Origin of the sequence: Streptomyces sp. NPDC087300 (assembly GCF_044744425.1) — a bacterium.
Lineage (GTDB): Bacteria > Actinomycetota > Actinomycetes > Streptomycetales > Streptomycetaceae > Streptomyces.
Genome location: NZ_JBIUYI010000003.1, coordinates 56786 through 287471, shown reverse-complemented (window position 1 = coordinate 287471; position 230686 = coordinate 56786). Strand labels below are relative to the sequence as shown.

The window sequence follows — 230686 nt, the reverse complement described above, 5'->3', positions numbered from 1 at the left end:
CCGACGGCCTGGTCCGCACCGGCCACGGCACCGACGACAACATCGACTTCACCGGTGACGAGGCCCTGCCCATGGGGGCGAGCGCCACCTGGACCGGCACCTTCGTGCCGCCCGCCACGGGGGAGTACGCGCTGAACATCCAGGGCTGGGGCGCGGCCGTCTCGCTGAGCCTGGACGGCGACGAGCTGGCGACCGCGTCCGGCGTACGTGACGCCTTCACGCGCAAGTGGTCCTCGATCGTGCCCACCACGGACGGCCTCGACAACGGCAGGGCGGCGCCGGTGAAGCTCACCGGCGGCCGCTCGTACGCCGTGGTGGTCAAGGCCACCGGGTGGGACGAGCGCGTCGTCGAACGCGCCCCCGTCCAGGTCAGGTTCGCCTGGGTCACACCGCGGCAGCGGACCGCGCACATCGAGGCCGCGGTCCGCCTCGCCCGGCGCGTGCACACGCCCGTCGTCTTCGCCTACAACGGCGAGGGCGGCGCGCTCGGCGGCAGCGGCGACCTCACCACGCTCGCCCTGCCCGTCCACCAGGACGAACTGATCGCCGCCGTCGCGGCCGCCAACCGGCGCACCGTCGTCGTGCTCAACACCGGCGGGCCCGTCACGATGCCGTGGCGCCGGGCCGTCCGCACGGTCCTGCACGCCGGATACGTCGGCCAGGAAGGCGGCTGGTCCACCGCCGACCTGCTCACCGGGCGCGCCAACCCCGGCGGCAAGTCCGTCGTCACCTGGCCGAAGAAGGAGTCCGACCACCCGGCGCTGGACCCCGCGCACCCCGAGCGCTACTACGGGGTCGACGGCAAGGTCACCTACAGCGAGGGCGTCTTCACCGGCTACCGGGGCTTCGACAAGGCGGGCACCACACCGCTCTTCCCCTTCGGACACGGCCTGTCCTACACGGAGTTCGGCTACTCCGGGCTCTCCGTGCGGCGCGCGGGCCAGGGCTACGAGGTGTCGTTCACGGTGACCAACCGCGGACACCGCACCGGCGCCGAGGTGCCACAGGTGTACGTCGGACCGCCCCGGCACGCCGGCGTGGAACTGCCGGTGCGCACCCTCGCCGCCTTCGAACGCGTGGAGCTGCGTCCCGGCCGCTCCCGCCGGATCACGCTGCGCGTCGCCGAGCGGCAGCTCTCCTACTGGGACACCGGGCGGGGCCGCTGGGTGCGCCCCGAGGGCAGGCGCGCGGTGTACGTCGGGTCGTCCTCGCGCGACATCCGGCTGACCGGCGGCGCGCACTAGGGTCTTTCGTTTGGATCAGGCCGGCTCCGCGAGGCCCGTGCCGTCCACGGTGACCGCACGGGCGAGGCGGTCCAGATGGGCCCGGTACAGCTCCATGAAGTCCAGGCGGCCCCCGGTGAACGCCCACTGGATCTGGAGGCCGTCCGAGACCGCGAGGATCTCGCGGGCCACCAGGGCGGGATCGGTACCGGGCCGCAACCGGCCCGCGGCCAGGGAACGCCGCAGCGCGTCGGCGATGACACCGGCCACCCGTTCGTAGCGCTCGGTGAAGTAGGCGTGCGCCGGATGGGCGGGGTCGCCCGCCTCCGCGGAGAGGCGGGTGTAGAGCTGGATCAGGCCCGGCTGGGTGAGGTTGTACTCCGCGAGGGCGAGGATCGCGCGGAACAGTTCGCGCACGTCCTCGCCCCGCACGGCGTCCTGGAGCGGCCCGAACGTACGGGCCGTGCGCTCCTCCCGGGCCTGGAGGACCGCCATCAGCAGCCGCTCCTTGGAGCCGAAGTGGTGCGCGATCACCGGCGCGGACGTGCCCGCGTCGGCCGCGATCCTGGCGAGCGAGGCGTTCAGATAGCCCGCCTGCGCGAAACGGCCGAGGGCCGCCTCCACGATGGCGGCCCTGCGCGGATCGGCGGCGGCGTACCGCCGCCCCGCCGCTGGGGTCACAGCCCCACCGCCCCGTCGATCCGCTCACGGAGCAGATCGGCGTGGCCGTTGTGGCGCGCGTACTCCTGGATCACGTGGATGAGCACCCAGCGCAGCGACACCGTGCCGCGCCAGGGGCTGTCGCCCTCGATGTCCAGGTGCGGGGCGTCGGCCACGAAGCGTTCGGCGAACGCGACCTCGTCCTGCCAGGCCCGCCAGGCCGCGGCGACGGTCTCCGGCCCCGGGTCGGGCTCCGCGCCGTCGATGTCGTTGTCCGGGTTGTCCGGCGTCGGATAGAGCGGCTCCACACCGAGCCCCGCCAGATCGCGGCGGAACCAGCGGCGTTCCATGTCGGTGACGTGCCGGACGAGACCGAGCAGGGAGAGGGCGGACGGCTCCGCCGACCGCACGCCCATTTCCTTGGTGAGCCCCGTGCACTTCAGCTTCAGGGTGGCGCGCTGGATGGCCAACTGGTCCGTGAGCAGCGTGCGTTCGTCCCCGGTGCTCGGACCCTGGTAGCGGGTGTCCGACGCGGCGTCGGTGAAGAAGGTGATGCGTCTCTGGGAAGCGCTCATGCCCCCATCATCACCCGCGGACCTCAGCCGCGGGCGTGCAGACCCCGGTAGAGCGCGCCGACCAGATGGACGCTGCGCAGGTCCTCGCCGGAGGTCCCGCCGCCCATCCGGTTCATGACGTACGCGTACGCCACGCCGTTCTCCGGGTCGGCGAAGGTGTAGGAGCCGCCCATGCCGCCGTGCCCGAACGCGCGTGGGTTGGAGCCCGCCTGGCCGTACTGGTTGAGCATGTAGCCGAGCGCCCAGGGCCAGTCCTCGCCGAACGGGGTGAGGCCCCGCAGCACCAGGTCCGGTTCCTCCGGTTCGCTCTGCCGGGTCCGCAGCCGCTCCAGCGTGTCCGCGCCGAGCAGCCGCCCCGCCGCCAGCTCGCCGTAGACCGTGGCGAGTCCACGCGCGGTGGCGTGCGCGTTGACCGAGGGGATCTCCGCCGCGCGGTAGGCCGGACCGTTCACGTCACTGATCGGCAGATAGCGCATGGCCAGCGTGACGGCCGCCATCGGATGGTCGTCGATCCCGCGCATCGGCGGCTCGGGTGCGCCGAACGGCTGGTCGACCAGGGCCTGTTCGGTCGCGGGAGCGGGCGTGCCGAGCGCGGGTGCCAGGTCCGCGCACCGCCCGTGCTCGCTCTCGGGCGTACCGATGTGCACGTCGGCGCCGAGCGGTCCCGTCACCTCGGTACGCAGGAACGTGCCGAGCGAGACGCCCGTGATGCGCCGCACGACTTCGCCGACCAGGAACCCGAACGTCACCGCGTGGTAGCCCTGCCTGCTGCCCGGCTTCCACCACGGCGCCGTCGACGCGAGCGCGTCGGTCACCCGCTCCCAGTCGTGCAGGGCGCCTGGCCGCAGTGGTTCGCCCGGCGCGATGAGCCCGGCGCGGTGGCTGAGCAGCCAGCGCACCGGGATGTCCTCCTTGCCCTCGCGCGCGAACTCGGGCCAGTACCGGGCGACCGGCGCGTCCAGGTCCAACTCGCCCCGTTCTACCAGGAGATGGGCGCAGAGCGCCGTCATCCCCTTGGTCACGGAGTAGACGTTGACGAGCGTGTCGCGCCGCCACGGGCGGGTGCCCGTCAGGTCCGCGTCACCGGCCCACAGGTCGACGGCGAACTCGCCGTCGACGACGGCGGCGACCGACGCCCCGAGGTCGTCCCGCTCGGCGAAGTTCCGCTCGAATTCCTCCCGCACCTCGGCGAACTCGGGGGCGCAGGTGCCGTGGACGTGCAGGGTCATGGGTTCTCCTCAGGACGTAAGGAGGTGCCGGGGACAGCCATCGTCGCGCATGGTTGTCCCCGACACCTAGTCCCGCGTCAGCGCGACCGGCGCATCACAGCCAGCTGTGGTAGCGGCGGATGTACCAGGTCTTCACGCCCTGCGTCAGCGCGCAGTACGCCAGGAGCGTCCCGATCAGCCACGGGAAGTAGCTCATCGGCAGCGGCTGGAGCGAGAGCGCGGACGCCAGCGGGGAGAATGGCAGCCACAGGCCGAGCAGCATGATCGAGCCCGTCATCACCAGGACCGGCAGGGAGGCCCGCGACTGGATGAACGGGATCTTCTGCGTACGGATCATGTGCACGATCAGCGTCTGCGAGAGCAGGCCCTCGACGAACCAGCCGGAGTGGAACAGGGTCTGCTCGCCGACGGTGTTGGCCGAGAAGACGTGCCACATCACCAGGAACGTGGTGATGTCGAAGATCGAGCTGATCGGCCCGATCCGGATCATGAACCGGCCGATGTCCTTCGCGTCCCACTTGCGCGGCTTGCGGAGGTACTCCTTGTCCATCCGGTCCCAGGGGATGGAGAGTTGGCTTATGTCGTAGCAGAGGTTCTGCACGAGCAGCTGGATGGCGAGCATCGGCTGGAAGGGCAGGAACGCCGAGGCGACCAGGACCGAGAAGACGTTGCCGAAGTTCGACGACGCGGTCATCTTGATGTACTTGATGGTGTTGCCGAAGGTCTGACGGCCCATCAACACGCCCTGCTCAAGGACCATCAGGTCCTTCTTGAGCAGGATGATGTCGGCGGACTCCTTGGCGATGTCCACCGCCGTGTCGACGGAGACGCCCACGTCGGCCTCGCGCAGCGCCGCCGCGTCGTTGATGCCGTCCCCGAGGAACCCGACCGTGTGCCCGTCGGCCTTCAGGGCACGTACGATCCGGGCCTTCTGGACCGGGTTGACCTTGGCGAACACCGTGGTCGTACGCGCCAGTTCGATGAGCTCGACGTCGTCGACCAGGTCGACGGTGGCGCCGGTGATCAGCTCGCCGGCGTCCAGGCCGACGTCCGCGCAGACCCGCGCGGCCACCAGTTCGTTGTCGCCGGTGACGACCTTGACGGCGACACCGTTCTCGGCGAGCGCGCGCAGGGCGTCCGCCGCGTCCTTCTTCGGCGGGTCGAGGAAGGCGAGGAAGCCGACGAGGGTGAGCTCCGACTCGTCCGCCACCCCGTAGGTGTCCCGGGCGTTCGGCATGGTGCGGGTCGCCACGGCGAGCACCCGCAGCCCCTCGCGGTTGTGCCGCTCGCTGACGGACGTCACGTGGGCCCGCAGTTGGTCGGTCAGCTCGACGCGCACGCCGCGGTCCGTCATGTGGGTGCACAGGCCGAGGACCTCCTCGACCGCGCCCTTGGTGACCATGACGTGCTCGGGGCGGCCCACGTCGCCGAGCAGGCCGTTGCGGTTCAGGACCACGGACATCCGCCGCCGTGCGAAGTCGAAGGGGATCTCGTCGACCATCGTGTAGCGCGTGTCGACGACAACCTCCTCGGCCTCGTCCACCCGGTCGACGACCGCCTGGTCCATGAGGTTGCGCAGGCCCGTCTGGAAGTGCGAGTTGAGGTAGGCGTACTCCAGGACCTCGGCGTCCTCGTGGCCGTGCACGTCGAGGTAGCGGTCCAGGACGATGCGGTCCTCGGTGAGCGTGCCGGTCTTGTCCGTGCACAGCACGTCCATCGCGCCCAGGTTCTGGATCGCGTTGAGCTGCTTGACGACCACCTTGTGCCGGGACATCGCGACGGCGCCGCGTGCCAGGTTGGCGGAGACCACCATCGGCAGCATCTCCGGGGTGAGGCCGACCGCCACGGAGATCGCGAACAGCAGCGCCTCGTTCCAGTCGCCCTTGGTGAAGCCGTTGACGGCGAGCACGATCGGGACCATCACCAGCATGAAGCGGATGAGCAGGAAGCTGACGCGCTTCACGCCCAGGTCGAAGCTGGTCTGCGGACGGTCGCCGACCAGGGCGCCCGCCATCGAGCCGAAGTAGGTGTCGGTGCCGGTGGCGACGACCACGCCGGTGGCCGTGCCCGAGGTGACCGAGGTGCCCATCAGGCAGAGGTTGTCGGCCTCGACGGGATCGGTGGTGGACTTCTGGCCGTAGTCGTGGCCCCGGGTGTCGGCCTTCGCGACCGGCAGTGACTCGCCGGACAGCGCGGCCTGGCTGACCATCAGGTCCTTGGCGGTGAGCAGCCGCAGATCGGCGGGGACCATGTCACCGGCCGCGAGCCGCACGATGTCGCCGGGGACCACGTCCTCCATCGGCACCTCTTCGGTGGCCGCGGTCTCGCTCCAGCGGCGCCGCACCGCGCAAGTCGTGGTGACCAGGGCCTTGAGCGCCTGGGCCGACCTGGTGGAGCGGAACTCCTGCCAGAACCGCAGCAGGCCGCTGATCAGCACCATCGCGGAGAGGATGAGGACACCGGGGTCGGCGGGGTCCTGCCAGAACATGACGGCGGCCAGGACGACGAGGACGCCGATGAAGGGGTTCCAGAAGGACTTGGCGAGCTGCCACGACCAGTGCGGCGTCCGCTCGTGGGCGACGACGTTGGCGCCGTGCCGCTCCAGACGATCGAGGACCTGGTCCTGGCGCAGTCCACGGGTGCTCGCGGCGAGTTCGCGCAGGACGTCGCGGGCGGGGCTCGCGCTGAGGTCGGCGAGGCGGGCGCCGACCTCACGGGTGCGGCTCTCCAGCTCGGCGGCCTTGCGCTCGCGGCGGCCGCCGGGGGTACGGGGGTTGGGGTTCTCGCCTGGCGGGGCCAGGCGTACCTGGGGAATCAGCTTGTTCATGGCAGACCTCCCTCCGCGCGGGGGCATGGCGAAGCAGGCCCGTGCACGAGGACGTAATGGTGTGAATGGTGTGTGAAAGAAACCTTGAGGACGCCGACGGAGAAAAGCCGTCGGCGCGGCAAGGCGCGGGAGCGCGGCGAAACGGTAAAAGCGCTGCGCAAAAGCGGAAACCGAAGCGGAGAACGGCCTCGGGAGCGGCGGCGGGCGGCCTCGGAACCGGAGGCGGCGGCGCGCGGGCCACGACATCGGAAGTGGCGGAACGCTACTCCGCAATCATGAGTGGCGGAACGCTACTTGGGAAGCGGTCCGGCGTGGCCTCAGAGAAGGTCACCGCTGACGCAAGGACTTCCTTCGGGACTCATCCCGAACACCTCCTTGCGCTCGCGGGACGGAGAAATTCGCGCCACAGGAGGGCGCACCGCCAAGTGAGTCATGCCTATTCCGCTATGTCAAATGATGGGACTTAGGTCCCCAATGCCCGGGACTTGTGTCCTGCCCGTCGGAGGTTGGACTTCTCTTCACACACCCGTCACGGACCCTTCCGTATCCCTTGCTCCCCTTGGCACACTTCACCCCGCTCGCGTCCCCCACACAACACGAGGTCCGAATACACATGCCTGAACTCAATCGGCGCCGCTTCATGCAGCTGGCCGGCGGCACCGCGACGTTCGCCATGCTCAACCAGAGCATCGCCCGCGCCGCGTCCCTGCCCGCCCGGCGCGCCACCGGCACCATCAAGGACGTCGAGCACGTCGTGGTGCTCATGCAGGAGAACAGGTCCTTCGACCACTACTTCGGCACGATGAAGGGCGTACGCGGCTTCGGCGACCCGCGCCCGGTGACCCTGCCCAGCGGCAAGCCGGTCTGGCACCAGACGGGCGGCGGCAAGGAGGTGCTGCCCTTCCACCCGGACGCGGAGGACCTGGGCATGCAGTTCATCGCGGGCCTCGACCACGACTGGGCGGGCGGCCACAGCGCCTTCAGCAGCGGCAAGTACGACAACTGGATCCCCGCGAAGTCCGAGCGGACCATGGCGTACCTGAAGCGGGACGACATCCCCTTCCACTACGCGCTCGCCGACGCGTTCACGGTCTGCGACGACTACCACTGCTCGTTCCTGGGTGCCACCGACCCCAACCGCTACTACATGCTCACGGGCCACGTCGGCAACGACGGCAAGGGCGGCGGCCCGGTCCTCGGCAACCAGGAGGCGGGCTACGACTGGACGACGTACGCCGAGCGCCTGGAGCAGGCGGGCGTCTCCTGGAAGGTCTACCAGGACATCGGCGACGGCCTGGACGCGGCCGGGCACTGGGGCTGGATCGACGACGCCTACCGCGGCAACTACGGCGACAACTCGCTCCTGTACTTCAACAAGTACCGCAACGCCAAGCCCGGCGACCCGCTCTTCGAGAAGGCCCGCACCGGCACCAACGCCAAGGCGGGCGACGGCTACTTCGACCTGCTCAAGGCCGACGTGAAGGCCGGCAAGCTCCCGCAGGTCTCCTACATCGCCGCCCCCGAGGCGTTCTGCGAGCACCCCAACTGGCCGGTGAACTACGGCGCCTGGTACATCTCCCAGGTCCTCGACGCGCTCACCTCCAACCCCGAGGTGTGGGCCAAGACGGCGCTCTTCATCACCTACGACGAGAACGACGGCTACTTCGACCACGTCGTCCCGCCGTACGTCCCCAAGGACGCCAACCAGGGCAAGTCGACCGTCGACACGAAGCTCGACTACTTCCCCGGCAGCGCGGGCTACGCGGCCGGGCACTACGGCCTCGGCCAGCGCGTCCCGATGATCGTCGTCTCCCCGTGGAGCACCGGCGGCTACGTGAACTCCGAGGTCTTCGACCACACGTCGATCATCCGGTTCATGGAGAACCGATTCGGCGTCAAGGAGCCCAACATCTCGCCGTGGCGCCGCGCCATCTGCGGCGACCTCACCTCCGCCTTCGACTTCGGCGGCAAGGACACCGACCCCGCGGACCTGCCGGACACCGCGGCCTACGAGCCGCCGGACCACGAGCGCCACCCCGACTACCTGCCCAAGGCGCCCGCGAGCCCGGTGCTGCCCAAGCAGGAGCGCGGCTCCCGGCCCGCCCGTCCGCTGCCCTACGCCCCGCTCGTGGACGGCGCGGCCGACCCGGCTGCGGGCAAGTTCACGCTCACCTTCGGCGGCGGCGCCTCGGCAGGCGTCTGCTTCCACGTCCGCTCGGGCAACCGCACCGACGGCCCCTGGACGTACACCACGGAGGCGGGCAAGACCGTCGCCGACACCTGGAACTCGGCGTACTCCAAGGACGTCTACGACCTCTCCGTCTTCGGCCCGAACGGCTTCCTGCGCACCTTCAAGGGACCCGGCAAGAAGGCGGGCCCCGAGGTGACCGCGCGCCACGACAAGGCCTCGGGCAACCTCAAGCTCACGCTGAAGAACGCCGGCACCGCCGACGTGAACCTCACGGTGACCAACGCCTACGGTGGCAAGGGCCAGACGTTCAAGGTCAAGGCGGGCGCCTCCGTCGACCACACCGTCGACCTGCGCGCGAGCAAGCGCTGGTACGACGTCAGCGTGAAGTCCGACGCGGACGCCGGCTTCCTGCGGCGGCTCGCGGGCCACGTGGAGACCGGCAGGGCGGGCGTCAGCGACCCGGCGATCATCACCGGCTGACGCCCCGTCGGCGGGGGCTCCGGCGACGGGCTCCCGCGAACGGCTCCGGCAGGGGGCTCCGGCAGGGAAAAGGAGCGGCCTTCGCGCAGCGCCCCGGATAGCATCCGGAGGCATGACGAATGCCGCTCCCCGTCCTTCCGGGGCCCCCGACAAGCCCGTCCTCGACGGGCTCGAAGCGAAATGGTCGAGGCGCTGGGAAGAGTCGGGCGTATTCGCCTTCGACCGGACGAGGACCCGGGACGAGGTCTTCTCCATCGACACCCCGCCGCCCACCGTCAGCGGCTCGCTGCACGTCGGCCACGTCTTCTCGTACACGCACACCGACACCGTCGCCCGCTACCAGCGCATGCGCGGCAAGGCGGTCTTCTACCCCATGGGGTGGGACGACAACGGCCTGCCGACCGAGCGCCGCGTCCAGAACCACTTCGGCGTCCGCTGCGACCCCGCGCTGCCCTACGACCCGGACTTCACGCCGCCCGAGAAGCCGGACAAGCGGCAACTGGCCGTCTCCCGGCGGAACTTCATCGAGCTGTGCGAGCGGCTCACCGCCGAGGACGAGAAGGTCTTCGAGGAGCTGTGGCGCGCGCTCGGCCTGTCCGTCGACTGGTCGCACGGCTACCAGACCATCGACGCGGACGCCCGTGCCACCTCGCAGCTCGCGTTCCTGGAGAACCTCGCGCGCGGTGAGGCCTATGTCGCCGAGGCGCCCACGCTGTGGGACGTCACCTTCCGTACGGCGGTCGCCCAGGCCGAACTGGAGGACAGGGAGCGGCCCGGCGAGTACCACAAGCTCCGCTTCCCGGCCGGGGACGGCCGCGAGGTCCTGATCGAGACCACCCGGCCCGAACTGCTGCCCGCCTGCGTCGCACTGGTCGCCCACCCCGACGACGAGCGCTACCAGGACCTGTTCGGCACGACGGTCCGCACCCCGCTCTTCGGCGTCGAGGTCCCCGTCGTGGCCCACCCTCTCGCGGAACCGGGCAAGGGCACCGGCATCGCGATGATCTGCACCTTCGGCGACACCACCGATGTGACGTGGTGGCGCGAACTGCGGCTCGACACGCGCCCGGTGATCGGCTGGGACGGCCGGTTCCGCGCCGATCCGCCGCCCGGCGTCGAGTCGCCCGCGGCCCTCGCGGCGTACGCCGAGCTGGCGGGCGCCACCGCGTACACCGCACGGGAGCGCGTCGTCGAGCTGCTGCGCGAGAGCGGCGACCTCGTGGGCGAGCCACGGGCCGTCACGCACGCGGTGAAGTTCTTCGAGAAGGGCGACAAGCCCCTGGAGATCGTCACCACCCGGCAGTGGTACGTCCGCAACGGCGGCAGGGACACCGCCCTGCGCGACCGACTCCTCGCCCGGGGCGCGGAGTTGACCTGGCACCCGCCGCACATGCGGGTCCGCTACGAGAACTGGGTCGGCGGCCTCAACGGCGACTGGCTCATCAGCCGCCAGCGCTTCTTCGGCGTCCCGATCCCCGTCTGGTACCCGCTGGACGGCGAAGGGCGGCCCGACCACGACCACCCGATCGTCCCCGACCGCTCGGCGCTGCCCGTCGACCCGAGCGCCGAGACACCGCCCGGGTACACGGCGGACCGGCGCGGCGAGCCGCACGGCTTCATCGGCGACCCGGACGTCATGGACACCTGGGCGACCTCGTCGCTCACCCCGCAGATCGCCGGGAAGTGGCTCTCCGACCCCGATCTGTTCGCCCGGGTCTTCCCCATGGACCTGCGCCCCCAGTCCCACGAGATCATCCGCACCTGGCTGTTCGCCACGGTCCTGCGGGCCCACACCGGCCACGACGCGCTGCCCTGGCGGCACGCGTCGATCTCCGGCTGGATCCTCGACCCGGACCGCAAGAAGATGTCGAAGTCCCGGGGCAACGTGGTCACCCCGGGCCACCTCCTGGCACAGCACGGCTCGGACGCGGTCCGCTACTGGGCGGCGAGCGGTCGCCCCGGCACGGACACGGCGTTCGACATCGGCCAGATGAAGATCGGCCGCCGTCTGGCCACGAAGCTGCTCAACGTCGGCAGGTTCGTGCTGAGCATCGGCGACGTCCCCGAGGACGCGGTCGCCACCGAGCCCCTCGACCGCGCGCTGCTCGCCGCGCTCGCGACGACCGTCGACGAGGCCACCGCGGCGTTCGACGCCTTCGACTACGCCCGCGCCCTGGAACGTACGGAACAGCTCTTCTGGCGCTTCTGCGACGACTACGTCGAACTGGTCAAGGCCCGTGCGTACGGCGACCACGGCGACGCGGCCGCCACGCGATCGGCACGGGCCGCCCTGCGCACGGCGCTCGACGTCCTGCTGCGCCTGTTCGCCCCCGTCCTGCCGTTCGTCACGGAGGAGGTCTGGTCGTGGTGGCGCGCGGGCTCGGTGCATCGCGCGGCGTGGCCGGACGCGTCCGCGCTGGGGGAACAGTCGGGCGACGCGGCGGTTTTGACCACGGCGTCGGAGGCCATCGCTGCGGTCCGCAGGGCCAAGTCGCAGGCACAGCTTTCGATGCGCGCGGACGTCGCGAAGGCGACGATCACGGCACCGCGCGCGGCCCTCGACCACTTCGCGGCGGCGGAGGCGGACGTGCGGGCGGCGGGAAGAGTCGGGACGGTGGAGGTTCGGGAGGGAGAGGGTCCCCTACGGGTCGAGGTGGCGTTCTGAGGAGGACGAGGGGAGCCCCTCCAGGGGCGCGGGGAACTGCGCGGCCAGCCACAACGCACCGGCAGGTATTCGCGAAGCGGTGGATTTCCAGCCATCCCGGCCGAGGTGAGTCGGACATCACACCTAGGTAAAAGCCAGTCGGATGGCCGATATCCGACGGGTAAGGTGCCCCGGGTGACAACGCATTCGAACATTCCTGCAGGCTGGCACCCGGACCCGCACGGCGTGGCCCAACTCCTGCGCTGGTGGGACGGTTCCCAGTGGACCGAGCACACCACTCCGGCCCAGCAGGCCCAGGCCCAGCAGGCCCCGGCCCAGGAGGTCCCGCAGCAGCAGGCCCAGTTCCAGGGCGGCCAATTCGGCCAGCCGCAGCAGGCGCCGCCGATGGCAGATCAGGCCAAGGTGCAGCGCCAGGTGCAGCACCAGGCCGGTGTCGCGCCGGCCGCGCAGGGCGGCGGCACGCTGTTCACGGAGCCGGTCCTGGTGGTGAACCAGAAGGCCAAGCTCATCGAGCTCACCAACGAGTACAGCGTCATGGACCAGGCGGGCAACGTGCTCGGCTCGGTCGTCCAGGTCGGTCAGAGCACGCTGAAGAAGGTCGCGCGCTTCGTGTCCAGCGTCGACCAGTTCATGACGCACAAGCTGGAGATCCGCGACGCCTACGGCCAGCCGCAGATGATGCTGACGCGGCCCCGCAAGTTCATGAAGTCGCGGGTGATCGTCGAGCGCGCGGACGGCCAGCCGATCGGCGAGATCGTCCAGCAGAACATGATCGGCAAGATCAACTTCGGGATGATGGTGAACGGCCAGCAGGTCGGCGCGATCAAGGCGGAGAACTGGCGCGCCTGGAACTTCTCGATCGTCGACCACGCGGACAACGAGGTCGCCCGGATCACGAAGACCTGGGAAGGTCTCGCCAAGACCATGTTCACCACCGCGGACAACTACGTCCTGCAGATCCACTACCAGCTGCCCGAGCCGCTCCTGAGCCTCGTCGTGGCGACGGCGCTCACCGTGGACACGGCGCTGAAGCAGGATGCGCGGGGCTTCGGGTAACCGTTCCTGCATCACGGCGCCGGCCGCTCCCCACGGAGGGAGCGGCCGGCGCCGTTTCGTGACGCTGGCTCATGCGCTCCGCGGGCCGCATGTGGCTGGTCGCGCAGTTCCCCGCACCCCTTCGGGAGCCACCGTTCAGGGCCGGGACAGATGTAGCGCGGCCGGTTCGGGCTGGCCGGGGATCGACGGAAGGTAGTCCGGTGCGGGTTCGACCGTGGGGGGCCTGGGGGAGCGGGTGAGGACCACGACGCCGTACGCCGCCACCCCGGCGCCCGTCACCGCGAGGGCGATGCCGCCGATCCCGCCCTGGAGCCGCTCGCCGAGCAGCGTCACGCCGATCAGCGAGGCCGCGAGCGGGTTGGCGAGCGTCACCACGGCGAGCGGTGCGCCGAGGCCGCCGCGGTAGGCGGTCTGGGAGAGCAGCAGGCCGCCGGCGGCGAACGCCGCCACCAGGAGGGCCACGACGATCACCTGCGGGCTGAGCAGCGGCCCGGAGCGGTCCGTCACGGCGACCGTCACGGTCTGGGTGAGCGCGGAGGCGACGCCCGACGCGAAGCCGGACGCGGTCGCGTGCCGCAGCCCGGGGCGGGTGCCGGGACGGGACAGGAACCCGATGACCGCCATGGTCGCGGCGGCGACGGTCAGCGCCTCCGGCACGGTCAGGCTGTCGTCGGGCGCGGGGCCCGACGCGGTCAGGAGCAGCGCGCCGAGCCCGATCAGCGTGAGCCCGGTGCCGCGCCACTCAAGGCGGGTCACCCGGCGGCCCGCGAGTCGCGCGCCGAGCGGCACGGCGGCCACGAGCGTGAGCGCGCCGAGCGGCTGGACCAGGGTGAGCGGCCCGTACTTCAGGGCCGCCACGTGCAGCAGGGCAGCCGCCGCGTTGAGCCCGACCGAGGACCACCACGCGCCGCTGCCGAGCATCCGCAGCACCCCGCTCTCGCCCTCCGAGGCGCGCGAGGCGAGCCGTTCCTGGGCGACCGCGGCCGTGGCGTACGCGGCGGCCGAGACGAGGGAGAGCGCGACGGCGAGCAGGGTGGCGTTCACCGGCCGGCTCCCGAGGTGATCAGTTCGGGCGCGGCCGCGGAGCGGCGCACGACCAGCGAGTGCCCGGGGCGCGGCAGCCGGATCACCGCGAGCGCGATGCCGAGCAGCACGCTCGCCACGAGGGCGTCGAGCCAGTAGTGGTTGGCGGTGCCGACCACCACGAGCAGCGTGAGCAGCGGGTGCAGGAGCCACAGCCAGCGCCACCGCGAGGAGGTCGCCACGATCATGCCGACGGCGAGCATCAGCGCCCAGCCGAAGTGCAGCGAGGGCATGGCCGCGAACTGGTTCGCCATGGTGTCGGTGGTGGGTTCGGACGCGTACACCGAGGGCCCGTAGACCTGCGCGGTGTCGACGAGGTGCGCGGCGTCCAGCATCCGCGGCGGCGCGAGCGGGAAGCCGAGGTGCAGCACGAGCGCGGCGGCGGTGAGCGCGGCCAGCACCCGGCGCGTCCAGACATAGTGCCGGGGACGGCGCAGATACAGCCAGACCAGGAACAGCAGCGTCGCGGGGAAGTGCACCGTCGCGTAGTACGTGTTCGCGACGTGGATCAGCGTGTCGCTGCTCATCAGCGCGTTCTGCACGGCGCCCTCGCCGGGCAGCCGCAGCGTCCGTTCCGCGTCCCACACGCGGTGCGCGTTGTGGAAGGCCTCGCCCGTGTGTCCGTTGGCGAGCTGCCTGCCGAACTTGTAGACGAGAAAGAGTCCTACGACGAGAAGGAGCTCGCGGACGAGGGGCGGTCGGGCAGATGTGTCCGGCTTCCGGACGACGGTCGCGTCCGGCTCCCGGACGGATATGTCCGGCTCCCGTTCGGCAGGCTCGGTTCGGGATTCCATCCCCCGGCCCCTTTGCGTGATGACAGGTGGTGCGGTGCCGAGTGAGGGATCTCCTCACTCATCGATACGCCAGTGTACCGATACGGGAGCGTACCGGTACACTGGCGTATCGATGAGGCCGATCGGGCCAGCCGCACCGAGGAGAAGAGCCATGACGTCGACGTCGAGCCGCTCGAAGATCACACCGGAGCGTGAGCAGGAGTTCTACGACGCCGTCCTGGACCAGCTCCGCGAGTGCGGCTACGAGGCGCTGACGATGGAGGGCGTCGCCACCCGCACGCGGTGCAGCAAGTCCACGCTCTACCGGCAGTGGAAGACGAAGCCCCAGTTCGTGGCCGCCGCGCTGCGCGCCAACCGCTGCGTGCGGTTCGCGGGGATCGACACCGGGAGCCTCGCGGGGGACCTGCGCGAGGCGGCCCGCGCCGCGGGCGAGGGGTCCGGGCGCGACACCATGCTGGTGCAGGCGCTCAGCCACGCGGTCCTTCAGGACGAGGAGCTCCAGCGGGCGCTGCGCGAGACGCTCGTCGAGCCGGAGCGCCAGGCGATGGAGGCGATCGTCCGGCGCGGGGTGGAGCGCGGGGAGATCGCCGAGGGGCACCCGGCAGTGGAGTTCGTCACGCTGCAGCTGTTCGGGGTGCTGAGAGCGCGGCCCATCATCGAAGGTGTGTACGCGGACGAGGAGTATCTGGTCCGCTTCGTCGAGGCCTGTGTGCTGCCCGGCCTCGGGCTTACCTGACGCCGATCCAGGGCGTCACTGAACGTGGGCCCGGTTCCGCCGGATGACGGGACCAGGGTCTGCCCGCGCCGCACCGTGGGGACGGGGGCGGCGCGCACCCCCAGGCCGGACGGGGTTCCTCCAGAGCGGTGAGGAACCCCGCCCGGCCGACCGGGAGCCGGTCCGGTACCGGCGCCCGTACCCGCGCCCCTGCCGACGCCCGTCCGGCGTCGGCCACGTGTTCGTTCCCCCGTTGGTTCCCGTGGTTCCCACGGCGTCGGCTAGACGTTCTGGCCCGCGCCCCCGCCGCCGACGCTGCCCTGCTTGATGCCCTTGGTGATCTTGTCCATCGCCGAGAGCGACGGGGCGTCCTTGTTGACGTCGATGCCCATGCGGACCACCACGAGCTTCGACTTGTCGGCGGGCGAGGGGAAGGCGAGCGACTGGACGTAGCCGTCGTCGCTCTTCTGCGTCACGGCCTTCCAGCGCACCAGGTAGCCCTGCTGGCCCGCCACGGTGACCGACTTCGACGCGAGCACCTCGTGCGAGGTGATCTTGCCGTAGGTCTTGCCGCCGTAGCCCTCCTTGGCGTTCTTCGCGATGTCCGCCTTCGCGGCCTCCTCCGGCGACTTCGAGCCGAGCTTCAGGCCCTTGGCCGACAGGGAGTACGCACTGCCGCGCGTGCACTGCTCCGAGGCGTTCCCGGGGCAGGGGATCGGCTCCGTCTGCACCGCGGCACCCCGCTGCGTGGTCCCGCCCGCCCAGCCGTCGGGTATGGGGATCTTGATGCCGTTGACCGGGTCGGTCGCGAAGCCCTTCTCGCCCTCGGGGGCCCCCGGCGACGGCGCCTCGGGCCCGGGGGACTCGGGCGCCTGCGGGTTCCGCGGGGCCTGCGGCGCGGGCTTGTTCGCCGCGTCACCGTCCCCGTTCCCGTCGTCGTCGGAGGTCAGCACGTACACGCCGCCGGCGATGCCCGCGATCACCACGGCCGCCACGCCCGCCGCGATCGCGACGCGCAGCCGGCGCCGCGGGGCGGGCGGCTGCCCGGGATAGGCCGGATACACCGGCTGCGCCGGGGCCGTGGCACCGCCCGCCGCGCGTACCTGGTCCGTCCACACGCTCCCGTCCCACCAGCGTTCGGTGGGCGGTCCGCCGGCCGTCTGGCCGGGGTCGGGATACCAGCCTGGGGGAGTCATCTGGGTCATGGGCGCCAGCGTATGAGCCCCGCGTGAAAGCTGGATGAGAGGGGGCCCGAATCGGCCGCCAGGTTCTGCTTGCGGGCCTCGGTGGTGCCGTCTCCGGGGTCCCGCGACGCCCTTGGCCCCCACTTCGAAGACGGCGCCCCAGCCGTCACTTCACGGTCCTCGCCGCTGCCCGCGCTCAGTGTCCCTGGCCGTTGATCACGAGCCGTGAAGGCGCCGCTTCCAGGGCCACCGCGGGCGGCCAGCCGACGCGCCGCCCCGGTGTGATCGAGCCGAGCACGCTCGGATGCCGCGCCCCCGTGCTCGCCGGGACGGTGCCGGGCAGACCGTGCAGGGTCAGGAAACCGAGCACCGCGAAGGCGTACGCCTCCTTGGCCGCCGAGGGCAGCCCCAGCTCGTCGGAGGTCCGCACCGGCACCGTGCCCAACTCCGCGCGCAGCGCGGCCATCAGCGCCGGATTGCGGGTGCCGCCGCCGGAGGCGATGACCTCGGAGGCGGCCACCGAGCGGACCGCGTCGGCGACCGTGCGGGCGGTGAGCCGGGTGAGGGTGGCGACCAGGTCCTCGGTGGACAGCGCCTCGTACCCCTTCAACGCCGTACGCAGATACGGCAGATGGAAGAGTTCCTTGCCGGTCGTCTTCGGCGCGGGCAGCCCGTAGTACGGCTCGGCGAGGAGCTGCCCGAGCAGGCCCTCGTCGACCGTGCCCCGCGCGGCCAGCTCGCCGTCCAGGTCGTAGTCGAGCCGCCCGCCCGTCGCCTCGTGCACCGCGGCGTCGATCAGCGCGTTGGCCGGTCCGGTGTCGAACGCGGTGCCGTCGGGGGCGGTGATGTTGGCGATGCCGCCGAGGTTCAGCGCGGCCGGGGCGCCGGGGCGGCCGCGCAGCCACATCCGGTCGACCATGCTGACCAGGGGCGCGCCCTGACCGCCCGCGGCGATGTCACGGGGCCGGAAGTCGGCGACCACGGGCAGCCCCGTCGCCTCGGCGATCCACGCGGGCTGCCCGATCTGCAGCGTGCCGTGCACCTGCCCGTCCGCCACCCAGTGGTAGACGGTCTGACCGTGCGAGGCGACCAATTCGGCCTGCCCGTCGCACAGTTCACGGTCCGCCTCGACCGCCGCCGCCGCGAAGGCCCGCCCGATGAGGGTGTCGAGGCGGCAGATCTCGGCGAGCGTGGTCTCCGCGGGCGGCAGCGCGGCGGCGAGACCGGCGCGCAGCCCCTCGTCGTACCCCCGGCTGATCAGCCCGAGCGGAGTCAGCGTCAGCCTGTCCCCGTCGAGCGTCAGATCGGCGGCTGCCGCGTCGATCGCGTCGTACGAGGTCCCTGACATGAGCCCGATCACGCGCACGTGGGGCCTCCTTCTGGATCGGCTCAGCGGAGTCTTTGATCATCGCACCTCACGGGCGGAGGTCAACGCGTCTTGCCCGAAACAGGCACGGGGTGCAGCTGCCCCCTGACTCCGGAACCATCCCTCGCGGCGGCTCACCGAACGGGCCGCGCGGGCCGGCTCACCCCTCCCCGTGCGCGGCGAGCACCCGGCCGCGCCACACCCCGGGATCTCCCCAAGCCCCGCGCAGCGCACGGGCCTTGGTGAGCCACAGGGAGAGGTCGAACTCCGCCGTGTACCCGATGGCGCCGTGCAGCTGGAGCGCGGCGCGCGCCGCCCCGTACGCCGCCTCCGCCGTCGTCACCTTCGCGGCGGCGACATCACCCGGCGCCATCGTCAACGCGGCGCCGAGCACCAGCGGCCTGGCGAACTCCAGGCGCACCAGGACGTCCGCGAGACGGTGCTTGACGGCCTGGAACGTGCCGATCGGCGCCCCGAACTGGGAGCGCTGCTTGACGTACGCGACGGTCCTGTCGAGCAGCGCGAGGCCGACGCCGAGCGACTGGGCGGCGGTGGCGAGCACGGCCCAGTCCCTCGCGTGCCGGGCGGCTGCGGCCACCGCGGGTCCCGAGGCGAGCCGCTCCCCGCCGGGCAGCGGAGCGGCGAGCCGCCGGGCCGGGTCCAGGGAGCGGCGCACGCGCGCGTGCCCGGGGGCGATCCGCAGCCCGTCGTCCGTCACGGCGAGCAGCAGGTCCGCCGCGTCCGCGTCGAGGGCGTAAGGGCCGCCGTCGGGCAGCGTCAGGGTCGCGTTCAGCCCGCCCGTCGCGAGCGAGGGCAGCAACCGCTTGGCGGGCGCGGTGTCACCCAGTTCGGCCAGGCGGGTCAGGAGCGCGGCGGCCGCCACCGTCTCGACGGCGGGTCCCGGCACCGCGTGCCGCCCCAGCTCCACGAAGGCGACGGCCGTCTCGACGGAGAGCGGCCCCACCCCCTCGTACTCCTCGGGCACCGGCAGCGCGAAGACGCCCGCGTCCGTGAGGCGCGCCCACAGGGCGCGGCCGGGGGCGTGGTCCCCCGCACCCCAGGCCCGCGCGGCCGCCACGGTGTCCGCGCCGGTCAGCATCGCGTCGAGCGAGCGCGCGAACTCGCGCTGCTCGTCGTCGAGCAGGAACCTCATCAGCGGCGTCCCTTCGGCAGTCCGAGCAGCCGCTCGGCGATGATGTCGCGCTGGATCTCGTTGGTGCCCGCGTAGATGGGGCCCGCGAGCGCGAAGACGTATCCCTCGGACCAGTCGGTCGCCTCGGCCGGATCGGCGTCACTGTCCGAGCTCCCGTCGCCCCCGTCCTCATGAGGGTCCGCGAGTTCGCCGTCCGCGCCGAGCAGATCGAGCGCCGTCTCGTGCAGGGCGATGTCGTGCTCGGACCAGAAGACCTTGTTCAGGCTGGACTCGGCGCCGATCGTCTCCCCGGCGGCGAAGCGGGACGCGCTGGCCCAGGTGAACAACTCGTAGGCCCGCGCGCCGATGACGGCGTCGGCCACGCGGTCGCCCAGCGCCGCGCCGGCGGCGTCGCCCGCCGCCCGCCAGTGCCGCACGAGGCGGTCGGCGGAGGCCAGGAAGCGGCCGGGGGAGCGCAGCATCAGGCCGCGTTCGTTGCCCGTGGTCGACATGGCGATCCGCCAGCCCTGGCCGGGCTCGCCGATCACGTCGTCGTCCGGCACGAAGACGTCGTCCAGGAAGAGTTCGGCGAACGCGGGCTTGCCGTCGAGACGCCCCACGGGACGCACCGTCACCCCCTCCGCGTCCAGCGGGAACATCAGATACGTCAGGCCCCGGTGCGGCTTGTCCCGGTGGTTCTCGTACGGCTCGCTGCGGAACAGGCCGAACGCGCGGTCGGCGAACGCGGCCCGCGACGACCAGGTCTTCTGCCCGCTGATCAGCCAACCGCCGTCCGTACGGCGGGCGGTGGAGCGCAGGGACGCCAGGTCCGAACCGGACTCGGGCTCCGACCAGGCCTGCGCCCAGATCACCTCGCCGGTCGCCATGGGCGGGAGCACCCGGGCACGCTGCTCCGCGGTGCCGTGGTCGAAGAGGGTGGGCGCGAGGAGGTTGATGCCGTTCTGCGAGACGCGGCCCGGCGCGCCCGCCGCGTAGTACTCCTCCTCGAAGACCAGCCACTCGACGATGTCGACGCCCTGCCCGCCGTACTCCTCCGGCCAGGACACCACCGACCAGCGGTCGGCGGCGAGCTCCCGCTCCCAGGCGCGGTGGGCCGCGAAGCCCTCGGCGGTCTCCAGCGAGGGCAGCGGCCGCCGCGGCACGTGCGCGGCGAGCCAGTCGCGCGCCCGTCGCCTGAACTCCGCTTCCCGCGCGGTGAATTCGAGGTCCATCCGTGGCCCACCAACCCTTCCCTAACAAGTGTTTGGTAGATTAGCCTGAAGGGCGTACGCAGTCGAGGGTCTGAGACCGGAATCGGGGGGCCGCCCATGGACGCACCCGGCTATGTGCCCGCGCACGACCTGCTCGCGGGCCGCACCGCCGTGATCACGGCGGCCGCGGGGGCGGGCATCGGCGGGGCCACCGCGCGCCGCTTCCTGGAAGAGGGCGCGCGGATCGTCATCGGCGACGCCCACGCCCGGCGCACCAAGGAATCGGTGGCCGCGCTCGCCGACGAGTTCGGCGCCGACCGGGTCGACGGCATGGCCTGCGACGTCACCGAATCGGCGCAGATCGAGGCGCTGTTCGAGCTGGCCGAGCGGCGCCACGGCCACCTCGACATCGTGGTGAACAACGCGGGCCTCGGCGGCACGGCCGAGCTCACCGAGATGACCGACGAGCAGTGGGACAAGGTCATCGACGTCACGCTGAACGGGACCTTCCGCTCGACCCGCGCCGCGCTGCGCCGCATGCGGGCCGCCGACCGCGGCGGCGTGATCGTGAACAACGCGTCGGTGCTCGGCTGGCGCGCCCAGGCGGGCCAGGCGCACTACGCGGCCGCCAAGGCCGGAGTCATGGCGCTCACCCGCTGCGCCGCCGTGGAGGCCGCCCCGCACGGCATCAGGATCAACGCGGTCTCGCCGAGCCTCGCCATGCACCCCCATCTCGCCAAGGTCACCTCGCCCGAGCTCCTCGAGGAGCTCACCTCGCGCGAGGCGTTCGGGAGGTACGCGCAGCCGTGGGAGATAGCCAACGTCATCGTCTTCCTGGCCTGCGGCTACTCCTCGTACATGACGGGTGAGACGGTCTCGGTCAGCAGCCAGCACGCCTAGGCGGAGAATGACCGTGTGCCGAATCCGAAACAGCAGAACAGCAGTCCGAAACAGCGGAGCAGCAACCCGCAGCAGAACAGCAAGAAGAAGGCCCCGGTGAGCCCCTCGCCCGAGCGCCGCCGCGAACTGCTCGGCATCGCCGCCGACGTCTTCGCCGAGCAGGGGTACAACGCGACGACGGTCCGCAAGATCGCCGACGCCGCCGGGATGCTCGCGGGCAGCCTCTACTACCACTTCGACTCCAAGGAGTCGATGCTCGAAGAGATCCTCCGCACCTTCCTCACCGAGCTGTGGGACGGGTACGACAGCGTGCTCCGCTCCCAGCTCGGCCCCCGCGAAACGCTCGAAGCCCTCGTCACCGAGTCCTTCCGGGAGATCGACCGGCACCGCGCCGCCGTCGCGATCTACCAGAAGGAGTCCAGGCACCTGGTCGCCCAGCAGCGCTTCCAGTACCTGGCGGACTCGCAGCAGCGCTTCGAGAAGGCCTGGCTCACCACGCTGGAGAGCGGCGTCGCCGAAGGCGTCTTCCGCGACGACCTGGACATCCGGCTCGCCTACCGCTTCGTGCGCGACACCGTCTGGGTCGCCGCGTCCTGGTACCGCCCCGGCGGAGGCCACAGCCCCGAGGAGATCGCCCGGCAGTACCTGTCGATGGTCCTGGACGGCATCTCCGTACGCACGTAAGCGGCGCGACCACCCGCGGCGCGCCACGACCGAGGAGTACGCAGTCATGGCCGAGGCCTACATCGTCGAAGCGGTCCGCACACCCGTCGGCAGGCGCAAGGGAGGACTCAGCCAGGTCCACCCCGCCGACCTGGGCGCGCACGTCCTGACGGCGCTCGTCGAGCGCTCCGGCGTCGACCCCGCCGCCGTCGAGGACGTCGTCTTCGGCTGCCTGGACACCGTGGGTCCGCAGGCCGGCGACATCGCCCGCACCAGCTGGCTGGCGGCCGGACTCCCCGAAGAGGTGCCGGGTGTGACCATCGACCGGCAGTGCGGATCCTCCCAGCAGGCACTGCACTTCGCGGCGCAGGGCGTCCTGTCCGGCACCCAGGACCTGGTCGTCGCGGGCGGCACCCAGAACATGTCGATGATCCCCATCGCCTTCGCGTCCCGGCAGGCCGCCGAGCCCCTCGGCCTCACCGAGGGCCCCTACGCGGGCAGCGAGGGCTGGCGCGCGCGGTACGGGGACCAGCCCGTGAACCAGTTCCACGGCGCCCAGCTCATCGCCGAGAAGTGGGGCATCTCCCGTACGGACATGGAGGAGTTCGCGCTCCGCTCGCACCGGCGGGCGGTCCGCGCCATCGACGAGGGCCGCTTCGACCGCGAACTCGTCGCCCACGGCGAGGTCACCGCCGACGAGGGCCCGCGCCGCGACACCACCCTGGAGAAGATGGCGGGCCTCAAGCCCGTCCTGGCGGGCGGCACCATCACGGCGGCCTGCTCGTCGCAGGTCTCCGACGGCGCCGCCGCACTGCTCATCGCGAGCGAACGGGCCGTCAGGGAACACGGGTTGACGCCCAGGGCCCGCGTCCACCACCTCTCCGTACGGGGCGAGGACCCCATCCGGATGCTCTCCGCGCCGATCCCCGCCGCCGCGTACGCCCTCAAGAAGAGCGGCATGACCCTCGACGACATCGACCTCGTCGAGATCAACGAGGCGTTCGCGCCCGTGGTCCTCGCCTGGCTCAAGGAGACCGGCGCCGACCCGGAGAAGGTCAACGTCAACGGGGGTGCGATCGCGCTCGGCCACCCGCTCGGCGCGACCGGCGTGAAGCTGATGACGACGCTCCTGCACGAACTGGAGCGCACCGGCGGCCGGTTCGGCCTCCAGACGATGTGCGAGGGCGGCGGCCAGGCCAACGTGACGATCATCGAGCGTCTCTGACCCCCGCGCCGCGCGACCCGGAACCGACCGTCCCTCACCCCTTGCGGGAGTACCTGTGCGGACCGTGCTCCACCGCGGCCCCGACCCGGCTAGTCTCGACTTCTGTACGTCGATTGAGCGACCCCGGGAGGTAGCGCGATGACGCAGGGACGGCCCGGAGGAGCCGCCTGGGCCCCGCTGTGGGAGCGCGAAGACGAACTCGCCGCGGCGGCCCAGGCCGTCGAGGAGCTCTGCGCGGATGTCACGACGGCAGGCGGTCTGCTCACCTTCAGCGGGGAGGCGGGCATCGGCAAGACCGCCCTGCTCTCCGAAGTGCGCCGCATCGCGGAGGGCAGGGCCACGGTGTGGTCCGCGCGCGGCGGCGAGACGGTCACCTCCGTCCCCTTCAACGTCGTACGGCAGTTGCTGCAGCCTGCCCTCGTCTCCCTCTCGCCCGAGGAGGCCCGCGAGTACCTCGGCGACTGGTACGAGATCGCGGGCCCAGCCCTCGGCATAGCCGAGCCCGGCGGACGACGGCCCGACCCGCAGGGCGTCTGCGAAGGCCTCGTCGAAGCCGTCTCCCGGCTCGCCAGACTGCACTGGCCGCTGGTCCTCGTCATCGACGACGCGCACTGGGCCGACCAGGAGACCCTGCACTGGCTCGCCGCGTTCGCCCAGCGCCTGGGCGAACTGCCGGTGCTCGTCGTGGTCGCCCACCGGCCCGGCGAGGCCCTCGGCGAGAGCGCCCGCCACCTCGCGTCCGTCGCCGCGGCCGCCCGCTCCTTCACCACGCTGCGCGCGCTCACCCCGGACGCCGCCGCGGGACTCACCCGCGCCACGCTCGGCGAGCACGCCGACGCCCCGTTCTGCCGCGAGGTCTGGGCGGTCACCGGCGGCAACCCGTACGAATCCGTCGAGCTGCTCGCCAAGGTGCAGGACAGCGACCTGGAACCGGTGGAGAGCTCGGCCGACCAGCTGCGCGGCCTCAACCGCACCGCCCGCGGCCGCGGCCTCGTCGACCGCCTCAAGGGACTGGGCACCGACGCCACGCGCTTCGCCTGGGCCGCCGCCATCCTCGGCAGCGGCTTCTCCCTGGACCTCGCCGCCTCGCTCGCCGTCATGACCGACGACGACGCGGCGAGCTGCGCGGATCGCCTGTGCGCGGCCCGCATCCTGGTCGGCGGCGACGAAGGCCTGGAGTTCGTCCACCCACTGATCGCCACCACCGTCTACCGCTCGATCCCCGGGGCCACCCGCACCGCCATGCACGGCGTGGCGGCCGCCGTCATCGCACGCGACGGCCAAGGCGCCGCGTCCGCATCACGGCACCTCCTGGAGGTCCACCCGGACGACGACCCCGATCTCGTCGAGCAGCTGCGCAGCGCCGCCGCCGAGCACCTCGCGGTCGGCGCGCCCGACGCGGCCCGCCGCTGTCTGGAGCGGGCCCTGCGTGAACCGCCGCTGCCGGAGATCCACGCGCGCGTGCTCTACGAACTGGGCTGCGCCACCCTGCTCACCTCACCCGCCACGACCATCTCGCACCTGCGCGAGGCGCTCTCCATGCGCGGCCTCGACCAGGGGCTGCGCGTCGACGCGGTCTGCCGGCTCTCCCAGGCACTCGTCCACAACGACCAGTTGGAGGAGGGCCTGCGAGCCATCGACGAGGAGTCGGCGCGGCTCGACGCCGGGCCCGCGCGGCTGCGCCTGCAAGCCGTGCGCTACATGTGGGAGGGCATCCACGCGGGCGAGGAGGACTCCCCGGGACGCTCCCGGCGGCTCGCCTCGCTCGCGGGCCCGCTCTCGGGCCGCGACAACGCCGAGCGCGCCCTGCTGATCCTGCGCGCCTTCGACGCCATGACCCGCGGTGAGAACGCCGAACTGGTCGTCGAGCTCTGCGACCGCGCCCTGGTCAACGGCAGGCTCGCGCCGGGACTCGGCTGGACCGACACCGAGTGGAGCTTCGAACTCCGCCTGATGCTGGGCGGTTCGTACGCCTTCTCGGACCGGCTCGACCGTGCGGAGAGCCTGTTCACCGAGGCGGTGCGGGCGTACGAGACGGCGGGCTGGAGCGGCGGTCACCTCGCCCTCTCGCACGCCTTCCTCGGCTATGTGTACCGCAGGCGCGGGCGGCTGCACGACGCCGAGCGATCGCTGCGCGAGAGCCTGCGCCTGGCCGACCGGGTCGGTCAGGGCCTGCCCATGCACTGGGAGGCGGCCAGCATGCTCATCGACACGCTGCTCGCCCGCGGTCACGTCGAGGAGGCGGGCGCCGTCGCCGACCGGTACGGCTTCGCGCCGCCGTCGGCCTCCACGATCTACGTGCCCGACGCGCCGTCCGTACGCGGCAGGCTGCTGCTCGCGCTCGGCCGCACCGACGAGGGCCTCAACGAACTGGAGGCGACGGCGAAGGCGTTGACCGCGCGCGGCCAGTACAACACCGTCCTCGCACCGTGGGCCTACGACCTCGCCCGCGCCCTGGCCCACGAGGACCCCAAGCGCGCGGCCCACCTCGTCGCGGACGCCCGTATGCAGGCCGAGCGCTTCGGCACGGACACGGCGATCGGCGAGGCGCTGAGGTGTGCGGCGTCGCTGGAGACAGGGGCGCGTTCGGTCGCGCTGTACCGGCAGGCGGCGACGTATCTGGAGGCGTCTCCCTGTGCGTACGAGCACGCGGTGGCGCGGGTGGAGTACGGCATCGCGGCGGACTCGGTGGCGGAGCTGGAACGCGGCCTGACCTTGGCGCGGACGTGCGGGGCGGACGGCCTGGCCGACCGGGCGCTGGATCATCTGGGCCTTGTCCGACGGTGAGCGCGGATGGACAACGGCCCGTCCGGCGATCGAGGACCGGGGTCCGGGGTCCGGGGCAGAGCCCCGAGGCATGGCCCCGTGAGGCAGCGGGGTCACTCGCCGGGTGGGCCCAGCTTCCGCAACCGGTCCAACGTCTCCTCCGCCTCCCGCATCACCCGCCGCACCAGCTCCGCGCACGAGGGCAGGTCCTCGATGAGTCCCGCCACCTGGCCGGAGGCCATGACGCCCGCGTCCGGGCGGCCGTCCACCATCGCCGACTTGAGCATCATGGGCGTGTTCGCCGCCAGCAGGGTCTGGCTCCAGGTGAGGTCCTTGCCGTGCTTCATCGCCAGGCCGTCGCGGGCCATGCGCGTCCAGCTGAGCCCCGAGACGGCGCGGAAGGCCGCCGCGTGGCGTATCGCGCGGGTGAGGGAGGCGAGGCGGCCGGACTTCTCCAGGGCGGCCACCAGATCCGTACGGAGCATGCGGTGCGGCAGGCCGTCCACGCGGGTGGTGACCGTGACGTCCTTGACGGAGGCGGCGAGGTAGCGGGCCTTGACCGCGTCGGGGACCGTCGAGTCCGAGGTGAGCAGGAAGCGGGTGCCCATGGCGACGCCCGCCGCCCCGTAGGCGAGCGCCGTGACCAGGCCCCGGCCGTCGTAGAAGCCGCCCGCGGCGATCACCGGGATGTCCACGGCGTCCACCACCTGGGGGAGCAGCACGGTCGTGGCGACGTCCCCGGTGTGACCGCCGCCCTCGCAGCCCTGGACGACGACCGCGTCGGCGCCCCACGCCGCGACCTTCTCGGCGTGCCGGCGCGCGCCGATCGAGGGGATCACGATCACGCCCGCGTCCTTGAGCTCGGCGATCAGTTCCTTGGAGGGGGCGAGCGCGAAGGAGGCGACCCGCACGCCCTCGTCGACGATGACGCCGACCCGTTCGCGCGCGTCGCCCGCGTCGGCCCGCAGATTGACGCCGAACGGCGCGTCCGTACGGGACTTGACCTCGCGGACGGCCGAGCGGAGCTGCCCGACCGTCATCGTTGCCGAGGCCAGGATGCCGAGCGCCCCGGCGGCGGCGGTCGCGGAGACCAGGCGGGGGCCCGCCACCCAGCCCATGCCCGTCTGCACGATCGGGTACCGGACGCCGACCAGCCGGGTCAGCGGGGTGTCCAGGGAGGGCGGCTCCGATGTCATGCGCGCACCTCGCGGTCGCGCAGGCCGCTCGGGTCCACCACGTCGCGGATCAGGCGCAGTTCCTCGGGGGTGGGATCGCGGGTGACGGGGACGTCGGCCGGGATCGCGAGTTCGAATCCGGTGGCCTCGCGCACCTGGTCGAGGGTGACGCCCGGGTGCAGGGAGACCAGCCGCATCGCGTGGCCGTGCGTCGCGAAGTCGAAGACGCCGAGGTCGGACACGACGCGGCGCAGATCGTGGAAGCGGGTCGCCGAAGGACCCGCAGCGGCCGCGCTGTCGTGGCCCACGCCGCTGATCATGTCGACCTTCGCCACGAAGACCCGCGTCGAATGGCGTGGGATCCAGTAACTCACCGGATTGTTGAGGGTGTTGACGGGTGCGCCGCGCACCCCGAGCAGCTGCCTCTTGGGCCGCTCCCAGTCGCCGATGCACGAGATGTTCTGGTTGCCGAAGCGGTCGATCTGGCTCGCGCCCATCATCACGTGGCGCCTGCCGCCCATCACCATCGTGAGGTGCCTGCGGTAGGGCAGCCAGCCCTCCGTGACCGTCGACGCGGCGCCCAGCGCGGGCACGTCGCCGATCAGCAGCGCCTCGCCGTCGGTGAGCAGCAGGTCGGGCGAGAAGGTCAGCTTGGCGAGGCGGGCCGCGATCGCGGGGACCATGCCCATGGGGGAGGCGAGCACCTCTCCTGCGTCGCGCCAGGCCTCGGCGCAGGCGATCACGCAGTACTCGGCGCGCGTGGCGGTCGCTTCGGTGGTCGACGTCATCGCTGCTCCTTGTGCCAGGTCTGGACGGCCAGGTGGTAGTCGCCCTCGTCGCCGGCGAGGAACCGGGCGCGGAAGGCGTCCCAGGCCGCGGGGTCCGCCGCAGCGGTGGCGTACGCCTTCTGGAAGGGCTCGTCGCGGCCGTAGTCGGGCACGCAGGAGGTGAAGTGCGCCCCCTTGGGCGTCTCGGCGACGCCCGTCACTGAGTGCCGCGAGATCAGCATCGTCTGCGGCGCCGCGTGCTCGGTGAGGGCGGCGGGTTCCACGATGCGCTCGCACGAGACGTACGCGGTGTCGGCGGCCTCGCAGAACAGGTCGTCGAAGTACGGGTCGGGGCCCAGGTACTGGCCGTTGCCCGAGCGGTCGGCGCGGTTCATGTGGACCAGGGCGGCGTCCATCCGCAGCGCGGGCACCGCGACGAGCTCCTCCCCGTCCTCGTACGGCGAAGTGACCGTGCGCAGGTGAGGGTTGACCCGCAGCACGTCCGAGCCGAGGCCCGCGCGGATCGGCAGGAACGGGAGCCGCTGGGCGCCCGCGGTGAGGCCCTGCATGAACATCGCCTCGTCCAGCTCGACGAGTTCGAAGGCGCCGCGCTCGCGGGCGGCGCGGAAGTGCGGCTCCAGGGGGATCGAGTCCAGCGTGGTGAAGGCGGTGACCAGCTTGCGGATCCGGCCCGCCGCCGCGAGCAGGCCGACGTCGGGGCCGCCGTACGAGACGAGGGTCAGATCGGTGACGTCGGAGCGCAGCAGCGCGCGCACCAGCGCCATCGGCTTGCGCCGCGAGCCCCAGCCGCCGATGCCGAGCGTCATCCCGCTGCGCAGCCGCCCCACGATCTCGTCGGGCGTCATCCTCTTGTCGGTCATGCCGTGCCCTCCCCTTGCGTCCCGAAGTCGTCGCGGATGCGGTCGGCCAGACCGCTGAGGTTCGCCTCGAAGGTGAAGCCCTGCTCGAAGCGGTAGCTGCGGTGCACGTCCACGGGGTCGATGCCGTTGATCGCGGCCTTCGCGAACCGCAGCAGCGTGCCGTCCTTCTGGGCGATCTCGCGGGCGAGGTCGAGGGCCGCCTCGCGCAGTTCCGCGCGCGGGACCACCCGCCACACGGAGCCGTGCGCGTGCAGTTCGGCGGCGGTCGCGGTGCGCGAGGTGTAGTAGAGGGCGCGCATCAGGTGCTGCGGCACGAGCCGGGCCAGGTGGGTGGCGGCGCCGAGCGCGCCCCTGTCCAGCTCGGGCAGGCCGAACGTGGCGTCCTCGCCGGCCACGATCGCGTCCGCGTTGCCCACCAGGCCGATGCCGCCGCCCAGGCAGAAGCCGCCCACCGCGGCGACGACCGGCACCTCGCACTCGTACACCGCCGAAAAGGCCGCGTAGCAGCCGCGGTTGGCGCCTATCAGCGCGCTGTGCCCGGCGTCGCGCTGCATCTCCTTGATGTCCACGCCCGCGTTGAAGCCGCGGCCCTCGGCGGTGAGCACCACGCAGCGCGTCCCGGGGTCGCGCCCGGCGGCGCGCACGGCGTCCGCCAGGTCGAACCACCCCTGTACGGGAAGGGCGTTGACGGGCGGATAGTCGACGGTGACGACGGCGACGCCCTTGTCCGGGACGGAGGTGGAGACAGACATCAGAGGATCCGCTACCTTTCGACCACACGCCTTCAACCAAACATTTGTTAGTTGGAAAGGTAGCAGCGATGACTGACACGGGACAGGTGGTCGTCGTGACCGGCGGCACCCGGGGCGTAGGCGCCGGAATCGCCAGGAGCTTCCTCGCCACGGGCGCCCGGGTCGTCGTCTGCGCCCGCAGACCGCCGGACGGGCCCGTCGAAGTGGCAGGCGGCAAAGCCGAGTTCAGGCCCCTGGACCTGCGCGACGCCGAGGCGGCGCACGCGTTCTTCGCCGAAGTGGCCGCCGACCACGGCCGCGTGGACGCGCTGGTGAACAACGCGGGAGGCACCCCCTACGGGCTGCTCGCCGACTCCGCCCCGGCCCGCCAGGCGAAGATCGTCGAACTCAACCTGCTCGCACCGCTCTACGCCTCGCTCGCCGCCTACGAGGTGATGCGCTCCCAGGAGTCGGGCGGCAGCATCACGATGATCGGCAGCGTCAGCGGGACCAGACCGTCGCCGGGCAGCGGTGCCTACGGCGCGGCGAAGGCGGGCCTGGAGAACCTGGCGGGGACCATGGCCGTCGAATGGGCCCCCGCCGTGCGCGTGAACACGGTCGTGCTCGGCCTGGCCCGCACCGAGAGCGCCCATCTGCACTACGGCGACGAGGACGGCGTCGAACGCGTCGCCCGCACCGTCCCGTTGGGCCGGCTCGCCGATCCTTCCGACGTCGGCGACGCCTGCGTCTTCCTCGCCTCCGACCGGGCCCGGTACATCAGCGGCGCCGCACTCCGGCTGCACGGCGGCGGCGAACGCCCCGCGTTCCTGGCCGCGGCGTCCGTCAACCACTGAACGCATCCGAGGAGTTCTGCCATGACGTCAGCAGCCAAGTCCGGGCTCTGCGAGGGCCGCGTCGTGATCGTCACGGGCGCGGGCCGCGGCCTCGGCAGGGCGCACGCGCGCGCGTACGCCGCCGAAGGCGCCCGGGTGGTCGTCAACGACCTCGGCGTGGGGACCGACGGCTCGGGCGGCTCCGCCGGGCCCGCGCACGACGTCGTCGAGGAGATCCGTGCCGCGGGCGGCGAGGCCGTCGCGCACGGCGGCGACATCGCCACCTCCGAGGGCGCCGCATCCCTCGTACGGACCGCCCTCGACACGTACGGCCGCCTGGACACCCTGGTCAACAACGCCGGGTTCCTGCGGGACCGGATGCTGCTCAACCTCGACGAGGACGCCTGGGACGCGGTGATGCGCGTCCACCTCAAGGGGCACTTCCTGCCCCTCAAGCACGCGGGCGCGCACTGGCGTACCGAGGCGAAGGCCGGTCGCGTTCCGCACGCGTGCGTGGTCAACACCAGCTCCGGAGCGGGCCTGTTGGGCAGCGTGGGGCAGGGCAACTACAGCGCGGCCAAGGCGGGCATCCTCGGCCTCACCCTGGTCGCCTCCGCCGAACTGGCCTCCTACGGAGTGCGGGTGAACGCCATCGCGCCCGCCGCGCGCACCCGGATGACCGAGCAGACCTTCGCCGACACGATGGCCGCCCCCGAGGCCGGCGGCTTCGACGCGATGGCCCCCGAGAACGTCTCGCCGCTCGTCGTCTGGCTCGGCTCACCGGCGTCCGCCGGGGTCACCGGACGCGTCTTCGAGGCCGAGGCGGGCCGCATCACCGTCATGGAGGGCTGGCGCCCCGGGCCGACCGCCGACAAGGGGGCCCGGTGGACACCGGCCGACGCGGGTGAGACGGCGCTGAAGCTGCTGGCCGACGCGGAGCCGCCGGGGGCGGTGTACGGGGCGCGTTGAGTACGGGACGCCCCGGTCTCGTGCGCCCGGCCCCGGCGAACCCGCAGTGTGTGACGGCATGACACGGCACATCCAGCGGAGCGCTTCAGTGCGCGTGCGGCCCGCCCGTGACGCGGGCCGTGCCGCGCGGCACGATCGCGAACACGGCGGCCGCGCTGACCGACGCGGCGACCGCGCACACCGTGAACGCGTCACCGAACGGGCCGCTCGACCCGTCGGCGATCCCCGCCGCCGCGACGGTGGAGACCACCGCGACACCCACCGAACCGCCCACCTCGTGGAAGGTGTTGACCAGGCCCGAGGCGATCCCGGCCTCCTCGTGGGCGATGAATCCCAGGGCGGTCGTGGTGGCCGCGCTCGACGGCCTCACCCGCGCCGACGACCTGCGCGAGGCCTTCCTCGCCGCCGCCCGCGCATGGGTCGACGCGGTCCGCACGGATCAGCACATGAGCGCCCTGCGCCAGCTCGTGGCCCGCGAGATCCACCGCTTCCCCTCGCTCGGGAAGGCGTGGGAGCAGCACGGCCCCGAGAGCCACCACCCGGCGGTCGCGGGGGCGTTGCGCGAACTCGCCGAGCAGGGGCGCCTGGCCATCCCCGACACCGAGGCCGCGGTCATCCAGCTCTACTCGCTGCTCGTCTTCCCGCACCTGGTCTTCGGCGCGTACGGGACGGACATCAGCGACGACCTGACGGAGCGTCTGATCGTCGCCGGTGTCGACATGTTCCTCGGGTACTACGCAGTCTGAGGCCCACCGCCCCGGCTCTTGTCGTCGCGGATGTTGCGGATGTCGCGGATGTCGCGGTCGTCGTGGTCGTCGGCGAGGACCCGCCGCGCCACCGCGAACGCCGCGTTGGCCGCGGGCACCCCGCAGTACACCCCCGTCTGGAGGAGCACCGCGCCGATCTCCTCCGGGGTGAGGCCGTTGCGGCGGGCCGCGCGGACGTGCATGGCCAGCTCGTCCAGGTGGCCGTGGGCGACCAGCGCGGTCATGGTGACCATGCTGCGCTCGCGGCGCGTCAGCGTCGGGTCGGTCCAGATCTCGCCCCACGCGTAGCGGGAGATGAAGTCCTGGAAACGGGCCGTCAGCGGCGTGGTGTTCGCCTGCGCGCGGTCGACGTGGGCGTCGCCGAGCACCTCACGTCGTACGGCGTTGCCGCGCGCCGCGGGGCCCGTGAAGTGCGCGCGCAGCGCGGCGGTCACCGCGTCGGGACGTTCCGCGGGAGCCAGGTGCGAGGCGCCCGCGACCTCGACGAGCGAGGCCCCCGGCACCCCGTCGGCGATCTCCCGCGCGTGGGCGGGCGGGGTCGCGGGGTCCTCGCGTCCGGCGATCACCAGCGTGGGCGCGGTGATCGCCGGGAGCCGCCCCCTGATGTCGAAGGCGGCCAGCGCGTCGCAGCACGCGGCGTACCCCGAGGGGTCGGCCGCGCGGTGGTCGGCGACGAGGGCGGGCACCGTGAAGCCGGGCGTGAACCACCGTTCGTGGGCGGCGTCCGCGAGCGTGGCGAGGCCAGCGCGGCGGACCAGCGCGGCCCGTTCGCGCCACGGCCGTTCGCCGCCGAAGTGCGCCGACGAACAGATCACCGCGAGGCTCGCCACGCGCTCCGGACACCGGGCCGCGAGGTGCAGTCCGACGGCGCCGCCGAGGGAGACTCCCGCGTACGCGAAGCGGTCGATGCCCAGCGCGTCGGCGAGCGCGACGACGAGGTCCGCGAGCTCGTCGACCGTCGCGCCGGGGCCGATCAGGTCCGCCGGTGAGCCGCCGTGCCCTGGCAGGTCCCAGCGCACCACGCGGTGTCCGGTGGCGAGTTCGGGCGCCACGGCGTCCCACAGGGCGGTGGAGGTGCCGAGGGCCGGGCCGAGGATCAGCGGCGGCGCGGTGCCGGGGCCCTCGACGGTGTGATGCGGAAGCCTGCGGTTCGGTGCGCTGCTCAACGTCGCTCCAGGGCACGGTCGGTGAGGGCTCCCGCGCAGCCGGTGTAGCGGGCGGGATCGGTCAGTTCGGTGAGATCGAGGTCGGCGCCGAGGCCGCGCAGGGCCGGTTCGTCGGCGAGCACGTCGGCCAGCGCCCTGCCCTCGGCGAGGGAACGCCGAGCGGCCTCGGTGACCACCTCCTTCGCGCGGGCCCTGCCGAGTGGTGCGGCCAGCTCGGCCGCGAGCCGCTCGGAGACGATGGCCCCGCCGGTCAGGTCCAGGTGCTCGCGCATCACGTCCGCGTGGACGCGCAGCCCCTCGGTGAGCTCGGCGGCGCACCGGGCGGCGCCGCCGACCAGGCGCAGCAGCTCCCGCAGGGGTTCCCACTCGGCGTGCCAGGCCCCCGCGGGCCGCTCGTCCTCGGCGACCAGCGACCCGAGCAGCGTCCCCGCGAGCCCCGGCGCGCGCCGCGCGGCCGCGACGACGAGCGTGGCGCGGACGGGATTGGCCTTGTGCGGCATGGCGGACGACCCGCCGCCCGCCCCCTCGGACACCTCGGCGATCTCGGTGCGCGACAGCACGAGCACATCGGCCCCCGCCTTCCCGAGCGCCCCGGCGGCGAAGGCCAGCGCGGCGGCGAGATCGGCCACGGGCGTACGGAGGGTGTGCCAGGGCAACAGGGGCTCGCGGAGCTCCAGTTGCGCGGCGTACGCGGCGAGGAGCCGCAGCGCGGGGTCGCCCGCGTCGCGCGTTCCCGCGCCGTGCGGGCTGCCGCCTTGGAGAGCTTCACTCTGCGCCCCATACACCCCCAAAGCCGCCAACGTCCCTGCCGCACCCCCGAGTTGCACGGGAAGCGCATCCCGTACCGCCCGTAGCCGGTCCCTCGCGTCGAGGGTCAGGGTGTGCCAGCCCGCTGCCTTGAGGCCGAACGTCGTGGGGACCGCGTGTTGGGTCAGGGTGCGGGCCGGCATCGGGGTGTCGCGGTGCGTGGTCGCGAGGCGGGCCGTCGCGGTGGCCGTGCGGGTCAGGTCCGTGAGGATCAGGTCCAGGGTTCGCGCGGCGACCAGCATGGCCGCCGTGTCCAGGATGTCCTGGCTGGTCGCGCCCCGGTGCACGTACGGCGCCGCGGCGTCGGGCACCGCCGCCGTCAGGTCCGCGACCAGCGGGATCACCGGGTTGCCGCCGTCCCGCGCGCGCAGCGCGATGGCGCGGACGTCGAAGCGGGCCGCGTCGCGGGCCGCCTCCGTGACGGCCGCCGCCGCGTCCCGCGGCGCGGCGCCCACCGCCGCCTGGGCGCGCGTCAGCGCCGCCTCCGCGTCCAGGAGCGCCTGGAGGAACGCCGTGTCGGACGTCGCCGCCTCGGCGGCCGAACCCGCGGTGCCGGGGGAGAGCAGGCCGCTCACGCGAACTCCAGGAAGACGGTCTCGTCCGCCCCTTGGAGGCGGATGTCGAAGCGGTAGGTGCGTGCCGTCTCGCTCCGCGCGATCAGCGTCGAACGCCGCTCCGCGTCGAGCGAGGCGAGGAGCGCGTCACCGGGCTCGTCGACCAGGTACGCGCGCGTGTACAGGTGGTGGAGCAGCCCGCGCGCGAAGACGGCGACCGAGACGTACGAGACGCCGCCGGGCGGCAGCGTCCGCACGACCCAGTGCCCGTCCGCGTCGGTCGGTACCCGGCCGAAGCCGGTGAACGCGACGCCGTCCCTGCCGATCACCTGTCCGGTGACGGGATCGTGGCGCAGCGAGCCGGGCGCGCCCGTGCGCGATCCGTCGGGAGCGGGCTGCCAGGTCTCGATCAGGGCGTCGGGGACGGGCTGCCCGGCCCCGTCGTACACGTACCCGTGCAGGGTGATCGTGTCGGTGTGCCCGGCGGGCGCGACCTCGCCGCCGCGCGGGAAGGGCAGCGCGTAGCCGTAGAAGGGCCCGACGGTCTGCGAGGGGGTGGGGGCGTGCGGCATCAGTGGTGGTCGCCTTCCTCGAAGAGCGTCGCGGACGGGCCGTCGAGGACGATGTCCCAGCGGTAGCCGAGCGACCACTCGGGCACGGAAAGGCCGTGGTCGTAGGCGCAGACGAGCCGTTCGCGCGCGGCGGCGTCGGTCACCGACCGCAGTACGGGGTCGTAGGGGAAGAGAGGGTCCCCGGGGAAGTACATCTGGGTGACCAGGCGCTGGGTGAAGGCCGTGCCGAAGAGCGAGAAGTGGATGTGGGCGGGGCGCCAGGCGTTGACGTGGTTGCGCCACGGATAGGCGCCCGGCTTGACGGTGGTGAAGGAGTACGCCCCCGTGTCGTCGGTCAGACAGCGCCCGAACCCCGTGAAGTTCGGGTCGAGGGGCGCCGGGTGCTGGTCCAGCTGATGGGCGTACCGCCCCGACGCGTTGGCCTGCCACAGCTCGACCAACTGGCCGCGCACGGGCCGCCCTTCGCGGTCCAGGATGCGGCCGCCGACGGTGATCCGCTCGCCGAGCGGCTCACCCTGGTGCCGACGTGTGAGGTCGCGGTCGAGGGCCGTGACGTCGGTGACGCCGAAGGCCGGGCCCGTCAGCTCCACCGCTTCCGGGTCGCGGACGGGTATCAGGGGCTTCTTGGGGTGCCGGAAGTGGCTGCTGCGGTAGGGCGGGTAGTCGCGCGGCGGGTGGTTCCCGGGGGCCGCCGTGGACTGGGCCCTGTCGACCTCGGCGTCGATCGCACGCTGGTCGAGGCCGTCGGGCAAGGGCTGGGGCTGGGACTGGGACTGGGTGGTCGTCGTCATGGCTGGCGGCTCCGTGCGGTGGGGAGTGCGATTCCTTCGGGGACGCGGACCTTCGCCGCGGTCTTCGCCGTGATCTCCTCGACCGGGACGCCCGGCGCCAACTCGACCAGCTCCAGGCCGTGTTCGGTCACGTCGAGTACGCCGAGGTCGGTGATGATCCGGTCGACACACTCCTTGCCGGTGAGCGGCAGCGCACACGTGTCGAGGATCTTCGGGGTGCCGTCCTTGGCGGTGTGCGTCATGACGGCGATGACGGTGCGCGCCCCGTGGACGAGGTCCATCGCGCCGCCGATGCCCGTGATCATCTTGCCGGGGACCGCCCAGTTGGCGAGGTCGCCCCGGGCGGACACCTGCATCGCGCCCAGGACGGCGACGTCGATGTGGCCGCCGCGGATCATCCCGAAGGAGAGCGCGGAGTCGAAGTAGGCGGCGCCGGGCAGCACGGTCACGGTCTCCTTGCCCGCGTTGATCAGGTCAGGGTCGACCTCGGCGTCGGTGGGGTAGGGGCCCACGCCGAGGATGCCGTTCTCGGATTCGAGGACCACCTCGACGCCCGGCGGCAGGTGGTTGGGGATGAGCGTCGGCAGGCCGATGCCCAGGTTCACGTACTGGCCGTCGCGCAGCTCCCTCGCCGCACGCGCGGCCATCTCCTCACGGGTCCAGGCCATCAGCTGCTCACCGTCCGCTTCTCGATGCCCTTGTCGGCCGCCTGCTCGGGGGTGAGCGCGAGCACACGGCGTACGAAGATGCCGGGCAGCTGCACCTCGTCCGGGTCGATCGCGCCCGGCTCCACCAGCTCCTCCACCTCGGCGATCGTCACGCGGCCCGCCATCGCGGCCAGCGGGTTGAAGTTCCGCGCGGACTTGGCGAAGACGAGGTTGCCGTGCCGGTCGCCCCTGGCCGCGCGGACGAGCGCGAAGTCGGTGCGGATGCCGTGCTCCAGGACGTACTCCTTGCCGTCGAACTCCCGCACTTCCTTGGGCGGCGATGCCACCAGGACCCCGCCCGCGCCGTCGTAGCGCCAGGGCAGTCCGCCGTCGGCGACCTGGGTGCCCACGCCGGCCGGGGTGTAGAAGGCGGGGATGCCCGCGCCGCCGGCCCGCAGCCGCTCGGCGAGGGTGCCCTGGGGGATCATCTCGACCTCCAGCTCGCCGCCCAGGTACTGGCGGGCGAACTCCTTGTTGGCGCCGATGTAGGAGCCGGTCACCCGGGCGATCCGGCCCGCGGAGAGCAGCACCGCGAGTCCGGAGTCCATCGCTCCGCAGTTGTTGGACACCACGTGCAGATCCGTGACGCCCGCCGTGTGCAGCGCCCGTATCAGCTCGTTCGGCACCCCGCTCAGGCCGAAGCCGCCGACCGCGAACGACGCGCCGTCCCCGGCGTCGGCCACCGCGTCGGCGGCCGTGGCCACCACCTTGTCCATCCGTGCGGCCCCTCTCTCCGTGTCCCCGACTCAATTAGTCAGGGCACTGACTATCTGGGTGAGGGTAGGAGCTGGCGAAGTACATGGCAAGAGCAGGCAGTGTTGCGACTCCGGGGCGAGTATTGTTCAGTGCACCTACGAACGAGCCGGTGCGCGCCCGCCAAGCAGGAGGCGCGGCTGGGCACATCGACGAAGAAGGGGGACCGCCCATGGCCGCGGTGGACCTTGCCACCCACCCCGGGCACCTGGCCCGGCGGTTGCAGCAGGCGCACTACCTCCTGTGGAACACGATGGTCTCCGAGGAGATCACCTCGCCCCAGTTCGCCGTGCTCAACGCGCTGGTCGCCGAACCCGGCCTGGACCAGCGGACCGTGGGGGAGCGGGTGGGGCTCGACCGCTCGACCGTCGCCGAGGTCATCAGCAGGCTGATCCGCCGCGGACTGCTCGACAAGGTGCGTGACCCGGAGGACGGCCGGCGCTACCTGCTGCGCCTCACCGACGACGGCGTGCGCACCCACCGCAAGCTGACCCTGCGCACGGCCCGGATGAACCAGGTCTTCCTCGCGCCGCTCTCCACCGAGGAGCAGGGCCTGTTCTTCGAGCTGATCCAGCGGGTCGCGGACGCGGCGGAGGGGCTGCGCCACCCCGGCGAACCGGCGGCGGCCGCGCGGGGCTGACCGGCCCCGGACGCCCGCTCACGCCTTCGCGTACACCACCCACACCTGGCCCTTGGCGAACGGCAGCGGAGCGCCGTCCGCCGTCGTGAACTCCGTGCCGTCCTCGGCGGTCGGCCGCTTCCAGCGCGCGTCGTAGGCCCGGCCGTCCCGCAGCACCCGCGCCTTGCCCGAGCCGACGGTCTCGGAGAACGGCGAGACGTTGCCGGAGCGGTCGTGGAAGCGGGACGGGCGGATCTTCACGTACTGCACCACGACGGTGGACGCGGCGAGTTCCTTGCCCGCGGACGTACGGGCCCGCTCGCCGTCCATCGCGATGCGCCAGCGCCCCTCGTACTCCACCCAGTCGAAGGTGAAGCGGGCCGAGGGGAAGCGGACCGTGCGCCGGGTCTCCGGTGTGCCGCCCGCCGGGCGCGGGCCGAACCGGAACCCGGTGCTCGACAGGCCGCCCGCGCTCGGCGCGGCCTTCAGGGCGGCGGGGCGCAGGAACAGGTTGTGCGGTGCGACCTTGCCGCCGCCCCGGTAGTAGGCGGCGGCGGGCGCCTTGCCCGGCGGCCGAGCCCGCAGCGGCGCGTCGGCGATCAACGGGAGCAGCTTGGACTGCGCCCCGGAGAACGCGAGCACCGGATCGTCGAACTGGCGCAGCAGTTCGAGATCCGTCTCGCGCGCGCTGCGCACCGGGCCGATCGTGGCGGGCACGTGCGAGGCGAACACCGCCATCAGACGGCTGAGGCCCGCCTCCACCTGCTCGACGTAGATGACGTCCGCGGCGTCGATGCCGGTCTGCGGACGCGCGGGGCCGACGTTGTCGATCTTCACGGCGAGTACGGTTCCGCCGGCGCCCGTGCCCGGCGGCGGCTTGCCGTCCGCCCCGCCGTCCGGCTCGATCGTGCAGCCGGACACCAGGGCGGCGAGCGTGATCGCCACCGCCGCCCCGGTCCGTATCCGCGTGTGCGTCCGCCGTCTCATGCGGAGGTCCTACCCCGTACCGGCCCGTTCGCAGCCGGTCAGCCGAGATCCAGGGCGTTGCGCAGGCCGAGCCGGTAGCGGGTGCGGTCGTGCCGCTTCAGGAGCTCGACCGCCGGGACCCGGAACAGCGGGGTCACCGTGCACGGCTTCTGGTCCGAACCGGCCTGCGCCAGCAGGGCGTTGACCGCCTGCCGGGCGGACGCGTTGGCGCCCTCCATCGTCGCCAGGTCGATGTCGACGGCGATGTAGTCGCCGGAGAGGAAGAGGTTGGGGATCTTCGTGGCGGCCGAAGGGCGGTTGTGCAGGGTGCCCACGGGGTGGATGAGGAGCTGGTCCTCGTTGGTCGGGTTCGGGGTGCCGAGGCCGTCGACGCCCGGGTCGAGGAACCACGAGTGCAGCTTGCCGTCGCTCAGCACCGTCTTGCCGGTGTCGTTGAGCGCGGCCTTGAGCTGCGCCCAGACCTCCTTGGCGACCTCGTCCCTGGTGCACTGTTTGGCCGTCTTGCCGTACAGCATCCCGGGCTTGTCCCACTCGGAGATGTCCACCGAGAGGCACTCGACCGCGACGCCGTCGCCGTAGTCGGCGGGGAAGTCCCGCTCGGGCCAGTGGCCCGCCTGCGCGATGCCGGTCAGCGACCAGGGCGAGTCGATGCAGTTGAAGTGGCCCTTGACCAGGGGCGGACGCTCCGTCAGATAGAACTGGATGCCCGTCATCCAGTCCGTCTCCAGCTTGTCGCAGCGCGCCAACTGCGGGTCGGCGGCCTTGAGTTCGGCGCTCCACGTCTTGCGCGCGTGCTCCACGGGCATCGCCTGGACGTAGTGGTCCGCGGTGATGTCGCGCCGTACCCCTTCGGGGTCCTCGATCACGGTCTTGGTGACGCGACCGCCGCCGAAGCCCAGCTCGCGCACGGTCCAGCCGATCTTGAACTCCACGCCGAGCGACGTGAGATGAGCCACCCAGGGGTCGATCCACGCCTCGTTCGTCGGCGCGTTCAGGATGCGGTCCGGCGGCCCGTCGGCGCCCTGGCCCAGCGCGTTGAAGACGAACGCCTCGCCGAGCGTGCCGACCGTGCGGGTGCTCGCCACCTCGGCCTTGGTCGCCACGATGTTGCGGGTGACGCCGATCGCGAGGATGCGCTGGTAGTCCTTCGACATCCGCTCGGCGCGCACGAACTCCCACCAGGGCGTCGACTCCCAGTCGTCGTCGCGGCGTTCGTCGCAGCTGGTCAGGAAGACCAGGGCGCGGTTCACGAAGTACGCGATCTCATGGCCGGGGAGGTTGAAGGCGGTGTCGAGCAGCGCCGTGAGCGCCCGCGCGATGTCGTCGAGCGAGAGCTTCTCCGGGTCGCTGCCCGGCCACGGGATCGGCATCCGGATGTCCTCGCGGCCGGTGCGCGCGAACGACATCTCGCGGGGCGCCGCCAGGTTGTCCCACACGCCGTTCGCGTTCCCGGGGAAGGGGATGCGGCGCATCGTGTCGGGGAGGTTGTGGTAGATCCCCGGGATGAAGCGGAAGCCGTGCTCGCCGGGCAGCGGCTTGCGGTTGCCCTTCGAGCTGTCCGGTACGTCCATGCTGCGGGCCTTGCCGCCCAGCGCCCTGCGCTCGTAGACCGTGACGGCGAAGCCGCGCTCGGCCAGCTCGTGCGCGGCGGTCAGGCCCGCCACGCCGCCGCCGAGCACGGCCACCGACTGCCGCCCTCGCGGGCCCCCGGGAGCGGCCGCCGCAGCGGGCAGCGCCGCCCCCACGCCCAGCGCGGCCGCGCCGCCGACCGCCGCGGCTCCCGCGACGAACCTCCGCCGCGTGCTCCCCTCGCACCCCTTGCCGTCCGCATTGCCCTCGACATCGCCGTGCCCCATGCCCCGTCCCCCTTACCGTCGGTAACTGACTGGTCCGGCGCAGGAGCATACGGTCGGGGTCAATGGGGCGGAAGGTGAGCGCGAGCCGCTTCGCACATTGGCGCGATCGCGTCACGCGGGGCAGGTGCGCGCGATCGCGTCACGCGGGGCGGGCGCGGGTGCGGCGGGGACGGCCGGGTCAGCTCTGCGGGCCGAGGACGTCGGTGAGGTCGTAGCGCACCGGTTCCTCCAGTTGGGCGTAGGTGCAGCTCTCCGGCGTCCGGTCGGGGCGCCAGGTGCGGAAGCGGGCCGTGTGGCGGAAGCGCCGGCCGCCCTCCATGTGGTCGTACGCCACTTCGCAGACCCGCTCCGGGCGCAGCGCCACCCAGGAGAGGTCCTTCTTGCCCGACCAGCGGCTCGGGGCGCCGGGCATCCGGGCCGTCTCGTGGGCCGCCTCGTCCGTCCAGGCCGCCCACGGGTGCCCCGCCGCCGACTCCATCCGCAGCGGCTCCAGCTCCGCCACCAGCTCGGCCCGCCGCTGCATGGAGAACGCCGCGCAGACACCGACGTGCTGGAGGGCGCCCTCCTCGTCGTACAGACCGAGCAGCAGCGAGCCCACCACGGGCCCGCTCTTGTGGAACCGGTAGCCCGCCACCACACAGTCCGCCGTCCGGGCGTGCTTGATCTTGAACATGAGGCGTTCGTTCTGCCGGTAGAGCAGGTCGAGCGGCTTGGCGATGACGCCGTCGAGACCCGCGCCCTCGAACTGCTCGAACCACTGCCGCGCCACCACGGGGTCCCTGGTCGCGGGGGCGACGTGGACGGGCGCGGTGACGCCGGCGAGGGCCTTCTCCAGGCGGTCGCGGCGCTCGGTGAGCGGCGTGTCGGGCAGGGCGTCGTCGCCGAGCGCGAGCAGGTCGAAGGCGACGAAGGAGGCCGGGGTCCGCTCGGCGAGCAGGGCCACGCGCGAGGCGGCGGGGTGGATGCGCTCCGTGAGCGCGTCGAAGTCGAGCCGCCCGTCCCTGGCGATCACGATCTCGCCGTCCAGCACGCAGCGCGCGGGCAGCCGCTCCCGCAGGGCGGCCACCAGCTCGGGAAAGTAGCGGGTCAGCGGCTTCCCCGTACGGCTGCCGAGCTCGATCTCGTCCCCGTCGCGGAAGACGATCGCCCGGAACCCGTCCCACTTGGCCTCGTACTGCATGTCCGGCGGAATCTTCGCCACGGGCTTGGCGAGCATGGGCTTCACGGGAGGCATCACCGGCAGATCCATGGTCCGATTCTGCGGCGTATCACCCTGTATCGCCCGGTGTGCGGTGAATGGCGACGGGCGCCCGGCCCGCTTAGCGTGGCTCGCATGGGTGCAGCCAGAGGCAAGAGCGCAGCCGTGGAGATCGACACGGGGGAGCGTACGGTGCGGCTCTCCAGTCCGGACCGGGTGGTCTTTCCCGAGCGGGGCTTCACCAAGCTGGACCTCGCCGAGTACTTCGTGGCGGTCGGGCCCGGCATCCTGCGCGCGCTCAGGGACCGGCCCACGACCCTGGAGCGCTACCCCGAGGGCGTGGCCGGCGAGTCCTTCTACCAGAAGCGCGCCCCGAAGAACCTGCCCGACTGGATCCCCACGGGCACCATCACCTTCCCCAGCGGCCGCACCGCCGACGAGATCTGCCCGACCGAGGTGGCGGCCGTCGTCTGGGCCGCGCAGTACGGGACGCTCACCTTCCACCCGTGGCCGGTGCGGCGCGCCGACCCCGACCACCCGGACGAACTCCGCATCGACCTCGACCCGCAGCCCGGCACGGACTACGCCGACGCGGTCCGCGCCGCGCACGAACTGCGCGCGGTACTCGACGAGTTCGGGGGACTCGTCGGGTGGCCCAAGACGTCCGGCGGGCGCGGCCTGCACGTCTTCGTGCCGATCGAGCCGCGCTGGACCTTCACCGAGCTGCGGCGGGCCGCCATCGCCTGCGGGCGGGAGCTGGAGCGGCGGATGCCGGACGCGGTGACGACGGCGTGGTGGAAGGAGGAGCGGGGCGAGCGGATCTTCGTGGACTTCAACCAGACCGCCCGCGACCGCACGATCGCCTCCGCCTACTCGGTACGGGCCCGCCCGCACGCCCCGGTCTCCGCGCCGCTGCGCTGGGACGAGGTCGACGACGCCGTGCCCGAGGACTTCGACATCGGCACCATGCCGGACCGCTTCGCGCGGGTCGGCGACGTCCACGCGGACATGGAGGGCACGGCCCACTCCCTTGAGGCGCTGCTCGGACTCGCCGATCAGGACGAGCGGGACCGGGGCCTGGGCGACCTGCCGTATCCCCCGGAGTATCCGAAGATGCCGGGGGAGCCGAAGCGGGTGCAGCCCAGCCGGGCCAGACACGAGGAATGACCCGGCTGGTGCGAGTGCCGGTGCCGGTGGCCCGACGGTCCGTCAGCCGCACGGTCCGTCAGCCCGTCAGCCCGATGGCGCGTCAGTCCGTGAAGTGCGTCAGGCTGCCGCCCAGGGACTCCCAGTCCTTGAGGCCGGGGCCCCACGCCTTGCCGTCCCACCACTTGTGGGACAGCGCCGAGTCCGTGCCCCTGACGAACACGTCGAGCCGGTTCGGCTCCCAGGAGACGGCCGTCGGTGAACTCGTGCAGATTCCGCCGAGGGATTCCCAGCCTTTGATGCTCGGTCCCCACGCGTTTCCGTCCCACCACTTGTGGTAGAGCGCGGAGTCGGTCCCGACCGTGAAAAGGTCGAGCCGGTTGTCGCCCCACGCGACGGCGGAAGGAGTGTGCTCGCAGACTCCGCCCAGGGATTCCCAGCCTTTGACGCTGGGTCCCCACGCGTTTCCGTCCCACCACTTGTGGTAGAGCGCGGAGTCCGTTCCGATCACGAACAGGTCCAGCCTGTTCTGTCCCCAGGAAACGGCCACGGGTTCACTCAGGCAGATTCCGCCGAGGGATTCCCAGCCTTTGACGCTCGGTCCCCAGGAGCTTCCGTCCCACCACTTGTGGTAAAGCGCCGAGTCCGTACCGATCACGAAGAGATCGAGTCGATTCGCGCCCCACGAAACCGCCTTCGGCTTCGTCAGGCAGATTCCGCCGAGGGACTCCCAGCCTTTGACGCTGGGTCCCCAGGCCTTGCCGTCCCACCACTTGTGGTACGTCGCCGAGTCGGTGCCCGTCACGAAGAGATCGAGCCGGTCCGGGCCCCAGGAGACGGCCTCGGGCGCGCTGGTGCAGCTGCCGCCGAGCGACTCCCAGTCCTTGACGCCGGGTCCCCAACTGCTGCCGTCCCACCACTTGTGGGACAGCGCCGAGTCCGTACCGACGACGAACACGTCGAGCCGGTCGTGCGTCCACGCGACGGACGTCGGCGGGCCGGTGCAGATTCCGCCGAGCGACTCCCAGCCCTTCACGCTCGGTCCCCAGACCTTGCCGTCCCACCACTTGTGGAACATCGCCGAGTCGGTGCCGGTCGTGAACACGTCGAGGCGGTCCGACTCCCAGGACACCACGGGACCCGAGGCGGGCGAGGGGCCGTACATCGCGTGCACGGCGGCGATGTCGTCCGTGCTCAGGCCGGTGCGCTGGCCGATCGTGACGCCCTGGACGGTCGGCACGACGGTGTCCTGGCCGTTCTTCGAGAACGCGTCCCTGGGGTAGTGCATGATCGACCCGTAGTCGTAGGGACCCACGTCGTCGCCGTCCGTGATGTGCTGGTCGAAGTTGTGCTCGAAGCCCTGGGTGATGTTGGACCAGACGATCGTCACGAACTGGTCCCTGTCCGCACGGCTCTGCTCGTGCCACAGGCCGACCGCGTGCCCGATCTCGTGGACGCAGTTGCCCGTGGTGCAGCCGGTGCCGAGGGTGATGCTCTGCGAACCGCCCTGCATGCCCACGAACGAGGAACAGCCGCCGCCGGGCACGAAGCGCACGAAGTCGGGGAACCGCGCCTGGTTGGCGGCGGTGCGCTGCACGAAACGCACGCGGGTGCGGGCCTGCCAGTGCGCGATCGCGTCGGTCACGCGCTGCTGGTTCGGCAGGTTCCCGTCGATCTCGAACGGCACCAGCGCATTGGGCCAGCGGAACTGCTTTCCCGTGATGATGACGGCGGACTCCGGTATTTTTCCTTCCGATTCCGCCCGCAATTCCGAGGTGCGGCGCTCCACCTGTGCCACCGAACCGAGCACGATGTCGCCTTCGAAGACCGCGAGCCCGTCGATGTCCACATACTGCACGGGCTTGACCTGGAAGCTCACGCCGTCGATCAGACCGGTCCGGACATCCCGCGAGGAGCGGAACTCCCCGTGTCCCTCACCAGAAACTCGCGACTCGGAAGCAGGCATGGTGTTTCTCCCCTCTATCCTGACTTCCCGCCCCGCCGTAAAGGGCGCTATTTTGCGGAAAGTAGTGGGGCACCTGCCGACCAACAAGGGCTGGGTGAGCGTATGCGAAACGTAGAAATCGCTGTCTGTCTCGCGCCGGGTACGACACCGCCGCGAAGCACCGTGACCCTGCGCGCGCGGATCGAAGAGGTCACCGCGGCGGACGCGCGGGCCCGCGTCGTGTCCCGTAAGGCCGAGCGCGGTGTCGACCTCGCCGCGGGGGCCCGGCTGACGCTGGAGGTGCCGGGCGCCGACCCGCGGGCCCGCTACACGGTCCGGGTGCACGCGGACGTCGACGGGTCCGGGGCCGTCGCGCCCGAGGACTTCGTCTCGGTGCGGAGCAACCCCGTGCTCACCCACGGCGGTCCCGACGCGGTGACGGTCGAGGTGCGGCCGGTCCGGTGACTCCCGTTCGGTGACCCCCGTCCGGTGATCCCCGGCCCCGTGACGGCGGGTCCGAACACGACGATGCCCCCGCCCCGGTGACCGGGACGGGGGCACCAACTGCCCTTGTGCTACAGCTCCTTGATCCTGATGTCGCGGTACGACACCACGTCCGTCACGCCGTGCACCTGGAGCCCGACGTAGCCGGAGGCGAACCGCCGGCCGTCCGTGCCGGGGTCGTCGCCGCGCGGCGGGACGAAGTCCTGGCCGCCGGTGTTGTCGAACTCGTTGAGCAGCACGCCGTTGCGGTAGACCGAGTAGTGCTGGTCGACCACACGGACCTCGTAGTCGTTCCACGTGCCCTTCGGGGTGACACCCGCCCCCGCCAGGCCGACCCGGTCGAATCCGTAGATCGACCCGGTCTTGTACATGTCGCCGTCGGGGCGGTCGTGGACCTGGATCTCATGCCCGTACTTGATGGCGACCCACTCCGGACGTGACTCCTCCGGGTGGTCGTGGACCTGCGGGAAGCGCACGAAGACACCGGAGTTGGTGTTGGTGTTGCCCGGTGCGTCGTCGCGCCACTGGAGCTTCAGGGAGAAGTCGCCGTACTTCCGCTCGGGGAACCACAGCATGCCCATGCCCTGGACGGTGGTGCTCGACGTGATCGTGCCGTCGGCGTTGAGGCCGAACTTGCCGCCGCCCACCTGCTCCCACTTGTTCAGGGACGCCTGGGTGCCGTCGAAGAGCTTGCGGTAGCCGTCCGTCTGGCCCGGCTTGCCGATGCCGGACTGCTTGGCGGCACGGTTGATCTTGTTGTACTCGCGCTGGTCGATCTCGCCGGTCTTCAGGAGCTTGTCGCTGACGCCCTTGACGTGCTTGAGGAAGAGCGCGTGGGACGTCCACTCCTTCTCGTCCTCGATCAACTCGTTGATGCGGCAACGGTTGTTGGTGACGCGGTTCGGGATGCCCGTGTCGACCGTGCCCACGATGACCGTCAACCGCTCGTCGAACTCGGGGCAGTTGGGGGCAGGGACCCCGCCCCCCTCGGAGACCGTGAACGACACGGTCTTCGCGACGGCCGTGTTGCCCGCCTTGTCGCTCGCCCGGTAGGCCACGGAGTGCCGTCCCACGCGGTCGACGACGACCGGCGCCTCGTAGGCGAGGTAGGGCCCGCCGTCGAGCGAGTACTCGACCTTGGCCACGCCCGATCCGGCGTCGGTCGCGGTGACCGTCACCTTGGCCTTGCCGAGGTAGGCGCCGTCGGAGTCCTTGCTGCCCTCGACCTTCGCCGAGGTCTCCGGCGGCGTCTTGTCCTCGACGGGCGGCGTGACCACCGTGAACTCGACGCTCTTCTCGGCCGCCTGGTTGCCCGCCTTGTCGGACGCCCGGTAGCGGACCTTGTGCGTGCCGGTCTCGTGGACCATCACCGGCGCGGCGTACGTCGTCCAGGCGCCGTCCCCGACCGCGTACTCGATCTTGTTGACGCCGGATCCCGTGTCGGACGCCGTCACCGTGACGGTCGCCATGCCCAGGTACTGCCCCTGGTCGTTCTTCTCGCCGCTCACCGTCGCCGAGGTCTCGGGCGGCGTCTTGTCGTCGGTGGGCGGCGCGACCACGGTGAAGTCCGCGGCCTTCTCCGCCGCCACGTTGCCCGCCTTGTCGGAGGCCCGGTAGCGGATCTTGTGGGTGCCCACCTGGTCGACGACCACGGGCGCGGTGTACGGCTGCCAGGCGCCGTCGGCACCGACCGCGTACTCGATCTTGTCGACGCCCGAGCCCGCGTCCGTCGCGGTGACCGCGACCGTGGCCGAACCGACGTACGCGCCATCGGAGTTGGTGCTGCCCTCCACCTTGGCGGAGACCTCCGGCGCGGTGGTGTCCTCGCCGCCGCCCTCGGTCACCACGAGGATGCCCTGCATGGTCTCGTGGCCGGGGATCGTGCAGTGGTACCGGTAGCGGCCCGGGGTGAGGGTGACCTCGGCGGTCTGCTTGCCGCCCTGGGCGTCGTTGGGGTTGGCCATGAGGTTCAGCTGGACGTCGTTGTTGTACTCGGGGTCGGAGACGTCGAACGTCAGCGTGTGCGGCATGCCGCTCGTGTTGCCGGTCGCCTCGCTGTTCTCGAAGACGATCGTCGTCTTGCCCGCCACCGCGGTCGTGGGCGCCGACTTGTACTTGGTGATGTCGTTGTCGGCGGTCCAGTTCAGCGTCTGGTCGGCGGCGGCGATCCCGGTGTTGTCGGGGCGCGCCGAGGCCGCCGTCGACGTCAGGCCGAGCACCATGAGGAGCGCGGCCAGCAGCGCCGTCCACAGTCTTCGTTTCCGTACGGACCTCGGCACGGTCCGGGTCGCGGTCCGTGCCGCGGTCCTCGTCGTGGGGGAGCGCATCAGCCCGCCTTCCTTGCCAGGTCGTCGGCGGCCGGCGTCGCCGCCCCGCCCTCGTACGTCACGCGCCACAGCGCCGACTTCGCGTCCGAGGTGAAGAAGCCGCGGCCGTAGTCGAGGACGTACAGCGAGCCGTCGGGCGCGAACTTCCAGTCCATGAGGTTCTTGATGCCGTCGTTGCCGATCGGAATGATCTTCCGCAGCGACTCGGCGTGCATGGGAAGGCCGCCGCTGCCGACCGTCTTGGGATCGGTGAGCACCGCGTGCCGCGGCTGGTCGCCGTCGTAGAAGTCGCCGACGAACCACTTGCCGTCCCAGTACGAGGGCCACTTGTCGGCGCTCGTGCTCGCCGCGTCGTAGCGGTAGACCGGGCCGTTCATGGTGGCCTGGCCGCCGCCCTTGAGCCATGGGAGCAGCTGCTTCTGCTCGGACGCCTTGTAGCTCGGTACTCCGTTGGCGTCGCGCGGGTAGTCCACGCCGCCGCCCTGCGGCGAGTACCAGATGTTGTTGGGCTCGGCCGGCGGGATGTTCACCAGGCCGTCGTTGTTGGGCGACTCGTTCTTGAGGTTCTTGCAGTCGTACCAGCCCAGCGGCTTCGTCGGGTCCGGCAGATTGCGGTCGCGGTAGGGCTGGTTGTTGCCCATGCAGTACGGCCAGCCGCGGTTGGAGGCGTGCGTGATCGCCGCGAACGTGTCGTACTTGGCCGGGCCCCACGTCGTCGACGGCTCACCGGCGTCCGGGCCGACCCACCCCGCGTAGAGGGTGTCGGTCTTCTTGTCGATGGAGATGCGCGCCGGGTTCCTGACGCCCATCACGTAGATCTCGCCGCGCGTCTTGCCGCCGCCCTCGTCCGGCTCCTTGCCGGTGAAGAGGTTCCCCGAGGGGAGCGTGTACGTCCCGTCGGCCTCCGGGTGGATGCGCAGGATCTTGCCGTTGAGGTTGTTGGTGTTGCCCGCCGTGCGGCGCGCGTCGGCGAAGGAGACGCCCTTGAAGTTCGGCTGCGGGTTGTTGCCCGAGTAACCGTCGCTGAACCGCGAGGAGTTGTTGTCACCGGTCGCGATGTAGAGGTTGCCCTTGGAGTCCCAGGCCATCCCGCCGCCCGCGTGGCAGCAGCTGTGGATCTGCACCGGCCACTTCAGGAGCACCTTCTCGCTGGCCATGTCCAGCTTGTTGGTCGCCTGGTCGAGCGTGAACCGGGAGACGTAGCGCTCGCCCATGTGCGTATCGCGGTTGATCTTCGAGTGGGGCGTGTAGTGCAGGTACACCCACCCGTTCTGCTCGAACTTGGGGTCCAACTCGATGCCGAGCAGGCCCTCTTCGACCTTGACGAGCTCGTCGCCGCCGCCCTTGTTGCCGAAGACGGAGAGCGCTCCGGCGAGCGTCGACTTCTTGGTCCTCGGGTCGTAGACGTGGATCTCGCCCTTGCCCTTGCCGATGTCGGGGTCGTTCCAGTCGGTGACGACCGGCTGGGACGAGTCGGCGCCGCCGCGGCCGATGTAGAGCACCCGCCCGTCGGGCGCGGTGACCAGGCCGTGCGGCTCGCCGATCTGGTCGTTCTGGCCCGGCTGGTTGGCCTGCGTCAGGCGCTGCGCCTGGTAGTTGGCGTTGATCGTCGACTTGCAGTCGGCGCGCGCGATGCGGGTCGTCCAGAGCAGGGCGCCGCGCAGATGGCCGCGGAAGTCCGCCTCGTCGTACGAGGAGGCGGTGCCGCCCATGCCGGTGTAGAAGGAGCGGCCGCCGTCGTAGTCGCGGCACCAGGAGACCGGGTGGTCCCAGCCGTTCTTGGAGTCGCCCGGCTGGTAGGTCGACTCCCGGACGCGGGCGACCGTGTGCACGTCGCCGGACGGGTTCTTGGTCCAGTTCAGCCACCGGTCGGGGCGCTTCCACTGGAGGGGCAGGTCCTTGGTCGCGGGGTTCTCGCGGTCGCCGACCTCCACGGTGGCGCGCTGCACGCCCGTCGGGCTGGAGTCGGCGGGCCTGGCGCCGATCAGGCCGGTGAACCAGTTCGAGTACGGCTCGGCGCGGGCCGCGTCATGGATGCCGAGGAAGCCGCCACCGGCCTCCATGTACGCCTCAAGGCCCGCTTCCTGCTCGGGGTCGAGGATGTCGCCGCCGCCGGTCAGGAAGGCCACGGCGTTGAACTTGCCGAGCTTGGCCCCGTTGGTGAACACGGCGGGGTCGTCGGTCGCCTCGACCTTGAAGCGCTGCGCGGCGGGGCCCGTGAGACCGATCTTCTCGATGGCCTCGATCCCGGCGTTCACGACCGGCGACTCGTCGCCGCCCGCGGCGGAGCCGTGGAAGACGAGCACCTTCACGTTGGCCCCGCCGGGCGGCGAGGGCAGGGACATCGTTGTCAACGGCGGTTCCGGGTACGGTCGCGCGGACGCGGCCTGCGCCGAGAGCGCCCCGGTGACCAGGGCGCCGGACAGCAGGGCGGCCGCCCAGGCCCGCCGCGAGCGGTTCGTTCTGCGTCGTGCTCTGCTCAACCCTCGTACATCCGAAGGTCTTTGATGCGGTGTGAGCCGCATGAGTACACCCACCCCTCGTCGGTCACAGCAACAGCGCCGATGAAGCTAGACCTCTTTTCGCCAGCCGCCAATAGGTATGACCGCGATAGCACCAACTTTGTCCTGAGTGTGGATAAACGAAGATCCCGCCGATACCGTGTGGCCGTCCCCGGGGCCTCCTGCGCCCCGTCACCCTCCGTACCGCAGTGGGGAGTTCGGCATGGACAGACGGAGCTCGGACCGAAGTGGCCTGGACAGGCGCGGCTTCAACCGGCGGATGCTCGTGGGCGGCGTGGCAGCGGCGGCGGGGGTGACATCGTTGTCGGTCGCGGGTGCGCCCGACGCGAGCACGGCCGAGGCGCCGCCGCGGACCGCGCCCGCGGGCGGTGAGGTCAGACGCATCAAGATGTACGCGGAGAAGCTCCCCGACGGGCAGATGGGCTACGGCCTGGAGAAGGGCAAGGCGTCCATCCCCGGCCCGCTCATCGAACTCAACGAGGGCGACACGCTGCACATCGAGTTCGAGAACACCATGGACGTCGACGCCAGCCTGCACGTCCACGGCATGGACTACGAGATATCCAGCGACGGCACCCGGCACACCAAGAGCCACGTCGAGCCGGGCGGCAAGCGCACCTACACCTGGCGCACGCACGCGCCGGGCCGCCGCAAGGACGGCACGTGGCGGCCGGGGACCGCGGGCTACTGGCACTACCACGACCACGTGGTCGGCACCGACCACGGCACCGGCGGCGTGCGCAAGGGCCTCTACGGGCCGCTGATCGTGCGCCGCAAGGGCGACGTCCTGCCGGACCAGACCTGCACGATCGTCTTCAACGACATGACGGTCAACAACAAGTCGGGCCACGACAGCCCCACCTTCGAGGCCACGGTGGGCGACCGGGTCGAATTCGTCTCGATCACGCACGGCGAGTACTACCACACGTTCCACGTGCACGGTCATCGCTGGGCGGACAACAGGACGGGCATGCTGACCGGCCCGGACGACCCCAGCCAGATCCTCGACGACAAGATCACAGGACCCGGCGACTCCTTCGGATTCCAGGTCATCGCGGGCGAGGGCGTGGGCGCCGGCGCCTGGATGTACCACTGCCACGTCCAGAGCCACTCGGACATGGGGATGGCGGGCCTCTTCCTGGTCAAGAAGGCGGACGGGACGATCCCGGACTACGAGCCGCATCACGGCGCGGCGGCGAAGGGGTCGAAGGACACGAAGGACGCGAAGGGCGCGGAAGGCGTGAAGAAGTCGTCGGGGGAGGCGGGGCAGCACCATCACTGAGCGGGGCGGGTGTGGCCGAAGGTGTGACACCTGGGGAGGCGTCACGCCCTTCCCCCAAGGGGGAGGAGACGCGCCCAAGATAGCCGTGCGGTACGGGAGTTCGGAAGCGGCGCGCGGCTTACGGGTGCGGCGGCGGTGTCGTCGGGCCGCGTGCGTCGACGTGGGTGCCTCTCCGTGGGCGTCGGCGCCTCCCTGAGTCATCCCCCGGCAGCGCGATGCGGGAGGATGATTCCCGACGGCGGCCCCGAAGGGCCGTTCCGTGGCCGTCGGGGAGGAGAGACCAAGGTGACCGAGGAGTCGAGCGCCGCGCCGCGCCCCACGCTGGAGGCCGTCGCCGCACGGGCCGGGGTGTCCCGGGCCACCGTCTCGCGCGTCGTCAACGGCGACGCGGGCGTACGGGAGGTGCTCGCCGTGAGAGTCAGGCGCGCGGTCGACGAGCTCGGCTACGTGCCCAACCGGGCCGCCCGCAGCCTGGTCACCAGGCGCCACGACGCCGTCGCCGTGGTGATCGCCGAGCCGGAGACGCGGGTGTTCGCCGACCCGTTCTTCGCGCTGCAACTGCGCGGCATCAGCAAGGAGTTGACCGGGCACGACGTACAGCTCGTGCTGCTACTCACCGAGGGGCGGGACGACCACGAGCGGGTCGGCCGGTATCTCGCGGGCGGGCACGTCGACGGCGCGCTCGTCTTCTCGCTGCACCTGGACGACCCGCTGCCCGGCATCATCCGCCGCGCCGGGGTGCCCACCGTGTTCGGCGGGCGGCCCGGCTGGTCGGACCCCGTCTCCGGCGGGCCCGGCGCCCCGTACGTCGACTGCGACAACCGGGGCGGCGCGCGCGAGGCCGTGCGGCATCTGGTCGGCCTCGGGCGCGACCGGGTCGCGCACATCACCGGGCCGCTCGACCAGACCTCCGCGGTCGACCGGCTCGACGGCTTCCGCGACGTCCTGGCAGACGCCGACCCGCGGCTGATCGTCGAGGGCGACTTCACCCCCGCGGGCGGCGAGCGCGCGATGCGCACGCTCCTCGACACCTGCCCGGACGTGGACGCGGTCTTCGCGGCCAACGACCTGTCGGCGTCCGGCGCCCTGCGGGTGCTGCGCGAGCGCGGCAGGAGGGTGCCGGACGACGTGGCCGTGGTCGGCTTCGACGACATGCTGCCGGTCGCCGAACAGGTGGACCCGCCGCTGACGACGGTGCGTCAGGACATCGAGGAGATGGGCCGGTTGATGGCCCGGATGCTGCTGCGGGGGCGCGACGAGGACCCCGCGGCCAGGCCGTCCGGCGTGGTGCTGCCGACGTCACTGGTGCGCAGGGCCTCGGCGTGACCGGGCGGTGCGGCCGCCGCGTCAGGAACCGACGCTCACCGTGAACCGCCGCGGGTTCCCGTCGTGCGCCGCGCCCGACACGTCCGGCTGTCCGTCCGGCCGCACGTCGTCGTACGGAAACGCGTACCCGATGGGGGAGTTGGCGTGCACCACCCGGGACCAGTGGTTGGTGACCGCGTCCCGGTAGTAGTCGCCGGAGGTCGAGCCGTTGGGCTGCTCGGGGTGGGTGAGCATGATGCTGCGGTTGAACCCGGCGGCGAGCCTGGCGAGCAGGCCCTTCTTGTCGTCGGGGTCGCCCGGGTTGTTGGCGAACGGGCCGTGGTTGCAGGTGAAGATGTCCTTCGACGTCGGCTTGGCGAAGGAGTGGCCGCCGTTGAAGGTCAGCACGTCGCCGCTGACCCGCCCGGTGAACACGCCCCTGCCGCCCTGGAGGTCGATCTTCAGGTCGGTGGAGCGGTACTTCTCCCACACCTGGTCGATGTAGCCGTTCCACACGTCGCGGAACGGCATCTGGTCGGGCCGGTCGAAGTAGGGCGCCATCAGGTTCTGGGGCGAGATGACGCGCAGGACGCCGCCGTCGTCACCGCGGATGACCAGCTTGTCCCACGGCTGCCCGTCCTTGCCGGTCTGCGCCGCCAGATCCGCGGCGATCTTGTCGACGGCCCCGTCGGGCAACGGGGCGACGGAGTGCGTGCCGTCGCCCTCCAGCGTCAGCCCGATGGGCAGCGCGGTCACCAGGTCGACATAGCTGATGTTGGCGTACAGCTGCTGCGGGTTGAAGGTGAACTCGCAGAACGACCAGGTGCGCCCGTAGTTGGGGTCCTCGCGGGTGGCGAAGGCGGGCTCGACCAGGGAGGGGCCCGGGTTGAGGAAGAAGTCGAGCTTGTCGTCGCGCACGAAGTAGACGCGGGCGCCGTACATCTGAGGCAGGGTCAGCACCTTGGGGGCCGAACCGGCGGCGCCGAGCGGGATGGCGCAGTCGACGGGCAGCGGGGTCTGCGGCGCCGAGGGTGAGTCGGGCCGGTAGACGCCACCGTCGGGCTTGAGCAGTACCCAGCGGTCCGTGCCCTGTTCGTGCCCGGTGACGTACGCGCGCACCTGTCCGGGCAGCGACTTGTTCCGCAGGGCGAGCTCGCAGGTGGCGGGCGCGGCCCTGCCCCCGGCGCGGGCGCCGGGGCTCAGGGCGCTGCCCCAGACGGGATAGGTGAGGGCACCCGCGGCGCCCGCGGTGGCGGTCAGGAACGTTCGGCGCGATATCACGGAAGGTCTCCTGCGGTGGGGGGTGTGGGGGTGTGCACCACTGTTGCGGCGGGGGGAATGGGGCGTCAAGAGATGTGACTGAGAGCGCTCTCAGAAATCTTCTGTCTTCAGGAAATGGCGACGTGAGAGGCCCGGGGAGGGGTCGGCGAAGGACCGGGGCGGGACCGGGACGGGCGGTCCGCGGGGCGACAGGCGGATTGTCAGTGCCGGGTGCCAGACTCGGAGGAGACGGAAAAGAGATACGACAAAGGAGTCGATCATGCTCAATAGCCGTTTCCCGACGGGTGCCCCTGTATGGGTGGACATGTGCGCCCCCGACCTCGGCAGCGTCAGCTCCTTCTACCGCGAGCTGTTCGGCTGGGAGCTTCAGCAGGGCGGTCCCGAATTCGGCGGGTACAGCCAGTTCCAGCTCGGTGGCAGGACCACGGCGGGCGCGATGGCCATGCCGGCGGACGAGGCCCCACCCTCATGGACGTTGTACTTCCGCACGCCGGAGGTCGACGCCACCGTGAAGTCGGTCGAGCAGGCCGGCGGCGGCACGCTCTTCGAGGCCGTGGACATCGCCGACTTCGGCCGTATGGCCGGGCTCACCGACTCCGCGGGCGTGCCGTTCTCCGTGTGGCAGCAGGGGCAGCTCAAGGGCCTCGATGTCCTGAACGAACCGGGCGGGCTGATCTGGGCCGAGCTGTACACCCCGGACGTCACCGCGGCCCTCGGGTTCTACGGCTCGGTGTTCGGCTGGGGAACCACCGAGATGCCCTTCCCCGGCGGTTCGTACACGATGGTCCACCCGGCCGACGGCACCGCGGACGACATGTTCGGCGGCGTGGTCCCGCTGGACTCCGACCCCGCCGAAGCCACGGCGTACTGGCTGCCGTACTTCCAGGTGGACGACTGCGACGAGGCGGTCGCCAAGGCCCGGCGGACCGGCGGTGAGGTGCGGATGGAGCCGGTCTCCATGGAGGGCGTGGGCCGCTTCGCCAAGCTGGCCGACCCGGCGGGGGCCCGGTTCGCCGTGCTGCAGCCCTCGCCTCCCGGTGAGCAGGCCGGGGCGTAGTCTTCGGTCCCGGCGGGTTTCGGAGGGCTGCCGGAAGGGCAGCCCTCATCGGGGCATCGGGCCCGGCGCCGTGCGCGGGACACCGGCAGGACGGGCTGTCCGCCCGGCCGCGAAACAGCGCCCGGCCCCTCGTTGATCGTTCGTTGATCGAATGTTTCGCGCCGCGGGGCACCATCGGCGACATGCAGATCGAGATGACGGCCGAGCCCGAACTGGCCTGGCAGGAGCAGGCGCTGTGCGCCCAGACCGGAGCGGACTTCTTCTTCCCCGAGCCCGGCAGTTCCGTACGCGAAGCGAAATACATCTGCCGGATGTGCGAGATGCGCCCCGCCTGCCTGGAGTACGCCCTCGCCAACGACGAGCGGTTCGGCGTTTGGGGAGGCCTCTCCGAGAAGGAGCGGTACGCCCTCAGACAGCAGTCGGGCCGATAAGACCTCCGACGACCGACATCAAGAGGGCCCCAGGCACACGCCGGGGCCCTCTGGCGTACGTCGCCGCGGGACGCAGGCGTACGTCGCCGCCGGACTCAGGCGTACGTCACCGTGAAGTGCCGCGTCCCTGCGGGGACATGCACGTCGTCGCCGGAGACCGGCAGCTGCCGGCCGTCCGCCGAGGCGGCCCGCACCGGTCCGAACCGGCACGGATAGACGTACCGCACCCGCTCCGGCGCCTGGGTGACCTCCACGGCCACGGTCCGGTCGCCCGCGTCATGCGTGAGCCGGTACCCGAAGGGCTCGCCGAACAGCGTCGGCGCGGACTCCACCGCCACCGTGTCGCCGTCCGGCACCCAGTGCGGGCGCACCCCCGGTGCGATGTACAGATGCGGATCGCCGTCCTCGTCCGCCTCGAAGAGCAGGATGTCGCGGATGAGCAGCAGGTACTCCGCCGCCGCCCAGCCGTGCGGGATGTCGCCCATGTACCAGTGGCGGGCGGGCACTTCGTGGAAGCCGGAGGCGAGCGTGAAGGCGTGCTGCTCGTTCCACGCGCCGAGCGCCACCGCCCGTTCCTGGGTGCGCGGGAAGGCCGCACCGACGATCCAGCCGAGCAGCGAGTCCATCCGCACCGGATCACCCGCCAGCAGGTAGGCGTGCGCCAACTGCGTGGTGAGGTAGGGCCCGTAGGCGTTCCACGCGGCCTCGTGCCGGTAGCCGCCCGCCACGAAGTGGGCGTACATGGTGTCCAGGGTGAAGCGCGCGGCCCGGTCGATGTCGGGGCCGAGCTTGCTGCCCATGTGCAGCCGCAGCGGATGGAAGAACGCGGCCGCGCCGATCATCGTAGAGTCGAGCCGTCCGACGTCCCCGGGCCCGGTGGGGATGTACGTCTCCCAGGCGCCGCGCCTGCGCTGCTCGTCCAGGACCCAGCGGATGGACGCGGCCGTGGCGCGCTTCAGGTCGTCGAAGGCCGCCCAGAGTTCGGGCACGTCCGGCGAGCCGATGCGCTCCGCGAGCCGCGCCGCCTCGTAGAGACCCGCCAGCGCCCACAGGTCGTCCCAGTAGTGCGGCTTGTCGCGCTCGCCCAGGTGCTCGGCGCTCCAGCCGCTGTGCAGCAGCCCGTTCGGGTCGCGGTTGTCCCGCAGCCAGCGGGCGCCGTCGACGACGTACGGCGTGTACAGCTTGGTGCCGAACGCGGCGCTCCTGCCCAGCGTGCGGTCGAGCCGGCCGATCGCCCAGAGCGCCTGGCCGTTGCTGTCCCACTCGCGGTCGTCACGCTCGTGCGGGCCGCCGTAGAAGCCGTACTCGGCGCACGGCCCGATCCGGCCGGTTCCCCGGTTGAACTTCAGCGGATAGTGCGTGCCCAACTGGCGCTCGGCCAGCGTCGCGTCACCCACCAGGGAGCAGGCGGTGGCCTCCACCGACGAGTCGCGGATCCAGAACGAGTCGTAGACGGTCGGGCCCGGATGGATCTCGCCCTGGTCGGAGAGGATGAGCAGCTGCGAGCGCGCCTCGCGGAACAGGTCCGTCAAGTGGGCCACGGGGCGCGGCAGTTCGGGCTGGACGCCCTGTCCGAGCAGCTTGGCCGTCCAGAACGCGCGGTTGCTCTCCTCCAGTTCGGCGGCCGGGGTCGCCCTGATCTCGGCGAGGTCGGCCGCGCCGCCGTACAGATCGACGGGCAGCCGCACGTCCAGTTCGAACATCTCGTCGTCGGCGACCCGGAAGGGCCAGGCGAACGCCGCGCTGCACAGCCCGGCCACCTGGTCCTGGGCCTGCCGGGCGCCGTTCAGCTTGCCGCCCATGACCAGGTCGTGGAAGGGGCTGTGGGCCAGATAGGAGTCCGGGTCGGCGGAGAAGTCGGGGTTGCCGTACACGCCGTACTGCTCTGGAGCGGTGTCGAACACCGGGCCCCAGCCGCTGTTCGTCTCCACCCGGTTCTCCTCGGGCAGATGGCGCAGGAACGTCAGCCTGCGGTCGGTGATCTGCCGCCCGTTGCGGTCGTGCCGCTGGAAGCCGCTCGGGCCCGCGGGCATGACCGCCGCGCAGAGCCAGCCCTCGCGCGGCTGGCCGGTCGCGGTGCCCACGGTGAGCCGGGTGACCACGAGGTCGCGCTGCCGGGCGCCGATCGCCGTGGCGAACGTCCGCTGCACGAACGCGACACCGTCCGGCGTGCGGAAGTCGGTGAGGACGACCGGCAGGTGCGGTGCCTCCATGCGCTGGCCGACCGTGCCGCCGTCGGTGAGCTGCGGCAGGTGCAGGGCGCCGGTCGCCGGGTCGTAGAGGAAGAAGGAGAGGCAGTACTTGTCGTAGACCGGCTCGATCTCACCGGCCTGCCCGATCAGGGACTCCTGGCGGTGGTCCTTCACGCCCACCATGTGCCAGTAGCGGTACAGGGCGTTGGAGGCGAGCGCCGCCTCCTTCGAGTCGTACGTCCCGGCGTCGAAGTCGTCGCTCCAGCGCCGGAAGGCCTGCTGCGTCCACCAGGGAACGGGATAGGGCACCTGCGCCCTGCCCGCCCAGCTGCGCCACATGACCTCGTAGAACATCCACTCATGGGTCTGCGCCATGGGTTCCACCCCCTCGCCCACAGTTGCACCGGGGAGGGCGGGCGTAAATCGGTGCGGCAGGGTGGCCTGCCGGTGGCCGGTGGCCGAGGGTCGGGGGCGCGCGCCGGGGCGCGGTGCTGAGCCGCGCGGCGCGCCCCCCTCTGTCGGCCGGGCGGTCAGGCGCCCCTGGCCGCCATCCGCGCCTTGCGCGCGGCGAGCCGCTCGTCGAACTTCGAGGCCTCGGCGTCCAGGCCGCCCATGAAGAGGCCCAGCTCCTCCTGGGCCTTGAGGCCCTCCGGGCCGAGCCCGTCGATCTCCAGGACCTTCAGGTGGCGCAGCACGGGCTGGAGCACGTCGTCGTGGTGGATGCGCATGTTGTAGACCTCGCCGATGGCCATCTGGGCGGCGGCCCGCTCGAAGCCCGGCATGCCGTGGCCCGGCATGCGGAAGTTCACGACCACGTCGCGCACGGCCTGCATCGTGAGGTCGGGTGCGAGCTCGAAGGCGGCCTTGAGCAGGTTCCGGTAGAAGACCATGTGGAGGTTCTCGTCGGTGGCGATGCGCGCCAGCATCCGGTCGCAGACCGGGTCGCCCGACTGGTGTCCGGTGTTGCGGTGCGAGATGCGCGTGGCCAGCTCCTGGAAGGCGACGTACGCGACCGAGTGCAGCATCGAGTGCCGGTTGTCCGACTCGAAGCCCTCGCTCATGTGCTGCATCCGGAACCGCTCCAGCTGGTCCGGGTCGACGGCGCGCGAGGCGAGCAGGTAGTCGCGCATCACGATGCCGTGGCGGCCCTCCTCGGCCGTCCAGCGGTGCACCCAGGTGCCCCAGGCGCCGTCGCGGCCGAAGAGCGAGGCGATCTCGTGGTGGTAACTGGGGAGGTTGTCCTCGGTCAGCAGGTTGACGACCAGGGCGATGCGCCCGATGTCGGTGACGGGGGACTGGCCCTTCTCCCACGCCTCGCCGTCCTCGAAGAAGCCCGGGAAGTTGCGGGCGTCGGAGAACGGGACGTACTCGTGGGGCATCCAGTCCTTGGCCACCTTCAGGTGGCGATTGAGTTCCTGCTCGACCACTTCCTCCAGCGCGTAGAGCAGCCGGGCGTCGGTCCAGCTGTCCGCGCTGCCGAGGTGGGGAGAGGTGATCGTCACGGGGGCTCCAGAGGGGGACGGGAGTTCTTACGCGCAAGCGGTGCGAGCGGTGCACCACCTACCTACGGTGTCGTAGGTTACGTTGCCGTAGGTTAAACCCCCCGTAAAGGGCCTCGTGGCCACACCCTCTCCAGCCCCTGTCGTGACTACCGCCTCATTACTGGTCAGGCGTACAGGTCACGGAGTCGGACTGAGAGGCACGTCACACAGCCTTCGAGTTTTTCGAACTCCCCTATGTCGACCAGAACCGGGTCGAACCCGGCATCGGCCAGGAGCTCCGCGCTCCTGGGCGCGCTCGCCGACATCAGCAGTTTCCCGCTGCCCAGGAGCACCATGTGCGCGCCCGCCTCCTCGGGCACGGGCAGGAAGCGCGGGAAGAGCGAGGGATGGTCGACGAGCGGCTCGTATCCGATGACCGTCCCGTCGGGCAGCGCCGTCACCGCGGACTTCAGATGCAGCACCTTGGACACCGGCACGGCCACGACGCGCGCCCCGAGCGGCTCGAAGGCCGACCGCAGCTGCCGCACCCCGTCCGCGTTGGTCCTGCCGCCGCGCCCTACGTAGACCGTGTCGCCGACCTTCAGGACGTCGCCGCCGTCCAGCGTGCCCGGCTCCCACACCCAGTTCACCGAGGCGCCGAGCCGGGCCACCGCCTCCTCCACGCCCGGCGTCTCGTCGAGCCGGGAGGGGGCGCCGGGCCGGGCGATCAGGGCCACGTTGCGGAAGACGGCCACCGTGTCCTCGACGAAGACCGCGTCCGGGCAGTGATCGGCGGGCTCCACTTCGAGGGTCTGCCAGCCGTGCGCCGCGAGCGTCTCCACGTACGCCGCCCACTGGCGCAGCGCGAGGCCCGGATCGACCGGCGGGCGCACCCCGGTGACCAGGCCCTCCGCGATGCGCGGTCCCGGGCGGCGGATCAGGGCCTTCTTGCTGGGCACGGCGGCGACTCCCTACGGTGACGGGGCGGTGCCGCACATCATGCAGCGTGCGCACGCTCCCGGCCCAGGGTGCCGCGCAGATGATCCGCCGTGAACGACCCGGTGGCGTCCAGGAGTTGGGCGGGTGTGCCCTCGAAGACGACCTGCCCGCCGTGTTTGCCGCCGTCGGGCCCCAGGTCGATCACCCAGTCCGCGTGCTTGACCACGTCGAGGTTGTGCTCGACGACGACCACGGTGTTGCCCGCGTCGACCAGCCGGTCGAGCAGCGCGAGCAGCCCGTCGACGTCGGCCATGTGCAGCCCGGTGGTCGGCTCGTCCAGGACGTACGTCGTGCCCGTGCGGTGCAGCTGGGTGGCGAGCTTGATGCGCTGGCGCTCGCCGCCGGAGAGCGTGCTCAGCGGCTGGCCGAGCGTGAGATAGGTCAGGCCCACGTCCCGCAGGGCGCCGAGCCGGCGGCGTACGCCCTTGTCGTCGAAGCCGCCGCCGAGCCCGTCGAAGAAGTCCAGGGCCCGCTCCGCGGTCATCTCCAGGACGTCCACGATCGACCGGCCGCCGACGGTGAGCCGCAGCACCTCGTCCTTGAACCGGCGCCCCTCGCACGCCTCGCAGGTCGTGGTCACCGGGTCCATGAAGGCGAGGTCGCTGTAGATGATCCCGCGGCCCTGGCAACGCTCGCACGCACCCTGCGAGTTGAAGCTGAACAGGCTCGCCCGCCGGCCGGTCTCGCGCGCGAACAGCTTGCGCAGGGTGTCCATGATCCCGAGGTACGTGGCCGGGGTCGAGCGGCCCGAGATGCCGATCGCCGACTGGTCGACGACCACGGCGTCGGGGTGCGCGGGCACGAAGGCCCCCGTCACCAGCGTGCTCTTGCCGGAGCCCGCCACCCCCGTCACCGCCGTGAGCACCCCGGTCGGCACCCGCACGCTCACGTCCTTGAGGTTGTGCAGATCGGCGCCCTGGACCCAGTGCCCGCCGCTCGCCTCACGCGGATGCTCCTTGACGTCCCTGGTGCGGCGCAGCTGGCGCCCGGTGAGCGTGTCCGCGCGGCGCAGCTCCTGCGGGGTGCCCTCGAAGACGACGAGACCGCCGCCCGTGCCCGCCCGCGGGCCCATGTCGACGACGTGGTCGGCGACCGCGATCACGTCCGGGTCGTGCTCGACCACGAGCACCGTGTTGCCCTTGTCGCGCAGCCGCAGCAGCAGATCGTTCAGGCGTCCCACGTCGCGCGGGTGCAGTCCGACGCTGGGCTCGTCGAAGATGTACGTCATGCCGGTCAGGCTGGAGCCGAGGTGGCGCACCATCTTCAGACGCTGTCCCTCGCCGCCGGACAGGGTGGACGTCTCGCGGTCCAGGCTGAGGTAGCCGAGGCCGATCGCCTCGATCCGCTCCAGGGCGGCCACCGCGGCCCCGGCGATCGGTCCCGCCACCGGGTCGTGGATCCCGCCGAGCGCGCCGATGAGGTCGGTGACCTCCATGCGGGTGCAGTCGGTGATGCTCAGGCCGTCGATGCGGGTGGCCAGCGCGGCCGCGTTGAGCCGGGCGCCGTCACAGGTCGGGCAGCGGCCCTCGTGGAGGAACTCCTGCACCATGTCGCGGGTGCGCTGGGCGAGCGTGGACAGGTCGCGGTTGAGGTAGAGCCGCTCGAAGCGGTCGGCGAGGCCCTCGTAGTCGATGTCCCGCGCGCCGCCGGTGTTGTCGACCTTGACCTTCTTCCTGCCCCGGCCGCCGCGCAGCAGGAACTCCCGCTCCGCTGCGGTGAATTCACCGACGGGCTTGCCGGTGTCCAGATCGGTGGTGTTGGTGTACGTCTGGCCCTGCCAGGTCCCCACGGCGAACGGCGGGAAGAGGATCGCGCCGTCCGCCAGGGACCTGGCGGGGTCCAGGATGCGGTCGTAGTCGGGCCGCACGGTGCGGCCGAGTCCGTCGCACTCGGGACACATGCCCGAGGGGTCGTTGAACGAGTACGCGGCCGCCGGGCCCGCGCTCGGGGTGCCGTGCCGGGAGAACAGCACCCGGATCACCGAGTAGATGTCCGTCATCGTGCCCACCGTCGAGCGGGAGTGGCCGCCGATCGGCCGCTGATCGACGACGATCGCGGGCGAGAGGTCCTCGATGGTGTCCGCGTGCGGCCGCTCGTACTTGGGCAGCCGGTTGCGGACGTACCAGGTGAACGTCTCGTTCAGCTGGCGCTGCGACTCGACCGCGATCGTGTCGAACACGACCGACGACTTTCCGGACCCGGAGACCCCGGTGAAGACCGTCAGACGGCCCTTCGGGATGCGCAGGCTCACCTCCTTGAGGTTGTTCTCGCGGGCCCCTGCGATGGTGATGAACTGGTGGCTGAGCTGGTCCATGCAGCCGAAGCTAGCCGGAATACCCGACAGCTTCTGTCTTCTTTTCCTGGGTGATTTCGGACAGCTCGCCGTCGAGCAGCAGCCACCGCGTGATGCCGATGGACTCCAGGAACGGCACGTCGTGGCTGGCCACGATCAGCGCCCCCTGGTAGGACTCCAGGGCCGTCGACAGCTGTCGCACGCTCGCCATGTCCAGGTTGTTCGTCGGCTCGTCGAGCATCAGGAGCTGCGGCGCGGGCTCCGCGAGCAGCAGCGCGGCGAGCGCCGCGCGGAACCGCTCGCCGCCCGACAGGGTCGCCGCCCGCTGATCGGCCTTGGCGCCCTTGAACAGGAACCGGGCGAGCCGCGCCCTGATCCGGTTGTTGGTCGCCTCTGGAGCGTACGCCCGGACGTTCTCGGCGACGGTCAGCTCGTCGTCGAGCACGTCGAGGCGCTGCGGCAGGAACCGCATCGGCACGTGCGTGAGCGCCTCGCCGCGGACCGCGTCGAGCTCCCCGGCGATCGTACGGAGCAGCGTGGTCTTGCCCGCGCCGTTGCGCCCGATCAGCGCGATCCGCTCGGGGCCGCGCAGCTCGAACTCGCCCGCCACCCGCGCGCCGTAGTGCAGTTCGAGGCCGCTGAGGGTGAGCACGGTGCGCCCGGGGTGGACCAGGGTCTGCGGCAGGTCGACGCGGATCTCGTCGTCGTCCCGCACCGCATCGACTGCGTCGTCCAGGCGCTCCTTGGCCTCGGCGAGCTTCTCCTGGTGCATGATGCGGTGCTTGCCCGCCGACTCCTGCGCGGCCCGCTTGCGCGCGCCCACGAGGATCTTCGGCAGGCTCCCGCTGTCCTGGATCTTCTGGCCGTACCGCTTGCGGCGGGCCAGCTTGACCTGGGCGTCGGCCAGATCGCGCTTCTGCTTCTTCAGGTCGGACTCGGCGACGCGCACCATGCGCTCCGCCGCCTCCTGCTCGACGGCGAGGGCCTCCTCATAGGCGGAGAAGTTGCCGCCGTACCAGGTCACCTCGCCGTCGCGCAGATCGGCGATCTGGTCGACGAGGTCCAGGAGTTCACGGTCGTGGCTGACCACGACCAGGACCCCGGACCACGCCTCGACGGCCCGGTACAGGCGCCGCCGGGCGTACAGATCGAGGTTGTTGGTGGGTTCGTCGAGCAACAGCACGTCGGGCCTGCGCAGCAGCAGCGCGGCCAGGCGCAGCAGCACCGACTCGCCGCCGGACACCTCGCCCGTGGTGCGGTCCAGGCCGATGTGGCCGAGCCCGAGCTCGTCGAGGGTGGCGCGGGCGCGCTCCTCGACGTCCCAGTCGTCGCCGATCGCGGTGAAGTGCTCCTCGGCCGCGTCGCCCGCCTCGATGGCGTGCAGCGCGGCGCGCCGCGTGGCGATGCCGAGCACCTCGTCGACGCGCAGACCGGTGTCCAGGGTGACGTTCTGCGGCAGGTAGCCGACCTCACCGGTGACCTTGACGGCCCCTTCGGTGGGCGTCAGCTCTCCGGCGATCAGCTTCAACAGGGTTGACTTCCCGGACCCGTTGGTGCCGATGAGGCCGGTCCTGCCGGGCCCGAAGGCCATCTGGAGGCCGTCGAAGACGGCGGTACCGTCCGGCCAGCCGAAGGTGAGCGACGTGCAGGTGAGGGAGAGGGGGGAGGTAGACATACAGGCCTCGCGGTTGCGTGTGTGGAGCGCGGTCAGGGGCAACGCGTTCGAGACACCGCGGCGGAGGAGAGGCCGGAAAGAGAGAAGGCCTGTGCCGGGGGGACGGGACGGCTCGGATGCCGAGGTCGCACAACGACGTACACAGCGTGAAGCGGCTGTGTGACGCGGTGTCTCATGACCTCAGACGAGCAACGTCCTTCTCCTATCGACGGCAACAGAACCGCTGTACACCGTAGGAGGGGCCCCTGGGTATGTCAACGTTTTATCGTGGCCCCCGCCCACCGTGGCGATCGGCACGAGGAGGCGCCGTGCACTACGGAACGCTGTCACTGCCCGCCAGGCTCTTCCTGCTGGCCTGGAACACGCACCGGGGCAAGGTCACCGGAGCGCCCGATCTGCATCTGGCCGTCAGGGCAGGCGCGCTCGCCGAGCTCGCCCGGCGCGGAGTGCTCTTCGAGGAGGACCGCATCGTCACCCCGGTCGTCGGCGCCCGTACCGGCGACACGGCGCTCGACGGCCTCGCCGAACTCGTCGAGCAGTCCCGCCCGCGCACCTGGCGCGGCTGGCTCACCCACCGCTCGCGCGGCACCTTGAGCGCGGTCCGCGACCAGCTGGTCGCGGACGGCTATCTGCGGACGGAGCGCGGCAGGATCCTCGGCCTCTTCCCCGCCAGGCGCTACGTCCTGGAGCGGGTGGGCCATGTGGAGGTGCTGCACGCGGAGGCGCTCTCGGTGCTGCGCGGCACGCAGCCCGTCGCCGAGGTGTCCGAGGCCGACGCGGCCCTGGTCATGTGCGCGGCCACCGGCAAACTGCGCACGGTCGTGTCCGGCAAGGACCGCAGGCGCTACCGGGACAGGGTCGACGCGCTGACCGAGCGGGCGGGCGGCGCTTCGCCGGAGCTGCGGGCGGTGATGGAGAACCTGCGCAAGGCGCTGGCCTCCGCGGTCTCGTCGGCCGAGGCGGCCCGCGCGTCGGGCGGGGGCGGCTGAGGGCGCTCCGGGCGACTGCGGAAAGCGCGAGGTGCTGCTCGAAGGGCGGACCGGGGACCGGTGAGGGCTGGCTGCGTCAGGCCCGGTGGGGCGGGCCCGCGAACGCGGCGGTCAGCACGCGTCGCGCATCAGCTCGGCGAGGTCCTGGTCCAGATCGACGTGCAGGTGCTCCTGGCCGGCCGGGACCAGGGCCATGGTGCGGTGCAGGAAGTGGCGGAGTTCGCCGGTGCGGACGTGGACGATCGCGGTGCCCTCGGGCGCGTGGAACTCCACGACCGTGCGGTCGAAGCCGTAGGGGCGCACGCGGACGTCGCCGTCGCCGACCGCCCGCTCCACGCCGTGGGTCAGCAGTTCACGGGCGAACGTCCAGTAGACCTCCACGCCCTCCAGGGTCGCGGGCGCGGGGAAGCTCATGCGCACGGCGAAGGGGTCGCACTGGTCGTAGTGGAGTGTCGCGGGAATGGTAGGCATCCGCGGCGCGGCGGCGACGAGGCGGGCCTCTACGGCTTGCTCGATGACGGTGGACAACGCCTGCTCCCTCACTGACTGCTTGACGACTGGGGTCGGGCACTTGAATAGACGACGGAATGACGAGATCCGTGCATACGGAGAGCGGGTGAGACCGAGTGACCTCTGTCACCGCGACACCGTGGAGGCGCCCACGGTTCCCTGCGACCATCGCCGGGGGGACGCCTTCAGGCCATCTGGACGAGGCCCGGTGAGTCGGCTAGCTTCGCCCGCCATGAGGGGCATGGGGAAGTCGAAGTCGTCGAGGCGTGCGGTGTTCGTGGGACTGTGCGGTGCCGCGCTCGCGGGGGCCGCGCTCGTGGCGCCGTCGAGCGCCGCCGCGGACCCGGAAGGCACCGGGGGAGCGGCCCCGAAGGGGGCTCTGAGCTGGCAGCTCAAGGACAGCGGGAGCGACGCGCGGTTCCGTGGCCTGGCCGCCGTCAGCTCCGGCACGGCCTGGGTGGCCGGCACCAAGGGCACCGTCCTGCGTACCTCCGACGGCGGCGAGACCTGGCGCGATGTCTCCCCGCCCGGCGCGTCCGGGCTCGAATTCCGTGACGTGGAGGCCTTCGACGGCCGCCGTGCCGTGGTCCTCGCCATCGGCGAGGGCGAGGCCTCGCGGGTGCTGCGCACCGAGGACGGCGGAGCGACCTGGACGGAGTCCTTCCGCAACACCGACGCCAAGGCGTTCTACGACTGCATGACCTTCTTCGACGGCCGCCACGGCCTCGCCATGAGCGACCCGGTCGACGGCAAGTTCCGCATCCTGTCCACCGCCGACGGCGGCCGCTCCTGGAAGGTGCTGCCGAACTCCGGGATGCCCGCGGCCCAGGACGGCGAGTCCGGCTTCGCGGCCAGCGGCCAGTGCCTGGTCAGCTCGGGCCCGCGGGACGTGTGGCTGGCCACCGGCGGGGCGGCACGCGCGCGTGTCCTGCACTCCCGGGACCGCGGCCTGACCTGGCGGGCGACCGACGCCCCGATCCCGGCGGGCGATCCGGCCCGCGGCGTGTTCGGCCTCGCGTTCCGCGACCGTACGCACGGGATCGCGGTCGGCGGCGACTACCGGGCCGACCAGCCGTCCCCGAAGGCGGCCGCCGTCACCGGGAACGGCGGCCGCACCTGGCACCCCTCCGACCGGCCGCCGCCCGCCTACCGCTCCGGCGTCGTCTGGTTCCCGCACGGCCGCGCCACGGCACTCGCCGTCGGCCCGACCGGCACCGACGTCACACGGGACGGCGGGCGCACCTGGCGGACGGTCGACACCGGGTCGTACGACACGGTGGACTGCGTCCGCGACGGAAGCTGCTGGGCATCCGGGGAGAAGGGACGGATCGCCCGCTTGGAGAGGCGCTGAGTGCCCCGTCGGGGGCGCGGGGCTGTATCAATCCGCGGCTCCGCCGCGGGGCGCGACCAGCCCTCCACCGGCCCGCAGGCCGATGGCCGCATCTCCGGCGGACTACGCGGGCAACTGCTCACGGTACGCGCCGAGTCCAGGCGCCGTCTTCGTCGCGATGAACTCGGTGACGCGGTACTCGCAGACCCCGGCGAGCGTGAACGGGTCCTGCGCGGTGATCTCCTCGATCCGCGCGCGGTCGTCGGCGACGGCGATGATCACGCCGCCGTCGCGCGGGTTCTTGCGCCCGGACGCGAGGAAGACACCGGCCTCGTACAGTTCGTCGAGCCACGCCACATGGGCCTTCATCTGCTCGTCGACGGCGGCGACGGGCGCGGTGTAGGTCAATTCGAGAATGAACATGATCGCGAGGCTACCGGGCGGCTCACGGCGCCCGGCGCCCTGGCCATGAAGACGTCGACCGGGTCCTCGCGCTCCACCGTGAAGCCGTGCCGTTCGTAGAGGCGGCGCGCCGCGCTGCCCTGGAGGACGTTCAGGCGCACGGTCACGCCCTCGGCGTCGGTGCGCCGCAGCAGCGCGGTGAGGACGGCCGAGCCGATGCCCTGCCCCTGGACCCGTGGGTCCAGGAAGAAGTGCTCCAGCCAGTGCCCGGAATCGGTGGGGCGCAGGGCGACACAGCCGACGAAGGCGCCGTCCGACTCGATCACCGAGAGCTGCTCGGGGCGGCAGGCGTCACGGAACCGCCGGCGCACCCGGTGCGGATCGAACCGGCCGAGCCGCTCCAGGTCGGGCCGCATCACCACGGCCCGCAGTTCGACGATCGTCTCTATGTCCGCGGCCCCGGCGGAGCGCAGTGCCCATTCCATGATCCGAGTATCCCGAGGGGACAGGGAGGCCCTGCGGGCGGGTGCGGGGATGCCGGGGTCAGGCGCGGGCGGCCCGGTGCTCGGGGGCCAGCAGCGCCCACATCTGCTTGTCGTAGCGGGCGCCCTGGTAGGGCCAGGCGCCCCTGCGCACACCCTCCAGAGTCATGCCGAGGCGCTCGGCCACCGCGCCGCTGCGGTCGTTGTCGGCGCGGCAGATCCACTCGGCGCGGAACAGCCCCCGGGTGGTGAACGCCCAGTCGAGCAGGGCGCGGCAGGCCTCGGTGATCAGGCCGTGGCCCTCGCCCGCGGGCTCCAGCCAGCAGCCGATCTCGCAGATGCCCGACGCGGCGTCGAAGGCCACGAACATCACGCCGCCGATCAGCGTGCCCTCGCGCCAGATGCCGAAGAGCCGGGCGCCGTCGGCGGCCTGGCGCTCCGCGTACCTGCGCAGGGTGGCCCGCGCCCCCTCGACGTCGTCGGTGACGAAGGCCGGGCCCACCCAGGGCCTGATGTGGTCGCGGGCGCGGTCGAGGTGGGCCGCGAACTCCTCGGCGTGCCACGGTTCGAGCGGCCGGAGCTGGGCGTCGTCCCGCAGCGGCAGGGAGAACATGGGTGACCTCGCATTCACACAACAAACGTTATGACTATGTACGGTAGCACCATGCCACCACGCAACAAGGGAGATCACGAGGCCCGCCGTCGCGATGTGTCCGAGGCGGTCTGGCGGGTGCTCGCCGCGCACGGGTTCGGCGGTCTGACCATGCGCGCCGTCGCCACCGAACTCGGTGCGACCACCGGCCTGCTCACGCACTACTTCCCGGCCAAGCGCGACCTGGTCGCGTACGCGCTCGACCTGCTCGCCACGCGCAGCGCGGCGCGGCCGCGCAGGGCCGCGGGCGCGGGCCTCGCCGCCGTCCGCGCCGCCCTGCTCGACATCCTGCCGCTGACCGAGGAGGCCACCGCGAGCAACCGGGTCTGGGTCTCCTCCTGGGACGTCGCCCTCGCGGATCCCGAACTGAGCGCCGCGCACGCCCGGATGTACGGGCAGAGCCGCGACAAGCTCCGCGACCTGGTGGCGACGGCCCAGGAGAGGGGCGAACTGTCCGCCGGTGACCCGGCGGACATCGCGGCGGGCGCCCAGTCCTTCGTGCTCGGCCTGGTCGTCCAGGCCCTGTTCAACCCGGCGCGGTTCCCGCCGGAGCGCCAGACGGCGCTGCTCGACGGCTATCTGGCCGCGCTGGGCGGGACGTCACCGCTCACGCCGGAGCGGGCAGGACCGTGACGTGCACGACGGGCGAGACGGCTCCGCCGCCGGTCATGCGCAGGGAGTTGCTTCCCACGTAGTCGAGCACGACCCGCAGGGAGTACGTCCCCCGCGCCGTGGTCCGCACCGTCGCGGGCAGGTCCACCCACCGCGCGCCCTGCAACTGCTGAAGGGTGACCGGGGTGCCGGACGGCAGGTGCTCGGCCGTGCCGAGGACGCGGAACTCCTGCGCGGCGCGCACGGTGTGCTCCGTGGCCTGCGCGGTGAGCGTCGGGCGGGGAGCCGCGGTCGCGGCCGGTTGCGGGGCGGGGTCCTCGGGGGAGCCGGGGGTCGCGGTCGCCGGTCCCGCCAGGGTGCCGAGGAGCGCGGCCGTGGCCGCGGTGACGGAGAGAAGGGCGCACTTCAAGCGGTGATTCATGGTCAACGTGCCGTCCAGGCCTAGATGCGGATCGTGTGCGGCCTCAACATAGGCAAGATGTACCGAATTGCAACGAATCGACATGGCCGCGCGTGCCGGAATCTCCTGTTGCGTGAACTGGTGTGCGTCGCCCGACTGTTGGCCGTTAAGTTGTGCGGTAAACGATTCACGCCTCGGTGGAGAGACGGACGGGAACCATGACCGACCACGCGACAACATCCGGACCTGCGGCGGCACATCAGAGCATCGACACCTCGGTGCCGCACTCCGCCCGGATCTGGAACTACTGGCTGGGCGGGAAGGACAACTATCCCGTCGACGAGGCGGCGGGCGACGCCTACAGCGCCGTCTTCCCCGGCATCGTCACCGTCGCCAGGAGCAGCCGCGCCTTCCTGCGCCGCACCATCACGCACCTCGTCACCGAGGCGGGCATCCGGCAGTTCCTGGACATCGGCACCGGCCTGCCGACCGTCGACAACACCCACGAGGTGGCCCAGCGGCTCGCGCCCGAGGCGAGGATCGTCTACGTCGACCACGACCCGATGGTCCTCGCGCACGCCCGCGCCCTGCTGACGTCCACCCCGCAGGGTGCGACCGCCTACGTCGACGCCAACCTCGCCGAGCCCGACCGCATCCTGGCGGCCGCCGCGGAGACGCTGGACCTCTCCGAGCCCACCGCGCTGATCCTCAGCAACATCCTGGGCCACATGCCGGACTACGACCAGGCGCGGGACATCGTCAGGCGGCTGGTGGACGCGCTGCCCGCCGGCAGCTACCTGGCCCTCAACGACGGCTCGCGGGGCATCGACGCCGCCTACGAGAGCGCCCAGGACGGCTACAACGCGTCCGGCGCCGTGCCCTACTTCCTGCGCCCCGTCGAGCAGATCAGCGCCTTCTTCGAAGGCCTCGAACTCCTCGAACCCGGCGTCGTCTCGGTGCCCTTCTGGCGGCCCGACGCCGACGCCGAGGCCACCGCGCCCATCGGGGAGCACGGCGGCCTGGCGGTCAAGCGCTGACGTCGCGCGGCGCGGAGCGCGACGGCTAGTGGGTGATCTCGATCTTGCCGTTCGCCCCTTCGGGGGCGCTGTCGGCGGCGGGCTTCACCGGCTGCGCCGCCGCGCCGCGCGAGCCGCCGGTGATCCCCTTGAGGAGCTCCGCGATGTCGACTCCCGTGGTGGAGGTGAGGAGTTCGACGCCCTGGGCGACGTTGTCGGCGACCGTACGGGAGAGCTGGCTCGCGCCGTCCGTGGAGATCACCGTCATCTTGTCGACCGCGCTCAGCGGCTCGGACGCCTTGGCGACGACGTTCGGCAGCACCTCGACGAGCATCTGCAGGACCGCCGCGTCGCCGTACTGCGTGAACGCGTTCGCCTTCTTGAGCATCGCCTCGGCCTCCGCCGCGCCCTTCGCGCCGATCGCGGCGGCCTCGGCCTCGCCTTCGAGGCGTACGGCGTCGGCGAGCGCGGCACGCTGCGCCTTCTCGCCCTCACCGGTGAGCCTGGCCCGCTCGGCATCCGCCTCGGCCTGCTTGACCAGGCCGATCCTGCGGGCCTCCGCCTCCTGCTCGGCCTGGTAGCGCGCGGCGTCGGCGGGCTTGCGGACCTGGGTGTCCAACTCGCTGTCGGTCAGCGCCGCCTGGCGCTTGGCGACCTTCTCCTGCTCGGTGAGGACCTCCTGCTGGCGCGCCGCCTCGGCGAGCGGCCCCGCCGCACCGGCCCGCGCCGACGCCTCGTCCGTCTCGGCCTTGATCTCGGCCTGCTTGAGGTAGAAGGTCCGCTGGGCGACCGCGATCTCCTCCTCGGCCTTCAGGCGCGCCTGCTCCGCGGCCCTGCGCGCCACGGCCTCCGCGATGTCGGCCTCCTGCCTGGCCCTGGCCGCCTCGGGGCGCCCGAGGTCCTCCAGGTAGGAGCCCTCCGTGGTGATGTCCTGGATCTGGAAGGCGTCGAGGACCAGGCCCTGCCCGGACAGGCTGGCCTCGGCCTCCTCGGCGACCTGCCCGGCGAACGCGGCGCGGTCGCGGATGATGTCCTCCACCGACATCCGCCCCACGATGGAGCGCAGCGCGCCGGAGAGCACCTCCTGGGTGAAGCCGACGATGCCGTCCTGCTGCACGAGGAAGCGCTGGGCCGCGGCCCTGATCGAGTCCTCGGTGCCGCCGACCTTGACGATGGCGACGCCTTCGAGGTGGGACTTCACGCCGCGCAGCGTGACCGCACCGCGCACCGCGATCGGGATGTGCCGCGAGGAGAGGTCGAGCGTGAACTTCTGCTGCACGAACGGCACGACGAAGACACCGCCGCCGACCACGACCTTCTGACCGCTGTTGTCGGTCATCACCTGGCCGGTGTCCGGATCGGTGGACTTCTTGCCGCGCCGCCCGGTCACGATGAAGGCCTCGCTGGGCCCCGCGACCTTGTAGCGGGTGATGACGACGAGCGCCAACAGGACGAGGAGTACGACGACTCCGATGACGGCGGTCAGAACTGGACTCATGCGAATTCCCCCCTGCCTCCCGGGGGACGGCAGATCGGTTGCGTACATCTGTCGGTTTGCGGCGCCCGCGGGCGTCAGGGCTCGCCGCGGCCGCCGCGGTCAGCGCTCCACGGGCCGTACGGCCACCGAGGTCGGCGAAAGGGCCGCGTCGACCCAGACCTCGGTGCCGCGCGCCACGGCGACGGAGCTGCGGGCCGCGAACTTCACCGGCTGGCCCGCGAGGCGCAGGAGCACCTCGCCGTAGCCGTCGGCCGGGATGGCGGTGACCACGGCGCCCGCGCTGCCCACGAGGTCGTCGCCGCGTGGCGTGCGCGCGGTCTGGTCGCGCATCAGGGCACGGGTGACCTTCCAGGTCACCCAGGCCGCCCCGGTCCCGGCGCCGGCCCCCACGACGGTGGCGGGGCCGGCCCCGAGGCCGGTGGTGCCGAGCACGATCGCTCCGCCGAAGCCGAGCATCGAGACGAACCCGGCGATGACCGGTAGTGAGAGGAGCCCGTCGAAGAGCCCGTCCAGCACTCCCGCTCCGTCGAAGAGCCCTTCGAGGACCCCGTCGAGGAGGAGCGAGAGGACCAGCAGCACGATTCCCGCGATGCCGAGACCTAGAAACACCGTCATCGGACCACTTCCCCCGTTCATGCCGCCCACCTCGGTACGGGACGATCCTCGCAGCAGGGAAGGGATCGGTTCATTGCCGGATTCCGGCAATCTTTACGCGTCTTTAATGCCGGTCGTACATGAGTGCGGTGGTCAAGGCCCCGGCTAGGCTGACCCGCACCATGACCAGTGACGCGCCGCCCACCGACTGGCCCACCGACGAGGGGACGGCCCGCGCCGTCCAGGACGCACTGCGCACCCGCGTCGTCCTCGACGAGCCGGGCCCCGCGCCGGGGGAGGGCCACGTCACCGGCGTGGACGTCGCCTACGACGACGAGCGGGACATCGTCGCGGCCGCCGTCGTCGTCCTCGACGGCGCCACCCTGGACGTCGTGGAGGAGGCCACCGCCGTCGGCACGGTGGCCTTCCCCTACGTGCCCGGCCTGCTCGCCTTCCGCGAGATCCCCACGGTGCTCGCGGCCCTCGCCGGACTGAGCGCCGACCCCGGGCTGGTCGTCTGCGACGGCTACGGCATCGCGCACCCGCGCCGGTTCGGCCTCGCGAGCCACCTCGGCGTCCTGACCGGACTGCCCACCATGGGCGTCGCGAAGAACCCCTTCACCTTCTCGTACGAGCCTCCGGCGGCGCCCAGGGGCAGCGCGTCGCCGCTGCTCGACGGCGCGGAGGAGGTCGGCAGGGCGCTGCGCACCCGTGAGGACGTCAAGCCGGTGTTCGTCTCGGTGGGCCACCGGGTGAGCCTCACCAACGCGTGCGCCCAGACGCTGGTCCTGACGCCGCGCTACCGGCTGCCCGAGTCGACGCGGCGCGCGGACGCGCTGTGCAGGGCGGCGCTGCGCGAGGCCGTGGGGGCCTGACGCGGGCGCGCCGCGCTCAGCGCACCGCCGCGACCCGGAAGCCGATGCCCGCCGCCGCGAGGCGGTCCAGCAGCGCGTCGCCCATCGCCACCGCCGTGGTGACCTGCCCGGACACCGGCGGCAGGTCGTCGAGCGCCAGGGCGAGCGCCGACTCGGCGAGGATCTTCGCCGTCTCGTCGTACCCCGGATCGCCGCCCGATACCTCGGTGTAGACCCGGGTGCCGCCGCCCTCGCCGACGAACCGCACCGAGAACCACGACGTGGCGCGGCGCTCCTCGCTCGGCCCGTCGCCGGGCTTGAGGCGGGCGGACAACCAGCGCCGCGCGGGCGGCAGTTGGGCCGCGGCGACCATGCCGGCCAGCGCCGCGGTGCCGCCGATGGCGACCGGCAGCGTCTTGACGGCCGCGTAGTGCCGGTAGCGGAAGTCGGGCCCGTACCGTTCGATGGCGCGCGCCGAACGCTGCACCACCTGGGGGTCGATGGTCGGCAGCGGCAGGGCCCACGCGCCGACCTCGGCCGCGTACCGGGGCGCGCTCGGCGGGGCGTACGCCTTGCGCCCCACCAGGCGCGGTTCGTGGCGCCGCCGGTCCTTCGCGGCGGCCAGCATCTGCCGGCCCCTGCCGAACTGGTTCAGGGCGGAGGCGAAGGTGCCGCCGGAGAACTGCGCGCCCGCCCGGACGAATCCGTCGACGCGCAGCGGCACCCCCTCGGGCAGCTGCTTGACCGTGAAGTAGGCGCCGAGGTCGTGCGGCACCGAGTCGAAGCCACAGGCGTGCACCAGGCGCGCGCCGGTCTCCCGCGCGCGGGTGTCGTGCCGCACGTACATGAGGTCGACGAACTCGGGCTCGCCCGTCAGGTCGACATAGTCCGTGCCCGCCTCCGCGCAGGCGGCGACCAGCTCCTGCCCGTACGTCAGATAGGGGCCGACGGTCGTGGCGACCACGCGCGCGTCACCGGCCAGCGCCCGCAGGCTCACCGGGTCGGCCACATCGGCCTCGACCAGCGGGAGTTCGGCGCAATGGGGGTGCTGCTCGGCGAGCCGTTCCCTGAGCCGCGCCAGCTTCTTCGCGTCGCGCCCCGCGAGGGCCCAGCGCAGTCCTTCGGGCGCGTGGGCGGCGAGGTACTCCGCGGTCAGCACCCCCACGAAGCCGGTCGCTCCGAAGAGCACGATGTCGTACGCGCGATCACTGTTCTTGCTGTTCTGGCTGGTCATGGCACCTCTCCGCCGTGGGCCCCGCGCAGTTGTCGGTGGCCGAGGCTAGCGTGGGTGCGGCGGGCCGTGACCAGGAGGTGCCCGGTCGGCGCGGGCGGCCGGCTCCGCGACGAGCTTCTCCGGGGCGATCGCGCGGCAGCGAACGGCCGGGCCGCCGCCGGGCCAGGACCGGCATGATCACACGCCCGGTGCCGCCCGCACCGTGATCCCGTTGCGTGCGAAGAGCGCCGCGGTGACCCCGTCGCCCGCCACCAGCTCCCCGCCGAACGACCCGTCGTACACGGCTCCGCGCCCGCACGAGGGGCTGCGCGGCATCAGTAACGCCTCGGTGCACCCGGCCGCGCGCGCCGCGGCGAGTGCGCGGTGCGCGCCGTCCACGAACGCGGCCGTCACGTCGCGCCCGGTGTCGTCGACGACCCGCGCCCCGCCGTCGAGCACGTCGTGCCCGTCGCCGCCGACGAGTTCGGCGGGGCGGCGCGGCGTCGGCAGACCGCCCGCGTCCTCCGGGCAGAACGACACGACGTCCCGGCCCGCCACCGCCGCGTCGACCTCGGACGACGCCTTGTCGCGGCCGTCGAAGCGACAGGGCACGCCGCGCAGACACGCGCTGACCAGTAGGGAATCCATGACGTCAGGCTAGGGCCTTTCGTTTGGATCAGGCCGGGCTCGCGGGGTCTGGCCTGATCCAAACGAAAGACCCTAGGCGCCGCACCGCGGGAGCACGCCCGCTGGCCGAAATTGGCTAAGCGCTTGCTCGCCAGGGGCTTGTGCGCAGTGGAACACGTTCTTAGCATCACTGGTGTTACATCAGTTGTGTCACAGCGCTGGGGGCTCAATGGCAGTGCCAGGCAAGGACGTTCGCGGTCCGCTCGCCGGGGTGCGCGTGGTGGAGCTGGCGGGCATCGGGCCCGGCCCGTTCGCGGCCATGCTCCTCGCCGACCTCGGCGCCGATGTCGTGCGCGTCGACCGCCCCGGTGGCGGCGGCCTCGCGATCAATCCCGAGTACGACGTCACCAACCGCAACAAACGCTCCGTGATCGTCGACCTCAAGGCCGCCGACGGCGCCGACCGGGTCCTCGACCTCGTCGAGCGCGCCGACGTCCTCATCGAGGGCTACCGCCCCGGCGTCGCCGAGCGCCTCGGCGTCGGGCCCGACGCCTGCCACACCCGCAACCCGCGGCTCGTCTACGGCCGGATGACCGGCTGGGGCCAGGAGGGCCCGCTGGCGCAGCGCGCCGGGCACGACATCGCGTACATCGCGATCACCGGCACCCTCGGCATGATCGGCAACCCGGACGAGCCGCCCGCGATCCCCGCGAACCTCGTGGGCGACTACGCGGGCGGCTCGCTCTATCTGGTCGTGGGCATCCTCGCGGCCCTGCACCACGCGCGCGTGCACGGCGAAGGACAGGTGGTGGACGCCGCGATCGTGGACGGCGCGGCCCATCTGTCCACGATGATCCACGGCATGCTCGCGGCCGGCGGCTGGCAGGACCGGCGCGGCGCCAACCTCCTGGACGGCGGCTGCCCGTTCTACGGCACCTACGAGACCGCCGACGGCGGCTACATGGCCGTGGGTTCCCTGGAGCAGCAGTTCTACGACGAGTTCGTCGCGCTGCTCGGCCTCACCGAGGCCGCCCCCGCCCGCAAGGACCTGGCCCGCTGGGACGAGCTGCGCACGGCCGTCGCAGCCCGCTTCAAGGAACGTACGCGCGACGAGTGGACGGCCGTCTTCGAGGACTCCGACGCGTGCGTGGCGCCGGTGCTCTCGCTGCGCGAGGCGCCGGAACACCCGCATCTCGCCGCGCGCGGCACCTTCACCGACCACGGCGGCATCACCCAGCCCGCCCCCGCGCCGCGCTTCTCCACGACGCCCACGCACGTGCGCAGCGGCCCCGCGCAGCCCGGCGCGGACACCGCGGAGGTGGCCCGCGACTGGGACGTACCGGCCCTGAACGAGGAGGAACACCGCTGATGGAGATCTCGGTACCGCTCGCCTACGCGGGCGACCCGCGCGAGGCCGCCGACGGCGTCGCCGCCCTGGAGTCCGCGGGCCTGGACGCGGTGTGGGTCGCGGAGGCGTACGGCTTCGACTCGCCCACGATCATGGGCTACTTGGCGGCCCGCACCGAGCGCGTGCGGATCGGCGCCGCCATCCTCAACGTGTACTCGCGCACCCCGGCCCTGATCGCCCAGACCGCCGCCGGGCTCGACGCGATCTCCGGGGGCCGCGCGATCATCGGCCTGGGAGCCTCGGGCCCGCAGGTCGTCGAGGGCTGGCACGGCAGGGCGTACGACAAGCCGATCGGCCGCACCCGCGAGACCATCGAGCTGACCCGCCGCATCCTGCGCCGCGAGGTGATCGACCATCACGGCATCACGGACATGCCGCTGCCTCCGGAGAAGGGCGGCAGGCTCGGCAAGCCCCTGAAGATCCTCACCAGGCCGGTGCGCCCCGAAGTCCCGCTGTACGTGGCATCGCTCGGGCCCGCGAACGTCCGCATGACGGCGGAGGTCGCCGACGGCTGGCTGCCGACCCTCTTCATCCCGGAGAAGGCCCACCAGGTGTGGGGCGCCGCGCTCGCCGAGGGCAAGGAGAAGCGCGATCCGGCCCTCGGACCGCTCCGGACCGTCGCCGGGGGACTGCTCGCCATCGGCGCCGACGCGGCCGCCGCACGCGACCTCGCCCGCCCCACGATCGCCCTCTACGTAGGCGGCATGGGAGCCAAGGGGAAGAACTTCTACAACGACGTCGCGGTCGCGTACGGATACGAGAAGGAGGCCGCGCGCATCCAGGAGCTCTACCTCGCGGGGAAGAAGAAGGAGGCCGAGGCCGCCGTCCCCGACGAGTTCTGCGAGCTCATGTCGCTGTGCGGGCCCGAGGGTTATGTGCGCGAGCGCGTCGAGGCGTTCCGCGAGGCGGGCGTCACCATGCTCAACGTCATCCCGGTCGGCCCCGAACCCGCCAAGTCGATCGAAACCGTCAAGGGCTGGCTCTAGCGCCTGCCCGGCGGACCTCAGGAGGCCACGAACAGATGAAACGGCAGATCTTCTCCGCCGAGCACGACGCGTTCCGCGAGACGGTGCGCACCTTCCTCGCCAAGGAGGTGATCCCGCACTACGAGCAGTGGGAGAAGGACGGCATCGTCTCCCGCGAGGCCTGGCTCGCCGCGGGCAAGCAGGGGCTGCTCGGCCTCGCCGTCCCCGAGGAGTACGGAGGCGGCGGGAACGACGACTTCCGTTACTCCGCCGTGCTCGCCGAGGAGTTCACCCGCGCGGGCGCCGCCGGGCTCGCCGTGGGCCTGCACAACGACATCATCGGCCCCTATCTGACCTCGCTGGCCACCGACGAGCAGAAGCGGCGCTGGCTGCCCGGGTTCTGCTCCGGCGAGACGATCACCGCCATCGCGATGACCGAGCCCGGCGCGGGCTCCGACCTCCAGGGCATCCGCACCAGTGCCGAGGACCGGGGCGACCACTGGCTGCTGAACGGCTCCAAGACGTTCATCTCGAACGGCATCCTCGCCGACCTCGTCATCGTCGTCGCCAAGACGTCCCCCGAGGGCGGCGCGCACGGCCTGTCCCTGCTGGTCGTCGAGCGCGGCGCGGAGGGCTTCGAGCGCGGCCGCAACCTCGACAAGATCGGCCAGAAGTCCCAGGACACCGCCGAACTGTTCTTCAACGACGTACGCGTCCCCAAGGAGAACCTGCTCGGCGAGCTCAACGGCGCCTTCGTCCACCTGATGACGAACCTCGCGCAGGAGCGCATGGGCATCGCCGTCGCCGGGATCGCCGCAGCCGAGCACCTCCTTGAGATCACCACGACGTACGTCAAGGAGCGCGAGGCGTTCGGGCGGCCGCTCGCCAAGCTCCAGCACATCCGGTTCGAGATCGCGGAGATGGCCACCGAGTGCGCCGTCACCCGTACGTTCCTCGACCGGTGCATCGTCGATCACTCGAACGGGGAACTCGACGCGACCCACGCGTCGATGGCGAAGTGGTGGGCCACGGAGCTGCAGAAGCGGGTCGCGGACCGCTGTCTGCAACTGCACGGCGGATACGGCTACATGAGTGAGTACCGCGTCGCCAGGGCCTTCACCGACGGGCGCATCCAGACCATCTACGGAGGCACGACCGAGATCATGAAGGAGATCATCGGCCGTTCCCTCCTCGGCTAACCCTCCAGTACCCCGCAGCAGACCCCGAAAGGCTCACGCGTGACCACCGAAGCGTACGTATACGACGCGATCCGCACCCCGCGCGGACGCGGCAAGGCCAACGGTGCCCTGCACGGCACCAAGCCGATCGACCTCGTGGTCGGCCTGATCCACGAGATCCAGGCCCGCTTCCCCGACCTCGACCCGGCCGCCATCGACGACATCGTGCTCGGCGTGGTCGGCCCCGTCGGGGATCAGGGCTCCGACATCGCGCGCATCGCGGCGATCGCCGCCGGGCTGCCCGACACGGTGGCCGGCGTCCAGGAGAACCGCTTCTGTGCCTCGGGCCTTGAGGCCGTCAACCTGGCCGCGATGAAGGTCCGTTCGGGCTGGGAGGACCTGGTCCTCGCGGGTGGCGTCGAGTCCATGTCGCGGGTGCCGATGGCCTCCGACGGCGGTGCCTGGTTCAACGACCCGATGACGAACTGGGACACCAACTTCGCGCCGCAGGGCATCGGCGCCGACCTGATCGCCACGATCGGGGGCTTCTCGCGGCGGGACGTCGACGAGTACGCGGCGCTCTCCCAGGAGCGGGCGGCCGCCGCCTGGAAGGACGGCCGCTTCGGCAGGTCCGTCGTCCCGGTCAAGGACCGCAACGGCCTGGTCGTCCTCGACCACGACGAGCACATGCGCCCCGGCACCACCGCCGACTCCCTCGCCAAGCTCAAGCCGTCTTTCAAGGACATCGGCGACATGGGCGGCTTCGACGCGGTGGCGCTGCAGAAGTACCACTGGATCGAGCAGATCGACCACGTGCACCACGCGGGCAACTCCTCCGGCATCGTCGACGGGGCCTCGCTTGTCGCCGTCGGCACGAAGGAGGTCGGCGAGCGCTACGGGCTGACGCCGCGCGCGCGGATCGTCTCCGCCGCGGTCTCCGGATCCGAGCCGCTGATCATGCTGACCGGGCCCGCGCCCGCCACCCGCAAGGCGCTCGCCAAGGCGGGGCTGACCATCGACGACATCGACCTCGTCGAGATCAACGAGGCGTTCGCCGCGGTCGTGCTGCGCTTCGTTGAGGAGATGGGCCTGTCCCTGGACAAGGTCAACGTCAACGGCGGAGCGATCGCGTTGGGGCATCCCTTGGGCGCCACCGGGGCGATGATCCTCGGAACGCTCGTGGACGAGCTGGAGCGGCGTGACCTCCGGTACGGGCTGGTCACGTTGTGCGTGGGGGGCGGGATGGGCGTCGCCACGATCGTCGAGCGGCTGTAGGGCCTCTCGCCGTAGGGGCTTGGGGCGCGTCGCCGACCGCGGGTGCGCCGTGGTTGCTCGCGCAGTTCCCCGCGCCCCTGGGCCCGCGGCTTCGCCGCGCCCCCCAGTACCCCGACTCCGCCTCCCCGCCTGCCACAGACTTCACGGAGACACCGACATGACCGAAAGCACCACCATCCGCTGGGAACAGGACGACACCGGCGTCGTCACCCTCGTCCTGGACGACCCCAACCAGTCCGCGAACACCATGAACCAGGCGTTCAAGGACTCCATCGCGGCGATCGCCGAGCGCGCGGAGGCCGAGCGGGACTCGATCCGCGGCGTCATCTACACCTCCGCCAAGAAGACCTTCTTCGCGGGCGGCGACCTCAAGGACATGATCAAGGTCGGCCCGGAGAACGCACAGGAGGCGTTCGACACGGGCACCGCGATCAAGAGCTCGCTGCGCCGCATCGAGACCCTCGGCAAGCCCGTCGTCGCCGCCATCAACGGCGCGGCCCTCGGCGGCGGTTACGAGATCGCCCTCGCCTCCCACCACCGCGTCGCCCTGGACGCGCCCGGCTCCAAGATCGGCCTGCCCGAGGTCACCCTCGGCCTGCTCCCCGCGGGCGGCGGAGTCACCCGCACCGTACGCCTGATGGGCATCACCGACGCGCTCCTGAAGGTGCTGCTCCAGGGCACCCAGTACAACCCGAAGCGCGCCCTGGACAACGGCCTCGTCCACGAACTGGCCGCGACGCCCGAGGAGATGATCGAGAAGGCCCGCGCCTTCATCGACGCCAACCCCGAGTCGCAGCAGCCCTGGGACAAGCCCGGCTACCGCATCCCCGGCGGCACCCCGGCCCACCCGAAGTTCGCGGCGAACCTGCCAGCCTTCCCCGCCAACCTCAAGAAGCAGACGGCGGGCGCCCCCTACCCGGCCCCGCGCAACATCATGGCGGCGGCCGTCGAGGGATCCCAGGTCGACTTCGAGACCGCGCTGACCATCGAGGCGCGGTACTTCACCGAGCTCGTCACGGGCCAGGTCGCCAAGAACATGATCCAGGCGTTCTTCTTCGACCTCCAGGCCGTCAACTCCGGCGCCAACCGGCCCCAGGGCATCGAGCCGAGGACCGTACGCAAGGTCGCCGTGCTCGGCGCGGGCATGATGGGCGCGGGCATCGCGTACTCCTGCGCACGCGCGGGCATCGACGTGGTCCTCAAGGACGTCTCCGCGGAGGCCGCCGCCAAGGGCAAGGGCTACTCCGAGAAGCTCTGTGCCAAGGCGGTCGCCAAGGGACGCACCAGCCAGGAGAAGGCGGACGCGCTGCTCGCCCGCATCACGCCGACCGCCGACCCGAAGGCGCTCGCCGGCTGCGACGCGGTGATCGAGGCGGTCTTCGAGGACACCTCGCTCAAGCACAAGGTGTTCCAGGAGATCCAGCACGTCGTCGAGCCCGACGCGCTCCTGTGCTCCAACACCTCGACGCTGCCGATCACCCAGCTCGCCGAAGGCGTCGAGCGGCCGGTCGACTTCATCGGCCTGCACTTCTTCTCGCCCGTCGACAAGATGCCGCTCGTCGAGATCATCAAGGGCGAGCGGACCGGCGACGAGGCGCTGGCCCGCGCCTTCGACCTGGTGCGTCAGATCAGCAAGACGCCGATCGTCGTCAACGACTCGCGCGGCTTCTTCACCTCGCGCGTCATCGGGCACTTCATCAACGAGGGCGTCGCGATGGTCGGCGAGGGCATCGAGCCCGCCTCCGTCGAGCAGGCGGCGGCCCAGGCGGGCTACCCCGCCAAGGTGCTCTCCCTGATGGACGAGCTGACGCTCACCCTGCCCCGCAAGATCCGCAACGAGACCAAGCGGGCCGTCGAGGAGGCGGGCGGCAGCTGGGCGGGCCACCCCTCGGACACCGTCATCGACCGCATGGTCGACGAGTTCGAGCGCCCCGGCAGGAGCGGGGGAGCGGGCTTCTACGACTACGAGGACGGCCGGCGCGGCAAGCTCTGGCCCGGCCTGCGCGAGCACTTCACCAAGCCCGGGTACGAGATCCCGTTCGAGGACATGCAGGAACGGATGCTCTTCTCCGAGGCGCTGGACACCGTGCGCCTGGTGGAGGAGGGCGTCCTGACGTCGGTGGCCGACGCCAACATCGGTTCGATCTTCGGCATCGGCTTCCCGGGCTGGACCGGCGGCGTGCTCCAGTACATCAACGGCTACGAGGGCGGTCTCACCGGCTTCGTGGCACGCGCGCGTGAGCTCGCCGAGCGCTACGGCGACCGGTTCCTGCCGCCCGCGCTGCTCGTCGAGAAGGCGGAGAAGGGCGAGAAGTTCAGCGACGCCTGAGCGACGCCGAACGACGCCCGACCGTCTCGACGCCTCCGGTTCTGCCTGGTCAGGGGTGGAACCGGAGGCCGCGCCCCCGCGTCTCCTGCCGCCCGTCGACACCATGCCCACCGCCCTGCGCGGTGTCTCCACCGCGCCGTGCAGCCGCGCCAAGGCGCCGTCCGTGTGCGAGGCCCCGGGCGGCAGGTGCAAGGGCGCCGTCTATAACGGCCGGGCCGGTTACCGCAGCGACGACATGGCCGAGAGTGCCGGTTACGACCTCATCGTGTACCGGAACACCAGGGCGGCCGAACGCGCCTTCGCCGCCTGGGAGAGCTACGCGCGGGGCGCCAAGCGCGACGCGAGCATCACCTACGGGTACAGGACGTCCGCGCGGAAGAACACCCGGACGATCGTGATCCGCCAGGGCGCCTACATCGCCACGCTCGACCTCAGGGACGACGCGGGCCGGGCGGCCGCCGACAAGGACCTCAAGGCGCTCGCCGAGGTCTACGCCGCGCGCATGCGGCAGGCCGCACGGGACGAGACGCCGACCGCGAGCGCGGCCGCCGTCCGGGTGTAGCGGCGGCGGCCCCGGGGTGGCTCAACTCTCCTTGAGCCACCCGCGCAGCTCCTCCTTGAGCGAGCGCTGGAACGCGGTCACCAGGGCCTGCACCACCATCGGCTGCATATGGGCCGAGAGCGAGCGCATCGCCGCCACGTGCTCCGGGGCCGACTCGCGCTCGCGGTAGGGGCCCCACACCTCGTCGCGGAAGAGCCGGGACAGCTCGTGGGCCGCCGAGCGGGTGTGCTCCATCAGGACCGTGCGCGCCGCCAGGATCGTCTCGTGCGCGATGGGCACGTCCAGCAGCTGCACGCCCAGGCGCAGCAGGCCCGGATCCACCCGGTACGTCTCCGGCGCCTTGGTCCGCGCGGTCACGCCCATCGCGGTGAGCCGGTCCAGGTCCGCCTCGGCGAGCGGCCTGCCCGCCCTGCGCTCCAGCTCGGCGCGGGACACGTCCTCGGCCGCGTCGGGCGACCAACTCGCCACCAGGGCACGGTGGATGGCCAGGTCGTGCGCGCTCAGGTCGGCGGGCAGCAGCTCCAGATAGCGTTCGATGGCGGCCAGCGTCATGCCCTGGTCCTTGAGCTCCTCGATGAGCGCGAGACGGGACAGGTGCTCGGGGCCGTAGTGGCCGACCCTGCGGGGGCCGATCACCGGCGGCGGCAGCAGGCCCTTGGTGCTGTAGAAGCGGATCGTGCGGACCGTGACGCCCGCGCGGGCGGCCAGTTCGTCGACGGTGAGTGTCGGCTCCTCAGTGTCCGTCGTCATGGCAGCGCCCTCCTGTGCATCAATCCGGTGCAACAGTATTGCTGGCACACCAGTGTTGTGAAACCCTCCGGGATCCGCGAAAGATCGGCCGATGACGCCAGGAGGCGGTCATGACCACGATCCTGCGACTTCCCGGAGACCTCACCGACGTCACGCTCCCCGCGCTGCTGCTCCGCAATGCCGAGGACCACGGAGATCTGCCCGCCGTCTCCTGGCGGTCGGGAGGGCAGCCGGGCGACGAGTGGACGACGCTCACCTGGCGCGAGGTGCGGCGCAAGGTCGCGGTCCTCGCCGCCGGTTACCAGGCCCTCGGCGTGGTGCGCGGCGAGCACGTCCTGATGATGATGGGCAACCGCCCCGAGCACTGGCTGAGCGATCTCGCCCTGACCCACCTCGGCGCCGTCCCCGTGACCGTCTACGGCACCGCCGCGCCCGAACAGGTGGCGCACATCGTCCGGCACAGCGGGGCCCGCTTCGCGATCGTCGAGGGCGCCCGTGAACTGCCGCGCTGGGAGCCCCTGTTGGCCGACGCCACGGCACCGCTCGAACGGCTCGTCGTGGTGGAGGCGGCCGAGGCGGACACCCACCGTACGTACGGCTCCCTGCACGCCACCGGCGGCCGCCTCTTCGACCCGGACGCCTTCGAGAAGGCCTGGCGCGAGAGCGTGCCCACCGACGCGCTGACCGTCGTCTACACATCCGGCACCACCGGCCACCCCAAGGGGGTCCGCCTCACCCACCGCAACGTCGTCCTCAACGGCATCGCCCTGGACGCCGTCGTCGAGTTCCCCGAACACGTCGGGCACATCTGCTACCTGCCCTTCGCGCACATCGCGGAGCGCATGCTCGGCATCTATCTGCCGGTGCTTCGCGCCGCGCACGTCTACCTCTGCGCGGACCCGGCCCAGGTGGCCGCCACCGCGCGCGAGCTGCACCCCTTCCAGTTCTTCGGGGTGCCGAGGGTCTGGGAGAAGCTCGCGGCCTCGGTGAAGGCCGCGCTCGCCGGGCTGCCCGAGGAGCGGCGGCGGGCGGTCGAGGCGGCGAACGAGACGGCACGCGCGCGTGTCGCCTGCCGGGAGCGCGGCGAGGAACCGACCGCCGAGCTCGCCGAGGCCTACCGGGAGGCGAAGGAGCGGGTGCTCGACCCGCTGCTCGCCCTCGCGGGCTTCGACCGCCTGGTGTGGACGGCGAGCGCGTCGGCGCCGATGCCGCTGGACGTGGCGCGCTTCTGGGCCGGCTTCGGCCTGGTGGTCATGGACGCGTGGGGGCTCACCGAGACGACCGGCGTGGTCACGACGAACGGGCCCGACGCGTTCCGGCTCGGCTCGGTGGGCAAGCCGCTGGAGGGCCTGGAGGTGCGCGTCGCGGACGACGGCGAGATCCTCGTGCGCGGCGCCACCGTCTTCGACGGCTATCTGCGCGCCGACGGCGGCGTCGACAGCGCCTGCGACGCGGACGGCTGGTTCGCCACCGGTGACATCGGGCGGATCGACGAGGACGGCTTCCTCTGGCTGACCGACCGCAAGAAGGAAATGATCGTGACCTCGACGGGCAAGAACGTCTCGCCCGCGCTCGTCGAGAACACGCTCAAGGAGCACCCCTTGATCGGCCAGGCCCTGGTGCACGGCGACGGGCGCTCGTACCTGGTGGCGCTGCTCGTCCTCGATGCGGAGATGGCGCCCGCCTGGGCCGCCGCGCGGGGGATCACCGGCGACCTCATGGCGAGCGCCGCCGTACGGGAGGAGGTGGACCGCGCCGTGGCCGCGGCCAACGCACGCCTCAACCGCACCGAGCAGATCAAGCGTTACCGCCTCATCGGCGAGGAGTGGGGCCCCGAGACCGGCGAACTGACCCCGTCGCTCAAGCTGCGCCGACGGATCGTCCGCGCCAAGTACGAGCAGGTCATCGATTCCCTTTACACCCCTTGACCACCATGTGAGAAGTGCCGCTATGTGACGTGCGCCACCGCGTACGGGGTGATCTCTGGGGGAAGGTGTCCCGTCGGTCCGCGCGCGTCAGGGGTGTCGCGGACCGGAGCACATCCGGACCCCGGTTTCTTCCGGGCACCAGAGAGTAGATCCACCACGTGAGCAAGGAAGCCGTAGATTCGGCCGCCCTGGACGCATCCCGCACCGATGCGAACCAGGCCCCCGCGGACGCGGGAGACGCCGGATACAGCAAGGACCTCAAGGCCCGCCACGTCAACATGATCGCGATCGGTGGCGCGATCGGCACAGGGCTCTTCCTCGGGGCGGGTGGCCGCCTCAACTCGGCGGGCCCCGCGCTCGCCGTCGCATACCTCGTGTGCGGCATCTTCGCGTTCTTCGTCGTCAGAGCGCTCGGCGAGATGGTCCTCTACCGGCCTTCGTCGGGTTCCTTCGTCTCGTACGCGCGTGAGTTCCTCGGCGAGAAGGGCGCGTTCTTCGCCGGTTGGATGTACTTCCTCAACTGGTCGACCACGTGCATCGCCGACATCACGGCGATCGCGCTCTACACCCACTACTGGAGCTTCTTCACCGACATACCCCAGTGGGTGCTCGCGCTGATCGCCCTCGCGGTGGTGCTCTCCGTGAACCTCATCTCGGTGAAGTACTTCGGCGAGATGGAGTTCTGGTTCGCGATCATCAAGGTGGCCGCGCTGACCGCCTTCATGATCATCGGTATCTTCCTCCTCGCCAGCCAGCACGAGGTGGGCGGCGAGACGCCGGGTCTGAACATGATCACCGACCACGGCGGCTTCCTGCCGAACGGCATCATGCCGGTCGTGATCGTCATGCAGGGCGTCGTCTTCGCGTACGCGTCCCTGGAGCTGGTCGGCGTCGCGGCGGGCGAGACCAAGGACCCGCAGAAGGTCGTCCCGCGCGCGGTCAACTCGATCATGTGGCGCGTGGGCCTGTTCTACGTCGGCTCCGTCGTGCTGCTCGCCCTGCTCCTGCCGGGCTCGATGTACTCCGCCGACCAGAGCCCGTTCGTGACGGTCCTGTCCAAGATCGGCGTCCCGGCGGCCGGCGACGTGATGAACTTCGTGGTGCTCACCGCGGCGATGTCCTCGCTCAACTCCGGCCTCTACTCCACCGGACGCATCCTGCGCTCCATGGCGATGTCCGGCTCGGCCCCGAAGTTCACGGCGCGGATGAACCGCAGCCAGGTGCCCTACGGCGGCATCCTGCTCACCGCGTCGATCGGCGTGCTCGGCGTCGGCCTGAACAGCGTCGTCCCGGAGCAGGCCTTCGAGATCGTCCTGAACGTGGCCTCGCTCGGCATCATCGGCACGTGGATCATGATCATGGTCTGTCACCTGGCCTTCGTGCGCAGCGCGAAGCGCGGTGAGATCACCCGGCCGAAGTTCCGCCTCCCCGGCAGCGGGATCACGGAGTACGTGACGATCGCGTTCCTGCTCGCCGTCCTCTGCCTGATGTGGAAGGACGCCGAGATCGGCCGCAAGACGCTCTTCCTCATCCCGATCGTGGGCGTGGCCCTGGTCGTGGGCTGGTTCGGCGTCCGGCGCCGGGTGGAGCGCGAGGCACAGGACCTCACCCTGCCCAAGCAGCGCGAGGAGTAGGACGACGCGGCCGCCCGACGGCCGCTGTCAGTGGTGGCCCCTACGGTGGCGTCATGTCGGAGATCGCGTATGTCCGAGGTGACGCCACCGCGCCGTTTCCGGGCGGCTCTGCGCCAGGGGGATCGCCGTGACGGCGTACGACTACGGGGGCTGAGCGGCCGTGCCTTCGAGGGAGGCGGGGCGCGAACGTGACCGGGGCCACCCAACTGCCCTGCAGATGCGCGTTGTTGCGCACGGATGAGCGGGTATGGCATCGGCATGCAGCTGATTCCCATGAATCTCGGGCCGCTCAATCCGGACGTCGCGGAGCTCGCCGTGGCCACCGTCCTCTTCGGTGCCGTCTTTCTCCTCGTCGGACGCTTCCTGCCCCGGATCAACAGCGTCCTTGAGGAACGGGCGACGCTCCTCGACGGCGTCACCGGGGGACCGGCCGCCGCCATCAGGCGCGAGGCGGAACGGGTCAGGGCCGAGCACGAGACGCTGCTCTCCGAAGCCCGCAGGGAGGCCGCGCGGGTGCGCCAGGCGGCCCGTGAGGAGGGCGCCGCGCTGATCGCGGAGGCCCGCGAGGACGGTCTGCGCGAGCGCGCCGAGATCGTCGTCACCGGGCAGGCCAGGGTGGAGGCGGAGCGCGTCGAGGCCGAGGCCGAGCTGCGCGGCTGCGTCTCCGAGGTGGCATCGGAGCTGGCCAGCCGCATCGTGGGCGAGCCGATACCCGTACCGGCGGCGAACGCGGGGCTGCTCACCGGCTCCCAGGGCCGGGCCGCCGACGACGGAGCGGACGGCGCCCCGACGGGTTCCGGCTGCTAGGGCCCCAGCCGTACGCATTCGCGCCTTCGTCGCACGCGCCCTCTGGCGGCGCCGTCCGGGCCCCTGGAGACTCGGGGCATGGACGTCATGGTGTCGGTGAAGGACGGCGAAGTGTGGGCGCACGACTCGGGCGCCCCGAGCGGCACGGGCGAGGACGCCCTGCCCCTGGTCCTGCTGCACCCCGGAGTCGCCGACTCCCGTGTCTGGGACCATCTGCTGCCGCGCCTCACGCAACGCCACCGCGTGATCCGTTACGACGCGCGGGCGTACGGCAGGTCGCCCGCTCCGACCGCGCCCTTCTCCCTGGTCGAGGACCTCATCGCGGTCCTCGACCACTTCGGGGTGGCCCGCGCGGTGCTCGCCGGTTCGAGCATGGGCGGCGCCACGGCCGTCAGTCTCGCGCTGCGCGATCCCGCCCGGGTGGCGAGCCTCGCCCTGGTGGTGCCCACCGTCACCGGTGCCGACGAGGCCCTCTCGCCCGCGTTCATGGCCGAGGTCGGCAGGCTCGCCCAGGCGGGCGACGTGGAGGGCATCGTGGTCATGCTGCGCGGCGTGTCCGCCGTGCGGGGCACCGGGGACGACGCCGAGGTGACGGACCATCTCAGGTCGGTGGTCCCGGCGTGGTTCGCCGTCTATCCGCATCAGGTCCCCGATCCACCCGTCTACGACCGGCTCGGGGAACTCGACGTGCCCTGCGTCCTGGCCCTCGCCGAGCACGACCAGCCCGGCGTGGTCCGCCTGAACGAGACGATCGCGGCCCGCATCCCCGGCTGCCGTCTGGTGCGCCTGGCCCACAGCGACCACTTCCCGAGCGTGCGGGAGCTGGACGCGGTCGCCGACGTCATCCTGGACGCGTACGCCGCCGCGCGCTGACCGGGCGCGGCGGCGCCACGGCCCGTGCCGCCCACCGCCCCGTCAGAACCTGGCGTGCAGCCTGCGGCCCAGCTCCACCGCCCGCGCGGCCCGCGCCGGATCCGTGGCGAACGACGTCAGATCGGCGTACGGCGCGAACCGCTTGACCGTCACCGAGCGCGGTACGGAGAACGCCCGCAGGCCCTCCGCGCCGTGGATCCGCCCGTACCCCGACTCGCCCGTGCCGCCGAACGGCAGTGAGGGCACGGCCGCGAAGCCGAGCACGGAGTCGACCGACACCGCACCGGCGTCGAGCCGCCGCGCCACCGCGCGCCCGGCCACGCGTGAGCGGGCGAAGACGGCCGCGCCCAGCGCGTAGGCGGACGCGTTGGCCCGCTCCACCGCCTCGTCCAGGTCCCGTACCCGGTTCACCGCCACCACCGGGCCGAACGTCTCCTCCGTCATCGCGGGCGAGTCCTCCGGCACGTCCACCAGGACCACCGGGTGCACGAACGGCGCCGCGACGGACTCGGGCCCGCCGAGCGGCGCCCGCGCGCCGGACGCCAGGGCCTCCTTCATGTGGCGTTCCACGACGCCGAGTTGGGTCGGCAGCGTCATCGGTCCGTAGGCCCGCCCCGCGGCGAGGTCCCGCGCCTTGGCGACGATCAGCTCGCAGAGCCGCTCGTGCACCGACGCCACCGCGTAGACGCGCTCGACGCCCGCACAGGTCTGGCCCGCGTTCGCCATGGCGCCCCACACGACGGCCTCGGCCGCCGCCGCCAGATCCGCGCCCTCGCCCACGAGCACCGCGTCCTTGCCGCCGCACTCGGCGAGCAGCGGCGTCAGCGAGCGCGCGCAGACCTCGGCGACCTTGCGCGCCGTCCCCGGCGCCCCGGTGAACGCCACCTTGTCGACCCCTGACTCCGCGAGCGCCCGCCCCGTCGAGCCGGGACCGGTGACCGTAAGGAGCAGGTCGGCGCAGTCCGGTACGGCGTCCGCGAAGCTCTCGGCGAGCAACACGCCCGTGCCGGGCGTGAGTTCGGACGGCTTGTGGACCACGGCGTTCCCGGCCGCGAGCGCGTAACCGATCGAGCCCATCGGGGTGTAGAGGGGGTAGTTCCAGGGGCCGATCACCCCGATGACCCCGAGCGGCCGGTGGCCGAGCAGCGCCCGCTGGTGCGCGGCGAACGCCCCGGACGGCACCCGGCGCACGCGCAGCACCCGGCGGGCGTTGCGCGCGGCCCAGTCCAGGTGGACGAGGGCGAGCAGCACTTCGGCCCGCGCGTCGTGCACCGGCTTGCCGGTCTCCGCCGCGACCACGCCCGCGAACTCGTCCATGCGCCGGGCCAGCGACCGCTTCCACGCGAGAAGCCGGGACCGCCGGCCCGTCCAGCCGAGACCCGCCCAGCGGGCGGCCGCGCCCCTGCCCCGTACGACGGCGTGGGCGACCTCGGCGGGGCCGTGCACCGGGTGCTCGCCGAGCACATCGCCGGTGGCGGGGGAACGTACGGCGAAAGTGGCCATCAGTCAGCTCTCCAGAGGGCGTCGTGGCGCGGCCGCGGATCGCGCGCTCCCGCAGCAGCCTGCACCCGGCGGGCCCCTGCCCGGAACCCCGCTGCGCCGGACGGCGAGCCTCGGGGCTGCATACTGAAATACGGGCAAAACGGAAACAAGCCCGTAAGTCAGGCATTCCCCGAGTGCGCGGGGCCCGGATCAGGGCCCGCCCCCGCGCATCAGGGCCCGCCCCCGCGCACGGCGAAGGAGCACGTCGCATGAAGACCGACGAGACCGCCGCCCCCGCCCCGCCCCACCGGGCCGAGGACCCCGAGCCGCCCCCGCCCGGCGGCATCCTCTGGAGCATCGCGGGGGACATCCGCGTCTTCCTGTCCCTGCCGCCCGCGCTCGCCCTCCAGGTCGCGCACCCGGCCGTCGGGGCGGGCGTCGACGACCACTCCGTGTTCCGCACCGACCCCTGGGGGCGCGGCGAGCGTTCCCTGCGCTCGCTGCTCCTGTGGGTGTACGGGGGAGAGGAGGCGGCCGAGGAGGGCCGCAGGCTGCGTGAGCTGCACAAGCCCATCCGGGGGACGGACGCGCGGGGCCTGCGCTACCACGCGCTCATGCCCGCCAACTACGCCTGGGTGCACGCCACCGGCTTCCCCGTATACCGGCAGGCGCAGCGCTATCTGGGCCGCCCCTTCACGGACGCGCAGGAGCGGCAGCTGTACGCGGAGTGGCTCCAGGTCGGCCGGATCCTCGGTCTGCACGACCGCGACATGCCCGCGAGCGTCGAGGAGTTCTGGCCCTATTACCGGCGCATCCTCGCCGAGGAGCTCGCCCTGACCACGGTCGCCGCGGAGCTGATCGGGGTGGACCGCTCGCTGCCGCCGCCGGACCGCGGGCCCCGCGCCGTACGCCTGGTGGCCCGCGCCCTGTGGCCCGTGCTGCTGCCCCCGCTGGCCCGCTTCCGCAGCTTCGTCACGATCGGTCTGCTGCCGCCGGACGCGCGCGAGGCGATCGGGCTCGCCTGGACCCCGGCGCAGGAGCGCAGGCTGCGCCGCTTCGGCGCGGTGGTCCGAACGGTGGTGCCGCTGCTGCCCGAACGCCTGCGCTATCTGCCCGCGGCCCGCAGGGCACGGGCCCGGCACCGCGCGGCCGCCCGGGGCTGATGCCACCGGGCGGCCGCGCCGCGTGGGACGAAGGACCGGCACGGCCGGCCCCTCCGGTCAGTGCTCGTGCTCGTGCTCGTGCACGCCGTTCGTCGCGGCGATCTCCTTCCACGACTTGGGCGCGACCGGAGCGGCCGCCGCGGACCGGGCGACACGGGCCTGCTTGGCCGCCGGCGCCGCGGGACGCGAGGGCTGGTACAGCCAGGTGTCGAAGAGCCCGGCGAGCGGCTTGTCCGCGACCTTCTCGGCGTACTTCACGAAGTCGTTGACCTTCGCGTTGCCGTAGGCGTGCTCCTGCGGCCAGCCCTTGAGGATCTTGAAGAACGTGGCGTCGCCGACCTTGTTGCGCAGCGCCTGGAGGGCGAGCGCGCCCCGGTCGTAGACCGCGCCGTGGAACTGGTTGTCCGGGCCCGGGTCGCCGGGCTTGACCGTCCAGAACTCGTCGTCGGCCGGGTGCTGCGCGTACACGTAGTCAGCGAGCTCCTGGGCCGTGCCCTCGCCCTCCTTCTCCGACCACAGCCACTGGCTGTAGCGGGCGAAGCCCTCGTTGACCCAGATGTCCTTCCAGCCGTCCACGGAGACGCTGTCGCCGTACCACTGGTGGGCGATCTCGTGGACGACGATCGAGGCGTTGGAGCCGTTCGCGAAGGCGGCCGGGCTGTAGAACGGCCGCGTCTGGGTCTCCAGGGCGTAGCTGCTCTTCACGTTCGGGACGTAGCCGCCGAGCGCGTTGAAGGGGTACTTCCCGAAGACCGTCTCCAGCCACTCGGCGACCTCGGTGGTCCGCTCGATGCTGGCGCGCGCGGCCCCCGCGTTGTCGCCGAGGTCCTTGCTGTAGGCGTTGAGGACCGGCAGGCCCGACTCGGTCTTGTCCGTGGTGATGTCGAACTTGCCGACCGCGAGCGTGGTCAGATAGCTGGCCTGCGGCTTGTTCGAACGCCAGTTGTAGCGGGTCCAGCCGAGCTTGGAACTCTGCGACTGGAGCACGCCGTTGGAGATCGCCTGGCTGCCGTCGGGCACCGAGACCGACACGTCGTAGGTGGCCTTGTCCAGCGGGTGGTCGTTGGACGGGAACCACCACACGGCGGCCTCCGGCTCCTGCGCCGCGACGCCGCCGTCGGGCGTGCGGTGCCAGGCCGTGTAGCCGTTGATCTTCAGCTCGGAGGGCTTGCCCGCGTACCGCACGACGACGGTGAGCGCCGTGCCCTTGGCGAGCCCGGCCGGCGGCGTGATCTCCAGCTCCTGGTCGCTGGTCTTCGCGAACTTCGCCTTCTTGCCGTTGACCCGCACCTCGGAGACCTTGAGGCCGAAGTCCAGGTTGAACCGCGAAAGGTTCTGCGTGGCACGGGCGTTGATGGTCGCCGTGCCTTCGAGCAGGTCGGTCTTGGGCTGGTACTTCAGCCGCAGGTCGTAGTGCGAGACGTCGTATCCGCCGTTGCCGCTCGCCGGGTAATAGGGGTCGCCGATGCCCGGGGCCCCGGGGGAGAAGTCGGCGGCCGACGCCGGGATCGCCAGCAGAAGGGAGGCCGCGAGCGCGCCCGGGGCGATGAGTCTGCGGTGCACGAAAGCTCCAAGTCGTAGGGGCACAAGAACGGTTGCCGCGAGGGTCCTGCCGTACCTGTCCGCACGGGGTCCGTTGATCGTCGACCCTATTCAGCACTCCCGGCGCGCGTCATGTCCATGGCCCCGGACGTCACACGATCGCCATTCGGCCGACATGTGCCTTTGTGTCCCACGGACCTGTCGTCCATGCTCACCGCCCTCTGTCGCGCGGGAGTTCACCGGTGTACCTTCCGCGCCATGCCCATGCCGATACGTGCGCGACGCACCCGCCTGCTGTGGCGGACGCTCATCGCGGCGGCCCTGGCCGCCCTCCTTGCCACCCTCATGTCCCCGGGCGCGGCGCTGGGAGCCGCGCAGGCCCCGGCCGCGCCGGGCGACGCGCTCCGCCCGCCGGGCGAGAGCAGACCCGTGTACTCGTACGAGGACGCGATACGCGAATCCGTATGGGTCGACACCAGGATCGACGGCGACGCGGACGGCAGGACCGACCGCGTCGCCGTCGACATAGTCAGACCGCGCGAACTGGACCGCACGGGCCGCGAGATACCCGTGATCATGGACGCGAGCCCGTACTACTCCTGCTGCGGACGCGGCAACGAGAGCCAGAAGAAGACGTACGACGCGAACGGGAAGCCGGTCCAGCTCCCGCTCTACTACGACAACTACTTCGTGCCCCGCGGCTACGGCTACGTCGCCGTGGACCTCGCGGGCACCAACCGCTCCGACGGCTGCGTGGACGTCGGCGGCCGCTCCGACATCCAGTCCGCCAAGGCCGTCGTCGACTGGCTGAACGGCCGCGCCCGCGGCTACACCAGCCGCACCGGCGCGGAACCCGCGAAGGCCTCCTGGTCCAACGGCAAGACCGGCATGATCGGCAAGAGCTACGACGGCACCATCGCCAACGGAGTGGCCGCCACTGGTGTGCGAGGTCTCAAGACCATCGTGCCGATCGGCTCCATCTCCTCCTGGTACGACTACTACTTCGCCAAGGGCGCCCCGCTCTACGACAGCGGCCCCGACGGACTCTCGGACTACGTGGAGAGCCCCGAGGCCCGCGCCCGCTGCGGCGCGGTGCAGCAGCGCCTGGTCGACGAGGCGCCGCGCACCGGCGACCGGACCCGGCTGTGGAGCGAACGCGACTACGTCCCGGACGCCGGCAAGGTGAAGGCCAGCGTCTTCGTCGTGCACGGCATGCAGGACCTGAACGTGCGCACCAAGCACTTCGGCCAGTGGTGGGACGCCCTCGCCGAGAACGGCGTCGACCGCAAGATCTGGCTGAGCCAGACCGGCCACGTCGACCCCTTCGACTACCGCCGTGCCGACTGGGTACGCACCCTGCACCGCTGGTTCGACCATGAGCTCATGGGCTACGACAACGGCATCGACCGCGAGCCGATGGCCGACATCGAGCGCGCCCCCGACCGCTGGAGCACCGACCGCGTCTGGCCCCCGCGCGCCACGGACACCGTCAAGCTCCGCCCCGCCAAGGGCGCTTCGCCCGGCGTCGGGACCCTCGGCCCGCGCCCCGGCTCCGGCACCGAGACCTTCACCGACGACCCCCGCCTGAGCGAGACGGACTGGGCCGGGCAGATCGCCTCCCCGACCTCGTCCAAGGCCGGGTTCCTCAGCAAGCCCCTCGGCCGCGACCTGCGCCTTTCCGGCTCCTCGAAGGTGAGTGTCACCGCCACCCCGACGACCCGCACCGCCCACCTCAGCGCGGTCCTCGTCGACCTCGGCCCCGACACCATCCGCGACTACGCGGCCTCGGGCGAGGGCATCAGCACCCTTCCCGAACGCACCTGCTGGGGCGCGAGCACCACGGGTGACAGCGCCTGCTTCAAGGAGACCCGCGCGAAGACCGCCGACGTCGACTACACGATCTTCAGCCGCGGCTGGGCCGACCTCGGCAACTGGGCCGACGACGACAAGGGCCGCCCGCTCACCCCGGGCAAGCCGTACACCATCACCCTCGACCTCGCCGCGAGCGACCACGTCGTACCGAAGGGCCACCGCCTCGCGCTGATCATCGGCGGCACCGACAAGAACCTCATCGATCCCCCCACCGACACCCCGACGCTCGGCATCGACCTGTCGCGTACGTACGCGAAGGTCCCGCTGGTCGGCGGCGCCAAGGCGTTCGCCACCACCGACGCCCCCGAAACCGTCACCCCCCGCGAATCCCGTCTCGACGGCGTGGCCCCGCCGCGTCCGCTCAACCCCGTCCCGGGAGGCCGTACTTCATGACACCCCGTATCCGAACCCTGGCACTCGCCTGTGCCACCGCCGCGCTCGCCGCGCCCCTGGTGACCGCGCCCGCCCAGGCGACGCCGTCGCCGCCGCGCACCGGATTCGAGCAGTCCGACGGCGCCCGCTGGACGACGCAGCCCGAGGAGCAGAAGCTCCTGGCCACCGTCGACAAGGCGAGCGACCGGGTCTCCGTCGCCCGGATCGGGACCACCAAGCAGGACCGGCCCGTCCAGCTCGTCCGCATCGGCGAACGCCGGGCGAAGAACACCGTGTTGCTGATCTGCAGCCAGCACGGCGACGAGCCCTCGGGCCGCGACGCCTGTCTGTCGACCATCCGCGACCTGGCGTACGCCAAGGACAGGAAGACCGAGCGGTTCCTGAAGCGCACCACGCTGCTCGTGGTCCCCACCGCCAACCCGGACGGCCGCGCCGCCGACACCCGAGGCAACTCCGACGGCATCGACATCAACCGCGACCACATCGCACTGCAGACCGCGGAGGCCCGCGCCATGGCCGCCGTGATCCGCGACCGGCAGCCCGACGTCATCTACGACCTGCACGAGTACGGCGCCACCCCCAAGTACTACGACAAGGACCTCTTCGACCTCTGGCCGCGCAACCTCAACACCGACGAGGCCGTGCACGGCGAGGCGCGGACCCTGTCGAAGGACTACGTGCGACCGGCCGCCGAGGACCACGGCCACACCACCGGCACGTACGGCATCTGGACCGACCCGGTCACCGGCGAGCCGATCAAGCAGACCGCGGGCGACGGCCAGGAGCGCATCCTGCGCAACGTCTCCGGGATCAAGCACGCGGCGGGCCTGCTCATCGAGAGCCGCGTCGACCCCCTGACCGAGGCCGAGAAGAACGACGCGGCGCTCAACAACCGCCGCCGGGTGTCCTCCCAGCTCTCGGCGCTCGGCGGCCTGTTCGACTACACCGACGAGCGGCGCGCACGCCTGGAGCGGGCCACGGACAAGGCCCGCGCCGAGGGCTTCCGCGACCGCGGCCCGGTCTACCTCGGCGGCGCGGACAACGACCCCGCGGAGCCGTCCGAGATCATCCAGGACCCGCCGTGCGGCTACCGCCTCGACGCCGCGCAGTACGGCGACATCAAGGACGAACTGGCTCTGCACGGCGTCACGGTGAAGCGGCAGAAGACCGGCGCGTACGTCCCGCTGCGGCAGTCCGCGAGGGCGCTGGTGCCGCTGCTCCTGGACGAGCGCGCTCCGTATCACCTCGTCAAAGGGCAGCCCGACATGAGCTGTTGATGAGGTGAGATGTGCGTCACATGTGGTAGGGGGTAACGGAGAACAAAGTGCCGACGTAATCGACCCCTTGAAAGGTGTCACTTGTGACGCAGGATCATCAAAAAGCGGACGACGGGGGAGGATCGCCGGACACCGCGGCGACCGCCCCCGCCAGCCGGGCACCGCAGACGGACCGGGTCGTGTTCGGCGTCACCGCCGCGTTCACCCTGGCCTTCGTGGTCTGGGGCGGGGTGGCGACGGACTCGCTCCAGAACGTCTCCACGGACATGCTCAACGGTCTGATGCACAACGGCGGTTGGTTCTTCATGCTGACCGCCACGGGCTTCGTGGTCTTCGCGCTCTGGCTGGCCGTCAGCCGGTACGGGAAGATCACGCTCGGCCAGGAGGGCGAGGAGCCGGAGTTCAAGACCGTCTCCTGGGTCGCGATGATGTTCAGCGCCGGTATGGGCATCGGTCTGATGTTCTACGGCGTGAGCGAGCCGCTCGCCCACTTCATGTCGCCACCGCCGGGCACCGACCCGGCGGACTCCGCGGCGAAGATGGAAACGGCCATGGCCACCACCCTCTTCCACTGGACGCTCCACCCGTGGGCGATCTACGCGGTCGTGGGCCTGGCCATCGCCTACAGCACGTTCCGGCGCCGCCGCAGGCAGACCATCAGTGCCGTCTTCGAGCCGCTGATCGGCGCGAGGCACGCCCACGGCACCTGGGGCCGGATCATCGACATCCTGGCCATCTTCGCCACGCTCTTCGGTTCGGCCGCCTCGCTGGGCCTCGGCGCCCTGCAGATCGGCAGCGGCATCGAGGTGCTCGACTGGATGGACGAGGCGAGCACCGGCCTGCTGGTCGTCATCATCGCCGTGCTGACCCTGGCCTTCGTGGCGTCCGCCGTCTCCGGGGTGGAGAAGGGCGTGCAGTGGCTGTCGAACATCAACATGGTGCTCGCGGGACTGCTCGTGATCTTCGTCTTCATCGCGGGCCCGACCGTCATCATGCTCGACATGCTGCCGACCTCGCTCGGCGCCTACCTCGACGACCTCCCGCAGCTGATCGGCCGCACCGAGGCCGCCAGCGGCAAGGGCGTCGCCGACTGGCTCAGCGCCTGGACGGTCTTCTACTGGGCGTGGTGGATCTCCTGGACGCCCTTCGTCGGCATGTTCATCGCGCGCATCAGCCGCGGCCGTACGATCCGTCAGTTCGTCGGCGGCGTCATCCTGGTGCCCAGCACCGTCAGCCTGATCTGGTTCGCCGTCTTCGGCGGCAGCGCCATGACGGTCGCCGACCGGGGCGGACTCAAGGGCGAGACGACGCCGGAGGCGCAGCTCTTCGGCCTGCTGCACGAGTACCCCATCGCCACGGCCACCAGCCTCCTGGTGATGATCCTCGTCGGCATCTTCTTCGTCTCCGGCGCGGACGCGGCGTCCATCGTGATGGGCACGCTCTCGCAGAAGGGCGCACTCGAACCCGGCCGGTTCGTCGTCATCTTCTGGGGCATCGTGACCGGCGCCGTCGGCGCGATCATGCTGCTCATCGGTGACGGCTCCGACGACGCGCTGACAGGACTGCGCAACCTGACCATCCTGGTGGCGGCACCCTTCACCATCGTGATGATCGGGATGTGTGTGTCCCTCATGCGGGACCTGCGCCACGACCCGCTGATCGTGCGCGGCGAGCACGGCACCGAGGCCGTCGAGAAGGCCGTGATCGCGGGCCACGAGCAGTACGACGGCGACTTCGAGATCCGGATCGGCCCCGCCCAGGACGAAGAGGGTCCCGAGGCCGACAACGCGGTGATCGAGAACCGCTGACCCGGCTCGTTCCGTACCGCCCCAGGAGGCGGCGGTCGCCAGGACCGCCGCCTCCTGGGCTCCTGGGCCCACCCCCAGGGGCCCGGCTCGTCCAGTCCCGGCTGTGCCCGTACGCCCTCGACCATGCGTACGCCGGTCCACCCGCCGCCGCCGTGCTCCGCCCGCACCTGCCGTGGTCAGTCGTATGACTCCGCGGCCCACCACGACCACACGGTCCCCACGCGTCCCAGGGACGTAGCGGAATGTGTCATGCCGTGCTCACATCACACATCAGGTGGGGATACTCCAAGCATGTCTGCCGAGTACGCGACCTTCGGTCTGGCACCGGCCATGCGCGCCGGTGGGGTTCTCGCCAACGGTGACTACCAAGTGCACCGCGATTTCGTCGACTTCATCGTCGACGGCCGGCCCCTCCTCTTCCAGCTCTCCGACCTCGACGCGGTCTCCCCGCTGGCCTCCGACATCCCACCCGCCATCTTCACCGCGCACGTACGAAGACTCCTCCTGGAGGCGGAGGCTCCGCTGCGCGACGGCCGGTACGTCATCTACGGCTGCCCCGAGTGCGAGGGCCTGGAGTGCGGGGCCGTCACCGCCGTCATCGAACGCGCCGCCGACGGGGCCGACGACTTCGTCTGGCGCGACTTCGCCTGGCAGACGGCGGAACCCGCCGATCTGGAACTCAACGGCTACCACGGCATAGGTCCCTTCCGCTTCCACGGCGACGAATACCGCACGGCGCTCGGCCAGTTGCTCGCCGCCGACGAGCCGCCCGCCCGCCGCAGGGTCCTGCTGATCGGGGCCCGCGTGGCCGTCCTCGCCAAGCTCGCCGCCGCGCTGCGCACCATCGGCATCGGCGCGGAGATCGCGGCGGACGCGGCGGGCGTCCCGCCGGACGAACTGCGCACCTACGGGGCGGTCGCCTTCGGCCGTGCCGTGGCTCCCGCCGACCGCGACGCCGTGCGCGCCGCGTTCGACGCGGCGGGCGTCGGGGTCGCCTACGTGGACGGGCTCGCGCCGATCATTCCGCTCCTGGTGGCCCAGATAGAGCACGCCCTGGATCGCAGCCCCTGGGAACTGCGCCGCCTCACCCGGCTCGCCGCCACGCCCGGCACGGCGTCGGTCGAGGTCACCTCCACGTGCCGGGTCCAGCTCATCGCGTACCGCCTCGACCGCCTCTACCGCACCCACACCCACCAACTCTTCGACGAGGTCCTCGAACCCGGTGAGCACCGGGTCCCGCTCGACGCGAAGGCCACCAAGGGCGAGTCGTACGTGGTGGCCCGCACGACCGGCAGCGTCCTGGTCACCCCGACCACCGCCTGACGGCGGCCGGGCGGGGCCCGGAGCGAAACCCGGAGGTCGGGGCCGGGCGGGAAACCTGGAGGCCGGGGCCGGGCGGGAAACCTGGCGGTCGGGGCCCGGCGGGAAATCCGGAGGCAGGGGCCGGGCGGGCTCGCCTAGAATCACGTCCCTGATGACCGCAACCCTCGTCGCCAAAGACCTCGCCGCCGGCCACGGCGACCGCACCCTGTTCTCCGGCCTTGAACTGGTCGTCGCCCCGGGCGACGTCATCGGCCTGGTGGGCGCCAACGGAGCGGGTAAGTCCACCCTCCTGCGGCTGCTCGCGGGCCTGGACACCCCGGAGGGCGGCGAGCTGAGGCTCTCGCCGCCGACCGCCGCCGTGGGCCACCTGCCCCAGGAACCCGACCGCCGCCCCGGCGAGAGCATCCGCGCCTTCCTGGCCCGCCGCACCGGTGTCGCCGAGGCGCAGCGCGTCATGGACGAGGCCACCCAGGCCCTGGTCGACGGCGCCCCCGGTGCCGACGACGCCTACGCCGACAGCCTGGAGCGCTGGCTGGCCCTCGGCGGCGCCGACCTGGACGAGCGGGCCGACGAGGTCACCGACTCGCTCGGCCTCGCCGTCGGACTCGACCAGCCGATGACCTCCCTCTCCGGCGGCCAGGCGGCCCGCGCCGGCCTCGCCTCGCTGCTCCTGTCCCGCTACGACGTGTTCCTCCTGGACGAGCCCACCAACGACCTGGACCTCGCGGGACTGGAGCGCCTGGAGGGCTTCGTGCGCGGCCTGCGCGCGGGCACCGTCGTGGTCAGCCACGACCGCGAGTTCCTCACCCGCACCGTCACCAAGGTCCTCGAACTCGATCTGGCCCAGCAGCAGATCAACCTCTACGGCGGCGGCTACGACGCCTACCTGGAGGAGCGCGACGTGGCGCGCAGGCACGCCCGCGACGAGTACGACGAGTACGCGGACAAGAAGGCGGCGCTCCAGAGCCGCATCCAGATGCAGCGCTCCTGGGCGGACAAGGGGGTCAAGAACGCCCGCCGCAAGGCCAAGTCGGGTGGCGACAACGACAAGCTCGGCCGGAACTTCCGCGCCGACGCCAGCGAGAAGCAGGCCGCCAAGGCCCGCCAGACCCAGCGCATGATCGAGCGCCTCGACGTGGTCGAGGAGCCCCGCAAGGAGTGGGAGCTGCGCATGGAGATCGCGGCGGCGCCGCGCTCCGGCTCGGTCGTCGCCTCGCTGCGCGACGCGGAGGTGCGGCGCGGCGCGTTCACGCTCGGGCCCGTCACGCTGCAGATCGACTGGGCGGACCGGGTCGCGATCACCGGCGCCAACGGCTCGGGCAAGTCGACGCTGCTGGGCGCCCTGCTCGGCCGCGTCCCCCTCGACGCGGGCCACGCGGCGCTCGGCTCGGGCGTCCTGGTCGGCGAGGTCGACCAGGCCCGCGCGCTCTTCCACGGCGAGGAGTCGCTGCTCGACGCGTTCTGCGCGGCCGTGCCCGACACCGAGCCCGCCGAAGTCCGCACGCTGCTGGCCAAGTTCGGCCTGAAGGCGGAGCACGTACTGCGCTCCGCCGCCACGCTCTCACCGGGCGAGCGCACCCGCGCCGCGCTCGCGCTCCTCCAGGGCAGGGGCGTCAACCTGCTGGTCCTCGACGAGCCGACCAACCATCTCGACCTGCCCGCCATCGAGCAGCTGGAGTCGGCCCTCGACTCCTACGAGGGCACCCTGCTCCTGGTCACGCACGACCGCAGGATGCTCGACGCGGTGCGGGTGACGCGGCGCCTGGAGGTGGCGGCGGGCAAGGTGACGGAGCTGTCACTGTGACGGCTCCGCCCCTCTCCCCGGGGTGAACTCCCGCCGGATCAGCGCCGCTTGGGGTCGACCAGACCGGCCCTGCGCAGCGCGTCGGCCATCGCGTCGTTCGCCGGCGGCGGGCCCTGGCGCTGCGGCTTCTGCCCGCCGCGCTGGCCCCCGCCGCGCTGACCGCCGCCACCGCGCTGCCCACCGCCGCGCTGGCCCTGGCCCTGGCCCTGGTTCTGTCCTTGCCCCTGGCCCTGCTGGCGCTGCTGCGGCGGACGTCCGCCGCGCTTGGGCCGTGCGTCGCCGTCGGCGGCCGCCTCGTCGTCCAGGCGCAGCGTCAGCGAGATCCGCTTGCGCGGAATGTCGACGTCCATCACCTTGACCTTGACGATGTCACCGGGCTTCACGACGTCCCGCGGGTCCTTGACGAACGTCTTGGACATCGCGGAGACGTGCACGAGCCCGTCCTGGTGCACGCCCACGTCCACGAAGGCGCCGAAGGCGGCCACGTTCGTGACGACCCCTTCGAGGACCATCCCCGAGGCCAGATCGGAGATCTTCTCGACGCCGTCCTTGAAGGTCGCCGTCTTGAACGCCGGACGCGGGTCGCGGCCCGGCTTCTCCAGCTCCTTGAGGATGTCCGTGACGGTCGGCAGGCCGAAGACGTCGTCCACGAACTCGTCGGGCCGCAGCGAACGCAGCGCCGCCGTGTCACCGATCAGCGCGGCCACCTCGCCGCCCGACGACTTCACCATCCTGCGCACCACGGGGTACGCCTCCGGGTGCACGCTGGAGGCGTCGAGCGGGTCGTCGCCGCCGCGGATGCGGAGGAAGCCCGCGCACTGCTCGTACGCCTTGGGGCCGAGCCGCGCCACGTCCTTGAGGCCCTTGCGGTTCTTGAACGGGCCGTTCGCGTCGCGGTGCGCCACGATGTTCTCCGCGAGGCCCGCGCCGATGCCGGAGACCCGGGCGAGCAGCGGGGCGGAGGCGGTGTTCACGTCCACGCCGACGCCGTTCACACAGTCCTCGACGACCGCGTCCAGGGAGCGCGAGAGCTTCACCTCGGAGAGGTCGTGCTGGTACTGGCCGACGCCGATCGACTTCGGGTCGATCTTCACCAGCTCCGCCAGCGGGTCCTGGAGACGGCGCGCGATGGAGACCGCGCCGCGCAGCGACACGTCCATGTCGGGGAGCTCCTGCGAGGCGAAGGCCGACGCGGAGTACACCGAGGCGCCCGCCTCGGAGACCATCACCTTCGTGAGGTTCAACTCCGGGTGCTTGGTGATCAGTTCACCGGCGAGCTTGTCGGTCTCGCGCGATGCCGTGCCGTTGCCGATGGCGACCAGGTCGACCGCGTGCTCGGCGGCGAGCCGGGCGAGCTTGGCGATCGCCTCGTCCCACTTGTTGGCGGGCACGTGCGGGTGGATCACGTCCGTGGCGACGACCTTGCCGGTCGCGTCCACGACGGCGACCTTCACACCCGTACGGAAACCGGGGTCGAGCCCCAGCGTCGCGCGCGTGCCCGCGGGCGCCGCGAGGAGCAGGTCGCGCAGGTTCGACGCGAAGACGCGCACCGCCTCGTCCTCGGCGGCCGTGCGCAGCCGCAGCCGCAGGTCGATGCCGAGGTGCACGAGGATCCGGGTCCGCCACGACCAGCGCACCGTGTCCTGGAGCCACTTGTCGGCGGGGCGCCCCCGGTCGGCCACGCCGAAGCGGTGGGCCACGATCCCCTCGTACGAAGACGGGCCCTCAGTGGCCTCCTCCGGCTCCAGGACGAGGTCGAGGACGTCCTCCTTCTCGCCGCGCAGCATCGCGAGGACGCGGTGCGAGGGGAGCTCCTTGAAGGGCTCGGCGAAGTCGAAGTAGTCGGCGAACTTGGCGCCCGCCTCCTCCTTGCCGTCGCGGACCTTCGCGGCGAGGCGGCCGCGCACCCACATGCGCTCGCGCAGCTCGCCGATGAGGTCGGCGTCCTCCGAGAACCGCTCGGCGAGGATCGCGCGGGCGCCGTCCAGGGCGGCCTGCGGGTCCGCGACGCCCTTGTCGGCGTCCACGAACGCGGCGGCCGCGGCGTGCGGGTCCACGCCCGGGTCGCCGAGCAGCCCGTCGGCCAGCGGTTCGAGACCTGCCTCGCGGGCGATCTGCGCCTTGGTGCGCCGCTTGGGCTTGAAGGGCAGGTAGATGTCCTCCAGGCGCGCCTTGGTGTCCGCCTCGCGGATCCGCGCCTCCAACTCGTCGGTGAGCTTGCCCTGCTCACGGACCGAGTCGAGGATCGCGGCGCGCCGCTCCTCCAGCTCGCGCAGATACCGCAGCCGCTCCTCGAGCGTGCGCAGCTGCGCGTCGTCGAGCATCTCGGTCGCTTCCTTGCGGTAGCGCGCGATGAAGGGCACCGTGGAGCCGCCGTCGAGCAGGTCGACGGCGGCCTTCACCTGCCGCTCCCGTACGCCGAGTTCCTCGGCGATCCTGCCTTCGATGGACGCTGGAGTGGACGTCGTCAAAGCTGCCACGTTCCGGTACCGCCTTCTCACTGGGGTTGCCGGGCAATTGTGGCAGGTGGCGCCGACAACGCATGATCAGACCCGGCGGGCCCGGCCCCCTCGGCCGCCGCGTCCCGCGGAACCGGAGGCTCCGCCGAACAGCCGGGCCAGCGCACGGAACGGCAGGGTGACGACCGTCGCAATGGCACCGGCTATCTGCCGCAGGACGTCCGCGATGGCACGGAACATATGCATTCCCCTTTCGTCTCCCGGTTCCGCCGGGGTGGCGGGGCCGGAAGACGGGCGGGTACCTCGGTGGGCGACGACCATGCCCCACCGGTGCGTCTTGTTCCGCGGACCTCAGGCCTTTGGTTCAGCCGGACCTCACGCCTCTCGTTCCGGCGAACCTCAGGCCTTGCCGAGCAGGTCCGCGGGGAAGGCCCCGGCCTGGAGCGCCGTCCCGATGAACAGCGTGCCGAGCTCCGTCAGGCGCTCCACGCCCGCCGCGCCCAGGTGCTCGTACGGCGCCCGGTCGAGGCGGTCCGTCTCCTCCTCGACGTGCGCGCGCAGCGCCACGCCCTGCTCGGTCAACTCGCCCGCGCCGTCGACGAGTCCGCGGCCGCGCAGCCGCTCGGTGGCCGCGTCCCACTCCTGCTGGTTCCAGCCGCGCGTCGCGAAGTTCCACTTCGGCGTCATGCCCTTGCCGGTCGCGGTGTGGCTCACCAGCGCCTCGATGCCGTCGAGTTCGGCGCCGAGCAGCGCGCTGATGTGCCCGTCGCCGCGGTGCTCGCGCAGCAGCGTCGCCGCGTGCCAGTACGCCAGGTGCGGCGCCTCGGGCACCGGCAGGTCGGCGTGGGCGGAGTAGAGGGGCCGCGCGGAACGCGAGCAGGCCTCCGCGGCGCGCAGCGCGAGCCCGGCGGCCTCGGCCATCTCGGGCGAGGAGACGAGCTCCTCGCCGAGGAGGCGGCGCAGCGTCGTGTCGACGGCACGCGTGCGTGCCGCGAGGACGTCCTCGGGCGATGCCGTGCGCCACACCGCGGGCACGTGCTCGGCGACGAGGGTGTGCTTGTAGTTGTAGAAGGTGGCGGTGACCACCCCGGCGCCGACTGCGCCGAGCGCGGCCGCCCGCACGGCGAAGTTGACCGCGCTCCGGTGGGTTATCCCGAGCTTGGCCAGCTCCTGCGACACGTCGGGGGAGAAGTAGTGCGTCGAGTGGAGCGGGTTGAGCACGTTGTGACAGCGGCGGCCCGCGCGCGGGGGCAGCGCGGTGGGCGTGGGCGAGGTCGTCGAAGAGGTCATGGGAGCACGCTACCTACTGACTGGTATGTCGGTCAGGGGGCCACCTCCGATGGCAGGAAAGGTGGGGAACTCGTCATTGCGGCCATCGGGCACCCCGTCAACAATCGGAGGCATGGAGCAGCGAACCGTCCTGGTCGTCCTCTTCGAAGGCGTCCAGAGCATCGACGTCACGGGTCCCGTCGAGGTCTTCGCGGGTGCGGCCCACGCCGTCGGGGAACCCGAAGGCGCCTACCGCGTCCACACCGCCTCGCTGGACGGCGGCCCCGTGCGCACCTCCGGCGGGCTCAGGCTGCTCCCGGACTCCTCGCTCGCCGACGCCCCCGCCCCGCACACGCTCCTGGTGCCGGGCGGCCAGGGCACCCGACCCGAGGACCGGGAGCTGATCGACTGGCTGCGTGAGCACGGCCCGCGCGCCGAGCGCCTGGTGTCGGTCTGCACCGGCGCCGTCAGGCTCGCGGAGGCGGGCCTCCTGGAGGGCCGCAGGGTGACCACCCACTGGGCGTACTGCGAGCAGCTCGCCAGGGACTTCCCCGGCATCGAGGTCGACCCGGACCCCATCTACGTACGCGACGGTCATGTGGCGACGTCGGCCGGGGTCACCGCGGGCATCGACCTGGCCCTCGCCCTGGTCGAGGAGGACTTCGGCAGGGCGGCGGCGCTCACCATCGCCCGCTATCTGGTCGTCTTCCTGCGCAGGCCGGGGAACCAGGCGCAGTTCAGCGCCCAGCTCGCCGCGCAGACCGCACGGCGCGAACCGCTGCGCGAGGTCCAGCAGTGGATCTCCGAGCACCCCGACGACGACCTCTCGGTCGACGCGCTGGCCGACCGCGCCCGCCTCTCGCCCCGCCACTTCGCCCGCGCCTTCCAGGCAGAGACGGGCATGACGCCCGGCAAGTACGTCGAGCGGGTCCGCATCGAGCACGCGCGCCGCCTCCTGGAGGACACCGGCGACGGTGTGGAGGAGGTCTCGCGCGCCTGCGGATACGGCACTCCGGAGGCGATGCGCCGCTCCTTCGTCAAGACGCTCGGTGCCTCACCCGCCGAGTACCGGCGCCGCTTCCACCGCACGCCCCAGGTCACGACCACCACTCACCGATAGGGACACCATGCAGATCGCCATCGCCCTGTACGAGCGCTTCACCGTCCTGGACGCGATCGGTCCTTACCAGACCCTAAGCAGCCTGCCGGGCGCCGAGACCGTCCTGGTGGCCGAGCGGACGGGCCCGGTGCGCGACGACCGCGGCTCCCTCGCGCTCGTCGCCGACAAGTCCTTCGACGAGGTCAGGCGCCCCGACATCGTGGTCGTGCCCGGCGGCCCCGGGCAGAGCGACCAGATGGAGAACGGGCCGCTCCTGGACTGGCTGCGCGCCGTGGACGCCACCACGACCTGGACGACGTCGGTCTGCACGGGCTCCCTCGCGCTGGCCGCCGCCGGTCTGCTCAAGGGCCGCCGCGCCACCTCGCACTGGCTGGCCCTCGCCGAGCTGGAGCGGCTCGGCGTGGAGCCGACGGGGGAGCGGGTGGTCTTCGACGGCAAGTACGTGACGGGCGCCGGTGTCTCCGCCGGCATCGACATGGGTCTCGCGCTCGCGGGCCGCATCGCGGGCGACGAGCACGCGCAGACCGTGCAGCTGCTGACCGAGTACGACCCGCAGCCGCCCTACGACGCGGGGTCGCCGGAGAAGGCGCCCGCGCACCTCGTGGCGAAGTTCCGCGACGACAGCCGCTTCGCCCAGGGGATCGAGAAGTAACGGGCGCCGTGCCAGGCGCGCGGGAGCCGCTCAGCCGGCGGCCGGACTCCAGGTGAACCGCGGCTGCCTGCGCTCCAGGAAGGCGGCGACACCCTCGGCGGTGTCGTCGCTCGCGCGCGCCCGCTCCGCCCAGTACGCGTCCCGGTCGGTGCGCCCCGCCGCGAACTCCTTCGCCGCCGCCTGGGTGAGCTGGGAGCGCGCGGCAAGCACCCGGGTGAACTCCGCGACCCGCTTGTCGAGTTCGTCCCCGGGCAGCACCTCGTCCACCAGGCCGGTGCGCAGCGCCCGCGCGGTGTCGATCAACTCGCCGGAGAAGAGCAGGTACTTGGCGGTGGCGGGCCCCACGAGCGAGACGAGGCGGCGCGTGGACGACGAGGGGTACACGATGCCGAGCTTGGCCGGGGTGATCCCGAAGCAGGCGTCGTCGGCAGCGAACCGCAGGTCGCACGCCCCGGCCAGCTGACAGCCACCGCCCACGCAGTAGCCCCGCACCACGGCGAGCGTCGGCTTGGGGAAGGCCGCCACGGCCTCCTCGGCCCGCACCGCGAGATCCTGCGCGGCGCCCGCCGACTCCCGCAGCGAGGAGATGTCGGCGCCCGCGCAGAAGGTCTCGCCCGCCCCGGTGAGCACGACCGCGCGTACGGCGGGGTCGGCGGCCAGCTCCGCGAAGAGCGGCGGCACCTGGCCCCACATCCGCGCGGTCATGGCGTTGCGCTTGGCCGGGTGATCGATGACGACGGTGGCGACGCCGTCCATGACGGTGTGCCTCAGCTGCGGCTCCATGCGCCGGATGCTATCCGCCCTACTCGAACGTACGATCAAGAAGGGGGTGTGCCGAGCGAGACGGAGACGCTGATGGCCCGATCCAAGGACCCCGGTGACGCCCGCCAGGAGACCGGCTCTCCCGCGGCCCAGGGCGCCAGGCTCAGCCGCAGCTTCGGCTGGCTCGCGCTGCTCGGCGCGATCCTCGCGGTGGCGGGCCTCGTCGGCCTCGTCTACACCGGCCTCGCCACCCTCACCTCGATGCTCCTGTTCGGCTGGCTGCTCCTCGTCGGCGGCTTCGTCGGCCTGCTGCACGCCGTCCAGTCGCGCGGCAGCAACTTCTTCTGGCTGGGCGTGGTGGTCGCCGCGCTGAACCTCGCGGCGGGCGTCGTCATCATCCGCAGGCCCGACGTGGCGGCGGAGGCGCTGACCATGTTCGCGGCGCTGCTCTTCCTCACCGGCGGAGTGTTCCGGCTGGTCGGCAGCCTGGTGGTGCGCGGCCCTCAGTTCGGCTGGACGCTGGTGCAGGGCGCCTTCGGACTGCTGCTCGGCATCCTGGTGCTCGGCGGGTGGCCCAGCGACAGCCAGTACGTGATCGGCTGCTTCTTCTCCCTCTCGCTGCTCTTCGACGGCCTCGGCCTGATCGCCACCGGCATCGGCGGCCGCCGCATCGTCAGCCTCGTACAACCTGAAGAAACCTTCAAGACGGAACAAGAGGGACAGGACCAGTCATCCGGCTGACGGGGTCATGCGCCTACGGTCAAATCGCGTCGATAGTCGCTGACTTCTGGTCAGTAGTGCGGTCCGGACCTGAGCATTCCCAACACTCGATGTGTGGTGACAATCGAGCACAAGGGCGGCGACCGGACGATGGAGAACGACGGGAGGGGGTCCGGCCCACTTCCCAGGGGGAACGGGGCGGTCCCGTACGAGGGCGTATGGCGCTTCACCGCCCCCGCCGTCGACGCCTCCGTACCCCAGGCACGGCACGCCGTGCGGGACCTGCTCGCGCGGCAGGGAGTACCCGCGTCCGACGACCTCATCCAGGGCCTGCTGCTGATCGTCTCCGAACTGGTCACCAACGCGGTGCGGCATGCGGCCCTGCTCTCGCCGATGCTCGCCGTGGAGGTCGCGGTCGGCGCCGAATGGGTGCGGGTCTCCGTCGAGGACAACCACCCCTACCGCCCGACGGCCCTGGTGGCGGACCACGGCCAGACGGGCGGGCGGGGGCTGCTGCTCGTCCGCGAGATCACGGCGGAGGCGGGCGGCGCCTGCGACGTCGAGCACACCGCGAGCGGGGGCAAGGTCATCTGGGCGGCCCTGCCCCTCAAACCCCAGGGGGACTAGGGCCTACCAGCCCGCGGCGGGCCCCGTCAGCTCCTTGATCGCGGGACGCGCCGCGTCGAGGACGGTCATGAACCACGCGGAGAACGGCCCCTCCTGGTGCCGGGCCGTGAGCTCCTGCGCGGTCACGAACGCGGTCTCGCCGACCTCGGCGGGGTCGGGGCGCAGCGGCGACTGCACCATGCCGACGAAGAGGTGGTTGAACTCCTGCTCCACCAGGCCCGAGTCCGGGTCCGGGTGGTTGTAGCGCACCGTGCCCGCCTCGGCGAGCAGCGAGGGCGAGACCCCCAGCTCCTCGTGCGTGCGCCGGGCGGCCGCGGCGAACGGCGCCTCGCCGGGGTACGGGTGCCCGCAGCAGGTGTTCGACCAGACGCCGGGGGAGTGGTACTTGCCCAGGGCGCGCTGCTGGAGGAGCAGTCGGCCCTGCTCGTCGAAGAGGAAAACGGAGAACGCCCGGTGCAACTGCCCGGGCGCCTGATGCGCGGAGAGTTTCTCCGCTGTGCCGATCGTCCTGCCGTCCTCGTCGACGAGTTCGAGCAAGATCGCTTCTCCGGTGCCGTTCGACGAGCTGTTCGCCGCGGTGGCAGGTGTGATCGGCATACCCATCCTTCGCTTCGGTCTTCGAACCTCAAGTCTGCCGTACGTTTCGGACACTCCAGGCACTCCCGGGACCCGCATGTCCGCCGTGCGGGGTGCACGGCGGACATGCGGGGGCGTCGGGATCACCGACGCCCGGGGCGTGTCAGACGCCGAAAGCGGCCGGATACCTGATCGTGCCCTGCGGTACGCGCGAGGAATCGTCGGGGCCGTTCAGGACGAGCGCCATCATGGCCTCGTCCGGCACCTCGAAGCCTGGCCGGATCCCGTAGCCGGAAGCGGGCCTGAAACCGAACCTCGGGTAGTACTCGGGGTGCCCGAGGACGAGGACCAGCCGCTCCCCACGCGCGCGTGCCGCGTCCAGGAGCGCCCGCACGACGGCCGAACCGGCCCCCGTCCGCTGGTACTTCGGCAGTACGGCGACCGGCGCGAGGGCCAGGGCGGGCGCCCCGTCCACGCGGCAGCGGGTGAGCAGCGCGTGCGCCGCCACCTCGCCGTCCGGCGCCTGCGCGACGTAGGAGAGGCCGGGCAGCCAGGCGTCGGCGTCCGTGCGCAGCGCGTCGACCAGGTCGGCCTCGCCCTCGGTCTCGAAGGCGGCGGCGTTCACGGCGTGCACGGCGGCGACGTCCGATGCGGTCTCGGGCCGGCAGGGCCATGCGTCTGCGGGACGCAGGACGTAGCCCGTGTAGCCGAAGTCGGCCCCGTGCTCGCGCCGCATCGCGATCTCCTCGCGGGTGGCGGCGAGCGCCCGTGCCATGCCCGGAGCGCCCGGGTCCGCGCCGTCCGCGCGGGCGGCCAGCGGTCCGTAGTACTCGTCCCAGTCGGACTCGGGCTGCGCGTATACGCCCAGCACGGAGTAGCCGGCGCCGGTGGCGGCCCGCAGGTTCTCCTCGCCGGTACGCAGCGGGTAGTGCTGGTCCCAGAACGCGCGCGCGGCGGCGGACGGCTCGGCGGCCGTCCACTCGCACTCGGTGACGACGAGCGCCCCGCCGGGAGCGAGCAGTCGGCGCCAGGTCCGCAGGGCGGCGTCGAAGCCGATGGAGTAGACCGAGCTTTCCGCCCAGATGAGGTCGAACGAACCATCCGGATGGGTGAGTTCGGCCATGTCCGTGTTGACGGCGGTGATCGATCCGGTGAGCCCGCGCTCCTCGGCGGAGGCGCGGAGCTCGTCGAGGAACGGCTCGTGCAGATCGACGGCGGTCACCTCGGCGCCGGCCTCGGCGGCGAGGAGGAGAGCGGCACGGCCGGGGCCACAGCCCAGGTCGAGCACGCGCGGACGCTCGGGCAGCGGTCCCGCGAGGGAGAGCAGCCGCCGGGTGGTGGCGTCGGAGCCCGGACCCTGCCGCGGCAGACCGTGGTGCAGGGTGAAGAAGGCTTCGGTGATGGAGGCGTTGTCAGTCAACGTGGAAATCCTTGAGTGAAGGACCCGCGGACCCTACGTACGCATGGCGTACGAGCGGTCAGACGCGCGCCCGGAAGGTGGGGATGCACGTGTCGCCGCGCGGAGCAGCGCAAGCCACGACAGTCATCAACCCACCTCCTCGGGAACTCAAGATCTCTGGCCACCATAACACTGTCCGTGACGAAGGTGCTCGGTCAGCCGTCGGCGAAGCTGTTCTCCACCACGACCTGCTGCACCCCGTTGTCATCGGCCTGGAGGCGCTTGACCTGCATGACCACCGTGTTCTCCTCGGTCGTCCTGAAGCAGTAGGACTGGCCGATCTCGATGGTGGCCGACTTCATCTCCGTCTCGGAGATGCGTTTGCGGCACTCCTCGACCGTCGGTTTGCCACTCGCGGTGATGACGGCCATCGTCGCGCCGTTCAGCACCGCGAGGGTGCTCCTGTCGCTCCCGGTGACCTGCACGTCCGAGCCCGAGGCCCGTGCGTCGGCGTGCGCCCACGGGCTGTCCAGGTCGTAGGGCTGGGCGGGCACGTTGAGGAAGAACTCGTTGCCGGACTTCCAGGGCTGGGCCGGTTTGGGCCGGTGCTCGGACTGGGTGGTCGGCGGTGCGGTGGTCGGTCCTGGCTCGCCGCCGCTGTCGGAGAGCTTGACGCCGATGACGGCGGCGGCGACCGCGCCGAGAGCGCCGATGGCGGCGGTGGCGATCTGCCAGAACGGCCGCGGCCGGCCCATGGGATCGGGATCGTGCCCCGGCCGCGGCGGACCGGGCGGGGCAGGAGGTTGTGGATGTGACACTGGCTTTCCCCCGGAGCAAGTGCGTTTGTGAACTCTCCGTCGACTGTCCCACAAGAGCACATATGCGTGAAGGGAATTCCGGGTAGTGCGGAGGAGCGCGGGGGCGCACGGACGGAGCCCGTCAGTGGCAGAGCTTCGCCTCGTGCTCGGCGTGGCCGCTCGGCTCCAGCTGGAAGGTGCAGTGCTCCACGTCGAAGTGGTCGCCGAGGCAGCCCTGCAACTCGTGCAGCATCTTCTCGTGGCCGATCGCGTCGAGCGTGCCGGAGCTGACGACCACGTGCGCGGAGAGCACCGGCATGCCCGAGGTGATCGTCCAGGCGTGCAGGTCGTGGATGTCCTCGACGCCGGGCAGATCGAGTATGTGGGCCCGCACCTCGCCCATGTCGACGCCCTTGGGCGCCGATTCGAGCAGGACGTTCAGCGTCTCCTTGAGCAGTTTCACCGTACGCGGGACGATCATGACGCCGATGACGAGCGAGGCGATCGGGTCGGCGGCCTGCCAGCCGGTGAGCATGATGACGCTCGCCGCGATGATGACCGTCAGCGAGCCCAGGGTGTCCGCGAGGACCTCCAGGAAGGCGCCGCGCACGTTGAGGCTGTCCTTCTGGCCGCGCATCAGCAGCGACAGCGAGATCATGTTCGCCACGAGTCCGAAGACGCCGAAGAAGACGGCGAGCCCGCCCTGCGTCTGCGCGGGCGTGATGAACCGCTCGACCGCCTCGTAGAGCACGTAGCCGCCGACGCCGAGCAGCAGCAGACAATTGGCGAGGGCGGCGAGGATCTCGGCCCGCGCGTAGCCGAAGGTGCGGTTCGCGGTGGGCGGTCTGTTCGCGAAGTGGATCGCGAGCAGGGCCATGCCGAGCCCGAGCGCGTCCGTCGCCATGTGCGTCGCGTCCGCGATGAGCGCGAGCGAGTCGGCCATGATGCCGCCGACGATCTGGGCGAACATCACGATGATCGTGATGGTGAGCGCTATGCGCAGCCGCCCCTTGTAGGCGTTGGCCGCCGTCCCCGTGGTCGGTGCCCCGTGTGTGTGTCCGTGATCGTGCCCAGCCCCCATGGAGCCGCCCTCCCGCGTCGGTCATCGGTCTGCTGTTCGCTGGTCGCGCGACGACAGTGAACTACGGGTGGGGGGTATCACGCAACGCGGCACTGAACACCGTTGTCATGTGCCCTGACCTGCGAAAATGGCAACGATTGCCGGTAGTGGAAGGGGCGCAGGTCAGGGCTCCACGGAGATCAGGCGCGAGGGGCTCCCGGGTGGTGCAGACACCAGCCCGCCCACGCCGACTCGACCATCTCGCGCACCCCGCGCCGGGCGGTCCAGCCCAGCTCGCGCGCGGCGAGCGAGGCGTCGGCGACGGCGCGCGGGGCGTCCCCGGCGCGCGCCGGTTCCACCACGGCGGGACGGCGGTCGCCGCTCACCTCGCCGATGAGAGTGACCAGTTCGCGTACGGAAACGCCCTCGCCCCTGCCGATGTTCACCGTCAGATCGCCCCCGTCGGCGTCCGCGAGCCGCCGGGCCGCAGCGAGATGGGCCTCCGCGAGGTCGGACACGTGGATGTAGTCCCGCACGCAGGTGCCGTCCGGCGTCGGCAGGGTGTCGCCGAAGATCCGCGGCGACTCGTCGCGGGTCAGCCGGTCGAAGACCATCGGGATCACGTTGTAGACACCGGTGTCCGCGAGCTCGGGGCTCGCGGCGCCCGCCACGTTGAAGTAGCGCAGGCACACGGTCGCGATGCCGTGGGCGCGCCCGGCCGCCCGCACCAGCCACTCGCCCGCGAGCTTCGTCTCGCCGTACGGGCTCACCGGCGCGCACGGGGTGTCCTCGGAGACCAGGTCCACGTCCGGCGGGTTGCCGTACACCGCGGCCGACGAGGAGAACACGAACCGCCGCACGCCCGCCTCCGCCACCGCTTCGAGCAGCGTCGTCAAACCCCCGAGGTTCTCCCGGTAGTAACGCAGCGGTTGCTCCACCGACTCCCCGACCTGCTTGCGCGCCGCGAGGTGCACCACACCCGTCACGTCGTGCTCGGCGAGGACCCTGCGCAGCAGCTCCGCGTCGAGCGAGGAGCCCTTGACGAGCGGGACGTCCTGCGGCAGCCGCTGCGGCACCCCCGAGGAAATGTCGTCGAGAACGACGACGTCCTCCCCGGCGGCGGCCATGACGCGCGCCACATGTGCCCCGATATATCCAGCTCCGCCTGTGATCAGCCATGTCATGGGCGCCCACCCTAAGCGAACGCTATGCGGGCAAGACGGGCGCGGTTTGTGGGGGCGGCCTCCCATCGACCATGATGATCGCGAACGCCGAGGCCCTCGCAGGTCGCGTTGATCGGGCCGTGAACGGGTGGTGAATTCCCGCTTCCCAGCATCCGATAGCCTCTGCCGACGTGCCGCCCGGCCAGTCATGGCCAGGGGCGCCCCCCTTCACGCATGCGCCCGGCGCGAGCCGCGCCGGGATTCAAGGAGTGAGTTCGTCTGTCGACCGCCATCCTCACCGGACAGCCGGTCCCCGGGTCGCCGCTCGAAGGTGATCTGCGGTCCCTCGGGTTCGACGTGCGGGTCGCCTCGGCCGCGGCGGACGCGGAGACGCTGCTCGCGGCGGTCCCCGCCGACCAGCGCGTCGCCGTCGTCGACGCGCGCTTCGTCGGTCACGTCCACGCCCTGCGCCTCGGCCTCACCGACCCCCGCTTCGCCGCCGCCGCGGTGCCCGGCGCCGTCACGGCCAAGCCCGAGGCCCGCAAGGAACTGACCCGCGCGCTGCGCGCCACGGCGGACACCGCGGGCGGCGTCGTCACGCTCGACGTCCTCCCCGACGACATCGCCACGGCCCTGGAGTCGACCGACACCGCGGTGCAGCGCCCCGAACTCGGCACCCTCGTCGCCACCGTGCCCAGCGACCCGCAGTCCCGCAACGAGGCCCGCCAGGCCGTCGCCGCCGTCGACGACGAGGCCGTGCGCCTGCGGACCGCGGTCAAGTCGCGCGACGGCTTCTTCACCACGTACTGCATCTCCCCGTACTCCCGTTACCTCGCCCGCTGGTGCGCCCGCCGGGGCCTGACCCCGAACCAGGTCACCACCGCCTCGCTGCTCACCGCCCTGATCGCGGCGGGCTGCGCGGCGACCGGTACCCGCGGCGGCTTCGTCGCGGCGGGCCTCCTGCTCCTCCTCTCCTTCGTCCTGGACTGCACGGACGGGCAGCTCGCCCGCTACTCCCTGCAGTACTCGACGCTCGGCGCCTGGCTGGACGCCACGTTCGACCGCGCCAAGGAGTACGCGTACTACGCGGGCCTCGCGCTCGGCGCGGCCCGCGGCGGCGACGACGTGTGGGCGCTCGCGCTCGGGGCGATGGTCCTGCAGACCTGCCGGCACGTCGTGGACTTCTCCTTCAACGAGGCGAACTCCGACAGCACGGCCGCCACCGCCAACACCAGCCCCACCGCCGCCCTCTCGGACAAGCTCGACAGCGTCGGGTGGACGGTCTGGGCGCGCCGGATGATAGTGCTGCCGATCGGCGAGCGCTGGGCGATGATCGCCGTCCTCACCGCGGTCACCACCCCGCGCATCACCCTCGTCGTACTGATCATCGGCTGTGCGCTGGCCGCCTGCTACACCACGGCGGGACGCGTCCTGCGCTCGCTGACCCGCAAGGCGACCCGCACCGACCGCGCCGCGCTCGCCCTCGCGGAGCTCGCCGACAACGGCCCGCTGGCCTCGGCGTTCGCCGCGCTCAAGCGGGGCGGCTTCCCGCTGCCCGCGCCCGTCGTCGCCTTCGTGGGCGGCGCCGCGGTGGTCGCCGTCGCCGCCTTCACCTCCTACGGCAGCCCGTGGGTGGTCGTCGCCGCCGTCGTCTACGTCATCACCTCGGGCCTCGCGCTCTCGCGTCCGCTCAAGGCGCCCCTGGACTGGCTGGTGCCGCCGTTCTTCCGGGCGGCCGAGTACGGCACGGTCCTGGTACTGGCGGCCAAAGCCGATGTGAACGGGGCGCTGCCCGCGGCTTTCGGGCTGGTGGCCGCGGTCGCCTACCATCACTACGACACGGTGTACCGCATCAAGGGCGGCACCGGCGCGCCCCCGCGCTGGCTGGTGCGGGCCATCGGCGGCCAAGAAGGCAGGACCCTCGTGGTCGCGCTCGCCGCCGCCCTGCTGTCCACCACAGATTTCACCGTCGCGCTCACGGCACTCGCCGTGGCCGTGGCACTCGTGGTGCTCGTCGAGAGCATCCGCTTCTGGGTCGCTGCCAGCCAACATGGCGCACCCGCCGTACACGATGAAGGAGAACCCGCATGATCGGCCTCGTGCTGGCGGCCGGCGCCGGACGGCGTCTTCGCCCCTACACCGACACCCTGCCCAAGGCTCTGGTGCCGGTGGGTCCCGAGGGCAACGAGGACAGCCTCACCGTCCTGGACCTCACCCTCGGCAACTTCGCCGAGATCGGCCTGACCGAGGTCGCGATCATCGTCGGGTACCGCAAGGAGGCGGTCTACGAGCGCAAGGCGGCGCTCGAGGCCAAGTACAACCTCAAGCTGACCCTGATCGACAACGACAAGGCCGAGGAGTGGAACAACGCCTACTCCCTGTGGTGCGGCCGTGACTCGATCAAGCACTCGGTGATCCTCGCCAACGGCGACACCGTGCACCCGGTCTCCGTCGAGAAGACGCTGCTCGCCGCCCGCGGCGACGGCAAGAAGATCATCCTCGCCCTCGACACGGTGAAGAACCTCGCCGACGAGGAGATGAAGGTCATCGTGGACCCCGCCAAGGGCGTCCAGAAGATCACCAAGCTGATGGACCCGGCGACGGCCACCGGTGAGTACATCGGCGTCACCCTCATCGAGGGCGAGGCGGCCGACGAGCTCGCCGACGCGCTGAAGACCACCTTCGAGCGCGACCCCGACCTCTACTACGAGGACGGCTACCAGGAGCTCGTGAACCGCGGCTTCAAGATCGACGTGGCGCCGATCGGTGACGTCAAGTGGGTCGAGATCGACAACCACGAGGACCTCGCCAAGGGCCGGGAGATCGCGTGCCAGTACTGACGAGGCTCATCCCCTCGCCGGTCGTCGTCGACATCCGGCCGGGGGCGCTCAACGACCTGGCCGGTGTCCTCGCCGACCAGCGGATCTGCTCGTCGACCGGCAAGCTCGCCATCGCCATCAGCGGCGGCTCCGGCGCGGTCCTGCGGGACCGCCTGATGCCCTCGCTGCCCAGCGCCGAGTGGTTCGAGGTGGGCGGCGGCACCCTCGACGACGCCATCAAGCTCGCCGACGCCATGAAGAAGGGCCGCTACGACGCCGTCGTCGGCCTCGGCGGCGGCAAGATCATCGACTGCGCCAAGTTCGCCGCGGCGCGCGTCGGCCTGCCGCTGGTCGCCGTCGCGACGAACCTGTCGCACGACGGCCTCTGCTCGCCGGTCGCGACCCTCGACAACGACGCGGGCCGCGGTTCCTACGGCGTACCCAACCCCATAGCGGTCGTCATCGACCTGGACGTCATCCGCGAGGCGCCGGTCCGCTTCGTCCGCTCGGGCATCGGTGACGCCCTGTCCAACATCTCCGCGATCGCGGACTGGGAGCTCGCCGCCCGCGAGCGCGGCGAGGACATCGACGGTCTCGCGGCCGCGATGGCCCGCCAGGCCGGCGAGGCCGTGCTCCGCCACCCCGGCGGCGTCGGCGACGACGCCTTCCTGCAGGTCCTCGCCGAGGGTCTGGTCCTCACGGGCATCGCGATGTCGGTCTCGGGTGACTCCCGTCCGGCGTCCGGCGCCTGCCACGAGATCAACCACGCCTTCGACCTCCTCTTCCCCAAGCGCGCCGCGAGCCACGGCGAGCAGTGCGGCCTCGGCGCGGCCTTCGCGATGCACCTGCGCGGTGCCCGCGAGGAGTCCGCGTTCATGGCCCAGGTGCTGCGCCGCCACGGCCTGCCCGTGCTGCCGGAGGAGATCGGCTTCACCGTGGACGAGTTCGTACAGGTCGTGGAGTTCGCTCCGCAGACCAGGCCGGGCCGCTACACGATCCTCGAACACCTCGACCTGTCCAACGACCAGATCAGGGACGCATACGCCGACTATGCAAAAGCCATCGGTAGCTGAGCTCCGCCCGGTTGTTCACCCTCCGGGGGTGAAGGACCGGCGGAGCGGCGAGCACTGGGGCGGACGGCTCTACATGCGCGAGATCTCGCTGCGCATCGACCGTCACCTGGTGAACACCAAGGTCACGCCCAACCAGCTGACCTACCTGATGACCGTCTGTGGCGTCCTCGCGGCCCCGGCCCTGCTCGTTCCGGGCATCTGGGGCGCGGTCCTCGGCGTCGTCGCGGTGCAGCTGTATCTGTTGCTCGACTGCGTCGACGGCGAGATCGCCCGGTGGCGCAAGCAGTACTCGCTCGCCGGTGTCTGGATGGACCGCGTCGGCGCCTACCTCACCGACGCGGCCGTCCTCGTCGGCTTCGGACTGCGCGCCGCGGACCTGTGGGGCTCGGGTCGGATCGACTGGCTGTGGGCGTTCCTCGGCACGCTCGCCGCGCTCGGCGCCATCCTGATCAAGGCCGAGACGGACCTCGTCGCCGTGGCCCGTGCGCAGAACGGCAAGGAGCAGGTGAAGGAGACCGCGTCCGAGATGCGCGGCTCCGGCATGGCCCTGGCCCGCAAGGCCGCGGCCGCGCTGAAGTTCCACCGGCTGATCCTGGGCATCGAGGCGTCCCTCCTCATCCTGGTCCTGGCGATCGTGGACCAGGTCCGGGGCGACCTGTTCTTCTCACGGCTCGGCGTCGCCGTGCTGGCCGGGATCGCGGTCCTGCAGACGCTGCTGCACCTCGTGTCCATCCTGGCTTCGAGCAGGCTCAAGTGAGTACGGCAGGGGAGAGGACGATGAAGGTCGGCGCCGTCATCATCACGATGGGCAACCGGCCGCAGGAGCTGCGCGCCCTCCTCGACTCGGTCGCCAAGCAGGACGGCGACCCGGTCGAGGTGGTCGTGGTCGGCAACGGCGCCCCCGTGCCGGACGTCCCCGCGGGCGTACGCACCGTCGAGCTGCCCGAGAACCTCGGCATCCCCGGCGGGCGCAACGTCGGCATCGAGGCCTTCGGACCGGGCGGCACCGACGTCGACATCCTGCTCTTCCTGGACGACGACGGGCTGCTCGCCCGGATGGACACCGCCCAGCTGTGCCGGGAGGCGTTCGCCGCCGACCCGGAGCTCGGCATCATCAGCTTCCGCATCGCGGACCCGGAGACGGGGGAGACCCAGCGCCGGCACGTGCCGCGGCTGCGGGCCGCCGATCCGATGCGCTCCTCGCGCGTGACGACGTTCCTCGGCGGCGCCAACGCCGTGCGCACGAAGGTCACCGAAGAGGTCGGCGGGCTGCCCGACGAGTTCTTCTACGCGCACGAGGAGACCGACCTCGCCTGGCGCGCGCTGAACGCGGGCTGGATGATCGACTACCGCGCCGACATGGTGCTCTTCCACCCGACGACGGCCCCTTCGCGGCACGCGGTCTACCACCGCATGGTCGCCCGCAACCGCGTCTGGCTGGCCCGCCGCAACCTGCCCGCCCTGCTGGTCCCCGTCTACCTCGGCGTCTGGCTGCTCCTGACCCTGGCCCGGCGCCCCTCGCGGCCCGCGCTCAAGGCCTGGTTCGGCGGTTTCAAGGAGGGCTGGACCACGCCCTGCGGGCCTCGCCGTCCGATGAAGTGGCGTACGGTGTGGCGGCTGACCCGACTGGGCCGCCCTCCCGTCATCTGACAAGCTCGGGTCTGAGAGCATCTGGGCCATACCCCGGTCCCTGGCCCACGCCTACGCCCGACCGGCTGCGCTTATTGAAGACGAAAGTTTCCACTCGTGAGTGAGACAACGCATGACGGCGGGGTCGCGGTGACTGCATCCCCGTCGACCCCGTCGCCCGATGACGGGCTCTCCCGGGCCGACTTCGCCGCCAAGTACGGTCTGACCGTCAGCGGCGCACGGCCCGGACTTTTCGAGTACGTCCGCCAGCTCTGGGGACGGCGTCACTTCATCCTCGCCTTCTCGCAGGCGAAGCTGACCGCCCAGTACAGCCAGGCCAAGCTCGGCCAGCTCTGGCAGGTGGCGACCCCCCTGCTGAACGCGGCGGTCTACTTCTTCATCTTCGGACTCCTGCTCGGTGCCAGGAAGGGCATCCCGCACGAGATCTACGTGCCGTTCCTGGTGACGGGCGTGTTCGTCTTCACCTTCACGCAGAGCTCGGTCATGGCGGGCGTGCGGGCGATCTCCGGCAACCTCGGCCTGGTGCGCGCGCTGCACTTCCCGCGCGCCTCGCTGCCGATCTCCTTCGCGCTCCAGCAGCTCCAGCAGCTGCTCTTCTCGATGATCGTGCTCGTCCTGATCATGGTCGGCTTCGGGATCTTCCCGACCTGGTCGTGGCTTCTCGTGGTGCCCGCGCTCGCCCTCCAGTTCGTCTTCAACACGGGCCTCGCGCTGATCTTCGCCAGGATGGGCAGCAAGACGCCCGACCTCGCGCAGCTGATGCCGTTCGTGATGCGGACCTGGATGTACGCGTCGGGCGTCATGTTCAGCATCCCCGCGATGCTCGCGGACAAGAAGGGCGTGCCCAGCTGGGTCGGGGACGTGCTCCAGTGGAACCCGGCCTCCATCTACATGGACCTGATCCGCTTCGCCATGATCGACGACTACGGGTCCTCGTACCTGCCGCCGCACGTCTGGGCCTTCGCGGCCGGCTGGGCGGTCCTGCTGGGCGTCGTCGGATTCGTGTACTTCTGGAAGGCTGAGGAGCGTTACGGCCGTGGCTGACGACAAGAACGACACGACCGAAGGGGCCGGCCGCAACGCGGGCAAGGGCCACATCCCCACCGTCATCGCCGACGAGCTGCACATCGTCTACCGCGTCAACGGCGCGAAGACCGGCAAGGGCAGCGCCACCTCCGCCCTGAGCCGCATGCTCAGGCGGGGCGAGGAGCGCGGGGTGCGCAAGGTGCACGCCGTACGCGGCGTCAGCTTCACCGCCTACCGGGGCGAGGCCATCGGCCTGATCGGCTCCAACGGCTCGGGCAAGTCCACCCTGCTCCGCGCCATCGCGGGGCTGCTCCCCGCCGAGCAGGGCAAGGTCTACACCGACGGCCAGCCCTCGCTGCTCGGTGTCAACGCGGCTCTGATGAACGATCTGACCGGCGAGCGCAACGTCATACTCGGCGGGCTCGCGATGGGCATGTCCCGCGAGCAGATCAAGGAGCGCTACCAGGAGATCGTCGACTTCTCGGGCATCAACGAGAAGGGCGACTTCATCACCCTGCCGATGCGCACCTACTCCTCCGGCATGGCGGCCCGCCTGCGCTTCTCCATCGCGGCGGCCAAGGACCACGACGTCCTGATGATCGACGAGGCCCTGGCCACCGGCGACCGCAAGTTCCAGAAGCGCTCCGAGGCTCGCATCCGTGAGCTCCGCAAGGAGGCCGGCACGGTCTTCCTGGTGAGCCACAACAACAAGTCGATCCGCGACACCTGCGACCGCGTGCTGTGGCTGGAACGCGGCGAGCTGCGCATGGACGGGCCGACCGACGAGGTCATCAAGGAGTACGAGAAGTTCACGGGCAAGTAGCCCGATCGCGCCACGCGGCGCCACTCGTTCGACGGCAGGGCCCCACCGGGAGGACTCGGTGGGGCCCTGTCGTGCGCATGGCTGACCGGAGCCCCAGGGGTCCCTCAACTCACCTGCGTTCAGGGAAGATTGACGCCAATCGGTGTGTTGTTGTGACGTGCGGAACACCCCGACGATGCGCGCTGGGTTGTACAACGTAAGCTGTACCGGTGCTGATTCGCGGCAAGTGGGGCGATATGGCGCGGCGCCCCGGTTTCCGGGCAGGGTCCGGCTTGGGGAGGGCTGAGCGGCGTGTCCGAAATAGGATGTATTGGGTCGGCAGTGTAGAACGGGAGATGTGACGGCAATGGCTACGGATGATCTCCAGCTCCGCGATGCATCCGCCGTCCTCGACAAGGCCGCGGACGAGAACTTCCCGGTGGCCCCCTTCTTCCTGCCCAGGGCCTGGCGCGACGACCTCATGGCCGTGTACGGCTACGCCCGCCTCGTCGACGACATCGGCGACGGCGACCTGGCCCCCGGCGGCGCGGACGCCCGCCACCTCGGCCTCGACCCGGCCGCCGCCGACGACCGGCTCGCCTTCCTCGACGCCTTCGAGGCCGATCTGCACCGGGTCTTCGACGCCACCCCGCACCATCCGCTGCTGCGCGCGCTCCAGCCCACGGTGCGCCGCCGCGGTCTCACCCCCGAGCCGTTCATCGGCCTGATCGAGGCCAACCGCCAGGACCAGGTCGTCAGGCGCTACGAGACGTACGAAGACCTCGCGGCGTACTGCGAACTCTCCGCCAACCCCGTCGGCCGGCTGGTCCTCGCCATCACCGGCACGGCCACCCCCGAACGCATCCGTCGCTCCGACGCCGTCTGCACCGCACTGCAGATCGTCGAGCACCTCCAGGACGTCAGTGAGGACCTCAGGCGTGACCGTGTCTATCTGCCGGCCGAGGACATGAAGCGCTTCCATGTCCAGGAGCGCGACCTGGCCGCACCGAGCGCAGGCGCGTCGGTGCGCGCACTGGTCGCATTCGAAGCGGAACGCGCCCGCTGTCTCCTGAATGAAGGCACCCCCCTGGTGGGTAGCGTCCACGGCAGGCTCAAGCTGCTGCTCGCGGGGTTCGTGGCAGGGGGAAGGGCGACGGTCCAGTCGATCGCCGCCGCTGGATACGACGTACTTCCAGGACCACCCAAACCCACCAAGCCCCGATTGCTGCGTGCGGCCGGGGCGGTTCTGCGAGGAGAGGGGTGAGCCGGACCGTGGAGTCAGATCCGCACGTGTCCGCGCCGGTACTCGCCGCGTACAGCTACTGCGAGGCCGTGACCGGACAGCAGGCCCGGAATTTCGCGTACGGCATCAGGCTGCTGCCAACGCCCAAGCGGCGTGCCATGTCCGCGCTCTACGCGCTCTCGCGGCGCGTGGACGACATCGGCGACGGCGCGCTCCCGCCCGACGTCAAGGCGGACCGGCTCGACGACACCCGGGCGCTGCTCGTCCGGATCAGTGAAGGCGCGGTCGAGGAGGACGACACCGACCCGGTCGCCGTCGCCCTCGCGCACGCCGCGACCCACTTCCCCATTCCGATGGGCGGCCTCGACGAACTCATCGACGGCGTCCTGATGGACGTACGCGGCGAGACGTACGAGACGTGGGAGGACCTGAAGGTCTACTGCCGCTGTGTCGCCGGTGCCATCGGGCGGCTCTCGCTCGGCGTGTTCGGTACGGAACGGGGGGCGCTCCATGCCGAGCGCGCGCCGGAGTATGCAGACACGCTCGGCCTCGCGCTCCAACTGACCAACATTCTCCGGGACGTTCGCGAGGACGCCGAGGACGGGCGGACCTATCTGCCCGCCGAGGACCTCGCCAAGTTCGGCTGCTCCGCCGGGTTCTCGGGCGCCGAGCCGCCCGCCGGATCGGACTTCGCGGGCCTGGTGCACTTCGAGGTCCGGCGCGCGCGGGCCCTCTTCGCCGAGGGCTACCGGCTCCTCCCGATGCTGGACCGGCGCAGTGGGGCCTGTGTGGCGGCGATGGCGGGCATCTACCGCCGGCTGCTCGACCGCATCGAGCGCGAGCCGGAAGCGGTCCTGCGCGGCCGTGTCTCGCTGCCCGGCCGCGAGAAGGCGTACGTCGCCGTGCGCGGTCTGTCCGGGCTCGACGCGCGCAACGTCTCACGAGGGACCGTCAGGAGGCGCGCGTGAGGTGCGTCCTGGGTGAGTGCGGGGCTCCTGAGACCACCGGCTCGAAGCGGCGGGCAACCCTCCGCTCCATGGTCGCGTCCCAGACTGCAACGGCCGAAAAGGAGGGTGCGTGAACAGCCAGAACATGCCGCCCGACGGGCCGGCCGCGGACGTCGAAGGCCGCCCTGGAGGGGCGGCCGCCGTAGTGGTCGGCGGCGGGCTCGCGGGCATCACCGCGGCGCTCTCGCTCGCCGACGCGGGCCTGCGCGTCACCCTGCTCGAAGGCAGGCCGAGGCTCGGCGGACTCGCCTTCTCCTTCCGGCGCGGCGACCTGACCGTCGACAACGGCCAGCACGTCTATCTGCGCTGCTGCACCGCCTACCGGTGGTTCCTGGACCGCGTCGGCGGCGCGCACCTCGCCCCCGTGCAGGAACGTCTCGACGTACCGGTGCTTGACGCCGACCGCAACCGGCTCGGACGCCTGCGCCGCACCGCGCTGCCCGTGCCGCTGCACCTGGCGGCGAGCCTCGCCACCTACCCGCATCTGTCGGTCGCCGAGCGCGCCAAGGTGGGGCGCGCGGCGCTCGCCCTCAAGGGACTGGATCCGGCCGACCCCGCGCTCGACGGCCAGGACTTCGGCAGCTGGCTGGCCGCGCACGGCCAGTCCGCGCGCGCCATCGAGGCCCTCTGGGACCTCGTGGGCGTCGCCACGCTCAACGCCGTCGCGGGCGACGCCTCGCTCGGGCTCGCCGCGATGGTCTTCAAGACCGGGCTGCTCTCCGACCCCGGCGCCGCCGACATCGGCTGGGCCAGGGTGCCCCTCGGTGATCTGCACGACGGACTCGCCCGCAAGGCGCTCGACGCCGCGGGAGTCCGTACCGAACTGAGGACACGAGTCACCTCCATCTCCCGTACGGAGAACGGTGGTTGGTCCGTGGAGGTTCCCGGCGAGCGCATCGCGGCCGACACCGTCGTGCTCGCCGTGCCGCAGCACGAGACGCACGACCTGCTCCCGGACGGCGCGCTCGACGAGCCCGACCGGCTGCTCGACATCGACAACGCGCCGATCCTCAACATGCACGTCGTATACGACCGCAAGGTGCTCAAGCGGCCGTTCTTCGCCGCGCTCGGCACGCCCATCCAGTGGGTCTTCGACAGGACCGACGCCTCGGGGCTCACCTCGGGGCAGTACCTGGCGCTCTCCCAGTCGGCCGCCCAGGACGAGATCGACGCCCCCGTCGCCGCGCTGCGAGAGCGCTATCTCCCGGAGCTGGAGCGGCTGCTGCCCGCCGCCCACGGCGCCGAGGTGCGGGACTTCTTCGTGACCCGCGAGCGCACCGCCACCTTCGCACCGACGCCCGGCGTCGGCAGGCTCAGGCCCGGCGCCCGTACGAAGGCCCCCGGTCTGTACCTCGCGGGCGCGTGGACCGCCACCGGGTGGCCCGCGACCATGGAGAGCGCCGTGCGCAGCGGCATCAGCGCGGCCGAGGCCGCCCTCGCCACCCTCGACCGCCCCCGTGACCACCTCTTCGCATTCGAGGAGGCGGCGGCGTGAAGCTCGACCTTCTGGGGTCAGGTCCCCAGAACCCCAGCACCGGAACAAGAGGAGAAACTGTGCCGACTGTGCCCTCGGCCGAAACGGCTGCCGACACGGTGGACGTGACCTCACTGCTCGAGCGCGGAAGAACGCTGGCCACCCCGGTGCTGCGGGCCGCGGTGGACCGGCTCGCGCCGCCCATGGACACCGTCGCCGCCTACCACTTCGGGTGGATCGACGCCGCGGGCAACCCGTCCGACGGCGACGGCGGCAAGGCGGTGCGCCCCGCGCTCGCCCTGCTCTCCGCCGAGGCCGCGGGCGCGGCCCCCGAGGTCGGGGTGCCCGGCGCGGTCGCCGTGGAGCTCGTGCACAACTTCTCGCTCCTGCACGACGACCTGATGGACGGCGACGAACAGCGCCGCCACCGCGACACCGTGTGGAAGGTGCACGGCCCCGCGCAGGCCATCCTCGTCGGCGACGCCCTCTTCGCGCTCGCCAACGAGATCCTCCTTGAGCTCGGCACCGTCGAGGCGGGCCGCGCCACGCGCCGCCTCACCACCGCGACCCGCGCGCTGATCGACGGCCAGGCGCAGGACATCTCCTACGAGCACCGCGAGCGGGTCACCGTCGAGGAGTGCCTGGAGATGGAGGGCAACAAGACCGGCGCCCTGCTCGCCTGCGCGGTCTCCATCGGCGCCGTCCTCGGCGGCGCCGACGACCGCACCGCCGACATCCTGGAGAAGTACGGCTACCACCTAGGCCTCGCCTTCCAGGCCGTGGACGACCTGCTCGGCATCTGGGGCGACCCGGAGGCCACCGGCAAGCAGACGTGGAGCGATCTGCGCCAGCGCAAGAAGTCCCTGCCGGTGGTGGCCGCGCTCGCCGCGGGCGGACCCGCGTCCGAGCGGCTCGGCGAGCTGCTCGCCGCCGACGCCAAGAGCAGTGACTTCGAGAACTTCTCCGAGGAGGAGTTCGCCGTGCGCGCCGCGCTGATCGAAGAGGCCGGCGGGCGCGAGTGGACCGCCGAGGAGGCCCGGCGCCAGCACACCATCGCCATCGAGGCGCTTGACACCGTTCAGATGCCGGACCGGGTGCGGGCGCAGCTCGTCGCGCTCGCCGACTTCGTCGTCGTACGAAAGAGATGATCACTATCGCGCGGATATGACTCGCAGTCGCCGGCCGGCGCTTCGCGTCGGCCGACGGCGGACCCACAGCAGACGTGACACCGCACTGCACGAAGGGGAAGCCATGACAGCGACGACCGACGGAAGCACCGGAGCGGCCACGCCCCGCGCAGCCTCGGCCAGCCAGCCCACCGACACCATCGACACGACCGCGGCGACGGCGGGAACCAGGGAAGCCGCCGCACGCGCCATACAACGCTCCACCGAGTTCCTTCTCGCGCGTCAGGACGCCCAGGGCTGGTGGAAGGGCGACCTCGAGACCAATGTGACGATGGACGCCGAGGACCTCCTCCTGCGGCAGTTCCTCGGGATCAGGGACGAGCCGACCACGCGCGCCGCCGGGCTCTTCATCCGCGGCGAGCAGCGCGACGACGGCACCTGGGCGACCTTCTTCGGCGGGCCCGGCGAACTCTCCGCCACCATCGAGGCCTATGTGGCGCTGCGCCTTGCCGGCGACCGGCCCGACGAGCCGCACATGGTGAAGGCCTCCGCATGGGTCCGCGAGCAGGGCGGCATCGCGGCGAGCCGGGTGTTCACCCGCATCTGGCTGGCCCTCTTCGGCTGGTGGAAGTGGGACGACCTGCCCGAACTCCCGCCGGAGCTCATCTACTTCCCCAAGTGGTTCCCGCTCAACATCTACGACTTCGGCTGCTGGGCCCGGCAGACCATCGTGCCGCTCACGATCGTCTCCGCCAAGCGCCCGGTACGCCCCGCGCCGTTCGCCCTGGACGAGCTGCACGCCGACGCGCGCCGCCCGAACCCCGTCAAACCCCTTGCCCCGGTGGCGAGTTGGGACGGCGTCTTCCAGCGGCTCGACAAGGCGCTGCACGTCTATCACAAGGTCGCGCCGCGCCGGGTGCGCAAGGCCGCGATGAACAGCGCGGCGCGCTGGATCATCGAGCGGCAGGAGAACGACGGCTGCTGGGGCGGGATCCAGCCGCCCGCCGTCTACTCCGTGATCGCCCTGTACCTGCTCGGCTACGACCTGGACCATCCGGTCCTGAAGGCCGGGCTCGCCTCCCTCGACCGGTTCGCCGTGTGGCGCGAGGACGGCTCGCGGATGATCGAGGCGTGTCAGTCGCCGGTCTGGGACACCTGCCTGGCGACCATCGCGCTCGCGGACGCCGGACTGCCCGCCGATCACCCGCAGTTGGTGAAGGCCGCCGACTGGATGCTGGGCGAGCAGATCGTCCGTCCCGGGGACTGGTCGGTGCGCAGGCCTCAACTGACGCCCGGCGGCTGGGCGTTCGAGTTCCACAACGACAACTACCCCGACATCGACGACACCGCCGAGGTCGCGCTCGCGCTGCGCAGGGTCAAGCACCCGGACAAGGCGCGCCTGGAGAACGCCATCGACCGCGGGGTGCGCTGGAACCTCGGCATGCAGTCGAAGAACGGCGCCTGGGGCGCCTTCGACGTCGACAACACCAGCGCCTTCCCCAACCGCCTGCCGTTCTGCGACTTCGGCGAGGTCATCGACCCGCCGTCCGCCGACGTCACCGGGCACGTGGTGGAGATGCTCGCCGTCGAGGGCAGATCGCACGACCCGCGCACCCGGCGCGGCATCGAGTGGCTGCTCGCCGAACAGGAGGAGTGCGGGGCCTGGTTCGGCCGCTGGGGCGTCAACTACGTCTACGGCACCGGGTCCGTGGTGCCCGCGCTCGTCGTCGCGGGGCTGCCCGCCTCGCACCGCGCGATCCGCCGCGCCGTCCACTGGCTCGAGTCAGTGCAGAACGACGACGGCGGCTGGGGCGAGGACCTGCGCTCCTACCGTGAGCGGGGCTGGGCGGGACACGGCACGTCGACGCCCTCGCAGACCGCCTGGGCGCTGCTCGCGCTCCTCTCGGCCGGTGAGCGCGAGGCCAAGTCCGTGGAGCGGGCCGTCGACTGGCTGGCCGCGACACAGCGCGAGGACGGTTCCTGGGACGAGCCGTACTTCACCGGCACCGGCTTCCCCTGGGACTTCTCCATCAACTACCACCTCTACCGGCAGGTGTTCCCGCTGACCGCGCTCGGCAGGTACGTCAACGGCGAGCCGTTCACGGGCGGCTCGGGCAAGGGGAGCTGATGGCCGGGGCCCCGGCCCGTCCGCCGGGCCACGCACCGCTGCTGATCGCCTGCGCGCTCGGCATCGAGCACCTCGCCCTGCGCACGGGTGACCGCAGCGGGGCGCCGGGCGCCACGACCGTGCTGCGTACCGGCATGGGTCCCAGGAACGCCGACAGCGCCGTCACCAAGGCGCTCGGCAAGGAGGCCCTGCGCGACGCGGCCGTCCTGGCGACCGGCTTCTGCGCCGGACTCGCCCCCGGCATGCACCCCGGTGACCTCGTCGTCGCCGAGGAGACCAGGGACGCCCGCGGCAGCATCCGCTGCGAGGGCACCGGGCTGCTGGTCGAGGAGCTGGTGAAGGCCGTGCCGGGACGCACGGTGCACACCGGCCCGCTGACCGGCTCCGACCACGTCGTCCGCGGCCACGAGCGGGAGGACCTGCTCGCCACGGGCGCGATCGCGGTGGACATGGAGTCCGCGGCGACCCTGCACAGCGCGGTGCGTGCCGGACGGCGCCCCGTTGCCGCCGTCCGGGTGGTCGTGGACGCCCCACAGCACGAACTCGTCCGCATCGGCACGGTGCGCGGTGGAATATCAGCTTTCCGCGTTCTTCGTGCCGTGCTTCCCGCATTTTTCGAATGGCACCGTTCTTCTTTGCTCCCTCGGAGGTGAGCCAGATGGCCATGCCGCTGCGCCAGACCATCAAGGTCGCGACGTATCTCTTTGAACAGAAGCTGCGCAAGCGGGAGAAGTTTCCGCTGATCGTGGAGTTGGAGCCGCTCTTCGCATGCAACCTCGCGTGCGAGGGATGCGGCAAGATCCAGCACCCGGCCGGGGTGCTCAAGCAGCGCATGCCGGTGGCCCAGGCCGTGGGTGCCGTGCTCGAATCCGGTGCGCCGATGGTGTCCATCGCCGGTGGCGAGCCGCTGATGCACCCTCACATGGACGAGATCGTGCGGCAGTTGGTGGCCAAGAAGAAGTACGTCTTCCTGTGCACCAACGCGATGCTGCTGCGCAAGAAGCTGGAGAAGTTCACGCCTTCGCCCTACTTCGCGTTCGCCGTGCACATCGACGGCATGCGGGAACGGCACGATGAATCCGTCGCGAAGGAGGGTGTGTTCGACGAGGCGGTGGCGGCCATCAAGGAGGCCAAGAAGCGCGGTTTCCGCGTCACCACCAACTCGACCTTCTTCAGTAACGACACCCCGCAGAACATCATCGAGGTCCTCAACTACCTCAATGATGAGCTGGAGGTCGACGAGATGATGCTGTCGCCCGCCTACGCCTACGAGAAGGCGCCGGACCAGGAGCACTTCCTGGGCGTCGAGCAGACCCGCGAACTCTTCAAGAAGGCCTTCGCGGGCGGCAACAGGCGGCGCTGGCGGCTGAACCACTCGCCGCTCTTCCTGGACTTCCTGGAGGGCAAGGCGGACTTCCCGTGCACCGCGTGGGCGATCCCGAACTATTCGCTCTTCGGCTGGCAGCGCCCCTGCTACCTGATGAGCGACGGGTACGTTCCCACGTACAAGGAGCTCATCGAGGAGACCGACTGGAGCAAGTACGGCCGCGGCAAGGATCCGCGGTGCGCCAACTGCATGGCGCACTGCGGCTACGAGCCGACCGCCGTCCTCGCCACCATGGGCTCCCTCAAGGAGTCCATCCGCGCCGCCCGCGAGACGGTCTCCGGAAACCGCGGGTGACGTCGTGACCGCTGGAGAGCCCGTCTCTTTGGGCCTCCCCGAGCTGCCGGTCCGGCCGGTCTCGGAGCGCCGCGTCTCGCGGCGCATCGAGGTCGGGCCGGTGGCCGTGGGAGGCGGTGCGCCGATCTCGGTGCAGTCGATGACGACGACGCGTACGTCGGACATCGGCGCGACCTTGCAGCAGATCGCGGAGCTGACCGCTTCCGGCTGCCAGATCGTGCGCGTGGCCTGTCCCACGCAGGACGACGCGGACGCGCTGGCCACGATCGCGCGGAAGTCGCAGATCCCGGTGATCGCCGACATCCACTTCCAGCCGAAGTACGTGTTCGCGGCGATCGACGCCGGGTGCGCGGCGGTCCGGGTGAACCCGGGCAACATCAAGCAGTTCGACGACAAGGTCAAGGAGATCGCGAAGGCCGCGAACGACGCGGGTACGCCGATCCGGATCGGCGTGAACGCGGGCTCCCTGGACGCGCGGCTGCTCAAGAAGTACGGCAAGGCCACCCCGGAGGCGCTCGTCGAGTCGGCGCTGTGGGAGGCGTCCCTCTTCGAGGAGCACGGCTTCCGGGACATCAAGATCTCGGTGAAGCACAACGACCCGGTGGTGATGGTCAATGCCTACCGGCAGTTGGCGGCGGCCTGTGACTATCCGCTGCACCTGGGGGTGACCGAGGCGGGTCCTGCCTTCCAGGGCACGATCAAGTCGGCGGTGGCGTTCGGCGCGCTGCTGAGCGAGGGCATCGGCGACACCATCCGTGTCTCGCTCTCCGCCCCGCCCGCCGAAGAGGTCAAGGTCGGCATCCAGATCCTGGAGTCGCTGAACCTGCGCCAGCGCCGCCTGGAGATCGTCTCGTGCCCGTCGTGCGGGCGGGCGCAGGTGGACGTGTACAAGCTGGCCGAAGAGGTCACCGCGGGTCTCGACGGCATGGAGGTGCCGCTGCGGGTGGCGGTCATGGGCTGCGTCGTCAACGGTCCCGGGGAGGCCCGTGAGGCGGACCTCGGCGTCGCGTCCGGCAATGGCAAGGGGCAGATCTTCGTCAAGGGCGAGGTCATCAAGACCGTGCCCGAGTCGAAGATCGTCGAGACCCTCATCGAAGAGGCGATGAAGATCGCCGCGCAGATGGAGGACGACGGCATCCCGTCAGGGGTGCCCGACGTCACCGTGAGCTGAGAACAACCGGAGAGGGGGCCCGAGCATGACCATTCTGGACACCATTCGGGGGCCGCGCGATCTGAAGGCGCTGACCGAGGCGGAGCTCGACGAACTGGCAGAGGAGATCCGGGAGTTCCTGGTGCACGCGGTCGCCAGGACGGGCGGTCACCTGGGGCCCAACCTGGGGGTGGTGGAACTCTCCATCGCCCTGCACCGGGTCTTCGAGTCGCCGGTGGACCGGATCGTGTGGGACACCGGCCACCAGAGCTATGTGCACAAGCTCCTGACGGGCCGTCAGGACTTTTCCAAGCTGCGCGGCAAGGGCGGCCTCTCCGGCTATCCCTCGCGCGAGGAGTCGGAGCACGACATCGTCGAGAACAGCCACGCCTCCACGGCGCTCGGCTGGGCCGACGGCCTCGCCAAGGCGCGCCAGGTGCTCGGCGAGCGGGGGCACGTCGTCGCCGTCATCGGGGACGGCGCGCTGACCGGTGGCATGGCCTGGGAGGCGCTGAACAACATCGCGGCCGCCAAGGACCGGCCGCTGATCATCGTCGTCAACGACAACGAGCGCTCCTACGCCCCGACCATCGGCGGTCTCGCCAACCACCTCGCCACCCTCCGTACGACGGACAGCTACGAGCAGGTGCTCGCCTGGGGCAAGGACATACTCCAGCGCACCCCCCTGGTCGGGCGGACGCTCTACGAGTCGCTGCACGGCGCCAAGAAGGGCTTCAAGGACGCCTTCGCGCCGCAGGGCATGTTCGAGGACCTCGGGCTCAAGTACGTCGGGCCGATCGACGGGCACGACATCGGGGCCGTCGAGTCGGCGCTGCGCCGCGCGAAACGCTTCCACGGCCCCGTCCTGATCCACTGCCTCACCGAGAAGGGGCGCGGCTACGAGCCCGCGCTCGCCGACGAGGCCGACCGTTTCCACACCGTCGGCGTCATGGACCCGCTCACCTGCGAGCCGCTCGCGCCGTCCAACGGCCCGTCCTGGACCTCGGTGTTCGGGGACGAGATCGTCCGCATCGGTGCCGAGCGCGACGACGTCGTGGCGATCACCGCGGCGATGCTGGGGCCGGTCGGTCTGACCAAGTTCGCCGAGGCGTACCCGGACCGGGTGTGGGACGTCGGCATCGCCGAGCAGCACGCCGCGGTGTCGGCCGCCGGGCTCGCGACGGGCGGGCTGCATCCCGTGGTCGCGGTCTACGCGACCTTCCTCAACCGGGCCTTCGACCAGCTCCTGATGGACGTGGCGCTGCACAAGTGCGGCGTGACCTTCGTCCTGGACCGGGCCGGCGTGACCGGCGTCGACGGGGCCTCGCACAACGGCATGTGGGACATGTCGATCCTCCAGGTCGTCCCCGGCCTGCGGATCGCCGCGCCGCGCGACGCCGACCAGCTGCGGCTGCAACTGCGCGAGGCGGTCACGGTGGACGACGCTCCGACGCTGCTCCGCTTCCCCAAGGAGTCGGTCGGGCCCGCCATCCCGGCCGTCGACCGGCTCGGCGGGATGGACGTCCTGCTCCAGGAGGCCGACGCCGACGTGCTGCTGGTCGCCGTCGGGGTGATGGCGCCGGTCTGTCTCCAGGCCGCCGAGCTGCTGCGGGCGCGCGGCCTGCGCTGCACCGTCGTCGACCCGCGCTGGGTCAAGCCGGTGGACGCGGAGCTGCCGGGGCTCGCCGCCCGGCACCGGGTCGTGGCGGTCGTCGAGGACAACAGCCGTTCCGCCGGGGTCGGCGCCGCGGTCGCGCTGGCCCTCGGCGAGGCCGAAGTGGACGTACCGGTACGGCGGTTCGGGATCCCCGAGCAGTTCCTCGCGCACGCCAAGCGCGGCGAGGTGCTCGCGGACCTCGGGCTCACGCCGGTCGAGATCGCCGGGCGGATCAGCGCCACGCTGGCGGCCAAGGAGAGCACGGGGGAGCCGGGTTCAGGCAAGGAGCACAGCGCATGACCAAGGAGTTCGGCACGGAGGAACGCGGTGCCAAGGAGTTCGACCTCGGCAGACTCCTCGCCGAGCGGGGCGCCGAGCGCTACGAGCTGCACGCGCGGCACCTCAATCACCAGCTGCCGCGCATGCTGCACACCATCGGCTTCGACAAGGTCTACGAGCGGGCCGAGGGCGCGTACTTCTGGGACGCCGAGGGCAACGACTACCTCGACATGCTCGCGGGCTTCGGCGTGATGGGCCTGGGCAGGCACCACCCCGTCGTACGCAAGGCGCTGCACGACGTCCTGGACGCCTCGCTCGCCGACCTCACCCGCTTCGACTGCCAGCCGCTGCCGGGGCTGCTCGCCGAGCGGCTGCTCACCCACAGTCCGCACCTGGACCGGGTGTTCTTCGGCAACAGCGGGACCGAGGCGGTCGAGACCGCGCTGAAGTTCGCCCGGTACGCCACCGGCAAGCCGCGCGTGCTCTACTGCGCGCACGCCTTCCACGGGCTCACCACGGGCTCGCTCTCCGTCAACGGCGAGGACGGGTTCCGCGACGGCTTCGCGCCGCTGCTGCCGGACACCGCCGTACCGCTCGGCGATCTGGACGCGCTGCGCAAGGAGCTGAAGAAGGGCGACGTCGCCGCTCTCATCGTCGAGCCCATCCAGGGCAAGGGCGTTCACGAGACGCCGCCCGGCTATCTGCGCGCCGCGCAGGAGCTGCTCCATCAGCACAAGGGGCTGCTGATCCTCGACGAGGTGCAGACCGGCCTCGGCAGGACCGGCGACTTCTACGCCTACCAGCACGAGGAGGGCGTCGAGCCCGATCTGGTCTGTGTCGCCAAGGCGCTGTCGGGCGGCTATGTGCCGGTCGGCGCGACCCTCGGCAAGGACTGGATCTTCAAGAAGGTCTACTCCTCGATGGACCGGGTGCTCGTGCACTCGGCGAGCTTCGGCTCCAACGCGCAGGCCATGGCGGCCGGGCTCGCCGTCCTGTCCGTGATGGAGGACGAGAAGGTCGTCGAGAACGCCCGGGTGACCGGGGAGCTGCTCAAGACGCGGCTCGCCGCCCTGGTGGAGCGCTACGAGCTGCTGAGCGAGGTGCGCGGCCGTGGACTCATGGTCGGCATCGAGTTCGGCAGGCCCAAATCGCTGAAGCTGCGCGGCCGTTGGACCATGCTCCAGGCCGCCCGCAAGGGGCTCTTCGCGCAGATGGTGGTCGTACCGCTGCTCCAGAAGCACCGCATCCTCACCCAGGTCTCCGGCGATCACCTGGAGGTGATCAAGCTGATCCCGCCGCTGACCGTGGGCGAGAAGGAGGTGGACCGCTTCGTCGAGGCGTTCACCGCCGTGATGGACGACGCGCACAGCGGCGGCGGGCTGATGTGGGACTTCGGCAGGACACTGGTGAAGCAGGCGGTCGCCAATCGCTGACCGGATTCCTCCGGATGCTTTTGCCTCTCGGGCAAGAAAGTTGCCCGAGAGGCAAGGTTCTGGCTCAATCGGGACATGAGCCCAGCCGAGCCCGTCGAGCCCGCGGACCCGTCCCAGGCGGACGACGCGCTGCCCGCCGTCGCGCCCCAGCTGCGTGAGCTGCGCCGTCGCGCGTCGCTCACCCTGGAGGCCGCCGCCCGCACCGCGGGCCTCTCGCCCGCCCACCTGTCCCGCCTGGAGACCGGTCAGCGCCAGCCCTCGCTGCCCATGCTGCTCGCGCTCGCCCGCATCTACGGTACGACGGTCTCCGAACTACTCGGCGAGACGGTCGCCGACCGGGACTCGATCGTGCGCGCGACCGCCATGGAACCGACCCGCGCGGGCGGCTGGACCTACTGGCAGGCGGGCGCGCCCGGCCGCGGCATGCAGGCGCTGCGCGTGCACGTGCCGCACGGCGCGCAGGGCGACATCGTGCGCGTCCACCCCGGTGAGGAGTGGCTCTACGTCCTCACGGGGCGGCTGCGGCTGCGCCTCGGGGACACCGCGCACGTCCTCGGGCCCGGGGACAGCGCGCACTTCGACTCGCTGACCCCGCACCGGATCGCCGCCGCCGACCGGGACGGCGCCGATCTCCTCTTCGTCCACACGCTGCTGCAGAGCCCCGCCACCGCGCTGTGCCTCGGCGGCCCCACTCAGGGAGAGTCGACATGACGGAATCCGACCCGCAGGGACTTGCCCGTCAGGAGCTGCCCGAGCAGCCGCACCGGACCGAGCAGGACGAGCAGCCGGCTCCGAAGGTGATGCGGATGGAGGAGAAGTTCCCCCGGGCGCTCTGGGTCCGGCTGATCATCTACGTGGCGGTGGGCCACCTCTTCGCGGCCTTCATCTATCTGCTGTTCGAACTGGGCGCGCAGAACCAGTAGCGTGCCGGGACCCGCCCGCCCGGCCGGGTCAGTCCAGCAGGCGCTCGCGCAGCCGCTCCCGGGTCGCCGGGGTCACCTTGAGGCCCTCGGCGAGGTAGCTGTCCACGCCGCCCCAGGTCTCGTCGATCGTCTCGAAGGCCGCCGCAAGGTACTCGGCACGGGCGTCGAAGAGCGGGCTGAGCAGCTCCATGACCTCGGGGGACATCGCGTTGGGGGAGTCGTCGGTGCGGTGCACCCGGTAGCGCCGGTGCGCCGCGTTCGACTCCAGGTAGTCCGCCTCGATGGCGTCGCGCTCGACGCCGACGGCCAGCAGCGTCACGGCTATGGAGAGCCCGGCGCGGTCCTTGCCCGCCGCGCAGTGCATCAGGGCGGGCACACTGTCCTCGGCGAGCGCGTGCAGCACCTGGCCGTGCTCGGCCGTGCGCTGCTTGATGATCGCGCGGTACGAGGTCGACATGCGGTCCGCGGCCTTGCCGTCGGCGAGCACCGAACGCAGCTGGTCGAGCTCGCCGTCGCGGACCATCTTCCAGAACTCGGCGCCGTCGGCCGGGTCGGTCAGCGGCAGGTTCACGTTGCGCACGCCGGGCAGCGCCACATCGGGGCCCTCCAGGCGCTGGTCGGCGGCGTTGCGGAAATCGAAGATCGTGTGCAGACCCAGCGAGCCGAGGAAGACGGCGTCGGCCTCGGTGGCGTGCGCCAGGTGACCGCTGCGGAAGAGCCGCCCCGGGCGGACGCGGCGGCCGTCCACGGTCGGCAGCCCGCCCACGTCACGGAAGTTGCGCACTCCGGCAAGCTCGGGCTCTGTCGACGGGACCTGCTGGGTCACGGGCTCTCCTCGGACTCTGCTGCCGGCGCGGCTCGCCGGTGGACGCGTCTTCGACGATACGACATGGGTACCTGAGGCAATCACCCCTGCGCGGGCGTTGCCCCGGCGGCGAAACGCCCTCCAGGATGTGCCCACGCGCGCGCGTCGGCGCGGACCGTGCAGCCGCGTCGACGGAGGCCTGATGATCGAGATCGGTACGGACCGCCGCACCTGGCTCCTCTCGGGCCCCACCAGCAGCTACGCCCTGCGGCTCACCGGCCGCGACGAGCTGCTGCACCTGTACTGGGGCGCGCGGATCGCCCTGGCCGACGCCGAGGCGCTGGCCGCCGAGCCGCCGCCCCCGGAGCGCGGCTTCGAGTCCTGGCTCGACGGGCGCGAGGAGTATCCGGTGGAGGGCGGCCGCCGCTTCGTACGGCCCGCGCTGTCGGTCCGCGACGAGCGGGTCCGGGGCACCGAGTGGCGGCACACCGGCTCGGCCGCGGCGGACGACGAACTCCAGCTGCACTTCGAAGACCCCCTGCACCACCTCGGGATCACCCTCTTCTACCGGCTGCGGGGCGATGTCATCGAGCGGTTCTGGCTCCTCACCCACCAAGGGGACCACCGCACCGGGCCGCTGGACGTGCTCCGCGCCGACTCCGCGACCTGGACGCTGCCGCGCCGCGAGCGCTGGCGGCTCTCGCAGCTGCACGGCCGGTGGGGAGCAGAGTCACGGCTCGCGCGCGCCGACCTCACGTACGGCGAGCACACCATCGGCAGCAGGCGCGGGCACACCGGCCACGCCCATCTGCCCTGGGTCGCGCTCGACGCGGAGGGCGCGGGCGAGGAGAGCGGCGAGGTCTACAGCTGCGCGCTCGCCTGGTCCGGGTCCTGGCGGATCAGCGTGAGCCAACTGCCCGACGGCGCCGTGCAGATCACCGGGGGCGCGGGCCACGACGACGCCGGGGTCACCGTCCTGCGGCCCGGCACGGCGATCGTCGGTCCGGTCTTCGCCGGTCTGTGGAGCGGCGGCGGTTTCGGCGGCGCGAGCCGCGCCTGGCACACCTATCAGCGCGCGCACGTGATTCCGGACGCCGGGACGGTCAGGCCGGTGCTCTACAACTCGTGGGAGGCCACCGGCTTTGACATCGGCGAGGAGCAGCAGCGGGCGCTCGCGCACCGGGCCGCCGGCCTCGGCGTCGAGCTGTTCGTCGTCGACGACGCGTGGTTCGGCGGCCGGGTCAGCGACCGGGCCGGCCTCGGCGACTGGACGCCCAACCCGGACCGCTTCCCGGACGGGCTCAAGCCGCTGGCCGACGAGGTGCACGGGCTCGGCATGCGGTTCGGGATCTGGGTGGAGCCGGAGATGGTCAACCCCGACAGCGACCTCTACCGCGCGCACCCCGACTGGGTGCAGCACCAACCCGGCCGTACCCGCACGGAGTTCCGCAACCAGCTGGTGCTCGACCTGACCCGCGCGGACGTGGTCGCGTACCTGTGGCAGCAGCTCGACGGGCTGCTCTCCAGCGCGCCCATCGACTACGTGAAGTGGGACTTCAACCGCAGCTTCACCGACGCGGGGCGGCCCGGCGACGCCGATCTGCCCGAGCTGTGGTGGGAGCACCCGCAGTCCCTCTACGGACTGCTCGACCGGCTGCGGGCCGCGCACCCCACGGTGTCCTTCGAGTCCTGCTCGGGTGGCGGCGGACGCATCGACCTCGGCATCCTCGCCCGCACCGACCAGGTGTGGACATCCGACAACACCGACCCCCTCGACCGGCTCGCCATCCAGCACGGCTTCAGCCAGCTGCACCCCGCGCGCGTGATGGCCGCCTGGGTCACCGACAGCCCCAACGTCCAGCTCAACGACCGGATCAGCTCGCTGCGCTTCCGGTTCGTCAGCGCCATGGCCGGGGTGCTCGGGATCGGCGGCGACCTCACCCGGTGGGACGAGAGCGAGCTCGCCGAAGCGCGCGAATGGGTGGATCTTTACAAGGAGATCAGGCCCCTGGTACAACTCGGCGACCTCTACCGGCTGCGTCCGCCGGACGGCGGCCCGAGCGCCGTGCAGTACGTCCTCGGGGACCACGCCGTCGTCCTGGCCTGGCTGCCCGCGCAGTCGTACGGCGAGGAGCAGGCGCCGGTACGGCTGCGCGGGCTCGATCCTGCGGCCCTGTACGAGTGCAGGGACACGGGGGAGACCTACCGGGGCGGGGTGCTCCTGCGGCGCGGGCTGCGGACCGGTCTGCGCGGTGATCTGGACGCCGGGGTGTTCCGGCTGCGGCGGGTCTGAGGGCGGCGGTCCCTTATTCCGGCTTGGGTGAATCTTGACCGGTGGCTTATCTCACGCTCCGTCAACCCCTCCCTACGGTGGCGTAGGTCACTTAGGGAGGTGAAAGATGTGACTTTGTGAGCGCAGAGTCGACATCCTTCATCAATCACCCCTTCAACAACGGCGTATTCAACTCCTACGCGGCGCTCGGCGACAGCTTCACGGAAGGCGTGGGCGACCCGGGTCCCGACGGCACGTTCGTCGGCTGGGCCGACCGTCTTGCCGTCCTGCTCGACGACCGCGTGCCCGAGCACACCTTCCGGTACGCCAACCTCGCCGTACGCGGCAAGCTCCTCGACCAGATCGTCGAGCACCAGCTGCCGCGTGCCAAGGAACTCGCCCCCGACCTGGTGACCTTCTGCGCCGGGGGCAACGACATCATCCGGCCCGGCACCGACCCCGACGAGGTCGCCGAGCGGTTCGAGCGGGCCGTCGCCGACCTCTCGTCGGCGGTGGGCACCGTCATGGTGACCACCGGCTTCGATACCCGTGGCGTGGCCCTGCTCAAGCATCTGCGCGGCAAGATCGCCACGTACAACATGCACGTGCGCGCGATCGCCGACCGGTACGGCTGCCCGGTGCTCGACCTCTGGTCCCTCAAGACGGTCCAGGACCGCCGGGCCTGGGACGGCGACCGTCTGCACCTCTCCGCCGAGGGGCACACGCGCGTGGCGCTGCGCGCCGGACAGGTGCTCGGCTTCGAGGTGCCCGCCGACCCGGACCAGGCGTGGCCGCCGCTGCCGCCGCGCGGCACGCTGGAGGTGCGGCGCGACGACATCCACTGGGCGCGCGAGTACCTGGTGCCGTGGATCGGGCGGCGCATCCGGGGCGAGAGCTCCGGCGACCACGTGGAGGCGAAGGGCATCCGCAATCCGCACACCATCAAGATGCAGATCGAGGCCGCTTCCTGAGCGACCCGGCGGTCGAACGACCGTGCGACTCCGCCCATGCCGAAGGCGCCCCTCCCGAGGGGCGCCTTCGGCATGCCCGGGTCGGATCAGCCCGGATCCCGGAGCCCGCTCAGGGACGCGGTGATCTCGGTCAGCACCGCGGCGTCCTCGATCGTCGCGGGTACGGCGTAGTCGCGGCCGTCGGCTATCGCCCGCACCGTCCCGCGCAGGATCTTGCCGGAACGCGTCTTGGGCAGCCGGGGGACCGGCACCACGCGGCGCGGGGTGGCGACGGCGCCGATACGTTCACGCACCAGCGTGCGCAGCTCGCGCTCGACCTCCTCGACGGGCCTGTCCACGCCCTGGCGCAGGACCACCAGGCCGAGCGGCAGCTCGCCCTTGAGCTCGTCCGCGACACCGACCACCGCGCACTCGGCCACGTCGGGGTGGTCGGCGAGCACCTCCTCCATCGCGCCGGTCGACAGCCGGTGCCCCGCGACGTTGATGACGTCGTCGAGGCGGCCCATCACGAAGACGTGGCCGTCCGCGTCGATGTGCCCGCCGTCGCCGGTCAGATAGTGGCCGGGGAAGCGGCTCAAGTACGTGTCGGCGAACCGCTCGTCGTCGCGGTAGAGCGTGGTCAGGCTGCCCGGCGGCAGCGGCAGGCGCACCGCCAGGGTGCCGTCCGTGCCGGGCGGACAGGGCGCGCCCGCCTCGTCCAGGACCCGCAGGTCCCAGCCGGGCACGGCCTTGCCGGGCGAACCGGCCCTGGCGGGCAGCGCCTCGATGCCGAGCGGGTTGGCGACGATGGGCCAGCCGGTCTCGGTCTGCCACCAGTGGTCGACCACGGGCACGCCGAGCAGCTCGCGGGCCCAGTGGCAGGTGTCGGGATCGAGCCGCTCGCCCGCGAGGAACAGGGCGCGCAGCGACGAGAGGTCGTGCCGGGCCTTGAGCGCGCCCTCGGGGTCGTCCCGCTTGATGGCGCGCAGCGCGGTGGGCGCGGTGAACAGGGTGCATACGTTGTGCTGTTCGACCACCCGCCAGAACGCGCCCGCGTCCGGCGTGCCGACCGGCTTGCCCTCGTACAGCAGGGTCGTGCAGCCGCTCAGCAGCGGGGCGTACACGATGTAGGAGTGGCCCACCACCCAGCCCACGTCGGACGCCGTCCAGAACACCTCGCCGGGCCGGGCGTCGTAGACGTGCTCCATGGACCAGCGCAGCGCCACGGCATGACCGCCGTTGTCGCGGACCACACCCTTGGGGGCGCCCGTGGTGCCCGAGGTGTAGAGGACGTACAGCGGGTCGGTGGCGGCCACCGGCACGCAGTCCACGGCGGGCGCGGCGGCGAGCGCGGTCGCCCAGTCCAGGTCGCGTCCCTCCCGCAACTCCGCGTGGGCCTGCGGGCGTTGGAGGATCACGCAGGCGTCGGGGCGGTGCGCGCACTGGTCGAGGGCCGCGTCCAGGAGCGGCTTGTACGCGATGACGCGGTCGACCTCGATGCCGCACGACGCGGAGAGCACCACCTTGGGGCGGGCGTGGTCGATGCGGGCCGCGAGCTCGGGCGCGGCGAAGCCGCCGAACACCACGGAGTGCACGGCGCCGATGCGCGCGCAGGCCAGCATCGCCACGGCCGCCTCGGGGACCATCGGCAGGTACAGGACGACGGTGTCGCCCTTGCGGACGCCGAGTTCGGTGAGCATGCCCGCGGTGCGGGCCACCTCGTCGAGCAGCTCGCGGTAACTGAAGGCGCGGACGGTGCCGGTGACGGGGCTGTCGTGGATCAGCGCCGTACGGTCGCCGTGGCCCGCGGCGACGTGCCGGTCCAGGGCGTTGTGACAGGTGTTCAGCTCCCCGCCGGCGAACCAGCGCGGCGCGGCGGGGGTGGTCGGGTCGAGGACCTCGCGCGGCGGCACGTACCAGTCGACGGCCTCGGCCGCGCGGCCCCAGAAGGCCACCGGATCGGTGAGGCTCTCGCGGTACGCGGACTCGTAACTCGTCGGCCTGGACAACCGGTCACTCCGATCCTCGGGCGGGGCGGGGTCGTTGCGCCTGGTCGCGCGCGAATGCCCGCCATCGTAAGGGGATTCGACGACGGTGCGGCAGGGGCCGGCGATCTTCGCCGCGCTGGACCGGTGAGGTGACAGGGCGGGAGTGGCGCGAGCGCGGCGAAGGGCGCCGGTGCTGGGATGACGGCGAACCGTCCCCGGAGGGACGGAGAGCCGGAAGGAACCCCCGTATGCACGCAGTACGTTCCGTCAGTGCCTTCGCCGTGGCGCTCGCCGCGCTCGGGCTGCCCGCCGCGCCCGCCGTCGCCGCGGCGCCCGCCCCCGCCGCACCGGCCGTCGCCCCCGCCCCTGCCACCACGGTCACCGTGACCGGCACGGGCAGCGCGTCCGCGGCGCCCGACACGGCCGTGCTCACGGCCGGCGTCGAGGTCACGGGCAAGACCGCCGAGAAGGCGCTCGCCGCGCAGAACACGGCGGCGGACGCGCTGCTGGCCGCCGTCCGCGAGGCGGGCGTGGCCGACAAGGACGTCAAGACGGAGAGCCTCTCGCTGTCCGCCGCCTACGAGGACGTCAACGGGACCGCGAAGCTGACCGGCTACCAGGCGTCACAGACGTTCTCGATCAAGGTCAGGGCCCTGGAGAGGACGGGCGCGGTGATCCAGGCGGTGGTGGGAGCGGCCGGTGACGCGGGGCGCGTCCACGCGGTGGCGTTCGACGTCGCGGACGCGGGCCCGCTGCGGGCGAAGGCGCGCGACGCGGCGTACGCGGACGCCCGCGACAAGGCCGCGCAGTACGCGAAGCTGGCCGGGCGCCGCCTCGGCCGCCTGGTCTCGCTGGACGAGAGCGACGGCGGGCGCCCGCGGCCGGTACCGGTGCCGGTGGGCGCGTTCGCCAAGGAGGACGTGCCGGTGGCCCCCGGCCAGATCCAGGACGAGGTCGCGGTGACGGCGGTGTTCGAACTGCGGTAGCGGCGGGGCCGGGGTGTGCGGGGTGCCGGGGGTCGCGTGTCGTACGGGCACGACGGACGACGCGCCGCGTATGGGTACGACGAGCGACGTGCCGCGTATGGGCACTGCGAAAGACGCGTCGCTACGCCGCCCGCAAGTCGTCCTCCGTGAGGCCCAGTTCGCGGGCCAGGGCCGCGTCGGCCCAGGCCCGTGTCCTGGCGCGGGACACCGCGCCGTCGTACGCCGTCATCTGCACGGCGAGCCCGTCGAGCAGCGCGGTCAGCCGCAGGGCCGCGCCCGCCGGGTCCGCGCAGCGGAACTCGCCCGCGGCCGCGCCCTCCGCGACGACCTCGGCGAGCGCCGCCTTCCACTGCTGGTCGAGGCCGCGCGTGACCTCCCGCAGGGCGGGCTCCCGCAGCGCGGCCGACCAGCCCTCTATCCACAGCCGCCAGCCCTTGGCCTGCCCGGTCGGCGCGTACCAGCGCACGGCCGCGCGCAGCCGGCGCAGCGCGGAGGTGCGGCGGCCCAGGATCCCGCGCAGCCGCGCCAGATCGGCCTGCGCCGCGTGTTCGAAGGCGGCGGCGACCAGCCGTTCCTTGGTCGAGAAGTGGTACAGGACCAGTGCGTTGCTCACCCCGAGCGCCGTGGCGACGTCGGCGATGCGCACGGCGGCCACCCCGCGCGCCTCGATCTGTTCGACGGTGGCGCCGAGGAGTTCCGCACGTCGCTCCGCCACGCTCAGCCGCACCCCTGTCACGCGGTGCACCCTACCCACGCGTGCGTGCGCCGCCCGAATCGGCGTTCGCTCACCCGGCGGCCTGACGCCCGGCGTCCCGCAGGTCGCAGGAGTCCTTGAAGCCCTGACTGGTCAGTCCGAGCGCGGAGTTGAAGCGGGAGCGGTAGTTCTCCATGGCGATCATCGCGGTCAGCTCGACGAAGGCGGGCTCGCCGAGGCCGCTGCGCAGCCGCTCGGCGAGGTCGTCCCCGACGGTCGGCGGGTTCGCGGTCATCGCCTCCGCGTACTCCATGACGTCCCGCTCCATCGGGGTGTACACGTCGCTGTCGCGCCAGGCGGGGACGTCCCGCAGCTTCCGTACTTCGATGCCCTGCTTGTGCGACTCCCAGAAGCCGAAGTCCATGCACCAGGAGCAGCCGACCGAGGCGGCGGACGCCATCACGGCCAGCTGCTTGAGACCGGCGTCCAGCTTGTTCCACTTCGCCAGGCTCTGCTCGAAGCGGAGGTAGGACCAGAGCGCCCGCGGGTGATGGGCCAGCGCCTTGCCGGGGTCGAGCACCTGGCCGTAGGTGCGCTTGGAGTACCACTCCATGATCCGGTAGAAGAGCGTGCGGCGCGGGGTGAGCGAGATGCGGGCCATGGGGGCCACCTCCGAAGTGGTGCTTCGTACGTCGTGCCCCGGTGTCGTTCACCGGACTGCAGGACCGGGCTACAGGAGGGACGGACGGCGGGGCGCGGAATGTGACATCCGCCCCGGGGACCCCGGGAAACAGCCATCGGGACCCCTCGGAGCGGCCGCTGTCGGAGGCCGTGGACATAATGGGGTGGCCTATCCCCCCTCTTCAGGAGGTCCCGTGTCCCGGTCCCTGATTCCCGGGCTCCGCTCCCTGCGGCCCGCCGCCTTCGGAGCGGATCCGACGGGTGCGCGGATGGCGCGGATCCGCAGGTCCCCGAATTTCTCCGTCACGGAGGGCACGTTCCAGAACCCCGTGGGGGCGCGGACCAGGCCGACCGGGTCGACCGTGGAGTTCGCGAAGATCTACTTCCGCAAGGAGGAGCGCGTGCGGCGCGGCCCCACCGGCACGGTGCCGGTGCACGCCACGACGCTCGCCGACCTGGCGCGGCCGCCTGCCGACGGGCTGCGGGTCACCTGGATGGGGCACTCCAGCGTGCTCGTCGAGATCGACGGGCGCCGGGTGCTCTTCGACCCGGTCTGGGGCGACCGCTGCTCGCCCTTCGCCTTCGCGGGCCCCAAGCGGCTGCACCCGGTGCCGGTGCCCCTGGAGGCGCTCGGCCCGGTCGACGCCGTGGTCATCTCGCACGACCACTACGACCACCTGGACATGCCGACGATCAAGGCCCTGGCCGCCACGGACACGGTGTTCGCGGTGCCGCTGGGCGTCGGCGCCCACCTGGAGCGCTGGGGCGTGCCCGCCGAGCGGCTGCACGAGCTGGACTGGCACGAGTCGGCGAAGGTGGCCGACCTGACCCTGACCGCCACCCCCGCGCGGCACTTCTGCGGCCGCGGCCTGCGCAACCAGCAGCACACGCTGTGGGCGTCCTGGGTGGTCGCGGGGCCCCGGCACCGGGTGTACCACAGCGGTGATACGGGCTATTTCCCCGGCTTCGGCGAGATCGGCGCCCAGTACGGGCCCTTCGACACCACGATGATCCAGATCGGCGCCTACAGCGATTTCTGGCCCGACATCCACATGACACCCCAGGAGGGCATGCGCGCCCATCTGGACCTCCAGGGCGGACAGCCCAGGGGCGTCATGCTGCCGATCCACTGGGGCACCTTCAACCTCGCCCCGCACCCGTGGTCGGAGCCCGGCGAGGGCACCCTCGCCGCCGCCCGCGACGAAGGCACCAGGATCGCGCTGCCCACCCCCGGCGAGCCCTTCGAGCCCGGCTCGGACGCCGTGCCCGGCGTGCCGTGGTGGCGGGGCGTCGCGGTCGAGCCGGACGGCGGCTGGAGCGCTGCCGAGGAGAAGGACGCGGGGCCGCGGGCTGCGGCCAGCGGCGAGCCGGAGACGGCGCCGGTTGGCTAGCCCGCCCCAGCTGAGAGCTGAGAATCGAACGGGCGCCGGATCCGCCGTACGCGGGTCCGGCGCCCTGTCCGTCGGCGTGCCCCGGCGATGGCCCGGGACGCCGTAGTTGTCCGTACGAGGCGTTCCTCCGGTCAACTTGTCGTACCCCGCGGAGGGTTCTTCCGGAGCCCCGCGTTGACGGTGCACTCCGGCGGGGCGGAGCCGTCGTGTCCGTGTGCCCGCACCGGGGTCCTTGACGGGCGGAGGCGGGGCGCCTGGCGGCGCGGGGGCGCTCGTCGGGGCGTGACTCCCAGGCGCGCGCAAGGAGCCGGCGGCTTCGACGCCCCGGCCGCCGCGCCGAGCGCCGCCCACCCCCGAACGAGGCGGGAATCGGACCTGCGTACGAGGCTAATCGGACCCCCGTACGAGGCGTCATACCAGAGCGGGACGCAGCCCCGCTGACTTTGTCAACTGCCCACCGCACATGATGCGTTGCCGACTACCGTGTGTGGCCGTCGGGCGACGCAGGGATCACCTTCGCGGACCTGCCGACCGGCACGGCGATGCCGCAATCAGGAGTCGGGCCGACCGCTGGACCCCCCCCCGTCGCAACGTACCGAGGACGCACATGTCTCACCTACGCGCACCCGCCGCACGCACGGACCGTCGTGAGGGCGGGCGGCACGGCAGGCCCGGCAGCCGCAGCGCCCAGCTGCCCGAGACCCACATACGGCCCCAACTCCTGCGCATCGCGGTGCTGCCCGCGGTCGCCGTGGGCCTGAGCGCCTGCGCGGCCGTGCTGTGCACGCTCCGCTCGTCGGACACCAGGCCGGGCCCCGCCCTGCTCGCCGTGCTCGCCGCCGCCACCGTGGTCGGTCTCTCCGGCATCGTGATCGCCGCGGTGGCCGCCGACCGCGCCGCGCGGTCCCTGCGCGACCGGGTCGGCGTGCTGCGCCGCGCCACCGCGCGCGGCCAGGCCGACCTGCGCGGCGTCGTGGAACAGCTGCGCCGCGGCGACCAGCCGCCCGCCCCCAGACCGACCCGTCACAGCAGGCCGGGCGGCGACGAGTTCGACCAGCTCTCCGACGAGCTGAACCGCGCCCACGACGCGGCCGTCGGCGCCGTCGTCCAGGCCTCCCAGCTCTCCAGCCACGCGGGCAGCGAACAGAAGGTCGAGGTCTTCGTCAATCTGGCCCGGCGCCTCCAGTCGCTGGTGCACCGCGAGATCTCCCTGCTCGACGAGCTGGAGAACGAGGTCGAGGACCCCGAGCTGCTCAAGGGCCTCTTCCACGTCGACCACCTGGCGACCCGCATCCGCAGGCACGCCGAGAACCTCGCCGTGCTCGGCGGCGCCGTCTCGCGCCGCCAGTGGAGCAAGCCGGTCTCCATGACCGAGGTGATGCGCTCCGCGATCGCCGAGGTCGAGCAGTACTCACGGGTCAAGCTGGTGCCGCCGATCGACGGCACGCTGCGCGGACACGCGGTGGCCGACGTCATCCACCTGCTCGCCGAACTCGTCGAGAACGCCACGGTGTTCTCCGCGCCGCACACCCAAGTGCTGCTCCGCGCCAACCTCGTGACCGCGGGCCTCGCCGTCGAGGTGGAGGACCGGGGCCTCGGCATGCCCCTCGCCGAGCAGAACAAGATGAACCGGCTGCTCGCCGACCCCGACCAGGTCAACGTCGCGAGCCTGCTCCAGGACGGGCGGATCGGCCTCTTCGTGGTCTCCGCGCTCGCCCGCAGACACGGCGTCGCGGTCCGCCTCCAGTCCAACATCTACGGCGGCGTGCAGGCCGTACTGATCGTCCCGCAGGAGCTGCTCGGCGCCGAGCAGCCGGTGGAACCTGCCGAGCGGCGGCGCCCCGCGGCCGAGGCGGCGGCCCGGGGGGCGGGAGGCGCCGGGGACGGACGACCGGACGCGCCCACGCCGCCCGTGGCCGGGACGCCCGACGTCACGGCGGCCCCCCAGCGCGCCGCCCACGCCGCACCGGCCGCACCGGTCGCCCCCGTCACCCACGCCACGCACGCCGCCCCCGCCCCCGCTCCCACACCGCGCCCCGAGCCGGTCGCGGTCCCCGTACCGCCGCAGCACGACCTGCCACGCCGCGAGCGCGAGCCGGTGCCGGGCCGTACCGCGAGCGGCACGGGGCCCGCCCCGCTGCCCGTGCGCGGAGCACGCGGCGCGCGGCCGACGCCCGCCGACGCCGTGCCCGGCATCAAGGCCGAGGACCGGCAGGCCGCCGACGAGCACGCGGGCACGCCCCCGACCCCCCGCAACGGCGCGGTGCGCGGCCGCGTCGGCAAGCCCCAACTGCCCAAGCGGCGCGCCCAGGAGCACATCGCGCCCCAGCTCCGCGACGGCCCGGCGCCGCGCCCCGAAGGAGAACCACTCGTCGGACACGACCCGGGCCTGATGGCCGCGTTCCAGCGCGGCATCGGCCTCGCCCAGGCACAGGACGTCCGCGACCCCGCTCCCGGCGAGCACCGGTCCGGACTCCCGCACGACGGGAGCGAACACGGCGGCTGACCCGCGCACCACCACGCCCGATCACCCCCCACCACCTCTGCCGGCGCGGCGCGCCGACGCAGATCTACGTACGTTCGTACCCCAAGGAGTCGATCCACCATGGCGAGCGATGTGCCGACCGGCCATGTATCCGATCTCGACTGGCTGATGAGCGGCCTCGTGCAGCGTGTGCCGCACACCCACAGCGCCGTTCTGCTCTCCTCCGACGGACTCGTGAAGTCGGTGCACGGCCTCGACGCGGACAGCGCCGACCACATGGCGGCGCTCGCCTCGGGGCTCTACTCGCTGGGGCGCAGCGCGGGCGTCCGCTTCGGGGACGGCGGGGACGTCCGCCAGGTCGTCGTGGAGCTGGACTCCACGCTCCTGTTCGTCTCCACGGCGGGCTCGGGCACCTGTCTCGCCGTCCTCGCGAGCCGGGACGCGGACGCGGCCGTCCTCGGGTACGAGATGGCGATGCTGGTCAAGAGCGTGCGCCCGTACCTGATCACCGCGCCCCGGCAGACCGTCGGCGAACCCGCGCCGATGAGGCACTGAGGATGGCGCCCCCGCACGACGGGCCCTGGCTCGACGACGCCGCCGGGCGGCTCGTCCGCCCCTACACGGTCAGCAACGGACGGACCAGACCGACCAGCCAACTCGACCTGCTCTCGCAGGTGATGGCCACCGGGGCGGCGCCCATCGGCTACCTCGGTCCCGAGCACACCACGGCCATCGGCCTGTGCGAGGCACCCAGATCGGTCGCCGAGATCGCGGCGCAGCTGAAACTGCCCGCGGTCGTCACCAAAGTGATCCTCTCGGATCTCATCGACTGCGGGGCCCTCACGACGAAGGCCCCGGACTTCTACCACAACCCCACTGACCGGTCCCTGTTGGAGGCAGTGCTCGATGGATTACGACGACAGCTCTGACCCCTTCCCCACCGCACTGAAGATCTTGGTCGCGGGTGGCTTCGGGGTCGGCAAGACGACCTTTGTGGGCGCGGTCAGCGAGATCGCGCCGCTGAGCACCGAGGAGTTGCTCACCACGGTCAGCGAGGCCACCGACGACCTGTCGGGCGTGGAGAACAAGACCACGACGACCGTCGCCATGGACTTCGGACGCATCACGCTCGACCCGGAGCACGTGCTGTACCTCTTCGGCACGCCGGGGCAGGAGCGTTTCTGGTTCATGTGGGACGAGCTGTCCGAAGGCGCGCTCGGCGCGGTGGTGCTCGCCGACACCCGGCGCTTGGAAGACTGTTTCGCCGCGGTGGACTTCTTCGAACAGCGCGGCATGGGCTTCATCGTGGCGATCAACGAGTTCGACGGCGCCTACCGCTACGAGCCCGAGGAGGTCCGTTCCGCCATCGACCTCGATCCTCAAGTGCCCGTGGTGCGCTGCGACGCGCGGATCTCGAGCTCCGGGATCCAGACGCTCCTGACCCTCGTCAAGCACCTGCTCAACCATGCCCCGGCGCCGAGCTACGGAGCACACACGTGATGTACGACCCGACCGCGCACCTGCTGCTCACCCCCGTCGACAAGGAGGCACCCACCCGGGTGCGGCGGTTGCGCGGTCTCGGGCTCGGACAGCATCCGGACCCGGCCCTCGACCTGTTCGCCGACCGGCTCGCCGAGCTGACCGGCGCGCCCTACTCCATGGTCAACTTCATCGACGAGGAACGGCAGTTCTTCGCGGGCCTGCACACTCCGGAGGGCGAGTGTTCGGGCAACCGCTACCTGGCGAGGGACCACGGCTACTGCCCGCACGTGGTGGTGCGCCGCAAGGCCCTCGTCCTCGAAGACGTCCGCGACTACCCGCGGTTCGCGGGCAATCCCGTGGTCGACGAGATCGGCATCCGCTCCTATCTGGGGGCGCCCCTCATCGACCGTACGGGCGTGGTGCTCGGCACGGTCTGCGTCGTGGACGTCGAGCCGCGGCCCTGGGGCCGGGCCGGGCTCGACACGATCAAGTCGCTGGCCGCCGAGCTGATCGGACAGATCCACCGCCGGGAGGACGGCGGCATCTGACGTGCTCACAGGCGCAGTTCGACCCCGTCGGGGAAACGGACCCGCACCACGCCGTCGTCGTCGACGGCGCAGGTGACGGACGAGCGCAGCGCCTCGGGCTCGACCGTGTCACGGGACAGCGCGACGAGCGTGACGTGGACGCTCTCGGCGCCGGGGCGGGCGGCGCAGGACAGGAACGGGGTCGCCGAGTGCGGTCCGTACGCGTTGGCCGCCACCTCGCGGGCGATCCCGGCCTGCTCGTCCCAGCCGTGCAGCGCGACGACGGCGCTGGAAAGACCCGACTCCGTGCGCGTGAGCGCCCAGCCGGGGCCCAGCTCGGCGTCCGGCCGTGCCGCGTCGGCCACCGCGTACCCGCCCTCGCGGACGGTGAGTTCGGCGGGGGCGGTCACGCGGTGCACGCGGATCTCCCACGGCCCGTGCAGCGCGCTGACCGTCGTGACGGGGAACTCGCCCTCCTGGTCCGGGAATCGCGCGTCGTGCCGGGACGAGGCGATCCTGCCCTCGCAGGTCAGCGGGTGGATGCGGCGGCGGCGCGAGGCGGTCCCGTCCGGGGCGAGCAGCGCGAAGTGGCCGTCCACGGCGCGCTCCCACGCGCGCGGGGCCGTCTCCGGCGCGGTCGCCGTGGAGTAGCCGAGCTTGGCGTAGTGCGGGTCGTCGGCGGCGGGGCCTTCGAGGGGATTGTGGTCGCTGCCGTGGTTCACCAGGCGGACGATGCCGTCGTGCCGGGTGCCGTGCAGCAGCCAGCCGGGCCGGGGGAGCGCCGTGTACTGGTCGGACTCCTCGACGGGCAGCGGCACTTCGCGTTCCGTCCACACCGGGTGGTCGGCGGGGAGCAGCAGGCCGAGGAAGCCCTTGCTCGCCCAGTAGGGGGATGCGGGGCCCGAGTACGCCTGGGTGGCGGGCAGGAACGTGCCGTACCAGCCGAGCGGCAGCAGCCCCCGCTCGTCGGGGACGCCGCGCTCCACGAAGTGCCGCGCGGTGCCGGACGCGAGCCGCCGGGTCAGGCCGGGCGCGAGCGGTGTGCACTCCGTGAGGGCGCCCATCCACACGGGCGCGGCGGCCGCGAAGCGGTACGTCAGGGAGCGGCCCTGGTGGACGGGGGCGCCGTCGCCGCCGAAGAAGTGCGGGTAGGTGGTGAGGAATTGAGTGAGGCGCTCGCGGTAGACCTTGCCGCGGCCGCCGTCGTCCGCACCGGCCATCCGTGACCACAGCAGCGGGTACAGGTGCATCGCCCAGCCGATGTAGTAGTCGAAGTTGCGGCCGTCCCCGTCGCTGTACCAGCCGTCGCCCCGGTACCAGTCCTCGATGCGGTCCAGGCCGCCTTCGATGTCCGACCGGCTGTGCGGGGCGCCGACCGAGGCGAGGAACTGCTCGGACACCACTTGGAAGAGGCGCCAGTTGTTGTCCCAGGTCCGGCCCCCGACGAAGCCGGAGAACCAGTCGACGACCCGCTCCTGGACCCGGGTGTCGAGCTGGTCCCAGATCCAGGGGCGGGTCTCGTGCAGCCCGATGGCGATCGAGGCGGCCTCCACCATCTGCTGGGAGCAGTCGGTGAGTTCGGGCCACGCCTCGCCGCTGGAGCGGTCGGTGCCGGTGGCCAGACCCCGCGCGTAGCGATCCGTCAGGCGGGGATCGACGTCGCCGCCGGCTCCGGCGATCCGGAAGGAGGCCAGGAGGAACGAGCGTGCGTACCCTTCGAGCCCGTCCGACACCACGCCCGACCAGCTGTTGCGTCCCGGCAGGCGGTACTGCGCGAAGCCCGGTGTGGCGTAGGGGACCAGGGCCTCCAACTGCCGGTCGGCGAGGGCCTCCCAGTGCGCCCTGGTCCAGCCGGTGAGCGGGGACAGGACGCGGTCGGTGGGCGGCAGGGTCAGGTGCGGGGCGGTCATGGGGTGTGTGACTCCTCGGTGTTCGGGCGGAGGGGGAGCTTTTGGGGCGCGGAGCTGTGCCATGTGCGGCTCCGTCGCGTGGGCGCGACCAGCCACGAGGCACCCGTGGACAAGGATCCGGACCGATCAGCGGCCTCGCCCCACCTCACGTCAACTCCGCCACGTGCGTTCGCCCCCGCGAGCCCCCCACCCGCACGGTGACGACCCCCCGCCTCCCCGGCCGGACGGCCACCGTGTCATCGGCACGCACCACCTCCCGCACGGGATAAGGCAGTTCAATGGTCAAAGTCGACTCCGTCCGGCCCGGGTCCGCGACGGCGAGGGACATCCCCCGGTGCCCGCGCCGCAGAAGAACCGTGCCCGGTCCGGAGGCGGTGAGCCCTCCGGCGCGCCCCGCACCCCAGAAGTGCGCGGCGAGCACCCCGTCGCGCCGGGCCTCGACGGCCTGGACGACGTCGTTGGCGATGATCCGCACGGGCCGGGCCCCCGCCCAGACCGCCGTCGCCACCGCGCTCGCGCCGGGCAGCAGGACGTACGCGTACGAGGCGTCGGCGGGCGAGACGCCGTGGTCGAACCAGAGGGTCAGATAGCGGCGCGTCACCGGTGTGGCGCTGCCGCCCGTGTCCGCGCCCGTGTTGATGTCCCGCCAGGCGCCGGTGCGCTCCTCGCGCAGGGCGCGCAGGCCGCGGCGGTCGGACCGGCCGGGGAAGTCCGGGAAGACATAGCCGCCGGTCCCGTCCAGGTGCGCCCATCCGGCCCGTTCGAACCGCGCCGACCAGCCGTCGCGGCCCGGCTGCCCGCGCCCGTCCACGGTCAGCCGCCGCGTGGGCCCGCCCAGGTGCAGATTGCGGTTCTCGACGACCGTCTCGACCGTCCGTCCCTCGCTCGCGGTGATGCCCGTGCCGAGCGCGACGACCACGTTGTCGAGGCAGAACCACGCCTTGCGGGCCCGCAGGCTGCTGCCGTCGGCGAGCAGTTCCATGGCGGCCGCGCCGTACCGCCCGGCCAGGACCGCGCCGCCCGCGACGGCGTTCTTCGGGCGGTACGTCCCGGTGCCGCCGCCGGTCCCGATGTCGGCACGCGCGCGTGTGTCCACGGTCGTGCCCGGCAGGCGGTAGGGATCGACGGTCGCCCAGAAGGCGTCGCCGAACTGTCCGAGGCCGTCGCCGTCGTACAGATAGGTCATGCCGTCGCCGGTGTACCAGCCGTGCAGGTTCTCGCCGTTGCCCGCCTCGTAGGCGGCGATCCGCCGCGAGGAGAGCGAGAGGGCGAGCGCCCAGCCGGGCCGCCGGTGCACCACCCGGTCCATGTCGGCGAACGCGTGGTGGCCGGTGCGGCGGGCCGCGGTGGGGACGCCGGGGCCGTCGAGGACGGCCTTGGCGCGGGCGATCGCGGGGATGCCGACCAGGCCGTAGTACGGGGTGGTCCTGTTGCGCTGGATGCAGCCCTTGGCGAGCGCCCGCCAGCGCGCGGCGTACGGGGCGGGGGCGCCGGACGCCAGCCGCAGGATGTGGGAGAGCGTCACCGCCCCGTCGTCGTGGTCGCGGGCGCGCTCCCTGGATATCGCCCGGCCGCGCACGGTGTCCATCATCAGACCGTCGAAGATCACCGGCGCGAACGTCCGCTCCACCGCCTCGTACAGGACGGACGTCTTCGGGTCGGTGACCGCCCAGTCGGAGTCCGCGAGCAGCGCGATCAGCTGGCCCGCGCCGCCGAGCAGGACACTTCCGTACGTCCCCGTGTACGCGACGGAGCCGTGCTGCACGAACGAGCCGTCCTCGTAGAAGCCGTCGCCCGAAGTGACGTACTGGAAGAGGCTGTTGCGGCCGCCGTCCCTGACGTCGGAGAGGCCGTCGCGGGCGAGTGCGACGGTGGCCGGGTCGCGGGCGAGCAGCCCGCGCAGGGCCACGATGACGGCCTTGTCGGCACGGTTGGCGCCGGTCTCGGCGAGCGTGGGGGAGTTGGTGCGCCGGTCCGGGTCCGGGCAGAACTTCGCGACGGTCGCCGTGTAGGCCGCGAGATCGTCGGCGGCGAGGCGCGCCCGCAGCAGCACGCAGGTGTCCATGAGGGCGCGGGGTGCGCCGATCTCCCAGAACCACCAGTTGCCGGACTCGGGGCGGCCGGGGTGATAGGCGGCGGAGTGCAGGAAGCGCAGCGCGCCGAGGAGGGCGTCGGCGATCTCCGCGCCGTCGCTGAGCGAGGTGCCGGGCGTGGCCCAGGCCGTGGCGAGGGTGCGCAGGCGGGTGTAGCTCTGACCGAAGTTCCCGGGGTCGGTGGCGGGGGAGAGGTCGGCCCACAGCGCGGTCCTGCCCGCGCCGCGGTCCAACTGCCGCCACCATTCCGACGCCTGGGTGTCGAGGGTCTTCAGGGCGGCGGCGAAGTCGGGGTCGGCCGCGTCGAAGGAACCACCGGTGAGCTGCTCCGCGGCGCGGGTGAGCAGCGCCTCGAAGGCGTCGTCGCGGGTGACGCCCCGTGCGGTCCCGCTCATTACCGGCGAGGCGGCGACGGCGGCGGCCCCCGCGGCGAGGACCGTGCGACGGCGGGGCCCGGTGGAGTCGGGGGCAGGCGTGGGCATGCGAACTCCCTGAGGTGTCGGAGGCACACGAGGCGATCCCGCGACAGCATGTAAGCGGTTGCTATACGGCGCAAGAGGGGCCGTGAAGTTTCTACGTTCTTTCTGTCCGAGCAGCGGGCTGTGTGCGCTCCTCGCCGGTTAACCGCTTTCTTTCCGACTCGCTGTCAGGAGGGCGGGCGTGCCGCCACCGAGTCCCGTACGACGATGTGAGTGCCCAGCCGCACCCCGCCCTCGGCGGCCGGTCGCCACGCGTCGGACTCGGCGTCCGGCACCGCGACGCGCACCGCCTGCCGGCCCATCTCCTCCAGCGGTACGTGCACGGTGGTCAGCCGGGGCCGCAGCGTCGCCGCCGCGGGCACGTCGTCGTACCCGACCAGGGAGACGTCGTCGGGCACCCGCAGGCCCGCCTCCTCCAAGGCTTGCAGCGCCCCGATCGCCACCATGTCGTTCGCCGCGAAGACCGCGCTGAAGTACGGCCCGGCGGCCAGGAGTTCGGTGAGTCGGCGGTGTCCGAAGGCCGGGCTGAACGCCCCGGTGTGCACCAGCTCGGGGGGCGCGGGTACGCCGCGCAGGGCCAGCGCCCTGCGGTGCCCGGCGAGCCGGTCGTGGGTGGTGGAGAGGTGCGGCGGGCCGCCCAGGTAGAGGATGCGCTCATGCCCCTGGGTGAGCAGGTGGTCGGTGAGGGCGAACGCGCCGCCCTCGTTGTCGTACTCCACCGACAGCGTCGGCACGTCGCGCCCCACCGAAGGCCGCCCGCACAGCACGAGCCTGGCCCCGCCCGCGTGCAGGCTCCGCGCCCTGCGCGCGACCTCCCGGGCGTACGCGCGGTCCTGGTGCGCGCCGCCGACCAGGACGACCGCGTCCGCGCGCTGCTCGTGCAGCAGGTCGACGAAGGCGAGTTCGCGCCGCGGGTCGCCGTGGGTGCAGCACACCATGCAGAGCCGGCCCGCCTCCGACGCCGCGCGTTCCACGCCGCGGGCGATGTGTGCGAAGAACGGGTCTACGACGTCGTGCACGATGATGCCGACCGTGCGGTTGGAGGTGCCGGCGAGGGCGCGGGCGTGCGCGTTGACGACGTAGCCGAGTTCTTCCACTGCCGCGTGGACGCGGGCACGGGTGGGTTCGGCCACGGGGTAGTTGCCGTTGAGGACGCGGGAGACGGTTGCCGATGAGGTGTTGGCTCGCGCGGCGACGTCCGTGATGGTCGCTCGCCGAGTGGGACTGCTTCCGTGCGTCGGCGGGTCTGCCATGTGCGGCCGTCCTTTCGGTGCGGGTTCGTCGTGGCCGGCCGCACGGTTCCCCGCGCCCCTCGCGGAGTCGCCCGCGCCTTTCGACCGGGTCAGCCGCCTCGGCATCGACAGTAAGCGTGTACCGAATTTTGTCCCCGCGCCAGGGAGTCGGTGCGCGAAAGTCCAAGAGTGCGGTACCTCAGAGGTGTTGACGGGACAGTAAGCGATTACTACGTTGCCGCCCCATGGCTGAGAAAAGGACCCGAACCGTGCGTGCCGCCATCGCGACGGCGGCCGCGGCCGCCACTCTCGCGCTCGCCGCCCCCGCCCAGGCCGACCCCTTCGCCCCCACGCCCGGCTCGGACGGCGTGGGCGACCCGCTGTTCCCGACGCTCGGCAACGGCGGCTACGACGTCCGCCACTACGACCTCTCCTTCGACTTCACGCCCGTGACGTACGACTTCGCCGCCACCATGAAGATCAGAGCCAGGGCCACCCAGGACCTGTCATCCTTCAACCTCGACGTCGACTCGCTCGCCGTCGACCGGATCACCGTCGACGGCGCGCCCGCCACCTGGGCGATCGGCCCCGGCAGGACGGGCCAGGAGCTCACCGTCACCCCGGCCCGCCCGCTGCGCGAACACCGCTCGTTCGACGTCGAGTTGACGTACCACGGCAACGGGAAGACGAAGCCGGTCGGGCAGCCCGGCTGGCGCTACATGTCCGACGGCGGCTTCGCGTCGGCCGCCCAGGCCTCGCGCGCCGACACCTTCGCGCCGGTCAACGACCATCCGTCCGACAAGGCGACCTGGACGTTCCACCTCACCGCGCCCAAGGGGTGGACGCCCGCGGCCAACGGCAACCTCATCGGCCGGCGAGGCGCCCCCGGCGCCAAGGAGACCTGGGACTTCTCCCTCAAGCCCCCGATGGCGCCCGAGCTGTTGGGCATCTCGGTCAACAAGCAGACATACCTCCATGGACGAGGGCCGCACGGCGTCAAGCTGCGCCACCTCGTGCCCACCGACCAACTGGCCAAGTACCGCCCGATCGTGGAGGAGACCGGCGGGCAGCTCGCCTGGCTGGAGAAGACCCTCGGCGTGCGCTACCCCTTCGACACCTACGGCGTGCAGATCGTGCGCGACGGCTACGGCGACGCCCTGGAGAACCAGACGCTCTCCCTCTTCGGCCCCGGCTGGTTCGAGCGCCCCACCTACTCGACGACCATGGTCCACGAGCTGACCCACCAGTGGTTCGGCGACTCCGTCACCCCCGCCACCTGGCAGGACGCGTGGCTGAACGAGGGGCCCGCCGTGTACTACGCGGCCGTGTGGGCGGACCAGAAGGGGTTCCAGCCCATCGAGGAGAAGATGAAGACCGCGTACGAGAAGCTCGACGCGGTCCGCAAGACCGACGGGCCGCCCGGCAAGCCCACCGGGCTCGGCGGCTTCAGCATCTACGACGGGGCGGCCGTCTCCCTCTACGCCCTCGCGCAGCAGATCGGCCAGGACGACTTCGACGCCGTCATGAAGGCGTGGCTGACCAAGCACCGGCACGGCAACGCCTCCACACAGGACTTCATCGACAACGCGGTGAAGGTGACCGGCGACGCGTCCGTCGGCACCTTCCTCCACCACTGGCTGTTCGACCTCGACAACCCGCCCATGCCGGGCCACCCGGACTGGGGCGTCACGCCGTGAGGCGCCGCACCGCCGCGCTCGCGGCGACCCTGGTGACGTTGGCGCTCGGCGCGCCGCTCGGCCCCGCGGCCGTTGCCGCTCCCGGGCCGTACGTCCTGCACGTGGCACCGCACGGCAGCGGCGAGGCGTGCAGCACCGCCCGCCCCTGCTCGCCGACCGCCGCGCGGGACGCCGCCCGTGACGTCGAGGGCCGGGACGTGCGCGTCGAACTGGCCGACGGCACCTACGCGTTGACCGAGTCCCTGAAGCTCGGCGAGGCCGACTCGGGTCGGGCAGGACACACCGTCACCTGGACCGCGGCGCGGGGCGCCCGCCCCGTGCTGTCCGGCGGCCGGAACATCGAGGGATGGACCAGGAACCAGGACGGCACCTGGACCGCCACCGCCCCCGAAGGCGTCACCCCGCGCCAGCTCTTCGTGGACGGCCGACGGGCACAGCGCGCCCGGGGCGCGGCCTGCCCGGCCGCCACCTGCGACGCGACCAAGACCGGAATGACGGGCGCGATCAAGTCCGGAGTCGCCGACTGGCGGCGCCCCACCGGCGCGGAGGCGGTCATCAAGGTCCGCTGGCGCGACTACCACTGCCGCATCACCGGCGTCCAAGGGGACAACCTCACCTTCGCCAAGCCCTGTTGGACCAACGCCGCGAGCGGCACCGGCCGCACGGGTCCCGCCTGGGACTCCACGACGGTCGACTCGGCCCGCTACCACGGCGTCGCCTTCTTCGAGAACGCCCGTGAACTCCTCGACAAGCCGGGTGAGTTCGTCTGGGACGCCGAGGACCGCACCGTCACCTACCTGCCGCGCGCGGGCGAGGATCCGCGCCACGCGCGCATGGTCACCCCGGTCGCCGAGCGGCTCATGGTCGTCGACGGGGCCCACGACGTGCGCGTCGACGGCATCGGCTTCGCGTACGCCGCCTACCACCAGCCCGGCACCGACGAGGGCTACGCGGGCACCCAGGCGGGCCTCACCCTCACCGGAGCCACCGGGCCCGTCGACCACGCGGGCCGGTACTACACCAAACCGGCGGCGGCCCTCACCGTCCGGGGCGGCCGTCAAGTGGCCGTCACGCGGGCCGAGTTCAGCCACCTCGGCGGCGCCGGCGTTATCCTCGAAGCGGGCACCAAGGACTCCTCGTTGACCCGCTCCCGCTTCACGGACCTCTCCTCGGGCGCCGCCTACATCGGCGACACTGAGCCCGACCCGGAGCCCGCGCTCGCGGGGGAGCGGAACACCTTCGCGTACAACACCGTCCGGCGCACCGGGGTCGAGTACACCGATTCCGTGGGCATCTGGGCGGGGTACGAGGCGGAGTTGAGCGTCGACCACAACACCCTCGAAGAGCTGCCCTACTCGGGGATCTCGGTCGGCTGGGGATGGAACCAGCCCGAGGCGCGGACGTCCGTGCTGCGCGACAACCGCATCACCGCCAACCGGATCACCGACGTCATGCGGGTCGAGCACGACCAGCACGACGGCGGCGCCGTCTACACCCAGGGCGCCCAGCCCGGCACGCTCGTCGCGGGCAACTACATCAACCGTTCGGCGTACGGCAACACCGAGCGCGACGGCAACGGCATCTACCTGGACGAGCAGTCCTCGCACATCCGCGTCGAAGGCAACGTGCTGACCCGGCTCGGCTACAAGTGGGTCTCCAACTGGGCGGACTACGGCATCCAGAACCACGCCACGGGCAACTGGACCGACACCGACGCACCGGCCCTGGCCGGCACCGGATCCACCATGAAGGACAACCGCACCAAGCTCGACCGGCTGCCCGTCGAGGCGCTCGCCGTGGCCCGGCGCGCGGGCGCTCGCCCGGGGCCCGTCGAACAGCTCCGCCCCGACCTCGCCCGCGCGGGCACGGCGGCACAGTCCGCCACGGACGGCGCCGCCCAGGCCTCGTACGCCGTGGACGGGGACACCTCCACCGACACCCGCACGCTCGCCGGGGCGGGCGCCTGGTGGCAGGTCGACCTCGGCGCCGTCCGGCGGGTACGCCAGGTGGAGGTGTGGAACGACGCGGCGATGACCACGGCGGACTTCGACGTGCAGCTGTCCAGGACCGCGGACTTCACCGACGCCACCACGCGCCATGTGCAGGGCAAGGCGCTGCGGCCCACGCTCCTGGATTTCGCCGGGGGCGATACGGCCAGATTCGTACGGATCAGGCTCACGGGAACCGGACGGGTGGGCCTCGCGCACGTGCTGGTCCATCCCTGACGACCGGGCTTCCGTCCGGCCGCCCGGCCCTCTCGACACGGGCGGCCGGGGCCGGATAGATAAGGATCAAGCTCATCGACGCCAGCGGCACCCGTGAGCCAAGCACCCGCAACACCGGCACAAGCGAAGGAAGTTCCATGACCGACCTCCGTCTCGGCGTCCTCGGCTACGGGCTGCGCGGCTCGCTCGCCCGTACCGCCCACCGGCCGGGAGAGGGCTCGCGCGTCACCGCCCTCGCCGACCACGACGCCGCCGCACGGGCCGGGGCCGCCGAGGCCTTCCCCGGCGCGCTGATATCCAGCGACCACCGCAAGGTCGTCGAGGACCCGGACATCGACGCGATCGTCGTCCTCACCCCCGACCACACCCACGCGGAGCTGGCCTGCGAGGCGCTGCGCGAGGGCAAGCCCGTCTTCGTCGAGAAGCCGCTGGAGACGGGCGTCGAGGCGTGCGACGAGATCCTGCGCACCGCGTACGAGACGGGCACGCGCCTGTACGTGGGGCACAACATGCGGCACATGCCCGTGGTCCGGCTGATGCGCGACGTCATCGAGCGTGGCGAGATCGGCGCGGTCAAGACCGTCTGGGTGCGGCACTTCGTCGGCTACGGCGGCGACTGGTACTTCAAGGACTGGCACGCCGAACGGCGGTACACCAACGGGCTGTTGCTCCAGAAGGCCGCCCATGACATCGACGTCCTGCACTGGCTGGCGAACGGCTACGCCCGCCAGGTGCAGGCCCTCGGCGACCTCATGGTCTACGGCGACAATCCGCACCGCCGCGCGCCGGGCGAGCCCAAGACCGACGACTGGTACACCAAGGAAGGACACTGGCCGCCGCACACCCAGCGCGACCTGAACCCCGTCATCGACGTCGAGGACGTCTCCCTGGTCAACATGCGCCTCGACAACGGGGTCCTCGCCGCCTACCAGCAGTGCCACTTCACGCCCGACTACTGGCGCAACTACACCGTCATCGGCGACGCGGGGCGCCTGGAGAACTTCGGCGACGGGCCCGGGGGAGTGGTCAAGGTGTGGAACTCCCGCCGGTCCTCCTACCGGGGCGAGGCCGACGCCGAGTACCCGGTGCCGGAGGCGCAGGACGACGGCGGGCACGGCGGTGCCGACCCGCTGCTCGTCGACGAGTTCGTCCGCTTCGCACGCGAGGGCGGGCGCACCGACACCTCGCCCGTCGCGGCGCGGATGGCCGTGGCGGCGGGCGTACGGGCGACCGAGTCGCTGCGCGACGGCGGGACCCCGCGCGAGGTGCCCGCGCTCGACCCGGAGCTGATCGCCTACTTCGAACGCGGTCAGATCCGCTGACGCGCCGTTCCGGCGCGGGGGCCTGAAGGAAAGCTGCGGCGGCGCTTAAGAAATCCTCGATGGACCGGGGCGCCGCCGTAGGGAAGATTCCTGTGTCGTCGCAGGAAGAACCGACGGACGACGACAGGAGCCGTGGCCTTGAAGGCGCTGGTCAAGGAGAAGGCGGAGCCGGGACTCCGGCTGAAGGACGTACCGGAGCCGGTGATCGGCCACGGAGACGTCCTGATCAAGGTGCTCCGCACCGGGATCTGCGGCACCGATCTGCACATCAGGGCCTGGGACGGCTGGGCGCAGCAGGCGATCTCCGCGCCGCTGATCGTCGGACACGAGTTCGTCGGCGAGGTCGTGGAGACCGGTCGTGACGTCACGGACATCAGCGCGGGCGACCTGGTCAGCGGCGAGGGCCACCTGGTCTGCGGCAAGTGCCGCAACTGTCTGGCGGGGCGCCGCCACCTGTGCCGCGCCACCGTCGGACTCGGCGTCGGAAGGGACGGCGCGTTCGCGGAGTACGTCGCGCTGCCCGCCACCAACGTCTGGGTGCATCGCGTCCCGGTGGACCTGGACGTGGCCGCGATCTTCGACCCGTTCGGCAACGCCGTGCACACCGCGCTCTCCTTCCCGCTGGTCGGCGAGGACGTGTTGATCACCGGGGCCGGTCCCATCGGCCTGATGGCGGCGGCCGTCGCCCGGCACGCGGGCGCCCGCAACGTCGTGATCACCGACGTCAGCGAGGAGCGCCTTGACCTGGCCCGCAAGACCGGGGTCACGCTCGCGCTCAACGTCGCGGAGTCCACGATCGCCGAGGGGCAGCGCACCCTCGGGCTCCGTGAGGGCTTCGACATCGGCCTGGAGATGTCCGGCAACCCGCACGCGATGCGCGACATGGTCGCCAACATGACCCACGGCGGCCGGATCGCCATGCTCGGACTGCCGGCCGAGGAGTTCGCGGTCGACTGGGCCCGGATCGTCACTTCGATGATCACGATCAAGGGCATCTACGGCCGTGAGATGTTCGAGACCTGGTACGCGATGTCCGTGCTGCTCGAAGGGGGGCTCGACCTGGCTCCCGTGATCACGGGCCGGTACGGCCACCGTGACTTCGAGGCCGCCTTCGACGACGCGGCGAGCGGCCGTGGCGGCAAGGTCATCCTCGACTGGACCTCCTGACCGTCCCGGACCCCCGTTCCCCCTCCGCCACGGCTCAACTCCCGAAGGAATCACGCATGTTCGACTCCGTACGCGAAGACCTCCAGGCCACCCTCGACGAGATCGTCGCCGCCGGACTGCACAAGCCCGAGCGCGTCATCGGCACCCCGCAGTCCGCCACGGTCGCCGTCACTGCGGGCGGGCGCCCCGGTGAGGTCCTCAACTTCTGTGCGAACAACTACCTCGGCCTCGCCGACCACCCCGAGGTCGTCGCCGCGGCCCACGAGGCGCTCGACCGCTGGGGCTACGGCATGGCGTCCGTCCGCTTCATCTGCGGTACGCAGGAGGTGCACAAGGAACTGGAGGCGCGCCTCTCGGCCTTCCTCGGCCAGGAGGACACGATCCTCTACTCCTCCTGCTTCGACGCCAACGGCGGTGTCTTCGAGACGCTGCTCGGCGCCGAGGACGCGGTGATCTCCGACGCCCTCAACCACGCGTCGATCATCGACGGCATCCGCCTCTCCAAGGCCCGCCGCTTCCGCTACGCCAACCGCGACATGGGCGACCTGGAGAAGCAGCTCAAGGAGGCCACCGAGGGCGGCGCCCGGCGCAAGCTGATCGTCACCGACGGCGTCTTCTCCATGGACGGCTACGTCGCCCCGCTCGCGGACATCTGCGACCTCGCCGAGCGCTACGACGCGATGGTCATGGTCGACGACTCGCACGCCGTCGGCTTCGTGGGCCCCGGCGGCCGCGGCACCCCCGAGCTGCACGGCGTCATGGACCGCGTCGACATCATCACGGGCACGCTCGGCAAGGCGCTCGGCGGCGCCTCCGGCGGCTATGTCGCGGCCCGCGCCGAGATCGTCGCGCTGCTGCGCCAGCGCTCGCGGCCCTACCTCTTCTCGAACACGCTCGCTCCGGTGATCGCCGCGGCCTCGCTGAAGGTCATCGACCTCCTGGAGTCCGCCGGTGACCTGCGCGAACAGCTCGCCGCCAACACGGCCCTGTTCCGCTCGCGGATGACCGAGGAGGGCTTCGACATCCTGCCTGGCGACCACGCCATCGCCCCGGTCATGATCGGCGACGCGTCGGCCGCGGGCCGCATGGCCGAGCTGCTCCTGGAGCGCGGCGTGTACGTGATCGGCTTCTCGTACCCGGTGGTGCCGCAGGGCGCCGCGCGGATCCGCGTACAGCTGTCGGCGGCGCACTCGACGGAGGACGTCAACCGCGCGGTCGACGCGTTCGTCGCCGCGCGGGCCGAGCTGGAGGGGTGACCTGGGGGACGGGGGCGCGGGTACGACGTGGTCGGCCCGAGCCCCCGTCCTGTCCCGCCCCCGTCCCGCCCCACCCCTCGTCCCGCCTCCGGCCGGCGCTCTGGCTGCGGGATGGTGGGGGCTGATCGCTCAGTTCCCCGCGCCCCTTGCGGGGCGCGCGTGGGGCCACCGGTAGGGGTGACGCCTCCCGTGGGGGAGAATCGTCCGCATGATCGAGGCACGGCGGCTGCACATCCTCCGTGCGGTGGCTGACCACCGCACGGTCACGGCCGCTGCCGCGGCCCTGTACCTCACGCCGTCCGCGGTGTCCCAGCAGCTCACCGCCCTGGAGCAGGAGACGGGCCACCGCCTGGTGGAACGCTCGGCGCGCGGGGTGCGCCTGACCGCGGCGGGGGAGATCCTGCTGACGCACACCAACGCGGTCCTCGCCCAGCTGGAGCGCGCCGAGGCGGAACTCGCGGCGTACAGCTCGGGTGCGGCGGGCACCGTGACCGTGGCGTCCTTCGCCACCGGCATCGGCCTGGTCGTCGGCCCCGCACTCGCCCGGCTCGCGGTCTCCGCGCCCGGCATCCGGGTCCGGGTCCAGGACGCGGAGGGCGACGCGAGCCTGCCGATGGTGCTCGACCGGCAGGTGGACGTGGCCGTCGCCGTGGAGTACCGGGGAGCGCCCGGCGCCGACGACCCCCGCCTCACCCGTGTCCCGCTCTACGCCGAGCCCTTCGACGCGGTGCTCCCGGTCGGCCACCGGCTCGCGGCGGCGGACCGCGTCGCCCTCGCCGAGCTGGCCAAGGACGCGTGGATCGGCCCCTTCGCGGGCAACCCCTGCCACGACGTGGTGGTCCTCGCCTGCGAGCAGGCCGGGTTCCAGCCGCTGCTCGAACATTGGTCGGACGACTTCCGCGCGGTGGTGGCGCTCGCCTCGGCCGGGGCGGGAGTCGCCCTGGTGCCGCGCTCGGCGCTGCGGGGCATGGAGGTGCCCGGCGTGGTCGTACGGCCCGTGGAGGGTGCGGCCCCCACGCGCAGGGTGTTCGCTGCGGTGCGCTGCGGCGCGGAGGAACATCCGCTGATCCGCCCCGTCCTCGACGCGTTGGGCGAGGCGGCGGGTTAGCCCCCTCACGGTCTCGCCGAAGCGCCGACCGCACGTCGGACCGTCAGGAGACCGGCCGCCTCGGCGGGGGTATGCGCGACAGGAGTTCCCACAAGGGGCGCGGGCCCGCGGCCCAGGTGGCCAGGGTCCCGCGGTCCACCAGGTGCAGCTGCTGTGACCGTGCGAGGGGCGCGCACCTCGCGGAGAACCTGCCGTTCGTCACCAGAACCACCACGTCGGCGCCGTGCAACTGGCGGGCCGTCCCGTTCAGGACGTGCAGATCCGGCGTGCCGACCGCCGATCCCTCGGCGCCGCGCCTGCGGTGCTTGCACTGGATGACCCAGCGGCGGCCTGCGGGGTCGGTGGCCTTCACATCCGCCCCGTTGTCGTTCGCCCCGCCGACCTGCGCCGCGTCCCGGCAGCCGTCGCGCCGCATCAAGTCGCGCACGGCGTACTCGAAGTCCCGGTGGTGCAGGGCGTCGAGCTGGCCTATCGCGAACCGCAGGCCCTGCGCGCGGACCCGGTCCCAGCGGGCCCGCTCGGACCTCCGGTCCCACCACACACCACCTGCCCCGGCGGCCGCCGCGCCCGCGACGAGCAGCAGCCACCAGTGCGCTAGCAGCCAGCTCACCGTCGCCACGACCAGACCGACCGCCGCCACGGCAGCCACGCACACCATCACGATCTCGGCGTCCCTGCCGCGTGCCTGTGTCCGTCCGCGTCCCCGTCCGCGCCGTGAGCGCCGCGCTCGCCGCCGCGCGGGCGGCCGTCGCGTCATGACCCGTCCCGCGCGCACGCCGCGTCCCGTCCGCACGCCTCGTCCCCGTCGTACGCCCCGCCCCACTCATACGCCCAGTTCCACAGCATGTCGCCCCCCGATGCCGCCGCTGTCCCCGACCGAGAACCCCATGCTGGCAGCTCCCACTGACAACGGGCAGACGAAATCGGGGCTCGACGGGCACGGCCCCGAAACTCAGGTCCGACCTATTGACCCTGCCGCGAGCCAGTCATTAGCGTGGCCGACAGCCTGTCAGAAAGCGCTTTCTGGACACGCTTCTCCGCCGCCTCTCCCGCAGCATCCTCCGCACCTGCCACCTGCCGTCGAGTTCGCCGAAGCGCGCCGCATGCCAGCCGAATGTCAGGGGAGTTCCTCGTGAGCCAGCGCGTACTGTCGTCCCCCACGCCCGTGAAGGCGGCGGGCGTCGTCGAGCGGGAACGGCCCGGCCTGCGGCAGCGTGCCGCCGACGCGGCCGAGCGGAGCTGGCGTCCGCTCGCCCTGCTGATCGTCTGCTTCGGCGCCTGGTGGCTGATCGCCGCCACCGCCATGGTCGAGCCCTATCTCGTCCCCTCGCCCGGCGCGACCCTCGACGTCATCATCGACAAGCCCGACTACCTCTGGCAGCACAGCTGGGTCACCACGTACGAGACCCTGATCGGCTTCGTCATCGCGGTCGGCGTCGGGATCGTCTCCGCGGTCCTGATGGTCGCGTCGACGACCGTGGAGAAGACCCTCTACCCGATCCTGCTCTTCGCGCAGGTCGTCCCGAAGATCGCCATCGCCCCGCTGTTCGTCGTCTGGCTGGGCTTCGGCATCGCGCCCAAGATCCTCATCGCCGTCCTCATCGCCTTCTTTCCCGTCGTCATCTCGATGGTCACCGGGCTCAAGGCCGTCGACCCCGAGATGCTCCAGCTCTCCGCGACGATGGGCGCCCGCCCCTGGCAGACCTTCCTCAAGATCCGCTTCCCGGCTTCCCTGCCGCACCTCTTCTCCGGCCTGAAGGTGGCCGTCACGCTCGCCGTGACCGGTGCCGTCGTGGGGGAGTTCGTCGGCGCGAACGAAGGGCTCGGCTATGTGATCCTCCAGGCCAACGGCAACCTCGACACCCCGATGCTCTTCGCCGGGCTGCTCGTGATGTCGCTGATCGGGGTGGTCCTCTTCGTGCTCGTCGAGATCGCCGAGAAGCTCCTGCTGCCGTGGCACGCCAGCCGCAGGGACGCGGCCGCCACGACGTACTGACCGCACGCCCCGCACTGCCAAGTCATGCCTCCCGTACGCGAGAAGGGCCGCTCATGCACGCGCGCAGACTCCTCACAGGACTCGTCCCCCTGGCGCTCGTCGCGGTGACCGCGACGGCCTGTGGCGACGACGCCAGGACGAGCACCAGCGACTCCGGCAAGAAGCTCGACAGGGTGACGCTGACGCTGAACTGGTACCCGTACGGCGAGCACGCGCCGTTCTACTTCGGCAAGCAGCGGAAGATCTTCGAGAAGCACGGCATCGACCTGGAGATCAGGGCGGGCCAGGGCTCGCAGAAGACCGTGCAGGCCACCGGCGCCGGACAGACCGACTTCGGCTGGGCCGACACCCCCGCCGTGCTCGCGGGCGTCGACCAGGGCGTCAAGGTGAAGAGCCTCGGCGTCTTCCTGCAGACGACGCCCGCCTCCGTGCAGTTCTTCGACGCGCAGGACATCGACTCGCCCGCCGGGCTCAAGGGGAAGACGATCGCGGGGACGGCGGGCGACGCGCTCACCAAGACGTTCCCGATCTTCCTGGCGAAGAACGGCATGGAACTGTCCGACGTCAAGATCCAGAACACCGACCCGGCGGGCAAGATCGCCGCGGTGATCTCCGGCAAGACGGACGCGCTGCTCGGCTACGCGAGCGACCAGGGCCCGACCATGCGGAACAAGGCGGACAAGGACGTCTCCTACCTGCGGTTCTCCGAGCACGGCCTGAACTTCTACTCCAACGGCCTCATCGCGGGCCCCAAGACCTTGCAGGGCAGGGGCGACCTGGCCCGGCGCATGACGGCCGCGGTGAGCGAGGCGTGGGCGGCCGCGGAGCGGAGCCCCGGGCCCGCGGTCGCCGCGATGGAGGGCGCGTCCGAACAACTGCCCCCGAAGAGCGTCCTTTCGGAGCAGTTCAAGACGACGCTGACCCTCCTGCACACGGACGCCACGAAGGGCAAGGCGCCGGGCGCCAACACGAAGGCGGACTGGCGGCAGACCATCGAGGTGTTCGCCGAGGCGGGCCTGGTCGACGAGCCCAAGTCCGTGACGGAGTACTGGGATTCGGCCAAGGGGATCAAGGGGTGAGCATGCCCAAGGACGCCACGCTCGCGGCACGGCAGGAGACGGAAGAAGGCGGCATGACGCAGGAGGGCACGGCTGTCAGGCCCGCCGTGCGCCTCGGCGACGTCGCCGTCCGCTTCCGTACGAAGAAGAAGGACGTCACCGCGTTGCGGGACGTGTCGCTCGACGTCGGCGCCGGTGAGTTCGTGGCGATCGTCGGCCCGTCGGGGTGCGGCAAGTCCACGCTGCTCAAGCTGGTCGCGGGGCTGCTCGCGCCGTCGTCGGGGGAGGTGCTCCTCGGCGGCGAGCGGGTGCGCGGGCCGCGCCGCGACATCGGTTACGTCTTCCAGCGCGCCGCCCTCCTGGACTGGCGCTCGGCGCGGCGCAACATCCTGCTCCAGGCGGAGATGCGGAAGATCCCCGTCGCAACGGCACGCGCGCGTGCCGGCGAACTGATCCGCATGACCGGCCTCGGCGGCTTCGAGGACGCCTATCCGCACGAGCTGTCGGGCGGCATGCAGCAGCGGGTGGCGCTGTGCCGGGCGCTTCTGCACGAGCCGCCCGTGCTGCTCATGGACGAGCCGTTCGGGGCGCTCGACGCGCTCACGCGCGAGCAGATGAACGTGGAGCTGAACCGCATCTGGCGCGAGACCGGCACCACCGTCCTCCTGGTGACCCACTCGATCCCGGAGGCGGTCTACCTCGCGGACCGCGTCGTCGTGATGAGCCCGCGTCCCGGCACGGTGACGGAGGTGATCGACGTCGGGCTGCCGCCGGAGCGGGAGTACGCGGCCACGCTCGCCTCACCCGAGTTCCGTACGGCGACCGTGCGGATCAGGGAGCTCCTGGGGGCGGTCTCGGCGCACGACTGACGCCAGGGGAGAGCGGCGCGGGTGGCGGCGCGCCCGGTGGCGGCTGACAGGTGGTGCCAGGGGCGGCCCACCCTTGCCCGGAATCCCAGATCTGGGATAGCGTGCCGAATATGGAACACGATGGAGTCGACGCGCGCCTCGCCGCCCGGCTGTCCGAGCTGCGCGCCGAACGCGGCCTGTCCCTGGGCGAGTTGGCCGAACTGAGCGGGATCAGCCGCTCGACCCTGTCCCGCGCCGAGCGCGCGGAGATCAGCCCCACCGCGGCCCTGCTCAACCGGCTCTGCGTGGTCTACGAGCGGACCATGTCGCAGCTCCTGAGCGAGGTCGAGGCCGAGCCCGCGCAGCTGGTGCGCGCCGTCGACCAGGCGGTCTGGGCGGACGACGACACGGGCTTCATGCGCTGGTCGGTCTCGCCGCCGAGCGCGGGGATGCGCGGCGAACTGGTCGAGGGCCGCCTGCAGCCGGGCGCCGACATCGCGTACGACCGACCGCCCGTGCCCGGTCTGGAGCAGCACATCTGGGTGCTCGAAGGCAGTCTGGAGGTCACGGTCCACGGGGAGACGCACACCCTGCGCACCGGGGACTGTCTGCGCTACCGGCTGTGGGGTGCCTCGCGGTTCCGCTGCCCGGGGGAGACGGCCGTGCGGTACGCGCTGGCCGTGGTGACGCCGTGACCGGCCCCTCGACCGTCACCCGCCTCACCGCCGACCAACTCCTCTCCTGCGCCGATGACTTGGCCGACCTGCTCGTCGAGACCGTGCGCGGCGGTGCCTCGCTGGGCTTCCTCGCGGGTCTGGACCGGACCGCCGCGGCCGCCTGGTGGCGCGGGCTCGCCCCCGAGGTCGCCGGGGGACGGCTCGCCGTCTGGGCCGCCCGCGACACCGAGCGCGTCACCGGCACCGTCGGCGTCGCCTTCGTGGACAAGCCCAACGGCCGCCACCGCGCCGAGATCATCAAGCTGATGGTGCACCCGGGCGCGCGCGGACAGGGCCTCGCCCGCGCGCTCCTGACCGCCGCCGAGGAGGCGGCGGTGGATACGGGCGTGACCCTGCTCGTCCTGGACACCGAGACCCACAGTCCCGCCGAGACCCTCTACGGGAAGGCGGGCTGGACCCGGGCCGGGACCATCCCCGACTACGCGACGGACCCGGCGGGCGGCCTGCACGCGACGACCCTCTTCTACAAGAAGCTCGGCACGCGGGCCGGCGCCGGGCACGCTGGAGCCGGTGCTCAGTAACGCAGCGCCGACAGATACGCGTAACTGTTGCGCGCCGTGGCGAACGGGTCGGCCGGGGTGTCGTGCTCGACCAGCCACTGCCGGACGCCGCCCACGCGCGCGTGGGCGAACATCGCGGCGAAGTCGAGCGTCCCTGAGCCGACGTCGGCGAAGCCGCCGTCCGCCGCCATGTCCTTCACGTGCAGGGCGGGGAAGCGGCGCGGATGGCGGCGGAAGTACGTCGCGGGATCGGCGCCGCCCTTCACCGCCCAGTAGACGTCCAGTTCGAAGCCGACGAGGGCGGGGTCGGTCTCGGTGACGAGGACGTCGTACAGGTTCACGCCGTCGACGACCACGTGGTCCGTGCCGTGGTTGTGGAACAGCACGGGCCCGAGGCCCGCCTTGCGCGAGGCGAGTCCGATCCTGTTGAACTGCCGTGCCGCCTCGCGGAACCCGTCCGGCGTGTGCAGCGCGGCGGGCAGGCTCGGCACCACGGGCCACCAGGCGCCCAGGGTGCGCAGATCGTCCAGTGCCCCCGGCAGCCCGCTGCCGGTGAGCGTGGGGTACGCGACGTGTTCGAGCACTGCCCGCAGGCCCGTCGCGTCGAGCATCCGACGGATGTCCGGTGCGCCGTACCCGTGCCGGCCGCTGACGCCCACGGTCGCGTACCCGATCTCGGCGAGCCGCTCCAGGGTGCCCGCGAAGTCCCGGGCGAGGACGTCGCGCATCGTGTAGAGGTGCATCCCGATGCCGCCGCGCGGAATGCGCCGCCGGTGTCCGTGCTCCGCCGCCCGCGCGGGCGAGGCCGCGGTGACGGCCCCGGCGAGCCCGAGGGACGTGCCTACGGAGACACCGGCGGTCTTACGGAGAAAGGCGCGTCTGGTGTCGCCCCGGGAGGACGGGTGCGGCGATCCGTGCGTGGTGCCGTTCATGGTGGCCCTCACTTCGCCGTGATCCGGACCGCGCCGGTCGTCGTGTCGCCCTTGTCGTCGGTCACCGTCAGACGCGCGGTGTACGTCCCCGCGCGCGCGTACGCGTGGTCGGCGGTCGGGCCCTGCGTACCTGACGGCTTCGTGTTGTCGCCGAAGTCCCAGTGGTAGGAGGCGGCGGTGCGGCCCGCGGGCAGCTTCACCTTGCTCGTCAGCTTCACCGCGAGGGGCGGCGCCCCGCTGTCGGGGGTGGCGGTCACGGAGACCTTCGCGCCGGTGCGCTTCTCGACGCCGGGGCCGTTGAAGTGCAGCCAGTCGACGGTGAGCAGGTCGGGTCCGTCGGCCGTCCACCGGGGGTTGGTGAAGACCGCGTACAAGTTCGTCGTGCCGTCGTGGTCGGCGAGTTGTGCGGTCGGTGAGATGAAGTTGCCGTAGCCGCCGGTGTTCGGCACGGTCACCCTGCCGAGCAGCTCGCCCGTCGGGGACCCGGCGCGGAACTCGATGTCGCCGCCGAGCCCGCCCGACGCCGCCCCGACCGTCACGGAGTCGACTCCCTTGAGGTGCACGGGGTCGAAGGAGACCCAGTCGCCGTCCTCGATCTCGATGAGCCGCTTGCCGCCCGACGCGTCGGCCCGGTCACCGGTGTCGGCCCCGCCGTGCGCGCCGCCGGTGGCGGTGCGGTGCTCGGCCTCGCGGAACGACGTCCGCAGCGTCAGCGAGGCGGACCCGGTCAGCGCGGGCACGCCGCTCGCACCCTTGTCCTCGTACTGGGCGGTGATGCCGTAGTACAGGTTCTGTCCCGGACCGTGGCTGTCCCCGGCGTCCGTCACGATCTCGCCCGCGCAGCCGGTGTAGTTGTCCAGCGGATGCAGATGGCTGTCGTGCCCCAGCTGGGACTGGACGACGACCCTGCCGCAGTCGATCGGCCCGTCCTCCCGGTCCGTCACCTTGACCTTGAACGGGATGGTGTCACCGAAGCTGAACGTCCCGCCGTTCGGCGGCTGTTGGATGGTCACCACGGGCCGGGTGTTGCCGACCGTGATGTCCCGTACGGCGAGCCCGCTGAGGTCACCCGGTCCCGTGACCTTCAGCCGGGCGCTGAACTGGCCCTTCTTCGTGTACTTATGGGTCGGGTTCGCCTCGGTCGAGTCGGTCGTGCCGTCGCCGTCGAAGTCCCACGCGTACGTCACGGGCTTGCCGCCCGGGAGCCCCGAGCCCTCGCTGGAGAACTTCACGGTCAGCGGGGTGCGCCCGTTGTCAGGGGTCGCCGTGATCCGCGCGTCGGGCAGCCGCCCGTCCGCCACGTAGTCGATGCGGTAGATGCCCGCGCCCTCGTTGCTGCCGCCGCGGCCCGTGCCGCTGCCGAGGCCGAAGTCGATGACGTACAGCGCGCCGTCGGGCCCGAAATCGGCGTCGAAAGGCTGATTCCACTTCATGTCGGAGAAGACGGAATTGATGGACTGGAGATCGCCCGCCTTCGCCGGTTCGAAGCGCGGATCGGTGAACGTCTGGTCCTTCTGCTGTATCGAGAAGGTCTTGAACCACTGCCGGGTCAGCTCGTAGTTGAACCACTTCCCCTCGAAGTACTCGGGGAACTTGGTCTTGTACGCGTTGTCGGCGTCGTAGTCGTAGACGGGACCGCTCATCGGCCCGCCGCCGCCCGCGCCGAGTTCCGGGAACTCCGCCGACTCCGAGTACGCGTACCAGACGTTCGCCGGCTTCGCGGGCGGGAGATCCCGCAGGCCCGTGTTGTTCGGCGAGTCGTTGACGAGCTTCGCGCAGTCGAATTTCTCCTTCGACGTCTTGGTGGCGAAGTCGTAGTCGTTGAAGGGGGTGTTGTTCCCGACGCAGTAGGGCCAGCCGTAGTTGCCCGCCTGGGTGATCCGGTCGAACTCCACCGTCCCCTCGGGGCCCCGGTCCGCGACGGCCTTCCTGGCGTCGGGCCCGTAGTCGGCGACCAGGAGCGCGCCGCTCAGCGGATCCGTGGTGATCCGGAAGGGATTGCGCAGGCCCATCGCGTAGACCTCGGAGCGCGTCTTCTCCGTACCCGCGGGAAAGAGGTTCCCCTCGGGCACGGCATACGTCCCGTCGTCCTTGGGCGTGATCCGCAGGACCTTGCCGCGCAGGTCGTTCGTATTGCCCGCGGTGCCCTGCGCATCCCAGGCGCGACGCCCCTCGCGCTCGTCCACGGGGGAGAATCCGTCGGAGGCGAACGGGTCGGTGTTGTCGCCCGTCGCGACGTACAGATCACCCTTCTTGTCGAAGGCGATCGAGCCCGCCATGTGCGAATTCGCCCGGCCCTCGCCGCGCCACGTCGGAATCGTCAACAGGCGCTTCTCCGACGCCGGATCGATCTTTCCGCCCGCCTCGGTGAAGCGCGACAGATTGATGCGCTTCTCCGTCTTGTCCGAATGCAGCAGATACAGCCAGTGGTTGTCCTTGAACCGCGGATCGAGCGCGAGTCCGAGCAGTCCGTCCGACTGGCTCGTCATCTCCGGCGTGTACGCGAGGTCGAGCGCGGTGGAGACCTTCAGCGTCTCCTGGTCGATGATCTTGAGCTTTCCGGTGCGCTGGATGAAGAAGACCCTGCGGTCGGGCGCCACGGCCAGCTCGAACGGGTCGGCGAGGTCCTCGGTGGCGAGGGGCGTGCGCTGGAAGCTGCCCGTCTTCGTCGCGGTGCAGTCGCCCGGCTTGTCGCCCGCCGCCCACTGGATGCCGCCGAGGACGTGCCGCAGGAAACCCGCCTCCTGGAAGGCCGACTTGGCGTGTCCGCCCGCCGTGTACCAGGAGCGGCCGCCGTCGTAGTTCTGGCACCAGGACCACGGCTGGTCGACGCCCTCGTCGAGGCCCGAGACGCCGTCGCGCACCTTGACCTGGGCGAGGGTGTGCACCTTCCCCGTGGGGTTGGTGCGCCAGTTGTACCACTCCTCCGTGCGCTCCCAGAGCTCGGGCAGCCCCTTGGTGGAGGGGTGCGCCTGGTCGAGCACCTTGACCCGGCCCGTCTGTACGGCGGGGTGCTTGTCGAAGATCGCGCCGACCAGGCCCTCGTACCAGTCCCAGTCGCGCTCGCTCGCCGACGCCGCGTGCAGGCCGACCCAGCCGCCGCCCGCCCGCACGTACTTCTGGAAGGCCGCGCGCTGGGCCGCGTCGAGCAGATCGCCCTTCTCCGGCGTGGAGTTGGTGTTGTTGAAGACGATCGCCTGGAAGCGGGCGAGGTTGGCGTCGGTGAAGGCCGACGCGTCGTCGGTGGCCTCCACCTCGAACCCGTTCTCGCTGCCGAGCTTCTCGATCGCCTCGACGCCCGCGGGGATCGAGTCGTGGCGATAGTTCGTGACCTTGGAGAACACCAGGACACGGAAGGCCGCCGCGGCCTCGGCACGGGGCGGCGCCCCGATGCCGAGACCCACGACGAGGGCGAGCAGGGCGATGAGGACGAGCAGGGGTCTTGGCGCACGCTGCGGTGCCGTGGAACTCATGGCGCTCCCTGGGCTTGGCGGGTGGACGGCTGCCGGTCGCCGGGTGTGCGGTGAGTTGCGTCCGCGCTTGAGCGGAGGTACGGCTTCGGGGGCCGCCCCTCCCTAGAAAGCGCTTTCGTCGCGCGAGGCTCAGCGTAGGTTCCGGTTCCACGGAGGGTCAATGGGTCGGAAGGGGCTTGGGCGGGGCGGGAGTTGGGGGAGGTCGGTGTCTGGAGCGGTACGTCGGTAGTGGGTCATCCGTACACGGGGATGACCATGCACGCGCGCGTGGATGCCGGGCTGGACCCGGACCCGGGCCGCGCGCCCGGCGTGAGGTGGGGATGGGGCGCATGAGGTTTCGTACGTGGGGGAGGCTCGGGCGGAGGAAGACAGCCGCACTCTCAGGGAGCCCGCTCCGATGCCCGACCGAGACGACGCCCACGGTCCGACCAGTACGCCCACCGCGACCTTCAGCGCGGGGCTGCTCAACGCGGCGGACGGCGTGCCCGTGGCCACGTACACCTGGCTGCCGGCCGACGGCAGGCCCCGCGCCTATGTGCAGATCGCGCACGGCGCCGCCGAACACGCCCTGCGCTACGACCGGTTCGCCCGCCACCTGGCCGCGCACGGCTACGGAGTGGTCGCCTCCGACCACCGGGGGCACGGCGCCACCGCGCAGGCCACGGGCGGCTACGGCGTGACGACGCCAGGCGCGTCCGTCGCCACGGACATCGCGTGCGCCCCGGGCATCGACAGCTGGCGGGCGATCGTCGACGACCTGAAGGACATCGGTGACCAGGTGCGCACCCTGCACCCCGGGCTGCCGTTCTTCCTCCTGGGACACAGCCTCGGCTCGATGCTCGCGCGGGACTACGCGCAGGAGTACGCCGACGGGCTCGCGGGCCTGATCCTCTCGGGCACGTTCCGTTCGCTGCCCGGCGCCGAGCCGGAGGAGTCCCTCGCCCGTCTCGAACGGGAGATCGACGAGGGCGGCCGCGCGGCACGCTCCTCCTTCGTGCCCGACCTCTTCGCCTCCTTCAACGACCCGTACCCGCACCGCACCGGCTTCGAGTGGCTCTCGCGCGACGAGGCCGAGGTCGACCTGTACGCCGCCGACGAGCGCTGCGGATTCCCGTTCTCCGCGGGGCTCTCGCTGGACTGGGTACGTGGCGTCCGCAAGATCAACGATCCGCGCAACCTCGCGCGCGTGCCCGCCGACCTGCCCGTGCACATCGCGGTCGGCGAGCAGGACCCCTGCAACCAGGGCATGACGCTGGTCCACGAACTCCTGGAGGACTTCCGGTACGTGGGCGTCGAGGACCTCACCTGGAAGGGCTACCCGGACGCCCGCCACGAGATCCTCAACGAGACCAACAGGGACGAGGTCCAGAAGGACCTCACGGACTGGCTGGACGAGCGGGTGCTGTGAAGCGGAGGAGGTGAGGGCGGCGGGCCGTGGCGCACGTCGTCGGCGGGTGACTGTCAGTGGCGTTGGCTACGGTTCATGGCATGTCGAAGTCCAGATCCCGTGCCCGCGTCGTCACCTCCGACGACGTGCGCCGCATCGCCCTCGCCCTGCCGGACACGGTGGAGAAGATCGCGTGGAGCATGCCCACGTTCCGCGTGGCCGGAAAGATGTTCGTGACGGTGCCCGACGACGAGACGTCCTTCGCCGTCCGCTGTCCGAAGGTGGAGCGTGACGAACTGGTCCTCGCCGAGCCCGGCAAGTTCTGGGTCGCCGACCACGAGGCGGGCTCCGCCTGGGTCCGCGTGCGCCTCGCCGCCCTGGACGAGGAGGAGCTGACCGACATCCTCGCGGACTCCTGGCGCCAGGCGGCCCCGCCCCGACTCCTCGAAGCGCACCCGGAGTTGGGGGTGGCGGCCACGGGCTGAAAGAAAGAGAGCGCTGTCTGTCCGCCGTGGCATGATCCCCTCGCAGTGCCTTCGGGGAGGGGATCGGGATGGGGACGCGGACGGGCAAGCCGACGGGGGAGCGGAGTCGTGCGGCGCGGAGTCGTACGGCGCGGCACGGCCTCTGGTCGCGGGACTTCGGGCTGTTCTTCGCGGCCCGCGCCGTGGCCAAGCTGGGCGACACCATGCTGCCCGTCGCCCTCGCCGCCGGCCTGCTCGACCATGGGTACGGCGCGGGGGCCGTGGGCCTCGCGATGGCCGCGACCACCGTCTGCTTCGCGGGCCTGGTCATCTTCGGCGGGGTCTTCGCCGACCGGTTCAGCACGCGCCTCCTGATGATCGGTGCCGATGCCGTGCGGCTCGGCACCCAGGCGCTCGCGGCGGTGTTCTTCTTCACCGGGCACGTCGTCCTGTGGCAGATCTGCGTGATCGGCGCGGTCAACGGCGCGGCCGCGGCGCTCTTCCAGCCGGGCGTCGCGAGCACGGTCCCGCGGCTCGCCGCCGACGTCCAGCGGGCCAACGGCGCGATCCGGGTCGCCGAGTCGACGGCGTCCCTCGCGGGCCCCGCCGTCGCCGGTGTCCTGGTCGGACTCGCCTCGCCGGGCGCGGTCTTCGCCGCGCACGCGGCGACGTACGGACTGAGCGCCCTGTGCCTCGTCCTGCTCCGGCTGCCGCCCGCGCTCGCCGGGTCGCTCCCGCAGAGCGAGGGCTTCCGGGCCGATCTGGTCCAGGGCTGGCGTGAGTTCAGGGCCCGCACCTGGCTGTGGGGCGTGATCGCCATCTTCGGCGTACTGATGATCACGACCACCGGACCCACCGTCCCGCTGGTGGCCACCCTCGTCGTCCAGGAGCACGGTTCGGGTGCGTACGGCCTGGTCAACTCGGCACTCGGCGCGGGCACCGTCGTCGGCGGCCTGATCGCCCTGCGGCTGCGCCCGCGCCGGATGCTGCGCGCCGGGTCCCTCGCGCTCTTCGGCTACTGCGCGTTCCCGACGGCGGTCGGCGCCCAGCTCGGCGTCCCGCTGATGGCGCTCGGCGCGGCCGTCGCGGGCGCCGGGATCTCCTTCTGGGGCGTGATGTGGGCGACGAGCGTGCAGACCCAGGTCCGCCCGGACGTACTCAACCGCATCCACGCGTACGACGTGGCGGGCTCACTCGCGATGCTCCCGGTCGGCCAGGCACTCGCGGGTCCCGCCGCGAGTGCCTTCGGTGCCGAGCGGGTGCTGATCACGGGTGGCGTGATGGCGGCCGTGGTGTGCCTCGCGCTGCTCTCGGTCCCCGCGATCCGCGGCCTGGTGCGCGTCGAGCCGTCGTACGGGTCGCACGGCGGGACGGCGGCCGGGTCGGGAACGGCAGGACCGATAGAGACGGCGCAGACGGTGGGGCCGGTGGAAGCGGCGGGTCCGCCTACGCCACCCCGACGGGCGTCCGCTCGCCCAGAAAGCCGGTGATCCGCTCGCGCAGTGATCCCGCGTCGAGCCCGTGCGCGGCCACGTGCTCGTCCACGGTCCCGTAGCGGCGCAGCTCACGGCGGCCGACGCCCAGGCCGAGCACCCGGTGCGGCAGATGCGCGAGCGCGTCGTTCACGGCGCCCGTCGAGGTGCCCGCGAGGTACGGCTCCACGACCACGACGTCGGCGGACGGCCCGCCCCCGACGGCCCGGCGCAGCGCCTCCTCGTCGAAGGGCCGCACGGTCGTCGCGTAGAGCACGCCCACGTCGAGCCCCTCGGTCGCGGCGAGGACCTGGTCGAGCATCGGCCCGACCGCGACGACCACGCCGGAGCGGCCCTCGCGCACGGTCAGGAAGCGCGCGCCGTCGACCGGCAGCGCCCGCTCGTTCGACTGCACCGACAGACGCACGTACACCTTGTCGTCGCCCGCGGCGACGGCGTGCCGCAGCAGTTCCTCGGCCTCGTCCGGGTGGCCGGGGACGTGCACGGTCCAGCCGTCGAGGGTGTCGAGCAGGGCCACGTCGCCCGGCGACATGTGGGTGAAGCCGCCCGCGGGCCAGTCGAACGAGGCGGCGGCGCTGACCAGGACGCCGCCCACCCCCTGGTGCCCGAAGTCGAGCTTGAGCTGCTCGAAGGGCCGCTCCACCAGGAAGCTGGCGAAGGTGTGCACGACGGGCCGCAGCCCGGCGAGCGCGAGCCCGGCACCGGCCCCCACCAGGAGCTGTTCCCTGATGCCCACGTTGATCACCCGGTCCGGGTGGGCGCGCATCGCCTCCGTGAAGCCGTCCTTGCCGATCTCGGCGAGGACGACGGCGACGCGGGGATCCTCGTCGAGCAGCCGGGTCAGCACGGGGGCGAAGCGGTCACGCATGGTGTCCATGGCAGAAAGGTCCTTCCGGGAAGTGTTGTGGGTGCTCACGCGGACTTGGGCTCGCCGGCGTACTCCTTGGGCTCGACGCGCGCGACCACCACGCGCGGCCGTCCCGGATGCGGCGCGGTGAAGGCCGCGTGGAGCGCCTCGTGGTCGCGTCCGTCGACGGTCTCCGCGGACCAGCCGGCGGCCTCGTACCGGGCGGCGATCCCGCCGGGCCGCGTGTAGCTGGCGGAGGCGTTGTCGATGACGAGGACGTGCAGCTGTTCGAGCCCGGCGGGCCCGGCGTAGGCGACGGCCTCGTGGTTGCTGCCCTCGTCCATCTCGGCGTCCCCGACAAGCACCCACACCCGGGCCTCGGAGTACCCCCGCGCCTTGAGCCCGAGCACGGTCCCCACGGCGAGCGGCAGCCCGTGCCCGAGCGACCCGCTGCCGATCTCGACGCCCGGCACGAGCACCCGGTCCGGATGGTGCCCGAGCGGCGAGTCGTACGCCCCGAAGCCCTCCAGCCACTCCACCGGCAGGAACCCCTTGGCCGCGAGCACCGCGTAGTACGCCATGGGCCCGTGCCCCTTGGAGAGCAGGAACCGGTCGCGCCCCGGGTCGTCCATGCGCTCCGGTGTGACGTCGAGCACCCGGTCGTAGAGCACCCAGAGCGCGTCGAGCGTGGAGGTGGCCGCGGGCCCGTGCTTCTCCGCCCCGGTCATCAGCCCCATGAGCCGGGGCAGGTCTGCGTGGTCGTATGCGCGTTCCGTGGTCGTCGTCATGCCGAGAAGCGTGCAACTTAAACCGCACTTGAGGTCAACGGGGACCCGGCCGGGGAAAGGGGTGAGCGATCACGGGCCGGAGTGCGGTATTGTTTCGGTGCGCGTTCGGCCAGGGGAAACCCCAGGTCACACGGGCACCGGGACGTGGCGCAGCTTGGTAGCGCACTTGACTGGGGGTCAAGGGGTCGCAGGTTCAAATCCTGTCGTCCCGACCAGCGTTTCACGCAGGTCGGAAGCCGTTCTCTTCATACGAAGAGGGCGGCTTTTCGCATGTCCGGGTCTCTGGCGGGCATGGCGCCGTGGGTCAAGGTGCCGGTGGGTATGCGCCGACCACCGGGGCCGGGGCCCCGGTGGCCGTGCGGGTCAGCGCAGCCCCGCGAAGAGGTCGTTCTCGGGAACGGCGGCGCCGGTGGTGTCCTTGACGCGTACGAAGGTCTCCATGCCCATCAGCTCGCCGAACCGCTCCTTGCCCATCTTGAGGAAGAAGATGTTCTCGCCCTGGCTGGCGTGCGCGGCAAGGGAGTCGAACTTCTGACCGCTGAACGCCGTGGTGTCCACCCACGTGCTGATCTCGTCGTCGGGGAGGCCGATCTCGGCCAGCGCGGCGGTCTCGGCGGGGTCCGGCTCCGGCATGTCCTCGCCGAACTCGCGCATGGTCTCGCCGAACCGCTGCATCGTCGAGCGGGGCATCGTCGTCCAGTACACCTTCGGCGTGAGCTCGGTCAGCTCCAGCGCCGCCATCGTGATGCGGTTCGCCTGGATGTGGTCGGGGTGGCCGTAGAAGCCGTTCTCGTCATAGGTGACGACCACGTCGGGCCGGTAGTGCCGCATCAGCTCCGCGAGCCGGGCGGCGCCTTCCGCCACGGGGGTGCCCCAGAAGGATCCGGGGGCGTCGTTGGCCGCCCAGCCGACCATCCCGGAGTCGGCGTAGTCCAGCATCTCCAGATCGCTGATCTTCAGGACCTCGCAGCTCGCCTCGAGTTCCTGACGGCGCATCGCGGCGACGGCCGCGGAGTCGTGCCCGGCATCGCCCGGCTTGATGCCCCCGGGTCCGTCACCGCAACCGCCGTCGGTACAGGTCACGAGAACGGTCCGGATGCCCTCCGCCGCATAGCGCGCGAGGACCCCTCCGGTACTCGTGGCCTCGTCGTCGGGGTGAGCGTGTACCGCCATGAGCGTCAGGGGCCGGTCAGTCATGGAACTGTCCTTCTGTAGGCATGGATCTGTAGACGTGGATCTAGGCATGGATCTGTAGACAAGCATCGTGATGTGGATGCGCGGTGGGAGTGCCGCGACCCTGGGGGTGCAACCGTGGCGACCTGACCGGATGTTCCCGGCGTGGCCGATCGGGAAGCCGACGGCCGATGCCCCGAGGATCGCTCTGCGTGCAGGTCCGGCCAAGGCTCTCGCCGCGCGGGATCAAATCAGGACATAACACCCGCCTCGCGATAGATTTCCCCTCTCGGTGGTCTCCCGATCGAGCAGGACGCGGGCAGCGGGCCCCGTGCGCCGACGAGGAGCGACATGAGCCACGTGGACACCAAGGGCGGCGCCACCGAGGCGCGGGGATCGGCCGTCAAGTTGTCCATGCTGACGCTGACCATGATGGTCGTCGGCTCGATGGTCGGGGCCGGGGTCTTCTCGCTGCCGCGGCGCTTCGCCGAGGAGACCGGGGTCGCCGGGGCGCTGATCGCCTGGGCGATCGCCGGTACCGGCATGCTGATGCTCGCGTTCGTCTTCCAGACGCTCGCCGTGCGGCGGCCCGATCTGGACGCCGGTGTGTACGCGTACGCGAAGGCCGGGTTCGGGGAGTACCTCGGGTTCTTCTCGGCATTCGGCTACTGGGCCAGCGCGTGCGTCGGCAACGTGACGTACTGGGTGCTGATCATGTCCACGGTCGGCGCGATCTGGCCGAGCCTCGGCGACGGTGACACCGTGCTCGCCGTCGTCCTCTCCTCCGTCGGACTGTGGGCGTTCTTCCTGCTCATCCGCAGGGGCGTCAAGGAGGCCGCGGCGATCAACAGGATCGTGACCGTGGCCAAGGTCGTGCCGATCCTCTTCTTCGTCGTGCTCGCGCTCTTCTACTTCAAGGCGGACGTCTTCGCGGACAACTTCGGCGGCGCGGACTACGCGGGCTCCCTGTTCAACCAGGTGCGCGGCACGATGCTGGCGACCGTCTTCGTCTTCCTCGGCGTCGAGGGCGCCAGCGTGTACTCGCGCCACGCCAAGCGCCGCAAGGACGTGGGCCGGGCGACCATCCTCGGCTTCCTCAGCGTCTTCGCCGTCTTCGCCTCCGTCACCATCGTGTCGTACGGCATCATGCCGATGAGCGAGATCGCCGAGCTCAGGCAGCCGTCCATGGCCGGGGTCCTGGAGTCCGCGGTCGGCACCTGGGGCAAGGTGTTCATCAGCCTGGGACTGATCGTCTCGGTGCTCGGCGCCTATCTGGCCTGGACGCTGATGTCCGCGGAGGTCCTCTTCGTGGCCGCGAAGGACGACGACATGCCGCGCTTCCTCGGCCGCTCCACCGCGGCCGACGTGCCGGTGCCCGCGCTCCTGATGACCACCTGCCTGACCCAGGTCGTGCTCGTCGTCACGATGTTCTCCGACGACGCGTTCAACTTCGCGCTCGACCTGACCAGTTCGCTGTCGCTCATCCCCTATCTGCTCGCTGCCGGGTTCGCCGTCAAGATCGCCCTGCGCGCGGACAGCAGGACCGAGGGCGGCAGGGCCACCCGCGGCGAACTCGTCGTGGGGGCGCTCGCGGTGCTCTACACCGCGTTCCTCCTGTACGCGGCCGGACTCAAGTTCGTCCTCGTCTCCTTCGTCCTCTACGCACCGGCCACGATCCTGTTCGTGATGGCCCGGCGCGAGCAGGGCAGACGCCTCTTCTCGCCCCGTGAACTCGTCATCCTCGCCGTCTCGGTCATCGGCGCCGTGGTGGGTGTGATCGCCCTCGCGGCCGGCTGGATCAGCCTGTGACGGGCGGCCGGGACCGGCCCCGTCCCGCCTCCGACGCCGTACCCGTCGCAACCCCGGAAAGGCACACCGTGACCAGCCCCGACACCACCACCGCTCCGACGTTCGGCGTCCACTCCGAGGTCGGCAGGCTGCGCAAGGTCCTGGTCTGCGCGCCCGGACTCGCCCACCGCAGGCTCACCCCCACCAACGCCGACGATCTGCTCTTCGACGACGTGATGTGGGTGGAGAACGCCCAGCGCGACCACGCCGACTTCGTCAACAAGCTGCGGCAGCGGGACGTCGACGTCGTCGAACTGCACGAACTGCTCGCGCAGACCGTGGCCGTGCCCGGCGCCAGGGACTGGCTGCTGGAACGGAAGATCACCGCGAACGAGGTCGGCGTCGGCCTCATCGACGGCACCCGCGCCTTCCTGGAGACCCTGGAACCCGCCAAGCTCGCCGAGTACCTCATCGGCGGCCTCGCCACCGCGGACCTGCCCGACGAGTTCCGCTCCGACTACGTCGCCCTCGTGCGCGAGTCCACCGGCGTACGCGAATATCTGATGCCTCCGCTGCCGAACACCCTCTACACGCGCGACACGACGTGCTGGCTGTACGGCGGCGTGACGCTCAACCCGCTGTACTGGCCCGCCCGGCACGACGAGACGCTCCTGATGAAGGCCGTCTACCGGTTCCATCCCGACTTCACCGGCGCCACCGTGTGGTGGGGCGACCCCGAACGGGACTGGGGGCAGGCCACGTTCGAGGGCGGCGACATCATGCCGGTCGGCAACGGCGTCGTCCTGATGGGCATGAGCGAACGCACCTCGCGGCAGGCCATCACACAGGTCGCCTCCGCGCTGTTCCAGAACGGGGCCGCCGAGCAGGTCGTCGTCGCGGGCATGCCCAAGCTGCGTTCGGCGATGCACCTCGACACGGTGTTCACCTTCGCCGACCGCGACATCGTCACGCTCTACCCGAAGATCATGGACGCGGTGCGCACGTTCACGCTGCGCCCCGGCGACACGGCCGCCGGGCTGCACATCACCGACGAGGGGTCGCGGCCCTTCGTCGACGTCGTCGCCAAGTCCCTCGGCCTGTCCGGACTGCGGGTGATCGAGACGGGCGGCGACGAGTACGCCTCCGAGCGCCAGCAGTGGGACAGCGGCAACAACGCCGTGGCCCTGGAGCCGGGCGTCGTCTTCACGTACGACAGGAACACCCAGACCAACACGCTGCTGCGCAAGGCCGGGGTGGAGGTCATCACGATCGTCGGCGCGGAGCTCGGCCGGGGGCGCGGAGGCGGGCACTGCATGACGTGTCCGTTGATCAGGGAGCCAGTCGGGTTCTGACCGTACGCGCAGGCCAAGGGCCGTACCGGAGTGATCCGATACGGCCCTTTCCGTTTTCCTGCCTACTTCACCGTGCATTCGACGAGGCCGAGCGCCGTACTCGTGCACTTGGCGATCTCGTCGTCCTGGATCTTGGTGTACACGTACATGCTCACCCAGGTCCAGCTTCCGTTGCCCCAGCGGACCTTGTACTCGTTCTGGCCGCCGCGCGGACGCAGCGAATCGGCGTCGAACCAGGTGCCCGTCTGGGTGTGCGGAGCGATGTTCTCGATGGTGCAGTTGAAGGTCTTGTTGGAGATCTTCGAGCCCCCGTCCTTGTTCCACACCTTGCACTTGGAGGAGCCGCCGCCGAGGTCGCCCGCGTCGAAGTAGTAGGGCGTCCTGTTGTCGATGGTGCCGAAGACACCCGCCGACGCCGTGCCCGAGCCGACCAGCGTCAGCGCTCCAGCCGCCGCGAGAAGCCCGGCCCCCCTGAATACGTGCTGCATGATTCCCCCTTGGTCGTCCTGCCCATGGATGCCGACCGCCTTTCCCGGCGGCGCTGGGCAACAGTGGCAGCGCCGTCACTCCCGTGGATAGCGCTCCCGCGTCCCAGCAGCGCCTGGGACACCGGCCCTCGTGTGAGCTGCGGGGATGCGCAATGTTGGGACGGGCGCGGGAGGCCGTCAGGGAGCGCCGACGGGCCGGGCCCGTGGATTCCGAGTGACTCAGTACCGAAGGACCGCGGCGATCCGCCCCCGGTCCGCGAGTGTTCCCTCCGCGAGGAAGCGGACCTTGGCCCCACCATCCAGGGCGCGTTCGACGATCTCGTCCACGATGTCGTCGCGTGCGTCGAGGTCGCCGCTCTCCGCGGGGACGAGGTGGCCTCCGTGGTCGCGTACGGTCGCGCGGTAGGTGTCCTCCACGGCCAGCAGGCCGACGCGGTCGGTCATCGCGTTCTGCCAGACCTCGTCGAGTCCCGCCGCGTACTGCTTGCGGCCCTGGGCGCCGTCCAACTCCTTGAGGGCCGCGTCCTGTTCGGACTTGGCGCGGTCGGCGAGAGCGGGCAGGACCGCCTCGTGGACCGCGGTCGCCGGACCTTGCGCCAGGCCGCCGTGCCGGATCGGGGAGGCCCCGTCGGCCGCCGTGCCGACGTCGTCGAGCAGGGACAGCGCCGCGGCCTCGCCCGCCACGAACAGCGGCCGGGGCTCGGCGCCGAGCACGGCCGCGAGCGCCTGGTCGGCCTCGCGCAGGAACGCGCGGGTCTGCTCGTCGCGGAAGGTGCTCGGCAGGTCGCCGATCCGCTCCTTGCGCTGGGCGTCGGGGTCCTCCAGGCTGCGCGTCAGCGGGAAGCCGTCCGCCCGGTGCTCGGTGACGCGCTCGGGCGTGCCGCTCCAGAGGGTGACGCGGTCCGCGGAGACGGCGAGTACCCAGTAGGGGCGCTCGGCGGCCTGGGCCGCCACGAGGTTGCGGGTCAGGAAGGTGTCGGCGAGCACGACCCGGGCGGGCACGGAGCGGGCCAGGGACCACACCTGGTGCTCGCCGGGTGCCGCGAGGACGACGAGTCCGTCCTCGGCGTGCACCAGGTCCACCTCCTCAAGGGCCTTGTCCAGCTGTCCCGAGACGTCGGCCGCGTGCTCGGCGGTGACGGCGGGGTCAGCACGCAGCCGCTCCTTGGCCTCGGCGACCAGATTGCGCAGGCGGACCGGATCCTGTGCGTTGTCCGGTTCCCTGCGGTGCGTCGGCAGTACCACCGTGACGGCGGGATAGGGGCGCGGCTGCCGCAGTCCGGCCAGCGTGGCGGAGGTCAGTGAGCGGTGCATGAGGGCCCTTCCGGGACGGGGTGTCCTGCACGGCCTTATGTGGCTTTGGTGACTCCATGAACGATATGCGGCAATCGGAGTCAGGGCACGTCGTCAGGCCGCGAGGCCCAGGACCAGCGCGCCGACGACCGGGGCGACGTAGACCAGCGGGAAGGGGATGTGGGTGTACCAGCGGGCGCGGATCACGGTGATCACCGCGCCGGCGAAGTACAGCACCAGCCCGATCCCCGCGGCGACGCCGATCGCGGGCACGAGGAACCCGACGAGCAGGCCCGCGGCCCCGGCCGCCTTGGCCGCGCCGAGCCAGGGCAGCCACGAGTCCGGGACGCCGTAGTCGTGGATGGGCTTGACGACCCAGGCGGCGCGCAGGAACGCGGACCCGGCGGAGAAGGCGGTCATGGCGGCGGCGACGAGCGTGACGACGACGTAGGCGGTGGACATCAGGGTGGCTCCTCAGCTGGCGGGTGCCGGTGCGGGGGCCGCTCCGGCGGGGAGTCTCGCTCCCTCATCCCCCTGACCCGCGGGGGAGCGGGAATGTGACAGCCCACCGGAAAAAGATTTCTCCGCCGGGTCCGCCGGCCCCGGACGAGGTCTCGCCGGCCCCGGATGAGGTCCGCTAGCCCCGGATCAGGTCCTCGACGCACCGGAGCACCAGCGTCTCCTCGTCCACATGGATCCAGTTGTGCTCCGCGTCGGGCAGGGCGCGATGGACGCCCCGGGGGACCGAGGCCGCGAGGTCGGCGTGGACGGCGAGCTTCGCGTCGTTCATCGCCTGCGCGAGACCGTCGGGCAGGAGGTGCGCGTGCGCGGGATCCTGAGCGAGCGCGGTCAGTACGGTCAGGGGTACGTCGGGGAGTCCGCCGCCCGCGCGCAGTTCGGGGTAGAGGACGGACTCGACGTTCGCCATCTCGGTGAGGCCGGTGCGCCAGGTCCGCAGGTGCTGCTCGACCAGCGGCCCGCGTACCTCGGCGGGCCAGCCGGCGAGCTTGCGCGCGTACTGGGTGCGGTAGGTCTCCATGACCTCCTCGCCCGGGTCCGGCAGCGCGCCGGCGTCCGCCGGTCCGGCCGCGTCGGACAGGATCTGCGGCGGCATCCGGTGCGCGTAGTCCTCGTGGTTCGGGTCGAGGAGGAGGAGCGCCGCCACCTCGTCGGGGAAGCGCTGTGCGTAGTGGCGTACGTAGAGTCCGCCGAGGGAGTGGCCGACCAGGACGTACGGGCCGGGGACCTCTGCGGCGCGCAGCAGGGCGCGTAACTCGTCGGTGACCTCGGCGGCGGTGCGCGGCAGGGGAGTGCGGCCGGGCTCGCTCCAGCCGGTGCCCGCCCGGTCGTAGAGCACGCTGGTGGCGCGCGGCCCTGGTCCGGTGCGCAGGCGGTCGTGGAGGTTCAGATAGTCGAGGCCCAGCATTCCCGCGCCGGGGACGAAGACGACGGTCGGGCCCGGGGCGCCGTCGGCCGGGGCGGCTCGGTCGATGTGGCAGAGCAGACGCAGTTGCGGGTGCAGTGTGCCCCGGGGTGGCTGCCGGAGGTCCGCCGTGGCAGCGGTCGGCGCGGAGGCCCCAGAAGCTGAGCGAGCCCCGGCATCTGAGAAGGCACCGGAAGCTGAGAGAGCCTCAGGATCTGATAACGCCTCAGAAGTGCTGCTGTGAAAGGTGATTGCTTGCTGGCGGCCAGGCACCGGCTGCTCCTCGCTGTCGACGGCGGACACCGTCGACCTTTCTCAAGAGTGAGGATGGTGTCAACCGTGCGATCAATCGTGAGAAGTGCCTCTCGAACCCGCGTGCGGTGTGAGATCGTCCCCTCGTGGACACCATCGACCTGCTCCTGCACCCGGTGCGGCTGCGCATCGTGCATGCCATGTCCGACGGGAAGACCCACACCACCGGCCAGTTGTGCGCGCGCGTCCCGGGTGTGTCGAAGGCGACGATGTACCGGCACGTCGACCGGCTCGCCGAGGGCGGCCTGTTGGAGGTGGAGGGCGAGCAGCGGGTGCGCGGGGCGGTCGAGCGGCGCTACCGGCTGGGCCCGGTGCCGGCCGTCGTGGGGGCCGAGGCGGCCGCCGCCATGTCCGCGGGCGACCACCGCAAGGGGTTCGCGGCCGCGATGGCCACGCTGATCGCGGAGTTCGACACCTATCTCGACCGCGCGGACGCCCGTCCCGTGGCGGACGCGGTCTCCTACCGGCAGGCGACCGTCTGGCTGGACGACGACGAACTGGCCGATGTCGTCGGTCAGTTGAAGGCCGCAATCGTGCCGCGCATGCAGAACGGACCCGCGCCGGGGCGCAGGTCCGTCCTGGTGAGCACCATTCTTTTTCCGGCCGGGACCGAGGAGGCCCCCGAGGGGCCGGATGAGGAGTGAGGCGACGGTTCGGATCGACCGCCGGTGGCGTGGGTCAGCGGGCGGCCGCGGCCACCGCCGCGCCCACCACCTCGGCGCCGACGCCGTCGGTCAACTGCCCCGCGATGAGCTGCGGGCTGAGCAGATCCGTGACGCCGGTGACCGCCGTCAGCATCGTGCGGTCGTTCTGCGCCACCTCGACCAGGATGCCGCGCGGTTCCCCCGGTTCGGCGGACGGCATCGGCCGGGCGTCGACCCAGCAGGGGCTGTCGAACTCCACGTAGTGGTGGAAGGTGATGTCCATCGAGGAGAGCGCCGTGATGTCCGCGGCCGGCGTCAGCGCGTGGGCGGCCTGCCGGATCGCCTCCATCAGGAGCATCCCGGGCGCGTGGTCCACCGGGTGGTCGAAGAGCACGGGGTGGGTCGTGTCCACCCGCAGTTGCCAGCGGCGGCCCGGGACCTGCGGGGTCGGCGAGGGCGAGAGGACGACGTCCTGGACCCGGTCGCGCCCGCACACTTGCGTAGGCAGCGCCGGAGAGGGAGCCGGTGCGCTTCCGAACACCGCTTCCACGTCGCCGTGTTCGGCCCGCATCCTGCGGTAGATCGCCGGGGCGACACAGATGAAGACGGTGCTCGCGCTGCCCAGCAGGAGATCGCCGCGCAGGATCTCGAAGTGCATCGAGAGGGAGGTGGGGACGCCGCGCCGGTAGACGATGTCGCGGCAGGTCACGTTGAGTTGGATGTCGGCGGGCGCCTGCTCGATGCGCATCGCCTGCGGGTTCAGTTCGTACTGGAAGTGCGACCAGCTCAACTGGTGCCCGAAGGGCACCCCGTAGGCCGCGTGGGACAGCAGCGGTAAGGACTGCCGTATGGTCTCGCAGAGCAACAGCGGGTCGTACAGGGCGTGTTCGGAGACGAAGAAGCTGTGGCTCCTCGGCCACTGGGCGGTCACGGTGAAGGTGTCCTCACCCGTGTCGCGCCACCCCGTCAGGAACACCTCGGAATGTGCTGCTCGATGAACGTACTCGCGGGCAACCGTCGTGGTCAGCGTCGGTTGCGATGGCACGGGACCTGCGAACAAAGGCATGTCATCCCCCATTGGGCGTGCGCATGTCGAGGCTCTGGAGACCTGGCGCTCCGTGGGCCGATCTGTAAAATACAGAGTGTTCGTTTTGATTGTCGAGCCATCTGGCGTCGGCAGTCGCGTGGGAGTCGAGCGAGAGGCGGGGACCGGGGTGGCGCGGGTGCAGCAGGACCGGGCGGTGAAGACGAGGCAGACGATCCTCTACGCGGCCGCCGAGGTCTTCGACGAGTTCGGGTACAGCGGTTCGAGCATGCGGCAGATCATGATGCGCGCCGGAGTCACCCTGGGAGCCGTCTACTTTCACTTCGCCAACAAGGAAGCCCTCGCCAAAGAGGTGATGAACGCCCAACAGGACTCCATCATCCCGAGGTTGACGTCGGACGGACTGCAGCGGCTGGTGGACCTCACCCTGGTCTGGTCGCGCCAGCTCCAGACCGACCCGCTGCTGCGCGCGGGCGTCCGCCTCACCAGCGAGCAGACCAGCTTCGGGCTGCACGACTCCACGCCCTACGAGGAGTGGGGCAAGACCATGGAGGAGTGCCTGGTCACCGCCAGCGAGGCGGGCGAGCTGCGGGAGCACGTATCGCCGCACCAGATCGCCGAGTTCGTGGTCGGCGCCTGCACCGGCATGCAGATGTACTCCGACCTGGTCAACAAGCGCGCCGACCTCTCCGAGCGCGCCATCGACATGTGGCTGCTGCTCCTGCCGGGCATCGTCAACGAATCGTTCCGCGACTCGATCGAGGTCAGTCTGGAGCGGGCGGACGCCCTCGTCGGCTGAGCCACGCCCCGCCGAACCCGCCGTGCCTCGCCCCGCGCCGAGGTACTCCACTTCGCACACGTACCGCCGCACCTCCTTCGTTCGTACGCCCTTCAGCGCTCACTCACGAGGAGAGCTCATGCCACCGGCACGTCAGTTACGGCTCGCCGCGCTCAACATCGACGGCGTCCTGCTGAACGACACCTTCAGCCCCGTCATCCACCACTTCGTCGTCAGCCGGGGGGCCGCCTACACCGCCGACGTCGAGCGGCGGATCTTCTCCCAACCGCAGGCCGTCGCAGGCCGTGAGATGGCCGCCGTCACCGGACTCGACCGCTCCGGGGTGGACGGCGGGGAAGCGCTCGCTCGGTACTTCGAGGAGCGTGCCGCCTACCTGGCGGACCACCCCGTCGAAGTCCTCGACGGCGCGCTCGACCTGCTCAAGCGGGTGCGCTCCCTGGGGCTCGCGACCGTCTGCTACGGCGGCCTCGGAAAGGAGCACTTCGACCGCTTCCTCGGCCCGCACGTCGACCTCTTCGACGCACCGCACTACGTCTGCACCAACGACTTCCGGCCCGGCATCCGCGAGATCGCCGCCCTCTTCGGACTCCGCCACGACCAAGTGCTCTTCGTCGACGACGTGGCCCGTGTGGCCGAGGCGGCCAGAGAGCTCGATGTCGCATTCATCGGCCACCCGAGCAACTTCCACGGCAGCTTCCAGCGTCAGTTGATGCGGGAGGCCGGAGTGCGCCATGTGGTGCCTTCGCTGGACGGGATCGACGAGGAACTTCTCGCGCGGCTCGACGGTGAGGCTGCCAACGGCACGTGCTGGACCGGTTCCTGACGCACTCTCACATTGCGCACACCGCACCACTCGTACGGTCAGGGATTGTCGGAGGATCACGAGAACGGGGGAGCAGATGGGTCTCACAGGCATGCCACACATGCTCGAGGGCAAGGTCATCATGGTCACCGGCGCGTCGAGCGGCATCGGGGCCGCCGCCGCCAGGCTCTTCGCCGAGCGGGGCGCCGCGGTGGTGGTGATGGCCCGCCGCAGGGACCGACTGGAGGCGCTGGCCAAGGAGTTGGCCGACCGCGGGTACCGCGCGAGCGTCTGTGCCGGTGACGTGACCGACCCGGTCGACGTCAAGCGGGCCGTCGCCATGGCGGTCGACACCTACGGGCGGCTCGACGGCGCCTTCAACAACGCGGGCTGGGGCGCCGCGGGCACCCTCATCCACGAGACCGACGACGCCGTCTTCGACCAGATCGTGGACACCAATCTGCGCGGGGTCTGGAACTGCGTCAAACACCAGGTGCCCGCCATGCTCGCCGCGGGCGGCGGGTCCATCGTGAACACGGCGAGCACCGCGGGCCTGGTCGCCACCGGGGCCCTCGCCCCCTACGTCGCGGCCAAGCACGCCGTGATCGGCCTGACGAAGGCGGCGGCCGCCGAGTACGGCGAGCGCGGAATACGGGTGAACGCCCTGGTCGTGGGGTCCACCCTGACCGAGCTGATGGAGGAAGTCCTCGCGGAGACACCGGCGTTGACGGAGCCGTTCACCGCCCGCTCGCTGCAGAAGCGGATGGCCGCCCCGGTGGAGGTCGCCGAGGCGGCGGCCTGGCTGTGCAGCGACGCGTCGTCGTTCGTGACCGGGGCGCCGGTGCCGGTGGACGGAGGCTGGACCGCCGCCTGAGCCGTCGGCGCCGTCAGGAGAGGCCGGGCGGGTGGTTGCGCACCGCGACGCCCGGCTCCGCCGTGGCGATGCCGGTCAGCACCAGCTGCCAGTTGTGGGCGAGCAGCGGGGCGACGTCGTCGGTGGCGGCCGTGTCCCGGTGCCGCAGATGAGCGGCGGCCCCGGCGACCAGATGACGCACCAGTGTCGTCACGTCGTCGGGGCGGGCCTCCGCCCGCAGTTGGCCGTTGCCGTGCGCGTGCCGCAGCAGCAGGTGCGCGACCGGCAGCCACAGGGCGGTCCAGCCGTCCGTTCCCGGGCGCTCCCGCTCCAGGCGGACGGCCGCACGCACCTCCGGGTTCCTCTCCACGAGCAGGATCAGTTCCGTCATCAGCGCCGCCACCTGGTGCAGTGGGGGATCGCCGGTGGCCGTCACCTTGTCGAGTGCGGCTCGGGTCACCGTCCGCCCCGCCTCCTCCACCGCCTCCGCCAGTTCGCTCTTGGCCTGGAAGTGGAAGGTGAGTGCGCCCATCGAGATGCCCGCCGCCCGGCTGATCCGCGACAGCGACGTACCGTCGTAGCCGTCCCGGTCGAACTCGGCGGCTGCCGCCACCACCAGGGCGCGGCGGGTCCTGATCGCTCGCTCCTGCTTCACCATGGTCTCTCCGTAAACTCGACGTCCGGCTCGCACAGGTACGTGCGGTCCGGCGTCCGGGGCGGGGGGCGGACCTCCAAGGTTGCTCCGGCCTGCGATGACCGGCAACGTGGAGTTGCCCAAGTAGTCGAGCGGGCCGAATAATTGATGGAACTTTAACGGCCCCCGCACGCGCCCCCGGACCGGATTCCGGCGGACTTGCCAAAGTCGATGGCCCTGACGCGCCCGGACTTTCTCCCGCGGGGCACAGCTGTCAGGCTACTCATGGGAAGGATGCGCGTCGGATGTATCTCCGGGTGTAAGTGCGGATGAGGCCGGCGGTGATCTTCCATCCACATCGATCACGCGAATGACCGTGAAGTGACCGTCAGTCGATATGGGGGAACGTTCATGAATACGGCAGGGGAAACCCGGGCGAAAAAGATCGCCCTGATTCCGGTGCAGGCGCAGACGCACTCCCCGTCGGGTCAGGTGCCGGGCGTCGGGCTCCGCCCGCCCGGCGGGCCGCCTGCCGGGCAGGTACTCACCACGGGGGTGGGCCTGGAGATGCCGACCGCCCTGAGTTTCGACGACTGGGAGCGCGCGGGCCGGCAGCTCGCCCGGATCGTCGACTCGTCCTGCTGGTGGCTCGGTGACTGGCTGGTCTACGGAAAGGCGCACTACGCGGACCGCTATCAGCGCGGAATCTGCGCCGCCGGTCTCCAGTACCAGACCCTGCGCAACTACGCCTGGGTCTCCCGCCGCTTCGACGTCTCGCGCCGCCGCGCCAAGCTGAGCTTCCAGCACCACGCGGAGGTGGCGTCGCTGCCGCAGGGCGAACAGGACGTGTGGCTGGAGCGTGCCGAGGAGGCGATGTGGAGCACCAAGCAACTGCGCAACGCCATACGGGACGAGCGCACGGACATCGCGCCCGCCAAGGAGAAGAAGGCCGTCGCCGTACGCCGTCTCGAAGTCCCCGACAATCGCGTGCGACGGTGGCGGCAGGCCGCTGAACAGTCCGGAATCGACCTGGAGAATTGGGTGATGGCGACCCTGGACAGGGAGGCGGGGGCGACTCTCGCGGATTTGGAAGAAGTTCCCGCATTGAGTTTATGAATAGTTTCCCGAAGATACTCAGGTAATCGTCATCGGTGGTGCGTGGGCGAGGAATTGGGGCGGCGGCCCGGAAGACTCAGCTTCCGGGCCGCCGCCCCAATTCACCACCCACTGCCCGCCTCACCCGGTCGGCCGGACCTCCAGCGCCGCCCGCAGCGCGCCCTTGTCGACCTTGCCGACGGCCGTGTACGGGAACGCGTCCCGCAGCAGCACCTTGTCCGGGATCTTGTACGTGGCGAGACCGCACGTGCGCAGGAACGCCTTCAGCGCGGGACCTCGCAGCGCCCCGTCGTGCGTGAGGACGAACGCGTGGCTGCGTTCGCCGAGCACCGGGTCCGGCATCCCGACCACCGCCGCGTCCTGCACGGACGGATGCGTGAGCAGATACTTCTCGACCTCCTCCGCCGGGACCTTGTCGCCCGCCCGGTTGATGACGTCCTTGAGCCGGCCGGTGACGACGATGTTCCCGTCGGGGCGGCGCACCACCAGGTCCCCGGTGCGGAAGAAGCCGTCGGCGGTGAACGAGCGGGCGTTGACCTCCGGCGCGTCGTAGTACCCGCGGATCGTGTAGGGGCCGCGGGTGCACAGCTCGCCCTCGGTGCCGTCGGGGAGCTCCTGGCCCGTGACGGGGTCGCACACCCGTATCTCGTCGGCGGCGGCCATCGGGCGGCCCTCCGTGCCGAAGACGATGTCGTCCGGGTCGTCGAGCCGGGTGTAGGTGAGCAGGCCCTCGCCGATGCCGTACCACTGGCTGAGCCGGCAGCCGAGGACCTTGCGGGCCCGTTCCGCCTCGGCGGGGTTGAACTTGGAACTCCCGACCTGGAGGGTCAGCGCCGACAGGTCTACCGGCTCCTTCTCCGCCGCGTCCACCCACATCCGCACCAGGGGCGGGACGAGCGTGGTGAGGGTGACCTCCTCGCGGCGGATCAGTTCGAACGCTTCCTGCGGACGCGGCCCCGCGGCGAGCACCACCTTGCCGCCGACGAGCAGGGTGCCGAGCACGCCGGGGCAGCCGAGGGCGGCGTTGTGCGCGGCCGGATTGACCGCGAGGTACACGTCGTCGGGCCCGATCCGCAGGCCACGCGCGGTGGCCAGCATGTTGTACGCGTAGTCGTCGTGCGTCCGGGGGATCAGCTTCGGCAGCCCGGTGGTGCCGCCGGAGAGCAGGAAGAGGGCGGGATCCGAAGGGTCCACCGGTGCGAACTCGTCTGCCCCGTCCGTCTGTTGTCCGGTCAGGGCGAGGGATTCGAGGGAGGTGAACTCCTGCGGGTCGCCCGAGATCAGCACATGACGGATGCCGGGCACCTCCTCGCACACCTCACGGGCAAGCGCGCGGTAGTCCTGGCCGCAGAAGTCGTCCATGGCGAGGTAGCCGATCGCGCCCGAGTGCGCGCACAGGTGGACGATCTCGTTCTTGCGGTGGCCCGGCAGCGCGAGAACGGGGATGACGCCCGCGCGGAACACCGCGAGCAGCACCGTCATCAGCTCCGGCAGATTGGGCATCTGCACCACGATCCGGTCGAGCGGGCGCAGCCCGAGACCGAGCAGACCGGAGGCCAACCGGTCGGCGCCCGCGCCGAGTTCGCCGTACGTGATGCGTCGCCCGCCGGATACGACGGCGGTCTTCGCGGCGTTGTCGGCGCACGATCGCGCCAGCAGGTCGCCGAGGGAACGGCCCAGCCAGTAGCCGTCCTGCCGGTACCGGCCCGCGACGTCGGCGGGCCAGAAGGCGCAGCCTTCGAGCATGTCTCACTCCTGTGAGGTCGGGTGTCAGATCGAGTCGGACGGATGTCCGCGGGGGAACGTGCCCGGATGCGCGAGCGCGGGGCGTGCACGGGTACGGCAAGTACGGCGAAGGGGTGCGCGTCCGGGGGAGGTTCGCGCACCCCTGTCCGAGGGTCGTCGATTCACTTGTGCGGCGGGGGAGCTCCCGGTGCCTCAGCGGGTCACCGTGCCCTCCCGCAGCCGCTCCACCATGCGGTGGGTGGTCTCCAGCGGGGTCTCCCCGTCCGTCTTGGCGCTGCCGAAGCGGGAGTTGACCTCCCGCACGTGGGCGTTCCAGCCCTCGCTGCCGTCGAAGGGGATGGTCTCGTCCTCGTCCCACACCGGGTAGGGACGGTAGTTGTTGACCCCGGGCACCGGCTCGCCGCGCACCAGCACCGGGTCCAGGTACAGGCCCTCGTTGGAGATGGACGTGGTGGCCGCCATGTAGCCGATGTCCAGTCCGCAGCGGCGCTTGGCCGAGGTGTTGGGCTCCGAGTAGTGCAGCAGGTTGGGGTGGTGGATGGAGACGTCGCCCGGCTCCAGCTCGATGGTGACGACGCCCGCCTTCGCCACCCACTCCGCGACGAGCTCGTCGCGCGCCTGCGAGAAGAGCATGTTGGGCACGTCGGTGCGCGGGCGCGGCGGCTGGATCGGGATGACGTGGCTGCCGGGAATCATGCGCAGGCAGCCGTTCTCCTCCTTGGACTCGTCCACGGCGAGCCACACCGTGAGCGCCTCCATGGGGTCGAGCTTCCAGTAGGCGCCGTCCTGGTGCCAGAGCACGGGCCGTCCGTCGTACGGCGGCTTGCTGACGTAGTGCGCGGTGAAGCACGCGACGTCGGCACCGAGGAAGTACTCGGCGATGTCCACGAGCCGCTTGTCGGTGACCATCCGCACCCAGAACGCGTCGTTGCGCATCAGCGGGTGGTGGTACTCCTCGGGGCGCAGCTCGGGGTACTTGGTGCCCAGCCACTCCACGTGCGCGCGGGCCTCGGCGATCACGTCCTGGTCGATGACGTTGCGCAGGATCGCGAAACCGTCCCTTTCGTACTGCTCGGCGATCTCAGCCAGTGACGACATGGTTCTTCCTGCCTTTCGGTAACTGAACGGGTGCTGGAAATCTCAGACGGCGCGGCGCTCGCGGAGCTCGAGGGTGCAGCACTTGATGCTGCCGCCGCCCTTGAGCAGCTCGGACAGGTCCATGCCGATCGGCTCGAAGCCCCGCTCGCGCAGCTTGGCGGCCAGGCCACTCGCGGCCTCGGGCAGGATCACGTGCCTGCCGTCGCTGACGGCGTTGAGGCCGAAGACCCCCGCGTCGTCGGCCGTGGCGAGCACCGCGTCGGGGAAGAGCTGGCGGAGCACGGCGAGGCTGCCCTGCGAGAAGGCGCCCGGGTAGTACATGACCTCGTTCTCGGCGAGGACGGTCAGCGCGGTGTCGAGGTGGTAGTAGCGCGGGTCCACCAGGTCGAGGCCGATGACCGGGCGGCCGAAGAACTCCTGCGCCTCGAAGTGGCCCTCGGGCGTGGAGCGGAAGCCCTTGCCCGCCAGGACGTAGTCGCCGGTGACGAGGAAGTCGCCCTCGCCCTCGTTGACGTACTCCGGGTCGAGCAGCTCGGTGAAACCGTGCGTGCGGAACCACTCCAGGTACGCGGGGCCCTCGGCGACCCGCTCCGCGTTGCGGAACCGCGCGCCGAGCACCTTGCCGTCCACGACGGTGGCGCCGTTGGCGGCGAAGACCATGTCGGGCAGACCGGGGATCGGGTCGATCAGGTCGACCCGGTGGCCGAGCTGGACGTACAGGTCGTGCAGCCGCTCCCACTGGGCGACGGCGAGCGGAGTGTCCACGGGCTTGGCCGGGTCCATCCACGGGTTGATCGCGTAGGTGACGTCGAAGTGAGTGGGACGGCACATCAGATACCTACGGGTGCGCGCGACACGGGCGGCCGGGGTGGTGGTGGCCGTGACGGGGGCGGTGACAGTGGTCATGACACTCCAGTTCGTAGGGCGGTTCGAGCACTGCCGACGGCAGGGTGCTGCCGTGCGGCGAGGAGGGAAGCAGGTGGGGGCCGGGGCGGTGTCAGGCGCCCGGCCAGGGTCCGTGGTGGCGCGGCCCGGACGGCGACGGCGGCTCCGCGGCGGCCGGTTCGGTGATGTCGTACACCTCGCCGAACACCATCCGCTGGGTGCCGACGCGTACGGTCCGGGTGATCCGGCAGTCGGCGATCGTGCGTGCCGCGTCGGTGAGATGAGGGCCCGCGCCGCGCTCGGTGCGGTGCCAGGAGAGGCGGTCGAAGCGGTCGGGGCCGCCGGCGGCGATCACGTCGGCGGCTGCCCGCCCCCGGCCGTGCAGCAGGTTCACGGCGAACCGGCCGCTGCGCAGCGCCGCGTCGAGCGTCGCGCTGCCGAGCCGCATCCGCACGAGCAGCGTGGGCGGTTCGAGGATGACGCCGCACAGGGACGAACAGGTCGTGCCGAGCGGACCGTCGTCGGCGCCGGTCGCGGTGACGACGGCGATCCCGTCGGGGAAGCCCGCCAGCAGAGAACGGAAGCGGTCGGGGTCGGGGCCGGTGGTAGGGAGAGTCGTCCGAGCCGCCGAGTCCACGGTGGTCAGGACCGCGTCGGCCGCGGGGGCGACGGGGTCGGGGCCGGGACCGGTGGGGCCGGAGCGGTGCAGGAGGGTGGGGCCTGCGGCAGGGCCACCGGGTGCCGTCGCGAGGCCCGCCGCGCGGCGGCCCCACGCGGGCGTTGCGGCCTTGGCGCGCCGGTCCGCGGTCCACAGCAGCGGTCCGCTGAGGCCGGTGGCGGCCAGCGCCATGACGAGCAGGGCGAGATAGACGCCGGGAGTGAGGATGCCGGCCGCGTATCCGGTTTGCAGGACGACGAGTTCGGTCAGTCCGCCGGTGTTGAGCAGCGCGGTCAGGCGCAGGGCTTCGGCGCGCGTACGGGGGGTGCCGCCGCGCCGCGCGCAGGCCACCGCGGCGAGGCCGCTGCCCGCGAGCCGGGCGAGGACGGCGAGTGTGCCGCCCAGGAGCAGCGCGGTCCAGGGCAGCGCGGGCGGCGATGCGGCGACGGCGGCGGTGCCGGTCAGGGTGAAGAGCACCGGCAGCGTGAGCCTGCCGAGTCCGGCCAGGGTGCGCGAGCTCAGCGTGAACGAGCCCCGGCGTCCGTCGGCGGGCAGGGCGGTGCCGACCAGGACCGCGCCGCACAGCACCGCGAGTCCCACGTGCCCGCGCAGATGCACAGCGAGCGCGGCGGGCGCGGCGATCAGGAGCAGTACGCCGAGCGGGAAGCGGGCGGCGAAGGACCTGACGGCCGTGGTCCGGGCCAGCCTGCGCAGCACGTACGCGGCCGCGAGACCGCCGCCGAGCACGAGTGCCGTGCGGCCGGGTCCGTCGTCACCCGCCGCGAGGCCGAGGGTGGCGGCGAGCAGGACCCAGATGACCGCCTCGACGAACGCGGCGCGGTCCGTGGCGAGACGGCTCGCGGGGCTGTTCTGGATATTGCGGTTGCGCAGCGCGGTGGCGAGGACGGGGACCGCGGTGCTCGACAGGGCCACGGTGACCACCAGGATGAGCGCGGAGGCGGGCGCCGCACCGCGCAACTCCGGTGTGCCGTAGGCCAGTACCCACCCGGCGAGGCCCGCTCCCGCCGCCATCGGGAGCAGCGCGGCGGCGACGGAGAGCCAGGACGCGGTGCGGCAGGGCGCGACGAACGCGCTGCCGCGCACCTCGTGGGCCGTCCCGACCAGGAACAGCGCGAGCCCGAACTGCCCGAGCTGCGTGAGGAGTTCACGGCCGGGCGCGAAGTCCCCGCCCCACCCCGCACACGTCACGAGCACCGCGCCGAGCAGCGTGCAGAACACCACCTCGCCGGCCACCGGGGGCCGCCCGACGAGCCGGGCGAAGCGGCGCCCCGCGAGAGCGGTGGGGAGGATCGCCGCGAGGACGAGAAGGGGCGCGGCAAAGGAGACGGTGTCCACGATTGCTTTCTCCTTTCTTTCCTTGGCGGGCAACTCCGTCGGGCGGCGCACGGGCCGACGGGGAGAAGGAATTCCGGATCTGCCGCAAGGGCCGGGCAAGGATTCCGGGGAGGCGACGTCCATGCAGGTCAGGCCCGTTGAGATGCGGTCTGTCGGCGACCTGACGGCAATTCTTCACCAGCCGCCGGAGATCGGGGCGATGCCTTTCATGCGTCTTTCACGCGGCCGTGTGCGGGGCGAATCTCGCCTACGTTCGTCATCAGTGAAGCCCCCTATCGAGAAGGGTCCGAACGCATGGTGTCGACAGTTCCCGAACTCTTCGAGGCGATCGTGGCGCGGGAGTCCGACGCCCCCGCGCTCGTCTTCAAGGACCGCACCCTCGGCTACCGCGAGCTGAACGCCCGCGCCAACCGCCTCGCACGGCGCCTCGTCGCCCACGGGGTGGGCCCGGACACCCTGGTCGCGCTCTCCCTGCCCCGCTCCGACGGCCTGGTCGTCGCGGTGCTCGCGGTGCTCAAGGCGGGCGGCGCCTATCTGCCGCTCGACCCGAACTACCCGGCGCCGCGGCTGACCCGCATGGTCGAGGACGCGCGCCCCGTCCTGATGCTGCGCACCCCCGAGGTGCCGTCCCCGGCGCCCGGCATCCCCGAACTGGTCCTTGAGGCACCGGAGTTCGTTCCGGTCGGTGCCGGTCCCGGTGCTGCGGCCGGACCGGGCGACGAGGCCGACCTCACCGACGCGGACCGTCTCGCCCCGCTCACCCCCGACCACCTGATGTACGTCATCTACACCTCGGGCTCCACCGGCGTCCCCAAGGGCGTCGCCGTGCCGCACGCGGGCGTCGCCGACATGGTCGCCACACAGGCGGACGTCATCGGCCCGGGGCCCGGCGACCGGGTCCTCCAGTGGGCGTCGATCAGCTTCGACGCCGCGTTCTGGGACCTGACGCTCGCGCTGCTCTCGGGCGCGACCCTGGTGATGGCCGAAGCGGACGACATACTCCCCGGTCAGCCCCTGCGTGACACGCTGCTGCGGCACGACGTGACGCACGCCGTGCTGCCCCCGGTCGCCCTCAGCGTCACCGACAGCGAGGGCGTCCTCGTCGGCGGCACCGTCATGTCCACGGGCGACGCCTGCACCGAGACGCTGGTCCGCGAATGGTCGGCGGGCCGCCGTATGTTCAACGGCTACGGCCCCACCGAGGTGACCGTCGGCGCGACCGTCGCGGGCCCGGTCACCGACGCCGACGAGGTCAGCATCGGCACCCCGTGGACAGGCAACCGCGTGTACGTCCTCGACGAGCGGCTGCGCGAGGTCCCCGAAGGGGAGGAGGGCGAGCTCTACCTGGCGGGCAGCGGTCAGGCACGCGGCTACCTCGGCCGCCCCGGCGTCACCGCCACCCGCTTCGTGCCCGATGTGGCAGGGCCGCCCGGGGCGCGCATGTACCGCTCGGGCGACCGGGGCCGGCGCCGCCCCGACGGCGAGCTCGTCTTCACCGGCCGTGCGGACAACCAGGTGAAGGTGCGCGGCTTCCGCATCGAGCTCGGCGAGATAGAGACCCGCCTGGCCCAGCACCCCGACGTGTCCCTCGCGGCGGTCCTCGTCGAGGGCGGCCTCGCCGACGCCAGGGTGATCGCGTACGTCACGGCCCCCGCGAGCCCCGCCCTGACCGGCCAGGACCTGCGCCGCTTCCTTGCCGCCCAGGTTCCCGAGCACATGGTCCCCTCGGCCGTACTCGTCCTCGACGGATTTCCGACCACGTCCAACGGGAAGATCGACAGGTCCGCGCTGCGCGACGCCGTCCCGCGTCCGGAGGAGCCGCGGACCTCCGTAGCCACCCTGTCCGGCGGTGAAGTCGCCCCGGACGAACAGCGGTTGCTCGACCTCGTGGGCGAGATCCTCGACGTCACGGACGTCCGTCTCGACGACAACTTCTTCGAGCTCGGCGGCCAGTCCATCCTCGCCGCGTCCCTGGCCCGCCGCATCCGCCGCACCTTCGAGGCGAGCATCCCGATGCGCTCGATCTTCGAGGCGCGCACGCTGGGGGAGCTGGCCAGGACGGTGCGCGAGACACGGGTGCCGGACCTGGTCGGCTGAGCCGGGCGGAGGCCAAAAGACCGCTGACAGTGCGGCCAGGAGACCGCTGACAGTACGGAGGGACCGCTCACCTCGGTGAGCGGTCCCTCCGTACTGTCAGCGGTACTTTCCTGCTGTTCATGCCCGGCCTCAGCCCTCGAACGACACCCGCAGTGAGTGGTGGCCGAACAGGAAGGAGGAGTGCACGCGTTCCGGAGTGCCGTGCACCTCGATGTGCCGGACGCTCCGCGTCAGGGAGTCGAGCAGGGAGCGCAGGCTCGCCCGGCCCAGGAAGGCGCCGACGCAGAAGTGCGAGCCGTGGCCGAGGGCGACGTGCTTGTTGGGGGTGCGGGCCAGGTCGAAGGAGCGCGGGGAGGCGAAGACCTCCTCGTCGTCGTTGGCGGAGGTGTTCCAGAGCGTGACGATGTCGCCGGTCCGGACCGAACTACCGCCGATCGTCAGGGGTTTGGTGGCGGTGCGCGCGAAGTGCATGCCCGGGGTCGACCAGCGCAGCACCTCCTCGACCGCGGTCTCCGTGCCGGTCTCGCCGTCGCGCAGCGCCCGCCACTGCGCGGGGTTCTCCGCCAGTGCCTTCACGGCGGCGGTGGCGGCCATCCGGGACGACTCGTCGCCGCCGAGGATCAGGCTGTAGCAGTTGAGCGCGATCTCCTCGGGCGTGAGGCGGGCGCCGTCCACCTCGCTGGTCGCCAGCATGCTCACCACGTCGTCGCCCGGGGCGGCCCTGCGGTCCAGGGCCAAGTCCATGAAGTACAGGACGAGTTCGTTGCGGGCGCTCACCGAGTCCAGGGCCCCGTCGTCCGGGCCCTCGGCGGCGAGCGCGGACTTGCTCCACTCCAGGAGCTGCTTGCGGTCCTGCTCGGGGACGGAGAGCAGATCGCAGATGATGCCCATCGGCAGCTGCTCGGCGACCTCCGTGGCGAAGTCGAACTCGCCCAGGGCGGTGGCGGACGCGATGAGCCGGGAGGTGCGCGACGCGATGCGTTCGGCGACGTGCCCGAGCACCCGGGGGCTGAACGCGCGCAGCATCAGACGGCGCAGCGAACGGTGCCGGGGCCGGTCGGTGACCGCGAGCATCTTGCCGCCGGCCGGATCGTCGCCCTGCAACAGGACTTCGAGGACCGTGCCGCGCCCGGACGCGAGGCCGGCCGCGTCGCTGTAGCAGGCCAGTACGTCGGCGTGCCGGGTCACCACCCAGAAGCCCGGCCTGCCGTCCCTGGCCTCGTGCCAGTAGACGGGTTCGCGCTGCCGGATCTCCGGCCAGATGTCGCGCGGATCGTGCGCGGCGAACGTCGCGGGATCGGTGAGGTCGAGCGAGCGGGCAAGCGCGAAGGGCAGGCTCATCCGGGTTCTCCTGTCGGGACGTCGCGCGGCACGGTGCCTGACATGTCACGCGGGAGGCGCGCGGCACGGTCGCTGGGATCGTCACAGCCCCGGCGCCTCGGGTGGGCGCTTCTTGCCGACCTCTTTCGAGTGCGTACGGGGCCCGGCGGCGCCGCTGACGGGCAGCTGACGGACAAGGGAAAGATTGCCGGGCACACGTCCGCCGCCGTGCCACTCTCGGGTCCTGCCGGACACAGGCCGGAACCGAGTGTGTGAGGTGGATCGTGCCGAGAACGCAGTCGCAGTCGCCGTCGCAGGTACGGAAGAAGGCGCGGGCCCAGGCGCTGGCGCCGGTGCCGACACAGCCGCAGCCACGAGCGCGCCGGGGACGCGGTGCCACCTGGGTGCGCACCCTGCGGGCCGCCGCCCGGCCGCGGGCCCGCCTCGTCTGCTTCCCGCATTCGGGCGGCTCCACGGCGAGTTACGCCCACTGGGCCGCCGCGCTGCCCTCGGACGTCGAACTCCTCGCCGTCCAGTTCCCCGGCCGCGGCGACCGTTTCGCGGAGCGCCCGAGTGGCTCCGTCCGGGCGATGGCTGCGGCGGTCGCCGACGAGCTCGCGACGGCGTACGGGAACACGACGTACGAGAACACGGCGTACGGCGGGACCGCCGAGCCCGCGCCGACGGCCTTCTTCGGCCACAGTCTCGGCGCGCTCGTCGCCTACGAGACGGCGCTCGCCCTGCGCGACGCGGGGTGCGAGCCCGCGCACCTGCTGGTCTCGGGGTGCGCCGCGCCGCACGACGTACGGGACGGCGGTCTGCACCGGGCCGACGACACCACGCTGTGGGAGACCGTCACCGGCCTCGGCGGGTTCGAGGCCGAGGTGGCCCACGATCCCGAGCTGCGCGACCTGCTCCTGCCCACCCTGCGCGCCGACCTGACCGCCAACGAGACCTACCGTCCGCACCCGGTCTCCGGCCTGCTGAGCTGCCCGGTGCGCTGCTACTTCGGCAGGCGCGACCCGCTCGTGGACGCCGGGCGCGTCACGGAGTGGGGGCGTGTCACGGCCGGGGCGTTCACGGTACTGCCCCATCCCGGCGGGCACTTCTACGCCGACGACGGCACGGCGGCGGGAGCCGGGACCGGGACGACCACGGCCATGGGCGCGGGCACTGGCGCGGGCACGGCCGAGCTCGTCCCGGACATCCTGGCAGCCCTGTCGGCCGACGCCCTGCCCCTGGCGCAACCCGCCTGACCACCTGGTCCGCAGAAATCCGCAGAAAGGAGCCCCCGTGAGTCTCGAAGGGAAGTCGGTGATCGTCACCGGAGCCGGTTCGGGCATCGGCGCGGCCATCGCCGAGCGCGCCGCGCGAGCCGGAGCCCTGCTGTGCGTCGCGGGCCGCCGTGAGGCGCCCCTGAAGGAGCTGGCCGGGCGCCTCGGCACCCCCGTGGAAGTGGTCGCGGCCGACGTCGCGGCGCCCGACGCGGCGGCGCGCATCGTCGACGCGGCCGTGGCGCGCTTCGGCCGGGTGGACGCCGTCGTCAACAACGCGGGACTCGCCCGTTTCGGCAAGCTGGCGGAGAGCGGGGCCGCGGACTTCGACGCCATGTTCGCCGTGAACGTACGCGCGCCGGCCGAGCTCGTCCGGCACGCGCTGCCCCAACTCCGCGCCCACCGGGGCGCGGTGGTCAATGTCTCCTCCGTGGGCGGCGTGCTGTCCATGCCCGGACGATCCGCCTACGGCGCGAGCAAGGCCGCCCTGAACAGCCTGACCCGTTCGCTCGCCCGTGAACTCGCCCCGGACGTACGGATCAACGCGATACTGCCCGGTCCCGTGGACACCCCTCTCTGGCACGAGGCGGGCCTGACCGCAGGGGGGACCGAGGCGCTGCGCACCGGACTGCTCGCGGCCACCCCGATGGGCCGGTTCGGCGACGGCGACGAGGTCGCCCCCCTGGTGTGCTTCCTGATCGACCCGGAGCTCTCGGGGTGGATCACGGGCGCGCTGATGCCGGTCGACGGCGGCCGTACCGCCTGACGTACGGAGCAGCACGGCACGACACCGACCTCAGTACACAGATCAGCACCCCCACCTCGCCGACACGGCGCACTCCAGCACATTTTGACGGTACGTCAGATCAGTCGGCCGTCCCGGCCGCCTTCCCGATCCCACCCCTGGAGGTGGCATGACCACGCGAAGCCCCGCCCGCCCCGACGTACGGCCCCCCGCCGACCCCCTGGCCGGCCGGTCCGTCGCCCGGACGATTCCCTCCTCCTGCCTGATGGACATCTACCGGGCCGCCGAGCGCAAGGAGCGCGAGACCGGCGCGGAGATCATCAAGCTGCACGTCGGCGAGCCGTACTTCCTGCCGCCCGACGACGTCGCCAAGGCCCTGATGGACGCGGTCCAGCTGGGCCGCACCAGTTACACCACCGTCGAGGGCCTCGTCGAGCTGCGGGAGGCGATCGCCGAGAAGCTGGCGCGGGAGAACCGGGTCGACAGCGACGTGTCCCGCATCTTCGTCAGCCCCGGTTCGGCCCAGGGCCTGTCCGCCCTGATGAAGGCACTCGCCGAGCCGGGCGCGGAGATCCTGCTGCCCGAACTGCACTGGCCCGTCCACCTCCAGCAGGCCCTGCTCGCCGGGCTCAAGCCGGTGTTCTACCCGCTCGGCGAGGACTTCCGGCCCACCCCGGAGGCGGTCCGCGCCGCCGCGGGTCCCCGTACCCGGGTCCTGATGATCAACTCCCCGACCAATCCGACCGGCGTCACCATGGACGCCGAGCGGCTCGCCGCGCTGCTCGCCCTGGCGCGCGAAGAGGGCTGGCAGGTGATCAGCGACGAGGCGTACGAGCACTTCGTGTACGAGGGCGAGCACATCTCCCTCGCCTCGCTGGAGCGCGACGTGCCCGTCGACGAGCGCATCGTGCACAGCGTGTACACCCTCTCCAAGAGCCTCGCCATGACCGGCTACCGGCTCGGCTACGTCGCCGCCGCCAACGAGCCCACGGCGCAGGCCCTGCGCGTGGTGCAGGAGGCGAGCATCATCGCGCCCTGCACCCCCGTGCAGTACGCGGGCATCGCCGCACTGGCGCTGCCCGGCGTCACCGACACCCATCGCGAGATGGTGCGCCGCAACCGCGACACCCTCCTCGCGCCGCTGGTCGACGCGGGCCTGCTGCGGGAGCTGCCCGCGGGCGGCTGGTACGCGATGCTCGACGTCTCGCGCACCGGGCTCGACGCGGCGGCCTTCAGCATGAAGCTGCTGGAGGCGCAGGACGTCGCGGTCGTGGCGGGCGCCGGGTTCGCGATGCAGCCCCGGCTCGACGCGGCGGGGCGGATCGAGTCCGCGGGCTTCGCGCCCTGGTCGCGCCATCTGGTCAGGATCGCCTTCTGCGTGGACCCGCGGACACTGCGCACCGGTGTGAGCCGGATCCTCGAATTCGTCCGCAGCTGCGAGCAGGAGTGAGCTGATGTCCACCTCCACACCCGGATCCACGTCCCGGTCCGCACCGGACGCACCCGCGCGCCTCACCTATGCCGACTACCTCCACCTCAACACCCTGCTCTCCCTCCAGGTCCCGCAGACCCCGGACACCGTGGACCGCGCGGTCGTCCTCTCCGAGCAGTTCTTCATCGTCACCCACCAGTCCTGCGAGCTGTGGCTCAAGCAGATCGTCGCCGATCTGGAGGCGGCGGTGGACACGCTGGACAGCCAGTTCGGTGACGGCGATCCGGAAGTGGCCGTCGAGTATCTGCTGCGGGTCGAGGAGCTCTTCCGGGTCCTCCAGCAGCAGCTCGTCGCCCTGGAGAAACTGCCGCTGCGTCACTTCGCGGAATTCCGCCCCTACTTGGGCAGCGCGAGCGGCGCCCAGTCGGTTCAGTTCGCCCAGCTGCACCGGCTGCTCGGTGACGACCAGATACCGGGCCGACTCTACGAGTCGTACCTCGTGGCGCTCGAAAGGGCGGACACCTCCGCGATGGAGGTCTGCCGCAGGGGCGCCCCCGCCGGAGTCTTCCACCGGATCGCCGAGACCCTGATGGACATCGGCAACGACTACTGGCGATGGAAGGTGGGTCATCTGGCCCTGATGTCCCGCACGCTCGGCGACAAGCCCGGCACGGCGGGCACGTCGGGCGCCGCGTATCTGGCGGCGCGCATCACGCTCCCCTTCACCGAACTGCGCCGGATGCGCAGCCAGGTGCACGAGGACTACGCCCGCGCGCACGCGCACCAGAACTGAGGCCTTAGCGCCACGTGGTCGGGCCCCCGGTGGCACACACCGGGGGCCCGACCACGTGCTGTCGCCCTCTGCCGCGTCCCGCCCGCGTCGGCCGTCACGCCGCCGCGTCGAGCGCCTCGCCGCCCAGGCTTCCGTACGCGTGCGCCGCCGACACCAGCGTCATGTGGTGATGCCAGCCGGGGTAGGAGCGGCCCTCGAAGTCGAGCAGGCCGTAGTCGTCCTCCATGCGGCGGGTCGCGGCCCCGGCGCGGGCCGCGAGCGAGGCGAGCGCGAGGAGTTCGTCGGGGCGCCGGTGCACCAGGTTCGTGAGCCACAGCCGCGGTGCGGTCCCGGCGTGCACGTGGCGCAGCGCGACGAGGCGGTGCACCCGCTGCAGCGGCGGCCGCACCCCGGGCAGCTGCACGAGTCCGCTGAGCACGGCGGGCCGTCGTACGGAGCGGTCGCGGCTGTCGTAGCGGCGGTTGTCGTTCGGCGACGGGCTCAGGCACGTCCACGCCTCGACGGGGGCCGCGCCGGCGGCCGGGGACGCGGGGGAGCCGCCTCCCGTGCGACCGGCGCCGACCCGCACCGCTTCGGCGGGGAGCACCGGCATCGTGCCCGGCACGGCGACGACGAAGTCCCGGCCCCTGCGGACCAGTTGACGTACCAGCGTGCTCGTCCCGGGGTGTCCCGTCAGGTCCGCCACGACCGGTAAGGAGCCGAGCCTGCGGCCGCCGAGCCCGGCGTCCACCAGGTCGAGTGCGTACTGCCCGACGGGCTGCGGCCGGATGCCGGACGGCACGCGGGCGCGCGCCCTGCGCTCCGGGTCCTCGGCCCAGCCGCCGTGCAGGAGCAGCCGCCAGTCCACCGGCACGGCCGCCGCGCCTTCCCGCTCCCGTGCCGTGCCGGCCAGGAAGGCACCCACGCCCACCTGGCAGTTGACCGAGCGTCCGGCCTCCGGCAGGAACCGGCGGTGCACGCCGCAGGAGTGGTCGCCGCGCTTGCGCAGCACCGCCACGTCGAGCACCCAGGCCTGCGGTGCGATCCTGGCGGCGACCCAGCGGGTCAGCTCGGCGCGGGCGGGCATCCACTCCCACGGGCTCGCGTTGACGAACTGGTGCATGGACTGGGACGCGGTCGCCGAGGCGGAGACCGAGGAGGCGAGCCGCCGGACGGTCTTCTTGCCCTCGGTCGCGAGCAGCGCCATGACGTAGGCCCGGCCCCAGTGCCGCTGATCGGCGCGCGGCAGGGAGCCGAAGACCTGGTCGGCGAATTCCGAGGCGGACGGCATGCGCTGAGTGAGCGTCAGATCGTGAGCAGGCATGATGCGGTCCCTCCCTGGGCCGGCCATGAGGTTCTGGCGAGCGGGCTCAGGAAAGAGCATAGCGAACGTTCTCTTTTTTTGAAGTCCCCGGGAAAACCTGGGGACAGGATCCTGGTTCATGGTGAATTGCCCTCAACTCACAGGGGAGTTGAGGGGGTCCGGATGCCCCGGAGGCACCCGGGGCCGGGGTGCTCAGCGAGCCGTGCCGAGGAAGGTGAGGATGCTGCGGTTCACCGCCTCCGGCCGCTCCAGGTAGCCGAAGTGGCCGCAGTCGGGGATCACCTCGTACTGGGCGCCGCGGATGGCCGCCGCCAGTTCCGCGCCCAGGTGCGGCGGGGTCACCAGGTCGTCGGCGAAGGAGATCACCTTGGTCGGCGCGCGCAGCGCGGCGTACGCGTTGAGGCGGGCGGGGAGCGGCTGGAGCCGCTCCTGGGCGAGGACGCCCGGGGCCGTGCCGTCCCCGTCGTAGAGCTCGAAGAGTTCGAGCCACTGGCCGACCGTCGTGTCCTGGGCGAGGGTGGTGGGGGAGAGGTAGGTCAGGGCCTTGACCGCGGCGCGGTAGGCGGGCGTCGCGACGATGCCGGCCTCCTGCATCTCGCGCTCGGCGGCGGACAGGGCGAGCCGCATCCGGTCGTCCCGCGCGCAGGCCGCGAGCAGGACCAGACGGTCCGTCAGGTCCGGGCGGGCCAGGGCGGTCTCGGCCGCGATGCGGGCCCCGAGCGAGGTGCCGATCACATGGGTGGGTGGCAGGTCGAGGTGCTCGATCAGGGCGATCGCGTCGGCGGCCATGTCCATCACGGTGAATCCGTCGGCACACTCGTCCGTGGGAGGTATGCCCCGGTTGGTGACGGTGATGACGCGATGGCCCGCGGCGGCGAGTGCGGGCACCTGATGCAGGTGCCAGGGTTGACCGCCGCTTCCGGTGCCCATGATCATGAGGACCGGGGCGTCGCCGGATCCCGTGTCCTCGTAGTGCACGCGGATGCTGTTGATGAGTGTGGTCGGCACGAGGGCTCCTTGGGGGCGGGCGGTCAGGCGCCGTGGGCCCGCGTCCGGTCGACGTTCTCGGACTCCTCGCAGGGTTCGAGGAGGTAGCCGCGGCCCCAGGCCGTGCGGATGGCCAGGTTGACCGCGGCGACGCGCCGGCGCAGGCGCATGATGTGCAGATCGAGCGAGTTGCGGGAGGGATCGCCGTTGGCGGTCTCCGCGAGCCGCTGCTTGAGCTCGCCGCGGTGGACCACCGAGCCGAAGTGCTCGACGAAGAGCTCCATCAGCTCGGTCTGGGTGGAGGAGATGCTCACCGACTGCGCGTCGTAATGCAGTGTGCCCGCCGAATCGAGAACGGGCGTACGGCGTCCCGCCGCCCTCTGTTGCAGCGCCTTCACCCGGGCCGCGAGGTCCGCCTTCGAAATGGGAGCGCGCACCCAGTCCTCGCGCGGATCGCTGCACAGAGGCGGTTCCGCGCCCGCTTCCACAATGAGCAGGCAGGGAATGGATTCGGTTTTGCATTGACTGCGCAAGGCCGCCTGGGCGGGCCATCGCACAAACTTGACTTCATTCTTGGAACTCTTGACCACGACAGCCCCCGAGGCGTGATGCCAATGACGGAATCAATGGAGTGGTGGAGTGCGGAGAGAGGGACGAGCCGCTGCCGGGTGACGTGGTAAATCCGCTGCCACCTGGGGAAACGATGAGTCGTTCGCTCGTCTGTCCTGCCGACGGGACGGACGTGAGCCGTCCCGGCCGCTCGCCGGTGTCCGACGGTCGAACCGACAGTAGGGCGTGCTTAGTTCTTCCGGCAACGAAAAAACAGAACGAGGTAACCGGTACGGCCGGAGGGCGGGATTCCGTACCTATCCAATCTCTTTCTGCGTGCTTGACTCGCCATTCTCGGCTGGCGATGGTGAGACACGTTGCATTTTCCAGTTTTCCGGGGTCTCCGGGTTCTCACTTCTTCTGAGCAAGGGGATGGTCACTTTGCGTCCATTGGGTTTGTCATCGGCACAGGAGGCCCTGTGGCTCGCGCAGGAGCTGAACCCGGACGTGTCGAACAACGTCGCCGTCTGCTGGGACGTGCGCGGCGGCCTCGACATCGAGGTGCTTGACACCGCGCTGCGCACCGTCCTTGCCGAGACCGACACGGTGCGCGTCAACTTCCGTCGCGGAGAAGGCGGCGCGGGGCCCCGCCAGACGCTGCGCGCGGACGCCGTGGACGCGGGCACGGGCGCGGATGCCATCGACGCGGGTACCGGTGAAGTCCCGGACCCGGCCCCCTTCTTCGTGGACGTCAGCGCCGCCGACGATCCCCGGGCCGCCGCCCGTGACGTGGTCGCCGAGTGCGTGCGGGTGCCCTTCGACCTCGCGCACGACACCCTGTACCGGGTCGGCACCGTGCGCCGCGCGGACGGACACCATCTGCTGGTCCTGGTCTTCCACCACATCGTCACCGACGCGTACGGCGTGATCGGCCTCCTGTCGCGCCGCATCGCCGAGGTCTACTCCGCTCTCCTGGCCGGCGAGCCGCTGCCGGCCCGCCCTGCCGCCGCCACACCCGATGCCCTGGTCGAGCGCGACACCCGCTACCGCGCGTCCGCCCGGTTCGCCAAGGACGCGGATTTCTGGCGCACTTACCTCACCGACGCCCCCGACGCGGTCCGCCTGCCCGCCGCGCAGGGTCCTTCCGGCGGCCGTGCCCCGGCGGGCGGGGAACAGGCGGGCCGGAGCGCCGACGACTGGTCCTCCGTCGCCGCAGCCATGGGCGTCGCCCAGCACACCGTCGCCGTCCCCAAGCTCCGGGCCGACGGCTGGGAGTCCGCGGCCCAGAGCGCGGGACTGACCTTCCCCGCGCTGCTCACCGCCGCGGCCGCCGCCTTCTTCCGGCACGTCTGCGATCAGCGCGAGATCCAGTTCGCGTTCACCGTGAACAACCGCATCGGGGCCGAGCGCAGTACCCCGGGCCTGCTCTCCAACAGCCTCCCGCTGCGCGTCGAGGTCCCCTACGGCGCCACGTTCGCCGAGCTCGCGGAGACCCTCACCGACGAGAAGCGCACCGTCTTCCGGCACGCGGGACACCAGGTCTCCCTGATCCAACGGGCCACCGGGCAGACGGGATTCGCCGGGGGCAGCCCCTTCGGCGCGGTCCTCAACGTCATCCCGTTCGTCGAAGGCCTCGACCTCGGGGGCAGCCCGGCCACCTTCGCGGGCGGCAGCTTCGGCGCCGTCGACGAGGTCATGATCTCCACCTACCGGGACGGCGGCGCCGACAGCGACCTGTACATCCGCTTCGACGCCCCGGGTGAGCGCTACACCTGCGAGCAACTGGCGTCACTCGCCGACCAGTTCACCACCTTCGTGGCAGCCGCGTCCGCCGACCCGCACGCCCGCGTGGGCACCGCCGAGCTGCTCGGCCCCGACGTGCGCCACCAGGTCGTCGAGGAGTGGAACGCCACCGGCGCGCAGGCCGGGCCCACGGCTGCCCGCACCCTGATCGCCGCCTTCGAGGAACAGGTCCGCCGCACGCCCGACGCCACCGCGCTCGTCTTCGAGGGCGAGACCCTCTCGTACGGCGAACTCAACGGGCGTGCCAACCGCCTCGCCCACCACCTCATCGCCCGTGGCGCGGGCCCCGAACAGCTCGTCGCGCTCCGGCTGCCCCGCTCCTTCGACCTGCTGACGGCCGTCTACGGCGTACTCAAGACCGGCGCCGCCTATCTGCCGCTCGACCCCGACCTGCCCGCCGAACGCGTGGCATACATGCTCGACGACGCCGGGCCGCTGCTCCTCATCGAAGAGCTCCCCGAAGGCCTCGACGCGCGGCCCGACCACGACCCGGCCGTCACCGTCCACCCCGACCACGCCGCGTACGTCATCTACACCTCGGGGTCCACCGGCGGCCCCAAGGGCGTCCTCGTGTCACACCGGTCGATCATGAACCGGCTCGTCTGGGGTCACGCCCGCTACGGCCTCGCCCCCGACGACCGCATGCTCCTGAAGACCTCCATCGGCTTCGACGTGTCGCTGCCCGAGCTCTTCTGGCCGCTCCAGGTCGGCGCCGCCCTCGTCATCGCCCGCCCCGACGGGCACCGCGACCCCGCCTATCTGGTGGATCTCGTACGCGAACAAGGCGTCACCGACGCCGACTTCGTGCCCTCCATGCTCGCGGCCTTCCTCGCGGAGCCCGGCGTCGAGGAGTGCCGCTCGCTGCGGCGCGTGGAGGCCGCGGGCGAGGCGCTGCCGGTCGAGGTCGCCGACGAGTTCGCCCGCCTCCTGCCGCACGCCGAGCTGCACAACCTCTACGGGCCCACCGAGGCGGCCGTCGAGGTGACCGCCTGGCAGCACCGGCCCGCGCCCGGCGCCACGGGAGTGCCGATCGGCGCCCCCGTCCACAACACGCAGGTGTACGTCCTGGACGGGGCGCTGCGCCCGGTCGCCCCCGGCGTCCCCGGCGAGCTGTACCTCGCGGGCGTCCAGCTCGCCCGCGGCTACCTCAACCGCCCCGGACTCACCGCCGACCGCTTCGTCGCGAGCCCCTTCGTGCCCGGCGCCCGCATCTACCGCACCGGCGACGTCGTCGCCTGGCGCCCCGACGGGGCGATCGACTACATCGGCCGCGGCGACTTCCAGGTGAAGGTGCGCGGTTTCCGCATCGAGCCGGGCGAGGTCGAGGCCGCGCTGCTCGCCCACCCGGCCGTCGCCCAGGCCGTCGTCGTGGCCCGCGAGAGCGGCGGCGGTGACAAGCGCCTGGTCGGCTACGCGGTGCTCGACGAGACGGCGGCGGACGGCGTGGACTCCGACGCGCTGCGGGCCTTCGTCGCCGCCCGCCTCCCCGAGTTCATGGTCCCCGCCCAGGTGGTGCCGCTCGACGCGCTGCCCGTGCTCTCCAGCGGCAAACTCGACCGCAAGGCCCTGCCCGAGCCGGAGTTCACCGCCGGCGTCTACCGGGCGCCCGCCACCCCCGAGGAGCAGATACTCGCCGGCCTCTTCGCCGAGATCCTCGGCGTGGACCGGGTCGGCGTCGACGACGACTTCTTCGGCCTGGGTGGGCACTCCCTGCTCGCCACCCGCCTCACCGGCCGGATCCGCGCCGTGCTCGGCGCCGAAGTTCCCATCCGCACCGTCTTCGAGACCCCCACCGTGGCCGCGCTCGCCGCCCATGTCGCGCGCGGCACCCGTGCCAGGGCCGCCCTGACCGCCCGCGCCGACCGCCCCGAGCGCGCACCGCTGTCGTACGCCCAGCGGCGCATGTGGTTCATCGACAGCTTCGAGGGCCCGTCGGCGACGTACAACATCCCGCTCACCGCCCGCCTCACCGGCCACGTCGACCAGCGGGCGCTGACCGGCGCCGTGCGGGACGTGCTCGTCCGGCACGCGGCGCTGCGCACCCTGATCCACGAGGACGAGACCGGCACCCCCTACCAACACGTCGTCCCCGCAGACGAGTTGACGGTGGACGTGCCGCTGTTCGACGTCGCCGAGCAGGACATGGCGGACGCCGTCGCGCGGGCCGTCGCGGAGCCCTTCGACCTCGCCGCCGACCTGCCGGTGCGCCTGACCCTCCTGCGCACGTCCGACACGTCGTACGTCCTGGTCCTCGTCGTGCACCACATCGCGGGCGACGGTGAGTCCGCGCTGCCGCTGGCCCGCGACCTGGCCACGGCGTACGCGGCACGGCTCGCAGGCACCGTCCCCGACTGGCCGCCGCTGCCGGTGGACTACGTCGACTACACGCTGTGGCAGCGCGAACTGCTCGGCGACGTCGACGACCTCAGCAGCACGCTCGCGGAGCAGTCCGCCTACTGGGAGCGCGAGCTCGCGGGTGTGCCGCAGCCGCTCCAACTGCCCGTGGACCGGCCCCGCCCCGCCACCGCGGGACACCGCGGCGGCATGGTGCGCTTCACCCTCGACACCGGCCTGCTCGCAGACGTCGAGCGCACCGCACGCGCGCAGGGCGTCACCGTGCCGATGCTGCTCCAGTCGGCCCTCGCCGTGCTCCTGCACCGGCTCGGCGCGGGCGACGACATCGCGATCGGCTCGCCCGTCGCGGGCCGCACCGACGAGGCGCTCGCCGACCTGGTCGGCTTCTTCGTCAACACCTGGGTGCTGCGCGCCGAACTCGACGGCGACCCCCGGTTCGACGCCTTCCTCGCCCAGGTCAGGGACAAGACGCTCGGCGCCTTCGACCACCAGGACGTGCCCTTCGAGCGCCTGGTCGAGCTGATCAACCCGGACCGCTCGACCTCCTACCACCCGCTCTTCCAGGTGATGTTCGCCTGGCAGAGCGCGTGGTCGGAGCTGTCGCTCGGCGATGCGCACGGAACGCTGGCCCCGGTACCCAACGGCACCGCCAAGTTCGACCTGTCCTTCATGCTCGCCGAGCAGCACGACGACGGCGGAACCGACGGCGGCCGCACCGTGCTCGGCTCGATCGAGTACGCCGTCGACCTGTTCGACGACGCCACGGCCGCGCTCATCGCCGACCGCTACGTCACCCTCGTACGCCGTCTGACGGCCGACCCCGCGCAGCGCGTAGGCGCGGTCGACGTCCTCCAGGACGGCGAACGGCAGGCGCTGCTCACCGCGTACAACGACACCGCACGGCCCGTCCCCGACCTCACCGTGCCCGCCATGTTCGAGCGCTGGGCGGCGGAGACCCCCGACGCCGTCGCCGTCGTCCTCGGCGACACCTCCCTGACGTACCGCCAGCTCAACCGGCGCGCCAACCTCCTCGCCCATGAGCTGATCCGGCGCGGCGTCGGCCCGGAGACCACCGTCGCCGTAGCGCTGCCCCGCTCCCCGGAGCTCGTCACCGCGCTGCTCGGCGTCGTCAAGGCCGGTGGCGCCTACCTGCCGATCGACCCCGAGTACCCGAGCGCGCGCCTGGACTACATCCTCACCGACGCCGCGCCCCGGCTGCTCCTCACGGACGCCGAGGTCCACCCGACGCTGCCGGACACCGGACTGCCCGCGCTCTACCTGGCGGACCTGCCGGAGACGGGCCCCGACGCCGACCGCGACCCGGCGCCCGCGCTGCTTCCCGAGCACCTCGCGTACCTGATGTACACCTCCGGCTCCACGGGCCGGCCCAAGGGCGTCGCCGTCACCCACCAGAACGTCGTCTCGCTGTTCGCGGGCACCGAGCACTGGTGCCGCTTCGGCCCGGACGACGTGTGGGCGTGGTGCCACTCGCAGGCGTTCGACTTCTCCGTGTGGGAACTGTGGGGCGCGCTGCTGTACGGCGGGCGGGTCGTCGTCGTGACGTGGGACGTGGTCCGCTCGCCGGACGCCCTGTGGCGGCTCGTCCTCGACACCGGCGTCACCGTGCTCAACCAGACGCCGTCCGCGTTCTACGAGCTGGTGAGCGCGCGCGCCGCCGAACCCGAGCGGGCGTCGCCGCTGCGCATGGTCGTCTTCGGCGGCGAGGCGCTGGATCCGGCACGGCTACGCGGCTGGTACCCGGGCGACCTGCCCAACCCGCCCGCCCTGATCAACATGTACGGCATCACCGAGACCACCGTCCACGTCACCCACCTGGAGCTGACCGCCGACTCCGCCGACCAGGGCGCCAGCCCCATCGGCGTGCCCATCGGCAACGTCCAGGTGTACGTGCTCGGCCCGGACATGGAGCCCGCGCCGACCGGCGTCATCGGCGAGATGTACGTCGCGGGGCTCGGCGCGGCCCGCGGCTACCACGGGCGTCCCGCGCTGACCGCCGAGCGCTTCGTCGCCAACCCCTTCGGCGCGCCAGGCTCCCGCATGTACCGCAGCGGCGACCTGGCCCGCTGGACCGCCGACGGACAGCTGGAGTACTTCGGCCGGGGCGACGCCCAGGTCAAGGTGCGCGGTTTCCGCATCGAGCCCGGCGAGATCGAGGCCGCGCTGCTCGCCCACCCGGGCGTCGCACAGGCCGCGGTGATCGCCCGCGACGTCGGCGACAGCGGCAAGCAACTGGTCGGGTACGTGGTCCCGGGCGGCGACGCCCCCGAGGGTGGCGACATCGACATCCACTCCGGCGTGACGACGAGCGAGCTGCGGGCGTTCGCGACGCAGCGGCTGCCGGAGTTCATGGTGCCGTCCGCGTTCGTGGTCCTTGACCGGCTGCCGCTCACCCGCAACGGCAAGCTCGACCGCAAGGCGCTGCCCGACGCCGAGTTCATGGGCGCCACCTACCGCGCGCCGGGCACCCCGGCCGAGAGCGTCCTGGCCGCCGTGTACGCGGAGGTGCTGGGTCTGGACCGGGTGGGTGTGGACGACGACTTCTTCACCATCGGCGGCGACAGCATCCGCTCCATCCAGGTCGTCTCCCGCGCCCGCGCGCTCGGCCTCGAAGTCAGCCCGCGCGAGATCTTCGAGTCCCGCACGGTCGCCCAGCTCGCCACCGTCGCCCGCGCGGGCGACGCGGAGAGCACGGGGACGCCCGCCCTCGCCGAACTCGAAGGCGGCGGGACGGGAACCGTTCCCCTGCTGCCGATCGCCCACTACCTGCGCAAACTGGGCGGCGGCGCCGTGGAGTCGTACGGCTTCTCCCGCTTCTCCCAGTCCATGCTGGTCGAACTCCCCGACGGCATCGACGAGTCGGGCATCGCCGCCACTCTGGGCGAGGTCCTCGACCGCCACGACATGCTCCGCTCCCGCCTTCTGGACGGCACGGAGGGACTCTTCGTCAGCCCGCCGGGATCGGTCGACACCGCCTCACTCGTACACCGCGTGGCCTGCGACGGCGACTGGGACAGCGCACCGGTCAAGGCCCTGGTCACCGCTGAACTCGACGCCGCGGCGGGCCGGTTGGATCCGGCTGCCGGGGTGATGGTCCAGTGCGTCTGGCTGGCCGCGCCTTCGGGTGTGGGGCGTCTGTTGTTGGTGCTGCATCACCTGGTGGTGGACGGGGTGTCGTGGCGGGTGCTGTTGCCGGATCTTGCGGCGGCGTGGGAGCGGGTGCGTGCGGGTCGTGAGGCGGCCTTGCCGTTGGCCGGTACGTCGGTCCGGCGCTGGGCGCACGCCCTGGAAGAGGCTGCTCGCACCGAGGAGCGCGAGTCCGAACTCCCGATGTGGGAAAGGGTGTTGGAAGGAGCCGACCCGGACCTCGGGTCGCGCCCCTTCGACCCGGCCGTCGACGTGGCCGCCTCCGTGGAGACCGTACGGGTCCAGCTGCCGGTGTCCGTGACCGAGGCTCTGCTCACGGGGGTGCCTGCGGCGTTCCGTGGAGGTGTGAACGACGGGCTGCTGGCGGCGTTGGCGACGGCGGTGGCGGTGTGGCGTGAGCGTCGTGGTGTGAAGGAGACCTCGGCGCTGATCCGGCTGGAAGGCCATGGGCGTGAGGAGGTTGTGGCGCCGGGTGCTGATCTGTCGCGTGCGGTGGGCTGGTTCACCAGCATGTTCCCGGTGCGGCTCGACACGGCCGGTGCCGATCTGGCGGAGGCGCTGGCCGGTGGTGCGAGTGCGGGCCGGGTGGTCAAGGCGGTCAAGGAGCAGTTGCTCGCGATCCCGGACAAGGGGATCGGGTACGGGCTGCTGCGTTATCTGAATCCTGAGACCGCGCAGCGGTTGGCCGGGTACGGGACCGGTCAGATCAGCTTCAACTACCTGGGCCGGCTCTCGGGTGCCGACATGCCCGAGCACCTGCGCGGCCTCGGCTGGACCCAGGCCGGGGACGCCTCCGTGCTCCAGGCCGCCCCCGACGCCGACATGCCCGCGATGGCGGCGCTCGACATCGACTCCATCGTCACCGACACCCCCGAGGGACTCCCGCGGCTCTCCGCCCGCTTCCACTTCCCGACCGGACTCCTCGCCCGCGAGGACGTACGGGAGCTCGCAGACCTGTGGTGCGAGGCACTGACCGGACTGGCCCGGCACGTCACGGCGCCCGGCGCGGGCGGGCTCACCCCCTCCGACGCGCTGGAACCCGTCGGCCAGGAGGAGATCGAGAAGTGGGAGGAGACCTACCCCGGCCTGTCCGACGTATGGCCGCTGACCTCCCTCCAGTCCGGGCTGCTCTTCCACTCGATGCTCGCCGACGCGGCGTTCGACGCGTACCACATGCAGCTCGTCTTCCATCTGTCGGGCCGCGTCGACCCCGCCCGGATGCGGGCCGCGGGGCAGGCGCTCCTGGACCGGCACGACAACCTGCGCACCGCCTTCGTGCCCGGCGCCGACGGCGAGCACGTCCAGCTCGTCGTCGACGGGCTCGACCTGCCGTGGCGCGAGATCGACCTCACCCATCTGGCGGGGGAGCGGCAGGCGGGCGCCCTCGAACAGTTCCTCGCCGACGACCACCGCGACTACTTCGACCCGCTCGTCCCGCCGCTGCTGCGCCTCACCCTGGTCACGCTCGGCCCGGACCGCGCCGAACTCGTACTGACGGCCCATCACATCCTGTTCGACGGCTGGTCGTTGCCGCTGATCATCGAGGAGCTGCTGCGGACCTACGCGACCGGTGGCGACACCACGGCGCTGCCCCGCCCGCACTCCTACCGCACCTTCCTGTCCTGGCTCGCCGGGCAGGACAGGGACGCGGCGCGCGAGGCCTGGCAGCGGGAACTCGACGGGGTTGAGGAGCCCACGGTCGTCGCCTCGGGGACCCTCGCGCCCGACGACACCTCGGGCATCGGCTCCGCCGACGTGCCGCTCTCCACCGACGAGGCAAGGACCCTGTCGCGGCGCGCCGCCGAGCAGGGCGTCACCCTCAACACCCTGGTGCAGGGCGCCTGGGCGGTCCTGCTCGGCGAGCTGACCGGGCGCAGGGACGTCGTGTTCGGCACCACCGTCTCGGGCCGGCCGCCCGAGCTCCCGGGCGCGGACGCCACCGTCGGCCTCTTCATCAACACGCTGCCGGTCCGGGTGACCAGCGCTCCCGGCGACACCTTCGGCGAGCTGCTCGACCGGTTGCAGACCCGGCAGGCCGCGCTGCTCGACCACCACCACTTCGGCCTCACCGACATCCACCAGGCCACGGGCCACAGCTCCCTGTTCGACACGCTCGTCGTCTTCGAGTCCTATCCCGTGGACCGGCTCGGCATCACCGACGCCAACACGGCGGCGGGGGTCGCCGTCACCGGCATCCGCCCCTTCACCGTCACCCACTACCCGCTGACCCTGATGGCCGCGGCCGATCCGCACCTGCGGCTCAGCGTGCAGTTCCAGCGGGGCCTGTTCGACCAGGCGGAGGCCGAGACGGTGGCCGCGCGGCTGGTCCGGGTGCTGCGGCAGCTCGTGGCCGATCCGACGGGCCGGGTCGGCGCGGTGGACGTCCTGCACGAGGGCGAACGGCGCCGGCTGCTGCGTGATCTGAACGCCACCGCTCTCGACGTCCCCGACCACACGGTCCCCGAGCTCTTCGAACGGCAGGTGGCGGCCACCCCGGACGCCGTCGCCGTCGTCCTCGGCGACACCTCCCTGACGTACCGGCAGCTGGACGACCGCGCCAACCGGCTCGCGCACGAGCTGATCGGGCGTGGGGTGGGCCCGGAGTCCGTCGTGGCGGTGGCGCTGCCCCGCACCGAGGAACTCGTCGTCGCCCTGCTCGCCGTCCTCAAGGCGGGCGGCGCCTATCTGCCCATCGACCCCGAATACCCGGGCAAGCGCCTGGAGTTCATCCTCGGCGACGCCCGACCCGCCCTCGTCGTCACCGACAGCGCCACCGGCCAGGGGCTGCCGGGCGCCGACTGCGCCCAGCTGCACGTGGACCTGCTCGACGGGAGCACGCGCGACGTCGGGACCGCCCCCACGGACGCGGACCGCGGCGGCGCCCTGCTGCCCGCGCACCTCGCGTATCTGATGTACACCTCGGGCTCCACCGGCCGCCCCAAGGGCGCCGCGATCACCCACCGCGGTGTGGTGAACGGCGTCACCGGTCTGATCGCCGCGCTCGGCGGCCCGACCGGCAAGCGGGCGCTTGCCGCGACTTCCGTCAGCTTCGACGTGTCCGCCTTCGAGATCTTCTCGACGCTGTGCTCGGGCGGTTCCATCGAGGTCGTACGGGACGTCCTGGTGCTCGGCGAGCGCGCGGACGGCTGGACGGGCGGCATGGTCTCGACCGTGCCGTCGGCCTTCACCGAGCTCCTCGACCAGGTCGCGGGACGGCTCGACGTCGACTCGGTGGTCTTCGCGGGCGAGGCCCTGCCCGCCTCGCTGGTGCACCGCGTCCGCGAGGCGCTGCCCGAGGCCCGCGTGGTCAACTCCTACGGCCAGAGCGAGTCCTTCTACGCCACCACGTTCGTCCTGCCGCCCGGCCAGGAGTGGACCGGCACGGGCGGCGCGCCGATCGGCACCCCGCTCGCCAACATGCGCACCTATGTGCTCGGCACCGGTCTCGCGCCCGCCCCGTACGGGGCCGTCGGCGAGCTGTACGTCGCGGGCGACTGCCTGGGCCGGGGCTACTACGGCCGGCAGGCGCTCACCGCGGAGCGGTTCGTCGCCGACCCCTACGGGCCGCCCGGGTCCCGCATGTACCGCACCGGCGACCTGGCGCGCTGGAACGCCGAAGGGCAGCTGGAGTACATGGGCCGCGGCGACGCGCAGGTGAAGGTGCGCGGTTTCCGCATCGAGCCCGGCGAGATCGAGGCCGCCCTCACCGCGCACCCGGCCGTCGCCCAGGCCGTGGTCGTCGCCCGCGACGGCAGGACCGTCAAGCAGCTCGTCGCGTACGTGGTCCTCGACGCGGACGCCCCCGACGCCGCCGACGCCGAAGGGGCGCGGGAAGCGGGAGCCGACGGCGCCGAGGCGGGGACCGGCGGCAACGGCGTGGACTCCGACGCGCTGCGCGCCTTCGTCGCGGCCCGGCTGCCCGACTTCATGGTGCCCTCCGTCGCCGTCGTCCTGGACAAGCTGCCGCTGCTGCCCAGCGGCAAGCTGGACAGGGCGGCCCTGCCCGAGCCGGAGTTCGTCTCCGGCCTCTACCGGGCGCCGAACACCCCCGAGGAGGCCGTGCTCGCCGACCTGTTCGCCGAGGTGCTCGGCCTGGACCGGGTCGGTGTCGACGACGACTTCTTCGACCTGGGCGGGCACTCGCTGCTCGCCACCCGGCTCACCGGCCGCGTCCGCGCCGCACTCGGCGCGGAGCTGCCGATCAAGGCCGTCTTCGACTGGCCGACCGTCGCCGGACTGGTCAAGCAGCTGCACCGGGGCGGCCGAGCGCGCGCCGCGCTCAAGGCGATCTCGGTACGGCCCGACCGCATCCCGCTCTCCTACGCCCAGCGCCGCCTGTGGTTCATCGACCGCTTCGAGGGGCCTTCCGCGACGTACAACATCTCCGTCGCGCTGCGCCTGACGGGGCCGCTGGACACCGACGCGATGACCGAGGCCATCAAGGACGTCCTGGCCCGGCACGAGAGCCTGCGCACCCTCGTCGCCGAGGACGGCGACGGCGTGCCGTTCCAGCACGTGCTGCCGGTCCTTGACGCCGCGATCTACGTGCCGGTCGTCGACGTGACGCCCGAGCAGACCCCGGCGGCCGTGCGGCGGGCGGCCGGGCACCGGTTCGACCTGTCCACCCAGATCCCGTTCCGGGCGACGCTGCTGCGCGGGTCCGCCGAGGAACACGTCCTGGTGATGGTGCTGCACCACATATCGGGCGACGGTGGCTCCACCGCGCCGCTGGCCCGCGACATCTCCGTCGCCTACGCGGCCCGCAGGGCCGGGCGCGTGCCCGGCTGGGCCGACCTGCCCGTGCAGTACGTGGACTACACGCTGTGGCAGCAGGAGATCCTCGGCGCCGAGGACGACCCGGAGAGCCTGCTCGCCACCCAGTCGGCGTACTGGGCCGCCGAACTCGACGGCGTGCCGCAGCCCCTCCAGCTGCCCACCGACCACCCGCGGCCCGCCAAGGCGAGCCACGTCGGCGACACGGTCGACTTCGTGATGGATCTCGAACTGCTCTCCACCGTCGAGGAGTTGGCGCGACAGCACGGCGCGACGACCGCGATGGTGCTCCAGTCGGCGCTCGCCGTGCTGCTCCACCAGCTCGGCGCGGGCGACGACCTCACCATCGGCTCGCCCATCGCGGGCCGCACCGACGAGGCCCTCGCCGACCTCTCCGGCTTCTTCGTCAACACCTGGGTGCTGCGCGCCCGTCTCGCGGGCAATCCCTCCTTCGGGCGGCTCCTGGACGACGTCAGGGCCAAGGCGCTCGCCGCCTACGAGAACCAGGAAGCCCCCTTCGAACGGCTCGTGGAACTCCTCAACCCGGAGCGCTCCACGGCCTACCAGCCCCTCTTCCAGGTCATGTTCGCCTGGCAGAACAACGCCAGGCCCGACTTCGACCTGCCGGGCCTGAAGGTGGGTCTGGAGCCGATCTCCACGGGCAGCTCGAAGTTCGACCTCTTCTTCAACCTGGCGGAGGTGCCCGGCGAGGGAGTGGCCGGCAGCATCGAGTACGCGGTCGACCTCTTCGAACGCGACACCGTGGAGGCGCTCGCCGACCGGTTCGTGCGGGTGCTGCGCGCCGTCGTGGCCGACCCGGACCGCCGGATCGGCGCGGTGGACGTACTGGCCGACGACGAACGCGGCCGACTGCTGCACGAGTTCAACGCCACCGCGCTCGACGTCCCCGACCTCACCGTGCCCGAGGTCTTCGAGCGGCAGGTCGCGGCCACCCCGGACGCGGTCGCCGTCGTCTTCGACGAGACTACTCTGACGTATCGTCAACTCGACGACCGGGCACGGGAGCTCGCCGTACGTCTCGCGGGGCAGGGGGTCGGGCCGGACACCGTGGTCGCGGTGGCCCTGCCCCGTACCGAGGAGCTCGTCGTCGCCCTGCTCGCCGTCCTCGACGCGGGCGGCGCCTATCTGCCGATCGACCCCGAATTCCCCTCCCGCAGGCTGGAGTTCATCCTCGAAGACGCCCGGCCCGCGCTCGTCCTCACCGACACCGCGAGCGCCCGGGTCCTCCCGGAGGGCGTGCGTACGCCACGGATGTACGTGGACCGGCCGGACCCGGGCGCCGAGGGCGCGCTCCTGCCGCCGCGCCTGCACCCGCACCACGCGGGTTACGTGATGTACACCTCCGGCTCCACCGGAACGCCCAAGGGCGTCGTCATCACCCACCGCAACATCGTCAACTGCGCGCTCGGCCTGGTCGACGCGCTGGGCGGCCCGACCGGCAAGCGGGCGCTTGCCGCGACCTCCGTCAGCTTCGACGTGTCCGCGTTCGAGATCTTCTCGACCCTGTTCACCGGCGGCTCCATCGAGGTCGTACGCGACGTGCTCGTCCTCGGCGAGCGGACGGACGGCTGGTCCGGCGGCATGGTCTCGACCGTGCCGTCCGCGTTCACCGAACTCCTCGACGCGGTCGCCGACGGGCTCGACGTCGACTCGGTGGTCTTCGCCGGCGAGGCGCTGTCCGCCGGCCTCGTGCACCGGGTCCGCGAGGCCCTGCCCGGCACCCGCGTGGTCAACTCCTACGGCCAGAGCGAGTCCTTCTACGCCACCACGTTCGTCCTGCCGCCCGGCCAGGAGTGGAACGGCACGGGCAGCGCCCCCATCGGCACCCCCATCGGCAACGTCCGCGTCCACCTGCTGGGCCCCGGCCTCCAGCCGGTCGCCCCCGGCGTCGCGGGCGAGCTGTACGTGGCGGGCTCCGGCATCGGCCGCGGCTACCACGGCCGCCCGGACCTGACCGCGGAGCGGTTCGTCGCCGACCCCTACGGGCCGCCCGGCACCCGCATGTACCGCACCGGCGACCTGGCGCGCTGGAACGCCGAAGGCCAGCTCGAATACCTCGGCCGCGACGACGCCCAGGTGAAGGTGCGCGGCTTCCGCATCGAGCCCGGCGAGGTCGAGGCCGCGCTGACCGCGCACCCCGGCATCGCCCAGGCCGTCGTCGTCGCCCGCGAGGGCCGCGGCGGCGGTGCCAAGCAGCTCGTCGGGTACGTGGTGCCGGCCGCCGGCGGCGCGGGCGTCGTCACCAGCGAACTGCGCTCCTTCGTCGCCCGCGGCCTGCCCGAGTTCATGGTGCCGTCCGCCTTCGTCCTGCTCGACCGGCTGCCGCTCACCCCGAACGGCAAGCTCGACCGGGCCGTCCTGCCCGAGCCCGAGTTCACCGGCGGCCGCTACCGCGCCCCGGAGACCGCCGAGGAGAAGGTCCTGGCCGCCGTGTACGCCGAGGTGCTGGGTCTGGACCGGGTGGGTGTGGACGACGACTTCTTCACCGTCGGCGGCGACAGCATCCGCTCCATCCAGGTCGTCACCCGGGCCCGTGCGCTCGGCGTCGAGGTGACGCCCAGGGAGATCTTCGAGAGCCGGACGGTCGCCCAGCTCGCCGCGGTCGCCCTCGCCCACCGAGGGGCGGGCGCCTCCGCCGTCCTCGCGGAGTACGACGGCGGGGGCACCGGCACCATGCCGCTGCTGCCCGTCGCCCGTTACCTCACCGAACTCGGCGGTTCCATCGACCGGTTCTCCATGTCGGTCGCCCTGCACCTGCCCGAAGGCATAGACGAGTCGGGCCTCACCGCCACGCTCGGCGCGGTCCTCGACCGCCACGACGTGCTGCGCTCCCGTCTCCTGGACGGCGCCGAGGGGCTCCTCGTCACCGCGCAGGGGACCGTCGACCCGGGATCCCTCGTACGCCGGGTGGCCTGTGACGGCGACTGGGAGAGCGCCGCGACGCGCACGCTGGTTTCGGACGAACTGGCCCTCGCCGAGGGCCGGTTGGATCCGGCTGCCGGGGTGATGGTCCAGTGCGTCTGGCTGGCCGCGCCTTCGGGTGTGGGGCGTCTGTTGTTGGTGCTGCATCACCTGGTGGTGGACGGGGTGTCGTGGCGGGTGCTGTTGCCGGATCTGGCGGCGGCGTGGGAGCGGGTGCGTGCGGGTCGTGAGGCGGCTCTACCGTTGGCCGGTACGTCGGTCCGGCGCTGGGCGCACGCCCTGGAGGAGGCTGCCCGGACCGAGGGCCGCGAGGCTGAACTCCCCATATGGGAGCAGGTCTTGGAGGGCCCGGACCCTGTCATCGGTTCTCGTCCCCTGGACGCCGAACGGGACCTGGCAGCAGACACCCGGACCCTCGCGACACGCCTCTCGGCATCCGTGACCGAGGCTCTGCTCACGGGGGTGCCTGCGGCGTTCCGTGGTGGTGTGAACGACGGGCTGCTGGCGGCGTTGGCCACCGCGGTGGCGGTGTGGCGTGAGCGGCGTGGTGTGGAGGAGACCTCGGCGCTGATCCGGCTTGAGGGTCATGGGCGTGAGGAGGTTGTGGCGCCGGGTGCTGATCTGTCGCGTGCGGTGGGCTGGTTCACCAGCATGTTCCCGGTGCGGCTCGACACGGCCGGTGTCGATCTGGCGGACGCGCTGGCCGGTGGCGTGAGTGCGGGCCGGGTGGTCAAGGCGGTCAAGGAGCAGCTCCTCGCGATCCCGGACAAGGGCATCGGGTACGGGCTGCTGCGCTACCTGAACCCCGAGACCGCCACCCGACTGGCTCCCTACGGAACCGGTCAGATCAGCTTCAACTACCTCGGACAGCTCTCCGGCGCCGACATGCCCGAACACCTGCGCGGCCTCGGCTGGAACCTGGCCACCGACGTGGGCGAGCTGACACTCACCCCCGACCCCGACATGCCCGCCCTGGCCGCGCTGGACGTCACCGCCCTCGTCACCGACACCGGTCAGGGACCCCAGCTGGGCATCACCTTCGGCTACGCCCCCCGGGTCCTCACCGATGACGACGTCCGCGAGCTGATGGACCTGTGGCAGCAGGCGCTCACCGGCCTCGCCCGCCACGTGGGCACACCGGGCACCGGCGGGCTCACCCCCTCCGACGTGGCGCTGCCCGCCGTCACCCAGGACGCCCTGGAGACGTGGGAGGACAGCCACCCCGGCCTGACCGACGTATGGCCGCTGACACCGCTCCAGTCCGGGCTCCTGTTCCACTCGATGCTCGCCGACGCCTCCTTCGACGCCTACCACATGCAGCTCGTCATGCATGTCTCCGGGACCGTCGACCCCGCCCGGATGCGGGCCGCGGGACAGGCACTCCTCGACCGGCACGACAACCTGCGCACCGCCTTCGTCCCCGCCGCCGACGGCACCCAGGTGCAGCTCCTCGTCGACGGGCTCGAACTGCCCTGGCGCACCCTCGACCTCGGCGCGCTGAGCGGCGAGCGGCAGGATCTGGCCCTGGAGGAGTTCCTCGCCGAGGACCTCGACGTCCACTTCGACATGGCCGTGCCGCCCCTGCTGCGGATGGCCCTCGTCACCCTCGGCGACGGCCGCTCCGAACTCGTCCTGACGGCCCATCACGTGCTGTTCGACGGCTGGTCCGTGCCCCTGCTCATCGAAGACCTCATGCGGCTCTACGCGGCCGACGGTGACCACTCCGAACTGCCGCGCACCCGCAGCTTCCGCACCTTCCTGTCCTGGCTGGACGGGCAGGACCGCGAGGAGGCGGCCCGGGCGTGGGCGGACGAACTGGCCGGACTCGACGAGCCGACCCTGCTGGCGGGCGCCGAACCGGCCGGTGAGCAGTCCGTCGGCGAGGCCGAGGTCGACCTCACCACCGAGGACGCCCGCGCCCTGTCCCGGCGCGCCGCCCAGCTCGGCGTCACCCTCAACACCCTGGTGCAGGGCGCCTGGGCGGTCCTGCTCGGCGAGCTCACCGGGCGCAGGGACGTCGTGTTCGGCACCACCGTCTCGGGCCGGCCGCCCGAGCTCGCGGGCGTCGACTCCATGGTCGGCCTGTTCATCAACACCCTGCCCGTACGCGTGCGTTCGGAGCCCGGCGACACCTTCGGCGACCTGCTGACCCGCGTCCAGAGCAGCCAGGCGGGCCTGCTGGACCACCACCACTACGGCCTCACCGAGCTGCACCGGATCACCGGCCTGAGCAAGCTCTTCGACACGCTCGTCGTCTTCGAGTCGTTCCCCGTCGATCTCGGCGGCATCACCGAGGCCAACGACGCGGCGGGCGTCGCCGTGACAGGGCTGCGGCCCTTCACCGGCACCCACTACCCGCTGACCGTCACCGCCGCGGCCGACCCGCACCTGCGGCTCTCCCTCCAGTACCAGCGCAACGTCCTCGACCAGGAGAGCGCCGACGCCATCGGCGCCCGCCTCGTCCGGGTCCTGCGCCACCTGGTGGACGACCCCGCACGGCCGCTCGCCGCACTCGACGTCCTGGCACCCGACGAGCGGCAGCGGGTCCTCACGGACTTCAACGCCACCGCGTCGCCCGCCGAGGACGTGACGGTGCCCGACCTCGTCGAGCGGCAGGCCGCGGCCACCCCGGACGCGACCGCTGTGATCTTCGGAACGCGCACGCTCACGTACGGCGAACTCAACGACCGCGCCAACCGTCTGGCGCACGAGCTGATCGGGCGCGGGGTGGGCCCGGAGTCCGTCGTGGCGGTGGCGCTGTCCCGCACCGAGGAACTCGTCGTCGCCCTGCTCGCCGTCCTCAAGGCGGGCGGCGCCTATCTGCCCATCGACCCCGAATACCCGTCCCGCAGGCTGGAGTTCATCCTCCAGGACGCGGCTCCCGCGCTGCTCCTGACGGATGAGTCGATCGCGCCACGGCTGCCGCACCCCGACATCCCGCGGCTGCTTCCCGAGCGGCTCGCCGACACGGGGCCCGCCACCGACCCGGCCCGCGCCCTGCGCCCGGCCAACCTCGCCTACCTCATCTACACCTCCGGTTCCACCGGCCGGCCGAAGGGGGTCGCCACCAGCCACGCGAACATGACCAACGGCGCGCTGTGCCTCGCCCCGTACGCCGCCGTGCGGCCCGGAGCGCGCATGCTCGCCGCCACCTCGGTCAGCTTCGACGTGTCGGTCTTCGAGATCTTCTCGACGCTCTGCACCGGCGGCACCGTGGACGTCGTCGCCGACGTCCTCGCCCTTGCCGAACGCACCGAGAACGGCGGCTGGGCGGGCGGCACCATCTGCACCGTCCCCTCCGTCTTCACCGAGCTCCTCGACCAGCTCTCCGGCAAGATCGTCGCCGAGACCATCGTGCTCGGCGGCGAACAGCTCACCGAGACCCTGGTGCGCCAGGTCCGCGAGGCCATCCCCGGCGTCCAGGTCGTCAACGGCTACGGCCCCACCGAGACGTACTACGCCACCACCCACCCCGTCCCCGACAGCAACCAGTGCACCGGCACCGGCAGCATCCCCATCGGCGCCCCCATCGGCAACGCCCGCACCTACGTACTGGGCACCGCCCTCAACCCGCTGCCCGTCGGAGTCGTCGGCGAGGTGTACGTCGCGGGCGCGGGCGTCGCACGCGGCTACCACGGCCGCCCGGGGCTCAGCGCGGAACGCTTCGTCGCCGACCCCTACGGCCCGCCGGGATCCCGCATGTACCGCAGCGGCGACCTCGCACGCTGGACCCCGGAAGGACAACTGGAGTACGTCGGCCGCGGGGACGCCCAGGTGAAGGTGCGCGGCTTCCGCATCGAGCCCGGCGAGATCGAGACCGCGCTCACCGCGCACCACGGCGTCGGCCAGGCCGCGGTCGTCGTCCGCGACGGAGGCCGCCTGGTGGCCTATGTGACCGGTCCCGACGACGTGACCCGCGAGCTCAAGGAACACGTCGCCCAGCTCGTCCCCGACCACATGGTCCCCGCCGCGTTCGTCCACCTCGACCGGCTGCCGCTCACCCCGAACGGCAAGCTCGACCGGGCGGCGCTGCCCGCTCCCGAGTTCACCACGGAGGCGTACCGCGCCCCGAGCACCCCGCAGGAGACGACGATCGCCGGCCTCTTCGCCGAGGTGCTCGGCGTCGAACGGGCGGGCGCCGACGACGACTTCTTCGCCCTCGGCGGCCACTCGCTGCTCGCCACCCGGCTCATCAGCCGCATCCGCGCGGTCATGGCCGTCGACATCCCGATCCGGGCCGTCTTCGAGTCGCCGAACGTCACCGCCCTCGCCCGGATCGCCGCCAGGACCACCACCAAGACCCGCAGGCCGCGCCTGCGCCGGATGACCGGCGCACAGGCCGCCGCGACCGACGCCCCGCAGGCCGGGACCCAGGTTCAGGAATCAGGAGTGAACGCATCATGATCCCTCTGTCCTTCGCGCAGCGCAGGCTGTGGTTCATCAACCGGTTCGAGGGCCCGTCGGCCACCTACAACATCCCCGTGGTGCTGCGCCTGACCGGCACCCTCGACCCCGACGCGCTCACCGCCGCGGTGCGGGACGTCGTCACCCGGCACGAGAGCCTGCGCACCCTCATCGTCGAGGACCGGCACGGCGAACCCTTCCAGCACGTCCTGCCGGACGACGAGGCGAAGCCGGCGGTCGATAAGGCCGACGTGACACCGGACGGGCTCGCGGCCGCGGTGCGGGCCGCCGTGGCCCACGAGTTCGACCTCGCCGTCGAACTGCCCCTGCGCACCCTGCTGTTGCGCCTGGCACCCGAGGAGTACGTCCTCGTCCTCGTCCTGCACCACATCGCGGGCGACGGCGGGTCGGCGGCACCGCTCGCACGCGACATCTCCACCGCGTACGCGGCCCGCCGCCTGGGCCGCGCGCCCGGCTGGGAGGAACTGCCGGTCCAGTACACCGACTACACGCTGTGGCAGCGCGAACTCCTCGGCGACGAGGACGACCCGGAGAGCGTCCTCGCGAGCCAATCCGCCTACTGGGCAAAGGAGCTGGCGGGCGTGCCCCAGCCGCTCCAGCTGCCCGCGGACCGGCCGCGCCCCGCCACGGCGGGCTACGACGGCGGCAGTGTCGACTTCGCCATGGAGCCCGCACTGCTCCAGCAGGTCGAGCGGCTCGCGCAGGAACGCGGCGTCACCGTCGCCATGGTCATGCAGTCCGCCCTGGCCGTACTGCTCAACCGGCTCGGCGGCGGCGACGACATCACCCTCGGCTCCCCGATCGCAGGACGCACGGACGAGGCGCTCGCCGACATGGTGGGCTTCTTCGTCAACACCTGGGTGCTGCGCGCCGGACTCGCGGGCAACCCGGCCTTCACCGACCTGCTCACCCAGGTCCGCGACAAGTCCCTGACCGCGTACGACAACCAGGACGTCCCCTTCGAGCGGCTCGTCGAGATCGTCAACCCGGACCGCTCGACCGCCTACCACCCGCTCTTCCAGGTCATGTTCGCCTGGCAGAACAACGTCTGGCCCGAGTTCGACATGCCGGGCCTGCGCGTCGCCTTCGAGCCCGTCTCGACGCCGACCGCGAAGTTCGACCTGTTCTTCAACCTCGCGGAGGTCCCCGGCGAGGGCGTGCACGGCACGCTCGAATACGCCGTCGACCTCTTCGACCGCGACACGGTCCACCGCATCGCGTCCCGCTTCGTCTCCGTCGTCCGCCAACTCGTCGCTGATCCGGGGCGTTCGATCGGTTCGGTGGACGTGTTGGAGGTGGGGGAGCGGGAGGTCCTTCTGGGCGAGTGGAACGACTCCGAGGCCGCCGTCCCCGACGTGTCCGTGGTGGACCTCTTCGAGCGGCAGGTTGCGGCGAGTCCTGATGCTTTGGCGGTGTCGTACGGCGGTGTGTCGTTGTCGTATGGGGAGTTGGATCGTCGGGTGAATCGGGTGGCGTGGTGGTTGTTGGGGAGGGGGGTGGGTCCGGAGCGTCGGGTGGCTTTGTTGTTGCCGCGTTCGGTGGATTTGGTGGTGGCGTTGTTGGCGGTGTTGAAGGCCGGTGGGGTGTATGTGCCGGTGGATCCGGATTATCCGGCGGCGCGGGTGGCGCATGTGGTGGGTGATGCGGATCCGGTGTTGGTTTTGGATGAGGACGAGTTGGGGGGTGATTTTTCGGGGTTTTCGGATGTGGCGCCTGGTGTGGGGGTGTCGTCGGGGGGTGCGGCGTATGCGATTTATACGTCGGGTTCGACGGGGTTGCCGAAGGGTGTGGTGGTTTCGCATGGTGCGTTGGCGAATTTCGTGGTGGATATGGCGGGG

Annotated in this window: 181 protein-coding genes and 1 tRNA gene (2 of these 182 cut by a window edge); 101 read left to right on the top strand and 81 right to left on the bottom strand. The window is 71.8% G+C overall.

Translation table 11 applies throughout. The features are described 5' to 3' along the window. Nucleotides 1-1244, top strand: the 3' end of a protein-coding gene (locus tag ACIO9J_RS12130; protein ID WP_401996589.1) for a beta-glucosidase. Its footprint begins 1339 nt before the window's first position; only the last 1244 of its 2583 coding nucleotides appear in the window; the start codon falls outside the window, past its left edge; the stop codon is at nucleotides 1242-1244. A gap of 15 nt (nucleotides 1245-1259) precedes the next feature. Here ACIO9J_RS12130 and ACIO9J_RS12125 read toward each other — a convergent pair whose 3' ends face one another. From ACIO9J_RS12125 to mgtA, 4 genes are all read right to left on the bottom strand, one after another. Further along, nucleotides 1260-1904 (bottom strand): TetR/AcrR family transcriptional regulator, encoded by a 645-nt coding sequence (locus ACIO9J_RS12125; RefSeq protein ID WP_401996586.1) that lies wholly within the window; start codon nucleotides 1902-1904, stop codon nucleotides 1260-1262. Further along, nucleotides 1901-2458, bottom strand: a complete 558-nt coding sequence (locus tag ACIO9J_RS12120; RefSeq protein ID WP_401996584.1) for a DinB family protein — start codon at nucleotides 2456-2458, stop codon at nucleotides 1901-1903. The genes ACIO9J_RS12125 and ACIO9J_RS12120 overlap by 4 nt, the downstream gene beginning before the upstream one ends. A gap of 23 nt (nucleotides 2459-2481) precedes the next feature. After that, nucleotides 2482-3687 (bottom strand): serine hydrolase domain-containing protein, encoded by a 1206-nt coding sequence (locus tag ACIO9J_RS12115; protein ID WP_401996581.1) that lies wholly within the window; start codon nucleotides 3685-3687, stop codon nucleotides 2482-2484. Nucleotides 3688-3781: 94 nt separating this feature from the next. Beyond that, nucleotides 3782-6514, bottom strand: coding sequence for a magnesium-translocating P-type ATPase (mgtA, locus tag ACIO9J_RS12110; protein ID WP_401996578.1), 2733 nt, complete (start codon nucleotides 6512-6514; stop codon nucleotides 3782-3784). A 613-nt stretch (nucleotides 6515-7127) separates the two neighbouring features. On the opposite strand from mgtA, the gene ACIO9J_RS12105 reads away from it, so the two are divergent. From ACIO9J_RS12105 to ACIO9J_RS12095, 3 genes are all read left to right on the top strand, one after another. After that, nucleotides 7128-9185 carry a phosphocholine-specific phospholipase C gene (locus ACIO9J_RS12105; RefSeq protein ID WP_401996575.1) on the top strand — a complete coding sequence of 686 codons (2058 nt, stop codon included), beginning with the start codon at nucleotides 7128-7130 and terminating at the stop codon, nucleotides 9183-9185. Nucleotides 9186-9297: 112 nt separating this feature from the next. Continuing rightward, entirely contained in the window at nucleotides 9298-11850 is a 2553-nt protein-coding gene (valS, locus tag ACIO9J_RS12100; RefSeq protein WP_401996572.1) for a valine--tRNA ligase, read from the top strand. A gap of 174 nt (nucleotides 11851-12024) precedes the next feature. After that, the gene (locus ACIO9J_RS12095) at nucleotides 12025-12906 is read left to right on the top strand and encodes a phospholipid scramblase-related protein (protein WP_401996569.1); all 882 of its coding nucleotides are present in this window, start codon (nucleotides 12025-12027) and stop codon (nucleotides 12904-12906) included. 135 nt (nucleotides 12907-13041) lie between these two features. Here ACIO9J_RS12095 and ACIO9J_RS12090 read toward each other — a convergent pair whose 3' ends face one another. After that, nucleotides 13042-13950, bottom strand: a complete 909-nt coding sequence (locus ACIO9J_RS12090) for a DMT family transporter (RefSeq protein ID WP_401996566.1) — start codon at nucleotides 13948-13950, stop codon at nucleotides 13042-13044. Beyond that, nucleotides 13947-14783, bottom strand: a complete 837-nt coding sequence (locus ACIO9J_RS12085) for a phosphatase PAP2 family protein (protein WP_401996563.1) — start codon at nucleotides 14781-14783, stop codon at nucleotides 13947-13949. The genes ACIO9J_RS12090 and ACIO9J_RS12085 overlap by 4 nt, the downstream gene beginning before the upstream one ends. 151 nt (nucleotides 14784-14934) lie before the next feature. Between ACIO9J_RS12085 and ACIO9J_RS12080 the strand changes: the two genes are divergently transcribed. Then, complete coding sequence (locus ACIO9J_RS12080) at nucleotides 14935-15519, top strand: TetR/AcrR family transcriptional regulator C-terminal ligand-binding domain-containing protein (protein WP_401996560.1); 585 nt, start codon at nucleotides 14935-14937, stop codon at nucleotides 15517-15519. Nucleotides 15520-15779: 260 nt separating this feature from the next. Here ACIO9J_RS12080 and ACIO9J_RS12075 read toward each other — a convergent pair whose 3' ends face one another. From ACIO9J_RS12075 to ACIO9J_RS12060, 4 genes are all read right to left on the bottom strand, one after another. Further along, nucleotides 15780-16703: a DUF2510 domain-containing protein gene (locus ACIO9J_RS12075; RefSeq protein ID WP_401996557.1), complete on the bottom strand. Its 924-nt coding sequence runs from the start codon at nucleotides 16701-16703 to the stop codon at nucleotides 15780-15782. A 175-nt stretch (nucleotides 16704-16878) separates the two neighbouring features. Beyond that, complete coding sequence (locus ACIO9J_RS12070; RefSeq protein WP_401996555.1) at nucleotides 16879-18048, bottom strand: anhydro-N-acetylmuramic acid kinase; 1170 nt, start codon at nucleotides 18046-18048, stop codon at nucleotides 16879-16881. 160 nt (nucleotides 18049-18208) lie between these two features. Continuing rightward, nucleotides 18209-19201: an acyl-CoA dehydrogenase family protein gene (locus ACIO9J_RS12065; protein WP_401996552.1), complete on the bottom strand. Its 993-nt coding sequence runs from the start codon at nucleotides 19199-19201 to the stop codon at nucleotides 18209-18211. Beyond that, entirely contained in the window at nucleotides 19201-20412 is a 1212-nt protein-coding gene (locus tag ACIO9J_RS12060; protein ID WP_401996549.1) for an acyl-CoA dehydrogenase family protein, read from the bottom strand. Before ACIO9J_RS12060 ends, ACIO9J_RS12065 begins: the two co-directional genes overlap by 1 nt. 96 nt (nucleotides 20413-20508) lie before the next feature. On the opposite strand from ACIO9J_RS12060, the gene ACIO9J_RS12055 reads away from it, so the two are divergent. From ACIO9J_RS12055 to ACIO9J_RS12040, 4 genes are all read left to right on the top strand, one after another. Continuing rightward, on the top strand, nucleotides 20509-21291 hold the full coding sequence (locus ACIO9J_RS12055) for an SDR family oxidoreductase (RefSeq protein WP_401996546.1): 783 nt from the start codon (nucleotides 20509-20511) through the stop codon (nucleotides 21289-21291). Nucleotides 21292-21387: 96 nt separating this feature from the next. Continuing rightward, nucleotides 21388-21975, top strand: coding sequence for a TetR/AcrR family transcriptional regulator (locus ACIO9J_RS12050; RefSeq protein ID WP_401998519.1), 588 nt, complete (start codon nucleotides 21388-21390; stop codon nucleotides 21973-21975). Between the two features lie 46 nt (nucleotides 21976-22021). Next, on the top strand, nucleotides 22022-23179 hold the full coding sequence (locus ACIO9J_RS12045) for an acetyl-CoA C-acetyltransferase (protein WP_401996543.1): 1158 nt from the start codon (nucleotides 22022-22024) through the stop codon (nucleotides 23177-23179). A gap of 138 nt (nucleotides 23180-23317) precedes the next feature. Then, nucleotides 23318-25966: an ATP-binding protein gene (locus ACIO9J_RS12040; protein WP_401996540.1), complete on the top strand. Its 2649-nt coding sequence runs from the start codon at nucleotides 23318-23320 to the stop codon at nucleotides 25964-25966. Nucleotides 25967-26058: 92 nt separating this feature from the next. Here the strand turns inward: ACIO9J_RS12040 and ACIO9J_RS12035 are convergent, their stop codons facing one another. Genes ACIO9J_RS12035 through ACIO9J_RS12020 form a run of 4 tightly spaced genes read right to left on the bottom strand, consistent with a single transcriptional unit; the run spans nucleotide 26059 to nucleotide 29520 of the window. After that, on the bottom strand, nucleotides 26059-27120 hold the full coding sequence (locus ACIO9J_RS12035) for an NAD(P)H-dependent flavin oxidoreductase (RefSeq protein ID WP_401998516.1): 1062 nt from the start codon (nucleotides 27118-27120) through the stop codon (nucleotides 26059-26061). Nucleotides 27121-27137: 17 nt separating this feature from the next. Continuing rightward, the gene (locus ACIO9J_RS12030) at nucleotides 27138-27908 is read right to left on the bottom strand and encodes a CoA-transferase subunit beta (RefSeq protein WP_401996537.1); all 771 of its coding nucleotides are present in this window, start codon (nucleotides 27906-27908) and stop codon (nucleotides 27138-27140) included. Then, nucleotides 27905-28768 (bottom strand): CoA transferase subunit A, encoded by an 864-nt coding sequence (locus ACIO9J_RS12025; protein ID WP_401996534.1) that lies wholly within the window; start codon nucleotides 28766-28768, stop codon nucleotides 27905-27907. The genes ACIO9J_RS12030 and ACIO9J_RS12025 overlap by 4 nt, the downstream gene beginning before the upstream one ends. After that, nucleotides 28765-29520 (bottom strand): enoyl-CoA hydratase family protein, encoded by a 756-nt coding sequence (locus ACIO9J_RS12020; RefSeq protein WP_401996531.1) that lies wholly within the window; start codon nucleotides 29518-29520, stop codon nucleotides 28765-28767. The genes ACIO9J_RS12025 and ACIO9J_RS12020 overlap by 4 nt, the downstream gene beginning before the upstream one ends. Nucleotides 29521-29588: 68 nt before the next feature. On the opposite strand from ACIO9J_RS12020, the gene ACIO9J_RS12015 reads away from it, so the two are divergent. Together ACIO9J_RS12015 and ACIO9J_RS12010 are read left to right on the top strand one after the other, a co-directional pair. After that, nucleotides 29589-30353, top strand: coding sequence for an SDR family oxidoreductase (locus ACIO9J_RS12015; protein ID WP_401996528.1), 765 nt, complete (start codon nucleotides 29589-29591; stop codon nucleotides 30351-30353). A gap of 21 nt (nucleotides 30354-30374) precedes the next feature. Beyond that, the gene (locus ACIO9J_RS12010) at nucleotides 30375-31301 is read left to right on the top strand and encodes an SDR family oxidoreductase (RefSeq protein ID WP_401996525.1); all 927 of its coding nucleotides are present in this window, start codon (nucleotides 30375-30377) and stop codon (nucleotides 31299-31301) included. A gap of 85 nt (nucleotides 31302-31386) precedes the next feature. Here ACIO9J_RS12010 and ACIO9J_RS12005 read toward each other — a convergent pair whose 3' ends face one another. Further along, nucleotides 31387-31671: a hypothetical protein gene (locus ACIO9J_RS12005; protein ID WP_401996522.1), complete on the bottom strand. Its 285-nt coding sequence runs from the start codon at nucleotides 31669-31671 to the stop codon at nucleotides 31387-31389. Between ACIO9J_RS12005 and ACIO9J_RS12000 the strand changes: the two genes are divergently transcribed. Next, a complete protein-coding gene (locus ACIO9J_RS12000; RefSeq protein WP_401996520.1) occupies nucleotides 31649-32047 on the top strand; it encodes a TetR/AcrR family transcriptional regulator C-terminal domain-containing protein in 399 nt (132 codons plus the stop codon). The genes ACIO9J_RS12005 and ACIO9J_RS12000 overlap by 23 nt on opposite strands. On the opposite strand, the gene pcaD is transcribed toward ACIO9J_RS12000, so the two are convergent. Genes pcaD through ACIO9J_RS11970 form a run of 6 tightly spaced genes read right to left on the bottom strand, consistent with a single transcriptional unit; the run spans nucleotide 32035 to nucleotide 37381 of the window. Further along, entirely contained in the window at nucleotides 32035-33234 is a 1200-nt protein-coding gene (pcaD, locus tag ACIO9J_RS11995; protein WP_401996517.1) for a 3-oxoadipate enol-lactonase, read from the bottom strand. The genes ACIO9J_RS12000 and pcaD overlap by 13 nt on opposite strands. Next, complete coding sequence (gene pcaB / locus ACIO9J_RS11990; protein ID WP_401996515.1) at nucleotides 33231-34616, bottom strand: 3-carboxy-cis,cis-muconate cycloisomerase; 1386 nt, start codon at nucleotides 34614-34616, stop codon at nucleotides 33231-33233. Before pcaB ends, pcaD begins: the two co-directional genes overlap by 4 nt. Then, nucleotides 34613-35167 (bottom strand): protocatechuate 3,4-dioxygenase subunit alpha, encoded by a 555-nt coding sequence (gene pcaG, locus ACIO9J_RS11985; RefSeq protein ID WP_401996512.1) that lies wholly within the window; start codon nucleotides 35165-35167, stop codon nucleotides 34613-34615. Before pcaG ends, pcaB begins: the two co-directional genes overlap by 4 nt. Then, nucleotides 35167-35958 carry a protocatechuate 3,4-dioxygenase subunit beta gene (gene pcaH / locus ACIO9J_RS11980; protein ID WP_401996509.1) on the bottom strand — a complete coding sequence of 264 codons (792 nt, stop codon included), beginning with the start codon at nucleotides 35956-35958 and terminating at the stop codon, nucleotides 35167-35169. The genes pcaG and pcaH overlap by 1 nt, the downstream gene beginning before the upstream one ends. Beyond that, nucleotides 35955-36626, bottom strand: coding sequence for a CoA transferase subunit B (locus ACIO9J_RS11975; protein WP_401996507.1), 672 nt, complete (start codon nucleotides 36624-36626; stop codon nucleotides 35955-35957). Before ACIO9J_RS11975 ends, pcaH begins: the two co-directional genes overlap by 4 nt. Beyond that, nucleotides 36626-37381: a CoA transferase subunit A gene (locus ACIO9J_RS11970; protein WP_401996504.1), complete on the bottom strand. Its 756-nt coding sequence runs from the start codon at nucleotides 37379-37381 to the stop codon at nucleotides 36626-36628. Before ACIO9J_RS11970 ends, ACIO9J_RS11975 begins: the two co-directional genes overlap by 1 nt. Nucleotides 37382-37590: 209 nt before the next feature. Here ACIO9J_RS11970 and ACIO9J_RS11965 point away from each other — a divergent pair, with 209 nt between their 5' ends. Then, nucleotides 37591-38058, top strand: coding sequence for a MarR family winged helix-turn-helix transcriptional regulator (locus tag ACIO9J_RS11965; RefSeq protein ID WP_401996501.1), 468 nt, complete (start codon nucleotides 37591-37593; stop codon nucleotides 38056-38058). A gap of 18 nt (nucleotides 38059-38076) precedes the next feature. Here the strand turns inward: ACIO9J_RS11965 and ACIO9J_RS11960 are convergent, their stop codons facing one another. The 3 genes from ACIO9J_RS11960 to ACIO9J_RS11950 all read right to left on the bottom strand — a co-directional run bounded on the left by ACIO9J_RS11960 (nucleotide 38077) and on the right by ACIO9J_RS11950 (nucleotide 42129). After that, nucleotides 38077-39024 (bottom strand): DUF3048 domain-containing protein, encoded by a 948-nt coding sequence (locus tag ACIO9J_RS11960; protein WP_401996498.1) that lies wholly within the window; start codon nucleotides 39022-39024, stop codon nucleotides 38077-38079. Between the two features lie 38 nt (nucleotides 39025-39062). Further along, nucleotides 39063-40880 (bottom strand): FAD-dependent oxidoreductase, encoded by a 1818-nt coding sequence (locus tag ACIO9J_RS11955; RefSeq protein ID WP_401996495.1) that lies wholly within the window; start codon nucleotides 40878-40880, stop codon nucleotides 39063-39065. A gap of 178 nt (nucleotides 40881-41058) precedes the next feature. Continuing rightward, nucleotides 41059-42129 carry an ATP-dependent DNA ligase gene (locus ACIO9J_RS11950; RefSeq protein ID WP_401996492.1) on the bottom strand — a complete coding sequence of 357 codons (1071 nt, stop codon included), beginning with the start codon at nucleotides 42127-42129 and terminating at the stop codon, nucleotides 41059-41061. A gap of 84 nt (nucleotides 42130-42213) precedes the next feature. Between ACIO9J_RS11950 and ligD the strand changes: the two genes are divergently transcribed. Next, nucleotides 42214-43245, top strand: coding sequence for a non-homologous end-joining DNA ligase (gene ligD / locus ACIO9J_RS11945; protein ID WP_401996489.1), 1032 nt, complete (start codon nucleotides 42214-42216; stop codon nucleotides 43243-43245). 82 nt (nucleotides 43246-43327) lie between these two features. On the opposite strand, the gene legP is transcribed toward ligD, so the two are convergent. After that, the gene (gene legP, locus ACIO9J_RS11940; RefSeq protein ID WP_401996486.1) at nucleotides 43328-45190 is read right to left on the bottom strand and encodes a Dot/Icm T4SS effector Zinc-dependent metalloprotease LegP; all 1863 of its coding nucleotides are present in this window, start codon (nucleotides 45188-45190) and stop codon (nucleotides 43328-43330) included. 102 nt (nucleotides 45191-45292) lie between these two features. On the opposite strand from legP, the gene ACIO9J_RS11935 reads away from it, so the two are divergent. Then, nucleotides 45293-45634, top strand: coding sequence for a hypothetical protein (locus ACIO9J_RS11935; protein WP_401996483.1), 342 nt, complete (start codon nucleotides 45293-45295; stop codon nucleotides 45632-45634). 110 nt (nucleotides 45635-45744) lie between these two features. On the opposite strand, the gene ACIO9J_RS11930 is transcribed toward ACIO9J_RS11935, so the two are convergent. Further along, nucleotides 45745-47895, bottom strand: coding sequence for an OmpL47-type beta-barrel domain-containing protein (locus ACIO9J_RS11930; RefSeq protein WP_401998513.1), 2151 nt, complete (start codon nucleotides 47893-47895; stop codon nucleotides 45745-45747). Nucleotides 47896-47999: 104 nt separating this feature from the next. Further along, nucleotides 48000-50525, bottom strand: a complete 2526-nt coding sequence (locus ACIO9J_RS11925; RefSeq protein ID WP_401996480.1) for a ThuA domain-containing protein — start codon at nucleotides 50523-50525, stop codon at nucleotides 48000-48002. A 229-nt stretch (nucleotides 50526-50754) separates the two neighbouring features. On the opposite strand from ACIO9J_RS11925, the gene ACIO9J_RS11920 reads away from it, so the two are divergent. Both ACIO9J_RS11920 and ACIO9J_RS11915 read left to right on the top strand, forming a co-directional pair. Further along, nucleotides 50755-51804 (top strand): multicopper oxidase domain-containing protein, encoded by a 1050-nt coding sequence (locus ACIO9J_RS11920; RefSeq protein ID WP_401998511.1) that lies wholly within the window; start codon nucleotides 50755-50757, stop codon nucleotides 51802-51804. A gap of 285 nt (nucleotides 51805-52089) precedes the next feature. Beyond that, nucleotides 52090-53130 carry a LacI family DNA-binding transcriptional regulator gene (locus ACIO9J_RS11915; RefSeq protein ID WP_401996477.1) on the top strand — a complete coding sequence of 347 codons (1041 nt, stop codon included), beginning with the start codon at nucleotides 52090-52092 and terminating at the stop codon, nucleotides 53128-53130. A 21-nt stretch (nucleotides 53131-53151) separates the two neighbouring features. Here the strand turns inward: ACIO9J_RS11915 and ACIO9J_RS11910 are convergent, their stop codons facing one another. Continuing rightward, nucleotides 53152-54390, bottom strand: a complete 1239-nt coding sequence (locus ACIO9J_RS11910; protein ID WP_401996474.1) for a glycoside hydrolase family 64 protein — start codon at nucleotides 54388-54390, stop codon at nucleotides 53152-53154. Nucleotides 54391-54649: 259 nt separating this feature from the next. On the opposite strand from ACIO9J_RS11910, the gene ACIO9J_RS11905 reads away from it, so the two are divergent. Together ACIO9J_RS11905 and ACIO9J_RS11900 are read left to right on the top strand one after the other, a co-directional pair. Continuing rightward, entirely contained in the window at nucleotides 54650-55447 is a 798-nt protein-coding gene (locus ACIO9J_RS11905) for a VOC family protein (protein WP_401996471.1), read from the top strand. A 182-nt stretch (nucleotides 55448-55629) separates the two neighbouring features. Continuing rightward, a complete protein-coding gene (locus tag ACIO9J_RS11900; protein WP_401996468.1) occupies nucleotides 55630-55878 on the top strand; it encodes a WhiB family transcriptional regulator in 249 nt (82 codons plus the stop codon). 95 nt (nucleotides 55879-55973) lie between these two features. On the opposite strand, the gene ACIO9J_RS11895 is transcribed toward ACIO9J_RS11900, so the two are convergent. The 5 genes from ACIO9J_RS11895 to ACIO9J_RS11875 form a co-directional block, all read right to left on the bottom strand. Beyond that, nucleotides 55974-58445, bottom strand: coding sequence for a hypothetical protein (locus ACIO9J_RS11895; RefSeq protein ID WP_401996465.1), 2472 nt, complete (start codon nucleotides 58443-58445; stop codon nucleotides 55974-55976). 155 nt (nucleotides 58446-58600) lie between these two features. Then, nucleotides 58601-59572, bottom strand: a complete 972-nt coding sequence (locus tag ACIO9J_RS11890) for an acyl-ACP desaturase (RefSeq protein ID WP_401996462.1) — start codon at nucleotides 59570-59572, stop codon at nucleotides 58601-58603. A gap of 164 nt (nucleotides 59573-59736) precedes the next feature. Beyond that, complete coding sequence (ddaH, locus tag ACIO9J_RS11885; RefSeq protein ID WP_401996459.1) at nucleotides 59737-60510, bottom strand: dimethylargininase; 774 nt, start codon at nucleotides 60508-60510, stop codon at nucleotides 59737-59739. 38 nt (nucleotides 60511-60548) lie between these two features. Then, nucleotides 60549-62864 (bottom strand): ATP-binding cassette domain-containing protein, encoded by a 2316-nt coding sequence (locus ACIO9J_RS11880; RefSeq protein WP_401996456.1) that lies wholly within the window; start codon nucleotides 62862-62864, stop codon nucleotides 60549-60551. A gap of 10 nt (nucleotides 62865-62874) precedes the next feature. Further along, complete coding sequence (locus tag ACIO9J_RS11875; protein WP_401996453.1) at nucleotides 62875-64518, bottom strand: ABC-F family ATP-binding cassette domain-containing protein; 1644 nt, start codon at nucleotides 64516-64518, stop codon at nucleotides 62875-62877. A gap of 308 nt (nucleotides 64519-64826) precedes the next feature. Between ACIO9J_RS11875 and ACIO9J_RS11870 the strand changes: the two genes are divergently transcribed. Next, nucleotides 64827-65507: a GPP34 family phosphoprotein gene (locus tag ACIO9J_RS11870; protein ID WP_401996450.1), complete on the top strand. Its 681-nt coding sequence runs from the start codon at nucleotides 64827-64829 to the stop codon at nucleotides 65505-65507. A 111-nt stretch (nucleotides 65508-65618) separates the two neighbouring features. Here ACIO9J_RS11870 and ACIO9J_RS11865 read toward each other — a convergent pair whose 3' ends face one another. Next, the gene (locus ACIO9J_RS11865) at nucleotides 65619-66035 is read right to left on the bottom strand and encodes an SsgA family sporulation/cell division regulator (protein WP_401996447.1); all 417 of its coding nucleotides are present in this window, start codon (nucleotides 66033-66035) and stop codon (nucleotides 65619-65621) included. A 214-nt stretch (nucleotides 66036-66249) separates the two neighbouring features. Between ACIO9J_RS11865 and ACIO9J_RS11860 the strand changes: the two genes are divergently transcribed. Further along, nucleotides 66250-67368 (top strand): WD40/YVTN/BNR-like repeat-containing protein, encoded by a 1119-nt coding sequence (locus ACIO9J_RS11860; protein WP_401996444.1) that lies wholly within the window; start codon nucleotides 66250-66252, stop codon nucleotides 67366-67368. 102 nt (nucleotides 67369-67470) lie between these two features. Here ACIO9J_RS11860 and ACIO9J_RS11855 read toward each other — a convergent pair whose 3' ends face one another. The 3 genes from ACIO9J_RS11855 to ACIO9J_RS11845 are packed head-to-tail and all read right to left on the bottom strand — an operon-like array spanning nucleotide 67471 to nucleotide 68844. After that, nucleotides 67471-67770: a YciI family protein gene (locus ACIO9J_RS11855; RefSeq protein WP_401996441.1), complete on the bottom strand. Its 300-nt coding sequence runs from the start codon at nucleotides 67768-67770 to the stop codon at nucleotides 67471-67473. Continuing rightward, nucleotides 67752-68234, bottom strand: a complete 483-nt coding sequence (locus ACIO9J_RS11850) for a GNAT family N-acetyltransferase (RefSeq protein ID WP_401996438.1) — start codon at nucleotides 68232-68234, stop codon at nucleotides 67752-67754. Before ACIO9J_RS11850 ends, ACIO9J_RS11855 begins: the two co-directional genes overlap by 19 nt. Before the next feature lie 58 nt (nucleotides 68235-68292). Then, nucleotides 68293-68844, bottom strand: a complete 552-nt coding sequence (locus ACIO9J_RS11845) for a GNAT family N-acetyltransferase (protein ID WP_401998508.1) — start codon at nucleotides 68842-68844, stop codon at nucleotides 68293-68295. 51 nt (nucleotides 68845-68895) lie between these two features. On the opposite strand from ACIO9J_RS11845, the gene ACIO9J_RS11840 reads away from it, so the two are divergent. After that, the gene (locus ACIO9J_RS11840; protein WP_401996435.1) at nucleotides 68896-69516 is read left to right on the top strand and encodes a TetR family transcriptional regulator C-terminal domain-containing protein; all 621 of its coding nucleotides are present in this window, start codon (nucleotides 68896-68898) and stop codon (nucleotides 69514-69516) included. On the opposite strand, the gene ACIO9J_RS11835 is transcribed toward ACIO9J_RS11840, so the two are convergent. Next, entirely contained in the window at nucleotides 69491-69904 is a 414-nt protein-coding gene (locus tag ACIO9J_RS11835) for a hypothetical protein (RefSeq protein ID WP_401996432.1), read from the bottom strand. The two genes, ACIO9J_RS11840 and ACIO9J_RS11835, sit on opposite strands and share 26 nt — an antisense overlap. Before the next feature lie 209 nt (nucleotides 69905-70113). On the opposite strand from ACIO9J_RS11835, the gene ACIO9J_RS11830 reads away from it, so the two are divergent. Beyond that, nucleotides 70114-70932: an SAM-dependent methyltransferase gene (locus ACIO9J_RS11830; RefSeq protein ID WP_401996429.1), complete on the top strand. Its 819-nt coding sequence runs from the start codon at nucleotides 70114-70116 to the stop codon at nucleotides 70930-70932. Between the two features lie 25 nt (nucleotides 70933-70957). Here the strand turns inward: ACIO9J_RS11830 and ACIO9J_RS11825 are convergent, their stop codons facing one another. Both ACIO9J_RS11825 and ACIO9J_RS11820 read right to left on the bottom strand, forming a co-directional pair. Beyond that, nucleotides 70958-72409, bottom strand: a complete 1452-nt coding sequence (locus ACIO9J_RS11825; protein WP_401996426.1) for a flotillin family protein — start codon at nucleotides 72407-72409, stop codon at nucleotides 70958-70960. A 99-nt stretch (nucleotides 72410-72508) separates the two neighbouring features. Continuing rightward, nucleotides 72509-73024: a hypothetical protein gene (locus ACIO9J_RS11820; protein WP_401996423.1), complete on the bottom strand. Its 516-nt coding sequence runs from the start codon at nucleotides 73022-73024 to the stop codon at nucleotides 72509-72511. 161 nt (nucleotides 73025-73185) lie between these two features. Here ACIO9J_RS11820 and ACIO9J_RS11815 point away from each other — a divergent pair, with 161 nt between their 5' ends. Beyond that, nucleotides 73186-73878, top strand: coding sequence for an endonuclease V (locus tag ACIO9J_RS11815; protein ID WP_401996420.1), 693 nt, complete (start codon nucleotides 73186-73188; stop codon nucleotides 73876-73878). A 16-nt stretch (nucleotides 73879-73894) separates the two neighbouring features. Here ACIO9J_RS11815 and ACIO9J_RS11810 read toward each other — a convergent pair whose 3' ends face one another. Continuing rightward, nucleotides 73895-75091, bottom strand: a complete 1197-nt coding sequence (locus tag ACIO9J_RS11810; protein ID WP_401996417.1) for a saccharopine dehydrogenase family protein — start codon at nucleotides 75089-75091, stop codon at nucleotides 73895-73897. Nucleotides 75092-75268: 177 nt separating this feature from the next. Beyond that, nucleotides 75269-75718: a DUF523 domain-containing protein gene (locus ACIO9J_RS11805; protein WP_401996414.1), complete on the bottom strand. Its 450-nt coding sequence runs from the start codon at nucleotides 75716-75718 to the stop codon at nucleotides 75269-75271. 208 nt (nucleotides 75719-75926) lie between these two features. On the opposite strand from ACIO9J_RS11805, the gene ACIO9J_RS11800 reads away from it, so the two are divergent. The 6 genes from ACIO9J_RS11800 (at nucleotide 75927) to ACIO9J_RS11775 (ending at nucleotide 83414) form a co-directional block, all read left to right on the top strand. Then, the gene (locus ACIO9J_RS11800; protein WP_401996412.1) at nucleotides 75927-77066 is read left to right on the top strand and encodes a CaiB/BaiF CoA transferase family protein; all 1140 of its coding nucleotides are present in this window, start codon (nucleotides 75927-75929) and stop codon (nucleotides 77064-77066) included. Continuing rightward, entirely contained in the window at nucleotides 77066-78091 is a 1026-nt protein-coding gene (locus tag ACIO9J_RS11795; RefSeq protein ID WP_401996409.1) for an LLM class F420-dependent oxidoreductase, read from the top strand. The genes ACIO9J_RS11800 and ACIO9J_RS11795 overlap by 1 nt, the downstream gene beginning before the upstream one ends. Before the next feature lie 35 nt (nucleotides 78092-78126). Then, on the top strand, nucleotides 78127-79269 hold the full coding sequence (locus tag ACIO9J_RS11790; RefSeq protein WP_401996406.1) for an acyl-CoA dehydrogenase family protein: 1143 nt from the start codon (nucleotides 78127-78129) through the stop codon (nucleotides 79267-79269). 39 nt (nucleotides 79270-79308) lie between these two features. Beyond that, nucleotides 79309-80523: an acetyl-CoA C-acetyltransferase gene (locus ACIO9J_RS11785; RefSeq protein ID WP_401996403.1), complete on the top strand. Its 1215-nt coding sequence runs from the start codon at nucleotides 79309-79311 to the stop codon at nucleotides 80521-80523. A 157-nt stretch (nucleotides 80524-80680) separates the two neighbouring features. Continuing rightward, nucleotides 80681-82852, top strand: coding sequence for a 3-hydroxyacyl-CoA dehydrogenase NAD-binding domain-containing protein (locus tag ACIO9J_RS11780; RefSeq protein ID WP_401996400.1), 2172 nt, complete (start codon nucleotides 80681-80683; stop codon nucleotides 82850-82852). Between the two features lie 103 nt (nucleotides 82853-82955). Next, entirely contained in the window at nucleotides 82956-83414 is a 459-nt protein-coding gene (locus ACIO9J_RS11775; RefSeq protein WP_401996397.1) for a hypothetical protein, read from the top strand. A gap of 21 nt (nucleotides 83415-83435) precedes the next feature. Here the strand turns inward: ACIO9J_RS11775 and ACIO9J_RS11770 are convergent, their stop codons facing one another. Then, on the bottom strand, nucleotides 83436-84164 hold the full coding sequence (locus tag ACIO9J_RS11770) for a MerR family transcriptional regulator (protein ID WP_401996394.1): 729 nt from the start codon (nucleotides 84162-84164) through the stop codon (nucleotides 83436-83438). A 110-nt stretch (nucleotides 84165-84274) separates the two neighbouring features. Here ACIO9J_RS11770 and ACIO9J_RS11765 point away from each other — a divergent pair, with 110 nt between their 5' ends. From ACIO9J_RS11765 to ACIO9J_RS11750, 4 genes are all read left to right on the top strand, one after another. Continuing rightward, complete coding sequence (locus ACIO9J_RS11765) at nucleotides 84275-86092, top strand: AMP-dependent synthetase/ligase (RefSeq protein WP_401996391.1); 1818 nt, start codon at nucleotides 84275-84277, stop codon at nucleotides 86090-86092. 158 nt (nucleotides 86093-86250) lie between these two features. Then, nucleotides 86251-87726, top strand: a complete 1476-nt coding sequence (locus ACIO9J_RS11760) for an amino acid permease (protein ID WP_401996388.1) — start codon at nucleotides 86251-86253, stop codon at nucleotides 87724-87726. Nucleotides 87727-87984: 258 nt separating this feature from the next. Next, nucleotides 87985-88533, top strand: a complete 549-nt coding sequence (locus ACIO9J_RS11755; RefSeq protein ID WP_401996385.1) for a hypothetical protein — start codon at nucleotides 87985-87987, stop codon at nucleotides 88531-88533. A gap of 78 nt (nucleotides 88534-88611) precedes the next feature. Further along, nucleotides 88612-89406, top strand: a complete 795-nt coding sequence (locus ACIO9J_RS11750) for an alpha/beta fold hydrolase (protein ID WP_401996382.1) — start codon at nucleotides 88612-88614, stop codon at nucleotides 89404-89406. 42 nt (nucleotides 89407-89448) lie between these two features. On the opposite strand, the gene ACIO9J_RS11745 is transcribed toward ACIO9J_RS11750, so the two are convergent. Continuing rightward, the gene (locus ACIO9J_RS11745) at nucleotides 89449-90909 is read right to left on the bottom strand and encodes an aldehyde dehydrogenase family protein (RefSeq protein ID WP_401996379.1); all 1461 of its coding nucleotides are present in this window, start codon (nucleotides 90907-90909) and stop codon (nucleotides 89449-89451) included. 248 nt (nucleotides 90910-91157) lie between these two features. On the opposite strand from ACIO9J_RS11745, the gene ACIO9J_RS11740 reads away from it, so the two are divergent. Beyond that, entirely contained in the window at nucleotides 91158-92051 is an 894-nt protein-coding gene (locus ACIO9J_RS11740) for an oxygenase MpaB family protein (RefSeq protein WP_401996376.1), read from the top strand. Nucleotides 92052-92108: 57 nt separating this feature from the next. Here the strand turns inward: ACIO9J_RS11740 and ACIO9J_RS11735 are convergent, their stop codons facing one another. Then, the gene (locus tag ACIO9J_RS11735) at nucleotides 92109-93614 is read right to left on the bottom strand and encodes a M1 family metallopeptidase (RefSeq protein ID WP_401996373.1); all 1506 of its coding nucleotides are present in this window, start codon (nucleotides 93612-93614) and stop codon (nucleotides 92109-92111) included. A 243-nt stretch (nucleotides 93615-93857) separates the two neighbouring features. On the opposite strand from ACIO9J_RS11735, the gene ACIO9J_RS11730 reads away from it, so the two are divergent. The 5 genes from ACIO9J_RS11730 (at nucleotide 93858) to ACIO9J_RS11710 (ending at nucleotide 102070) form a co-directional block, all read left to right on the top strand. Next, a complete protein-coding gene (locus tag ACIO9J_RS11730; RefSeq protein ID WP_401998505.1) occupies nucleotides 93858-95858 on the top strand; it encodes a Xaa-Pro dipeptidyl-peptidase in 2001 nt (666 codons plus the stop codon). After that, the gene (locus ACIO9J_RS11725) at nucleotides 95855-97135 is read left to right on the top strand and encodes a M14 family metallocarboxypeptidase (RefSeq protein ID WP_401996371.1); all 1281 of its coding nucleotides are present in this window, start codon (nucleotides 95855-95857) and stop codon (nucleotides 97133-97135) included. Before ACIO9J_RS11730 ends, ACIO9J_RS11725 begins: the two co-directional genes overlap by 4 nt. Nucleotides 97136-97218: 83 nt before the next feature. After that, on the top strand, nucleotides 97219-98943 hold the full coding sequence (locus ACIO9J_RS11720; protein ID WP_401996368.1) for a BCCT family transporter: 1725 nt from the start codon (nucleotides 97219-97221) through the stop codon (nucleotides 98941-98943). 291 nt (nucleotides 98944-99234) lie between these two features. After that, complete coding sequence (locus tag ACIO9J_RS11715; protein ID WP_401996365.1) at nucleotides 99235-100266, top strand: oxidoreductase; 1032 nt, start codon at nucleotides 99235-99237, stop codon at nucleotides 100264-100266. Between the two features lie 151 nt (nucleotides 100267-100417). Further along, nucleotides 100418-102070, top strand: a complete 1653-nt coding sequence (locus ACIO9J_RS11710) for an ABC-F family ATP-binding cassette domain-containing protein (protein ID WP_401996362.1) — start codon at nucleotides 100418-100420, stop codon at nucleotides 102068-102070. Between the two features lie 38 nt (nucleotides 102071-102108). Here the strand turns inward: ACIO9J_RS11710 and ACIO9J_RS11705 are convergent, their stop codons facing one another. From ACIO9J_RS11705 to ACIO9J_RS11695, 3 genes are all read right to left on the bottom strand, one after another. Continuing rightward, the gene (locus ACIO9J_RS11705) at nucleotides 102109-104550 is read right to left on the bottom strand and encodes a Tex family protein (protein ID WP_401996359.1); all 2442 of its coding nucleotides are present in this window, start codon (nucleotides 104548-104550) and stop codon (nucleotides 102109-102111) included. 66 nt (nucleotides 104551-104616) lie between these two features. Then, a complete protein-coding gene (locus ACIO9J_RS11700) occupies nucleotides 104617-104769 on the bottom strand; it encodes an LPFR motif small protein (protein ID WP_199843387.1) in 153 nt (50 codons plus the stop codon). Nucleotides 104770-104928: 159 nt separating this feature from the next. Then, nucleotides 104929-105819 (bottom strand): hypothetical protein, encoded by an 891-nt coding sequence (locus ACIO9J_RS11695; RefSeq protein WP_401996356.1) that lies wholly within the window; start codon nucleotides 105817-105819, stop codon nucleotides 104929-104931. A 112-nt stretch (nucleotides 105820-105931) separates the two neighbouring features. Between ACIO9J_RS11695 and ACIO9J_RS11690 the strand changes: the two genes are divergently transcribed. Beyond that, nucleotides 105932-106918 (top strand): GlxA family transcriptional regulator, encoded by a 987-nt coding sequence (locus ACIO9J_RS11690; RefSeq protein WP_401996353.1) that lies wholly within the window; start codon nucleotides 105932-105934, stop codon nucleotides 106916-106918. A 7-nt stretch (nucleotides 106919-106925) separates the two neighbouring features. Beyond that, a complete protein-coding gene (locus ACIO9J_RS11685) occupies nucleotides 106926-107570 on the top strand; it encodes a DJ-1/PfpI family protein (RefSeq protein ID WP_401996350.1) in 645 nt (214 codons plus the stop codon). Nucleotides 107571-107600: 30 nt separating this feature from the next. On the opposite strand, the gene ACIO9J_RS11680 is transcribed toward ACIO9J_RS11685, so the two are convergent. Further along, the gene (locus ACIO9J_RS11680; RefSeq protein WP_401996347.1) at nucleotides 107601-108353 is read right to left on the bottom strand and encodes an enoyl-CoA hydratase/isomerase family protein; all 753 of its coding nucleotides are present in this window, start codon (nucleotides 108351-108353) and stop codon (nucleotides 107601-107603) included. Nucleotides 108354-108425: 72 nt separating this feature from the next. Here ACIO9J_RS11680 and ACIO9J_RS11675 point away from each other — a divergent pair, with 72 nt between their 5' ends. Both ACIO9J_RS11675 and ACIO9J_RS11670 read left to right on the top strand, forming a co-directional pair. Beyond that, nucleotides 108426-109073 carry an HdeD family acid-resistance protein gene (locus tag ACIO9J_RS11675; protein WP_401996344.1) on the top strand — a complete coding sequence of 216 codons (648 nt, stop codon included), beginning with the start codon at nucleotides 108426-108428 and terminating at the stop codon, nucleotides 109071-109073. A gap of 129 nt (nucleotides 109074-109202) precedes the next feature. Continuing rightward, the gene (locus tag ACIO9J_RS11670; protein ID WP_401998503.1) at nucleotides 109203-109679 is read left to right on the top strand and encodes an ATP-binding protein; all 477 of its coding nucleotides are present in this window, start codon (nucleotides 109203-109205) and stop codon (nucleotides 109677-109679) included. Between the two features lie 3 nt (nucleotides 109680-109682). Here the strand turns inward: ACIO9J_RS11670 and idi are convergent, their stop codons facing one another. From idi to galE, 5 genes are all read right to left on the bottom strand, one after another. Further along, complete coding sequence (gene idi / locus ACIO9J_RS11665; protein WP_401996341.1) at nucleotides 109683-110276, bottom strand: isopentenyl-diphosphate Delta-isomerase; 594 nt, start codon at nucleotides 110274-110276, stop codon at nucleotides 109683-109685. 142 nt (nucleotides 110277-110418) lie between these two features. Then, nucleotides 110419-111675 (bottom strand): bifunctional class I SAM-dependent methyltransferase/N-acetyltransferase, encoded by a 1257-nt coding sequence (locus ACIO9J_RS11660; protein WP_401996338.1) that lies wholly within the window; start codon nucleotides 111673-111675, stop codon nucleotides 110419-110421. 194 nt (nucleotides 111676-111869) lie between these two features. After that, the gene (locus ACIO9J_RS11655) at nucleotides 111870-112409 is read right to left on the bottom strand and encodes a hypothetical protein (RefSeq protein ID WP_401996335.1); all 540 of its coding nucleotides are present in this window, start codon (nucleotides 112407-112409) and stop codon (nucleotides 111870-111872) included. Nucleotides 112410-112593: 184 nt separating this feature from the next. Further along, on the bottom strand, nucleotides 112594-113532 hold the full coding sequence (locus ACIO9J_RS11650; protein WP_401996332.1) for a cation diffusion facilitator family transporter: 939 nt from the start codon (nucleotides 113530-113532) through the stop codon (nucleotides 112594-112596). A 179-nt stretch (nucleotides 113533-113711) separates the two neighbouring features. Continuing rightward, the gene (galE, locus tag ACIO9J_RS11645; RefSeq protein ID WP_401996329.1) at nucleotides 113712-114695 is read right to left on the bottom strand and encodes a UDP-glucose 4-epimerase GalE; all 984 of its coding nucleotides are present in this window, start codon (nucleotides 114693-114695) and stop codon (nucleotides 113712-113714) included. Between the two features lie 258 nt (nucleotides 114696-114953). Here galE and ACIO9J_RS11640 point away from each other — a divergent pair, with 258 nt between their 5' ends. From ACIO9J_RS11640 to ACIO9J_RS11550, 19 genes are all read left to right on the top strand, one after another. After that, the gene (locus tag ACIO9J_RS11640) at nucleotides 114954-116765 is read left to right on the top strand and encodes a DUF5941 domain-containing protein (protein ID WP_401998500.1); all 1812 of its coding nucleotides are present in this window, start codon (nucleotides 114954-114956) and stop codon (nucleotides 116763-116765) included. Next, entirely contained in the window at nucleotides 116762-117514 is a 753-nt protein-coding gene (locus tag ACIO9J_RS11635) for a sugar phosphate nucleotidyltransferase (RefSeq protein WP_055545762.1), read from the top strand. Before ACIO9J_RS11640 ends, ACIO9J_RS11635 begins: the two co-directional genes overlap by 4 nt. Further along, complete coding sequence (locus ACIO9J_RS11630; protein WP_401996326.1) at nucleotides 117502-118566, top strand: iron-containing alcohol dehydrogenase family protein; 1065 nt, start codon at nucleotides 117502-117504, stop codon at nucleotides 118564-118566. Before ACIO9J_RS11635 ends, ACIO9J_RS11630 begins: the two co-directional genes overlap by 13 nt. Continuing rightward, nucleotides 118544-119323: a CDP-alcohol phosphatidyltransferase family protein gene (locus tag ACIO9J_RS11625; RefSeq protein WP_401996323.1), complete on the top strand. Its 780-nt coding sequence runs from the start codon at nucleotides 118544-118546 to the stop codon at nucleotides 119321-119323. Before ACIO9J_RS11630 ends, ACIO9J_RS11625 begins: the two co-directional genes overlap by 23 nt. Before the next feature lie 20 nt (nucleotides 119324-119343). Then, nucleotides 119344-120216, top strand: coding sequence for a glycosyltransferase family 2 protein (locus ACIO9J_RS11620; protein ID WP_401996320.1), 873 nt, complete (start codon nucleotides 119344-119346; stop codon nucleotides 120214-120216). A 96-nt stretch (nucleotides 120217-120312) separates the two neighbouring features. Further along, a complete protein-coding gene (locus ACIO9J_RS11615; protein WP_401996317.1) occupies nucleotides 120313-121260 on the top strand; it encodes an ABC transporter permease in 948 nt (315 codons plus the stop codon). After that, nucleotides 121253-122065 (top strand): ABC transporter ATP-binding protein, encoded by an 813-nt coding sequence (locus tag ACIO9J_RS11610; protein ID WP_401996314.1) that lies wholly within the window; start codon nucleotides 121253-121255, stop codon nucleotides 122063-122065. Before ACIO9J_RS11615 ends, ACIO9J_RS11610 begins: the two co-directional genes overlap by 8 nt. Before the next feature lie 346 nt (nucleotides 122066-122411). Next, entirely contained in the window at nucleotides 122412-123308 is an 897-nt protein-coding gene (hpnC, locus tag ACIO9J_RS11605) for a squalene synthase HpnC (RefSeq protein WP_401996311.1), read from the top strand. Continuing rightward, nucleotides 123305-124255, top strand: a complete 951-nt coding sequence (hpnD, locus tag ACIO9J_RS11600) for a presqualene diphosphate synthase HpnD (RefSeq protein WP_401996308.1) — start codon at nucleotides 123305-123307, stop codon at nucleotides 124253-124255. Before hpnC ends, hpnD begins: the two co-directional genes overlap by 4 nt. A gap of 124 nt (nucleotides 124256-124379) precedes the next feature. After that, nucleotides 124380-125789 carry a hydroxysqualene dehydroxylase HpnE gene (hpnE, locus tag ACIO9J_RS11595; protein ID WP_401998497.1) on the top strand — a complete coding sequence of 470 codons (1410 nt, stop codon included), beginning with the start codon at nucleotides 124380-124382 and terminating at the stop codon, nucleotides 125787-125789. Then, nucleotides 125786-126916: a polyprenyl synthetase family protein gene (locus ACIO9J_RS11590; protein WP_401996305.1), complete on the top strand. Its 1131-nt coding sequence runs from the start codon at nucleotides 125786-125788 to the stop codon at nucleotides 126914-126916. Before hpnE ends, ACIO9J_RS11590 begins: the two co-directional genes overlap by 4 nt. Nucleotides 126917-127019: 103 nt before the next feature. Continuing rightward, complete coding sequence (gene shc, locus ACIO9J_RS11585) at nucleotides 127020-129023, top strand: squalene--hopene cyclase (protein ID WP_401996302.1); 2004 nt, start codon at nucleotides 127020-127022, stop codon at nucleotides 129021-129023. Next, nucleotides 129023-129676, top strand: a complete 654-nt coding sequence (locus ACIO9J_RS11580) for a 1-hydroxy-2-methyl-2-butenyl 4-diphosphate reductase (protein ID WP_401996299.1) — start codon at nucleotides 129023-129025, stop codon at nucleotides 129674-129676. The genes shc and ACIO9J_RS11580 overlap by 1 nt, the downstream gene beginning before the upstream one ends. A gap of 5 nt (nucleotides 129677-129681) precedes the next feature. After that, a complete protein-coding gene (gene hpnH, locus ACIO9J_RS11575; protein ID WP_098246159.1) occupies nucleotides 129682-130704 on the top strand; it encodes an adenosyl-hopene transferase HpnH in 1023 nt (340 codons plus the stop codon). Nucleotides 130705-130708: 4 nt separating this feature from the next. After that, nucleotides 130709-131875 carry a flavodoxin-dependent (E)-4-hydroxy-3-methylbut-2-enyl-diphosphate synthase gene (gene ispG, locus ACIO9J_RS11570; RefSeq protein WP_401996295.1) on the top strand — a complete coding sequence of 389 codons (1167 nt, stop codon included), beginning with the start codon at nucleotides 130709-130711 and terminating at the stop codon, nucleotides 131873-131875. A 25-nt stretch (nucleotides 131876-131900) separates the two neighbouring features. Continuing rightward, nucleotides 131901-133811: a 1-deoxy-D-xylulose-5-phosphate synthase gene (dxs, locus tag ACIO9J_RS11565; RefSeq protein WP_401996292.1), complete on the top strand. Its 1911-nt coding sequence runs from the start codon at nucleotides 131901-131903 to the stop codon at nucleotides 133809-133811. Next, nucleotides 133808-135223: an aspartate aminotransferase family protein gene (locus ACIO9J_RS11560; protein WP_401996289.1), complete on the top strand. Its 1416-nt coding sequence runs from the start codon at nucleotides 133808-133810 to the stop codon at nucleotides 135221-135223. Before dxs ends, ACIO9J_RS11560 begins: the two co-directional genes overlap by 4 nt. 75 nt (nucleotides 135224-135298) lie before the next feature. After that, nucleotides 135299-135934, top strand: coding sequence for a helix-turn-helix domain-containing protein (locus ACIO9J_RS11555; RefSeq protein ID WP_401996286.1), 636 nt, complete (start codon nucleotides 135299-135301; stop codon nucleotides 135932-135934). 95 nt (nucleotides 135935-136029) lie between these two features. Beyond that, nucleotides 136030-136146, top strand: a complete 117-nt coding sequence (locus ACIO9J_RS11550; protein WP_055697321.1) for a DUF6126 family protein — start codon at nucleotides 136030-136032, stop codon at nucleotides 136144-136146. A gap of 28 nt (nucleotides 136147-136174) precedes the next feature. Here the strand turns inward: ACIO9J_RS11550 and ACIO9J_RS11545 are convergent, their stop codons facing one another. After that, on the bottom strand, nucleotides 136175-136972 hold the full coding sequence (locus ACIO9J_RS11545) for a tyrosine-protein phosphatase (protein ID WP_401996283.1): 798 nt from the start codon (nucleotides 136970-136972) through the stop codon (nucleotides 136175-136177). A gap of 181 nt (nucleotides 136973-137153) precedes the next feature. Between ACIO9J_RS11545 and ACIO9J_RS11540 the strand changes: the two genes are divergently transcribed. Both ACIO9J_RS11540 and ACIO9J_RS11535 read left to right on the top strand, forming a co-directional pair. Then, nucleotides 137154-139244, top strand: a complete 2091-nt coding sequence (locus ACIO9J_RS11540; RefSeq protein ID WP_401996280.1) for an alpha-galactosidase — start codon at nucleotides 137154-137156, stop codon at nucleotides 139242-139244. 116 nt (nucleotides 139245-139360) lie between these two features. Beyond that, complete coding sequence (locus ACIO9J_RS11535) at nucleotides 139361-140194, top strand: SGNH/GDSL hydrolase family protein (protein WP_401996277.1); 834 nt, start codon at nucleotides 139361-139363, stop codon at nucleotides 140192-140194. 86 nt (nucleotides 140195-140280) lie between these two features. Here the strand turns inward: ACIO9J_RS11535 and ACIO9J_RS11530 are convergent, their stop codons facing one another. After that, entirely contained in the window at nucleotides 140281-142182 is a 1902-nt protein-coding gene (locus tag ACIO9J_RS11530) for a propionyl-CoA synthetase (protein WP_401996274.1), read from the bottom strand. Between the two features lie 227 nt (nucleotides 142183-142409). On the opposite strand from ACIO9J_RS11530, the gene ACIO9J_RS11525 reads away from it, so the two are divergent. Next, nucleotides 142410-143147 (top strand): SIMPL domain-containing protein, encoded by a 738-nt coding sequence (locus ACIO9J_RS11525; protein WP_401996271.1) that lies wholly within the window; start codon nucleotides 142410-142412, stop codon nucleotides 143145-143147. A gap of 121 nt (nucleotides 143148-143268) precedes the next feature. Here the strand turns inward: ACIO9J_RS11525 and ACIO9J_RS11520 are convergent, their stop codons facing one another. Next, nucleotides 143269-143883, bottom strand: coding sequence for a TetR/AcrR family transcriptional regulator (locus ACIO9J_RS11520; RefSeq protein WP_401996268.1), 615 nt, complete (start codon nucleotides 143881-143883; stop codon nucleotides 143269-143271). 49 nt (nucleotides 143884-143932) lie between these two features. Next, a complete protein-coding gene (locus tag ACIO9J_RS11515; RefSeq protein ID WP_401996266.1) occupies nucleotides 143933-144502 on the bottom strand; it encodes a carboxymuconolactone decarboxylase family protein in 570 nt (189 codons plus the stop codon). A gap of 214 nt (nucleotides 144503-144716) precedes the next feature. Between ACIO9J_RS11515 and ACIO9J_RS11510 the strand changes: the two genes are divergently transcribed. The 6 genes from ACIO9J_RS11510 to ACIO9J_RS11485 all read left to right on the top strand — a co-directional run bounded on the left by ACIO9J_RS11510 (nucleotide 144717) and on the right by ACIO9J_RS11485 (nucleotide 150428). Further along, on the top strand, nucleotides 144717-145913 hold the full coding sequence (locus tag ACIO9J_RS11510; RefSeq protein WP_401996263.1) for an MBL fold metallo-hydrolase: 1197 nt from the start codon (nucleotides 144717-144719) through the stop codon (nucleotides 145911-145913). Between the two features lie 607 nt (nucleotides 145914-146520). Next, a complete protein-coding gene (locus tag ACIO9J_RS11505) occupies nucleotides 146521-148419 on the top strand; it encodes a sensor histidine kinase (RefSeq protein WP_401996260.1) in 1899 nt (632 codons plus the stop codon). A gap of 99 nt (nucleotides 148420-148518) precedes the next feature. Further along, entirely contained in the window at nucleotides 148519-148953 is a 435-nt protein-coding gene (locus ACIO9J_RS11500) for a roadblock/LC7 domain-containing protein (RefSeq protein WP_401996258.1), read from the top strand. Between the two features lie 2 nt (nucleotides 148954-148955). After that, nucleotides 148956-149327 carry a DUF742 domain-containing protein gene (locus tag ACIO9J_RS11495; RefSeq protein ID WP_401996255.1) on the top strand — a complete coding sequence of 124 codons (372 nt, stop codon included), beginning with the start codon at nucleotides 148956-148958 and terminating at the stop codon, nucleotides 149325-149327. Beyond that, a complete protein-coding gene (locus tag ACIO9J_RS11490) occupies nucleotides 149305-149898 on the top strand; it encodes a GTP-binding protein (RefSeq protein ID WP_401996252.1) in 594 nt (197 codons plus the stop codon). The genes ACIO9J_RS11495 and ACIO9J_RS11490 overlap by 23 nt, the downstream gene beginning before the upstream one ends. Further along, the gene (locus tag ACIO9J_RS11485; RefSeq protein WP_401996249.1) at nucleotides 149895-150428 is read left to right on the top strand and encodes a GAF domain-containing protein; all 534 of its coding nucleotides are present in this window, start codon (nucleotides 149895-149897) and stop codon (nucleotides 150426-150428) included. Before ACIO9J_RS11490 ends, ACIO9J_RS11485 begins: the two co-directional genes overlap by 4 nt. A 5-nt stretch (nucleotides 150429-150433) precedes the next feature. On the opposite strand, the gene ACIO9J_RS11480 is transcribed toward ACIO9J_RS11485, so the two are convergent. From ACIO9J_RS11480 to ACIO9J_RS11470, 3 genes are all read right to left on the bottom strand, one after another. After that, a complete protein-coding gene (locus ACIO9J_RS11480; protein WP_401996246.1) occupies nucleotides 150434-152317 on the bottom strand; it encodes a DUF2264 domain-containing protein in 1884 nt (627 codons plus the stop codon). A 145-nt stretch (nucleotides 152318-152462) separates the two neighbouring features. Then, nucleotides 152463-154892: a polysaccharide lyase 8 family protein gene (locus ACIO9J_RS11475; RefSeq protein WP_401996243.1), complete on the bottom strand. Its 2430-nt coding sequence runs from the start codon at nucleotides 154890-154892 to the stop codon at nucleotides 152463-152465. 164 nt (nucleotides 154893-155056) lie between these two features. Further along, complete coding sequence (locus ACIO9J_RS11470) at nucleotides 155057-156142, bottom strand: LacI family DNA-binding transcriptional regulator (protein ID WP_401996241.1); 1086 nt, start codon at nucleotides 156140-156142, stop codon at nucleotides 155057-155059. A gap of 248 nt (nucleotides 156143-156390) precedes the next feature. Between ACIO9J_RS11470 and ACIO9J_RS11465 the strand changes: the two genes are divergently transcribed. The 6 genes from ACIO9J_RS11465 (at nucleotide 156391) to ACIO9J_RS11440 (ending at nucleotide 164896) form a co-directional block, all read left to right on the top strand. Beyond that, entirely contained in the window at nucleotides 156391-157818 is a 1428-nt protein-coding gene (locus ACIO9J_RS11465) for a M1 family metallopeptidase (protein ID WP_401996238.1), read from the top strand. After that, entirely contained in the window at nucleotides 157815-160043 is a 2229-nt protein-coding gene (locus ACIO9J_RS11460; RefSeq protein WP_401996235.1) for a discoidin domain-containing protein, read from the top strand. Before ACIO9J_RS11465 ends, ACIO9J_RS11460 begins: the two co-directional genes overlap by 4 nt. A gap of 137 nt (nucleotides 160044-160180) precedes the next feature. Continuing rightward, nucleotides 160181-161365 (top strand): Gfo/Idh/MocA family protein, encoded by a 1185-nt coding sequence (locus tag ACIO9J_RS11455; RefSeq protein ID WP_401996232.1) that lies wholly within the window; start codon nucleotides 160181-160183, stop codon nucleotides 161363-161365. Nucleotides 161366-161503: 138 nt separating this feature from the next. Then, nucleotides 161504-162532, top strand: a complete 1029-nt coding sequence (gene tdh, locus ACIO9J_RS11450) for an L-threonine 3-dehydrogenase (protein ID WP_401998494.1) — start codon at nucleotides 161504-161506, stop codon at nucleotides 162530-162532. A 56-nt stretch (nucleotides 162533-162588) separates the two neighbouring features. Further along, entirely contained in the window at nucleotides 162589-163788 is a 1200-nt protein-coding gene (locus tag ACIO9J_RS11445) for a glycine C-acetyltransferase (protein WP_401996229.1), read from the top strand. A gap of 208 nt (nucleotides 163789-163996) precedes the next feature. Beyond that, a complete protein-coding gene (locus ACIO9J_RS11440; RefSeq protein WP_401996226.1) occupies nucleotides 163997-164896 on the top strand; it encodes a LysR family transcriptional regulator in 900 nt (299 codons plus the stop codon). Between the two features lie 43 nt (nucleotides 164897-164939). Here ACIO9J_RS11440 and ACIO9J_RS11435 read toward each other — a convergent pair whose 3' ends face one another. After that, a complete protein-coding gene (locus tag ACIO9J_RS11435) occupies nucleotides 164940-165653 on the bottom strand; it encodes a restriction endonuclease (protein ID WP_401996223.1) in 714 nt (237 codons plus the stop codon). 357 nt (nucleotides 165654-166010) lie between these two features. Here ACIO9J_RS11435 and ACIO9J_RS11430 point away from each other — a divergent pair, with 357 nt between their 5' ends. The 5 genes from ACIO9J_RS11430 (at nucleotide 166011) to ACIO9J_RS11410 (ending at nucleotide 170056) form a co-directional block, all read left to right on the top strand. After that, complete coding sequence (locus ACIO9J_RS11430; RefSeq protein ID WP_401996220.1) at nucleotides 166011-166892, top strand: ABC transporter permease; 882 nt, start codon at nucleotides 166011-166013, stop codon at nucleotides 166890-166892. Between the two features lie 53 nt (nucleotides 166893-166945). Further along, nucleotides 166946-167971 (top strand): ABC transporter substrate-binding protein, encoded by a 1026-nt coding sequence (locus tag ACIO9J_RS11425; protein WP_401996217.1) that lies wholly within the window; start codon nucleotides 166946-166948, stop codon nucleotides 167969-167971. Between the two features lie 53 nt (nucleotides 167972-168024). Then, nucleotides 168025-168819 carry an ABC transporter ATP-binding protein gene (locus ACIO9J_RS11420; protein ID WP_401998492.1) on the top strand — a complete coding sequence of 265 codons (795 nt, stop codon included), beginning with the start codon at nucleotides 168025-168027 and terminating at the stop codon, nucleotides 168817-168819. Nucleotides 168820-168929: 110 nt separating this feature from the next. Further along, nucleotides 168930-169493 carry a helix-turn-helix domain-containing protein gene (locus tag ACIO9J_RS11415; RefSeq protein ID WP_401996214.1) on the top strand — a complete coding sequence of 188 codons (564 nt, stop codon included), beginning with the start codon at nucleotides 168930-168932 and terminating at the stop codon, nucleotides 169491-169493. Then, nucleotides 169490-170056, top strand: coding sequence for a GNAT family N-acetyltransferase (locus tag ACIO9J_RS11410; RefSeq protein ID WP_401996211.1), 567 nt, complete (start codon nucleotides 169490-169492; stop codon nucleotides 170054-170056). The genes ACIO9J_RS11415 and ACIO9J_RS11410 overlap by 4 nt, the downstream gene beginning before the upstream one ends. On the opposite strand, the gene ACIO9J_RS11405 is transcribed toward ACIO9J_RS11410, so the two are convergent. Beyond that, on the bottom strand, nucleotides 170050-170967 hold the full coding sequence (locus tag ACIO9J_RS11405; protein WP_401996209.1) for a sugar phosphate isomerase/epimerase family protein: 918 nt from the start codon (nucleotides 170965-170967) through the stop codon (nucleotides 170050-170052). The genes ACIO9J_RS11410 and ACIO9J_RS11405 overlap by 7 nt on opposite strands. Before the next feature lie 8 nt (nucleotides 170968-170975). Then, on the bottom strand, nucleotides 170976-174440 hold the full coding sequence (locus ACIO9J_RS11400) for a ThuA domain-containing protein (protein ID WP_401996206.1): 3465 nt from the start codon (nucleotides 174438-174440) through the stop codon (nucleotides 170976-170978). 397 nt (nucleotides 174441-174837) lie between these two features. Here ACIO9J_RS11400 and ACIO9J_RS11395 point away from each other — a divergent pair, with 397 nt between their 5' ends. From ACIO9J_RS11395 to ACIO9J_RS11385, 3 genes are all read left to right on the top strand, one after another. After that, the gene (locus ACIO9J_RS11395) at nucleotides 174838-175848 is read left to right on the top strand and encodes an alpha/beta fold hydrolase (protein WP_401996203.1); all 1011 of its coding nucleotides are present in this window, start codon (nucleotides 174838-174840) and stop codon (nucleotides 175846-175848) included. A gap of 80 nt (nucleotides 175849-175928) precedes the next feature. Then, a complete protein-coding gene (locus ACIO9J_RS11390; protein WP_401996200.1) occupies nucleotides 175929-176312 on the top strand; it encodes an MmcQ/YjbR family DNA-binding protein in 384 nt (127 codons plus the stop codon). Nucleotides 176313-176380: 68 nt separating this feature from the next. After that, complete coding sequence (locus tag ACIO9J_RS11385; RefSeq protein WP_401996197.1) at nucleotides 176381-177781, top strand: MFS transporter; 1401 nt, start codon at nucleotides 176381-176383, stop codon at nucleotides 177779-177781. On the opposite strand, the gene ACIO9J_RS11380 is transcribed toward ACIO9J_RS11385, so the two are convergent. Both ACIO9J_RS11380 and ACIO9J_RS11375 read right to left on the bottom strand, forming a co-directional pair. After that, nucleotides 177738-178661 carry a transketolase family protein gene (locus tag ACIO9J_RS11380; RefSeq protein ID WP_401996194.1) on the bottom strand — a complete coding sequence of 308 codons (924 nt, stop codon included), beginning with the start codon at nucleotides 178659-178661 and terminating at the stop codon, nucleotides 177738-177740. The two genes, ACIO9J_RS11385 and ACIO9J_RS11380, sit on opposite strands and share 44 nt — an antisense overlap. Nucleotides 178662-178696: 35 nt before the next feature. Continuing rightward, on the bottom strand, nucleotides 178697-179419 hold the full coding sequence (locus tag ACIO9J_RS11375) for a transketolase (RefSeq protein WP_401996191.1): 723 nt from the start codon (nucleotides 179417-179419) through the stop codon (nucleotides 178697-178699). Nucleotides 179420-179557: 138 nt separating this feature from the next. On the opposite strand from ACIO9J_RS11375, the gene ACIO9J_RS11370 reads away from it, so the two are divergent. Next, nucleotides 179558-179634: transfer RNA gene (locus tag ACIO9J_RS11370), tRNA-Pro, on the top strand. Between the two features lie 148 nt (nucleotides 179635-179782). On the opposite strand, the gene ACIO9J_RS11365 is transcribed toward ACIO9J_RS11370, so the two are convergent. Beyond that, nucleotides 179783-180616: a PIG-L family deacetylase gene (locus tag ACIO9J_RS11365; RefSeq protein ID WP_401996188.1), complete on the bottom strand. Its 834-nt coding sequence runs from the start codon at nucleotides 180614-180616 to the stop codon at nucleotides 179783-179785. Between the two features lie 327 nt (nucleotides 180617-180943). On the opposite strand from ACIO9J_RS11365, the gene ACIO9J_RS11360 reads away from it, so the two are divergent. Together ACIO9J_RS11360 and ACIO9J_RS11355 are read left to right on the top strand one after the other, a co-directional pair. Beyond that, nucleotides 180944-182401: a basic amino acid/polyamine antiporter gene (locus ACIO9J_RS11360; protein ID WP_401996185.1), complete on the top strand. Its 1458-nt coding sequence runs from the start codon at nucleotides 180944-180946 to the stop codon at nucleotides 182399-182401. A gap of 68 nt (nucleotides 182402-182469) precedes the next feature. Next, nucleotides 182470-183732, top strand: a complete 1263-nt coding sequence (locus ACIO9J_RS11355) for an arginine deiminase (RefSeq protein ID WP_401996182.1) — start codon at nucleotides 182470-182472, stop codon at nucleotides 183730-183732. 62 nt (nucleotides 183733-183794) lie between these two features. On the opposite strand, the gene ACIO9J_RS11350 is transcribed toward ACIO9J_RS11355, so the two are convergent. The 4 genes from ACIO9J_RS11350 to ACIO9J_RS11335 form a co-directional block, all read right to left on the bottom strand. Further along, complete coding sequence (locus ACIO9J_RS11350; RefSeq protein ID WP_401996180.1) at nucleotides 183795-184220, bottom strand: hypothetical protein; 426 nt, start codon at nucleotides 184218-184220, stop codon at nucleotides 183795-183797. A 219-nt stretch (nucleotides 184221-184439) separates the two neighbouring features. Next, nucleotides 184440-185534, bottom strand: a complete 1095-nt coding sequence (locus ACIO9J_RS11345) for a chemotaxis protein (RefSeq protein WP_401996177.1) — start codon at nucleotides 185532-185534, stop codon at nucleotides 184440-184442. Nucleotides 185535-185627: 93 nt separating this feature from the next. Beyond that, a complete protein-coding gene (locus tag ACIO9J_RS11340) occupies nucleotides 185628-185975 on the bottom strand; it encodes a DoxX family protein (RefSeq protein ID WP_401996174.1) in 348 nt (115 codons plus the stop codon). 175 nt (nucleotides 185976-186150) lie between these two features. Further along, nucleotides 186151-187005 (bottom strand): alpha/beta fold hydrolase, encoded by an 855-nt coding sequence (locus ACIO9J_RS11335; RefSeq protein WP_401998489.1) that lies wholly within the window; start codon nucleotides 187003-187005, stop codon nucleotides 186151-186153. 329 nt (nucleotides 187006-187334) lie between these two features. Between ACIO9J_RS11335 and ACIO9J_RS11330 the strand changes: the two genes are divergently transcribed. After that, nucleotides 187335-187892, top strand: coding sequence for a helix-turn-helix domain-containing protein (locus ACIO9J_RS11330; RefSeq protein ID WP_401996171.1), 558 nt, complete (start codon nucleotides 187335-187337; stop codon nucleotides 187890-187892). 34 nt (nucleotides 187893-187926) lie between these two features. Here ACIO9J_RS11330 and ACIO9J_RS11325 read toward each other — a convergent pair whose 3' ends face one another. After that, nucleotides 187927-188958 (bottom strand): ScbA/BarX family gamma-butyrolactone biosynthesis protein, encoded by a 1032-nt coding sequence (locus tag ACIO9J_RS11325; RefSeq protein WP_401996168.1) that lies wholly within the window; start codon nucleotides 188956-188958, stop codon nucleotides 187927-187929. Between the two features lie 175 nt (nucleotides 188959-189133). On the opposite strand from ACIO9J_RS11325, the gene ACIO9J_RS11320 reads away from it, so the two are divergent. From ACIO9J_RS11320 to ACIO9J_RS11310, 3 genes are all read left to right on the top strand, one after another. Then, complete coding sequence (locus ACIO9J_RS11320; RefSeq protein WP_401996166.1) at nucleotides 189134-189736, top strand: ScbR family autoregulator-binding transcription factor; 603 nt, start codon at nucleotides 189134-189136, stop codon at nucleotides 189734-189736. 118 nt (nucleotides 189737-189854) lie between these two features. Beyond that, nucleotides 189855-190559, top strand: coding sequence for an HAD family hydrolase (locus ACIO9J_RS11315; protein WP_401996163.1), 705 nt, complete (start codon nucleotides 189855-189857; stop codon nucleotides 190557-190559). Between the two features lie 100 nt (nucleotides 190560-190659). Beyond that, a complete protein-coding gene (locus ACIO9J_RS11310) occupies nucleotides 190660-191412 on the top strand; it encodes an SDR family NAD(P)-dependent oxidoreductase (RefSeq protein ID WP_401998486.1) in 753 nt (250 codons plus the stop codon). Nucleotides 191413-191425: 13 nt separating this feature from the next. Here the strand turns inward: ACIO9J_RS11310 and ACIO9J_RS11305 are convergent, their stop codons facing one another. Beyond that, nucleotides 191426-192049 carry a TetR family transcriptional regulator gene (locus tag ACIO9J_RS11305; RefSeq protein ID WP_401996160.1) on the bottom strand — a complete coding sequence of 208 codons (624 nt, stop codon included), beginning with the start codon at nucleotides 192047-192049 and terminating at the stop codon, nucleotides 191426-191428. Between the two features lie 387 nt (nucleotides 192050-192436). Here ACIO9J_RS11305 and ACIO9J_RS11300 point away from each other — a divergent pair, with 387 nt between their 5' ends. Then, nucleotides 192437-193141, top strand: coding sequence for an LmbU family transcriptional regulator (locus tag ACIO9J_RS11300; RefSeq protein ID WP_401996157.1), 705 nt, complete (start codon nucleotides 192437-192439; stop codon nucleotides 193139-193141). Between the two features lie 120 nt (nucleotides 193142-193261). Here ACIO9J_RS11300 and ACIO9J_RS11295 read toward each other — a convergent pair whose 3' ends face one another. From ACIO9J_RS11295 to ACIO9J_RS11280, 4 genes are all read right to left on the bottom strand, one after another. Next, nucleotides 193262-194887 (bottom strand): (2,3-dihydroxybenzoyl)adenylate synthase, encoded by a 1626-nt coding sequence (locus ACIO9J_RS11295; RefSeq protein ID WP_401996154.1) that lies wholly within the window; start codon nucleotides 194885-194887, stop codon nucleotides 193262-193264. Nucleotides 194888-195079: 192 nt separating this feature from the next. Further along, a complete protein-coding gene (locus ACIO9J_RS11290) occupies nucleotides 195080-195985 on the bottom strand; it encodes a phytanoyl-CoA dioxygenase family protein (protein ID WP_401996151.1) in 906 nt (301 codons plus the stop codon). A 42-nt stretch (nucleotides 195986-196027) separates the two neighbouring features. Then, complete coding sequence (ddaH, locus tag ACIO9J_RS11285; protein WP_401996148.1) at nucleotides 196028-196891, bottom strand: dimethylargininase; 864 nt, start codon at nucleotides 196889-196891, stop codon at nucleotides 196028-196030. A gap of 91 nt (nucleotides 196892-196982) precedes the next feature. Continuing rightward, entirely contained in the window at nucleotides 196983-198884 is a 1902-nt protein-coding gene (locus ACIO9J_RS11280) for a flavin reductase (RefSeq protein WP_401996145.1), read from the bottom strand. 294 nt (nucleotides 198885-199178) lie between these two features. Between ACIO9J_RS11280 and ACIO9J_RS11275 the strand changes: the two genes are divergently transcribed. Next, nucleotides 199179-200981, top strand: a complete 1803-nt coding sequence (locus ACIO9J_RS11275; protein ID WP_401996142.1) for a non-ribosomal peptide synthetase — start codon at nucleotides 199179-199181, stop codon at nucleotides 200979-200981. 129 nt (nucleotides 200982-201110) lie between these two features. Here the strand turns inward: ACIO9J_RS11275 and ACIO9J_RS11270 are convergent, their stop codons facing one another. Further along, nucleotides 201111-202322, bottom strand: a complete 1212-nt coding sequence (locus ACIO9J_RS11270) for a cytochrome P450 (RefSeq protein ID WP_401996139.1) — start codon at nucleotides 202320-202322, stop codon at nucleotides 201111-201113. Between the two features lie 263 nt (nucleotides 202323-202585). Here ACIO9J_RS11270 and ACIO9J_RS11265 point away from each other — a divergent pair, with 263 nt between their 5' ends. The 4 genes from ACIO9J_RS11265 (at nucleotide 202586) to ACIO9J_RS11250 (ending at nucleotide 206545) form a co-directional block, all read left to right on the top strand. Further along, nucleotides 202586-203557, top strand: coding sequence for a thioesterase II family protein (locus ACIO9J_RS11265; RefSeq protein WP_401996136.1), 972 nt, complete (start codon nucleotides 202586-202588; stop codon nucleotides 203555-203557). Nucleotides 203558-203594: 37 nt separating this feature from the next. Then, nucleotides 203595-204341: an SDR family NAD(P)-dependent oxidoreductase gene (locus tag ACIO9J_RS11260; RefSeq protein ID WP_401996133.1), complete on the top strand. Its 747-nt coding sequence runs from the start codon at nucleotides 203595-203597 to the stop codon at nucleotides 204339-204341. 148 nt (nucleotides 204342-204489) lie between these two features. Next, nucleotides 204490-205770, top strand: coding sequence for a pyridoxal phosphate-dependent aminotransferase (locus ACIO9J_RS11255; protein WP_401996131.1), 1281 nt, complete (start codon nucleotides 204490-204492; stop codon nucleotides 205768-205770). A gap of 4 nt (nucleotides 205771-205774) precedes the next feature. After that, the gene (locus ACIO9J_RS11250; RefSeq protein WP_401996128.1) at nucleotides 205775-206545 is read left to right on the top strand and encodes a tryptophan 2,3-dioxygenase family protein; all 771 of its coding nucleotides are present in this window, start codon (nucleotides 205775-205777) and stop codon (nucleotides 206543-206545) included. A 94-nt stretch (nucleotides 206546-206639) separates the two neighbouring features. On the opposite strand, the gene ACIO9J_RS11245 is transcribed toward ACIO9J_RS11250, so the two are convergent. The 3 genes from ACIO9J_RS11245 to ACIO9J_RS11235 all read right to left on the bottom strand — a co-directional run bounded on the left by ACIO9J_RS11245 (nucleotide 206640) and on the right by ACIO9J_RS11235 (nucleotide 209272). Then, nucleotides 206640-207848: an IS701 family transposase gene (locus tag ACIO9J_RS11245; RefSeq protein ID WP_401996125.1), complete on the bottom strand. Its 1209-nt coding sequence runs from the start codon at nucleotides 207846-207848 to the stop codon at nucleotides 206640-206642. Nucleotides 207849-208040: 192 nt separating this feature from the next. Continuing rightward, complete coding sequence (locus ACIO9J_RS11240; protein ID WP_401996122.1) at nucleotides 208041-208856, bottom strand: alpha/beta fold hydrolase; 816 nt, start codon at nucleotides 208854-208856, stop codon at nucleotides 208041-208043. 23 nt (nucleotides 208857-208879) lie between these two features. Further along, nucleotides 208880-209272, bottom strand: a complete 393-nt coding sequence (locus tag ACIO9J_RS11235; protein ID WP_401996119.1) for a winged helix-turn-helix domain-containing protein — start codon at nucleotides 209270-209272, stop codon at nucleotides 208880-208882. A 568-nt stretch (nucleotides 209273-209840) separates the two neighbouring features. On the opposite strand from ACIO9J_RS11235, the gene ACIO9J_RS11230 reads away from it, so the two are divergent. Next, a complete protein-coding gene (locus ACIO9J_RS11230) occupies nucleotides 209841-228827 on the top strand; it encodes a non-ribosomal peptide synthase/polyketide synthase (protein ID WP_401996116.1) in 18987 nt (6328 codons plus the stop codon). Next, a protein-coding gene (locus ACIO9J_RS11225) for an amino acid adenylation domain-containing protein (protein WP_401996113.1) crosses the window boundary here: on the top strand, nucleotides 228824-230686 show its start. The gene runs 7407 nt beyond the window's last position; only the first 1863 of its 9270 coding nucleotides appear in the window; its start codon is at nucleotides 228824-228826; the stop codon falls past the right edge of the window. Before ACIO9J_RS11230 ends, ACIO9J_RS11225 begins: the two co-directional genes overlap by 4 nt.

Bases quoted from the DNA above. Each gene is read 5' to 3' on its own strand.
- ACIO9J_RS12120 (WP_401996584.1), bottom strand. From the start codon at position 2,458: ATGAGCGCTTCCCAGAGACGCATCACCTTCTTCACCGACGCCGCGTCG.
- ACIO9J_RS12115 (WP_401996581.1), bottom strand. From the start codon at position 3,687: ATGACCCTGCACGTCCACGGCACCTGCGCCCCCGAGTTCGCCGAGGTG.
- mgtA (WP_401996578.1), bottom strand. From the start codon at position 6,514: ATGAACAAGCTGATTCCCCAGGTACGCCTGGCCCCGCCAGGCGAGAAC.
- ACIO9J_RS12105 (WP_401996575.1), top strand. From the start codon at position 7,128: ATGCCTGAACTCAATCGGCGCCGCTTCATGCAGCTGGCCGGCGGCACC.
- valS (WP_401996572.1), top strand. From the start codon at position 9,298: ATGACGAATGCCGCTCCCCGTCCTTCCGGGGCCCCCGACAAGCCCGTC.
- ACIO9J_RS12085 (WP_401996563.1), bottom strand. From the start codon at position 14,783: ATGGAATCCCGAACCGAGCCTGCCGAACGGGAGCCGGACATATCCGTC.
- ACIO9J_RS12080 (WP_401996560.1), top strand. From the start codon at position 14,935: ATGACGTCGACGTCGAGCCGCTCGAAGATCACACCGGAGCGTGAGCAG.
- ACIO9J_RS12075 (WP_401996557.1), bottom strand. From the start codon at position 16,703: ATGACCCAGATGACTCCCCCAGGCTGGTATCCCGACCCCGGCCAGACG.
- ACIO9J_RS12065 (WP_401996552.1), bottom strand. From the start codon at position 19,201: ATGAGGTTCCTGCTCGACGACGAGCAGCGCGAGTTCGCGCGCTCGCTC.
- ACIO9J_RS12060 (WP_401996549.1), bottom strand. From the start codon at position 20,412: ATGGACCTCGAATTCACCGCGCGGGAAGCGGAGTTCAGGCGACGGGCG.
- ACIO9J_RS12055 (WP_401996546.1), top strand. From the start codon at position 20,509: ATGGACGCACCCGGCTATGTGCCCGCGCACGACCTGCTCGCGGGCCGC.
- ACIO9J_RS12045 (WP_401996543.1), top strand. From the start codon at position 22,022: ATGGCCGAGGCCTACATCGTCGAAGCGGTCCGCACACCCGTCGGCAGG.
- ACIO9J_RS12040 (WP_401996540.1), top strand. From the start codon at position 23,318: ATGACGCAGGGACGGCCCGGAGGAGCCGCCTGGGCCCCGCTGTGGGAG.
- ACIO9J_RS12030 (WP_401996537.1), bottom strand. From the start codon at position 27,908: ATGACGTCGACCACCGAAGCGACCGCCACGCGCGCCGAGTACTGCGTG.
- ACIO9J_RS12025 (WP_401996534.1), bottom strand. From the start codon at position 28,768: ATGACCGACAAGAGGATGACGCCCGACGAGATCGTGGGGCGGCTGCGC.
- ACIO9J_RS12020 (WP_401996531.1), bottom strand. From the start codon at position 29,520: ATGTCTGTCTCCACCTCCGTCCCGGACAAGGGCGTCGCCGTCGTCACC.
- ACIO9J_RS12015 (WP_401996528.1), top strand. From the start codon at position 29,589: ATGACTGACACGGGACAGGTGGTCGTCGTGACCGGCGGCACCCGGGGC.
- ACIO9J_RS12010 (WP_401996525.1), top strand. From the start codon at position 30,375: ATGACGTCAGCAGCCAAGTCCGGGCTCTGCGAGGGCCGCGTCGTGATC.
- pcaG (WP_401996512.1), bottom strand. From the start codon at position 35,167: ATGCCGCACGCCCCCACCCCCTCGCAGACCGTCGGGCCCTTCTACGGC.
- pcaH (WP_401996509.1), bottom strand. From the start codon at position 35,958: ATGACGACGACCACCCAGTCCCAGTCCCAGCCCCAGCCCTTGCCCGAC.
- ACIO9J_RS11975 (WP_401996507.1), bottom strand. From the start codon at position 36,626: ATGGCCTGGACCCGTGAGGAGATGGCCGCGCGTGCGGCGAGGGAGCTG.
- ACIO9J_RS11970 (WP_401996504.1), bottom strand. From the start codon at position 37,381: ATGGACAAGGTGGTGGCCACGGCCGCCGACGCGGTGGCCGACGCCGGG.
- ACIO9J_RS11965 (WP_401996501.1), top strand. From the start codon at position 37,591: ATGGCCGCGGTGGACCTTGCCACCCACCCCGGGCACCTGGCCCGGCGG.
- ACIO9J_RS11960 (WP_401996498.1), bottom strand. From the start codon at position 39,024: ATGAGACGGCGGACGCACACGCGGATACGGACCGGGGCGGCGGTGGCG.
- ACIO9J_RS11955 (WP_401996495.1), bottom strand. From the start codon at position 40,880: ATGGGGCACGGCGATGTCGAGGGCAATGCGGACGGCAAGGGGTGCGAG.
- ACIO9J_RS11950 (WP_401996492.1), bottom strand. From the start codon at position 42,129: ATGGATCTGCCGGTGATGCCTCCCGTGAAGCCCATGCTCGCCAAGCCC.
- ligD (WP_401996489.1), top strand. From the start codon at position 42,214: ATGGGTGCAGCCAGAGGCAAGAGCGCAGCCGTGGAGATCGACACGGGG.
- legP (WP_401996486.1), bottom strand. From the start codon at position 45,190: ATGCCTGCTTCCGAGTCGCGAGTTTCTGGTGAGGGACACGGGGAGTTC.
- ACIO9J_RS11935 (WP_401996483.1), top strand. From the start codon at position 45,293: ATGCGAAACGTAGAAATCGCTGTCTGTCTCGCGCCGGGTACGACACCG.
- ACIO9J_RS11930 (WP_401998513.1), bottom strand. From the start codon at position 47,895: ATGGTGCTCGGCCTGACGTCGACGGCGGCCTCGGCGCGCCCCGACAAC.
- ACIO9J_RS11925 (WP_401996480.1), bottom strand. From the start codon at position 50,525: ATGCGGCTCACACCGCATCAAAGACCTTCGGATGTACGAGGGTTGAGC.
- ACIO9J_RS11905 (WP_401996471.1), top strand. From the start codon at position 54,650: ATGCTCAATAGCCGTTTCCCGACGGGTGCCCCTGTATGGGTGGACATG.
- ACIO9J_RS11900 (WP_401996468.1), top strand. From the start codon at position 55,630: ATGCAGATCGAGATGACGGCCGAGCCCGAACTGGCCTGGCAGGAGCAG.
- ACIO9J_RS11895 (WP_401996465.1), bottom strand. From the start codon at position 58,445: ATGGCGCAGACCCATGAGTGGATGTTCTACGAGGTCATGTGGCGCAGC.
- ACIO9J_RS11880 (WP_401996456.1), bottom strand. From the start codon at position 62,864: ATGGACCAGCTCAGCCACCAGTTCATCACCATCGCAGGGGCCCGCGAG.
- ACIO9J_RS11875 (WP_401996453.1), bottom strand. From the start codon at position 64,518: ATGTCTACCTCCCCCCTCTCCCTCACCTGCACGTCGCTCACCTTCGGC.
- ACIO9J_RS11860 (WP_401996444.1), top strand. From the start codon at position 66,250: ATGAGGGGCATGGGGAAGTCGAAGTCGTCGAGGCGTGCGGTGTTCGTG.
- ACIO9J_RS11855 (WP_401996441.1), bottom strand. From the start codon at position 67,770: ATGTTCATTCTCGAATTGACCTACACCGCGCCCGTCGCCGCCGTCGAC.
- ACIO9J_RS11850 (WP_401996438.1), bottom strand. From the start codon at position 68,234: ATGGAATGGGCACTGCGCTCCGCCGGGGCCGCGGACATAGAGACGATC.
- ACIO9J_RS11845 (WP_401998508.1), bottom strand. From the start codon at position 68,844: ATGTTCTCCCTGCCGCTGCGGGACGACGCCCAGCTCCGGCCGCTCGAA.
- ACIO9J_RS11840 (WP_401996435.1), top strand. From the start codon at position 68,896: ATGCCACCACGCAACAAGGGAGATCACGAGGCCCGCCGTCGCGATGTG.
- ACIO9J_RS11830 (WP_401996429.1), top strand. From the start codon at position 70,114: ATGACCGACCACGCGACAACATCCGGACCTGCGGCGGCACATCAGAGC.
- ACIO9J_RS11825 (WP_401996426.1), bottom strand. From the start codon at position 72,409: ATGAGTCCAGTTCTGACCGCCGTCATCGGAGTCGTCGTACTCCTCGTC.
- ACIO9J_RS11820 (WP_401996423.1), bottom strand. From the start codon at position 73,024: ATGACGGTGTTTCTAGGTCTCGGCATCGCGGGAATCGTGCTGCTGGTC.
- ACIO9J_RS11815 (WP_401996420.1), top strand. From the start codon at position 73,186: ATGACCAGTGACGCGCCGCCCACCGACTGGCCCACCGACGAGGGGACG.
- ACIO9J_RS11810 (WP_401996417.1), bottom strand. From the start codon at position 75,091: ATGACCAGCCAGAACAGCAAGAACAGTGATCGCGCGTACGACATCGTG.
- ACIO9J_RS11805 (WP_401996414.1), bottom strand. From the start codon at position 75,718: ATGGATTCCCTACTGGTCAGCGCGTGTCTGCGCGGCGTGCCCTGTCGC.
- ACIO9J_RS11800 (WP_401996412.1), top strand. From the start codon at position 75,927: ATGGCAGTGCCAGGCAAGGACGTTCGCGGTCCGCTCGCCGGGGTGCGC.
- ACIO9J_RS11795 (WP_401996409.1), top strand. From the start codon at position 77,066: ATGGAGATCTCGGTACCGCTCGCCTACGCGGGCGACCCGCGCGAGGCC.
- ACIO9J_RS11790 (WP_401996406.1), top strand. From the start codon at position 78,127: ATGAAACGGCAGATCTTCTCCGCCGAGCACGACGCGTTCCGCGAGACG.
- ACIO9J_RS11780 (WP_401996400.1), top strand. From the start codon at position 80,681: ATGACCGAAAGCACCACCATCCGCTGGGAACAGGACGACACCGGCGTC.
- ACIO9J_RS11775 (WP_401996397.1), top strand. From the start codon at position 82,956: ATGCCCACCGCCCTGCGCGGTGTCTCCACCGCGCCGTGCAGCCGCGCC.
- ACIO9J_RS11770 (WP_401996394.1), bottom strand. From the start codon at position 84,164: ATGACGACGGACACTGAGGAGCCGACACTCACCGTCGACGAACTGGCC.
- ACIO9J_RS11765 (WP_401996391.1), top strand. From the start codon at position 84,275: ATGACCACGATCCTGCGACTTCCCGGAGACCTCACCGACGTCACGCTC.
- ACIO9J_RS11755 (WP_401996385.1), top strand. From the start codon at position 87,985: ATGCAGCTGATTCCCATGAATCTCGGGCCGCTCAATCCGGACGTCGCG.
- ACIO9J_RS11750 (WP_401996382.1), top strand. From the start codon at position 88,612: ATGGACGTCATGGTGTCGGTGAAGGACGGCGAAGTGTGGGCGCACGAC.
- ACIO9J_RS11745 (WP_401996379.1), bottom strand. From the start codon at position 90,909: ATGGCCACTTTCGCCGTACGTTCCCCCGCCACCGGCGATGTGCTCGGC.
- ACIO9J_RS11740 (WP_401996376.1), top strand. From the start codon at position 91,158: ATGAAGACCGACGAGACCGCCGCCCCCGCCCCGCCCCACCGGGCCGAG.
- ACIO9J_RS11730 (WP_401998505.1), top strand. From the start codon at position 93,858: ATGCCGATACGTGCGCGACGCACCCGCCTGCTGTGGCGGACGCTCATC.
- ACIO9J_RS11725 (WP_401996371.1), top strand. From the start codon at position 95,855: ATGACACCCCGTATCCGAACCCTGGCACTCGCCTGTGCCACCGCCGCG.
- ACIO9J_RS11715 (WP_401996365.1), top strand. From the start codon at position 99,235: ATGTCTGCCGAGTACGCGACCTTCGGTCTGGCACCGGCCATGCGCGCC.
- ACIO9J_RS11710 (WP_401996362.1), top strand. From the start codon at position 100,418: ATGACCGCAACCCTCGTCGCCAAAGACCTCGCCGCCGGCCACGGCGAC.
- ACIO9J_RS11700 (WP_199843387.1), bottom strand. From the start codon at position 104,769: ATGTTCCGTGCCATCGCGGACGTCCTGCGGCAGATAGCCGGTGCCATT.
- ACIO9J_RS11695 (WP_401996356.1), bottom strand. From the start codon at position 105,819: ATGACCTCTTCGACGACCTCGCCCACGCCCACCGCGCTGCCCCCGCGC.
- ACIO9J_RS11690 (WP_401996353.1), top strand. From the start codon at position 105,932: ATGGAGCAGCGAACCGTCCTGGTCGTCCTCTTCGAAGGCGTCCAGAGC.
- ACIO9J_RS11685 (WP_401996350.1), top strand. From the start codon at position 106,926: ATGCAGATCGCCATCGCCCTGTACGAGCGCTTCACCGTCCTGGACGCG.
- ACIO9J_RS11680 (WP_401996347.1), bottom strand. From the start codon at position 108,353: ATGGAGCCGCAGCTGAGGCACACCGTCATGGACGGCGTCGCCACCGTC.
- ACIO9J_RS11675 (WP_401996344.1), top strand. From the start codon at position 108,426: ATGGCCCGATCCAAGGACCCCGGTGACGCCCGCCAGGAGACCGGCTCT.
- ACIO9J_RS11670 (WP_401998503.1), top strand. From the start codon at position 109,203: ATGGAGAACGACGGGAGGGGGTCCGGCCCACTTCCCAGGGGGAACGGG.
- idi (WP_401996341.1), bottom strand. From the start codon at position 110,276: ATGCCGATCACACCTGCCACCGCGGCGAACAGCTCGTCGAACGGCACC.
- ACIO9J_RS11655 (WP_401996335.1), bottom strand. From the start codon at position 112,409: ATGGGCCGGCCGCGGCCGTTCTGGCAGATCGCCACCGCCGCCATCGGC.
- ACIO9J_RS11650 (WP_401996332.1), bottom strand. From the start codon at position 113,532: ATGGGGGCTGGGCACGATCACGGACACACACACGGGGCACCGACCACG.
- galE (WP_401996329.1), bottom strand. From the start codon at position 114,695: ATGACATGGCTGATCACAGGCGGAGCTGGATATATCGGGGCACATGTG.
- ACIO9J_RS11635 (WP_055545762.1), top strand. From the start codon at position 116,762: ATGATCGGCCTCGTGCTGGCGGCCGGCGCCGGACGGCGTCTTCGCCCC.
- ACIO9J_RS11625 (WP_401996323.1), top strand. From the start codon at position 118,544: ATGCAAAAGCCATCGGTAGCTGAGCTCCGCCCGGTTGTTCACCCTCCG.
- ACIO9J_RS11620 (WP_401996320.1), top strand. From the start codon at position 119,344: ATGAAGGTCGGCGCCGTCATCATCACGATGGGCAACCGGCCGCAGGAG.
- hpnC (WP_401996311.1), top strand. From the start codon at position 122,412: ATGGCTACGGATGATCTCCAGCTCCGCGATGCATCCGCCGTCCTCGAC.
- hpnE (WP_401998497.1), top strand. From the start codon at position 124,380: ATGCCGCCCGACGGGCCGGCCGCGGACGTCGAAGGCCGCCCTGGAGGG.
- shc (WP_401996302.1), top strand. From the start codon at position 127,020: ATGACAGCGACGACCGACGGAAGCACCGGAGCGGCCACGCCCCGCGCA.
- ACIO9J_RS11580 (WP_401996299.1), top strand. From the start codon at position 129,023: ATGGCCGGGGCCCCGGCCCGTCCGCCGGGCCACGCACCGCTGCTGATC.
- hpnH (WP_098246159.1), top strand. From the start codon at position 129,682: ATGGCCATGCCGCTGCGCCAGACCATCAAGGTCGCGACGTATCTCTTT.
- dxs (WP_401996292.1), top strand. From the start codon at position 131,901: ATGACCATTCTGGACACCATTCGGGGGCCGCGCGATCTGAAGGCGCTG.
- ACIO9J_RS11560 (WP_401996289.1), top strand. From the start codon at position 133,808: ATGACCAAGGAGTTCGGCACGGAGGAACGCGGTGCCAAGGAGTTCGAC.
- ACIO9J_RS11555 (WP_401996286.1), top strand. From the start codon at position 135,299: ATGAGCCCAGCCGAGCCCGTCGAGCCCGCGGACCCGTCCCAGGCGGAC.
- ACIO9J_RS11550 (WP_055697321.1), top strand. From the start codon at position 136,030: ATGGAGGAGAAGTTCCCCCGGGCGCTCTGGGTCCGGCTGATCATCTAC.
- ACIO9J_RS11540 (WP_401996280.1), top strand. From the start codon at position 137,154: ATGATCGAGATCGGTACGGACCGCCGCACCTGGCTCCTCTCGGGCCCC.
- ACIO9J_RS11525 (WP_401996271.1), top strand. From the start codon at position 142,410: ATGCACGCAGTACGTTCCGTCAGTGCCTTCGCCGTGGCGCTCGCCGCG.
- ACIO9J_RS11515 (WP_401996266.1), bottom strand. From the start codon at position 144,502: ATGGCCCGCATCTCGCTCACCCCGCGCCGCACGCTCTTCTACCGGATC.
- ACIO9J_RS11505 (WP_401996260.1), top strand. From the start codon at position 146,521: ATGTCTCACCTACGCGCACCCGCCGCACGCACGGACCGTCGTGAGGGC.
- ACIO9J_RS11500 (WP_401996258.1), top strand. From the start codon at position 148,519: ATGGCGAGCGATGTGCCGACCGGCCATGTATCCGATCTCGACTGGCTG.
- ACIO9J_RS11495 (WP_401996255.1), top strand. From the start codon at position 148,956: ATGGCGCCCCCGCACGACGGGCCCTGGCTCGACGACGCCGCCGGGCGG.
- ACIO9J_RS11490 (WP_401996252.1), top strand. From the start codon at position 149,305: ATGGATTACGACGACAGCTCTGACCCCTTCCCCACCGCACTGAAGATC.
- ACIO9J_RS11480 (WP_401996246.1), bottom strand. From the start codon at position 152,317: ATGACCGCCCCGCACCTGACCCTGCCGCCCACCGACCGCGTCCTGTCC.
- ACIO9J_RS11475 (WP_401996243.1), bottom strand. From the start codon at position 154,892: ATGCCCACGCCTGCCCCCGACTCCACCGGGCCCCGCCGTCGCACGGTC.
- ACIO9J_RS11470 (WP_401996241.1), bottom strand. From the start codon at position 156,142: ATGGCAGACCCGCCGACGCACGGAAGCAGTCCCACTCGGCGAGCGACC.
- ACIO9J_RS11455 (WP_401996232.1), top strand. From the start codon at position 160,181: ATGACCGACCTCCGTCTCGGCGTCCTCGGCTACGGGCTGCGCGGCTCG.
- ACIO9J_RS11445 (WP_401996229.1), top strand. From the start codon at position 162,589: ATGTTCGACTCCGTACGCGAAGACCTCCAGGCCACCCTCGACGAGATC.
- ACIO9J_RS11440 (WP_401996226.1), top strand. From the start codon at position 163,997: ATGATCGAGGCACGGCGGCTGCACATCCTCCGTGCGGTGGCTGACCAC.
- ACIO9J_RS11435 (WP_401996223.1), bottom strand. From the start codon at position 165,653: ATGACGCGACGGCCGCCCGCGCGGCGGCGAGCGCGGCGCTCACGGCGC.
- ACIO9J_RS11430 (WP_401996220.1), top strand. From the start codon at position 166,011: ATGTCAGGGGAGTTCCTCGTGAGCCAGCGCGTACTGTCGTCCCCCACG.
- ACIO9J_RS11425 (WP_401996217.1), top strand. From the start codon at position 166,946: ATGCACGCGCGCAGACTCCTCACAGGACTCGTCCCCCTGGCGCTCGTC.
- ACIO9J_RS11420 (WP_401998492.1), top strand. From the start codon at position 168,025: ATGACGCAGGAGGGCACGGCTGTCAGGCCCGCCGTGCGCCTCGGCGAC.
- ACIO9J_RS11415 (WP_401996214.1), top strand. From the start codon at position 168,930: ATGGAACACGATGGAGTCGACGCGCGCCTCGCCGCCCGGCTGTCCGAG.
- ACIO9J_RS11405 (WP_401996209.1), bottom strand. From the start codon at position 170,967: ATGAACGGCACCACGCACGGATCGCCGCACCCGTCCTCCCGGGGCGAC.
- ACIO9J_RS11400 (WP_401996206.1), bottom strand. From the start codon at position 174,440: ATGAGTTCCACGGCACCGCAGCGTGCGCCAAGACCCCTGCTCGTCCTC.
- ACIO9J_RS11395 (WP_401996203.1), top strand. From the start codon at position 174,838: ATGCCCGACCGAGACGACGCCCACGGTCCGACCAGTACGCCCACCGCG.
- ACIO9J_RS11390 (WP_401996200.1), top strand. From the start codon at position 175,929: ATGTCGAAGTCCAGATCCCGTGCCCGCGTCGTCACCTCCGACGACGTG.
- ACIO9J_RS11385 (WP_401996197.1), top strand. From the start codon at position 176,381: ATGGGGACGCGGACGGGCAAGCCGACGGGGGAGCGGAGTCGTGCGGCG.
- ACIO9J_RS11380 (WP_401996194.1), bottom strand. From the start codon at position 178,661: ATGGACACCATGCGTGACCGCTTCGCCCCCGTGCTGACCCGGCTGCTC.
- ACIO9J_RS11375 (WP_401996191.1), bottom strand. From the start codon at position 179,419: ATGACGACGACCACGGAACGCGCATACGACCACGCAGACCTGCCCCGG.
- ACIO9J_RS11365 (WP_401996188.1), bottom strand. From the start codon at position 180,616: ATGACTGACCGGCCCCTGACGCTCATGGCGGTACACGCTCACCCCGAC.
- ACIO9J_RS11360 (WP_401996185.1), top strand. From the start codon at position 180,944: ATGAGCCACGTGGACACCAAGGGCGGCGCCACCGAGGCGCGGGGATCG.
- ACIO9J_RS11350 (WP_401996180.1), bottom strand. From the start codon at position 184,220: ATGCAGCACGTATTCAGGGGGGCCGGGCTTCTCGCGGCGGCTGGAGCG.
- ACIO9J_RS11345 (WP_401996177.1), bottom strand. From the start codon at position 185,534: ATGCACCGCTCACTGACCTCCGCCACGCTGGCCGGACTGCGGCAGCCG.
- ACIO9J_RS11340 (WP_401996174.1), bottom strand. From the start codon at position 185,975: ATGTCCACCGCCTACGTCGTCGTCACGCTCGTCGCCGCCGCCATGACC.
- ACIO9J_RS11325 (WP_401996168.1), bottom strand. From the start codon at position 188,958: ATGCCTTTGTTCGCAGGTCCCGTGCCATCGCAACCGACGCTGACCACG.
- ACIO9J_RS11315 (WP_401996163.1), top strand. From the start codon at position 189,855: ATGCCACCGGCACGTCAGTTACGGCTCGCCGCGCTCAACATCGACGGC.
- ACIO9J_RS11310 (WP_401998486.1), top strand. From the start codon at position 190,660: ATGCTCGAGGGCAAGGTCATCATGGTCACCGGCGCGTCGAGCGGCATC.
- ACIO9J_RS11305 (WP_401996160.1), bottom strand. From the start codon at position 192,049: ATGGTGAAGCAGGAGCGAGCGATCAGGACCCGCCGCGCCCTGGTGGTG.
- ACIO9J_RS11300 (WP_401996157.1), top strand. From the start codon at position 192,437: ATGAATACGGCAGGGGAAACCCGGGCGAAAAAGATCGCCCTGATTCCG.
- ACIO9J_RS11295 (WP_401996154.1), bottom strand. From the start codon at position 194,887: ATGCTCGAAGGCTGCGCCTTCTGGCCCGCCGACGTCGCGGGCCGGTAC.
- ACIO9J_RS11290 (WP_401996151.1), bottom strand. From the start codon at position 195,985: ATGTCGTCACTGGCTGAGATCGCCGAGCAGTACGAAAGGGACGGTTTC.
- ddaH (WP_401996148.1), bottom strand. From the start codon at position 196,891: ATGACCACTGTCACCGCCCCCGTCACGGCCACCACCACCCCGGCCGCC.
- ACIO9J_RS11275 (WP_401996142.1), top strand. From the start codon at position 199,179: ATGGTGTCGACAGTTCCCGAACTCTTCGAGGCGATCGTGGCGCGGGAG.
- ACIO9J_RS11270 (WP_401996139.1), bottom strand. From the start codon at position 202,322: ATGAGCCTGCCCTTCGCGCTTGCCCGCTCGCTCGACCTCACCGATCCC.
- ACIO9J_RS11255 (WP_401996131.1), top strand. From the start codon at position 204,490: ATGACCACGCGAAGCCCCGCCCGCCCCGACGTACGGCCCCCCGCCGAC.
- ACIO9J_RS11250 (WP_401996128.1), top strand. From the start codon at position 205,775: ATGTCCACCTCCACACCCGGATCCACGTCCCGGTCCGCACCGGACGCA.
- ACIO9J_RS11245 (WP_401996125.1), bottom strand. From the start codon at position 207,848: ATGCCTGCTCACGATCTGACGCTCACTCAGCGCATGCCGTCCGCCTCG.